This window comes from Janthinobacterium svalbardense (genome assembly GCF_002327145.1).
GTDB classification, from domain to species: Bacteria; Pseudomonadota; Gammaproteobacteria; order Burkholderiales; family Burkholderiaceae_D; genus Janthinobacterium; species Janthinobacterium tructae.
Window position 1 is genome coordinate 2,286,827 of sequence record NZ_CP023422.1, and the last position, 230,686, is coordinate 2,517,512.

Here is a 230,686-nt window from a genome sequence, read left to right on the forward strand (position 1 = left end):
CAGCTGTATCCTCGTCATGCGCGAGGGCGATGCGGCGCAGTGGCAGTTGCGTACGGCGCTCGAAGAGAAGGGCGGACACGCGGGGCGTGTCAGCCAGCTGAGCGAAGCCGCGGTGGCGCCGCTGATGGTGTTCGATGCCAGCCAGAGCGTGCTGTACGCGCCGTCGTTGCGCGCGCGCCTGGGGCTGGCGAGCGTGCTCACGGGAGTCGAACGCGGCAGTGCGAAGTGGCAGCGGCTCGATGCGCATGGGCCGCAGGGCGCGGCGCTGGCCGAACTGCTCGATGCGCGCTCCTTCATCAGCGTGCCCCTGCCTTTGCATAAGGGACTGGGCCGCATCTACGTGATCTCCGCGAAGAACCGGCTGACCCGGGCCGACGCCAAATTCCTGCTGCATATCGTAGCGCAAGTGTTCCCCCTGATTGAAAACATCGCCATTCTCGACAAGCTGGCCTCCGGCGCGGCATACCGCGAGCGGCAAAAGATTGCGCGCGACTTGCACGATTCGACCATCCAGCCGTATATCGGCCTGCGCCATGGCTTGAGCGCCTTGCGCGCCAAGGCGGCGGCCGACAGCCCCTTGCTGGCCGATCTCGACAAGCTGATCGACATGAGTGGGCAGGTGATTGGCGACCTGCGCCGGATGGCGCAGACGGTGCGCGGCGGCGCGCAGCGGGAACAGGTGACACTGCTGGTGGCGTTGCGGCGCCAGGCGGAACAGCTGAAGAAGTTTTTTGGCATCACGATCGAGATCGTCTCGGACAGTGCGTTTGATCTCAGTGACCGGCTGGCAGCCGAAGTATTCCAGATCGTCAATGAAGGCATGAGCAATATCCGCAAGCACACCACCGCCCGCGAGGGTCGCGTGACACTCGTTTGCGATGCGCATGCCTTGTCGATCTCGATAGAGAATGCGGGCGAAACGTCGTCCCGCGTCGAGTTCATGCCTGCCTCCATTGCTGAGCGCGCCATGGCGCTGGGCGGCCGGGTGCAGGTCAGTCAAGGCGCTGATGGCGCCACCGCCGTGCATATTGAAATTCCAGTCTGACGGCAAGAGCGTCACGGCTGACCCGTTAAAGGCCATCGTATGTCAAGTTTGTATCCCATCCGCGTCATGCTGGTTGATGATCATAAAACCATGTTGTGGGGACTGGAAAAACTGCTGGAAGAGGCGCAACCGGCGATGCAGGTGGTCGCCAGCACCAGTACGATAGGCGGCGCGCTGGAGCTTGCCGAGAGCTTGCGCCCCGATATTGTCGTGCTGGACGTGGACCTCGCCGGCGTGTGTTCCGTCGATTTCGTCCCCGCGCTGTTGGCCAATGGCGTCACGCGGGCGGTGATGTTCAGCGGCACGCGCGACCAGGAGGTGCTGGGCCGCGCCGTGCGCGCCGGCGCGCGCGGCGTGATTGGCAAGGAGGCGGCGGCGGAGCAGGTGATCGATACCATTGCCAGGGTACATCGGGGCGAATTGTGTCTGGACCAGGCCTTGCTGGGCAGTCTGCTGGGAGCGCTGATCAAGCCGGCGCCAGCGCCGGCGCCGCCCGATCCCGAAATGGCGCGCATTGCCCAGCTGACCCTCAAGGAACGCAAGATAGTCGCCATGATGGTCGAAGGCAATGGGGCACTCAACAAGACCATCGCGCAGCGTGCTTTCATTTCCGAGCAAACCTTGCGCAATCACTTGACCTCGATTTACAGCAAACTGGACGTTGCCAACCGGCTGGAATTGTATGTGTACGCGGTGAAGAACGGGCTGGCGGCGCCCCATGAATGCTGACATCAGTACAAATGTACTGATGCCGTGTAGGAAAATAGGCTCTTTTGTACCGGCAACAAAATGACTTTTGTCTGATTGGTATCAATGTGTATTTCCATACAATACCTTCATCAGCAATCGGTAATTGTCGCTGAGTTAGTCAGATTGAAAATGCGAACGGTGACAGGAGCTGGAAATGTGCTTGGAAGATGGTGGGACGGGTGAGCTTGCATATTTCTTGCGAGATCAAAGTGGTAGCTCATTTTTCGAACATGCTTTGCTGTTATCGCTGATGAGCGTGGTATTCCTGCTTGCGCTGCTGGCCATCTGCAAGGGTTTATAACTGATCGATTTACTGCTTGCGTCCGCAGTCCCACATGACGTTGTTTACACTTACTCTGAATGGATTAATCATGAATTTCATCAAAAATTTTATCGCTGAAGAAGATGGCGTGACCGCAATCGAATACGCACTGATCGCTGCATTGATCAGCGCCGTGCTGGTCACAGCTGTGGGATTGATGAGCGGTGGCCTGAAAACCGTATTTGATCGCATTACCTTGTCGCTCAAATAATTGCAACTCGCACCACGGCAATTCGCACTATTTGTGTGCATTTGCCGGTGCGATGGTCCGGGCTATGTTGCATGGTCTGGACCATTTTTTTTTGTGGTCTAGCCGTCGTTTTCACCGTATTGAAGATTACATGCTCGTTCATCTTTTCCTGATGTGGTCGCCAGCGATCCTGTTGGCCGGCTTGCTGCTAGGCGCCGTGTGGCACGACGTGCGCAGCCGCCGCATTCCGAATCGCCTGGTGTTTCCAGGTGCGCTGGCCGGATTGTTGCTCAATGCGATATTGCCGGCTGGTGCGGGCCTATTCATGGCGGCACCTGGCGCGATCGGCCTGTGGCCGGCAGTGGCCGGTCTGGCGCTGGGCCTGGCGCTGTTGATGCCGATGTATATGCTCAAGGCCATGGGTGCGGGCGATGTCAAATTGATGGCGATGGTGGGTGCATTTGTCGGACCGCAAGCCGTGTTGGGCGCCATGCTGTTCAGTCTGCTCGCCGGGGGCGTGCTGGCGCTGGCAGTGGCGGCCTTCCATGGCACGCTGCGCGAGGTCACCAGCAATAGCTATCACCTGTTGTTGAATAGTCTCATGCGTGGCATCGCAGGCCAGAGACCGGGCATTGATGCTCCCCCTGCGGCCAGCGGCAAACTGCCGTATGCGATCGCCATTGCCAGCGGCACGCTGATCTACCTGTTACTGGCCGCAAGCGGTCAACTGGCGATGTTTTCGTGATGCATATGCCATTTATTTCAGCTGGCGATGCGCGCTGACACTGAAGTGCATCACGCTCCGGCGTCGCTGCGCGCCCCGCGCACTGTCGAAGAGACGGGCTTGCCCTTCTTTTTCCTGGTCGAACTGCTGGCGAAGGTGCTGTTCCAGCGGGGACAGCTGCACCTGCCCGAGCTGGCTAGTTACGTCAAGCTGGGCCTGGGCGTGATCGACCCCGTCATGGCCTTCATGCGGCAGGAAAAAATGTGCGAGGTCATGCGCCGCGGCGCCAGCGGCACGGATGCCGACATCCACTACCAGTTGACGGACAGCGGCCGCCAGCGCGCCCTCGAGTGCCTGGCGCGCAATGCTTACGCGGGCCCATGTCCCGTGCCGCTGGCCGCCTACAATGCGCAGGTGGCGGCGCAAAGCGTGGCCAACATGCATGTCACGCGCCCGCAGGTACAGGCCAGCTTCGACGGCGTGGTGGTTAATCCTGCCGTGCTCGATCAGCTGGGCGCGGCCATGAATTCCGGGCGTGCCATTTTCATCTACGGCGCCGCCGGCAGCGGCAAGACGTATCTGGCCGAACGCTTGCAAGACTTGCTGCAAGGGGCCATTGCCCTGCCTTACGCCATCATGGTCGATGGTGAAGTCGTGCCCTTTTATGACCCGGTGCTGCATCTGCCGGCGGCGCAGCAGCAGGAAGCGCCGGCCGGCATCGAGCGCGCCGTGCAGCTCGACGCGCGCTGGGTGCGCGGCGTGCGCCGTCCGGCCGTGCTCACCGGGGGCGAGCTGACCCTGGAAATGCTGGACCTGCGCTTCGACAGCGTGACGCGTTTATACCGCGCGCCGCCGCACCTGAAGGCCAACAACGGTATCTTCATCATCGACGACCTGGGGCGCCAGCGCTGTTCGCCGCTGGAACTGATGAACCGCTGGATCGTGCCGATGGACCGCGCCATCGATTACCTGTCGCTGCACAACGGCCACACCTTCCAGGTGCCGTTCGACGTGGTGGTGGTGTTTTCCTCGAATTTCCTGCCCGAGCGCCTGTCGGATGCAGCCTTCCTGCGCCGCCTGGGCTACAAGATCGAAGTGCCGGCACTCAGCGCAGCGCATTACGAAACCGTGTTTCGCCAGACTTGCGACGCCTATGGCGTGGAGTTCGACGCGGCCACCTTTGCCTTCCTGCTGCAGCGCCATGCGCGCGGCGCGACGCCCTTGCTGGCCTGTTATCCGCGCGACCTGCTGCGACAGGTACGCGACCTGGCGCGCTACGAGGGCACGGCGGCGCAACTGAACGAGCAGGTGCTGGACTGGGCCTGGAATAACTATTTTGCCGGCGCGAATGAGCGCCATGGCGCGGACGATATGGCCGTGGAAGAGCGGGCCGTGCAAGAGCGGCGTGAACCGAAATCAAGCTGAAGTCAGAGGAAAAACGATGCGAAATACCCGTGCTTTACTCATGTTGCTGCTGGCCCTGGTGCTGGCCGGTGCCGCCGTGCTGACGGCGGCGATCTGGATGGGCGGCCAGAGCACGCCGTCGAACCAGAAGATCGTCGTGGCCCTGGTCGATATCGGCGTGGGCACGAAGATCACTCCGCTCATGTTGCGCAGCATGGACTGGCCCGCCGGCGCGCAGCCGCCCGGCGCCTTTGCCGACAGCAAGGCGCTCGACGGACGTATCACGCGCACGGCCATCAGCCTCGGTGAACCGGTACTGGAAAGCAAGCTCGCGCCGCCGGGCACGAGTGGTGGCCTGTCCTCCATCGTGGCCGATGGCAAGCGCGCCATGACCGTGCGCGTCAACGATGTGGTCGGGGTGGCGGGCTTTGCCTTGCCTGGCAACTTTGTCGACATCCTCGTCAATACCCAGGATGACCGTGCCAAGGCCAGCGGTGGCGCCGAACTGGCCATTTCCAAGATCGTGCTCGAACGCATCCTGGTGCTGGCCGTGGCGCAGGAATCGAACCGCGACGACAACAAGCCCAAGGTGGTCAATGCGGTCACCCTGGAATTGACGCCGGACCAGGTGGAAAAGCTCGACCTGGCGCGCAGCGTGGGCACCTTGTCGCTGGTGCTGCGCAACCAGATCGATCCGGCGCCCGTCAACACGGGCGGCGCCACCAAGGAATCGCTGCTGGGACTCAAGCCGCTGGTGCCGGTCGCCGCGCCGCGCGCGGCTGCGCCAGCGCCAGCGCGGCAGGCGCCGCGTGCTCCCGCACCACCGGCCGAGAGCGTCAAAGTGATCACGGGCATGGACACCCGTGTCCAGCAATTTTAAAAATTTCAGAACCAGGGATAGTTGATGACCTCATTTCGTACCCGTATCGTCAGGCCCCGCTTGACCTTGGCCCTGGCCCTGAGTGGCTTGACGGCAAGCTTGCTGTGGCAGCCCGGCGCCAGCGCCGCGCCCGCCTTGCGCAAGGCGGACGCCGTCAGCCAAGCGGCCCCGCTGTCGCTGGGGGCCGATATCGCCCGGCTGGGTCCGCCGATCCGCTTGTCCGTTGGCAAGTCGACCTTGCGCAGCCTGACGCGTGCCGTCTCGCAGATCGCCGTGAATGATCCGAAGGTGGCGGGCGCCAGGCTGCTGGGTAGTTCCAGCGAGCTGTATATCTGGGGCCTGGCACCGGGCAGCACCAATCTGATTCTGTGGGACAAGGATCACCGTCCCGTGATCGTCGATATCGAAGTCGGTGTCGATGCCGACGGCTTGCAGGCGCAACTGGCGCTTGTGTTCCCGCGTGAAACAGATCTCAAGGCCAGCTCGGCCGGCGGCGCGATCGTGCTGACGGGCATGGTCTCGGATGCCGTCAAGGCCAGCCAGATCATGGCCATGGCCACGGCGTTCGCACAGCGGGGCGCCGGCGAAGCGGCGGCGCCCGTTGCGACAGCGGGTGTGATCCCAGCGCCCGCTGCCGGCGGTGCCGCCGGTGCTGGCGCCGCCGGCGGCGTGAGCGTGATCAATATGCTGACCATCGCCGCGCCGCAGCAGGTGATGCTGGAAGTCAAAATTGCCGAGGTCTCGAAAACCCTCGTCGACCAGCTGGGCGCCAGCATCGGCGCGCGCGCCAGCAGCGGCAACTGGACCTACAGTTTCCTGTCGAACTTGTTGAGTGGCAACCCCAGCATGATCGATGGTTTCAACGGTAAAAACGGTAATTTCCTTACGCTCGATGCGCAAAAGCGCGACGGCCTCGTGAAAGTGCTGGCCGAACCGAACATCATGGCCATCAGCGGCCAGGAGGCCAGCTTCCTGGCTGGCGGCAAGATCTACATCCCCGTCTCGCAAGACAGCGCCACCAACAAGATCACCCTGGAAGAAAAGGAATTCGGTATCGCCGTCAAATTCACGCCCACCGTGCTCGATGGCGGGCGCATCAACCTGAAGGTGGCGCCGGAAGTATCGGAACTGAACAAGGACGGCATCGGCATCAGCACGGGCGGCACCGCCGGCAGCGCCATCCTGCCGGCGTTTACCACGCGGCGCGCCACCACCACCGTGCAATTGTTCGACGGCCAAAGCTTTGCCATCGGCGGCTTGATCAAGAACAATGTGACCACGAATATCAAGGCGTTGCCGATGCTGGGCGAGATTCCCGTGCTGGGCGCCTTGTTCCGCAGCAGCGATTTCCAGACCGACCGCACCGAACTGGTGTTCATCATCACGCCGCACCTGGTCAAGCCGCTGGCCGGCGACTACGTGCTGCCGACGGATGCCTATGTGGCGCCAAGCCGCGCGCAGTTTTTCCTGCAAGGAAAGATGGAAGGCGACGCCACGCCGCCGCCCGCCGCAAACAAACAACCGGGCGCCGCAGCGGCGACCGGCTTTGACATTCAATAGGAGAGTGAGCATGCAGCGTCCTCCAATTCTTCCCCTGCTGTGCGTGCTGCTGGCGTCGTTTGCCGCCAGCGGCTGCAGCACCACGCCGCACTTCGACCGCAACTTTGGCCGCAGCGTCGATTTGCTGCGTGCCCAGCAAGTGATTAACCCGCAGGCGGGATTGAACCGCGACCCGGTGACTGGCCTCGATGGCAAGGCGGCGGTGGCGGGCTACAACGCGTATCAGAAGTCGTTCAGCGCGCCGGTGCCGCAATCGGGCGGCATGACGATCAGCCTCGGACGCCAATGAACATGTCACCGTTATCACAGAACAGGCAAGGCATATCGTGAAAATCGCCATCATATCCCGGGATGAAAAAGCACTGGCCGAGTTGGGCCGCCTGGTCGGCAACCGCAATCCGGCGGACGACGTCGATGCGCGCAGCGGACCGCTGGAGCAACTGTATTCGGCGCAGGAACTGCCCGATGTGCTGATGTTCGACCGGCCCGGCAACGATGGCGCCGACCTGGCCGCCATCGAGCGCCTGAGCAATCAGTTTCCGCGCCTGGCGGTTATCCTGCTGTGTCCGCAGCAGTCGCCCGACTTCCTGCTGCAAGCCATGCGTGCCGGCGTGCGCGAAGTATTGCCGTCGCCGGCCGCAGCTGCCAGCATCTACCCGGCGCTCGAGCGCATCGAGGAAAAACTCGAGCGGCGCGACAATGGCAATGGCAAGGTGCTGGCCTTCATTTCCTGCAAGGGCGGCAGTGGCGCCACCTTCATCGCCACCAACCTCGGCTATGCCCTGGCAGCCAGCGGCCACAAGCGTGTTGCCCTGCTGGACCTGAACCTGCACTTCGGCGATGCCTCGCTGTTTGTCTCCGAGAGCAAGCCGCTGGCCACCCTGGCTGACGTGACGCGCGACATCCACCGCCTGGATCCGTCGTTCCTCGCCTCGAGCATGCTCAATGTGCTGCCCAATTTCAGCGTCCTGGCGGCACCGGAAGACCCGGCCCACGCCAGCGAAGTGCTGCCCGAACACATCGACGCCATCATCAAGCTGGCGCGGCGCCAGTATGATTTCGTGGTGCTCGACGTGGGGCGCAACCTCGATGCGGTCAGCGTGCGCGCGCTCGACCACGCGGACCTGATTTTCCCCATCCTGCAAACGACCTTGCCGTACATCCGCGATGGCAAGCGTCTGCTGGGCATGTTCCGTTCCCTGGAATACGACAAGGACAAGGTGCGCCTGATCGTCAACCGGCACGACAAGGGCGGCGAAATCCGCCTGCAGGATCTGGAGGCGGCGTATGGCACCACGATCGACCGCACGGTGCCGAATCATTATGCGTCGGCCGCCGCATCGGTCAACCAGGGTATGCCGATCTTGCAGCTCGATAAGAACAGCCCCATCACGCACTCGCTGCAGGAGTTTGCCGCCAGCCTGACGGGCGTCAGCGCCGAAGCCGTGCCGCAGGGCTGGCTGAGCCGCATGCTGCGGCGCGCCTAACACCACACGAACAGGAATTCTCATGGCAACTTCTCCCGTCCCCAGCCTGTCGATCCGCGAGCGTCTCGGCAACGGCAAGATCGCTACCCTGACGCCGCAGCGCGCGCCGGCCATCGACAACCGCAGTTACCGCGAGCTGAAACAGCGCATTCACGCGCTGCTGCTCGAGCGCGTCGATCTGGAAAGCATGCAGCGGCTGACGCAGGAACAGATCCGCGACGAGTTGCGCAGCCTGGTCGAGCGCCTGCTCGACGAAGAAGCCGTGGTCATCAATGATGTCGAGCGCAAGAACCTGACGCGCGACATCCGCAACGAGATGCTCGGTTTTGGCCCGCTGGAAACCTTGTTGTCGGACCCGACCGTGTCGGATATCCTCGTCAATGGCCACAAGCAAGTGTACGTCGAGCGGCGCGGCAAGCTGGAATTGACTGATGTCGTGTTCAATGACGATGCCCATCTGATGAAAATCATCGACAAGATCGTCTCGCGCGTGGGTCGCCGCATCGACGAATCGAGCCCCATGGTCGATGCGCGCCTGCCCGATGGGTCGCGCGTCAACGCCATCATTCCGCCGCTGGCCATCGACGGGCCCGTGATGTCGATCCGGCGTTTTTCCGTTGACCCCCTGCGCCTGGCCGACCTGGTCGCCTACTCCAGCATGACGGCCGAGATGGCCGAGGTGCTGCAGGGCCTGGGCAAGGCGAAGATGAATATCCTCATTTCCGGCGGCACGGGCAGCGGCAAGACCACCATGCTGAACGTGATTTCCGGCTTTATCGGCCATACCGAACGCATCGTCACGGTGGAAGACGCGGCCGAGCTGCAATTGCAGCAGCCGCACGTGGTGCGCCTGGAAACGCGCCCGCCGAATATCGAAGGCAAGGGGGAAGTGTCGCAGCGCGCGCTGGTGCGCAATGCCTTGCGGATGCGTCCCGACCGCATCATCCTGGGCGAGGTGCGCGGCGCCGAAGCGCTCGACATGCTCGGTGCGATGAACACGGGCCATGAAGGCTCGATGGCCACCATCCACGCCAACACCCCGCGCGACGCCATTACGCGACTGGAAAACATGATCAGCATGGCGGCCGCCAACCTGCCCAGCAAGGCCATCCGCCAGCAGATCAGCTCGGCCATATCGGTGGTGGTGCAAGTGTCGCGCCTGATCGACGGCAAGCGCAAGGTCACGTCGATCCAGGAAATCACGGGCATGGAGGGCGATGTCATCACGATGCAGGAAATCTTCAGCTTCAAGCAGACGGGGGTGGGGGAGAGCGGGGCAGTCGTCGGGTATTTCTCGGCCAGCGGCATCCGTCCCCATTTCCTGGAACGCCTGAAGAGTTTTGGTATCGGCATTTCCAGCGCGGTCTTCGAGCCGACCGGCACCGGGCGCTGACGCGACATGGGCTATCTTTCGTATCTGGTATATCTGCTGATCTTCCTGGCGGTCATGCTGCTGGTTGGCGCCGTTTACTTCAACCTGCAGTCGCGCGGCGCCGGTGCCGGGCGCGTGGCGCGCCGCTTGCGGGCGATGAATACGGCCAGCGACGACGCGCAAAAGACCGTATCGATCACCAAGGACCGGCTGCTCAGCTCGCATGCGGGCGTACAGGGCTTGCTGGAGGCATTGCCCGGCGTGCAATGGCTGGACCGCTTGCTGTTGCAGTCGGGTAAAAACTGGGATGTGGGCAAGCTGCTCGGCTACTGCCTGCTGGGCTTGCTATTCGGGCTGCTGCTGGGCAGCCTCAGCCCCTTGCCCGGGTATCTGCGTCTGCTGCTGAGCCTTGCCTGCGCAGCGCTGCCGTTCTTGATCGTAATGCGCGCCAAGGCCAGCCGGCTGGCGCGCATTGAAACGCAATTGCCCGACGCCCTGGACATGATGAGCCGCGCCATGCGCGCCGGCCACGCCTTTCCCACGGCTCTGAAAATGGTTGGCGACGAGATGACGGGGCCCCTGGCCGATGAATTCCGCGCCGTGTTTGACGAAGTCAATTTCGGCGTGGCGATGTCCGATGCCCTGTCGGGCCTGGCGGCGCGCGTGCCCAGCACGGACCTGCGCTATTTCGTCATCGCCGTGCTGATCCAGCGCGAAACGGGCGGCAACCTGACGGAGTTGCTGAACAGTATCAGCGCCATCATCCGCGACCGCCTTAAATTGATGGGCCAGGTGCGCGTGCTGTCGGCCGAAGGGCGCATGTCGGCCTGGGTGCTGGGCTTGCTGCCCTTTGGCGCGGCCCTGATGATGCATCTGATGAATCCGCAGTTCCTGTCCGTGCTGTACACCGACAGGGGCGGGCGCAAGATGGTGGCGGTGGCATTTTGCCTGCTCCTGGTCGGCGTGCTGGTGATCCGCAAGATCGTGCGTATCCGTGTGTGAGGCTATGAAATGAGGCAATTGAAAAGGCGAGGGATGGCAATATGAGCGGCATGCAGATAGGCCTGTTGGCGGTGCTATTTCTGATTGTATTCGGCATCGTTCTGGTGCTGCTGCGGCTATTTGCGGGCAATGCCGTGCAAGTGCGCCTCGATACGCTTGACGGCAAGAAGGCCGATACCGACAAGGGACGCCGCACCAGTCAGCGTTGGATGGCGCGTGTCGTCAGCCTGACGCGTCCGCTGGCCAAGCTGTCGGTGCCGGAAGAGGGCTGGGAAGAATCGCCGGTCCGCATCCGCTTCATCAATGCGGGCTGGCGCAAGAGTACCGCGCCGGCGCTGTTCTACGCCGCCAAGACGGGTTTGACCTTGCTGTTGCCCATTCTGATGTATCTGCTGCTGCGCCACGGCGACCACAATCTCTTCCTTTGGGTAGTGGCAGCGGCGGCCGCCGGCTATTACCTGCCCGATCTGTGGCTCAAGCATTGTTTGAAGGAGCGCCAGCGCGAAGTCTTTGAAACCTTTCCCGATGCGCTGGACTTGATGACCGTTTGCGTCGAAGCGGGCCTGGCGATGGACGCTGCGCTGGCTCGCGTGGCACAGGAAATTGGCTTGAAAAGCATGATCCTGGCCGAGGAATTGCAATTGGTGACCCTGGAACTGCGCGCCGGCAGTGCCAAGGATAAGGCCTTGCGCAACCTGGCCCTGCGCACGGGCGTGGAAGATGTCGATGCGCTGGTGACGCTACTGATACAGGCGGAGCGTTTCGGCACCAGTATCGCCGCCTCGCTGCGCGTGCAGTCCGACCAGTTGCGTACCAAGCGGCGCCAGCGCGCCGAGGAAACGGCCGCCAAGATCGCCCTCAAGCTGTTGTTCCCGCTGATCTTTTTCATTTTCCCTTCGCTGATGGTGGTGCTCATGGGCCCGGCCATCCTGCAGATTTACCGTGTCTTGTTACCGGCGATGAATGGCGTATGAGTATGCCCCTGCGTCTTTTCAGCCTGCTCCTGCTGCTCTGCCTGTTACAAGGCTGCGCGAGTGCGCCCGCCGTGCCCAAGTGGAATATGCAGGCGGTACAGCGCATCAGCCATTCCGCCGGCCAGAATGCCGTCACGTATTTTGAACTGGGCAAGTTCTATCAGGCACGCGGCCAGCTGGTGCTTGCTGCGGAAGCCTTTGCCGCCTCGATCGCCCTTGACCCGCAGCAACTGGCAGCGCGCAATGCGCTGGCCGTGCTCGACGCGCGGCAGGGCCGGCTTGAACAGGCTGCCACGGCGCTGCTGGTGCTGGTGCGCGACTTTCCCGAGGCTGCCCAGCCCCTGAATAATCTCGGTTATGTGTATTACCTGCAAGGGGAGCTGGCGCAAGCGTCCCGCCTGCTCGACCAGGCCATGGCGCGCGATGGCGGCACGGCATTGGCGCGCAATAACTTGCAACTGGTACAGGCGGCGCAGCTGGCGTTGGTGCCGGCCGCGCCAGCCGCGCCCGCCGTGACCGTCGCGCCGGAGGTGCTGGCCGAGATCGAAATCATCAATGGCAATGGCATACGCGGCATGGCGGCGCAGGTGCGCTTGCGCGTGCAGGCGCGGGGCATGGCGGTCAGCCGGCTGCGCAACCAGCCCGGCTTTCGCCAGGAACGCAGCCAGATCCTGTACGCCCCCGGCCACGCACGCCAGGCCGGCGCCTTGCGTCTAGCCCTGGCGCAGCGGGGGGAGTCCATGCAACTGGTGGCCGTCGCCAGCGTGGGGCGTGGCGCCGGCATCCGCCTGATTCTGGGACGCGACCAGGCTTGAACAAGATAGCAGTAACACATGATCAGCAGCAAAATAACAGGGAGAAGTACATGTCTGGATTGATGAGTAGCGGTTTGCCGGCGCGCTGGGCGCTGTGTCTGGCTGCCGGCACGGCAGTGACGTTGCTGGCCGGCTGTGGTGGTGGCGGTTCCGGCAGCAGTGATTGCAGCACCTTGGACCCGAGCCGCAATCCGAACCTGCCCGGCTGCGTAGTGCCACCCGTCACGCCGGTGGTTCCCGTGACACCGGCGTCGGCGACCTTGGCGCTGAGCCTGAAAGACGGGGCCGGCAAGGCGACCACCTCGGTCAGTCCCGGCAACAGCGCCACCGTGCAAGCCGTCGTCAAGGATGGCAAGGGTGCGGTGCTGTCGGGCGTCTTGCTGACCTTGAACAGCAGCGACAAGAGCGCCAGCTTCACCCCGGGTGCGGCCAGCGCCCTGACGGACGCGAATGGCGTGGCCAGCATCGTCATCGCAGCCGGCAGCCAGAGCGGCGCTTTTGCGCTGACGGCCAGCGCCACGGTGAACGGCAGCGTGTTGACGTCGAATATCAATTACACGGTGGTCTACCCGACCCTGACCATGGGCGGCGTAGGCGTCGTGCCGGCGACCCTGTCGGCGGGCGGCACGGCTGGCCTGAGCGTGACGGTGATGAATGGCGCGGCCGTGTATGCACCGGTACAGTCGGTCGTCTTCAGCTCGCCTTGTGCCAGTGCCGGCAAGGCTGCCATCAGCAGCCCCGTGAATACGGTCAATGGCGTGGCCAGCACGTCATACATCGACAAGGGCTGCGGCGCGCCCGACGTGATCACGGCCAGCACCGTCTTCAATGCCACCACCTTGAGCCAGACGGGCACCCTGACGGTGCAGACGGCCGCTGCCGGCCAGATCGGCTTTGTCTCGGCGCTGCCGCAAAACATCGCCCTGAAAGGCACGGGCGGTGCGGGCCGGCAAGAGTCATCCATCGTCACCTTCAAGGTACTCGACAGGAATGGCAATCCCGTCAGCGGCAAAGTGGTCAATTTTTCGCTCAATACCACGGCCGGCGGCCTGAGTATCAATCCGGCGCAATCGACCAGCGGCGCCGATGGCAGCGTCAGCACCACGGTGGCTTCCGGCACGGTGAACACGCCGATCCGCGTCACGGCCACCCTGCAAGGCACCAGCCTGTCGACGGTCTCGGACCAGTTGGTGGTGTCTACTGGCGTTCCCGAGCAAGACAGTTTTACCTTGAGCACGTCCATGTTCAATACGGAAGGCGGCGATTTTGCCGGCTGCACCGCGCCGACGGGTGCTACCATCACGGCGCGCCTGGGCGACCACTTCCACAATCCCGTGCCCGACGGTACGGCCGTCAGCTTCACGGCCGAAGGCGGCACCGTCGATGCATCTTGCCTGACGGGCCTGGTCAACACCACCCTGACGGACGGTACGGTGATCACGCAGAAGGGCATACCGGGTTCGTGCAGCGTGCGTTTCTGCCCCGGCAACCCCCGTCCGCTTGACGGCCGCGTGACCATCCTGGCGTACGCCTTGGGCGAGGAAAGTTTCGCTGATACGAATGGCAATAATCTGTTCGAGAATGACGAGACGTATGTCGACTTGGGCGAGCCGTTCCGCAATGACCGCGCCATTCTTGGCAGCAATGCCAATTTCAAGGATGACACCTACAGTACGGGCAATGCCGTGCGCGCCGATGGCGAACCGACTATCGATTCGAATGGCAACGGAAAATGGGACGCGACGGGCGACAAGGAGTACAACGGCGTGCTGCGCGCGGCCTCCAGCGTCAACACCACGGCCGCCAACACCGTGCATATACGCCAGGCACTGGTGCAGGTGCTGTCCGGCAGCACGGCGCGTTTCACGCCGCTGGGCGCTGCCACCATTGATCTGGACAAGTGCGTCGATGGCACTGTGTTCGAGAACAAGGTTCACACCTTCCAGCTCGCTATCCGCGACGACAATGACACCGTGTTTGTGATCAATGGCAAGGATGTCACCAAGCGGGCGTTCGACTTGCCTGGCAATCCGCTGCCGGCCGGCACGACGATCAGCTTCTCGGCGAGCAATGGCAGCATCGTCAGCGGCGCCAGCTTTGTCGTGCCGAGCATGGACAGCGCCAGTTCCGCGAACTGGATCTATCCCGTGCAAATGATCAGCGACGTGACCCAGATCGGCACCGCGTGCCAGCCGAACAGCGTGCGCAACGGCTTGTTGACGGTGACGGTACGCACGCCGAATGGCATCCTGACATCGACGTCGTATGCCGTCAGTGACTGATCGCCATACCTGTAGGCAATAAAAAAGCTGCCGGAGTTTCCTCCGGCAGCTTTTTTTTACATCAGTCTGCGTCTGGCAATCAGGCGAAAGGCGTCAGCAGGGTGATCATCTGGCCAAAGATCTTTGGGCTGGCGGCGATGACGTCGCCCTTGTACAGATAGTCCGATTCGCCCGAAAATTCACCGACGATCCCGCCCGATTCCGTGATCATCAGGGCGCCGGCAGCGATATCCCAGGGCTTCAAGCCTTTTTCGTAGAAGCCGTCCAGGCGGCCGCAAGCGACGTAGGCCAGGTCCAGCGCGGCCGAGCCGGCGCGGCGCACGCCCTGGCTGCGTTCGCCCATGATCGCGTACATCTTCAGGAATTCGTCCAGCGCGCGGGCGCTGCCGGCCACGTAGCCGGTGCCCAGCAGGGCGTTCGAAATGCGGTCCAGTTTGGTGACGCGGATGCGTTTTTCGTTCAGGTAGGCGCCGGCGCCCTTGGTGGCCGTGAACAGGTCGTTGCGTACCGGATCGTAGATGACGGCTTGCGTGACGACGCCGCGATGCGCGAGCGCGATCGAGATGCAGTATTGCGGGAAACCGTGGATAAAGTTGGTGGTGCCATCGATCGGGTCGATGATCCACTGATATTCATTCTCATCGTGCGAGTTGGCGGAAGCTCCCGATTCCTCAGCCAGGAACGCGTGGTCCGGGTAGGCTTTGGACAGCACCTCGATGATGGCTTGTTCGGCCGCCTGATCGACGTCGGTGACGAAATCGTTATGTTGTTTTTCCGTGACGACGACGCGGTCGAGGTCAAAAGAGGCGCGATTGATGACGGCGGCGCCGCGGCGGGCGGCTTTGATCGCCGTGTTGAGCATTGGGTGCATGTGAGCTTCCGTTAAAAGCACGCGACCGCCCATGGCCGCCTTGCGGCGCCGGTACGATAGAGTGCAAGAATGAATTAAAGAGCGGAGCGGTGCCGAAGTGGTTAAAATCCCGGCCTGGCGTCAGCGTTTTGTGACTCCGTTTCCCGAAATTTCCTGTATCGATACCGCGCAATAGCGCTATTTTAAATGAATCTGCCCGAAATCAACACGTCTCTTTTCAAACGCCTGCGATTTATTCTTGTCGAAACTAGTCGTCCTGGCAACATTGGCGGCGTCGCGCGCGCCATGAAAACGATGGGTTTTTCCGATCTGGTGCTGGTCAACCCGCGTTTCCCCGATGCCTTGACGGATGCGGAAGCGGTGGCCTTTGCCAGCGGCGCGCAGGATATTTTGTCCGGCGCGCGCATCGTCGGCTCGATCGCCGAAGCACTCGAAGGCTGCAATTACGCGGCGGCCGTCTCGGCCCGTCTGCGCGAATTCTCGCCGCCCGTCACCGCCCCGCGCGCCATCGCGGCCCAACTGGCCGCCAGCGAAGACTTGCACGCGGCCGTCATTTTCGGCAACGAGCGTTTCGGCTTGCCCAATGAAATCGTCGAGCAGTGCAATGTGCTGATCAACATTCCCGCCAATCCCGAATATTCCTCGCTGAACCTCTCGCAGGCGGCGCAGGTGGTCGCTTATGAATGCCGCGTGGCGGCCCTCGGCGATGGGCAGCTCGCCAGTCCCGTCGGTTTTCATGGCGACGCGGCCAGCCTGGCGCAGGTCGACGGCATGTACGCGCATCTTGAGCAGGCGCTGGTGGCCATCGATTTCCTCGATGCCGACAACCCGAAAAAGCTGATGCCGCGTCTGAAACGCCTGTTTTCGCGCACGGGGCTGGAGACGGAAGAAGTCAATATCCTGCGCGGCATCGCGCGCCATATCCTGGCGGTCGCCAAAAAAGGCCCATGATCGAGACGCGGCTGCTGCGCCAGTTCATCGCCGTCGCCGAGGAACTCAATTTCCGCCGCGCGGCCGAACGGCTGCACATGGCGCAGCCGCCGCTGTCGCAAGCGATCCTGCGGCTGGAAGACTTGCTGGGCTACCCCGTATTCGAGCGTACCAACCGCAAGGTCAGCCTGACGCCAGCGGGGGATGCTTTCCTGGGCACGGCGCGCCAGGTGCTGGCCAGTCTGGAAGAGGGCGTGGCCGCCACGCGCCTCGTAGCGCAGGGCATCGAGGGGCACTTGCGCCTGAGTTTCATCCACATCACGCCGTATGCCCACGTATTACATGCCTTGCGCGCTTTCCGCCTCGCCTCGCCCGCCGTGCATTTCACCTTGCGCGAAGCGTCGACGCAGCAGCAGGTCGAGTGGCTGGAAAAAGGCGAGGTCGATATCGCCCTGCTGCGTGCGCCCGGTCGCAGCACGCCGGGCTTGCGCTTCGAGCGCCTGTCGGGCGAAGACATCGTGATCGCGCTGCCATCCGGCCACCGTTGTGCGGGCCAGGCAAGGGTGGATCTGGCGGACCTGGCCGATGACGATTTCGTCGCCTCGCCGCGCGCGCTGGGCCAGGGTTTTCATGACCAGCTGGCCAGCCTGTGCCTGCATGCGGGTTTCGTGCCGCACGTGGTGCAGCAGGCGCGCCGCTTGCAAACGGTGCTGGGAGTGGTAGCAGCCGGTTTCGGCGTGGCCCTGCTGCCGGCCAGCCTGAGCGCCTGCGCGCCAGCGGGTGTCGTCATGCTCCCGCTGCAAAGTGATGCGCCCGAGCCGCTGCGCCAGCTCGACCTGTACATGGCCTGGGACCCGCAGCGCACGTCTCCCGTGCGCGAGCGTCTGCTGGCGCAACTGCGGCTGTCCGCCACTCAATGAGACTTAAATTGAGACGTCAAGCGTCTCGTTTCAAGATAAATAAGATATTTTACAGATGATGGCCCAGGGGCCAGCATGGCGTTTTTGATTGTCGGGAATTGCCATGTCCAACGTTTCATCGCGCAGCCGTGCGCTGCCTCCCTCTATTTATTGGCTGTCGCTGTGCAGCTTTGCCTTCGGCTTGTGCGAATTCATCGCCGCCGGCTTGTTGTCGCCCATGGCGCGCGACCTGCACGCCAGCGTGGCGGCGACCGGCGGCGCCATTGCCGCGTATGCGCTGGGGGCGGCCATCGGCGCGCCCGTGCTGACGGCCATGCTGGCGCGCCGCCCCACGCGCCAGATCCTGGTGGCTACCATGCTCGTGCTGGCGGCCGGCAGCGTGGCGATGGCGGGGGCGCCGGCACTGGGCGCGCTGCTTTGTGTGCGCTTTGCCGTGGGCCTGGCGCATGGCGTGTTCATGGCCGTCGCGTCGCATGCGGCCACCAGCCTGGTCGACCCGTCCCGCGCGGGCAGGGCGCTATCCATCGTCTGGCTGGGCCTGACCCTGGCGCTGGCCGGCGGCGTGCCGCTGGGGACGTGGCTGGGTGCCGTCGCGTCGTGGCGCTGGGTGTTGATGGCCATCGGCGTGCTGGCCCTGTGCGGCGGCGCCGGCTTGCGCTGCGCCATGCCGGCCGCGCGCCAGCAGGCTGTTGCCGCATCACCGCTGGCCAGCCTGCGTGCCATCTTGCAGCCGCCCCTGCTGCTGGCGGCTGGCGTGGCGGCGCTGGTCAGCGTGGCCACCTTCAGTTTTTTCACGTATATCTCGCCCTTCCTGCTGCAGTTGGGCGGACTCGATGCGGGCTGGCTGAGTGCCGCCATGCTGTGCTTTGGCGTGTGCGCCATCGGCGGCAACCTGCTGGGCGGCTGGTGCGCGGATCGCCCTTCCGCGTTGCGCGCCACCGTGCTGGCCCTGGCCGCGCTGGCACTCAACCTGCTGGGGTTTTATGTGCTGCAGGGCCACCCTCAGCCACTGGCCATGCTGGCCCTGTGCGGCACTTTGGGCATGCTGTTTTTTGCCCTTGTGACCCTGTCGACCATGCGCCTCTTGCTCCTGGCACAACGGCATTGCCCGGGCAGCGACGCCGTGGCGGCGGGCCTGAATATCGCCGCCTTCAATGCGGGCACGGCCTTTGGAGGCGCGCTGGGCGCCACCTTGATCGTCGCCTTCGGCTTGCCCAGCATCGCCATCGGCGGCGCGCTGGCGGCGCTGCTGGCCATGCTGCTGCTGTGCTTCCAGTCGCGCAAACTAGACGCGCCGCTCTAGTTTTTGCGTTTAAACGCCCACTGCCTTTGGCGTACACTGGCCTGCAAAAGGCCGTACAAAACAAGGGGACACATGGGATTGCAACGCAGATCGTTTCTGAAACTGGGCGTGCTGGGCGCCTGTGCGCTGGCCGCCGGCGGCGCCGCCTACCGCGCGTTGCGGGGGCCAGCGGCGCCTGGCCGCTTCGTGCTCGATGGCGCGGCGCGCGCGGCGCTGGCGGCCATCGTGCCGGCCATGCTGGGCGAGGCCTTGCCGCACGGGGGCGATGCGCGCAGCAAGGCCCTCGACGGCGCCATCGCCGGTGTGGACACGGCCATCCGTGGTTTGCCCCTGGCGGCGCAGCAGGAAGTGCAGGATTTGTTTGGCCTGCTGGCGCTGGCGCCCGCGCGGCGCTTCGTCGCCGGCGTGAAAGATGGCTGGCCCGAGGCCGACCCGGCCCAGGTGGCCGCCTTCCTGCAGGCGTGGCGCACGCACCGCCTGGCCACCCTGCAGACGGCCTACCTGGCCCTGCACGATTTGATCCTCGGCGCCTGGTATGCCGATGCCGCCCACTGGGCCGCCATCGGCTACCCGGGACCGCTGCCCGAGCTGAGTTAAGAGAGCATCCATGAGTACATCCCCCATTCCCGACCCCATCGCCATCGGCGTGGCCGCCGGCTGGAACGTCACCGACGCCAGCACCCTCCGCACCGACCGCACCCTGGAGGCGGATGTCGTCGTCATCGGCAGCGGCGCCGGTGGCGGTGTGACGGCGGAAATCCTCGCGCTGGCCGGCCTGAAAGTGCTGATCGTCGAGGAGGGCGGCTTGAAGTCCTCGAAAGACTTCAAGATGCGCGAAGCGCAGGCCTATCCCACGCTGTATCAGGAATCGGCCGCGCGCAAGACGCGCGACAAGGCCATCAACATCCTGCAGGGGCGCACGGTGGGCGGTTCGACCACCGTCAACTGGACCTCGAGCTTTCGCACGCCGCCCGGCACCCTGGAATACTGGCGCCAGCATTTTGGTTTGTCCGGCTATTCGGTGGACGCCATGGCGCCGTGGTTCGCCATGATGGAAAAGCGCCTGCACGTGAGCGACTGGGCCGCGCCGCCCAACGAAAACAACGATTTACTGCGCCGCGGCGCCACGGCGCTGGGCATCCCCACCGCCGCCATCCGGCGCAATGTGAACGGCTGCTGGAACCTCGGCTACTGCGGCATGGGCTGTCCGACGAACGCCAAGCAGTCGATGCTGGTGACGACGATCCCCTCGGCGCTGGCGCTGGGCGCGGGCCTGCTCGTGCATGCGCGCGCCGAGCGTTTCACCTTCAAGGGCGAGCGCATCGACAGCCTGCAAGTCACCGCACTGGACGCCGCCGGGCAAGTGCCGACGGGCGTGCGTCTCACGCTGAAGGCGAAGCATTTTGTGCTGGCCGGCGGCGCCATCAACTCGCCAGCGCTGCTGCTACGCTCGCAGGCGCCCGACCCGCATGGCTTGCTGGGCCAGCGCACCTTTTTGCACCCGACGGTGATCTCGGCCGGCCTGTTCCCCCAGCGCGTCGATGCCTATGCGGGCGCGCCGCAGACGATTTATTCCGACCATTTCCTGCACACGGCGCCCATCGATGGCCCCATCGGCTACAAGCTCGAAGCGCCGCCTTTGCACCCGCTGCTGATGGCCACCACCATGGGCGGCTTCGGCGATGAACATGCGCGCACCATGCGCGAGTTCCCTCATGCGCATGGCTTGCTGGCGCTGCTGCGCGACGGCTTTCACCACGACTCGGCGGGCGGCAGCGTGTCCATCGACAGCTTCGGCGCGCCCGTGCTCGACTATCCATTGACGCCTTTTATCTGGGATGGCGCGCGGCGCGCGCTGCTGTCGATGGCGGAAATCCAGTTCGCCGCCGGCGCGAAGAGCGTGTATCCCGTGCACGAACTGGCCCGCCACTACACCAGTTGGGCGCAGGCGAAACAGGCCATCGGCGCTTTGCCGATGAAGGCGCTGTTGACCAGGGTGGTGTCGGCCCACGTGATGGGCGGCTGCGCCATGTCGGACGATGTGCGCCTGGGCGTGACGGGGTCCGACGGGCGCTACCACGGCGTGCGCAACCTGTCCGTGCACGACGGTTCGCTGTTGCCCACCTCGATCGGCGCCAATCCGCAACTGACGCTGTATGCACTGGCGGCGCGCCTTGCCAGCGGCCTGGCGCAAGCGCTGACGGGCAAGCCCGCGCCCGTTCCCGTTTCTGCTGCGACGACGGCATGATCGCGCGCATCCTCAAGTGGCTGATGCTGCTGCAAGTGCTGGCCGTGCTGGGCGTGGCGTACCTGGCCATGCAGGCGTGGGGCGTCGCCTCGCCGGCCATGGCCGTGCTGCTGGCGGGCGCCATGCTGCTGGCCGTGCGCGCGCTGATCGTGGCGCGCAACTTTTGGGAAAGCCGGCGCCTGGGCAGCCCCGTGCCAGCGGAATACCAGCTGGGCGCCATGGGTGCCGCACGGCTGTTTTTCGGCGAGCTGCGCGCCACCCTGTGGATGTCATCATGGGGCATGCTGCGTCCGCGCCTGCATGCGGCCGACATTATCCCATCTGGCCAGGGTTTGCCGGTGCTGCTGGTGCACGGCTATGTGTGCAACCGCGGTTATTGGACAAAGTTGAGCCGCCAGCTGGCGCAGGCCGGCATCGTGCACAAGGTGATCGACCTGGAGCCGATCGATGCCAACATCGATGGCTACGTGACGCAAGTGGAGCAGGCGCTGCAAGTGTTGTGCACGCTCACGGGCAAGCGGCAAGCCATCATCGTCGCGCACAGCATGGGCGGCCTGGTGGCGCGTGCCTGGCTGCGCCATGACGGCGCTGCCCGCGTGGCGCGCATCATCACCATCGGCACGCCGCACCACGGCACGGCGCTGGCGAACCTGGCGGCGGGCGCGAATGCGCGCCAGATGAGCCGTATCGATGGCGCACCCAGCGGCTGGCTGGCGCAGCTGGCTGCCAGCGAGACGCCGGAAACGCGCGCACTGATCACGTCGATGTACTCGCATCACGATAATATTGTCGCGCCGCAAACTTCCGCGCACTTGCCCGGCGCGCGCAATCTGGCCTTCGGCGGCATCGGTCACGTGGCGCTGGCCAGCGATGCGCGCATACTGCGCCAGCTGTTAGCGGAAATCACTATCAAGGACGAAGTCGCCCAGCCCCCGTCTTGCCCCCATTTTTCCTGAATCCTGTTGTGTTTTATCAGCATGGCAAGACTGTCTCTTTTGACTCTGCTGTTGCCCAGATTTAACAGGTGCTGGCCCAGAAAATGCTGTTTTCCTCTGGCGTCCTGTATTAAGCTAGCATCACGAAGGTGACGGTCAGCAATGATTGACGAGGCCGTATGCGCCGCGCCACGACGATCCGCATGCGAGATATTTGCGGGGATGCATGGCAGGATGTTGTAGGATTGGCATGTTGCCGCGCAAGCGGAAAGATGGGTGCAGGCAAAAAATGAGACTATGCAGTTTTCATGGGGGTGCTAATTGTCCGCACGTATCCTGATTATCGAAGATAACGCCACCAATATGGAATTGATGGTGTACCTGTTACGTGCCTTCGGGCACACGCCGCTGGCCGCCTATGACGGAGAAGAGGGCGTGCGCATGGCGCGCAGCGAATTGCCGGACTTGATCATCTGCGACGTGCATTTGCCCAAGCTCGATGGCTATGGCGTGGTGGCCGAGCTGAAGAAAGACCCGCTGCTGCGCAAGATCCCGGCCCTGGCCGTGACGGCGCTGGCCATGGTGGGTGACCGCGAACGCCTGCTCGAAGCGGGTTTCAATGGCTATATCGGCAAGCCGATCGAGCCGGACCTGTTCGTGGCGGAGCTGGAATCTTTTTTACCCGGGGCGCCGTCGACGCCAGTTAAAAACGACATAGCTACCATCTTGATCGTCGACGATCATGTGCTGAACCGCGAATTCCTCACCGCACTGCTGGGCTACGGCGGCCACCGCCTGCTGGAGGCGGCGAATGGCGCCGACGCGCTGGAAGTGCTGCGCACCGAGCGGCCGGACCTGATCATCTCCGACATCCTCATGCCGAACATGGACGGCTACGAATTCGTCACGCGCGTGCATGCCGATCCCGCGCTGACCGACGTGCCCATCATCTTTTATACGGCTACTTACCGCGAGCAGGAAGCGATCTTGCTGGCGCAGGCATGCGGCGTGCGCTGGGTGTTGCCCAAGCCGTCCGACCCTGAAGTTATCGTGCGCACGGTCAACGAGGCGCTGGGACTGATGCCGGCGGCCGCCCAGGCGCCCATTGTGCCGGGCGGTGCTGCGGCGCATCCCGCCACGGGCAAGCTGGCGGGCATCGATCACCAGGTCAGCGGCTACCTCGACGAAGTCGAGTCCAGCAGCCAGCAGATTTCGCAGCTGGCCAGCCAGCGCGAAGGCCATGCCGCCATGCCTGAAGACTTGGGCATCATGACGGAGCGCCTGTCGCGCTCTCTGTCGAGCCTGCAGGCGGTGAGCCTGCGCCTGACGGCCCTGATCGAGCTGGGCATCGAACTGGGTGCCGAACGCGATCCGCGCGCCTTGATCGAGGCGGGCTGCAAGGTGGCGCAGAATATCTGCGTCTCCAGGTACGCCTGCATCGGCGTGCTGGAAGAGGGCGCCGAAAAGCTCAGTTATTTTTCCTCCTGCGGCGCCGAGAAAGACCTCGAGCGCATTGCCAGCGCGCCGCGCACGGGCATCCTGAACCGCTTGCTGGAACAGCGCCAGCCCTACCGTGTCAATGGCTTGAAGGGCGACCCCGGCGCGCTGGGCCTGCCCGACACGCACCCGCCCGTGCACTCCTTCCTGGGCGTCGCCATCGCTTCGCGCGAGCGCAGCCACGGCTGGCTCTACCTGGTCGACAAGCTGGGGGCGAACGAATTTTCCGAAGTCGACGAACGCGTGGCCGCCACGGTTGCGGCGCAGATCGCCGTTGCCTACGACAACCTGCTGCTGTACGACGAGATCAAGCGCCACCACGAGCAGCTGACCCTGGACATGGCGGCGCGCATCCGTCTCGATGAAGACTTGCGCCGCTTTCGTCTGGCGATGGATGCCACGGCCGACGCGATTTTTCTCGTTGACCGCGCCGGCATGTGCTTCGTCGACGTCAACCAGACTGCCTGCCGCATGCTGGGCTTTGAGCGCGAGGATTTCCTGCGCGTGGGGCCGGGGTGCGCGAACGAGGGCGAGACCCAGCTGGAAGAACTGTACAACAAGCTGCTGGCCGGCGACCAGGGCGGCCCGATGACGGAATTGCAGCTGCAGCGCAAGGATGGCTCGCCGCTGTCGGTGGAAGTGCAGCGGCGTACCCTGCGCTCGGGGCAGAGCTGGATCCTGGTGGCCGTGGCGCGCGACATCACCGAGCGCAAGGACGCCGAGCAGCGCCTGATGAAGCTGGCCCATTTCGATACCCTGACGGGCTTGCCGAACCGCAGCCAGTTTTACGCCTCGCTGACCCATTCGCTGTCCCAGGCGGCCGAACACCAGTGGGCCGTGGCCGTGCTGTTCATGGACATCGACCGCTTCAAGAATATCAACGATACCCTGGGCCACACCATCGGCGACGACCTGCTGCGCCAGTTTTCCAGCCGCCTGGTCGATTGCCTGCGCGTGCGCGATACCATCGGCCGCTTTGGCGGCGATGAATTTGCCACCATCCTGGTGCTGCCAGAAGGCATCCAGCATGCCGTGGGTGTGGTCGAGAAGATCCGCGAAGCGATGCGCAAGCCCTTCGACTTGCAGGGTCACGAGGTGACGGTGACGGTCAGCATCGGCATTTCCGTGTTCCCCGAAGACGGCGTCGATGCGGACACCCTGATTCAGTATGCCGACACGGCCATGTACCGCGCCAAGGAGGCCGGGCGTGATGCCTTCCGCTTCTTCACGGCGGAAATGAACGCGCAATCGATGGCGCGGCTGGACATGGAAAATGCCCTGCGGCGTGCCATCGACAACGAGGAATTCGTGCTGTTCTTCCAGCCCAAGGTGAATATCATCTCGGGGCGCATCAGCGGCGCCGAGGCGCTGATACGCTGGCGCCGCCCCGGCCACGGCATGGTTTCGCCGGCCCTGTTCATCCCCTTGCTGGAAGAAACGGGGCTGATCGTGCGCGTCGGTAACTGGGTGCTGGACGAAGCCTGCAAGAAGATCAGCGAGTGGGGCGCCAGCAGCATCGGCCCCGTGCACCTGTCGGTGAATGTGTCGGGCATCCAGTTTTTCGTCGGCGGCCTGGAAGAAGAGGTGCTCAAGGCGATCAGCAAGCACGATATCGCGCCCGACCTGCTGGAACTGGAGCTGACGGAAAGCTCGCTGATGTCGAATGCGGAGGAAACCATCGCCGTGCTGCGCAACCTGAAGGCGCTGGGTATCCAGATTTCCATCGACGATTTCGGCACCGGCTACTCCAGCCTGGCCTACCTGAAGCGCTTCCCCATCGACAAGCTGAAGATCGACATCGCCTTCGTGCGCGAAGTGACCAGCAATCCGGATGACGCGGCCATCGTGCTGGCCATCATCAGCATGGCACACAGCATGAAGCTGGACGTGATCGCCGAAGGCGTGGAAAACGACGCGCAGCTGGCTTATTTGCGGCGCCACGGCTGCGACGAGATGCAGGGTTATTATTTCAGCCGCCCCGTGCCACAGGAAGAATTCGAGCAGATGCTGATGGCTGGCAAGCTGCTGCAGGCGCCGCAGGATGCGGGCAGCGAAGAGCAGCAAACCTTGCTGATCGTCGACGACGATGTCTTCATGCTCGACGTGCTCAGCGACTTCCTGGCGCAGGACGGCTACCGCATCCTGACGGCGCAGACGGCCGCCGAGGGCTTCGACATCCTGGCGCGCCACAAGGTGCAGGTGATCTTGTGCGACCAGTGCATGCCGCTCATGAGCGGCACCGAATTCATGGAGCGGGTCAAGCATCTGTGCCCCGATACTTTCCGCATCATGTTGTCGGCTTTTGCCGACCTGACGCCCATCATGGCGGCCATCAACCGTGGCGCCATCGACCGTTTCTATACCAAGCCGTGGAAAGGCGCCGTGCTGCGCGAGAACATCCGCGAAGGCTTCCGCCTGCACAAGCTGCTGCATGGCCCGGTGAAAGCGGCCGCCTAGGCACTTGCCCTGCGTGTGCTGGCGCACGTTGAGAAGCAGCTTTGTAGCGAATTAGACTCCCGTCTCTAGTTTTGCTCTCTAGAATAAAAAGCATCCATGAAGTGGCATGACATTTCATATGACGGGAGTGGGCGATGGTGAAGAAATTGAAGGAACTGACGCAAGACAAGGAATTGGCGAGCGCCGTGCGCTCGTCCGCGCAGCAGATCTGGCAAGCGGGCCTCGGTGCCTTCGCCAAGGCGCAGGAAGAGGGCGGGCGCGTGTTTTCCAAGCTGGTCAAGGAAGGCACGGAATTCCAGAAGCGCGCCGAAGACAAGGTGGCCGATGTCAGCGACGGCGTCAGCAAGCTGGCCGATGGCGTGGGCAAGCAGGCCAGCGGCTCCTGGGACAAGCTGGAACAGGTGTTTGAAGAGCGCGTCGCGCGCGCCCTGGCCACCATCGGCGTGCCGATGCAAAACGATATCGCCGCGCTGCACGCCAAGATCGATGCCTTGAGTTTGCAGGTCGCAGCGCTGTCGGGCAAGGCCGCGCCGGCGCCCAAGCCGAAGGCTGCGGTCAAGCCGGCCGTGAAGGCGGCGCCGAAAAGCGTAGCGAAAGCCGCGCCGAAGGCGGCCATCGCCAAGGCCCCGGCCAAGCCGGCAGTCAGGGCCGCACCGCGCACCGCAGCCAAGCCGGTGAGCAAGCCAGTGAGCAAGCCAGTGAGCAAAGCGGTGAGCAAACCCGCCGCGAGAGCGGCGGCGAAGAAAAAAGCAGCGCCGGCCTGAGCTGGCGCAGCATTCCTCCGGCCTGCTCGCGCGGGCTTTTTTTTGCCTGCGTTTTTCATCTGCGCCGTGGGGCGCAGTGTTTCATTACGGCTATCTTAGGTGGTATGCTTGCGGCAGAACACAGAGAGATTGCCCGCCATGCTACAAAAAGCACCACGCCGTACCCGCGAACGCATCCTGGAGTTGTCGCTGCGCCTGTTCAATGAGTTTGGTGAGCCGAATATCACGACGACCGTGATTGCGGAAGAGATGAACATTTCGCCGGGAAACCTGTATTACCACTTCCGTAACAAGGATGATATCGTCAACTCGATTTTCGTCCAGTTCGAGGCGGAAATCGAACGCATCCTGACCGTGCCTGACGGGCGCCGTTCGAATATCGAGGATGTCTGGCTGTATTTGCACCTGATGTTCGAACTGATCTGGCGCTACCGTTTTTTCTATCGCGACCTCAATGATTTGCTGTCGCGCAACCGCAAGCTGGAACTGCACTTCAAGCTGATCCTGGCGCACAAGATCAAGGTGGCCACGCAGCTGTGCGAAGATTTGCGCAGCGAACAGTCTTTGGAAGCGTCGGACATGGAAGTCGCTGCCATGGCGACGAATATGGTGGTCGTCGCCACCTACTGGCTGTCGTACGAATATGTGCGCAACCCGCGCAAGTACAGCGAGCAGCAATCGATGTCCGATGCGCTGGCACGCGGCTGCTACCAGGTGTTGTCCCTGATCGGCCCGTATTTGCGCAATGAAACGCATTTGCTGTTTCGCAAACTGTCGGAAGAGTATGTGACCAAACTCAAGAACGACTGACGCGGCTGCTGGCGCCACGTCGTCATTTACAGGAGAGATATATGGCTTGGAAACAATTCCCCTATCCGGACGCAGCCTATGTCTACACGCCGCAGACCCTGGAAGCGGCCTGGGCGCGCCTGCATGCGGGCGATGTGGAACCGTTTCCCACGCATCCGGCGCTGGTGCAAGCCTGGCTGGCCTTCCACGCGGGCGACTTCGAACGCGCCGTGAAGCTGGGCCTGGCCGTCGGCGTGCCCGGCTATGCGGTGGCGCATAAGGCGACCTGCATCTATGCCACGCACCTGGAAGTGGACGACCGCCAGAAACTCGATATGTACGAAGAAGTGGCGGAGCGCTGCGAGCGCCAGCAGAGCGAGCAGCCGGACAACCCGGCCGGCTACTACTGGCATGCCTATAGCCTGGGCCGCTACGCGCTGGGCACATCCGTCGTCAAGGCTCTGGCGCAGGGCATGGGCGCGCGCGTGCGCAACAGCCTGGACCGCACGATGACGGTAGCGCCCATGCATGCGGAAGCGCATATTGCGTTTGGGATTTATCATACGGAAATTATCGACAAGGTCGGCGCCATGATCGGCAGCCTGACCTACGGCGCCAACAAGGAAGATGGCTATCAGCACTTCAAGACGGCGCTGGCCCTGACGCCGTATTCGGCGCTGGCGCACAGCGAATATGCGCGCGCCTTGAACATGCTTGACGGAAAGAAAAAGCTGGCGGAAGCGCTGGCCCTGTATGAAAAGGCGGCCGACTGCGTGGCACTGGACGCCAAGGAACGCCTCGAGGTCGAGGCGGCGATCGATGAATTGAAAGACTAGGGACTACTGTGATCAAGGCTTTATGTGTGTACTGTGGCGCCAACGCGGGCATCTCGCCCGATTATGCGGTGGCGGCGCGCGAACTGGCGCGCGTGCTGGTGGCGGAAAATATTTCACTGGTGTATGGCGGCGGCAAGGTCGGCCTGATGGGCGTGATCGCCGATGAAGTACTGCGCCTGGGCGGCGAGGTGACGGGCGTGATTCCCACCCAACTGGTCGAACGCGAAGTGGGCCACATGGGCTTGACGCGCCAGTTCATCGTGAAGGACATGCATGAGCGCAAGGCGATGATGGCCAGCCTGTCCGACGCCTTCATCGCCATGCCGGGCGGCTATGGCACCCTGGAAGAGCTGTTCGAGATGCTCACGTGGGCCCAGCTGGGCTTGCACGCCAAGCCCATCGGCTTGCTCAATGTCGACCGTTTCTATGATGGCTTGATTGCTTTCGTGCAAAACGGCAAGGAACAGGGCTTTATCCGCCCGCAGCACGCGGCCTTCCTGAATGCCGATGCCGATCCCGCAGCGCTGGTGCAACGCCTGAAGGAATGCGCGCCCTAGGCCCTGGACAGTGCTTGAGCGACGCGCTTCACGACCACAGGCGCTGGCCCGACAGGTCGAGCTGGGTCAGGTACAGGCGCACGTCGAATTCGTACTGGTGGTACTGCGGTTCCATATATGCGCACAGCTTGTAGAACGCCTTGTCATGTTGCTTTTCTTTTACATGCGCCAGTTCGTGCACGGCGATCATGCGCAGAAACTCCAGCGGCACTTCCTTGAACATGGTGGCCACGCGGATTTCATGCTTGGCCTTGAGCTTGCCGCCCTGCACGCGCGAGATCGAGGTATGCAAGCCCAGCGCATGCTGGATCACGTGGATCTTGCTGTCGAACGCCACTTTGTTGATGGGTTCAGCATTGCGCAGGAATTCATTCTTCAAGTCTTGCACGTACTGGTACAACGCCTTGTCGTTGCGCACATCGTGCGCATTCGGGTAGCGTTTTAACAGCACTTCGCCCAGCTTGTCCTGCGCGATCAGTTGTTGCACTTGCGCTTGCGTTTGTTCGGAATAGGCGCTCAGGTATTTCAGGGATGGCTGCATGCGGGGAAGGGCGGGGCGCGAATGTGTCAGTAAGGCGAGAATGTACCATACCGCCGCGCCCTGCGCTGCGCCAGCCCCGGCACGGGGCTGCCAGGGCCGCCCCGTGCCATCGTCAAGCCGCGTGCCAGGCCAGCCAGGTCAGCCCTTGCCGTCTCCGTTCTTGTTGCCCTGCCGGCTAGCCTTCGACTGTTGCTCGGCGCCGCCGCCGCGTGCCGCCGGGCTGCTGCTGCTTTCATTGGCGCGCTGGGCCGATTGCCGGCTTTCGCCGCCCTTGCGGCCGATTTCCGCCATGTGTTCGCGGTTGCGGCTGACGGCTTCACCGCCTTTCTGCCCGGCCCGGCGTGCTTCTTCCGAGTCGAATTCATGCGCCGTACCCTTTTGATGGGCTGCCTGACCGCCCTTGCTGGCAATTTCGCGTTGCTGCTCCTCGTTCATGGCGGCAAAGCCGCGCTTGCTCGTGCCTTTGCTGCTGCCCGGTTCGCCGGCTTTCTGACTGCTGCCAGCGCCTTTGCCTTGCTCATTACTGTTAGCCATGTCGCTCTCCTTGCTGTCGGGTGGGGGCACTGTTCAATGCGCCTGATCGGATTGCCTGCCGGTCTCGCGGCCGTGGCCCGCGCCATCGCGGTGGCCCGAGGCATGCATTTTTTCGATCATCTCACGCTGGCGCTGCGTGGCTTTTTCCGTTTCTTCGGCCGTCTTGCGCACCACTTCATCAGCGAAGGCCACGGCCGTGCGGCTCGCTTCGGGCAGGTGGTTCTCTGCCGTGCGGTTCATCTCGACATTGGCGTTGGCGACCAGGTTGCCGAGTTGCTGCTGGTATTGGCGCAGCTTGTCGCTGCCCGGCTGCAACTGGGCGGCGGCCAGCGACATGAACTCGCCCGTGTCGCGCGCAGACAGCAGTTGCTGGCTGGCGTTGCTCCATTCCTGCAGCAAGTCTTGCGCCAGCCGCAGATGCAGCTCGCTCAGTTGCTGCGCCGTATCGAACAGCTTGCGCGATAGTTCTGTGGCGAAATTGCACTGGGCCTCCAGGTGGGACTTCAGGGCGGGGCTGAGACTTTGGGGGATACTGTTGGTGAACATGTTCTACCTCAATGAAAATCTGGTCCGAGAAACACCCGGAGTACCGGATGCGACGTGTGCTGAAACAAGCAAAGAGATAGACGCCGGATAGCGCGCCAGGTTCCACGCCAGGTGCCGGTTTGGCGCGAGAATGGCACCTGGGCGCCTGAAAAACGCGATGACTTTGTGCCAGATCAAAGGAACGTCAATCAGCTTGCCACTACGGGCAGCCACGCTGCTTGTGTGGAAAATGCAGGTTTACAGGCCCGGCCGTGCGACAATAGCCGGCTCGCGGCAGCGCAGCCGATGGCCGGCGCGCGTGGCTGAGCCGAGCATAGCCCACCTTTTTTGCCTTATTCCGCGACCATGACGCATCCCGAATACATCCTGACCCTGTCCTGCCTGGACCAGCGCGGCATCGTGCACCGCGTGTCCGGCTTCCTGGCCGAACGCGGCTGCAACATCCTCGATTCCGCCCAGTTCGGCGACCAGGAATCCCAGCTGTTCTTCATGCGCGTGCATTTCGCGCTGGAAGACGGCGCCGTCAGCGACGCCCAGTTGCGCAGCGACTTCGCCGACTTGTCGCAAGCCATGCAGCTCAATGGCCAATTCCATGGCCAATTGCACGATGCGCGTGTCAAGCCGCGCGTCATGCTGATGGTGTCGAAGATCGGCCATTGCCTGAACGATTTGCTGTTCCGCTACAAGAGCGGCTTGCTGAACGTTGAAATCCCCGCCATCGTCTCGAACCACATGGAGTTCTACCAGTTGGCGGCCAGCTACAATATTCCCTTCCACCACTTGCCGCTGGCGGCCGGCGCGCCGGAAGCGGCCAAGCTGGCGCAGGAAGCGAAGATCATCGAGCTGATGGACACGCACAAGATCGACTTGGTGGTGCTGGCGCGCTACATGCAAATCCTCTCGCCCGGCCTGTGCCAGGCGCTTGACGGCCGCGCCATCAATATCCATCATTCCTTCCTGCCCAGCTTCAAGGGCGCCAAGCCGTATGCGCAGGCGCACCACCGCGGCGTCAAGCTGATCGGTGCGACGGCCCATTTCGTCACGGGCGATCTGGATGAAGGCCCGATCATCGAGCAGGATGTCGAGCGCGTCGACCATGCGATGGATGCCGAGACCCTGACGGCCATCGGCCGCGACGTCGAGTGCGTGGTGCTGGCACGCGCCGTGAAATGGTTCGTCGAGCACCGCATCCTGAAAAACGGTGACAAGACCGTGGTATTCCGCTGATACCGCCACCCGTACCATATTGACATCCACTTTACCGAGACAGAAACACGATGGCCCTCAAAGCAACAATTTTCAAAGCCGATCTGCAGATCGCCGACATGGACCGCAATTACTACCAGGATCACGCGCTGACCCTGGCGCGCCACCCGTCCGAAACAGATGAGCGCATGATGGTGCGCCTGCTGGCGTTCGCCATCCACGCCGACGAGGCGCTGACCTTCACCAAGGGCTTGTTCGACACGGAAGAGCCCGACCTGTGGCAGAAAGACCTGACGGGCGCCATCCAGTTGTGGATTGAAGTGGGCCAGCCCGACGAAAAGCGCATCCTGAAGGCCTGCGGGCGTTCGGAACAGGTGATCGTCTATAGCTATGGCGCAACCAGCCACATCTGGTGGAAGCAGATTGCCAACAAGCTGGAACGGGCGAAGAACTTGACCGTGATTAACCTGCCATCCGAGGCGGCGCAAGACATGAGCAAGCTGGCGCAGCGCAACATGCAGCTGCAATGCACGATCCAGGATGGCCAGATCTGGTTGACCGACAGCGTCAACACGGTCTTGATCGACCGCGAACCGGTAAAGCCGGCGCGCTGATGTTGACTGTTTGAAACGCAAAAAGCCCGGATCGCTCCGGGCTTTTGTCATTGCGGGTGCCTAATTCGGCGCAGCGCCCAGGCGGCGGATGCTGCTTGAACGCTGCATGCTGCGGCTGATGCGCGGGTCGCCGTAGTAGCTCACTTCGCCCGAGCCGCCGATGCTGATGCTCAAGTCGTCCTTGGCCCACACTTGCGCCTCGCCCGAGCCGCCGATGCTTACCTGCACCTCGCGCGCGGCCAGGCGGCCCGCCTGGATATTGCCCGAGCCGCCGATCGACGCCGTCAGCTGCTCCGTCTTGCCGCTGGCCTTGAAGTTGCCGCTGCCGCCGATGGCCACAGCCACCTGGCGGCTGTCGAGCTCACGCGCATCGATGGAGCCCGAGCCGCCCACGTCGAAGCGCAGTTTCTCGGCGCGCAAGCCCGTTGCCGTGATGCTGCCCGAGCCGCCCACGCTGATGCGCTCCACCTGGCGCGCCTGGATCACAATGGTCAGGCTGCTCTGGCGGAAGTTGGCGTTGCGCTTGGCAGGCCGGATGCGCAGGGTGCCGTTTTCCACCGCCGTCTCGATCAGCGGCAGGATATTGTCATCGGCCTCGATGGTGACGCTATCCGTGTTGCCAATGCGCAATTCGACCGTACCCGGCACATTCAGCGCCACGCCATGGAAGCTGCCCACTTCGCGCGTCTGCTTTTGCAGCTTGCCGCTGCCCTGAATGCTGTTGCCGGAGATCCAGTCGAGCGGCGACGCCAGCGCTGGTGCGGCCGGGATGGCCAGGGCGCAGACGGCCAGCAGCAGGGCGGTAGCGGCACGGGCATGGCGCGGCTGGAAAAGTATCGGTGTCATTCTTGCTCCCTGTTTTGAATTGGACTGCCTGCATGGTATGCCAGCCGGTGGCGCCTGCGCAGCGCGCTGCGACAGACTGCGGCAGCGGCGGCACAGAATGCAGGAAGATGCGACAGGATGGCATGAGGTATCATGCCGGTATTGGACATACGACGAGCGGCACGCGCCGCTCACACTACTGGAATTACATGCTGATCATCACCATCAAACAGGGCAAGGAAAAGAGCTTGCTGGGCCAATCGTGGATTTACGCGTCCGCGATTGAAAAAGTCGAAGGCAAGCCGCAGGAAAAAATGAAGCCCGGCTCGACGGCCATCGTGCAGAGTTCTTCGAAGCAGTTCATCGCCCGCGCCGCCTACAATTCGAAGTCGCAGATCCGCGCGCGCATCTGGAGCTTCAAGGAAGACGAACCGGTCGATCACGCGCTGATCAAGCGCCGCGTCAAGGCCGCCATCGAGAAAAAGCTGCCGGCCATCAAGAAGGCGGGCGAGAACCAGCTGTTGACCCTGATCAAGGGTGAAGACGAGGGCCTGCCGGGCCTGGTGGTGCAGCTGTTTGGCGGCGTGCAAGGCTATCTGATTTGCGAATTCAATGCCGGTGGCGTCGATGCGTGGAAAGTGGCCATCGTGCAATCGTTGATGGCGTCCACCGCTTGCGTCAACGTGTACGAGCGCTGCGACGACCTGATGCGCAAGGGCGAAGGCTTGCCCCTGATCGATGGCGCCCTGGCCGGCGAAGAGCCGCCCGATGAAGTCATGCTGACGGACAATGGCGTGCGCTATGCGCTGGATTTGAAAACGGGGCACAAGAGCAAGTTCCGTTGAGAACGGCTGTTTGACTTGAAAAACCGGCGTGAGCCGGTTTTTTTATGGGTAACCCGCGCACCACTGGGGTCGGACCCTGAGGGTCCGACCCAATCCACCCAAGTTAAGGAGCAAGCCCGCGCAATTGCTGGCAATTCAATGAAATAGTGCTTGACGTGGCACTGGCTTTGCGCGGCCGCCGCCTTGCTGACCTCTCTTTTTTCGACAGCGGCAAGGCGGCGGCCAATGAAGGTCTTTTGATCTTCATTGGCCCTTCATGTCGCTCGCTTCCTTGCTGTCCGATTTCTCCGACCATCTTCAATCCGACCAGTTTCGGCTTAGCGCCCGCCATCCTGATCATCCGATGGCGTTTCAACGTCGCCGCAAACTGCCGCTGCCATCCTTGGTGGCGCTCATGCTCACCGGCATGCGCAAGAGCGTGCAAACCGAACTTGATGAATTCTTTGGCCATCTGCAACAGCAGGCGCAACTGACGCACCAGGTGAGCGCCCAGGCTTTCGCTCAGGCACGCTCAAAACTTGCTACCACGGCCATCCCAGAGCTTAACGACTGGCTCATTGCACAAGCACAGCAGCATGGCTACCTGCCGCGCTGGCACGGTTTCAGGCTGGTCGCCGCTGACGCCTCGACCGTTCGCTTTGGCTTGCGCGCCAGCCATGTCAAACGCGCCGCCGTGGCCGATCAACTGGTGTTTGGCTTGTTTCTGCCCGGTGCCGAATTGATGCTCTCGGCCTCGCTATACAGTACCGACGTCGGCGAACGCCAGATGCTGTTCGAACAGCTCGACCAGCTTGGCAAGGAAGATCTGCTGTTGCTGGACCGAGGCTATCCATGTTACTGGATGCCCGCCGTGTTGAACCAGCGCCGCATTGCCTTCTGCATGCGTGTCGAGCAGGCCCGCGGCGGAGGCTTTCCCTGCGTCAATCAGTTTCTGAAGTCGGGGCTGCAGGAGCAGATCGTCACGCTGCGGGCGCCGGATCGGCGCGATGCGCTTGACTATGAATGTCCCGCTGAACCGCAGACCGTGCGCCTGATACGCCACGTTGCCTCGACCGGCAAGGTGCGTGTTCTGATGACCAATTTACTGGACGTTGAACAATTCCCTGCCGCATTGTTCGGAGACCTCTACCACCAACGCTGGCGCATTGAGGAAGCCTTCAAGCGCATCAAACACCGCCTCCATCTGGAGCACGTGACGGGACTGTCACAGCAGGCCCTGATGCAGGATCTGGCCGCCAAGGTAATATGCGATAACCTGCAGGCGTTGGCGAGCTGTGCCGCCGGCCAGCAAGATGCATTGCCGACGGACAGACGCATCAACCGCGCCTATGTCCATTCGGTACTCAAGCCGCTCTTGCCATCGTTGCTGCTTGGGCTGGCGGCAGCACACTTGCTTGCCGACGCGCTGGCTCTGATCGCCAAGCGAACGTTTCTACATCGCCCAGGACAATCAAGGTCACGGCAAACCAACGCCTACAAGCCCCATAAATACATGGCCTACAAGGCTGCTTGATGGCAGCCTGTTGCTTAACTTGGGTGGATTGGGGTCCGACCCCGGCTGTAGCCGGGCTTAGGGAGTGATTGAGGGCTACTCCAGCGGCACGCTGCGGTACTTGTTTACCTCCAGCGCCGACACCGCCGGCGCATCATTGCCCCACGACGCGCGCAGATACGTCACCACGGCCGCCACCTCGGCATCATCCATGACGGGGCCGAACGGCGGCATGCCGTAGGGGCGCGGGTTGCCGCTTGTGCCGGGCGCGAAGCCGCCGTTGAGCACGAGGCGGATGGCGTTGACGGCCGAGTCTGTCGTCAGCGCGCGGTTGCCGGCCAGCGGCGGGTAGCCGGGTGGCACGCCCTTGCCGTCGGCCTGGTGGCAGCTTGCGCATTGCGCTTCATACAGTTTCGCGCCCAGCGCCAGTTGCTGCCGAAACTGCTCCGAGGTGTCGCGTGGCACCTTTTTCGATGGCTGCGCGGGGCCGGGCAAGCTTTTCAGGTACACGGCCATCGCCTGCACGTCAGTGCTGCCCATGTGCTGCAAGCTTTGCCGCACCACCTCGGCCATGGGGCCGAAGACGGTGGCGCGCGGCGAGACGCCCGTTTGCAGCAATTCCACGATATGCGCCGTGTCCCAGTCACCCAGGCCCGCTTCCGCGTCCGACGTCAGCGAGGGCGCGTACCAGCCCAGCACGGGGATCAGGCCGCCCGACAGGCCGTCGTCGCTGCCGCCCAAGGTGGTGCGGCTGCTATGGCAGGCGCTGCAGTGGCCCAAGCCCTGCACCAGGTAGGCGCCGCGGTTCCACTCCATGCTTTGACTGGTGAGCGGCTGGTACACGCCCGGCTTGAAGTACAAGGCGCGCCAGGCGGCCAGCGCGAGTTGCTGGTTGTAGGGGAAGCGCAGCGCGTGCGGCGCGTTCGCCTGCTTGTGCGGCGGCACGCTCTGGAAATACGCGTACAGCGCGTCGCTGTCTTCGCGCTGCACCTTGGTATAGCTGGTGTAGGGAAAGGCCGGATACAGCAGCCGGCCGTCTTTCGACTTGCCGTTGTGGATGGCGCGCCAGAAATCGTCGGCCGTCCAGCTGCCGATGCCCGTTTCCTTGTCGGCCGTGATGTTGGGCGAGAGCACTTTGCCGAACGGCGTCTGCAAGGCCCGTCCTCCCGCGTAGGGCACGCCGCCGCGCGTCGTGTGGCAGGCCATGCAATCGCCCGCCTTGGCCAGGTAGGCGCCGCGCGCGAGCAGCTGTTGCTGGCTCAGGGTGCTGGCAACGGCGGGCGGACCGATGTCGTCGTCCGGGTACAGCAGGAACTTGGCGCTGCCGCCGGCGATCAGCACCAGGCCGGCCGCGATCATCCATTTCTTCATGGCGCCACCTGCGCGGTAGAGCCTGGCACGCCGCCGCAGTGCAGCGGCAAGGGCAGGGCGATGCTGCTGGCGGGACGCGCATCGGCGCTGGCCACCTGCGTGCCCAGCCAGGCCGAGACGGCGCCCACGTCCGCGTCCGACAGGCGCTGCGCCACTTGCGCCATGCAGTCGGGCGCATGGGCGCGGCGGATGCCGTTCTTCCAGGCGCCCAGTTGGGCGTTGATGTAGTCGCGTGGCAAGCCCAGCAAGCCGGGGATGGCGGGCGCCACGCCGGCCAGTTTATCGCCATGGCAGGAGATGCAGGCGGGAATCTTTTTCCCACTGTCGCCGTGCAACACCAGCTGTTTGCCGCGCGCCAGGGCTGTCGTACCGGCGCTGCTGGGCTGGCCCGGCGGCGGAGCCGGGTGCTGCGCCGCAAAATACTCGGCGATTTCGCGCAGGTAATCGTCCGGCAAGTGCTCGACCATGTAGTTCATCATCGGATACTGGCGCCTTCCCTCGCGGAAATTGAGCAGCTGGTTGTACAGGTAACCGGCCGGCTTGCCGGCGATGCGGGGAAAGAAGGCGTCGTGGCGTTCCTTGGGCGCATGGCAGGCCGTGCACGCCTTGATGCGCTGTTCCAGGCTGTCGTGGCCGGCTGGCACGCTGGCCGGTGCGGCCAGCGCCATGCCGGGCAAGGCGCAAGCCAGGGCCAGTACCAGCGCGAGGGGGGAATGCGGTAGCATGGGAAGTCGCATGGGAGAAATCACCTGTCTCATCGGTGGGTATGGCATGCCGGTGTTGCTGCCCGGATGTTGTTACCCTAGCATATAACGGGCGCTGTCACTGTGACAGGATCAGTTGTGCAATAAACATACGGATCAGTTTGAGGAGCAAGGTTGAAACGATATGAGGAATTGGCGGAAGAAGTCGCCGCCATGATCAGCACGCAGCTGTTGCTGCCTGGTGACAAGTTGCCTTCCGTGCGCCAGCAGCATGCACGCAGGGGCGTGAGCCCGTCGACGGTGTTCCAGGCGTATTATTTGCTCGAAGCGCGCGGCATGATCGTCTCGCGGCCCCGCTCCGGCTATTACGTGGCGCCGCAGCGCGCTGCGCTGGCCCCAGAGCCAGACAGTTCGCGCCCGCTCGACGCCAGCACCACCGTCGATGTCAGCGACCTGGTCTTCGAGGTGCTGGGTGCCGTCGGCGCGCGCGATATCGTGCCCTTCGGTTCGGCGTTTCCCAGTCCGCATCTGTTCCCGATGGAACGGCTGGCGCGGGCCGTGTCGGCCAGCATGCGCCGCCTCGATCCGTGGAGCACGGTCACGGATTTATCCCTGGGCAATGCGGAATTGCGCCGCCAGATCGCGCTGCGCTATCAGCTCGACGGCGTGCTCGTCTCCAGCGACGACATCGTCATCACGAATGGCGCGCTGGAAGCGCTGAACCTGTGCCTGCAAGCCGTCACGCGGCCCGGCGACACGGTGCTGATCGAGTCGCCCAGTTTTTATGCCTGTTTGCAGGCGCTGGAGCGGCTGGAACTCAAGGCCGTCGAGATCGCCACCAGTCCGCGCGACGGCGTCGACCTGGCGGCACTGGAAGAGGTGCTGCAACGCCACCAGCCCAAGGCGTGCTGGCTGATGACGAGTTTCCAGAATCCCCTGGGCAGCCTGATGCCGCCGGAAAAGAAGCGCGCACTGGTGGAACTGCTGGCGCGCCATGGCGTGCCGCTGATCGAGGATGAGGTGTATGGCGAGCTGTATTTTGGCAAGCATCGCCCCGGCCTGACGAAAAGCCATGACAGCGCGGGTCTGGTCATGCATTGCAGCTCGTTTTCGAAGACCCTGGCGCCCGGTTTCCGCCTGGGCTGGGCCATGGCGGGCCGCTACGCACGCCAGGTCGAGCGCTTGAAATTGACGACCAGTCTGTCGGCGCCGATACCGCTGCAGATGGCGCTGGCCGATTACCTGGCGCAGGGCGGCTACGACCGCCATTTGCGCCAGCTGCGGCTGACCCTGGCGGCGCAGCAAAACACCATGCTGCAAGCCATCGCCGTGCATTTTCCGCCTGGCACGCGGGTGACGCGGCCGCAGGGCGGCTATTTCGTCTGGGTCGAGATGCCCGTAGGCGTCGATGCGCTGGCCTTGCACCGCAGCGCGCTGGCGGCCGGCATCAGCATTGCGCCCGGTCCTATCTTTTCCGCCACGCGCGCGTTTCGCCATTGCATCCGCCTCAATTACGGCCACCCGTGGAGTCCGCAGCTGGAAGAAGCCATCGCCACACTGGGGCGGCTGGCGCTGGCGGCGGCAAGCGGCGCGTGAAAAAAAGTCCCTTGCGCCAGCAAGTGTTTCATTTCAAAAAGAAATATTGCTGTTATATTGGTGTATCTATAACTAATGATGGGAATAATAATGGATAACACGCAGCCCGAAGTGGGTCGTACGCAAGATACGACGCTGGCCATTTTGTCCCACGTTGGCGGCCTGTTCACCAGCTGGGTGGCGCCGCTGATCATTTATTTGATCAAGAAGGATGATGCGGATAAATTTTCGGCCGAGAACGCCCGCGAAGCGCTGAATTTCCAGATCACCCTGATCATCTGGTATTTCGCCTGCTTCATCCTGTCGTTCGTGCTGATTGGCCTGTTCCTGTTCTGGGTGGTGGCGCTGGCCAATCTGGTGTGCTCGATCGTCGCGGCCGTCAAGGCCAGCAATGGCATCACTTACCGTTATCCCTTGACCTTGCGCCTGATCAAATAAGCTTGCGCGAGAGATGCCGTGAAGTCGGGCGCCACCGTGGTGGTGGCGCTTGTTTCAGGCGGGTGCTGGCGGCGTAGCCGGTGGCGTGCTGGCGCGCGGGGCTTTTTGCTGTGTTACTTTGCCGCCATCGGCGATCCAGCGGCGGTACACGCGCAGGGCCACTTGCGCATCGTCGGCCGCGTACAGGATCTGCTTTTCCGTCAGGCGCGAGGTGGCCCAGTTGGTGGTGGAGATCTTTTTCGACTTCTGCAGGTGCAGGCCGAAGAACTTGGCCACGGCCGTCTTCGCACCCAGGTCGTTGCGCTGGCCGCCGCGCAGGGCGACGGACAGGTCCAGCACCTGAGCTGGAACAATGCCCAGCTTGTTGCGCAGGCGCTTGACGTCGTCGGACAGGCCAAAGCCCACCTTCAGGGTGGTGGTCGATTCGAGGATGGCTTTGAGTTCGGCCAGGGCTGGCGCCGGCGTGCTACCCACCTGGAACAGGTAGGCGATGTCGTCGGTGGCCAGCTGGATCAGGTGCGGTCCCGTGGAGGACTCGCCCTTGACAAACGTCGGCTTCGATTCCGTATCGAAGCCGATGGCGTCCGCGGCCAGCAGGGCGGCCATGGCCGCTTTTGCATCATCACTGGTGCGTACCAGCTTGACGTGCTCAAGTGCAATGCCTCGATACGGGGGCAGTGGCGGTGCGGCAGCTGTGTCCATGAAACCGGATCAGCCTTTGCGCGAGAATTTCGCGGTCAGCAGATTCAGTTTTTCCAGGCGCAGACGGTTCGCTTCTTCGGCCGCCGCCGCGTCGCGTTCGGCTTTCTTGCGTTCGGCTTCTTTCTTGAAGCGCTGCTGCAATACTTGCGTGGCGTGGTCGCGATGGGTTTGCGTCACTTCCGCGCCGGCCGTGCCGTCGAGGTCGTAGCGGATCTTGGCTTTTTCCATCATGCGCAGGTAGCGCAGCGAACCCGTGTGGATGCCCAGCGCCGTGCGCATCAGCTTGCGGTCCAGGTCTGGCAGGCGCGCCAGGATCTGCTTGTCGATACCGATCGACAAGGGCAGGCAATCGCGGAATGGCGGGAATTGCTCCTGGAACTGTTTCAGCAGGGCGCGCGCGGTCAGGCCGGCAGGTGCCGGCGTGGTCGCTGCGGCCGGTGCCGCCGCTGGGGCTGCATCGACTGGCGTGTCAGGAGTGGTGGCTTGCTGGTCTGGCGTGGAGCTGGTCATCGACATCATTGGTTGGGCTATAAAAGGGGAGCATAGCACGCGCCACAGGCAAGTGCATTGTCTTTTTTGGCAACTTGCGCAGAGATAATCGGGGCGGTACTACAGTGCACGCAGCGCGAAATGCGGGAAATGTGTATAATGTCGGCTTGCGCTGATGACTGGACCCCGTATTTGACGGTCTGGCTCAGGTGTGCAGGGGATAGGAGCAGTGCGGTGCAGGGCCATCATTATTGGTATTTCTGATATCAGATATTTTGCTTATCAATTATCCAGATAACTGGCCTTCGTGCATAATCTTGCTCTCCGCTGTGTCTTCACTGAACAACAATAGATTCAAGCCCGTTCTGGTACGGGCTTTTTTTCATTCCGCAATGTACATCGCTTATTTATCTGATCCGGCTTCGGCCCCGCCGCCCTCATTACGGGATGCGCGGGCTTTGAGCGCCCCGATAAGCAGGCGCCGCTGCCGTTAACGGCAGCCGCAACAATACGCTCCATCGAGTCCGGTTTCGCAGGCTTAGGTGGAATCATTCACTTCGCGCCGACACCATCTGGTCTCGCATTAAGAGATATCTCATGAAGAATACGCCAAAAACTTTAACGTTGTCCGCCAAGGCGCCACGCCCAGCTGCGGCACCACTTGCCGTACCCAAAACGACTTTATCTTACTTCATCGATAATGCGCAAGCGAATCCGGAAGCTACCGTCACGACGGCGCCCACCGTCGTCACCGTGGTCAAGAAAAGCCGTTCGCGCCTGGCCGCCGTGCCACCGGCCGAGTCGGCTGCGGAAGCGCCCGTTGCCGAAGCGGCCGCCGAAGCCGTTGCCGAGGTGGCCGATGCTGCAGCGGCCAAAACGCCAAGCGTGAAGATCGCCCCTGGCGCCAAGGCTCCGGTCGCGCCGCGCAAGGTCAGCGAAAGCGCCGCCACGAATAAAGTGGTGACGGCAGCCCGTTCGAAAGTCGTGCGCGCCAAGCCTGAAGCGGCGCCCGTGACTATCATCAGCGGCGCACAAGTGGTCAGCAAGACCACGGACGCCGATGCCCTGGCCGCCATCGATACCTCGAATTACTTCTTGCCGACCGTCAAGGTGCCAGGCCGCCGTGGCCGCAAACCAAGCGAATTCACGCCGGAAAACGATGAAGTGGCAGCACTCAACGCCGTCGAACGGGCCGAATTGAAGGCCGTATCGAAAGCGCGCGACCGCAAGGCCAAGGGCGGCCTGGCGGACGCACTCGGTGATCCGGAAGCCTCGGCAGCGGACCTGGAACGCCGCCGCAAGCAGATCACGGGCTTGATCAACATGGGCAAGGAACGCGGCTTCCTCACCTATGCCGAGATCAATGACCAATTGCCGGAAAACATCATCGATCCGGAAGCCATCGAAGGCATCATCGCCACCTTCAACGACATGGGCATCGCCGTCTACGAGCGCGCCCCTGACGCGGAAAGCCTGTTGTTGACCGACAACGTCGCCACCGTCACCAGCGACGATGAAGTGGAAGCGGCTGCCGCGACCGCCCTGTCGACGGTCGACTCCGATTTCGGCCGCACCACCGACCCCGTGCGCATGTACATGCGTGAAATGGGTGCCGTGGCGCTGCTGACGCGCGAAGGCGAGATCGAGATCGCCAAGCGCATCGAGGGCGGCCTGAAAGACATGATCCAGGCCATTTCCGCCTGCCCCACCACCATCGGCGAAATCGTTGCCTTGTCGCAAAAAATTGCGCGCGACGAAATCAAGGTCGATGAAGTGGTCGACGGCTTTGTCGACTTGAACGAAAGCAATGCTCCGGCACCCGCCGCCGCTCCCGCGCCCGCCGCCGCCAGCGGTGACGACGAGGAAGAGGAAGAAGAAGCCGAGGAAGAAGATGGCGACGCGAATGGCGGCGCGGCCGGTTTCTCCAGCGAGCAATTGGCGCAGCTGAAAAAGAATGCGTTGGAGAAATTCAACGTCATCTCTAACCAGTACGACAAGATGCGCAAGGCGCCCGAGGGTTACAACTCGAAAGCCTACATCAAGGCGCAGGAAGCCATTTCGCAAGAATTGCTGGGCATCCGCTTCACGGCCAAGGTCGTCGAAAAGCTGTGCGATACCCTGCGCGGCCAGATGGAAGAAGTGCGCCACATCGAGCGCGCCGTGCTGGAACTGTGCGTGAACAAATGCGGCATGCCGCGCGCCCACTTCATCAAGGTATTCCCGGGCAATGAATGCGACCTGGAATGGGTCGACCGCGAAGTCGATTGCAAGTATCCCTACAGCGCCATCCTCAGCCGCAACGTGCCTGCCGTCAAGGAACTGCAAAAGAAGATGATCGACCTGCAAGCGCGCGTGGCCCTGCCGCTGGCGGACTTGCGCAAGATCAACAAGCAGATGGCTGCCGGCGAAAAGCGTGCGCGTCACGCAAAACGCGAAATGACGGTCGCCAACTTGCGCCTGGTCATTTCGATCGCCAAGAAATACATCAACCGCGGCTTGCAATTCCTCGACCTGATCCAGGAAGGCAACATCGGCTTGCTGAAGGCGGTCGATAAATTCGAGTACCGCCGCGGCTACAAGTTCTCGACCTACGCCACCTGGTGGATCCGCCAGGCCATCACGCGTTCGATCGCCGACATGGCCCGCACCATCCGCGTGCCGGTGCACATGATCGAAACGATCAACAAGATGAACCGCATCTCGCGCCAGATCATGCAGGAAACGGGCAGCGAACCGGACCTGGCGACCCTGGCCGTCAAGATGGAAATGCCGGAAAACAAGGTGCGCGAGATCATGAAGATCGCGAAAGAGCCGATTTCCATGGAAACGCCAATGGGCGAAGATGGTGATTCGCAACTGGGCGACTTCATCGAAGACAACACCACCCTGGCACCGCTGGACGCTGCACTGCACGCGTCGATGCGCAACGTGATCAAGGAAGTGCTCGATTCGCTGACACCGCGCGAAGCGAAAGTGCTGCGCATGCGTTACGGCGTGGAAATGTCGAACGACCACACGCTGGAAGAAGTGGGCAAGCAGTTCGACGTGACGCGCGAGCGCATCCGCCAGATCGAGGCGAAAGCCATGAGCAAGCTGCGCCAGCCTTCGCGTTCGGACAAGTTGAAAACGTTTTTGACGCAGAATTAAGCAGTCACAAAAAAAAGAGGCGCAAGCCTCTTTTTTTTCGTCCATCCGTAGCGTTGGCTTACATGAAACGCGTGCGCGCGCCCAGCAGGCCCAGGCGATAGTTGCGCTGCAATTTGTACAGCACCACGCCGCTGGCGGAGATGAGAATGGTGATGAGCAGCCAATCCAATGGATTGCTGCGCTGCGGTGCGGGCGCCGCTTGCGACGGTACGGCGAAGGCCTGGAACTTGTGCCCCGTGTAGATGGCGCCGACCACCAGGCCCGCATCGGTGATCTTGTTGGTCAGGTACAGGCCGTCGTCGCGGCGGCGTACCGTCATCACGCCTTCCTTGTAGACAAAGGTCATCGGCTCAAAGCCTTTGATGCTGACGCTGCCGACGACGTGTCCGGCCGCGTTGACTGCCGTGGCGTAACTGTCGCCCTGGCCGATCATGGCGCCCAGGTCGAGCATGCGCTTGCCGTCCCAGGCAAACGCGTGCCAGCGGCGCTTCTGCGTTTCCGACGCGCCCACGACCAGGCCTGCGTCATTGATGGCGGTGGCTGAACTGATGCGTCCGCCGGGCAGGGTGCCGATTTCCTGCATGCCCGTGCCGGGGCGGTAGACGAAGGCGCGGCGGTAGCCGTCGCCGCGCTGCGCCGTGCCCACCACCACGCCATGGCTGTTCAGGCCGCTGGCATAGCTGCTGGCGCCGCCCAGGGTACCCAGGTCTTGCAGGCTGTGGTCGGCCTTCGTGACAAAGGCGTGGAAATCGCCGGCGCTGGTGTCGGCATAGCCGGCGATCATGCCGTCGCGCGTGATGGCCGTGGCATAGCTGCTGGTGCCGCCCAGGGTGCCCAGGTCGCGCATGCCGCCCGCCGCGTCGTAGCGGAAGGCGTGCCAGGCGCCGCTGGCCGTTTGCGCCGAGCCCACCACCACGCCATGGGTATTGATGGCCTTGGTAAAGCCTTCATTGCCGCCCAGGGTGCCCAGTTCGCGGATGCGGCCATGCTGATAGGTCACGGCGCGGCGCCGTCCTTCTTCTTCCATGATGATGCCAGCCACCAGGCCGGCCGGGTTCAGGTCGCACGCGATGCTGCCATTGCCATCCCTTTCACCAAAGCCGCGTTCGGCATACATGGTGGCGCTGGCGGTGGGGATGGCGGCCAGCAGGAGCAGACCGAGCAGTGGGGCGGGGAAGCAGGCGAACCGTGGCGGCATGATAGTTTCCTCAAAGAAAAAACTTACTATACTTTTTTATGCTGCAAATGCATACTTAATTTGCTACTGTTTTTGCTAATTTTTGTGTTTTTGCATGATCGGCATGCTGCTGGCCTGCCTGCCGGGGCAGGTGGATGGCCAGCGCCGTACCGCGGCCCGCCTGGCTGTCGATGCGCAGTTCGCCGCCCAGCGCATGCACACGTTCGCGTATGCTTTTCAGGCCGAAGGCGGCCCGCTTGCCGTGGTCGCCCGGCTGCATGCCGATGCCGTTGTCGCTGATGCGCAGGACGATGGCGTCCGCATCTTGCGCCAGCGCCACTTCCACTTCGCTGGCCTGGGCATGGCGCACGATGTTCGACAGCGATTCCTGCAGCACGCGGAAGATGGCCGACGTCTGGCGCTGGTCCAGGCCCAGGTCGGGCGCCTCGCTGTCGAGCGTGAGCCGGTAACGGATGGTGCCACGGCTCTCCATCTGGCGGATCAGCCATTCGGCCGCCGGCCCCAGTCCCAGCTCCAGGGTGCTGGGATGCAAGTCATTGATGATGGTGCGCACGGAGCGGATGGTGGCGTCGATGGTGTCGAGCACGCGCTGCGCATGGCGGTGCAGGCGCGGATGGGTGGTGGCCGTGCGCGCGTGCAGTAGCGACACATCGATGCGCAGCACCATCAGGTTCTGGCCCAGGTCGTCATGAATGTCGAGCGCGATGCGGCGCCTTTCCTGTTCCTTGATGGTTTGCTGGTGGTCGCTCAGTTCGCGCAGCTGGGCCAGGGTGCGCTGCAGGTTTTCCTCGTTGCGCTTGCTGTCGGTGATGTCGACGGCCATGGCGATGATCATCTGCGGCCGGCCGTCGGCGTCAAACACGGGTTTCTTGTGCGTCTGCACCAGGCGATTTTCTTGCAACTGTGCGTCCCACACCAGTTCTTCGCGTATCACTACCTGACGGCTGGCAAACGCCTGCTGGTCGGCTGCATGCGAACCCGCGTTCTGCTCTTCGGGAAAGTGTTGCAGGTCGCGCCCTTCGGCGATGTCTTGTTGGCGCACGCCCCATTGCTGCTCGCAGGCCTGGTTCATCAGCACGATGCGCGAATCGGCATCTTTCAGGAACAGCGACAGGGGCATCATGGAAATGATGTCCTGCAGCCGCTCTTCGCTGCGCGCCAGGGCCGCTTCCGTTTGTGCGCGCATGGCGATTTCCGCCGAGAGCTGGAGATTGACATCGAGCAATTGGGCCGTGCGCAGGGCCACGCGGCTTTCCAGTTCCGCATGGGCCAGGCTCAACGCGTGTTCGGCTCGCTTGTGTTCGGTGATGTCGCTGGCCAGCACCAGTGCGCCCGTCACAGTGCCGTGCTGGTCGTAAAGGCGCCGTCCGCTGAGCATGGCCCAGCGTTGCGTGCCGTCGCCATGCCGGTATTGCAATTCGCCCATGCCGCTATCGCTCGCCGTCTGGCGTAGCGGACACAGGCGCAGCAAGCTGGCCTCGTCATGGAATTCTTCCATGGAGTGGTACAGCAGCTGCACGGCGGGGACGCCCAGCATGTCGCACAGGCGCTGGTTGACGTACAGGATACGGCCTTGCGCATCCGTTTGCCACATGCCGTCCTGCGCCGTTTCGCTCAGGTGCTGGTAGCGCAGGAGGCTGGCGTCCAGTTGCGAACGCGTGCTGGCGAGGTGGGCGCGCAGCCTGCGCATCAGCCACATGGCCGTGCCGGCGGCGGTCGCCAGCAGCAGGGTCAGCCAGACATGCTCCCAGAAGTCGAGCGCCGGCCAGGCCGCGCCCGCCAGCCCGCCCAGCATGAGCAGGATGAGTGCGGCGCAGGCCGCACTCAGCGTTTCAATCGACCATTTGCTCATCCGCGTCCCTGGCGTCATGGTTGGCCGCTGCAGTGTGCATGGGGCCTAAGTGAGGAAGGTGTCAACCGCTAGTGTAATACCAATTGTTGTTTTATTGAGAATATTTTGCAATGGGGCAAGCAAAAAGGGCCGGCCCTTGCGGTGCCGGCCCTTGTCTGCCGATGGCAGCCTGGCGCGATCAGCCCGTGTTGCGCAGACCGGCCGCCACGCCGTTGATCGACAACTGGATGCCGCGGTGCACCCTTTCGTCGATTTTGCTTTCCGCCGACAGGGCGCGGTTGCGCTTGATCAATTCCACCTGCAAGTGGTTCAGCGGGTCGAGATAGGCGAAGCGGTTCTGGATCGAGCGGGCCAGCAGCGGATTGCCCGCCAGGCGCTCCGTGTTGCCGGTGATGAGCTCCAGGCAGCGCAAGGTGTTGCCATGCTCGTCCGTGATGCGCTTGTAGATGCGTTCGCGCAAGTCCTGGTCTGCCACCAGTTCCGCATAGCGCGAGGCAATCGCCAGGTCCGTCTTGGCCAGCACCATGTCCATGTTCGACAGCAAGGTGGCAAAGAACGGCCATTCGGCGTACATGGCGCGCAGGGTGGCGATTTTTTCATCTTTCGACGCGCCGTCAGCCTGGTTGATCCAGGCCTCGATGGCGCTGCCGAAACCGAACCAGCCCGGCAGCAGCAAGCGGCACTGGCCCCAGGAAAAGCCCCAGGGAATGGCGCGCAAGTCTTCGATGCGCTGGTTGGCCTTGCGCGAGGCGGGGCGCGAGCCGAGGTTCAGCTCGGCGATTTCCGCAATCGGCGTGGCCGAGAAGAAATACTCCGTAAATCCCGGCGTTTCATACACGAGGTGGCGGTAGGCGTGGTAGGCCAGGTCCGACAGTTCAGCCATCACGGCTTCGAACTGCGCCAGTTCGCTTGCGTGCGCGGGATTGGCCGCCTGTGGCGCCAGGCTCGCTTCCAGGGTGGCGGCGACCAGCAATTCCAGGTTGCGCCGGCCGATTTCCGCGTTGGAAAACTTCGAGGCGATGATTTCGCCCTGTTCCGTCAGGCGGATCTGGCCGTTGACGGTGCCCGGTGGCTGGGCCAGGATGGCTTCGTAGCTGGGTCCGCCGCCCCTGCCGACCGTGCCGCCACGGCCATGGAACAGGCGCAGCTTGACGCCGGCCTTCCGGAAATCCGCCACCAATGCCAGTTCGGCCTTGTACAGTTCCCAGTTCGACGTGAGGAAGCCGCCATCCTTGTTCGAATCGGAATAGCCGAGCATTACTTCCTGCAACTGTCCCTGTTTGGCGATCAATTGCTTGACCAAAGGCAAGGCCATGACCTGGCTCATGATGCCGGCTGCGCGCTGCAGGTCGGGGATCGTTTCGAACAGGGGGATGACCATGAGCTCGCACGTGCTCTCGCCAGCTTGCCAGTCGGTGCGCAGCAAGCCCGTTTCCTTTTGCAGCAGCAACACTTCCAGCAGGTCGGACACGGTTTCCGTGTGTGAAATGATGTAGTTGCGAATCGCCCGCGCGCCGTAGCGCTGGCGGATGTCGCGCGCCGCGCGCAGGATCGCCAGCTCGGAATCCGTTTCCGTGGCATAGCTGATATAGGGCGAGTACAGCAGCCGCGGCTGGGCCAGTTCGCTCAGCAGCAGTGCCTGCTTGTCTTCTTCGGACAGGGCCGTGTAATCGGCGGCCACGCCGCTGTGCGCGAACAGGTCGGCCAGCACGCGCTCGTGCACGTCGGACGTCTGGCGCATGTCCAGCGACGCCAGGTGGAAACCGAAGATGTCGGCCGCACGCGCCAGGGTGGCCAGGCGCGGACGCACCAGGGCCGCGCCGTGGTGCGACTCGAGCGAGGCGACGATGGTGCGCAGGTCGGCGACAAATGCGGCCGCGTCCGGATAGGCGGCGGCTGGCCCGACTTCCTTGCGCAGGATGTTGGTGGCGCCCAGGGCGCGGGCGGTGGCGGCCAGGCGCGCATAGATGCCGATCAGGGCGCGGCGGTACGGTTCGTCGCTGCGGTGCGGCGAGGCGTCTGGCGACTGGTCGGCCAGTGCCTGCAGTTCGGCGCTGACGCCCACCATCAGGGTCGAGACGGACAATTCCGCGCCCAGCGCGTGCGCTTCGTCGAGGTAAAAATCGAGGATGGTGGTGGCGTGGCGCGCCAGCGCGTGCTGCATGGTGCCCGCATTCACGTTCGGGTTGCCGTCGCGGTCGCCGCCGATCCAGCTGCCCATCTGCACGTAGGCGGCATTGATCGGTTCGATGGTGCCGTCACCGTTCGGGTACTCGCAAGCGATATCGTCCTCGATGTCGTCATACAGGCCCGGCAGTTCGCGCAAAAAGGTGATGCGGTAGTAGGACAGGGCGTTTTCGATTTCGTCGGCCACCGTCAGCTTCGAGTAGCGCAGCATGCGCGTCTGCCACAGGGTGGCGACGCGCGAGCGCAGCAGCTGCATGTTGGCTTGCCGCTCTTTCGGCGTCTGCGGCAGGTCGCGCTCGGCCAGCAGGCGGGCGATGTCGTGCTCGGCGTCGAGGATGCTCTTGCGCTGCACTTCCGTCGGGTGGGCCGTCAGCACGGGGGCGATCAGCGCCTCCTGGAAGAAGGTGTCGACGGTGGCGCGCGGCACGCCGGCGGCGCGCAGTTTTTTCAGCGCGAAGCTGATGCTGCCCTTTTGCGCTGGCGAGCCGGCCAGCAAATGGGCACGGCGGCGGCGGATGTGGTGTTGATCTTCCGCAATGTTGGCCAGGTGTGAAAAATAGGAAAAGGCGCGCACCACGGAAATCGTCTGTTCGCGGCTCAGTTCTTTCAGCATGGCGTCGAGTTCCAGCGCGGCGTCCGCGTCGGCTTCGCGGCGGAAGCGCACGGACGTCTGGCGTATGGTTTCCACCACATTGAAGACGGCGTCGCCTTCCTGTTCGCGCAGCACGTCGCCCAGCAGGCGGCCCAGCAGGCGGATGTCTTCTTTCAGTGGCGCGTCCTTGTCGGAGCTGGCCGCTGGAACTATTTCTGGTGCTACTGCGTCATTGAGCATAATAAAGAACCAAAGTAAGTGTAAAAGCAAGGGAATGTGGATCGCACCGGGCGTTTGGCCGCAGAGGGGAGGGGGCGCATGATAAAATTTGTGGTCTTCAACATGGACGCTAGCCTGACTTGGCCTTCTAGGCAAAGGGATAACGATTATAGCGACGCCGGGTGCCTTTTCGATATAAATTGATATCGGACGGGCGAATTGGCAACGATAATGACAACGACAGCCACAGCGAAAGAACTTGTTTTGAAAGCATCCGAATTGACCCCGAACGAATTGACTATTCCCGCCCGCCTGGTGATCGCCACGCGCGAGAGCCGTCTTGCCATGTGGCAAGCTGAACATGTGCGTGCGCGCCTGGCCGCCCTGTATCCGCAGTGTAGCGTTGAAATTCTCGGCATGACCACACGCGGCGACCAGATTCTGGACCGCGCCCTGTCCAAGGTAGGCGGCAAGGGCCTGTTCGTCAAGGAGCTGGAAGTGGCGATGGAAGAAGGCCGCGCCGACCTGGCCGTGCATTCGCTCAAAGACGTGCCGATGGAGTTGCCAGAAGGCTACAGCCTGGCCGCCATCCTCGAGCGCGAAGACCCGCGCGACGCGTTTGTATCGAACGACTACGCCAGCCTGGCCGAGCTGCCGCACGGCGCCGTCGTCGGCACCAGCAGCTTGCGCCGCCAGTCGCTGATCGCCGCGCGCTACCCGCACCTGACGATCTTGCCCCTGCGCGGCAACCTCGATACGCGTTTGGGCAAACTGGACCGTGGCGATTACGCCGCCATCATCCTCGCTGCCGCCGGCCTGAAGCGCCTGGGCCTGGCATCGCGCATCCGCGCCGTGCTGGCGCCGGAAGACAGCTTGCCGGCCGCTGGCCAGGGTGCCATGGCGATCGAGATCCGCAGCGGCCGCGTCGACGGCGCCGACCTGGTGCGCCTGCTGGCGCCGCTGAACCACACGGCCACGGCGCAAGCCGTCACGGCCGAGCGCAAGGTGTCGAAGATTTTCGGCGGCAGCTGCCAGATTCCGCTGGCCGCGTTTGCCACCGTCGAGGGCGAACAGATGCGCTTGCGCGCCATGGTCGCCACGCCCGATGGCGCGCGCATGGCCAGCGCCGAGCTTGAAGGCCCGGCCAGCGCGCCAGAACAGCTGGGCGAGCAAGTGGCCGAATTGCTGCGCGGCCAGGACGCCGCCGGCATCCTCGCCTCGTGCGCCGTTACACCCGACAAGCATGAAGGCCTGGCGCCGCATGCCTGACAGCGTGGTGATCACGCGGCCCGCGCAACAAGCAGGGCCGCTGGCCGCCCGCATCGCGGCGCTGGGCTGGCGCGTGACTCTGCTGCCGCTGCTGGAAATCCACGCGCTGGACGGCGAGGACGAATGCGCGCAGCTGCAAGCCGTGCTGGCGCGCCTGGCGCAATACGACCTGGTGGCGTTTGTTTCGCCCAACGCCATCGATTGCGTCTTTGCGCACCTGCCCGTCTGGCCGCCTGGCGTGCCGCTGGCCGTGGTGGGCGAGGGCAGCAAGATGGCCTTGGCCGCGCATGGCGTCACGCAGGCCAACGCCAGCATCACCAGCCCGTTTGACACGGCGCGCAGCGATTCCGAACATCTGTTGCTGGCGCTGGACTTGCCGGCCCTGCGCGGCAAGCGCGTGCTGATCGTGCGCGGCGACGGCGGACGCGACTACCTGGCTGACGGCTTGCGCGCGGCCGGCGCCGAAGTCGAGTTCGTCACAGCTTACCGCCGCAAGGTGCCAACGCTGACGCCAGCCTTGCGCGCGACCCTGGAAAACCTGTTGCAGCATAATAATGACTGGATCATCACCAGTTCGGAAGCGCTGCGCGGTTTGCTGGCGCTGCTGGGCGAAATGGGCGATGAAAAGATGGATGTTGCAAAAATGCAACAGCAGCATTTGATCGTGCCGCACGCGCGCATTGCACAAACGGCGGCGGCCCTGGGTTTTGCCCGTGTCACCTTGACAGGATCAGGCGACGCAGGAGTGCTCGCCGCGTTACAATCACGACCATGAACGAAATGCCTACACTCTCCGAACCGAATGCAACGCCTGGCAGCGCCGTGAAGACGGCGCCGCAGGCGGCCGACCAACCTGCTGGCCGCGCGCCGACCCTGCTCGAACAGCTGCAAAAGCCCATGAGCATCGCCGTCATCGTGCTGGCCGTGCTGCTGGCGGCGCAAAGCTGGTCGACCAGCAAGCAGATCCGCAACCTGCGCGAAGAAGTGGCCAAGCGCCTGCAAAAGGGCGATGTCAGCAACGCCGAAACGGGCGTGCTGGCGCGCAACGTGCAAGAAGGCACGAAAGAGCTGCAAATCAAGGTGGGCGCGCTGGAAAACCGCCAGAGCGAAACGCAAAGCCAGCAGCTGGCGCTGGAACAACTGTATAACGACTTGTCGAAGAACCGCGACGAGTGGGCGCTGACGGAAATCGAGCAAGTGCTGTCGACGGCCAGCCAGCAGCTGCAACTGGCCGGCAACGTGCCCGGCGCGCTGATCGCCCTGCAAAACGCCGACCGCAGCCTGTCGCGTTCCGACAAGCCGCAATTCATCACCATCCGCCGCGCCATCGGGCGCGACATGGAGAAACTCAAGGCCCTGCCCAGCGTCGATTCGACGGGCGTGGCCCTGCGCCTCGATGCCGTGATCGCCCAGATCGACGCCTTGCCGATGCTGTCCGACGAAACGCCGGCCTTGCCGGCCGCGCCGGAAAAATCGGGCAAGGCCAAGGCCGGGGCCAAGCCCGTGCGCGATGCCAGCGGCAAGCTGGTCGGACCGCCGGCGCCGGAACCGCTGCTGCAAACAGTGCGCGACGGCTTCAATACCTGGAGCGGCGACATGTGGAATGACGTGCGTCAATTGATCCGCATCCGCAGAGTCGATACACCGGAAGCGCTGATGCTGTCGCCGACGCAATCGTATTTCTTGCGGGAAAACGTCAAGCTGCGCCTGCTGAATGCCCGCATGGCCTTGTTGTCGCGCAATGAAACGGCTTTCCGCAACGACTTGATCGCTGCGCAGGATGCGCTGGCCAAGTATTTCGACACCCGCGCCAAGAGCACGCAGACGGCGCAAGCCTTGCTGCGCCAGGTGCAGGGCAGCAACCTGGCCATCGAAATGCCAACCTTGTCCGACAGCCTGGCGGCTGTGCGCAACTACAAAGCGAAGTCCTGAGCCCATGCGTCTATTTCTCTGGTTACTCGCCCTGATGGCCGCGGCGATCGGTATCGCCGTGACGGCCCGTTTCAACCCCGGCAACGTGGTGCTGTTCTATCCGCCGTACCGCATCGATTTGTCGCTGAACTTCTTCCTGCTGCTGCAGCTCGTGCTGTTCGTGCTGCTGTACCTGCTGGTGCGCGCCGTGCGCGCCACCGTGCGCATGCCGGCGCAAGTGGCGGCCTATCGCCAGCGCAAGCGTGAGCGCGATGGCAACAAGGGCTTGCGCGAAGCCTTGAAAGCCCTGTTTGAAGGCCGTTTCGGGCATGCCGAGAAGGCCGCCCTGCGCGCCGCCGAGCTGGAAGAAAATGCCGGCCTGGCCGCGCTGATCGGCGCACGCGCCGCGCACCGCATGCGCCAGTCCGAGCGCCGCGACAGCTGGCTGGCCCGTGTCGAAGGCGATGCCAGCCTGAAAACGGCGCGTTTGATGACGGTGACGGAATTGCTGGTCGACGACCACCAGCCGGAAGCTGCCCTGGCGGCCGTGCGTGAACTCAATGCCAGCGGCACGCGCCATATCCACGCGCTGCAATGGTCGCTGAAGGCCGAGCAGCAGGCGAAGAACTGGCCGGAAGTGCTGCGCCTCGTGCGTTCGCTCGACAAGCACCGCGCCCTGCATCCGGCCCTGTCGTCGCGCCTGCGCGAGCTGGCCTACGACCATTTGCTGTCCGACCCGTCGCATGACGCCGAATCCTTGATGCGCGTCTGGTCTACCGTGCCCAGCAGCGACCGGGTCAAGCCGTATATCGCCTGCCGCGCCGCCACGGCCCTGAATGCGCGCAGCCTGCACGATGAGGCGCGCCTCGTGTGCGAAGAGTCGCTGGCCGCCGACTGGGACGAGCGCGTCGTGCGCGCCTACCGCGAAGCGGCGGCGCCGGCCGGCACGCCGGCCCTGCTGCTGCAGATCGAGCATTGCGAGCAATGGATGAAACAGCGTCCGCTCGATGCGGAACTGGCGCTGACCCTGGGCACCCTGTGCCTCAAGCAAAAACTGTGGGGCAAGGCCCAGCGCCACCTGGAGCAGGCTTTGTCGGATGCGAACGAGCCGCAAATGGTGCGCGACGCCCACCTGAAGCTGGCGCAGATGCACGATGCCTTGCAGCAGACGGAACAGGCTGCCGCGCATTACCGGCAGTGCGCGCTGGCTACCATCCTGTAAGCCATTTCATCAGATGTAAAAAAGCCGTTCAGTGCAGACTGAACGGCTTTTTTTTTGCGCTGCTATCTTGCTAATTTACTTCTTCGAGCTTTACTTCTTCGACCTTTACTTCTTCGACCTTTACTTCTTCGTTACCGCAGTGCCTTCCGGCAAAGCATACGCGATCAGGGTGTCGCTCATCTTCGTGCCCAGCGAACCGTGGCCGCCAGCCATGACGACGACGAACTGGCGTCCCGACTTGTTCGACACATAGCTCATCGGCGTAGCCTGGCCACCTGCCGGCAAGCGGGCTTTCCAGAGTACTTTGCCGTTGCTGACATCGTAGCCGCGGATGTAGTAGTCGAGCGTGCTGCTGAGGAAGGTCACGCCGCCACCGGTGGTGACCATGCCGCCCAGGCTGGGCACGCCCAGTGGCAAGGGAATCGGCACGGGACCGCTGTCGCGCGTGGTGCCGTTCTTGTGCATCCACACTTTTTTCATGGTGCGCAGGTCGACGGCGGCCACATAGCCCCACGGCGGTGCCTGGCATGGGAAGCCCAGCGGCGAAAGGAAGGCCTTGATTTCCACGGCGAACGGTACGCCCGTCTGTGGCTGCAAGCCCATTTCGCCGCCCGTGCCGCCCTTGGCCGTCGTTTCGGCGCGTGGCACGAGTTTTTCCAGGAAGCCCATGTAGTCAGGGTTGACGATCAGCAACTGGCGCACGGGGTCGATGGCGGCGCCGCCCCATTCGAAGATACCGAGCGGGCCCGGCGAGATGACGGCGCCCTTGCCAGCCGTTTGCGGCGTGAACGGGCCTTCATAGCGGCGTTCCTTGAAGATGATGCGGCAGGCGAGCTGGTCGAACGGCGTGGTGCCCCACATGTCCGCTTCGCTGATATTGCGCTCAGGCAAGAAGGTCAGGGCCGAGAACGGCTGCGTGGGCGACAAGGTGTCGCCAGCGGCAGGATTGCTCGTCGGCACAGGTTTTTCCGGCGCCGGCACGACCAGGCTGCCATCGCGGCGGTCGATCACATAGATGTCGCCGCGTTTTGTCGTGGCAACAACCGAGGGAACTTTGCCTTTCGGCGTGTCGATGTCGACCAGCGAAGGCTGGCCGCCGATATCCATGTCCCAGATATCGTGGTGCACGGTCTGGTAGACCCAGCGTACTTTACCCGTCGCCAGGTCCAGCGCGACGATGGCGCTGTTGAATTTCTCGCCATTCTTGTTGCGGTTGCCGCCCCAGGTATCGGGGGTTTCATTGCCCATCGGAATGTAGACCATGCCCAGCTTTTCATCGATGCTGGCCACGCCCCACGAGTTGGGCGAGTTGTTGGTGTAGTTCTTGCCTTCAGGGAAGGGCTTGGTATCTTCCGGCGTGGCCGGGTCCCAGTTCCACAGCAGTTTGCCGGTGACGGGATCGTAGCCGCGGATCACGCCCGATGGCTCTTGCGTCGAATGGTTGTCCGTCACGCTGGCGGCGATCACGGCCACGTTTTGTGCCACGGCCGGTGGGGACGTGGGCATCAGGAAACCGCGCTTGATCATGGCCATGTTTTTATACAGATTGACGACGCCGTTGTTTCCAAAGCTCTTGCACGACTCGCCCGTATCGGCGTTGACGGCAATCATGGTGCCATCCATGGTCGGCGCCAGGATGCGGCGCGGGCATTCCATGCTAGCAGCTTCGGGGGCGGGGTTGTTTTTGGCGCGGCCCGCGTTCACGTCCCAGTAGGCCACGCCGCGGCAGATCATGTGCTGGTAGCTGGCCGCATCGCGGTTGATCTTCGGATCGTGGCGCCAGATTTCCTTGCCCGTATCCGGGTTCAGGGCGATGACGATATTGTGCGGCGTGCACAGGTACAGCATGTCATTAACCTTCAGCGGCGTGACTTCATTGGCGATCTCGCCCGGGTCGTTTGGACCCTTGAAGTCGCCCGTGTGGTAAGTCCAGGCTTCTTTCAGGCCGGAAATATTCGCGGGCGTGATTTGCGCGGCCGGGGCATAGCGGTCGCCATAGCCGGAGCGGCCATACGCGGACCAGTCGTTGTGCTCGACGCCGGGCGCCAGGTCGCCGCTGGCGGTGGCGGCCATGTTTTCGGCCGGCACCTCGCCATGCAAGTCATGGTAGTCCTGGAACAGGGCGATGACGCCGGCGATGACGGTCAGGGCCACGGCGGCGCAGAGGGCCGTCTTGCCCGCTTGCGGCTGTTTCCCGGCGGCAGGCGGGGCCAGGCGGCGGCTGACGAAGGGCAGCAGCAGCCAGACGGCGGCGGCAAACCAGATATCGAGGCGCGGCAGCAATTGCCACCAGTCGAATTTCACTTCAATCACGGACCAGATGAGGGTGGCGAGCAGCAGCAGCGCCATGAAGGCTTGCGCGCTGCGCTTGCCTTTGAAGACGAGCACGCCTGCGATCAGCATGCCTATGCCGGCCAGCAAGTAGTACCAGGAGCCGCCGAGCGTGGCCAGCCAGATGCCGCCGCCCAGCAGGGCGAGGCCGAACAGAACGAAAATAACGCCGGTGACCTTTAATAAAGGACCGGGCCGGAAAGAGGGAATCATCATATTCCTTTTTGCAAGGATTTATCGGTGGCGCGTTGATGCGCCATATTGAATTCAGGGAGAGCGTCGATTGCAGAATATACAAATTTTGGAATCACCAGAATGTTACAGTTTATCAGAATTGATGATTGTCTTCTGGTCGCGCCCTTTTTTGGCTGGGGCGCTATTTGAATCAAATACATGCTTCAAATAAGCGCAAATATTATGCTGGAAGAGTGGATTGCCGGGCTGCGTAGGCGTTCGGCGTAGCATATTGAAGCGCCTGCGCAATTATTCGAAGACATCGCGGGATGAATGATAATAAAATTGTTGTTATAAATTGCTGCAATAAATGCAATTCGGCCTATAATAACCATGCCTGCTGCAGGGTGATATTGAAATGAAAATGCACAGGTATTCAAGGTATTATCTCTGGGCTGGTCGTAGTATTACTTAAGTGTTTCTACTTATTGTTTCCGGGAGCCTGTTTATTCTTTCGCTGGCAGGCTGCGGGGGCCAGCGGAGCGTGCATGCCACTGTTGTTGGCTTGTTGCGCAAATCGCCGGCGGGCCGCTGCTGCATCGCACAAGCCGCCTGTACTTCGCTATAATTGCGCGGTTAAAACACAATCCGCTAATGAGGAACCCCATGAGTTTGAATAACGTCTCTTCCGGCCGCGACCTGCCGAACGATTTCAACGTCGTCATCGAAATCCCGATGAACGCCGATCCGATCAAGTACGAAGTCGACAAGGAAAGCGGCGCGATCTTCGTCGATCGCTTCATGGGTACCGCCATGCATTACCCGTGCAACTACGGCTACGTGCCGAACACCCTGTCGCCGGACGGCGACCCGGTTGACGTGCTGGTCATCACCCCGTTCCCGCTGATCCCGGGCGTGGTCGTGCGCTGCCGTCCTATCGGCGTGCTGAAAATGACCGACGAGTCGGGCGAAGACGCGAAAGTGCTGGCCGTGCCAGTCGACAAGGTCCTGTCGATCTACAGCCACTGGCAAAAGCCGGAAGATCTGAATGAACTGCGCTTGCGCCAGATCCAGCATTTCTTTGAGCACTACAAAGATCTGGAAAAAGGCAAATGGGTCAAGATCGACGGCTGGTATGGTCCTGACGTGGCCAAGGAAGAAATCCTGAATGGCGTCGCCGCCTACAAGGCAGATGCTGCAAAAGCATAAATAACGGGGCGCTTCGCTGCCGCCCACCGTTCAAAACGCTCCCCGCCAGCGATGGCCGGGAGCGTTTTTATTTTGCTAGCTGCGAAACGGGCTGTGCTCGTTCAATTCATCGAGGTAGGCATCAATGCCGCCCCGCTCGCGTTCGAGGAAGCGCTGCACGGCGTCGGCAAAGGCCGGGTGCGCCAGCCAGTGGGCGGACCAGGTCTTTTGCGGCAGGAAGCCGCGCGCCATCTTGTGCTCGCCCTGGGCGCCCCCTTCGAAGGTGGCGATGCCGTTGGCGATGCAAAATTCCAGCGGCTGGTAATATGCCGTCTCGAAATGCAGGCAGGGCACGTGCTCGAGCGCGCCCCAGTAGCGGCCATACAGGGTGTCCTTGGTATGGATCACCAGCGAGGCGGCAATGGCCCGGCCTTCGCGCTCGGCGATCACCAATAAAATGTTCTGTGGCATGCTGGCACCGATGCGCTGGAAGAACTCCAGGCTCAAGTACGGCGACGAGCGGTGTTCCGCATAGGTATTGCTGTAGCAGCGGTGGAAGAGTTTCCAATCGGCATCAACAGCATCGATGCCGCGCACCTGGCGCATGGTCACGCCCGCTTCCTGTACCTTGCGCCGCTCGGCGCGGATATTTTTGCGTTTCTTGTGTTCCAGGGTGGCGAGGAATTGCTCGAAATCCGTGTAGCCAGGATTGAGCCAGTGAAACTGCACGCCACTACGCATCAGGTAGCCAGCTTCTTCCAGCTGGCGCGCTTCGCTTTCCGGCGGGAACAGGATGTGGCAGGACGACACTTCACTCGCTTGCTGCTGCGTCTGCAGGAAGGCCAGCAGGGCCGCGCGCGCCTGGCCATCGCGGGCCAGCAAGCGCGCGCCGCTCACAGGCGTAAAGGGAATAGCGGACAACAGTTTCGGGTAATATTCCAGGCCATGCTGCTGATATGCCTCGGCCCAGGCCCAGTCGAACACGTATTCGCCATACGAGTGCATTTTGAGGTACAGGGGCAGGGCGGCGGCCAGGGTCTCGCCTTGCCACAGCACCAGGTAATTCGGCTGCCAGCCCGTGTCCGCGCTCGCGCAGCCGGAATCGTGCAGCGCGTGCAGGAAGGCGTAGGAGAGGAAGGGATTGGCGTCCTGCTGGCTGGCCAGCAGTTCAGACCAGGCCGCTTCGCCAATTTCAGCCAGGGTAGTGACGATAGCCGTGCGATAATTCATTGTTGTAGTGTGCCTTCATCACTCTCGGGGCGCCGCCGTCGGCCTGCGCGCCCCTGTCTTGTTTAATAGAACGAAAATATCCATCATCATCATGACAGTCAAAGTCGCAATTGCTCAAATGAATAGTACGGTCGGCGATCTGGCCGGCAACCGTGCCAAGATCTTCGACCTATCCCGCCGCGCCTTTGAAGCGGGCGCCGATATCGTGCTCACGCCGGAACTGTCGCTGGTCGGCTATCCACCCGAGGACTTATTACTGCGCAATGCATTCTACGCAAAAACGCAGGAAGCGTTTGCGGGGCTGGCTGCGGACCTGGCCCAGTTCAAGGATTTGCACGTGGTGGTGGGCTTGCCCCTGCAGGACGAGAAGGGCGTGCGCCATAACGCCGCCTCCGTGCTGCTGAACGGTGAAGTGCTGGGCACTTACCGCAAGCACGATTTGCCGAATACCACCGTTTTCGATGAGAAGCGTTACTTCACGTCGGCGGACCAGGCTTTCGTGTTTGGCGTGAAGGGTGTGCGTTTCGGCATCAATATCTGCGAAGACACGTGGTTCGAGCACGCGCCGATGCGCGCCCGCGCCGCTGGCGCGCAAGTGCTGCTGGTGCCGAACGGCTCGCCGTACCACATGAACAAGCAGCATCTGCGCTATGAAACCATGCGCAAGAACGTCAGCGCGCAAGGCATGGCCCTCGTGTACGCCAACCTGGTCGGTGGCCAGGATGAGCTGATTTTTGACGGCGACTCGTTTGTCATGGATGCGGCCGGCACCATTTGCGCCCAGCTGCGCCACTTCGAGGAAGACTTGCAGCTGGTCGAGTTCGACGGCGCCGCGCCCATGCCGCAGGCCCTGGCCGCGCCGTTGACGACGGAGGCGCAGGTGTACCAGGCGCTGGTGCTGGGCGTGCGCGACTATATCGGCAAGAATGGCTTCCCTGGCGTGCTGATCGGCATGTCGGGCGGCGTCGATTCCGCCCTGACCCTGGCCATCGCCGTCGATGCGCTGGGCGCCGACAAGGTGCGCGCCGTGATGATGCCGTCGCAATTTACGGCCGATATCTCATGGATCGATTCGCGCGACATGGTAAAACGCCTCAATGTGCGCTACGATGAAATTCCGATCAAGCAAACCTTCGACGCCTTCCGCGCTACCCTGGCCGGCGAGTTCGCGGGGCTGGCGGAAGACGCGACGGAAGAGAATATCCAGGCGCGCATCCGCGGCACCTTGCTGATGGCACTGTCGAACAAGCTTGGCAGCATCGTGCTGACGACGGGTAACAAGAGCGAGATGGCGGTCGGCTATTGCACCCTGTACGGTGACATGGCGGGCGGCTTTGCCGTGATCAAGGATATCGCCAAGACGCTGGTGTACCGCCTGTGCGCGTACCGCAACAGTGTCTCGGACGTGATTCCCGAGCGCATCTTGACGCGCGGACCGTCGGCCGAATTGCGCGCCGACCAGCTGGACCAGGATTCCTTGCCGCCATACGACGTACTCGACGGCATCATGCAGCTGTACATGGAAGAAAACCGGCCGATCGCCGAAATTATCGAGGCTGGCTACCCGCCGGCCGATGTGGCCCGGGTCACGCGCCTGATCAAGATCAATGAATACAAGCGGCGCCAGTCGCCGGTGGGCATCCGCGTCACGCACCGTGGCTTCGGCCGCGACTGGCGCTACCCGATTACTTCGAAATTCTACGAATAACGTGGGGAACCCCGCCAAACCTACTGCGCAGCTCACTACCGGGCATCCGTTGCTCACCGTACTAAAGTACGGCTCCGCTACTCAACCCGGTATTGAACTTGCTCGCTACGGTTTTGCGGGGTCCCGTTAAGCCAGCCAATGAAGAACTGACGATTACCAATAAGGAGAAAGCCATGAAACAGATTACCGCCATCATCAAACCATTCAAGCTCGACGAAGTACGCGAGGCCCTGGCCGATGTGAACGTGACGGGCTTGACCGTGACGGAAGTGAAGGGCTTTGGCCGCCAGAAGGGCCATACTGAGCTGTACCGTGGCGCTGAGTACGTGGTCGACTTCTTGCCGAAAGTCAAAGTCGAAGTGGTGGTGGACGACAGCGTGTCGGAACTGGTGGTCGACGCCATCATCAAAGCGGCCCGCACGGGCAAGATTGGCGACGGCAAGATCTTCGTGCGCGACGTGGAGCAGGTCATCCGTATCCGCACGGGTGAAACGGGTCCGGACGCGGTGTAAGTGTTCCAGCTTGGGCCGCTGACCGTCAGCGCCCCAAGCGCATGTCGAATTTCCAGCATATCAGGCGCAGAATCGTGATACCGCTGGCGCTGGTCCACAGCGCGAAGTCGTGCTGGGCGCCGAAGTGCATTTGCAATAAATATGCCCAGCAGCCGAAAAAGGCGCAGATGGCGTACGGTTTGCCGTCACGAAACACCATCGGCACTTCGTTGCAGACGATGTCGCGCATCACGCCGCCAAAGATCCCCGTAATCACCCCCATCATCGAGGCGATGAAGAGCGGCATGCCGGCGCGCGTCGCTTCGGCCACGCCCGCGATGGCGAACATGCCCAGGCCGATGGCGTCGGCGATGACGATCAGGCGTTCCGAGACGATCTGGCGCAAATGCTGGATCAAGGGCGCGGCCGTCAGGGCCAGCACGAAAATCAGAATCGCGTATTCCTGGTGCGAGACCCAGAACAGGGGCCGCTTGTCGAGCAGGATGTCGCGCAGGGTGCCGCCGCCGAACGCCGTGATGAAGGCCACGACGAATACGCCGACCAGGTCCATGCGCTTGCGGCGCGCTTCGATGAAGCCGGAAAAAGCGCCCACCAGGATGGCGATGACCTCGATGATCTTGATCAGCGAGCCAGGCGGCAGTTGGGGTGGCATCATGGGTGGAGCGCGTGTTCGAGACGCTAAGCAGGAAATAATTGTCACAGGTTAACATGACACGGCCCCGAATGGTGACAAACGGGGCCGTGTGCAGTGCGGAACTTGTTATTGAATTGTGATCTTGCTGCTAAGGCTAACGGATCGGCTGCAGCGCGGAAGAAAGCAAGACCACCAGCGCCCCATCGCCCCCTTCGGAGCGGCGCGCCTGGCAAAAGGCGATGACTTCATCCTTTTGCACGAGCCAGCTGTGCACCATCGATTTCAAGACCGGTTCCTGGCCTTTCGAGCCAAAACCCTTGCCATGGATCACGCGCACGCAGCGCAGCTTGCGCCGCGTCGCCTGGTTCAAAAAGGCACCGATGCCGTCGCGCGCCTCGTCGCGGCGCAAGCCGTGCAAGTCCAGCTCATCCTGGATGGGCCAGTGGCCCTTGCGCATCTTTTTCACCACGTCCGGTCCCACGCCTGGGCGGGCGTAGTTCAGGGACGGATCGTTTTCCAGGTAATGGTCGACCTCGAACAAGTCCGACAGCGACTCGCGCAGCACGGCAGCATGATCCTCTTCCGGCGTCAGCTTGCGCGCCGGCTGCTGGGCCGCCATGGCGCCCGCCTTGGGCACGCTGGGCACGTAGCGGTCCGACTCGGGCAGGCGCTTGACGCCGCCGATGCTGGCCTTGAACAGATTGCTTTCCACGGCCTGCACCTTGACCTGCTGGGCGCGTTCAGCCGCGGCTTGCGCGCGCGCATCTGCCTGCTCCTTGAGCTGCTTGCTGACCGCTTTCAGGTCGGCAAAGTCTTTCATCGACGCCATGCGACGCTTACTCCTGGCCTTCCAGGTAGCGCTGGGCGTCCAGTGCTGCCATGCAACCCGTGCCGGCGCTGGTGATGGCCTGGCGGTAGATATGGTCTTGCACGTCGCCGGCCGCAAACACGCCCGGCGCGCTGGTGGCGGTGGCCATGCCTTCCAGGCCAGTCTTGGTCTTGATGTAGCCGTTGTGCATGTCCAGCTGGCCTTCGAAGATGCCCGTGTTCGGCTTGTGGCCGATGGCGATGAAGACGCCGTGCACGCTCAATGCTTCGACCTTGCCGTCGATGGTCGACTTGATGTTCAAGCCCGTCACGCCGCTGTCGTTGCCCGTCACTTCGTCCAGGGTGTGGTTATATTTCAACACGATCTTGCCTTCGGCCACCTTGGCGTTCAGGCGGTCGATCAGGATCGCTTCGGCGCGGAACTTGTCGCGGCGGTGGATCAGCGTGACTTTATTGGCGATGTTCGACAGGTACAGCGCTTCTTCGACGGCCGTGTTGCCACCGCCGACGACGGCCACTTCCTGGTTGCGGTAGAAGAAGCCATCGCAGGTGGCGCAGGCGGACACACCCTTGCCCATAAAGTGCGCTTCGGATGGCAGGCCCAGGTATTGCGCGGATGCGCCCGTGGCGATGATCAGCGTATCGCACGTGTATTCGTGGCTGTCGCCCTTCAGGCGGATCGGCTTTTCGTTGAGGAATGTGGTGTGGATATGGTCAAACACGATTTCCGTATTGAAACGCTCGGCGTGCTGCAGCAAGCGCTGCATCAGGTCCGGGCCTTGCACGCCCATCGGGTCGCCGGGCCAGTTTTCCACGTCCGTGGTGGTCATCAATTGACCGCCCTGTTCTACGCCGGTGACCAGCATCGGGTTCAGGTTGGCGCGGGCGGCGTAGACGGCGGCGCTGTAGCCGGCTGGGCCGGAGCCGAGGATCAAAACGCGGGCGTGTTTGGTAGTGGTCATGGGAGGCTTCTCTATGAGTGTGGTCTGTCCGAATTGGGGGCGTACGCGCGAAGAACAAGGGCGTATTGCGCTTGCGCAAGCAATCCACGATTATAGACCAAGCCGCCTGTAGCGACGAATCGTGGGGCCGTCCGGGGCATATATGGCTTAGAATACTTCCTTATTATGGGAAATTCCCTTTCAGAAACATTTATCACCTTGCAGCGCTTCCCAGAATGACTAAACCAGCCCAGGCCAATCAAAATAGCTACACCCGTAAACCGGTCGAACGCCGGCCTCTGCCGAACCGGCTGGTGCGGCTGCTGTCCGAGGCGCGCTGGTTCGCGCTGGCCGCGTTTGCCTTGTATTTCGTGCTGATCCTGGCCAGCTTCAACAAGCTCGATCCGGGCTGGTCGCATGCGACCTCCGTCGACAAGGTGGCCAACCTGGGCGGCAAGCTGGGTGCGTATCTTGCTGACCTGTTGTTGTATATCTTCGGTTTTTCCGCCTGGTGGTGGTGCGTCTGGCTGCTGCGCACGGTATGGAATGGCTATCGCCAGTTGAGCCGCCGCTTCCTGCTGGAAGAGGAGGAGGTGGAGCGCGAACACCATGTCGAGATGCTGATCCGCATCGTCGGCTTCTCCATCATGCTGATCGGCAGCATGGGCCTGGAATACCTGCGCATGGGGAAAAGCCTTCATGGTCATTTGCCGCGCGATCCGGGCAGTGTGCTGGGCCAACTGGTGGGCCACTCGGCCCACGTGGCCTTCGGTTTCACCGGCGCTACTTTATTACTGTTGCTGCTGTTCGGCCTGGGTTTCAGCCTGTTCTTCCATGTGTCCTGGCTGCAAGTGGCCGAACGCATCGGCGGCGCCATCGAAGATGCGTTCAACTGGTTCGTGCTGCGCTACCAGGACCGCGAAGACCGCCGCCAGGGTGAAGTGGCCGCCGTGCGCCGCGACGAAGTGGTGGTCATCGAACGGGCCAAGCACGTGGAAAAGCATGTGGCCGCGCCGCCCGTCAAAATCGAGCCGCAGGTGGTGACCGTGGTGAAATCGGAGCGCGTGGAAAAAGAGCGCCAGGCGCATCTGTTTGAAACCCCCGGCGATGGCAAATTGCCGCCGCTGTCGCTGCTTGATGAAGCGCCGCCCGTGGTGGAAACGGTGTCCGTGGAAACGCTGGAATTTACGAGCCGCCTGATCGAAAAGAAATTGTCCGACTTTGGCGTGGATGCCAAGGTAGTGGCCGCTTACCCCGGCCCTGTGGTCACGCGCTATGAAATCGAGCCGGCCACGGGCGTCAAGGGTAGCCAGATCGTCGGCCTGGCGCGCGACCTGGCCCGTTCGCTGTCCCTGACGTCGATCAGGGTGGTGGAAACCATTCCCGGCAAGAATTACATGGCGCTGGAACTGCCGAACAGCAAGCGCCAGATCGTGCGCCTGACGGAAATCCTCGGCTCCAAGGTCTACAACGATGGCGTGTCCAGCCTGACGATTGCGCTGGGCAAGGATATCGCCGGCAAGCCCGTCGTTGCCGACCTGGCCAAGATGCCCCACTTGCTGGTGGCCGGTACCACCGGTTCCGGTAAATCCGTGGGCATCAATGCGACGATTTTGTCGCTGCTGTACAAATCCGACCCGCTCGACGTGCGCCTGATTCTGATCGATCCGAAGATGCTGGAAATGTCCGTCTATGAAGGCATCCCGCACTTGCTGGCGCCCGTCGTGACCGACATGCGCCAGGCGGGCCACGCGCTGAATTGGGCCGTGAACGAGATGGAACGCCGCTACAAGTTGATGAGCAAGATGGGCGTGCGTAACCTGGCCGGCTACAACGCGAAGATCGCCGACGCGAAAAAGCGCGAAGAACACATCCCGAATCCGTTCAGCCTGACGCCGGACTCGCCGGAACCGCTGGATAAACTGCCGACCATCGTCATCATCATCGACGAGCTGGCCGACTTGATGATGGTAGTGGGCAAAAAAGTCGAGGAATTGATCGCGCGTATCGCGCAAAAGGCGCGCGCCGCCGGTTTGCACTTGATTCTGGCCACGCAGCGCCCATCTGTAGACGTGATTACGGGGCTGATCAAGGCCAACATTCCGACGCGTATCGCCTTCCAGGTCTCGTCGAAGATCGACTCGCGTACCATTCTGGACCAAATGGGCGCGGAAGCCCTGCTGGGCATGGGCGACATGCTGTACATGCCGCCCGGCACCGGCTTGCCGATGCGCGTGCACGGCGCGTTTGTGTCCGATGAAGAAGTCCACAGGGTCGTCAGCCATCTGAAGCTGCAGGGCGAACCGAATTACATCGAGGGCATCCTCGAAGGCGGCACCCTGGAAGGCGATGGCGCCGAAGGCGGCGCGCCGGGCGAGGGTGGCGGCGAGGCCGATGCCCTGTACGACCAGGCGGTGGCGGTGGTGCTGAAAAACCGCCGCGCCTCGATTTCGCTGGTGCAGCGTCATTTGCGCATCGGCTACAACCGCGCCGCCCGTCTGCTCGAGCAGATGGAGCAGAGCGGGGTGGTGTCAACCATGCAATCCAATGGCAACCGGGAAATCCTGGTGCCGGCGGCGAGTGCCGAACAAGGGTAAAACAGAATGAAGAATACGACTTTCGCAACAAAAATGATCATCGGCGCGGCCAGTGTCGCCTGCAGCCTGCTGTTCGCCGCCAGCGCCTCGGCCAGCGCGCTGGAGCAGTTCAAGAGCTTTGCCGCCGGCACCAAGTCGGCCAAGGGCGAGTTTGTGCAGCGGCAAGTCAAGAAGGCGGACGCCAGCGGCAAGGCGAAAGTATCGACCCCCGCCAGCGGCACGTTTGAATTTGCCCGCCCGGGCAAGTTCATCTGGACTTATCTGAAACCGTACGAGCAATTGCTGCAAGCGGACGGCGACAAGCTGTATATCTACGACAAAGACTTGAGCCAGGTGACGGTGAAGAAACTGGGCGACGCCCTCGGGTCCTCGCCAGCAGCCATTTTGTTCGGCAGCAACGACCTGGAAAAGAATTTTACGTTGGCCGAAGCGGGCACGCGCGATGGCCTGGAATGGCTGAAAGCGACGCCGAAAGCCAAGGACACGACCTTCGATGAAATCACCATCGGCCTGCGCAACGGCGTGCCGGAAGCGATGGAATTGCGCGATTCGTTCGGGCAGACCTCGGTGCTGTCGTTCAAGAATTTCCAGAAAAATCCGGCTTTGTCTGCCAATCACTTTAAATTTGTCATGCCCAAGGGCGCGGATGTGATTAATAATTAATTTTTCGCATACTGTTATTGACCGGCCTCGCACTATGCGGGGCCTTTGCATTCTTACCCGGTAAATACTATGGCGGATCTCTTTTCCACCGCACCGCGCCAGCCGCTGGCCGAAGCCTTGCGGCCTGCTACCCTCAACGAAGTCATCGGCCAGACGCATTTGCTGGGCGTGGGCAAGCCGCTGCGTCTCGCTTTCGAGGCGGGCAAGGCCCATTCGATGATCTTGTGGGGGCCGCCCGGCGTGGGCAAGACCACCTTGGCGCGCCTGATGGCGAACGCCTTCGACAGCGAATTCATCGCCTTGTCGGCCGTGTTTGCGGGCGTGAAAGATATTCGCGCAGCCATGGACCAGGCGCGCCACAGCCTGGACCAGTTCGGCAAGCACACTTTATTGTTCGTCGACGAAATCCACAGGTTCAACAAGTCGCAACAGGATGCCTTGTTGCCCTTCGTCGAATCGGGCCTGGTGACCTTCATTGGCGCGACGACGGAAAACCCCAGTTTCGAAGTCAATTCGGCGCTGCTGTCGCGCGCGCAAGTGTATGTGCTCAAATCGCTCAATGAAGACGAGATGAAGCTGCTGCTGGCCAAGGCGCAGTCGACGGCGCTGACGCACTTGACGTTTGACGAGGCGGCTGCCGATACCCTGATCGGCTACGCGGATGGCGATGCGCGGCGTTTCCTGAACTTGCTGGAACAGGCCGAAACGGCCGCCAGCTCGACGGGTACGACGAAGATCGACGCGGCCTTTGTCGACAACGCGCTGACCCTCAATTCGCGCCGCTTCGACAAGGGCGGCGACAATTTTTATGACCAGATCTCCGCCCTGCACAAGTCCGTGCGGGGCTCGAACCCGGATGCGGCCCTGTACTGGTTTTGCCGCATGATCGATGGCGGCGCCGACCCGCGCTACTTGTCGCGGCGCATCGTGCGCATGGCCTGGGAAGACATCGGCCTGGCCGACCCGCGCGCCTTGACCATGGCCAACGACGCGGCGGCAACCTATGAACGCCTGGGTTCGCCCGAAGGCGAGCTGGCGCTGGGCCAGGCCGTGATTTACCTGGCGATTGCCGCGAAAAGCAATGCCGGCTACAACGCGTTCAATACGGCCATGGCCTTCGTCAAGAAAGATAAATCGAAGGAAGTGCCCGTGCACTTGCGCAATGCGCCGACCAAATTGATGAAGGAACTCGGTTACGGCCACGCCTACCGCTACGCGCACGACGAACCCGATGCGTATGCGGCTGGCGAAACCTACTTTCCGGACGGTATGGCCGAGCCGGGCTGGTACCAGCCCGTGCCGCGCGGCCTGGAAAGCAAAATAGCCGATAAATTGGCGTGGCTGCGCGAGCTGGACAGAAAAGCAGGAAAACCGGCCGGCAAGGGCTGAATTACAGGCCCAGCAAGTTAAAACCGTCATCCTGCGGCGCGTAGCCGACCAGCTGGCGCGTCGCTTCGATGGATAGCCGCTTGTAGCGGTTGTCCGACACGCCATGCATGACATGGTAGCCGGGCGGCACGTGCGCCGCCACGCAGCATGCCAGTAGCTGCACCACGTCGCGCTCGCTGATGAAGGCGGCGATGTCGCGCGCGCTGTGCTGTTGACCTGGCGCAAAGTAGGCCACGTTGGCGATGCGCACGGCGATCGTCGTCATGCCATGCTGGTGGGCGAAGGCCGAAGCCACGCCTTCGCCAAAGGCCTTGCTGGCGCCATACATGTTGGCGGGCCGGGCCGGCATGTGCTCATGCACTTGCCTATCCAGCGGATAGCCCTCGATGGCTTGCGCGCTGCTGGCAAACACCACTCTTTTCACACCTTGTGCCTGTGCCGCGCGGAAGATGTTGTGCGTGCCGATGATGTTCGGCTGCAGCAGCTGCGCATCGAAATCGGCGCTGGCGTGCGGCACGCCGGCCAGGTGCAGCACGACATCGGTATCCATGCAGGCGGCCAGGCAGGCGGCGTAGTCGCTCACGTCGAGCTGCATGGACGGGCAGGGCGCTTCGGCCAGCTTGCCTGTGTGCAGGTCGGCCAGGCGCAGGGAAAATTCCCCGTGCCGGCGCTTCCAGAAAGCGGTGCTGATGATGCCGGCGGCGCCCGTGACGAGGACGCGCAGTGGTGTGGCTGCTTGAATCATGTATTCCTTGTGTTCAGTGTGTGAGGCAGTGCCAGGTTCAGCCAACGCAGCAGGGCGCGTCGCGGCGCGGCGGTCCCATGTACGCGGATGCGTCCGCTACCCACGGCTTCGACCAGCACCAGGCCATCATTCGGTATCGTGTAGCGTTCGCCGCTGCGCAGCACGCAATCGTCGAACTGGGCGTAGGCCGTGATCCAGGCCGTGCCGGACAGGCATTCGATGACCCTGGCGTGCGCTTTTTCCAGGCGCAAGGGCCGTTCGCTGCGTAATTCGTGGTCGGTATGCATGGCATCGCTCCTGTTGTGCTGACAGGAACAGCTTAGGCGCTTGCGACGAACCATGACAGATGCAGGAAAACGAAATTGTCATGATCACAGTACCCTTTGTCGTACACTGTGCTTGTCAAAAAATCGGGCAACTGTATCTGTGCATGCCGCGCGCGGCAGCCGCATACTGAAGGGATGAACATGAGCGCGCATTTGAATCTGTACGAGCACCTGGCCAACGAGCTGGGCGCCCTGATCGACGCGCGCGTGTTCGCGCCCGGCGACCGCCTGCCATCGATCCGCCATTTGGCGCAGCAAAAGCGTATTTCCGTCAGCACGGTGATGCAAGCCTTGCGCCTGATGGAAGACCGCGGGCAGGTCGACGCGCGGCCCCAGTCCGGCTATTTCGTGCGCCACCGGGCGCCGCGCCGCCCGTGCAGTGCCGACGCCCAGCATTTGAAGGAGCCGGCCTTTGTCGGCATCAACAATCTGTTGATGCGCGTGCTGAAGGACAACGAAACATCCGATATTGTGCAGCTGGGCACGGCCTGGCCGCCCGACGAGATACTGCCCGTCAAGCGCATGCAGCGCACCATCAGCGCGGTGGCGCGGCGTGAGCCCGCTTTGTTGAGCAAGGTCAGCTGCTACGACGTCAGCGAAGGCAATTTCCTGCGCCAGGTGACGCGCCGCGCGCTGGACTGGGGCAAGCTGGACCCGGCTGAAATCGTCGTGACGAATTCCTGCACGGAAGCGATCAGCCTGTGCCTGCGCGCCGTTGCCAGGCCGGGCGACACCATCGCCATCGAATCGGCCACGTATTTCGTGCTGCTGCAGATGATCGAAAGCCTGGGCATGAAGGCGCTGGAAATTCCCACCGACCCGAAGACGGGGCCGTCGCTCGATGCGCTCGAGCTGGCCTTGCGCGCCGGCCTCGTGCAGGCGTGCCTGTTCGTGCCGAACGCGAATAACCCGCTCGGTTGCGTCATGCCGGAAGCCAACAAGAAGCGCCTCGCTGGCCTGCTGTCGGAATTCAATATTCCGCTGGTGGAAGATGATGTATATGGCGACCTGTGCTTTGCGCCGCAGCGTCCCTGGCCCGTGAAGGCCTATGATACGAGCGGCAACGTCTTGCTGTGCTCCTCGTTTTCCAAGGCGATTACGCCCGCCGCGCGCGTCGGCTACGTGCTGGCCGGGCGCTTCGCGCAGGAAGTGGCCTTGCTGAAAACCGTGTCGAGCGGGGCCACCAGCCATTTCTTCCAGGCCGTGCTGGCCGATTTTTTGGAAGGCAGCAGCTACGACCAGCAGCTGCGCAAGATGCGGCGCACCCTGGTGCAGCGCATCGCCCGCATGTCCGACGCGGTGGCGGCCAGCTTTCCGGCGGACTGCATGCTGTCCGAGCCGCAGGGCGGTTTCGTGCTGTGGGTGCAGATGCCGCCGCAAGTCGATGCGCTGGCCCTGCATGGCCAGGCCATCGCGGACGGCGTGGCGTATATGCCAGGCCAGCTGTTCTCGGCCTCGGGCAAGTTCAGCAATTATCTGCGCCTCAATTGCGGCAATGCGTGGACGCCGCGCATCGAGCAGGCGATTGGCCGCCTGGGCCGCCTGGTGCATGAGGCCTTGTAACTATTCTTTGCGTTTCAGTCCCTGTTTTTCACCGTTCGCTCCCTGTTTTTCGCCGCTGGTCGCAAGCCGGTAGCGTTGTTTGTCGCCGTTGGCTAAAGTACCACCATACCAGCAGCAGTCAACGACGCAAACCAACCAGGAGTAACATCATGCACGCACTGAAAAACATGGAAATCACCTTTGTCGCCGCCGCCATCATCGCCATCGGCGCCAGCTTCGCCAGCGCCGGCGCGAATACGGTGGAAGTGAGCGCCAGCAGCACCGTGATCGCCCAGGCTGCCAACAGCACCATGCCCGTCGTCACCGTCAGCGCCCGCCGCCTGACCGCTGCCGAAAAAGCCGCCTTTATCTGAACACAAGTTGTAAAGCGGGCGCGAGTGCCCAGCCATGCCGCCATGACGATGGCAGGACGTGTGCAAAACTCATCGAAGTGAACAGGGTCTTGGTACAATGAGTGCTTTCGATACATCGGCACCGCCATCCACCCATGATAGATATCCAACTTCTCCGTAAAGACATCGCCACCGTCGCAGAACGCCTGGCGACGCGCAAATTCCAGCTCGACGTGGCAGGTTTCAATGCCCTCGAAGCCGAACGCAAGGCGATCCAGACGCGCACCGAAGAGCTGCAGGGCAAGCGCAATGCGCTGTCCAAGCAAATCGGCATGTTGAAAGGCAAGGGGGAAGATACCTCGGCCGTGATGGCGCAAGTGGCCGGCCTGGGCGATGAACTGAAAGCCGATGAAGCGGCGCTGACCCTGGTGCAAGCCAAGCTGAGCGACTTCATCATGGCCGTGCCGAATTTGCCGCACGAATCGGCACCGGCAGGCACGGACGAGTCGGGCAATGTGGAAGTGCGCAAGGTCGGCACGCCACGCACGTTTGATTTTGAAGTCAAGGATCACGTCGACGTGGGCGCCCCGCTGGGCCTGGACTTCGAAGTAGCCACCAAGCTGACCGGTTCGCGCTTCTCCGTCATGAAGGGCGGCATCGCCCGTTTGCATCGCGCACTGGCGCAGTTCATGCTCAACACGCACGTGGACGAGCACGGCTACACGGAATGCTATACCCCATACATGGTCAACGCCGATTCGCTGCGCGGCACGGGCCAGCTGCCGAAATTCGAAGCCGATCTGTTCTCGGTGAAAAAAGGCGGCGCGGAAGGCGAGGGCGAGACCTTCTACCTGATCCCTACCTCGGAGGTGACGCTGACCAATATCGCGCGCGATGAAATCCTGGCGCTCGATCAATTGCCACTGAAAATGACGGCCCACACGCCATGCTTCCGCTCGGAAGCGGGCAGCTACGGCCGCGACACGCGCGGCATGATCCGCCAGCACCAGTTCGACAAGGTGGAAATGGTGCAAGTGGTGCACCCGGACACGTCGTACCAAGTGTTGGAAGAAATGGTCGGCCACGCGGAAACGATTTTGCAACGCCTTGGTTTGCCATACCGCGTGATGTCCCTGTGCACGGGTGACATGGGCTTTACGGCCACCAAGACCTTCGACCTGGAAGTGTGGTTGCCGGCGCAAAACACTTACCGCGAAATCTCGTCCCTGTCGAATTGCGAAGCCTTCCAGGCCCGCCGCATGCAGGCGCGTTTCCGCAACGCCGCCGGCAAACCGGAACTGGTGCACACCCTGAACGGCTCCGGCCTGGCAGTGGGTCGCACCCTGGTCGCCGTGCTGGAAAACTACCAGCAAGCAGACGGCAGCGTCGAGATCCCAGCCGTGCTGCGTCCGTATATGGGGGGCTGACGCATCTGAAGGCTTAAAAATAGTCCTTTTCTTTTTGTTGCGGGCTGCTATAATCTTGCCTTCCCGCAGCAATGCAGGAAAAGACCGCAGTAAATGGAGAGGTGGCAGAGTGGTCGAATGTACTTGACTCGAAATCAAGCGTACGTTAAATCGTACCGTGGGTTCGAATCCCACCCTCTCCGCCAGAACAAATAGAAAAAGCTCCTGCAAGGGAGCTTTTTTTATTTGTGTCGGCGAAGAGGAGTACGCCCCCTGCGGGGCGTACGCGGGGGATTTGAAGCCCCGCGCATATTTGCGCGGGGCTCTCCGAATCGTCCAATTGGTTTTGACGCGTGCGCCAAGGCGGCGTCTACAAAGACGAGCCGCGTAGTCGCGCGAGGCTCCCCGAATCGCCCAATTGGTTTTTGCTTTTCAAAAGCAAGATCAGCAACAAACCCCTACCCAACCCAACAATCCCCATGCTAAAATAGCGCCTCGTTCAAACCGGCACGCCAGTTTGAATGAATAGACCGCAGTAAACGGAGAGGTGGCAGAGTGGTCGAATGTACTTGACTCGAAATCAAGCGTACGTTAAATCGTACCGTGGGTTCGAATCCCACCCTCTCCGCCAGAATACATAAAAGAAGCTCCCGCAAGGGAGCTTTTTTTTATTTGTGATGCCAACAGACCTGCGACGTCTCAATGCAGGTAGAAAAACCGCCCAAAGCGCGCAGCGCAAGGCGTTTTTTCCTCCATTCAGGCATTGAAAGTCAGCGCCGCCACTAACGAAACAAGCTAGTGCACCAGCCTTGCCACCGCAAACGCCACAGTCGACAGTGCAATCATCGTCCCCACACACGACAGGATGACAGCAGACTTCGCCTCAGCCACATCGGACTTGGTCGCATAATTGGAGCGCACCACCGCGAGGTCCAGTTTCAAGTTACTGACATCGGTCTTGAGAACAGTGACATCCGTTTTCAGACCGGCCACATCCACTTTGAGATCCGCAACGTCCACCTTGAGGCCAGCAACATCCGTTTTCAAACCATCCACATCCACCTTGATGCCAGCAACATCCGTTTTCAGACCGGCAACATCGACCTTCAAACCAGCAACATCCACCTTGAGACCAGCAACATCCGTTTTCAGTCCCGCAACATCGACCTTGATGCAGGCCACATCAACCTTCAAATCAGCAACATCCAGTTTCACACCAGCCAGGTCTTTTGCCAGCGGGTTGACCTGCTCGTCCATGGTGCAATCCTCCGTGCGCTTCATTCCATGCTCCTCGCTTTTTTCACCCCTGTCAAACAGTGTCCCGAGGGTATCGTGCATGGCCCTGCTATTTCTTGCCAAGCGTTGCGCCAGTGCCGTCGCGCGCTGCAAATCGGCCATTCCTTCGCTCTGTAGCTGGTCCGTGGCAGTCTGCAATTCGACGGCGATCTGTTCATTGAGACTGGCCGCAACCTGCAGCCATGCATCGATCTTGCGCTGGCATGCCTGGTGCGCCTGTGCATCAGGCCGCACCCTTGTATCGCTCAGCTTGTGCATGCTGTTCATGCCGCGTCCTCTTCAGCTTCGGGGTGGTGCCGATGCTGTCCACGCTACCCCTCGCCGTCGCGCCCCACCTTGACCCAGCTCAGCCTATGGTAATCTACCGTATCCCCATCCTGCCCCCATACCAAAGCAAAGCAATGAGCCGATTCTGGAGTAACATCGTCAGCGAGCTGACCCCCTACATCCCGGGCGAGCAGCCGAAACTGCCCGACCTGGTCAAACTCAACACCAACGAAAACCCCTACGGCCCGTCGCCGCAGGTGCTGGCCGCGCTGCACGAAGCAGCCAACGACAGCCTGCGCCTGTACCCGGATCCGTCCGCCAGCGAACTCAAGCAAACCCTGGCCGACTACCACGGTTTGAATAGCGCGCAAGTGTTCGTCGGCAATGGTTCCGACGAAGTACTGGCGCTGGCCTTCATGGCCTTGCTCAAGCACGATGCGCCGCTGCTGTTCCCCGACATCAGCTACAGCTTCTATCCCGTGTATTGCAAACTGTATGGCATCGATTACCGCACGGTAGCGCTCGATGACGCCATGCGCATCCGCCCGGAAGACTATCAGGGGCCGTGCGGCGCCATCATCTTCCCCAATCCCAACGCGCCCACGGGTGTGGACTTGCCGCTGGCTGGCGTGGAAACCCTGTTGCGCGCCCATCCCGACGCCGTGGTGGTGGTCGATGAAGCGTACGTGGATTTCGGCGGGGAAAGCGCCGTGGCTCTGGTCGAGCGCTATCCGAACTTGCTGGTGGTGCAGACGTTCTCGAAATCGCGCTCCTTGGCCGGCTTGCGCGTCGGTTGTGCCTTCGGGCATGCGGACTTGATCGAAGCGCTGGAAAGAGTGAAGAACAGTTTCAACTCGTATCCGCTGGACCGGCTGGCGCTGGCCGGCGCCGTGGCCTCGCTACACGACGAAGCGTATTTCCAGCAGACGCGCCAGGCCGTCATCGCCAGCCGCGAACAGCTCACAAAGGATCTGGCGGCGCTGGGCTTCGAGGTGCTGCCGTCGGTGGCCAATTTCGTCTTTGCCCGCCACCCGCAGCATGACGCGGCGCAACTGGCGGCCGGCTTGCGTGCCCGCTGCGTCATCGTGCGCCATTTCAATGCACCGCGCATCAGCCAGTATTTGCGCATCAGCATCGGCAACCCGGCCGAGTGTGCAGCCTTGATGGCCGCATTGCGCGCCCTGCTGTAATTGCTTCCTCCGAGCGGCCACCGCCCAGGGCGGCGGTGGCGCTGTTTTTCACGAGCTTATCAAAAAGTGTAGACATGCCGGATTGGCATGTTACTATAGCGCAAGTCGATATATCACTTGACGATATACCGATCTACGCTATATCGGCTATCGCCTTACTGGAGGAATATGGATGCATCGATAGACAAGCTGCTGCCCTTGTCTGAAGCCACCTACTACATTTTGCTGGCCTTGAACGAGCCTGCGCATGGCTACGCCATCATGCAGCAGGTCGAGGCCATCAGCGAAGGTGCCGTGAAGATCGGGCCGGGCACCCTGTATGGGGCGTTTGCCAACCTGGAAAAACAGGGCTTGATCGTGATGGTGAGGGAAGCCGAGCGGCGCAAGGTCTACACCATGACGGACATGGGACGCCATGTGCTGCTGGCGCAATTGCGGCGCCTGCGGGTGATGGTGCGCGTCGGCGAGGCGAGTGCGCCCTTTTTATCAAAATACTGAGGTGAAACAGGATGAGTGAGCAACGGTCGCATGTCTATAAATGGTTCATCGAGCTCGATGACGGCGAGATCGAGCAATGGCTGCGCGCGCAAGCCCTGGCTGGATGGCACTTGCAGCGCTTTCTCGCGCCTTGCCGGTTTAGCTTTGTGCGGGGCGAGCCTGCCGACGAAGTCTACCGCTTCGATTCTTTTCCCGCATGGAAGCGCAGCAGCGATTATGAGCAGCTTTGCCAGGATGCCGGCTGGGAGCTGGTGTTTTGCTGGTGGGGCAGCTATTGCTGGCGCAAGCCTGCGGCAGACGGCAAGCCGAATGACATCTATACGGATACGCCATCGAAGATCGCCAGGCAGCGACGCTTGCTGACGTACTTCGGCCTGACCGGTTTGTTGTTGATGTACAACCTTGTGGGCAGCAGCGACCGCGAGATGGACACGCTGCGGATGGTGCTGACGGGGGGCAGCTGGCCTTGCTCGTGCCCATGTCCTACCTGATCTGGCGTACCATCAGCCGCTTGCGCCGTCTGCGCCGGCACGCGCTCTAGGGGTTTCGGGCCGCTGACTGCTGTCATGCCCGGCCATTTGTGCAACAATAATCGGATTCATACCTCGACAGGACGGACAATATGGCAAAAGTGGCATTCATCGGTTTGGGCGTCATGGGTTTCCCCATGGCAGGTCACTTGGCGGCGGGCGGGCACGACGTCACCGTGTACAACCGCAATCCGGCCCGCGCGGCCGCCTGGCTGGAGCAGCACAAGGGCAGCAGCGCCGCCACGCCGGCCGCCGCTGCCGCGGGCGCCGAGTTCGTGTTTACCTGCATCGGCAACGATAACGACCTGTACCAGGTGATCCTGGAAGAGGGCGGCTTGCTGTCCGCCATGGCGCCGGGCAGCATCCTGATCGACCACACGACTGCCTCCGCCGAAGCGGCGCGCACCATCCATGCGGCGGCGCAAGAGCAGGGCGTGTTCTTCCTCGACGCGCCCGTGTCCGGCGGCCAGGCGGGCGCGGAAAACGGCAAGCTGACAGTGATGGTGGGTGGCGATGCGGAGGCGTATGCGCGGGCCGAGCCCGTCATCGCCCTGTTCTCGCGCGCCGTCACCTACATGGGCGCCTCCGGTTCCGGCCAGCTCACAAAAATGGTCAACCAGATCTGCATCGCCGGCCTGGTGCAGGCGCTGAGCGAAGGCATCGCCTTTGCGGAAAACGCGGGCCTCGACGCGGCGCTGGTCGTCGACGTGATCTCGAAAGGCGCGGCGCAGTCGTGGCAGCTGGAAAACCGCGGCAAGACCATGATCGAACGCAAGTTCGACTTCGGTTTCGCCGTCGACCTGATGCGCAAGGACCTGGGCATCTGCCTCGCCGAAGCCAAGCGCAACGGCAGCGACTTGCCCGTGACGGAACTGACAGACCAGTTCTATGGCGAAGTGCAGCAGGCGGGCGGCAACCGTTACGACACGTCCAGCCTGATTACCCGTTTGAACAAAAAGTAATCTTTCAAACACCAGCAACGGCGGCGCGTCCCTGCAAAGGGCCGCGCCGCTCGTCGTTTACGGGGTGAGAAATAAAAAAACGTCAGTTTCCGGAACATCCGGTTTCGATTTTCATGGAAAAGCATGGACTTCGCTAGCTCATCGTGTATTATTAAAAAACGAGATGAAATGTCCCAATTTTTAAAACATTATGAGCGGACCCGCATGAAAACCAACTCCTCAGCGATAACACGCGTTGTCGACAAGAACATTCCCTACCTGTCTTCCGCCGTCGCCATCTGGCGCCCCCGCGCCGTGCTGCGCAGCTGGCCCGGCGTGGCCATCGCGCTGGTGATTGCCCTGTCGGCCACCTTTATTTCCAGCAATTACGGCGGCCCGCAACTGCTGTATGCGCTGTTCTTCGGCCTGGCCTTCCACTTCCTCGCGTCCGACCCCACCTGCAAGCCCGGCATCGAATTTTGCAGCAAGGTCCTGCTGCGTACGGGTGTGGCCCTGCTGGGCGCGCGCATCACTTTCAATCAGATTGCCTCGGTGGGCGTGACGCCATTATTGATCGTCGTCGGCGGCCTGGTGGCCACGCTGGGCTTCGGCTACCTGCTGGCCAAGTGGCTGAAACGCCCCATCACGGAAGGCATTCTGTCGGGCGGCTCCGTGGCCATTTGCGGCGCCTCGGCCGCGCTGGCCATCTCGGCCGTGCTGCCGCAAACCAAGGAAAACGAAAAGTTTACCCTGCTGACGGTGGTGGGCGTGACGTCGCTGTCGACCCTGGCCATGATCGTCTACCCGCTGCTGGTCAAGCTGCTGGGTTTTGACCCCACGGAAGCGGGCGTGTTTATCGGCGGCACCATCCACGACGTGGCGCAAGTGGTGGGCGCCGGCTATCTGGTGAGCAACCATACAGGCGACGTGGCCACCTTCGTGAAACTGACGCGCGTGGCTTGCCTCGTGCCCGTCGTGCTGGGCCTGTCTATCATGTTCAAGCGCAAGGATGGCAAGAGCGAAGTCGATGCGCCGCCGCTGGTGCCGTTCTTCCTGATCGGCTTTGTCTGGCTGGTGATTACCAACAGCCTGGGCCTGATTCCGCAGGAAGTGAATGGCTGGATCAACAATGCCTCGCGCGCCTGTCTGGTCATTGCGATTGCCGCGCTGGGCGTGAAAACATCGTTCCAGTCGCTGGCCTCGCTGGGCTGGCGTCCCGTCATCATGCTGGTGATGGAAACGGTGTGGATCGCCGCCTTCGTCGCCATCGCCGTCCTGCTGACGCGCTAAGCGAGCCGGGCCCGCCATGAAGATCCTTGTCCTCGGCGCCGGCGTGGTCGGCACGGCATCGGCCTGGTACTTGCGCCAGGCGGGCCACGATGTGCGCGTGCTGGAACGCCAGGCGGGCGCCGCGCAGGAAACCAGTTTTGCCAACGGCGGGCAGATTTCCGTCTCGCACGCGGAACCGTGGGCCAATCCCGCCACCCTGCACAAGGTGCTCACGTGGCTGGGCAAGGACGATGCGCCGCTGCTGTTCCGTCCCCGCCTGGACCCGCTGCAATGGCAGTGGGCCTTGCACTACCTGCGCGAATGCCTGCCGTCGCGGGTGTCGCGCAATATGCGCCAGATCGTCGCCCTGGCCGAGTACAGCCGGCAGAGTTTGCAGGCGCTGCGGCGCGAGACGGGCATAGCCTACGACCACCTGGAGCGGGGTATCTTGCATTTCTATACGGAGCAGCAGGAGTTTGACAAATCGCAAGCGGGCGCCGCGCTGTTGCGCGAACTGGGCTGCCCGCGCAACACCGTCAGCGCCGATGAAGTGATCCGGCTGGAACCGGCCTTGCGCCACGCGCGCAGCCGCATCGTCGGGGGCGATTTTACCGCCAGCGACGAGTCGGGCGACGTGCATCTGTTTACCACGGCCTTGGCCGCGCGCGCCGCCAGGGCCGGCGTGGATTTTCAGTTCAGCACGACGGTGACGCGCTTGCTGGCAGATGGCGTGCGCATCACGGGCGTGGAGTGCATCGACGCGCAGGGCCGTCACCGCCAGGAGCATGCGGACGCCGTGGTGGTGGCCATGGGCAGCTTTTCCGCACCGCTGCTGCAGCCGCTGGGCATCCGCTTGATGCTGTATCCGGGCAAGGGTTATTCCGCCACCTATCCGATCGTCGACCCGGTCAGCGCGCCGTCCGTATCGCTGACGGACGATGGGCATAAATTGGTGTTTTCGCGCCTGGGCGAGCGCCTGCGCGTGGCGGGTACGTGCGAGCTGAACGGCTACACGCGCGAACTCAATCCCGTGCGCTGTGCCGCCATCACGCGCCGCGTGCAGGCGCTGTTTCCCCACGCCTGCGATTACAGCGCCCCCGTCTACTGGGCCGGCTTGCGCCCCCTCACACCGTCGAACGTGCCGTATATCGGCGCCACGCGCTACCGCCAGCTGTTCCTCAACACGGGCCACGGCACCCTGGGCTGGACCATGGGCTGCGGCGCGGGCAGGGCGCTGGCCGACCTGGTGTCGGGACGGCGGCCCGACGTCGATTTTGCGTTTTGCGGCGAAGCCCCCCGGCATGAGGCCGCTTTGGTTCAACTTAGGAGAGCACCACGATGAGAGACGACGCCACCCCCAGCCAGCCACCAACCGGCCTGACCCTGGCCGGCACCACCTACCAGTCGCGCCTGCTGGTTGGCACGGGCAAATACAAGGATTTCGAGGAAACCCGCCTGGCCATCGAAGAGAGCGGCGCCGAGATCGTCACGGTCACCATCCGGCGCGTGAATATTGGACAGGAGAAGGGCGAGCCGAACTTGCTCGACTTCATTCCGCCGTCGAAATACACGATTTTGCCCAACACGGGCGGCTGCTACAACGCGCGCGACGCCGTCTACACCCTGCAACTGGCGCGCGAACTGCTGGGCGGGCACCCGCTGTGCAAGCTGGAAGTGCTCGGCGATGAAAAGACCCTGTTTCCGAACATGCCGGAAACGTTAAAAGCGGCCGGGGAGCTGGTGCGCGACGGCTTCCAGGTGATGGTGTATTGCAGTGACGACCCCATCCAGGCGCGCATGCTGGAAGACCTCGGCTGCATCGCCGTCATGCCGCTGGCGTCCTTGATCGGCTCGGGCATGGGCATTTTGAATCCATGGAATCTGTCCTTGATCATCGAGCAAGCCAAGGTGCCCGTACTGGTCGATGCCGGTGTCGGCACGGCGTCGGACGCGGCCATCGCCATGGAACTCGGCTGTGACGGCATCCTGATGAATACCGCCATCGCGGCGGCGCGCGAGCCGATCCGCATGGCGCGCGCCATGAAACTGGCAGTGCAGGGCGGACGCGAGGCTTATCTGGCCGGACGCATGCCCCGGAGAGCAGCGCTTATCAGCGCCTCGCCCTCGTCGCCGATGGCCGGGCTGATCGCCTGAGCCAGATTTGTAGCAAGGTAGTTGATTATCGTTTCAAGCGTTTATAAAAACCACAATACCTGGAGATGACATGAAACACACACTCGTAGCGGCAGCCATCCTGGCTTCCTTCTTCGCCGGCAGCGCCAGCGCACAATCGTCCGTCACCGTGTACGGCTTGCTCGACGCGGGCCTGACGTCCGAACACGGCGGTGCGGACGGTTCCGTCACCAAGCTGGCCACCGGCGTGCAGTCGGGCAGCCGCATCGGTTTCAAGGGCACGGAAGACTTGGGCAACAATTTGAAGGTCAACTTCTTGCTGGAAAATGGCCTCGACCTCGATACGGGCGCCAACCGCCAGGGCGCGCTGTTTGGCCGCAAGGCCTATGTGGGCCTGTCCGGCGACTTCGGCGCCGTCAACTTGGGCTTGCAACACAACCCGCTGTTCACTGCGCTGGACAATATCGACCCCTTCGAAACGGGCCTGACGGGCGCCTCGCTCAACCTGATGAGCGTGGCCAGCCTGCGCACGAAAAACGCCATCATGTACGAAACGCCCAAGGTGAAGGGCTTGTCGGCTGCCATCATGGTTGGCCTCGGTGAAAAGCCTGACAGTGCCAGCCTGGGCCGCACCATCGACTTTTCCATCGACTACGCCAACGGCCCGCTGGTGCTGACCCTGGCGCACGACAACCGCAAGGATAGCGAGCTGAACACAGCCAAGGTGACTTTGCTGGGCGGCACCTACGACTTCGGCCCCGCCAAGCTGCACGCCGCATATGAGACGGACAAGGACGATGCGGGCACGGATTTCCGCAACGTCATGCTGGGCGTGTCCGCGCCGGTCAGCGCGGCGGGCAGCGTGATGGCGTCGTACATCAAGAAGGATGACCGCACGAATGCGCGCCGCGGCGGGCGCCAGTTGGCTATCGGCTACACGTATGCCTTGTCCAAGCGCACCAATCTGTACACCTCGTACGGGCGCATCAGCAACGATGGCGCGGGCACCAACTTCGTTGGCGACGCTTCCAGCGGCGGCAGCGTGCCCTTGCCTGGGCATAATTCCAGCGCCTTCACGGCGGGCATGCGCCTGAAGTTCTAAGGCGCAGCGCAGCAGGTATTGATGGCGGGCTGTCTGTTGCGGATAGTCCGCCATTGTTGTTTCAGAAATGGGGCAAAGTCACGGATTCCGGATTCAGGAATGAAACAGTCCGATTTTTCATGAATTTTCATTGACAGCGCATTTCGCAACCGTTAAATTGAATACGTATTTCAAATATCGGAACAAAATATACCGATTTTTTATAAAACCGTAAGGAGACTGAGCCATGACTGATTTGTCCGACCAAAAAGCCGCCGCCGCAGTGGCCACCCCCACCGGCCCGCAAAAGATGACGCCTTCCGAAGCGTTCGTGGAAACCCTGGCCGCCAATGGCGTGACCGACATGTTCGGCATCATGGGCTCGGCCTTCATGGACCCGATGGACATTTTTGCGCCCGCCGGCATCCGTTTGATTCCCGTCGTGCACGAACAGGGCGCCGGCCACATGGCCGACGGCTATGCCCGCGTCTCGGGCCGCCATGGCGTGGTCATCGGCCAGAACGGCCCCGGCATCAGCAATTGCGTCACCGCCATCGCCGCCGCCTACTGGGCGCACACCCCGGTCGTCATCATCACGCCGGAGACGGGCACGATGAGCATGGGCCTGGGCGGCTTCCAGGAAGCGAACCAGTTGCCCATGTTCGAGGAATTCACGAAGTATCAAGGCCACGTCACCCACCCGGCCCGCATGGCGGAATTTACGGGCCGCTGCTTTGACCGCGCCATGTCGGAAATGGGTCCGACGCAACTGAACATCCCGCGCGACTATTTTTATGGCGAAATCAAGGCCGAGATTCCCAAACCGAACCGCCTGGACCGTGGCGCCGGCGGAGAACACAGCCTCAATGAGGCGGCGGAACTGCTGGCGAAAGCCAAGTTCCCCGTCATCATCTCGGGCGGCGGCGTGGTCATGGGCGACGCGATCGAGGAATGCAAGGCGCTGGCCGAGCGCCTCGGCGCCCCCGTCGTCAACAGCTACCTGCACAACGACTCGTTCCCCGCCAGCCACCCGCTGTGGTGCGGCCCATTGGGTTATCAAGGCTCGAAAGCGGCGATGAAACTGATCGCGCAGGCCGACGTCGTCGTCGCCCTCGGTTCGCGTTTGGGACCGTTCGGCACCTTGCCGCAGCACGGCATGGATTACTGGCCGAAGAACGCCAAGATCATCCAGATCGACGCCGACAACAAGATGCTGGGTCTGGTGAAAAAGATTTCGGTGGGCATCTGCGGCGACGCCAAGGCGGCCGCCAAAGCGATTCTTTCCCGCCTGGATGGCAAGACGCTCGACTGCGACGCCACGCGCGACGCGCGCAAGGCTACCATCGAAGCGGAAAAAGCCGCGTGGGAAAACGAACTGGACAACTGGACGCACGAAAAAGATGCGTACAGCCTGGACATGATCGAAGAGCAAAAGAAAGAGCCGGGCAATTATTTGCACCCGCGCCAGGTCTTGCGTGAGCTGGAAAAAGCCATGCCGGAAGACGTGATGGTATCGACCGACATTGGCAACATCAACTCGGTGGCGAACAGCTATCTGCGCTTTGAAAAGCCGCGCAGCTTCTTTGCGGCGATGAGCTTTGGCAATTGCGGCTACGCGTTTCCGACCATCATCGGCGCCAAGGTTGCCGCACCGCACCGTCCGGCCGTGTCATATGCGGGCGACGGCGCCTGGGGCATGAGCCTGATGGAAACCATGACTTGCGTGCGCCACAATATTCCCGTGACGGCCGTGGTGTTCCACAACCGCCAGTGGGGCGCGGAAAAGAAAAACCAGGTGGATTTCTACAACCGCCGCTTCGTCGCCGGTGAGCTCGACAACCAGAGCTTCGCGGAGATTGCGCGCGCCATGGGCGCCGAAGGCATCACGGTCGACAAGCTGGAAGACGTGGGTCCGGCCTTGAAGAAGGCCATAGCCATGCAGATGAATGAAGGCAAGACCACCATCATCGAAATCATGTGCACGCGCGAACTGGGCGACCCGTTCCGCCGCGATGCGCTGAGCAAACCGATCCGTCATTTGGACAAGTACAAAGACTACGTGTAATCAGTCAGCCCGATCCTTGTATGACCCCGGCAATCGCGCCGGGTTTTATGTGCCGGAATCATTGCTTCATGCTTCATACCTTATGCTTGCGTGGTTCCGGCACTTTTTTTACCGAATTGGAGTACCCATGAAAGCCCTGCACCGCATCATCGCGCAAGCCCGCGCCGTGCCGAAAAACATCGTCTTGTGCGAGGGCGGCGATGCGCGCGTATTGCAGGCGGCCGCGCGGGCGGCAAGTGTAGGCCTGGCGCATATCACCCTCGTCGGCAAGCCGGCCGCCATCCTGGCCCTGGCGCGCGAACATGCGCTGGACCTCGATGCCGTGCGCCTGGTCGACCCGGCCACTTCCGAGGAGTCGGAGCACTATGCCCAGCAATTGTTTGTGCTGCGCCAAGCCAAGGGCATGACGGTGGAGCAGGCCAGAATCGCCGTGCAAGATCCACTGTGCTACGCCAACCTGATGGTGCGCCTGGGCGACGCCGACGGCTGCGTGGCGGGGGCCGTGCACACGACGGCCGACGTGGTGCGCAGCGCCATCCAGATCATCGGCGTCGATCCGGCCTTCAAGCTCGTGTCGAGCTTTTTCCTGATGATGCTGTGCGAGCCGTTTCACAGCCTGAAGGGCGGCTTCATCTTTTCCGATTGCGCCCTGGTGGTCGACCCGAAGGCGGAAGAGCTGGCCGACATCGCAATGGCCGCCGCCGACAGCGCGCAAGCCTTGCTGATGGAAGAGCCGCGCGTGGCCATGCTGTCGTTTTCCACCAGTGGCAGCGCCCATCACGCGGCCGTCGACAAGGTGCATGCGGCCACAGACCGGGTCAAGGCCCAGCGTCCGCTGCTGGCCATCGATGGCGATGTGCAGCTTGATGCGGCCATCGTGGCCGAGATTTCGCAGAGAAAAGTCAAGGATTCTGTCGTCAAAGGCCGCGCGAACGTGCTGGTGTTCCCGAACCTCGATGCGGGCAATATCGGCTACAAGCTGGCCGAGCGCATGGGCGGCGCCGTCGCCATCGGCCCGCTGCTGCAAGGCTTGAACAAGCCGGCCAACGATTTGTCGCGCGGTTGCTGCGCCGACGATGTCTACAACGTGATTGCGGTCACGGCCGTGCAGGCCCAGGGTGGACGCTGACTTCCTGTTCAGCTTGCCCATGCTGGCGCTGCTGGGCGTGGTGGCGGCGGGCACGTATTTCCAGACCGTCACAGGCTTTGGCCTGGGCATGATCGTCATGGGCGTGGCCAGCGGACTGGACCTGGCGCCCGTGCCCGCGCTGGCGGCCCTCGTCAGCTTGTTGTCGCTGGCCAATTGCCTGGTGGCCCTGCCGGGTGCCTTGCATCACCTGGACTGGCGCGCTATCCGCGCGGCCAGCATCGGCTTGCTGCCGGCCATGGCGGCCGGCGTCTTGCTGCTCGGCTACCTGGACCAGGCGTATGCACCCGTCTTGAAACTCTTGCTGGGCGCGGCCATCGTGTACGGCGGCGTCAGTATTTTGCTGCAGGCGCCACCGGGACCGGGCGCGGCGGACAAGCGCAGTTTCTTCATCAGCGGCGTGTGCGGCGGCCTGTTCTCTGGCCTGTTTTCGCTGGCGGGCCCGCCGCTCGTCTACCAGTTCTACCGCCAGGAAATGAGTTTGAAGACCATCCGCTACAGCTTGATCTTTTTGTTTGCCATCAGCGCGGGCGGGCGCTCCCTGATGGCGGGCAGCCAGGGCCAGCTCGATGCGAAAGTGTTACTTTTGTGCATGCTGGCCCTGCCCGTCGGCGTGCTGGCCACCATGGCCGGCAAGCGCTATCCGCCACCGATCGCCCAGCGTGGCATGCGCCGCATCGCGTTTGCCGTGCTGACCTTGATTGGCCTTTCCTTAATGGCGGCGGCTGTGCCGCAATTGCTGGGTTAATCGTGCGGCGCTTGCAAAATAGTCAAACAGCCTTTATATTCCCCGTTCTTTCTCGAACCTCTTCCTTATTGGAGCCAAAAGTGCCTCGCTTCTTCGCCATCACCTGCTAACGCTGACGAAATGCTCTTGCAGCATCGTTCGGCGCGTTGACGCCTCCGATTGCTGCGGCACTGCTCTTTCCGCACACGTATCCAGGACCACCGTCCTGATCGTCCACGCCCGAACACGTCGTCAGCACCCCTGACCCTGTATGGACACGCCCCGGTGAACGCGGCGTGGGACGCTATGTTTTTACAATCTTTGCCTTTATTTAAATACCCGCGCACGCCGCACCTGGAAGGCTCGCGCCTGCAGGACGGCGACGACGGCTCGGACCAGATGCCCCTGAAAAAGCTGGCCGGCCAGTACGTTGTCATCGAGGAAAAAATCGATGGCGCCAACTCTGCCGTGTCGTTCAGCGATGCGGGCGAGGTGCTGCTGCAGTCGCGCGGCCACTACCTGGCGGGCGGCGGCAGCGAACGCCAGTTCAACCTCTTGAAACCGTGGGCGCAGGCGCATGAACACGCCTTGCTGCATCTGCTGGAAGATCAGTATGTGCTGTTTGGCGAATGGTCTTACAGCAAGCATTCCGTGTTTTACGACCGCCTGCCCCATTACTTCAACGAGTTCGACGTGTATTGCCGGCGCAGCCAGATGTTTCTGTCGACGGCGCGCCGCCACGCCATGCTGGCCGGCTCGCCCGTGTTATCGGTCCCCGTGCTGTATGCGGGCCTGATGCCCACGTCGCCGAAACAGCTGTGGCAACTGCTGCGCCATTCGCTGGCCAAGTCCCGCCTGTGGCGCGACGCTTTCGAGGGTGTGGTGGCGCGCGAACGCTTGCCGCTGGACCTGTGCTGGAAGCAGACGGACAAGTCCGACCACGCCGAAGGCCTGTACCTGAAAGTGGAAGACGACGCGCAAGTGCTGGCCCGCTACAAGCTGGTGCGCCATGACTTTACGCAAACCATCCTCGACAGCGGCTCGCACCACAGCACGCGTCCTCTGATCCCGAATCTGCTGGCCGAGGGCGTGGACTTGTACGCGCCGCAGCCGCTGGTCACGTGGGAAAGCCTGGGTTTACATACCTGCCGCTCGCTCGATGAACTGGCGGCCCGCTCGGGCAACACCATAAGGAGTACAACATGATGCACTGGAAAACCCTGCAACAACTGGTTCCGGTAGCGGGCCAGTCGCCCGATTTCAAGGCCTGCCTGGCCGCCTTCCCGCAGCTGGAGCTGGCCAAGACGACGCCGCAAAACCCCGTCTACCACGCGGAAGGCGACGTGTGGACGCATACCATGATGGTGGTGGAGTCCCTGCTGCGCATGCCCGACTACCAGCAAGCCACGCGCGCGGAACAGGAAATCGTCTTTCTGGCCGCCTTGCTGCACGACGTGGCCAAGTGCAGCACCACGGTGATCGATCCGGTCACGGGCGCCATCGGCCAGCCCGGTCACTCGCGCAAGGGCGCCCTCGATGCGCGCATTGCCTTGTGGGATGGCGACGTGCCGTTTGCCGTGCGCGAGGAAATCTGCCGCCTGATCAATGTGCACCAGGTGCCCTTCTTTGCGCTGGAAACATCGCGGCGCGGCGTGACGCCCGAGTTCACCGTGCGCGAACTGTCGTGGCAAGTCGATATCCGCCTGCTGGCCATGCTGGCCGAGGCCGATATTCGCGGGCGCATCTGCCCCGATCCGCAACGCATTTTGGATGCCATCGAGCTGTTCCGCGAACTGGCGCGCGAGGAAGGCTGCTACGGCCAGCGGCGCGCCTTTGTCGACGACCACACGCGCGTCAAATACTTTCGCGGCGCCGAGGCGCATCCCGATTATTCCCTGTTCCAGGAACCGGGGTCCAGCGTGATCGTCATGTCGGGTTTGCCCGCCTCCGGTAAAAACACGTGGGTGGACAAGCACCATCCGCGCCTGCCCGTCGTGTCCTTCGACGACGCGCGCACGGCCCTGGGCTTGAAGCATGGCAAGAACGAGGGGCAGGTGGGCGATTATGCGGAAGAGCGGGCACGCGAACTGTTGCGCCGTGGCGAGCCGTTCGTGTGGAACGCCACGCATCTGTCCAAGCTGATGCGCGAAAAGACGCTCAACCTGCTGTATAAATACCATGCGCAGGTGGAGCTGGTGTACCTGGAGCAGCCGCGCAAGGAATTACTGCGGCGCAACGGCCAGCGCGACACCTCGCTCAGTAACAAAAAGCTGCAGGGAATGCTGTGGAACTGGGAAATCCCGCTGCCGATGGAAGCGCACACCGTGCGTTACTGTGTGGATTAGCCCCGCAGCGCTCAAGCGCCGTTGAAAGCGCTTGACCGGGTGAGCGCCACGGGCCATGCTGGGCGCATGACACTTGTTTTCCCTTCTTTCCTGTAAGCCAGCCGCAGCGCCGCCCCGCAGGGGGCGGGCCGCCGCATGGCCATCTTTGATCTCATCACATCATCTGCGAGCGATGCCGCCCCTGCATGGGGCTTGCCTGCGCTCGCCACAAGGAAAAGAACATGAAAACAATGCATCTCGCCGTCGCCGGCGCCTCCGGCCAACTGGGCTCCCTCGTCGTCAATGAACTCATCGAGCTGCGCGCCCGCCGACCTGGCCTGACGCTCACCGCCATCACCCGCACACCCGACCGCCACCAGGCTTGGCTGGAGCAGGACATCGGCGTGCGCTTCGGCGATTACGACCAACCGCAGGGTTTGGCTGCAGCCTTTCACGGCGTCGAGCGTCTGTTGCTGATCAGCACGAATACCATCGACGGCACGGGGCGGCGGCTGGAACAGCACCGCCATGCCATCGAAGCGGCGCGCCAGGCCGGTGTCGGGCATATCGTCTACACCTCGTTCCTGCAGCCGGAAGAGGGCAAGAGCTCGCTGCTGAACGACGACCACCGGGCCACGGAAGCGTTGCTGAAAGGGAGTGGCATCGGCCACACGATCTTGCGCAATGCGTTTTACCAGGACTTGCTGCTGGTAGTGCTCGGCACTGCGGCCGCGGATGGCCAGTTGTGCACGGCCATGGGACAAGGCCATGTATCGTACGTGGCGCGCGAGGATTGCGCCCATGCGGCTGCCGCGGCGCTATCGGATGGCTACCGTGGCAGCCGCACGCTGGACATTACGGGGCCGGCTGCCCTCGATGCGCCGGCGCTGGCCGCCATCGCCGCCCAGGTATTTGGCAGGTCCGTCCAGGTCGTGGCTCTCGATGCGGAAGAGCGCGTGCGCCATTTCATTGCTGGCGGCATGCCGGCGCCGATGGCGCAGATGCTGGCGGGCATCGAGCGCTGGCTCGCCACCGATGCGATGCACATCGTCAGTGACGACTATGGCGCGTTGACGCGCAGGCAGGCATCATCCGTGCAAGCCTTCCTGCAGGCACTTCCGCCGGCATAACGATTACTTTTTCCGCCCACCAAGCAATTGCGCGATCTCGCTGAACAGTTCATTGTTCAGCGAGGCGGGCAGGGTGGTGGCCAGGCTGCGGCTGTAGTAGGCGCCCAGGTCCAGGCCCAGGCCCAGCCCGCAGATTTCCACGGCGCCCTGCGCTTCGCGGCGCGCCACCACTTGTTTCAAATGTTGCGCCAGGTAAAACTCGTCATTGGCCAGATTCGTGGCCGTATCCATCGGGCAACCGTCGGAGACGACGAGCAGGATGCGCCGCCGCTCCGGGCGCGCCAGCATGCGGCTACACGCCCAGTCCACCGCTTCGCCATCGACGCCTTCGCGGTACAAGTCCGCTTTCAGCAGGGCCGCGATATCGGGCCGCGCCCGGCGCCAGCTGGTGTCGCCATCCTTGAACACCATGTGCACGAGTTCGTTCAAGCGGCCCGGGTTGGCGGGCGAGCGGGCGCGCATCCAGTCGCGTTTTACTCTTCCCCCATTCCACGCGCCCGTCGTAAAGCCCAGCAACTCCGTGCTGATCCCCGCCTGGTCCAGCGCGCGCAGCAGGATGTCGAGCAGCACGGCGACCGACTCCGCATGCGTCTTCATGGAGCCGGAGCAGTCGACGAGAAAACTGACGAGGCAATCGGCTTGCGGCAAAAACTGTTCCTTGCGAAACAGCCTGCGCTCGGACGGCGAGCTGATCAGCTGCGCCAGGCGCCGGCCATCGATATAACCCTCTTCCTCGCCGAACGACCAGCCGTCGCGCTCGGGCACGGCCAGCAATTGCGTGAAACGCCGCGCCAGGCGGGCCGTGTTGATGCCCAGGCTGGCGATGCGACCATCCATGCGCTCGCGGTAGTCGAGCAGCAGGGCGCGGCGCACCAGTTCGCCCGCTTTTTCCTCGCGGTCGTAGGCCGTGGCGTAAGTTTTATAGCCGCCCTGGCCGTCGCTGAAGGCGCGGCTCTCGCCCAGTGGGGCGGTATCGGGAAGGTGGTCGTTGTCGCTGTCGAAATCGAGCAGCAGCTTGAACGCTGCCTGCGCTTTCGCGTCCCCGGCCTCGTCCTGGCTACCGTCGCACGCCGCCTGCGCCTCTTTCAACATCGCATCGACGGCATGGGCGATGGCCAGCGCGTGGCGCGCAAAGGCGGCTTGATCCAGGCGGTGGCGGCGCAATCCCGCCAGGTCGCCGCTCAATTGTGAAGAGACTGACCAGCGCGTGGCCTCGATAAAATCTTCCGTCTTTTCCAGCACGGGTCTGGCCGTCAGGCGCGACCAGCACATCTGGAACACTGTATACAAGAGCAAGCCCGAAGCGCCTTCGGCCAGGCCGGAATCGTAAAACGCGTGCGACCATGCCGTAAAACGGTGGCGCAGGTTGGCGATGACACCAGCGTGTTGATCCGGCGCAAGCGTTTCGACCCTTAACTGTTCCAGCAACTCGAAGACGAGGCGCGCCACGGGGTCAAGCGGGCACAGCGTCTTGTGCAGGGCCGCATCCGTATGCAGCAGGCGCAGGGCCACGCTGTCGGCCGCGCCGCGCAGCGAGGGCAAGTCCTGCAGCGCCGCATCGGGCTGCAGATGGGCTGCGTGAATGGGCAGGGGGCGGTGACCGTCGTGCAGGCGCCGGCCCCGGTAGCGTATCGAGGGAGAACCACTGAGCGCGCGGATGGCGCCCGCGCACAGTTCCTCCGTTTCCTGCTGCTCGCGCGTGTAGGCGGCAGGAACAGTTGCTTCGGCGCTCATGCCTGGCTCGCCAGCAATTCCTCGTTAAAACAGCGCTGGTAATACTCGGCCACCATGGGCCGCTCGGCCTCGTCGCATTTGTTGAGGAAGGACAGGCGGAAGGCCAGGGCCGGGTCGCGGAAGATCTGGCAATTTTCCGCCCAGGTGATCACCGTGCGCGGCGACATCAGGCAGGCCAGGTCGCCCGCCGCATAGCCTTGGCGCGTGAGGCTGGCCACGGCCACCATGGCGGCAGCCAGCTGGCGGCCCGCTGCGTCGTTCATGGCGGGAACTCTCGCCAGCACGATTTCAGTTTCTTCCGCCTGCGGCAAATAGTTCAAGGTGGCAACGATGTTCCAGCGGTCGATCTGCGCGTGATTGAGCACTTGCGTGCCGTGGTACATGCCGTTCAGGTTGCCCAGGCCCACCGTGTTCGAGGTGGCGAACAAACGGAAGTGCGGGTGCGGCGTGATGACCCGGTTCTGATCGAGCAAAGTAAACTTGCCGTCGCGCTCGAGGATGCGCTGGATGACGAACATCACGTCGGGGCGGCCCGCGTCGTACTCGTCGAAGATCAGGGCCACGGGGCGCTGCAATGACCAGGGCACGATGCCTTCCTGGAATTCGGTGACTTGCTGCTGCTCGCGCAGCACGATGGCGTCCTTGCCGACCAGGTCCAGGCGGCTGATGTGTCCGTCCAGATTGACGCGCACGCAAGGCCAGTTCAGGCGCGCCGCCACCTGCTCGATATGCGTGGACTTGCCCGTGCCGTGCAAGCCTTGCACCATCACGCGGCGGTTATGCGTGAAGCCGGCCAAAATCGCCAGGGTCACATCATGGTTGAAGCGGTAGGCGGGATCGATGTCGGGCACGTGCGCGTCGCGCTCCGTGAAGACGGGCACGAGCAGGTCGCTGTCGATATGGAACAGGCCGCGCACGGACTGCATGGTTTGCGCTGCGGCGGCGGGGGGATGTTGGCGTGAAGCTGGCACCTTGTTCTCCTGTGAAACCGCAGCGGGGATGCTACGGCGGTTATGAGTGGGTTGAGGAATGACCGGTTTGTAATGCGGCGTCGTCGTCCCCGCCCGTCGTCGGCATGGTTTCCGATTCGATGGCGGCCAGGGCTTGCGCGGCGCGTTGTAATGCTGGCAAGAAATGTAAAGCCTTGTCGTGCGTCAAACGGATGATGGGTGCCTGGATCGCCACGGCCAGGTTCGAGCGGCCGTTCGGGTTCGGCACCAGCACGGCCACGCACAGCAGGCCGGGCAGGAATTCTTCGTCGTCCAGCGCATAGCCGTTGCGGCGCACCAATTCCAGTTCGCGCTCCAGCTTGACGGGGTCCGTTTCCGTCTTGTCCGTAAAGCGCGTCAATTCCATGTGGCCCAGCAGGCGGCGCCGTTGCACGGGCGTCATTTGCGCCAGGAACAGCTTGCCGCTCGACGAGCAGTGGGCCGGCACGCGCGAACCGGGGTGCAGATAGAAGCGCAGCGGCGCCGCCGTTTCCACCCGGTCCAGGTACACCACTTCGCTGCCGCTGAAGGCCGTCAGGTTGCAGCTTTCGCCTACTTCCTCGACCAGCTGGCGCAAGACCATGCGGCGGGCGCCATGGAAGGTGTTGTTAATCAAGAGGTTCGACGCCAGGCGGCGCAAGCGCACGCCCGTGCTGTAGTGGCGGCCATCGCTTTCGCGCTGCAGCACGCCCACGCTTTCCAGCTGTTGCAGCATCCGGTGCAGGGTGGGTTTTGGTAGCCCCGTTTCTTCCACCAGCGCTTGCAGCGACAGCAACTGGTCTTTCTCGGCAATCACTTCCAGCAAGGCAAACAAACGCATCGTGGGCGTGTCGCCTTCCAGTTTTTCCGGCTCAAGTTTTGGGGATGAAATCATGTCCATGGTGGCCTCGGTGTGGTGTCTGTCGTGTTATTTCATTTTCGAACTCAAATTGTACCGTTTCCTTGAAATTCTGTTTGACTTTTGATTGTCGAACGCTTAAATTGAATTGTATATCAAATTTCGGAACAAAATATACCGTTTTTTAGTAAATAAGTGCCACATCATTCAATGACAGACCAGGAGACACCCATGAACGACCTGACAGACCAAAAAGCAGCCGCCGCACTGAAAGTACATATTGATATCCCCACCGGCCCGCAAAAGATGACGCCGTCCGAAGCGTTCGTGGAAACCCTGGCCGCCAATGGCGTGACCGACATGTTCGGCATCATGGGCTCGGCCTTCATGGACCCGATGGACATCTTTGCCCCGGCCGGCATCCGTTTGATTCCTGTCGTGCACGAGCAGGGCGCCGGCCACATGGCCGACGGCTATGCCCGCGTCTCGGGCCGCCATGGCGTGGTCATCGGCCAGAACGGCCCCGGCATCAGCAATTGCGTCACCGCCATCGCCGCCGCCTACTGGGCGCACACCCCGGTCGTCATCATCACGCCGGAGACGGGCACGATGAGCATGGGCCTGGGCGGCTTCCAGGAAGCGAACCAGTTGCCCATGTTCGAGGAATTCACGAAGTATCAAGGCCACGTCACCCACCCGGCCCGCATGGCGGAATACACGGGCCGCTGCTTTGACCGCGCCATGTCGGAAATGGGACCGACGCAACTGAACATCCCGCGCGACTATTTCTATGGCGAAATCAAGGCCGAGATTCCCAAACCGAACCGCCTGGACCGTGGCGCCGGCGGCGAACACAGCCTCAATGAGGCGGCGGAACTGCTGGCCAAGGCCAAGTTCCCCGTCATCATCTCGGGCGGCGGCGTGGTCATGGGCGACGCGATCGAGGAATGCAAGGCGCTGGCCGAGCGCCTCGGCGCCCCCGTCGTCAACAGCTATTTGCACAACGATTCGTTCCCCGCCAGTCATCCTCTGTGGTGCGGTCCGCTCGGTTACCAGGGTTCCAAGGCGGCGATGAAACTGATCGCGCAGGCCGACGTCGTCGTCGCCCTCGGTTCGCGTTTGGGACCGTTCGGCACCTTGCCGCAGCACGGCATGGATTACTGGCCGAAAAACGCCAAGATCATCCAGATCGACGCCGACAACAAGATGCTGGGTCTGGTGAAAAAGATTTCGGTGGGCATCTGCGGCGATGCCAAGGCGGCCGCCAAGGCGATTCTTTCCCGCCTGGATGGCAAGACGCTCGACTGCGACGCGACGCGCGAGGAGCGCTATGCCACCGTGCAAGCGGAAAAAGCCGCGTGGGAAAACGAACTGGACAACTGGACGCACGAAAAAGATGCGTACAGCCTGGACATGATCGAAGAGCAAAAGAAAGAGCCGGGCAATTATTTGCACCCGCGCCAGGTCTTGCGCGAGCTGGAAAAAGCCATGCCGGAAGACGTGATGGTGTCGACCGACATCGGCAACATCAACTCGGTGGCAAACAGTTATCTGCGCTTTGAAAAGCCGCGCAGCTTCTTTGCGGCGATGAGCTTTGGCAACTGCGGCTACGCGTTTCCGACCATCATCGGCGCCAAGGTTGCCGCACCGCACCGTCCGGCCGTGTCGTATGCGGGCGACGGTGCCTGGGGCATGAGCTTGATGGAAACCATGACTTGCGTGCGCCACAACATTCCCGTCACGGCCGTGGTGTTCCATAACCGCCAGTGGGGCGCGGAAAAGAAAAACCAGGTGGATTTCTACAACCGCCGCTTCGTCGCCGGTGAGCTGGACAACCAGAGCTTCGCGGAAATTGCGCGCGCCATGGGCGCCGAAGGCATCACGGTCGACAAGCTGGAAGACGTGGGGCCGGCCTTGAAGAAAGCCATCGACATGCAGATGAATGAAGGCAAGACCACCATCATCGAAATCATGTGCACGCGCGAGCTGGGCGACCCGTTCCGCCGCGATGCGCTGAGCAAGCCGGTGCGGCATCTGGATAAATACAAGGACTATGTTTAAGTAGCCCAAGGTCGCAAATGCCGGGGTCGAACCCTGAGGGTTCGACCCCGGTACTTGCATCCGGGTTTGGATGGGTTGTGACGAAATTCTCACACATTGTCACTTCAATAGCGCAATTTCAATAAAGAATACAAACCGTCCCGTTTTTTGGATTATTTGATTTGACAAGGCCATGCTTAAGGCTTAAATTCAATAAAAGACAAAAAACGGAACGTAGCGTATCAAAAACGATTTACGGAGACCACCATGAACCACCCTGTACCGCATACCGACGCCGTCACTACCGCTGTTACTACGGATTTCCTGCAAGCGTTCGGCGATGCCTGGAACCGCCACGATATCGACGCCCTGATGGCCGCCATGGCCGACGATTGCGAATTCCACGCCGTGGCCGGCCCTGACTTGCTGGGCAAGAGTTTCATTGGCCGCGACGCCGTGCGCGCCGGTTTTGAGCTGGCCTGGCAAACCTTCCCCGACGCGGCCTGGCTCAATCCTGAACACTTCGTCAGCGGCGAGCGCGGCGTGACGGAGTCGACGTTTGCCGGCACCAAGGCGGACGGCACGCGCATCGAGGCGCGCATGGTCGACATCTTCACTTTCCGCGATGGCAAGATCGCCGTGAAGAACGCCTTCCGCAAGGATCGCCCACCGGTCGCTACCGGCAACAAAGCCTGAGCCAGCACGTTCACCGGGAATGATCATGAACAAACCTGTCGACACTCCATCTGACGTACTGGGTAACGGCACCGCCGCCCGCACGCCTTACGATCCCGCCTTCGATCCGCTGGTGGCCCAGCGTCCCGGCCACGGCAATGCCTACGCACCCACCTACTGGATAGGCACGGCCGGCGAGCCACCCGCCGACGACGGCCCCATCACGCATGACATCGACGTCGACGTGGCCATCATCGGCTCGGGTTTTACCGGCCTCTCCTGCGCCATCTTCCTGGCCCAGGAACACGGTATCAAGGCCACCGTGCTGGAAGCGAACCGTGTCAGCTGGGGTTGCAGCACGCGCAACGGCGGCCAGGCACAATGCACGACGGGCCGCCTGAAGCGTTCGCAGTGGATAGCCCGCTATGGGCTGGACACGGCCCTGAAACTGCACACGGAAGTGTGCGACGCGATGCAAACGTTCAAGAAGATCACGGCCGACATCGATTGCGAGCCGCAGCCGGGCGGCCACCTGTACATCGCGCACAAGGCGAAAGCCATGCCTGCGCTGGAAAAAGAAGCAAAGCTCATGCGCGAGGTCTTCAAGTACGACGCCCGCATCCTCGACGCCGACACCGTCAAGCGTGAATTCGTTGACGACAAGGAAGCAGCCGGCGCGCTGCACGAGCCGGAAGGCATCGGCATCCACGCGGGCAAGCTGGCGTTCGGCTACCTGCGCAAGGCGCGCGCGCTGGGCGCCAAGGTGCATCCGTCCAGCCCCGTGATGGGCTGGGAAACGCGCAACGGCGTGCATTATCTGCAAACGCCGGGCGGCGTGGTGCGCGCCCGTGCCGTGGCCGTGGCCACGGGCGGCTACACCTCGCCCCATCTGCATCCGCAAGTAAAAAACCGCTTGTTGCCGATTTTGTCGAATTCGCTCGTCACGCGTCCGTTGACCCCTGCGGAAATCGAGGCGTGCAATTTCCGCACCCACCAGGTGATCACGGATACGCGTATTTTGCGCCACTACTACCGCTTGATGCCGGACAACCGCGTGCAGATCGGCAGCCGCAGCGCCATCACAGGCGCCGACGCGCCGGACGACAAATACAAACAGTTTTTGATCAACGATCTGCACCGCAAGTTCCCCGCGCTGACCGGTATTCCCATCGATTACTCGTGGTGGGGCTGGGTCGACGTCAGCCACGACATGATGCCGCGCATCGTGCAACCGGACCCGAAGCAATCGATCTTCTATTCGCTCGGTTACGGCGGCAACGGCGTCATGTACTCGGCGCAGGCGGGCCGGCGCATGGCCGAGCGCATCGCGGGCAAGGCCAGCGACACGGGCTTGCCGATCTTCAATTCGAAACTGCCGTACCCGAACATGATGGAACTGGTCGAGTCGCAAGCCTTCGCCCCGTTCCGCCGCCTGGGCCAGCGCTTTCTGTATCGCTGGTATCACTTGAAGGATGAAGTGTTTTAAATAGCAGTAGCCGTACTAAGCCGCCGGATGGTTGACAAAGAGCAACCAGCGGCGCCTCCCGCAAGGGATGAGAATGCCCGCCCGTTCACACATAACAATAAACTTGGAGTGAGACATGAACACAAATACGAGCAAAACCCCGAGCAAAACCCCGAGCAAAACGGTTTTTTCAACGATGCGCCGCGCCGTCCTCGGCACCCTGGTGCTGGGCGTGGCCCTTGCGTCCAGCGGTACGGTCTTTGCGCAAGCCAAGGAAGTGACGATTGCCTACCAGGAAATCAACGGCCCCTTCCTGGTGGCCATCGCCAGCGGCGAAGTGGAAAAAACCACCGGCTATAAAATCAACTGGCGCAAGTTCGATTCGGGCGCCAAGGTGGCCACCGGCATGGCGTCGGGCGACGTGCAGATCGGCGTCATCGGTTCCAGCCCCCTGACGGCGGCCGTCAGCCGCGGCGTCGATCTGCAGCTGTTCTGGATCATCGACGACATCAACGAAGCCGAAGCGATGGTGGCGCGCAACGGCGCCGGCATCAGCAAGCCCACCGACTTGCGCGGCAAGAAGATCGCCGTGCCGTTTGTTTCCACCACACACTTCCACACCATGTTCGCGCTGGAAACCTGGGGCATCAAGCCCACGGAAGTGAAATTGCTCAACATGCAGCCGAACCAGATTGCCGCCGCCTGGGAACGGGGCGACATCGATGCCGCCTTCGTGTGGGACCCGGCCTTGAGCAAACTCAAGCAAAACGGCAAGGTGCTGGTGACCTCCGGCGAACTGAGCAAGAAGGGCAAGGCCACGTTTGACGGCATGGCCGTCGAGCGCGCCTGGGGTGAAGCGAATGCGGATTTCATGGCCAAATTCGTCAAGGTGATGGCCGCTTTTGATGCCGACTACCGCGCCAATCCGAAGGCGTGGACCATCGATTCGCCGCAAGTCAAAGCCAACGTCAAGCATTCGGGCGCGGCTGCCAAGGACGTGGCCGCTTCCGTGGCCCTGTACGCCTACCCATCGTTGCAGGAGCAGGCCTCGCCGGCCTGGCTTGGTGGCGGCGCGAAGGGCGGCGTGGCGCAAGCCTTGCTGGCCACGGCACAGTTTTTGAAGACGGAAGGCAAGATTGACACCCTGGCAAGCGATTACGCCAAGTATGTGACACCCAAATATGCACAGGCCGCCGGCCTGCTGAAGTAAACGTTGTGCGATGGCGCGTCTGCGGGCGCGCTGAATGAACAGAATGCGTTGAACTGAAGTACTACCTATGCGGGGACATCATGGAAAATCTGTACGTCAAGGATGTCAGCGTGATTTATCCGGGCAAGACGGCCGGTGAACGCGTACATGCCTTAAATAATATCAATCTCACCATCAATAGCGGCGACTTCGTCGTCGCGCTCGGTGCTTCCGGTTGCGGCAAGACAACTTTGCTGAGCCTGATGGCGGGCTTTATTGCCCCGTCCAAGGGCGAAATCATGCTTGGTGAGAATAAGGTGGAAGGGCCGGGCGCCGACCGTGGTGTCGTATTCCAGAAACATGCCTTGCTGCCGTGGCTGAACGTGATGGAAAACGTGGAATTCGGCTTGAAGCTGCAAGGCGTGGCGAAAGCCGTGCGGCGCGAACAGGCGGCGAAAAACCTGGCGCTGGTGGGCTTGAAGGACTTTCACGACAATATGATTTATCAATTGTCGGGCGGCATGCAGCAAAGGGTGGGCATCGCCCGCGCCCTGACCAGCAATCCCGCCATGCTGCTGATGGATGAACCGATGGCGGCGCTCGACGCGCTGACGCGCGAAACCATCCAGGAATTGCTGCTCGATATCTGGGCCAAGTCCAGCACCATGTTCTTCTTCATTACCCACAGCGTCGACGAGGCGCTGTTCCTGGCGAACCGGCTGATCGTCATGTCGCCCCGTCCGGGCCGCATCACGCACACGTATGAACTCGATTTCAACAAGCGCTTCCTCGAATGCCGCGATGCGCGCGCCGTGAAATCGAGCCCGGACTTCATCAAGATGCGCGAAACGGTGCTCAACATCATTTATGGCGACGAGCGCGCGGTCAACAAAGAGCTGGAGGTGTCCCATGCATAGCCCATCCGTCGTGGGATTTCCTCCTGCCACCGCCAAGCGCGCCGGCTTTTTTGCGCGCCTGTTCGCTCCCCGCTGCGCCATGCCCGGCGAAGCGTTCGGCGCGCCGGGGCAGGGCAATTCCAGCCGCATCGCCAGCGTCACCGTCATCGTCGTGCTGTTGCTGTGGTTTGGCGTGACGGCCAGCGGCATGGTGAAACCCTTGTTTTTACCTTCGCCGCAAGCCGTGTACGAGAAATTCATCATGGCGGCCACCACCGGCTTTGGCGGCGCCACTTTGTGGGAACACACGGTCGCCAGCCTGGTGCGCGTCTTCGGCGCCTTCGGCCTGGCTTGCGTGCTGGCCATTCCCATCGGCGTGATGATGGGCGTCAATCGCGTGGCACGCGGCATCTTCGATCCCTTGATCGAGTTCTACCGTCCGCTGCCGCCGCTCGCTTACTTGCCACTGGTCATCATCTGGTTCGGCATCGGCGAATTCTCGAAGGTCTACCTGATCTTCCTGGCCATCTTCGCGCCGATGGCGATCGCCGCCCGCGCCGGCGTCAGCTCGGTGTCGCTGGAGCAAATCCACGCGGCCTATTCGATGGGTGCCACGCGCTTCCAGGTCATCGTGCACGTGATTCTGCGTGCTGCCATCCCGGAAATTCTCACCGGCATGCGCATCGGCATCGGCGTGGGCTGGACCACGCTGGTGGCGGGCGAGATGGTGGCGGCCACGCGCGGCCTCGGCTACATGGTGCTGAGCGCCTCCGAGTTCCTCGCCAGCGACGTGGTGATCATGGGCATTATCGTGATCGGTTTCTTTGCTTTCCTGTTTGATTTGATGATGCGCTACCTCGAACGTACCCTCGTGCCATGGAAGGGCAAGGTGTAAGACGTTCCCGGGAGTGGCGCGCACGCCACAAGTGTTGCCGCCGCTCCCTCTTTTCAACCGCCATACCCGTACGTATTCTCCAGCGCGCTTGCCCTACGGCTGCCGCGCCGGGCCGCTGCATTTCCAGATTGACTTATGGCATGCAGCCAACCAGACTGATTTGATGATGTATCGATGCTGCTTGACGGTGTTGCCAAAATAAAACAATGCCGCGCGGCAGGAACAGGCCGCAGCAGGCGAGGGCGCACCGAGCTTCAGATATTACTAGGAGACAAAAATGATTAGCGACAACCACAATAATACCGGCTTGCAGCACTCGCTGAAGCAACGCCACATGAGCATGATCGCCATCGGCGGCGTGATCGGCGCCGGCCTCTTTGTCGGCAGCGGCGTCATCGCCAAGGCCGCTGGCCCGGCCGCCATCCTTTCCTTCCTGCTCACGGGCGGCCTGGTCGTCCTGATCATGCGCATGCTGGGCGAGCTGGCCTCGTCCCTGCCCGTGGTCGGCTCCTTTTACGAATATGCGCGCCTGGCCTTCGACGACAAGCCGAAAGTATCGAAATTCCTCGGCTTCATGAGCGGCTGGATGTACTGGTATTTCTGGGTCGTCGTCGTCGCCCTGGAGGCCATCGCCGGCGCCAAGCTGGTCAACTTCTGGCTGCCCGAGGTGCCATCGTGGGCGATCAGCCTGGTCTTGCTCGTCTCCATGACGGTGCTCAACCTGTTCTCGGTGAAAGCGTTCGGTGAGTTCGAATTCTGGTTCGCCTCGATCAAGGTGGTCGCCATCGTCGTCTTCCTGTTTGTCGGCGCCTTGTTCATCACGGGCAGCTTGCCCAACAGTATCCCAAGCCTGGGCTTTTTGACCAGCAATGGCGGCTTCATGCCGCACGGCTGGGGGCCTGTATTGAGCGGCGCCGTCGCCGCCACAGCCTTTTATTCGGGCGCTGAAATCGTCACCATCGCCGCCGCCGAGACGTCGGACCCGGCCAAGGCCATTGCCCGCGCCACCAATTCTGTCATCACGCGCGTGCTGATGTTTTATGTGGGGTCCATGTTTGTCGTCGTCTGCATCGTGCCCTGGGATTCGCCGGCCATCGCCACGCCCTTTGTCAGCGCCCTGAAAGTGATGAACATCCCATACGCGGCCCACATCATGAACGCCATCATTCTGACGGCCGTGCTGTCGGCCTTGAATTCGAGCTTGTACGCCTCCTCGCGCATGATTTTCGCGCTGACGCGCCGCGGCGACGCGCCGACCGGTCTGGTCAAGCTGAGCAAGAACGGCGTGCCCATTCGCGCCATCCTGTTCAGCACCCTGTTCGCCTACTTCGCCATTGCCGTATCGTATGTATCGGCTGACCTGGTCTTCCCCTTCATCGTCAATTCCTACGGCATCCTGATCCTGTTTGTCTACTTGCTGATTGCGATATCTCAATTGCGCCTGCGTCGCCGTCTGGAACGTGAATGTCCCGAACGCATCAAAGTGCGCATGTGGCTGTTCCCCTACCTGACGTATTTCACCATCATCGCCATGCTGGTGATCCTGGGCGCCATGAGCGTGTCGTCCGATACGGAGCAGCGCGTGTCGTTCTGGTTCGGCCTGTTGAGCGTGGTCATCATGAGCGTCATGTATTACATCAAGAAGCTGGTCAACGATGACCGCAACGGCGGCGAAGCAGCCGACACCAAAGTGGAGCTCAAACATGTCTGACACGACCTTGTTGCCTGCAAGCCGGCGCCGCTTCCTGCGCACCACGGCCGCCCTGGGCGCCGCCGCTGTGGCGGGGCCGGCCTTGGCGGAGTCCGTCACTTTGCCGTTTGAAAACGGCGAGCGCGAACTGGTGGCCTTTCCGCAAAAGCGCCCGCTGATCTTGCTGACCAGCCGTCCGCCCCAGCTGGAAACGCCGTTCAGCGTCTTCAATGAAGGCGCGATTACTCCCAACGATGCGTTTTTCGTGCGCTATCACTGGAGCGGCTTGCCCACCAGCATCGATGGCGACAGCTACCGGCTGCGCATCAAGGGCCTTATCAAAGAACCCTTGGAACTGTCGCTGGCCGAGCTGAAAAAACTGGCTGAACCCGTCGATGTGGTGGCCGTGACGCAATGCTCGGGCAATAGCCGCGGCTTCTTCGCCCCGCGCGCGAATGGCGGCCAGCTGGGCAATGGCGCCATGGGCAATGCCCGCTGGACCGGCATCCCCCTGAAAACCGTGCTGGAAAAGGCTGGCATCAGCGCCAGCGCCGTGCAAGTGGCCTTCAATGGCCTGGAAACGCCGCCCGTGGGCGACGGTCCCGACTTTCAGAAAGCCTTGTCCGTCGAGCACATCATGGCAGGCGACGTGCTGCTGGCCTGGGCCATGAATGGCGAAGACATTCCCTTCCTCAACGGCTACCCGCTGCGCCTGATCGTGCCCGGCTATTACGGCACTTACTGGGTCAAGCACCTGAGCGATATCAGCGTGCTGGACAAACCCTTCGACGGCTTCTGGATGAGCACGGGCTACCGCATCCCCGACAATGGTTCCGGCTTCATCGAGCCGGGTACACCGGTGGGCAAGACGACCCCCATCAGCCGCCTCAACGTGCGCTCCTTTATTACCAGCGTGCAAGATGGCGCACAAGTGAAGGCCGGGCGCGACCTGGCCTTGCGCGGCATCGCTTTTGATGGCGGCCAGGGCATCAGCGAAGTGGCGATTTCAGCCGATGGTGGCCACAGCTGGCAGGAAGCAAAGCTGGGCAAGGACCTGGGGCGCTTCTCTTTCCGGGAGTGGAGCATGATCCTGAAGGCGCCGCGCAAGGGCAAGCATGTGCTGATGGTGCGCGCCGTCAACCGCATCGGCCAGAGCCAACCGATGAAAGCCCTGTGGAATCCCATGGGTTATATGCGCAACGTGGTGGAAACCACGCGCATCGACGCAGTGTAAGGAGAACCATATGAAGATCTTGTTTGCCGCGCTGGCACTGTCGGCAGCGGGCAGCGCCTGCGCGCTGGAAATCCATTTGCCACCGGAAACGGCGACTTACAAAGCCAGCGAATTGCCTGGCTACCAGCTGGTACAGCGCAACTGCATGACCTGCCACGCGGCCCAGTATGCATCGAGCCAGCCGCCTGCCTCGCCGCGCGCCTACTGGGAAGCCACCGTCAAGAAGATGAAAAAGCCGTTCGGCGCCCAGTTTGACGATGCGGACATGCCCGCCATGGTCGACTACCTGGTGAAAACCTATGGCGCGGAGCGGGGCGCCGCCGCACCTGCCGCAGCCGTGGCCAGGCCAGCCGCTGTCCCGGCCGCCAGCGGCAAGGATGTCAAAACCTTGCTGGCGGCGAATGGCTGCATGGCATGCCACGCCCTTGACCAGAAAGTGGTCGGCCCGGGTTTTACCGAGGTGGCCGCCAGATACAAGGGCAAGGATGGCGTCGCTGCCGTGGCGGCGAACATCCGCAGCGGCGGCGCCGGCAAATGGGGACCCGTGCCCATGCCGCCATTCAGCCAGCTCAGCGTAGCCGATGCGGCGACCCTGGCGAAATACGTGCTGTCCAGGTAGCGCCTGGCCAGACCAGCGCAATAGTGCACTTCCTCTCTTCTTTTTCTCCACAGGCATGCGCCATCTCAACCCCTGACTGAGGTGTTGCATGCATGCCACGCCGGTGTTCCTCGCGGAAATTTAAGCAGCCGCCCATCCCCGTACCGCATCGTCAGAAATAATTGATTTATATAAATATTCATATATTGAAAATTTATTTTTGCAAGTATGTCACATACCAAGACGCCAAAAGAAAGTGTGTCGTGGAAGTCGTATCCTCGTCTGGAAAAAATAACATTGTTTTGTATTGCGGTAATGCCAATGCCTTGCCCGATTTCCAGATGTGATGCGTGCGAGGAATAGCATGTTGATAGTGGTTGTATTGCAATATTGTTGCGGTTGGACAACGAATTTTTCAGTTGAAACGCGCATTTTCATGGAAGTTTCCTGATTTTAGGGCTGTCGCCATTGAGGTCGCACCAATGTGGTGAACGAAGTCATCAGATAGGTATTTTCTCGTCTGGCAAGGGGCTAGAATGGATCAATGTTGCTAAGCGGAACTTTATTTTTCAGTTGCCATCAAATTTAACATTGATATCAAAAAAATATTCCCGTTCAAGCTTTTGTATTCCCCCGTTGGTGCAGCCGGAAGCGGCGTGTCTGGCGCGGGCGCGCCGCCAGAAAGGATGACCTTGAACACCAAATTACTTCCGTTGACCCTGCTGGTTCTGATCCAGTCCGCCTGGGCCGTCGATCCCCCCAGCGCCGGCAGCCAGCTGCAGCAGATTCCCGTCGCGCCCCAGTTGCCGAAGGCGCCACCGGCCATCCGCGTGCAGCAGGGCAATGTGCCGGCCGCCACGCTGGGCGATACCACCCGCATCACCGTACAGCGCCTGCAGGTGACGTCGCCGCCCGTCTTTGCCGAGAGCGAACTGGTCGCCGCCACGGGTTTCGTGCCGGGCAGCGAGCTGACCCTGGGCGAGCTGCGCGCCATGGCGTCAAAAATTGCCAGCTATTACCAGCAGCGTGGCTATTTCCTGGCGCAGGCGTATCTGCCCGCGCAAGACATCCAGGATGGCGTGGTGCAAATCACTGTGCTGCCGGGCCAGTATGGCCAGGTGCAGCTGCGCAACCAGAGCAATTTGTCCGACGGCTTGGCCGGCACGATATTGGCAGGTCTGGACGGGCAAGTGATTTCCACGCCGCCGCTGGAGCGGCGCTTGCTGCTGCTGTCGGACTTGCCGGGCGTGCAGGTCAGCTCGACCCTGGCGCCGGGGGCTTCCCTGGGCGCGTCCGACCTCATCGTCGAGGTGCAGCCGGGATCGCGCTTCAACGGCAGCATCGACGTCGATAACCAGGGCAACCGCTACACGGGTCGCAACCGCATCGGCGCCACCTTGAACATCAATGAACTGGCCGGCATCGGCGACGTGGCCAGCGTGCGCGCGTTCACCTCGGCCGACGGCTTGAACTATGGCCGCCTGGCGTATCAGGGCCAGGCCGGCTTGCTGCGTCTGGGCGGCGCCTACACGTATATGGATTACAAGCTGGGCAAGGAATTTGCCGTATTGGACGCCAAGGGCACGGCGAAGATCGCCAGCGCATATGGCAGTTATCCGCTGATCCGCTCGCGCAGCAGCAACCTGTATGCGCAAGTCAGCTATGACGACAAGACGTTCCAGGACCGCACGGAATCGACGGACACGGTCAACGACAAGACGGCCAGGGTGTGGATGCTGAACCTGAACGGCGACGCCAAGGATGGCTGGGGTGGCGGTGGCATTAGCAATTATTCGCTGACCTACACCACCGGCAAGATCGACATCGAAACGCCGCTGGCACGCCGGATCGATCAGTTGACGGTGAAGAGCAACGGCCATTTCAACAAGCTCGCTTTCAACGCGGCGCGCGTGCAAAGCCTGGGCGGCGAGACGAGCTTGTTCGGCACCCTCAGCGGCCAGGCGGCGTCGAAAAATCTCGATGTCTCGGAAAAGATGGGCATCGGCGGCGTGGGTGGCGTGCGCGCCTATCCGGGCGGCGAGGCGTATGGCGACCAGGGTTACGTGCTGAACCTGGAACTGCGCCAGAACCTCACGGCGTTTACTGCCTTTGCGGCCTTGCCCGGCCAGCTGCAGGTGCTGGCCTTTGCCGACACGGGCAGCGTCAAGCTCAATCGCGACGCCTGGAGCGCCGGCGAGAACCGCCGCACCTTGAGCGGCGCCGGCGTGGGCGTGACGTGGACGGGCGCCAATGCGCTCGTCCTGAAAGCGTATTACGCACACAAGCTGGGCAATGCCAAGGCGACCTCGGCACCGGATGCTGCAGGCCGCTTCTGGCTGCAAGCCGTCAAGTACTTCTAATTAATACAAGCTAAAAAATCAGGACACCGCCATGAACCGCATCTACCGCTCCATCTGGAACCAGGCTACCGGCGCGTATGCCGCCGTTTCCGAAAACGTCAAATCCGCCGGCAAGCGTTCGATGCCAGGATGCAGCGGGGGCGGCGCGCATTTTGCCTTGACCAGCATGGCGGCGGCGCTGATGCTGGGCTACGGCAGTCTGGCCCTGGCGGGGCCCACAGGTGGCACGCTGGTGGCGGGGCAGGCAACGATCAACGGCACGCCGGGCGCCACGGTGATCAAGCAGGGCAGCCAGAACGCCGTCATCAACTGGGCCAGTTTTAATGTCGGCAAGGGCGAGTCGGTGCAATTCGTGCAGCCGAACAGCAATGCGGTGGCCCTGAACCGCGTACTGGGCAGCGATGGCACGACCATCCTCGGCAACCTGTCGGCCAACGGCAAGGTGTTTATCGTCAACCCGAACGGCGTGCTGTTCGGCCAGGGCGCGTCCGTGAACACGGCGGGCCTGGTGGCGTCCACCCTGGATATCAACAACGCCGATTTCATGGCCGGCAAGTACCAATTTAGCGGCAACGGCACGGGTAAAGTCCTGAACCAGGGCTCGATCAGCGCGCCGGGCGGCTATGTGGCCTTGCTGGGCGCCAACGTGTCGAACGAGGGCACGATCCAGGCACGCCTGGGCTCGGTGGCCCTGGCGGCGGGCCGCGCCATCACGCTCGACGTGGCGGGCGACGGCTTGCTCAATGTCGCCGTCAACGCGGGCGCCGTGGGCGCTTTGGTCAACAATGGCGGCATGATCCGGGCGGACGGCGGCAGCGTGGTACTGAGCGCGCAGGCGGCCGGCGACTTGCTGAAAACCGTCGTCAACAACACGGGCGTGATCGAGGCGCAGACGATCGATACGCGCAGTGGCACGATCAAGTTGCTGGGCGACATGCAGACCGGTACGGTGAACGCGGGCGGCACGCTCGACGCCAGCGCGCCCGTCAGCGGCAATGGCGGCTTTGTCGACACCTCGGCCGCGCACGTCAAGATCGATGATGCGCTGAAGGTGACCACGGCGTCGGCAAAGGGAATGTCAGGCACCTGGCTGATCGATCCCACGGACTTCAATATCGCCGTCTCCGGCGGCGACATGACGGGTACCTTCCTGAGCAATTCCTTGAAGTCTGGCAACGTGCAGATCCAGAGCATCTCGGGCGGCAGCGGCACGCAAGGCAACATCAACGTCAACGATAACGTCAACTGGTCGGCCAACAAGCTGACCCTGACGGCACAAAACAATATCAATATCAACAAGGCCATGCGCGGCTCGGGCACGGCCAGCCTGGCGCTGGAATACGGCCAGAGCGGCGTCGCCGCCAGCAATCCGGCCACCTACAACGTCAAGGCGGAAGTGGATCTGCCATCGGGTAATAACTTCAGCACCAAGCTGGGCAGCGATGGCGGCGTGACCGTGTATCAGGTCATCAACAGCCTCGGCGCTTTCAACAGCACTACCGGCAACGATGTGCAGGGCCTGCAGGGCAATTTGTCTGGCAACTATGTGCTGGGCAGCAATATTGACGCCAGTGTCACGGGCAGCTGGGACAGCGGCAGAGGATTTGTGCCGATCGGCAGCGCCGGCACGCCATTCACTGGCAAGTTTGATGGCCTGGGCCATGAACTGCATGGCTTGACCATCAACCGCGCCGAGACGCCGGCGGCCATGTTCGGCAATATTGGCCTGGCCGGCAGCGTGCGCAACTTGAGCTTGAGTAATGTCAATATCACGGGTTCGCAAGCCGTGTCTGGCGCCACCTACACGGATGTAGGCGCGCTGGCTGGCTACAATGCGGGCACGGTCAACAATGTGAGCAGCAGCGGCGCCGTGCATGGCGCCGGTTACGTCAATATGGGCGGACTGGTGGGCACCAATGCGGGCACGATCAGCAACAGCCGCGCGGCAGGGACGGTCGCAGCGACGAATATCAGGTTTGACTATGGCTTTGGCGCCGCTGCAGGCCTGGTCGGCGTGAATGCTGCCGGTGGTTTGATCAAGAGCAGTTCCAGTTCGGCCGCTACCAGCTCGAGCAGTTATTTAGCCGGCGGTCTGGCCGTGTACAACCGCGGCACGATCAGCGACAGCTATGCCACGGGCGCCGTCAGCGTCGGCGGTACGGGCGGCAGCTATGGCGGCGGCCTGGCGGCCATTAACACGGCCGGAGGCACGGTCACGAACAGCTATGCGACGGGCAATGTCACGGGAGCTTCCGGCCTGGGTGGCTTGCTGGGCCGGATAGAAAGCGGCGCGGTAACGAACAGCTATGCCACCGGCAATGTGACCGGGACGAATAATCTCGGCGGCCTGGTCGGGGTGTCTGCTGGCCCGATAAGCAACAGCTATGCCACCGGCAATGTGACGGGCAACTCCACCGTGGGCGGCGTGGTGGGCTACAACATTGGTGTTGCCCTCACCAATGCATATTATTCGGGCAAGCTCACGACGACCGGCGTAAGCGTTGGCGCCATTGTCGGCGATCACAATGCTGGTTCCATTGTCCGTGCCTACTTCAACAGCACGCTGAATCCGACAGCAACCGCCGTTGGCGTGGTCAGTAATGGCGCAAGCACCGTTGCCCAAGGATTGAGCGCGGCGCAGATGCTGGTACCGAGCAATTATGTGGGCTTCAATTTCACCACCACGGCCGGTGCGGCGGGCAACAACTGGGTCATCGTCAGCGGCGACGGTTCCATCAATGGCGCCAGCGCCGGCACACGCCCGATGCTGGCGTCGGAATGGTCGAATACCATCAATTCCACGCACCAGCTGCAATTGATGGCGATGAGCAAGGCCGCCAGCTACACGCTGGGCAGCAGCTTCAGCGCAGCCAGCACGGCCGCGAACGGCAACGACGTGTGGGGCAGTACGGGCTTCATCCCGGTCGGCACGGCAGGGTCGGCCTTCACGGGTAGCCTCGACGGCACCGGGCATATTGTTTCCAATCTGAATATTATCAAGTCGGGCGTGGCGGGCGTGGGCCTGTTTGGCGTCGTCGGTAGCGGCGGCGTGATCGCCAATGTGGGCTTGTCTGGCGGCACGATCAGTGGTGGCGACAATACGGGCGCCCTGGTCGGCACGAACGGCGGCAGCGTCAGCGGCAGCTTTGCCACCAGCGCCGTCACGGGCGCCAACAACGTTGGCGGCCTGGTGGGCAGCAACACTGGCACAGGCACCATCAAGGATAGCTATGCCAGCGGCGCGGTAACTGGCAGCAGCGGCACAGGCGGCTTGCTGGGCAACAACAGCGGCAGCGTCGCCACCAGCTATGCGAATGGCAGCGTGAGCGGCGCTGGCGGCGGCCTGGTCGGTACGGGCGCGGGCAGCGTCACGGGCAGTTACTGGGATATCACGGCCAGCGGCAAGGCAACGAGCGCCGGCGGCACGAGCGTGACCACGAGCGGGCTCAAGACGCTGTCGAACTATACGGGCGCAGGCTGGGAACTGGGCCAGATGTGGGTCGCCTACGATGGCCAGAGCGCGCCTTTCCTGCGTTCGTTCATGCAGCAGATCGCCGTGCGTGTTTCCTATGACAGCAAGGTGTATGACGGCGTGGCCTATGCCGGTGGCAGCAATAGTGTCACGTATTCGAATACAGTGGCAGGCGCGAGCCTGCTGGGCACGCCCGTGTATGCGGGTGACGCCACGGGCGCCTTGAATGCGGGCACGTATGGCGTGTCGGCCAGCGGTCTGTACTCGTCGGGCGGGCAGTCCGGCTATGCGGTCAGCTATATCGATGGCGGACTGGTGATCACGCAGCGCCAGCTTAGCCTGAACGGCGCCGGCGCCGGCAACAAGGTATATGACGGCAACACCACCGCCATCATCAGCGGCGGCACGTTGGCGGGCCTGTTGGCCGGTGATCTTGGCAATGTCAACCTGCTCTCTTTGCTGGGTACCTATGCCAGCAAGAATGTCGGCAATGGCATCGCCGTGAATGCGACTGCCACCCTCGGCGGCAGCGCGGCCGGCAACTATATCTTGGCGCCGCTGACTGGCGTGAGTGGCAACATCACGCCGGCGACGATTAGCAGCATCAGCGGCATCCTGGCCGGCAGCAAGGTCTACGACGGCTTGACTGGCGCTGCGCTCGACACCAGCGCGGCTGTATTAGCTGGCAAGATCGGCAGTGATGCGCTGACGTTGAGCGGCACGGGCACTTTCGACAACAAGAATGCCGGCAGCGGAAAAACAGTCAGCATCAGCGGTCTGTTCCTGGGTGGCGCCGATGCGGGCAACTATATCCTTGCCGGCACGACGGGTAGCGCGCTGGCCGATATCACGGCCAAGGCCCTGACCATCACGGGTGTCACCACCAGCAACCGCATGTATGACGGCACGCTCAATGCGGCCCTGTCCGGCGGTACCCTGAGTGGCCTGGTAGGCGGGGAAACCCTGGGCCTGTCCAGTTTGAGCGGCGTGTTCGCCGACAAGAACGTGGGCACGGGCAAGAGCGTGAGTTTGAGCGGCGCGACCCTGACCGATGGCACTGGGCTGGCCAGCAACTATACGGTCAGCAATCCGGGCGCCCTGACGGCCGATATCAGCAAGGCAAGCATCAGCAGCGTGACGAACATCACGGCAAACAGCAAGGTGTATGACGCGAACACCAAGGCCACCATCAATGCAGGCGGCGCCACGTTCAATGGCATGTTCAGCGGCGACAGCCTGTCGTTCAGCGCGACGACGGCCGCGTTTTCCGACAAGAACGTCGGTAGCGGCAAGACGGTGGCCGTGAGCGGCATCGCCCTGGCTGGCACGGATGCGGGCAATTACAATCTGACGCTCAGCACCGGCAGCGGCAGCGGCGATATCACGCCGAAGGCGCTGACGATCACGGGCATGTCGGCCGTCAATAAGGTCTACGATGGCAACACCAAGGCGACCTTGTCGGGCGGTTCGATCAGCGGCCTGGTCGGTTCGGAAACGCTGGGCGTGACGGGACTTTCAGCAAGTTTTTCCGACAAGAATGCCGGCGCCGGCAAAACCGTCATCGCCAGCGGCTCGACCTTGGTCAATGGCGGCAATGGCGGCCTCGCCAGCAACTATACGATCAGCAACCCAAGCGGACTGAGCGCAAACATTACGCCCAAGGCGCTGACGGTGACGGGTATGACGGCCAGCAACAAAGTCTATGACGGCCTGCTCGACGCGACCTTGTCCGGTGGAAGCCTGTCGGGTCTGGTCAGTGGTGAAACGCTGCTGCTGTCTGGCGCAACGGGCGTGTTCAGTGACAAAAATGCAGGCAGCAACAAAACCATCGTCGTCAGCGGCAGCAGCCTGGCCGACGGCACGGGGCTGGCCAGCAATTACACGGTCAGCAATCCGACCACCGTGAAGGCCGGCATCACGCAAAAAGCCCTGACGGTGAGCGGCGTGCTGGCCAGCGACAAGACCTACGACGGCAATACCAAGGCCAGCCTGTCCGGCGGTACCCTGGATGGCCTGGTGGGCGGTGAAACGCTGGGATTGACGGGGCAGGTGGGCAGTTTCAGTGACCAGAACGCAGGCACGGGCAAGGCCGTCGCGGTGACGGGCGCGACCCTGGCCGATGCCACTGGGCTGGCCAGCAATTATTCGGTCAGCAACGCCACTGGCGTGACGGCCACTATTGCGCAAAAAGCGTTGACCGTCAGCGGCGTGAGCGCGAGCAACCGCGTGTATGACGGCACGCTCGATGCGGTCTTGTCGGGCGGTACCTTGAGCGGCTTGGTGGGCGGGGAAACCCTGGGCCTGTCCGGCTTGTCGGGGGTGTTTGGCGACAAGAACGTGGGCACGGGCAAGAGCGTGAGCTTGAGCGGCGCGACTCTGACCGATGGCACTGGGCTGGCCAGCAACTATACGGTCAGCAATCCGGGCGCCCTGACGGCCGATATCAGCAAAGCAAGCATCAGCAGCGTGACGAACATCACGGCAAACAGCAAGGTGTATGACGCGAACACCAAGGCCACCATCAATGCAGGCGGCGCCACGTTCAATGGCATGTTCAGCGGCGACAGCCTGTCGTTCAGCGCGACGACGGCCGCGTTTTCCGACAAGAATGTCGGCAGCGGCAAGACAGTCGCCGTGAGCGGCATCGCCCTGGCTGGCACGGATGCGGGCAATTACAATCTGACGCTCAGCACCGGCAGCGGCAGCGGCGATATCACGCCGAAGGCGCTGACGATCGTCGGCATGTCGGCGGTCAATAAAGTCTACGACGGCAACACCAAGGCGAGCTTGTCGGGCGGTTCGATCAGCGGCCTGGTCGGTTCGGAAACGCTGGGCGTGACGGGACTGGTGGCCACTTTCGACGACATGAACGCAGGCACCGGCAAGACGGTGACGGGCAGTGGTTCCGTGCTGGTCAACGGTGGCAATGGCGGCCTCGCCAGCAACTATACGATCAGCAACCCAACCGGACTGAGCGCAAACATCACGCCCAAGGCGCTGACGGTGACGGGTATGACGGCCAGCAACAAAGTCTATGACGGCCTGCTCGACGCGACCTTGTCCGGTGGAAGCCTGTCGGGTCTGGTCAGCGGTGAAACGCTGCTGCTGTCTGGCGCAACGGGCGTGTTCAGCGACAAAAATGCAGGCAGCAACAAAACCATCGTCGTCAGCGGCAGCAGCCTGGCCGACGGCACGGGGCTGGCCAGCAATTACACGGTCAGCAATCCGACCACCGTGAAGGCCGGCATCACGCAAAAAGCCTTGACGGTGAGCGGCGTGCTGGCCAGCGACAAGACCTACGACGGCAATACCAAGGCCAGCCTGTCCGGCGGTACCCTGGATGGCTTGGTGGGCGGTGAAACGCTGGGATTGACGGGGCAGGTGGGCAGTTTCAGTGACCAGAACGCAGGCACGGGCAAGGCCGTCGCGGTGACGGGCGCGACCCTGGTCGATGCCACTGGGCTGGCCAGCAATTATTCGGTCAGCAACGCCACTGGCGTGACGGCCACTATTGAGCAAAAGGCGTTGACCGTCAGCGGCGTGAGCGCGAGCAGCCGCGTGTATGACGGCACGCTCGATGCGGTCTTGTCGGGCGGCGCCTTGAGCGGCTTGGTCGGCATGGAAACGCTGAGCTTGAATCTGGCGAACCAGACAGGCGCCTTCAGCGACAAGAACGCGGGCAGCAACAAGGTGGTCAATGTCACGGGCGCGACGGTCACGGACGGCACTGGCCTGGCCAGCAACTACACCTTCAGCAATGCCAGCGGAGTGACGGCCACTATCACACCGAAGGCGTTGACGGTGACGGGCGTGACGGCGGCGAGCCGGGACTATGACGGCACGCAGCAGGCTGCGCTATCGGGCGGCGCCTTGAGCGGTTTGGTCGGCATGGAAACGCTGAGCTTGAATCTGGCGAACCAGACAGGCACCTTCAGCGACAAGAACGCGGGCAGCTACAAGGTGGTCAATGTCACGGGCGCGACGGTCACGGACGGCACTGGCCTGGCCAGCAACTATGCCTTCAGCAATGCCAGCGGAGTGACGGCCACTATCACGCCGAAGGCGTTGACGGTGACGGGCGTGACGGCGGCGAGCCGGGACTATGACGGCACGCAGCAGGCTGCGTTGTCGGGCGGCGCCTTGAGCGGCTTGGTCGGCATGGAAACGCTGAGCTTGAATCTTGCGAACCAGACAGGCGCCTTCAGCGACAAGAACGCGGGCAGCAACAAGGTGGTCAATGTCACGGGCGCGACGGTCACGGACGGCACTGGCCTGGCCAGCAACTATGCCTTCAGCAATGCCAGCGGGGTGCGGGCCGATATCGGCAAGGCGACCATCAGCGCCATTGCCGGTATCGTGGCAGCGAACAAGGTGTATGACGGTGGTACGGCGGCCAGCCTGAACCTGGCGGGCGCCAGCTTCAATGGCATGGTGGCTGGCGATGCCTTGAGCCTGGGTAGTGGACCGGTTCTTGGCACCTTCAGCGACAAGAATGCGGCGCTGGGCAAGACCGTGGCCATCAGCGGTCTGGGCCTGGCCGGTGCCGATGCGGGCAACTATGTGCTGGCCAGCAGTCAGGCCAGCACCACGGCCGATATCACGCCAGCCGCCCTGACGGTCAGCGCCAGCGGCGTCAACAAAGTGTATGACGCCACCACGAATGCCGCCGTCTCCTTGCGCGACAACCGCATCGGCAATGATCAGCTGAGTATTGCCAGCAATGGCGCCAGTTTCAGCGACAAGAATGCGGGCGTGGGCAAGACGGTGACGGTGGCAGGCATAAGCCTGAGCGGCACGGATGCGGGCAATTACGTGGTCAACACCAGCGCCAGCACCACGGCCACGATCTCGCAGGCAGCGCTGACGGTCAAAGTCGATAACAGTGAAAAAGACCAGGGGCGCGCCAACCCCGACTTCAGCGCCGGCTACAGCGGCCTGCTCGGTGGCGACACCGTGGCCGCCGAAGTGAGTGGCAACCTGGCGTTCAGCACGCCGGCGACGACGGCATCCGTGGCCGGCAATTATCTGGTATCGGCATCGGGCCAGGCGTCGAACAACTACGCCTTGAATTATGTGGACGGCGTGCTGAAAGTCAAGCCGACGGAAGCGCTGCAAAGCGCAGTCGCCAGCGCGATCGCGGCCGTTGCCGTGGCACCATCGCAGGGCAATATGGTGCAGGCAGACATGATCGTCAGTGGCGAGGCGGCACCCGGCAAGCCCGCCGCCACGCAGGAGGCGCCGCGCGAGGGAGAGAAGGGTAACGCAGGCGGCGCGCCGGTGGTGCAACTGGCCGGCAATGTCGTCAGCAATGTCCTGCCAGGCCTGCGCCTGAGCGTGGTCGACAGCGGCCTGCGCTTGCCGGTCGAAGCTGGCGGCAACACGCGCCAGGAAAGCCAGTAAAGCCCGCTGCGTCACCCTATGGTGGCGTCGGAGTGCCGCTTCGTGTTTCGAAGCGGCATTTTTTATGCCGTCGCGTCATCGCATCACTCTTATAATGGCTGCACCATCCTTGTTTTCCGTCAGAAGAGCAGCGTTGAACAGAAAGTACCATCGCATGACATCCCATTTCATCGGCGTGGCCGGCTTGCCACGCGCTGGCTCCACCTTGCTGTGCCAGTTACTGGCGCAGCATCCCGACCTGCATTGCGAAGGCAATAGCTCGCCCCTGTGCAACGCCTTGCTGGGCATGCGGCGCATGGTCAGCGACGATTCTTTTTTCCTGTCGCAGCTCGACAGCACCTTCGATGCCAGTTACGGCCATCTGAAAACGGCCATGCAGGGCTTCCTGCGCGGCTGGTACCAGGATTGCGGCAAGCAGGGCGTGGTGGACAAGAACCGCGCCTGGCTGCACTGCGTGGAGATGCTGCTGCAACTGGCGCCGGAAGCGAAAATCATCGTCTGCGTGCGCGAGCTGGGGCAAGTCTATGGCTCCATCGAGACGCAGCACCAGCGCACCATCCTGCTTGACTTCGTCGATCACCTGGCCGATTTCGACCGCCTGGGCCGTGCCGACATGTTGTTTGCCAAGGACCGCACCATAGGCGCTCCCCTGAGTTCGCTGCATGCCGTGCTGGACCTGCCGGTCGAGGTGCAGAAAAAGCTGTATTTCGTGCGTTTCGAAGACTTGATGGCGCGGCCGGTGGAATGCATGTCGCACCTGTATGCGTGGCTGGGCCTGGCGCCATGGCAGATCGATCCGCATAATCTGGCCGTGGGGATACAGGAAAGCGACAGCCATTACCGCATGAAATACACGCACCGCCAGCAGGCGACCATCAGCGTGCCGAAGCTGCATGCGATTCCCCCGCGCATCCAGGCGCAGATCGAAAGCGCGTATGACTGGTTTTATGAACTGTATTATCCGCAACACCAGCGCGCGGCAACGCCATCGGCCTGAAAACACCTACGGCAGTGTTAATACCACTTGCTGCGGCGCTGCCGGTGCGGTATTGCCGGTTTTGCTGCAAACTCCGCTTTTCTCTCTCTCCTTCACTCTTCGCTTGTCGCGCCGTAGCCGTACCTTCTGAAGTCACTGGTATTGTAAAAAATACCGTTATATAAAACCACTTGACTACCAATTTTCGGCGTCGCATTCTCTGTGCAGAAAGCCGATGCTGCGCTGCGCTTTCTTTACGTACAACATAAAAAGCTACTTCGATAGTTTTCGTATAACGTTCAGGAGACAATGTGAAGACACGGCAATCAAGCCGGCTGGCCACGCCATTCATGGCTGGCCTGCTGGGCAGCGCGCTGCTCGCTTGCGGCGGCAATTCCACCACCGAACCCCCGCCGACCCTGCTGGCCGCGACCACCGCCAGCGACAGTTGCGTGGCCTGGAGCGCCAGCGCCGTCTACACGGCGGGCCAGTGCACCGTGTATGACGGCAAGGTGTACCGGGCCAAATGGTGGGTGCAGGGCACGGCGCCGGGCAACGACCAATGGGGGCCGTGGAGCCTCGATTCCACCACCCCGACTCCAACGCCGACACCGACGCCCACCCCGACACCGACACCCACGCCAGGCGTGCCCACCAAGGCCCAGGCCGAGGCCAACGAGGCGGCGCTGACGAACAATGATTTCTTCCGCAAGGTCAAGGCCTCGATCCGTACCCTGGGCAATACGGCCGTCGAAGCCGTGCAGCCTGGCCTGGCCGGCAATCCGCTCAACGTCAAGCGCGTTGAACGCCTGCTGCCGGCGGCGAAGTGGGAGTACTATTTTGCCGCGCGCGACGCCAGCTACACCTACCAGCGCTTCCTGCAAGCCGTGGCGAAATTCCCCGCCGTGTGCGATGACTACGGCGACGGGCGCAATGCGGATGCCATCTGCCGCCACAGCCTGGCCACCATGTTTGCCCACTTCGGGCAAGAGACGGGTGACCATAATGCCAGCAGCCCCTTGCCGCAATGGCGCCAGGGCTTGAAGTATCTGCGCGAACTTGGCTGCGACGAGACGGGCGCCGGCTGCGGCTACAACATCGAGTGCGCCGATCCCGTCTTCAACAAGGTATGGACCTGCGGCAAGAACGCCGATGGCAGCTTCAAGAAATACTTTGGCCGCGGCGCCAAGCAGCTGTCGTACAACTACAACTACGGTCCGTTTTCGCAAGCCATGCATGATGGCGATCAAACGGTACTGCTGAAAAACCCGGACCTCGTCGCCTCGACCTGGCTGAACCTGGCCTCGGCCACGTTCTTCTTTGTCTATCCGCAACCGCCGAAACCGTCGATGCTGCATGTGCTCGATGGTACCTGGGTGCCGAACGCGGCCGATACGACAGCCGGTGCGGGCAATAACTTTGCCACCACCATCATGATCATCAATGCCGAGTGCGGGCAGGGCACGGAAAAGCAGGCCGCACAAAACCGCATCGATTACTACAAGCAATTTGCCACCGACATGGGTTGGGATTATTCGGGTGAACAATTGTCGTGCGCCAACATGCAGCGCTTCACCCCGGCGAGTTCCGCTTCCTACAACATCTATTGGGAAAAGAACTGGAGCGCCGGTGGCGAGAACCAATGCCAGCTGGTCAGCTATCAGACGCCGTACAGCGCCTTGCTGGCCGGGAACTACGTGAAATGCGTGGAAGCCAACTGGAATGTGAAGTTGCAGTAGCAGCAAAAGCAGTACAAGCCGGCCAGGGATAACAGTTGACAAGAGCCCCCATAGGGGCCTGCAACAGCTCTCGATGTATAACCATAACGGAGACAGACACCTCATGAAATCGAATGCATTATTGATGGCCCTGCTCAGCGGCGTGCTCGTCGCTTGCGGCGGCGGCCAGGAAGGCACGACCGCCACGCCAAACACCTTGCTCGCCACCGTGGAAGCGTGCGCCGTCTGGGATGCCGCCACCGTCTATACGGGCGGCCAGTGCGTGCTGTATCAAGGCGTCAGCTACAAGGCCAAGTGGTGGACGCAGGGCAATGTCCCCAGCGCCACCGACCAGTGGGGGCCATGGGCCGTGACGGATACGCCGACACCAACGCCAACCCCGACGCCCACGCCGACGCCGACACCGACACCGACACCGACACCGACACCAACGCCTACGCCCACGGCTTGCCGGCCCGACGGCTTGATCTCGGCCGTGCCGAATGTGCCGTATTGCAAGGTGTACGATGTGAATGGCCGTGAAGTGCTGGGCAATGGCTTGAACCGGCGCATCGTCGGCTATTTCGCCAGCTGGCGCACGGGCGTCGATGGCAGTCCGACTTACTTGGTGAACAATCTGCCGTGGGACAAGATCACCCACCTGAACTATGCGTTTGCTTCCGTCGATCCGGCCACCTCGAAAATCGCCATCGGCAGCGGTGCGGCCAATCCCGACACGGGCCTCACCTGGCCGAATGTGCCGGCCGCAGCCATGGACCCATCCTTGCCATACCAGGGCCATTTCAACCTGCTGGCGCAATACAAGAAGAAGTATCCGGGCGTCAAACTGATGATTTCCGTGGGCGGCTGGGCCGGCAGCGGCGGCTTCTACACGGCCACGACGAATGCGGACGGCAGCGTCAACACGGCCGGCATCAATACCCTGGCCGATTCCATGGTGGCCTTCGTGCGCCAGTACAACTTCTTCGATGGCGTCGACGTCGATTACGAACATCCGACCACCAACAATGAAGCGGGCAATCCGAACGATTTCGCCGTCTCGAAACCGCGCCTGGCCGGCTTGATGACGAGCTACAACGTGCTGCTGAAAGTGCTGCGCCAGAAACTCGACGAAGCGGCCGTTCAGGACAATAAATACTATCTGCTCACCATTGCCGGTTCCGCCTCGGGTTGGGTCTTGCGTGGCGAGGAAAACATGTCGGGCTTGAAATATCTCGATTACGCCAGCCTGATGTCGTATGACTTGCACGGCGCGTGGAACCAGTATGTGGGACCGAACGCGGCGCTGTTTGACGATGGCAACGATGGCGAATTGCGTGCCGGCAACGCTTATCAGTACCAGAACATCGGCTACCTGAACACGGACTGGGCCTATCGCTACTACCGGGGCGCCATGCAGGCGGGCCGCATCAATATCGGCGTGCCGTTCTACACGCGGGGCTGGAAGGATGTGACGGGCGGCACCAACGGCCTGTGGGGTACGACGGCGCTGACCAATTCCACCATCACCTGCGCGGGCGTGAAAACCTGCGGCATGGGCGCCACCGGCATCGACAACGTGTGGTACGACCTCGACTCCCAAGGCAAACCCACGCCCGGTGGCGGCAACCCCATCTGGCATGCGCTGAACTTGCAAAACGGCATAGTTCCAAGCTACCTCGACGCGTATAAAGTCACGGACAAGGCGCTGGTGGGCACGTATGTGCCGTACTACAGCAGCACCATGGTGGCGCCGTGGCTGTGGAATGCAACCAAAAAAGTGTTCATTTCCACGGAAACCACGCAGTCGATCGCGGCCAAGGCCCAGTACATCGTCAACAACAATATCGGCGGCGTGATGATCTGGGAAATGGCGGGCGACTATGCCTGGGATGCCACGCGCAATGGCGGCAAGGGCGAGTACTTCATGGGCACCACCCTGACGGACGTGCTGTACCAGGCCTTCCGCACGGCTGGCGTGTATGGCAACAAGCGCGCCGAAATCGCCATGCCTGCCACGGCGGCCAACGTCAGCATCACTTTGGGCGGCTGGAAGCTGGGCGACAACAACTTTCCCATCAACCCCGTGATGACGGTGAAGAACAACACCACGTCGACCTTGCCGGGCGGCACCGTGGTGGAGTTCGACTATCCCGTGTCGGCGCCATCGGACATGAGCGACCAGTCCGGCTTCGGCTTGACGGTGATCAATGCCGGCTACACGGGGCCGAACAATATCGGCGGCTTCACGAAGAACTACAACCGCGCCCGCTTTGCGATTCCCGCCTGGCAATCGCTGGCGCCGGGCGGCTCCGTGGCGCTGACCTTGAATTACCGCTTGCCGATCTCGGGACCGGCCAATTACACGGTGACCGTGGGCGGCACCAAATATGCGTTGACGCAAGAGTATCCGGAATTGCCGGTGGCGCTGCCGTAAGTTGCATCCGGTAGGGTAAACAGGAAAGGGCGGAACCTCGGTTCCGCCCTTTTTAGTTTCTACCGCAGCTTGGTATTAGAACCAGGTCTCTACCTGGAAACCATACGAGGTACCGCTGGTATTGTTGTTGTAGATCGGGCCGCCGTTGTTCGACGCATTGACCGAGGCGGTGGCCGCATCGTTCCATTTGCCATAGGTCACAAAAGCGCGCAGTTCAGGACGCGACCACAGGCCAGGACCGGCCGAGATCGTCGGCGCGATGGTCAGCTTGGTCAGGCGCTTGGCCGGTTGGCCGCCCGCTTGCGTCACTCTGTCCGTGCCCAGTTCGCCCACCAGCTTGAAGTTGTCGGTGAATGCATACACAGGACGCACGCCAACCGAGGTCCAGGTCGAGGAACCTTTGGCGTTCGACTCGTCTTTTTGCCACAGGGCGACGAATTCCATGCCGAAATTGGCCATCGGCTGGATCGCCATGTCATTGAAGATGCGCATGCGTTTCACGTCCGAGCCGAAATTGGTGTCGCCCGAAGCGCCGAACTGCGCGCCATTGCCTGTGCCAGGACCGACGCCGTACTGCACGCCAAAGGTGTTGCCGCCGCCGAATACTTTACCTTGACGGTGGAAGGCCGACAGTTGCCAGCCGTTATTGCGCTTGCCCGTGAGGACGTCGTCCTTGCCTTCGCCGATGATGTAGGTCGCGGCCAGGTCCAGCGTGCCGTTTTCATTGACGGGAATCTCGCCAAAGATGAAGTTCTGGCGCACGGCCGACTTGGTGTTGACGCCGCCGTTCGGCAACGCGATCTTGATGTCGTTGTCCTTGAAGAAGGCATACGAGAATTTACCCGGGCCCGCAGGAATGCGGTCCAGGCCGGCGCCCGTGCCGTTCATGTTGATGTATTGCAGATCCAGCATGTGGATGTCAGGACGGTAGTAGAAGCGTTTACCGATCCAGGCCGTGCCGCCGTTCAGGAAGTCGAGTCCCTGCGCTTCGACGTAGGCCTTGACGATGCCCAGCTTGTTGTCGCCGAAATCGGAGTTTGGCGCGTAAGCGTTGACCCAGATGGTGGCCAGGTAGTTCACGCCGCCGGACTTGGCGACGGACTTGGTGTAGCCGAATTCCGTGTAGGCGTCGCACTCATTGCCCAGACGGTATTTCATGGTATTGCCACCCAGGCCGAAGCAGCCTTGCGAACCGCCGTCGCCCGACGTATTGCTGCCGGCGCCGGCGCGCAGGTAGCCATGGAAGCCTTCGGCGTCGCTTGGGTACATGGGATCGGCGATGGCGGAAGCGCTGGCGATGGCCAGGATCAGCGCAGGTAAGGTTTTCAATGCAGTGCGATTCATGCGGTCTCCAGAAAAATGTAGGTGGTAGCGCTGGCGCCCAAGAGGACGGTCAGCGCATACGGTCTAATGCCGAAAACCAAGTCTAGCAGCGCTTTTTTAACCACCCTGATACAAATCGAACAAGTAGCGATACTTTCTTTCAAAGTGTTGTTTTTACTTAATATCGATACTCTGGTGCATAGCGGGTCTGCAAAAGAGTATCGAATTGCGGTTTCGGAGTATCAGAAAGTATCAAAGTCCGGTGCTACATTGTGGTCGTGGTGCCAAGCATGCCGGCATTGCCAACGACAAAAAACACTGGAGACACACAATGAAACGTTCCGCCATTGCCGCGCTGTGCGCCGGCGCCTTCTGCTTCGCTTCGTCCGCGATTGCCGCCACCGACCTGGTCATCGCCACCGTCAACAACGGCCACATGATCGAAATGCAAAAGCTCAGCAAGTTCTTTGAGCAAGCCAATCCCGACATCAAGCTCAAATGGGTGACCCTGGAAGAGGGCGTCTTGCGCCAGCGCATGACCACCGATATCGCCACCAAGGGCGGCCAGTTCGACGTGATGACCATCGGCCTGTATGAAACGCCCATCTGGGGCAAGAAAAACTGGCTGATCCCCATCAAGCCGGACGCCAAATACGATATCGATGACTTGCTGCCGGCCATACGCGAAGGCCTCTCCGGCGATGGCAAGCTGTACGCGTCGCCGTTCTATGGCGAAAGCTCGATGATCATGTACCGCAGCGACCTGGTCAAAAAAGCCGGCGTGACGATCGAAGACCGTCCCACCTGGAACCAGTTGCGCGACGTGGCCGCCAAGCTGCACGATCCGGCCAACGGCGTGTACGGCATCTGCCTGCGCGGCAAGCCGGGCTGGGGCGACAACATGGCCCTGATCACCACCATGGCCAATTCCTATGGCGGCCAGCTGTTCGACATGCAGTGGAAACCGCAATTTACCAGCAAGCCGTGGAAGGACGCGGTCACCATGTATGTCGACTTGATGAAGAAATACGGCCCGCCGGGCGCAGCCGCCAACAGTTTCAATGAAAACCTGGCGCTGTTCAACCAGGGCAAGTGCGGTATCTGGATCGACGCGACGATCGCCGCCTCCTTCATCACGGACCCCAAGCAAAGCAAGGTGGCCGACAAGGTGGCGTTTGCCCAGTCGCCCATCGGCGTGACGGAGCGGGGCGCCAACTGGTTGTGGATCTGGTCGCTGGCGATTCCGGCCAGTTCCAAACACCCGAATGAAGCGCAACGCTTCATCAACTGGGCCACCTCGCCCGATTACGTGAAACTGGTGGCCAGGGAAACGAGCTGGGCCAACGTGCCGACGGGCACGCGCAAGTCGACGTATGCCAGCCCCGAGTTCCAGAAAGTGGCGAAATTTGCCGCCGCCGAAGGCAAGGCCCTGGCCACCACGCGCGCCGTGCAAAGCACCATGCTGCCGTCGCCGTACGTGGGCGTGCAATTCGCATCGATCCCGGAATTCCAGGTGATCGGCGTGGCGGCCGGCCAGCAGATGGCGGCAGCATTGCTGGGCAAGGTGACGGTGGACCAGGCGCTGGAATTGTCGCAGCAGACGGCGGAGCGCGAGATGCGTAAAGGCGGCTATTACAAGTAAGAGGATAGCCTGACCAAACCTACTGCGCGTCGCGCTTTGCGGCCGGCGATGCTCACCGTACTAGAGTACGGTTGCGCTTCTCGGCCACAAATCACTGCCGCTCGCTACGGTTTTGTCAGGCATCTTTGCTGTGCTGTTTGGTTTGTAACACAGGTGATGTGACTGGCCTTGCTATTGCGCTATATCACTCACCTCACGTCCCAAGAGAACATTATGAAACGCATTATCCCCCGGACTTTGCTGACGCCGGCCGTGGTCGCCGTCTCCGTCATTTCCGTCGTTCCGCTGCTGATTACCCTGTTTTACTCGTTCGTGCGCTATTCCATGCTCGATCCGAGTGGTCATCCTTTCCATGGCCTGGCCAATTTCCATTTTTTCTTTACCGATGCCTCGTTCCTGCCGGCCTTGCAGAACACGTTTACCCTGCTGTTTTCCGTCATGCTGATCACGGTGGTGCTGGGCACGGCGCTGGGCTTGCTGATCAATGAAGCGTTCCCCGGGCGCGCCATCGTGCGCGTGCTGCTGATCTCGCCGTTTCTCGTCATGCCGGCCGTGAATGCCCTGATGTGGAAAAACATGCTGCTCAACCCGATCTACGGCCTGTTTGCGCAAATCAGCATCTTCTTTGGCGCCACGCCCGTCGACTGGCTGTCGGCCCACCCGCTGTTTTCCATCATCATGATGGTCTCGTGGCAATGGCTGCCGTTTGCCTGCCTGATCTTCATGACGGCCCTGCAATCGATGGATCGGGAACAGCTGGAAGCGGCGCGCATGGATGGCGCCACCTATTTGCAGCAATTGCGCTACCTCTACATTCCCCACCTGGGCCGCGCCGTCTCGGTGGTGCTGATGATCGAGATGATTTTCCTGTTGTCGATCTTTGCGGAAATCTTCACCACCACGGGCGGCGGTCCCGGTTTCGACACGACCACCATCACCTTCATGATTTATCAGCAGGCGCTGCTGTCGTATGACGTGGGAGCGGCCTCGGCCGGTGCCCTGTTCGCCGTGCTCATTGCCAACATCGCCGCCTTCTTCCTGATGCGCGTCATCGGCAAGAATCTGTCGAAATAAGGAGACCTTGATGCATAGCAAATTCAATCTGTATGGCCGCACGGCCGCCGCCTGGCTGTGTGCGCTGCTGCTGTTCTTTCCCATCTTCTGGCTGGGCCTGATGGCTTTCAAGACGGAAGGGCAAGCCATTTCCACGCCGCCGCTGCTGTTCTTCACGCCGACCCTCGACAGCTTCCGCGAAGTGCTGGCGCGCGACAATTACTTCGGTTACGCGTGGAACTCGCTGTTTACCAGCGTGGTCTCCACCGCCATTGGCCTCTTGATCGCCATCCCGGCCGCGTATTCGATGGCCTTCTTTCCCACGGGCGGCACCATCGGTTTGCTGAAATTCATGCTCAGCTCGCGCTACATGCCCGGCGTGGGCGCGTTGATGCCGATTTATATCTGCTACCAGTACTTCGGCCTGCTCGACACGCGCATCGGCCTGACCATCATGTTCATGCTGATGAACCTGCCCATCATGATCTGGCTGCTGTACACCAGCATGAAGGAGCTGCCGCGCGAGATTCTGGAAGCGTCGCGTATGGATGGCGCCACCGTGTGGGATGAATTTCGCCACGTCGTGTTGCCCCTGTCCGTGGGCGGCATCGCCTCCACGGCCCTGGTGTGCATGGTGTGGTCGTGGAATGAATCGTTCTGGTCGCTGAACCTGGGCGCGTCCAACGCGGGCACGCTGGCCTGGCTGATCGCCTCGTATTCCAGCCCGGAAGGCTTGTTCTGGGCCAAATTGTCGGCCGCATCGCTGATGGCCATCGCCCCGATCATGGCGCTGGGCTGGTTCTGCCAGAAGCAACTCGTGCAAGGCATGACCTTCGGCGCAGTCAAATAAACGAAAGAATAGAGACACATATCATGGCTTACCTTCAACTGAACAATATCGAAAAATTCTTTGGCGAGCACCGCGCCATCAAGGGCATCGACCTGGATATCCAACAAGGCGAATTCGTCGTCTTCGTGGGGCCGTCAGGTTGCGGAAAATCCACCTTGCTGCGCCTGATCGCGGGCCTGGAGCCGATCGACGGCGGCAAGCTGTCGCTCGACGGGCGCGACATCACCAACGTGCCGTCGTCCAAGCGCGACCTGGCGATGGTGTTCCAGTCGTACGCGCTGTACCCGCACATGACGGTGTTTCAGAACATGTCGTTTGCGCTGAAACTGGCCGGCGTCGATCCAGCCATCATCCGCGAGAAAGTCGACAAGGCGGCCGCCATCCTCGACCTGGGGCGTTACCTGGAACGCACGCCAAAAGAGCTGTCGGGAGGCCAGCGCCAGAGGGTGGCCATCGGCCGCGCCATCGTGCGCGACCCGAAAGTGTTTTTGTTCGATGAACCGCTGTCGAACCTCGATGCGGCCCTGCGCGTGCAGACGCGCATCGAGATCGCCAAGCTGCACCGCGAGCTGGGCGCCACCACGATTTATGTGACGCACGACCAGGTCGAGGCGATGACCCTGGCCGACAGGGTGGTGGTGCTGCGCGACGGGCAGATCGAGCAGCATGGCTCGCCCCTGGAACTGTATGACCATCCCGCCAACCGCTTTGTCGCGCAATTCATCGGCACGCCCAGCATGAACGTGGTACCGGCCGACGCGGCGCCTCAGTTGCTGGCGCAGGCGGGCAGCGCGGCGCAGGCGGACGGCTTTGTCGGCATCCGCCCCGAGCACGTGCACCTGGGCGCGGCGCAGCCGGGCAGCGTGCCCGTCACCGTCGACCTGGTGGAGTCCCTGGGCGTGGAAACCCTGACCTATGTGCGCTTGCCGAACAATGTGCAGGTGGTGTCGCGCGGCGCGGAACGCAGCAGCCTGCAGCCGGGCCAGCAGACGCATTTGACGTTCGAGCCGGGCTTCGTTCACTATTTTGACCGCGCCGGCAAGACCTATGCGGCGGCGAAAGGAGCGCTGTAATGGACGCCATCGCATTGAACCAGGCGAACCTGGCGCAGTTGCCGGCCAACGTGGCCGTGCCCGCGTACGCGCGCGAGACGCTCGTGGCCAGCATCGTGCATATCGGCGTGGGTGGCTTTTTCCGCGCCCACCAGGCCGTGTACCTCGACGACTTGCTGGCCTTGCCCGGAAATGAGCAATGGGGCTATTGCGGCGTGGGCTTGCTGCCGACCGACGCGGCCATGCGCGACGCCATGCGGGCGCAGGACGGCTTGTATGCGGTGGTCGAACGCAGCGCGGCCGGCGACTCGGCGCGCATCATCGGCAGCGTCGGCGAGTATCTGTATGCGCCCGACGAGCCGCAAGCCGTGCTGGAAAAACTGGCGGACCCCGGCACGCGCATCGTCGCGCTGACCATCACCGAGGGCGGCTACTATGTGAACCAGGGCACGGGCGAATTTGACGCGGATCATGCCGATATCGTGCATGAACTGGCGCATCCCGATGCGCCACGCTGCTCGTTCGGCTACCTGGCCGCGGCGCTGGCCCTGCGCCACCGGCGTGGACTGGCGCCGTTTACCATCATGTCCTGCGATAACCTGCAAAACAATGGCGACGTGACGCGCAAGATGCTGCTGGCCTTTGTCGCCCTGCGCGACGGGGAACTGGCGCGCTGGCTGGCCACGCATGGCAGCTTCCCCAACAGCATGGTCGACCGCATCACGCCGGCCACCACGGATGAACACCGGGCGCTGCTGCGTGACAGCTTCGGCATCGTCGACGCCTGGCCCGTCGTGTGCGAGCCGTTCCGCCAGTGGGTCATCGAAGACGAATTCCCGCAGGGGCGGCCGGCCTGGGAAAAGGTGGGTGCGCAGATGACGCGCGACGTGCTGCCGTATGAAAAGATGAAGCTGCGTCTCTTGAATGCCAGCCACCAGGCCCTGTGCTACATCGGCATGCAGCTCGGTTACACGTTTGCGCATGAAGCGATGCTTGACCCTGGCATCCGCCTGCTGGTGCGGCGCATGATGGATGACGAAGTCACGCCGCTGCTCGATAGCGTGGAAGGCATCGATCTGGAACGGTACAAGGCTACCCTGATCGAGCGCTTTTCGAATCCGGCCGTGCGCGACCAGCTGGCGCGCATCGGCACGGAAGGCTCGGCGCGCATCCCGAAATTCGTGCTGCCGTCCGTGCGCGAAGCGCTGGCCCGGGGCAGCGCCATCAAGCTGCTGGCCTTCACGGTGGCGTGCTGGTTCCGCTACCTGGAAGGTCACGACGAGCAGGGGCGCGAGATGCCCCTGAACGACCCGTATGCGGCGCGCCTGCGCGCGCTGGCACTGCAGGGCGGCTCGGACGCCGCGCCGTTGCTGTCCTTGCGCGAGCTGTTCGGCGACCTCTGCGACACACCCGCGTTCACGCAGGCAGTGGGCGAAGCGCTGGCCAGCCTGTATGGGCTGGGCGCGCGCGCGGCGCTGGAACAGAGCGTGGCCTGAGGGGAGGGCGCGCCATGCCACGCAAAGCCGATGCTGTCTTGCCGCAGATGGAGCTGGAACAGCAGCGCGATGCCACGCCCGGCTTCGAGCCAAAAGGCAGTTTCGGTTTCATCCGCTACCTGGAGCACGGCTTTCCGAATGCGCTGGTGCGCTGGCATTATCATGACGAGTACGAGCTGCACCTGATCGTCGAGACGAGCGGCAAGGTCTTCGTGGGCGACTATATTGGCCAGTTCGCGCCCGGTCATTTGGTGCTGACGGGGCCGCGCGTGCCGCACAACTGGGTCTCGCTCGACACGCCGCCCGAGGGCGTGGCCTTGCGCGACATGGTGCTCCAGTTTTCGCACGCGCCGCTGGCGTCGATGGCGGCCGCCATTCCTGAGTTAAAAGGGATTTTTCCGCTGCTGCAGCGCGCCCTGCATGGCGTGGAATTTTTCGGCGTCAGCGAGCAGTCGCTGCGGCGCTTTCAGCGTATCCGCGACAGCAGCGGCTTGCCGCGCTTCATCGAGTTTCTCACCCTGCTGGGCGAACTGGCGCAGATCAGCGACTACCAATTGCTGTCGACGGTGCCGATGCAGTCGAGCGACGACGACGTGGCTTTGGCACGCATCAGTTCCGCCATCAACTTCATCGTGCACAATTACAGCAGCCAGTTTTCGCTGAAACAGCTGGCCGAGCAGGTGGACATGCCCGAGCGGACGTTTTCGCGCTTCTTTCGCAGCGCCACGGGCAACAGCTTCACGGACTTCGTCAACCGCCTGCGCATCAACAAGGCGTGCCAGCTGCTGATGGAGACGGAGCGCTACGTCAGCAACATCTGCTACGAGGCGGGTTTTAACAATGTGGCCAACTTCAACCGGCGCTTCCTGGAATTGAAAGGCATGACGCCGAAGGAGTTTCGCCAGCAGGCGCTGGGCCGTTTTGGCGCCTGAGGTTTTTTGAGGTACATTCGATGGCACGGGCGGGGACCGCTTGGGAGAGACGAGCATGGAACACGTATGGCAGAAGGACAGCGAGCGCAAGGCGCCCGAACTGGAGCGCGAAAGCTACGATGGCATCATCAATTACCTGGAACATGGCTATCCCAGCTCGCGCGTGCGCTGGCACTGCCACGAAGAATACGAGCTGCACCTGATCGTCGCCACCAGCGGGCGCTTGTTCGTGGGCGACTATATCGGCGAATTCTCGCCCGGCCACCTGGTGCTGACGGGCCCGCGCCTGCCGCACAACTGGATTTCCAACGTGGTGCCGGAAGGCGGCGTGGCCCTGCGCGACATGATCGTGCAGTTCGCCCACGCGCCGCTGGCGGGCGCCGCGCGCGTCATCCCCGAACTGCGCGAGCTGCTGCCGCTGCTGGAGCGCTCCAGCTATGGCGTGGAGTTTTTCGACCTGGGCCATGAGGCCGAGCAGCACCTGGCGCGCATCCGCGCCACGCATGGCGCCGAGCGCTTCGCCGCATTCGTGCAATTAATGAGCAAGCTGGCGCGCACGGCCAACTATCGCTTGCTGTCGAGCGCTTCGCTGCGTTCCTACGACGATGACGCCACCCTGGCCAAGGTGAATTCCGTCCTCAACTACATCACGGATAATTACCGCGAGCCGATTTCGGCGGAAATGCTGGCCGAGCAAGTGGGCATGTCGCTGAGTAAATTCTCGCGTTTCTTCCGCAAGGCGACGGGCAACAGCTTCACGGATTTCATCAGCCGTTTGCGCATCAACAAGGCCTGCCAGCTGTTGATGGACACGGACCAATACGTTTCCAACGTCTGCTACGACGTGGGTTTCCAGAACGTGGCCAATTTCAACCGCCGCTTCCTGCAGGTGAAGGGCGTCACGCCGAAGCAATTCCGGCGTCAGGCCGATGGGCGCTTTGGCGGCATCGGCGGGCCTGTTGCGGATACGCCACGGGCTTGAAGGCTGTCACGGGCTTGTCACTTTGCCCAGTTACTCTCCACGGCTTCAATCCCACTTTAGCCGAGGAATGCATGAACGCTGCCGTAACGTCGATCCCGAAACTGACCCTGTTGGCCATCGCCGCCAGCCTGACCCTGGCCGCTTGCGGCGGCAGCGATAATGCGCCGGCGGAACCGGCCAAACCGGTGGCGCAGACGGGCGTGTTCCTCGACGGTGCAGTGGAAGGACTCGATTACGTGGCTGGCAGCGCGGCCAAGGCCAGCACCAATGCCAAGGGCGAATTCATTTGCAGCCCGGGCGATACGGTGGCTTTCAGCGTGGGCGGCCTGGCCCTGGGTTCGGCGCCATGCGGCGCCGTCGTCACGCCGCTGGCGCTGGCCGCCAGCACGAATGTGGCGGACGACAAGGTCGTCAACCGCCTGCTGGCGCTGCAATTGCTTGACGACGACAGCGATCCGTCGAACGGCATCAAGCTGACGGCCGAAGTGAAGACGTCGCTGGCCGGCAAGACGCTGGACTTTGCCGCCGCGCCGGCCGTCTTCAACACGGCGCTGGCCGCGCATTTGGCAGCGGTGGGCGGAAAATTCGCCGGCCGCACGGTCGATGCCGAGCGCCGCGCGCTGGTGCGCGAGCATTTCGAAGACACCCTCGCCTCAAAAGCGGGCGCGCCCGTCAATGAAGCGCTGACGCAGGCCAATCCGGTGGGCGAAGTGAAAGTCACCGTGACGCGCTACCAGATCCAGGCGGCGGACAAATACTATGTGCCGTACGAAGGCGCGAATGCCAAGATCAAGGGCGAATTCCCGAACGGCTTCCTGCCGTCGTACGGTTCGGGCCTGGCCTACAAGGGCAAGAATGCAGCCGGCGACCTGGAATTCTATGGCTTGACGGACCGTGGCCCGAACGGCGACGGCCCGCTGGTGCCCGATCCTTCGGGCAAGGGCACGATCGGCAGCAAGATCTTCCCGTCACCGAGCTTTACGCCTTCGTTCGGCGTGATCACGGTGAGCAAGAATGGCGCCGTGCTGGGTTCGAGCACGCCGATCAAGGTGTCGGCCAGCGTCAACAGCTCGGGCTTGCCCGTGCCCGTGGGTGCGGTGGGCAATTCGGCCGAGATTCCCGTCATGGATGCGATGAAGTTCGACGCGACCGGCAAGGCTGTCTTCAACGCGGGCGGCCTCGACTCGGAAGCCATCGTCGTCGATGCGAAGCGCAATGCGCTGTGGGTCTCGGACGAATACGGCCCCTTCATCGTCAAGATCGATGCGGCCACCGGCCTCATCCAGGCCAAGTACGAGCCGGGCAAAGGCTTGCCGGCGCTGTTCGCCAAGCGCCGCGCGAACCGCGGCATGGAAGGCATGACGCTAGACACGAGCAATGACAAGCTGTACGCCTTCCTGCAAAGCCCTCTGTCCGACGGCACGGCACCATACACGGTGACGAAGAAGAATGAACAGGTCGAGCGCTTCGCCCGCTTCACGCGCTGGATCGAATTCGACCCGACGACGGGCAGCAGCGGCAAGATGTATGCGTATCCGCTCAATGCCGCCGACTACCAGGATGGCCGCACGGGCAACGCCAAGCTGGGCGACATGGTGGCGCTGGGCGGCGGCAAGTTCCTCGTCATCGAGCAGGGCGCCGCGCCATCGGGCAAGGTCTTCAACAAGCTGATGCTGGTCGAACTGAAGGGCGCCACGGACATTGCGGCCGCCGCCTTCAACGCGACGACCTCGGACCTGGAAAAAAGCAGCATGGGCGGCGCGGCCGTGAATGGCGCCGACTGGGCCGCTGTCACTCCCCTGAAGAAAACCCTGCTGCTGGACTTGAACGCCATCGGCTGGGCGGCGGAAAAGGCGGAAGGCCTGACCCTGATCGACGACTCCACCATCGCGCTGGCGAATGACAATGACTTCGGCCTGAAAACCAAGATCTTTGATGCGAATGGCGTGGAAGTGGCGGACGCCGACGTGACCAAGTGCACGGTCGACGCCAACGGCGTCATCGTCACCAGCAGCGCGGCCGGCTGCAACGCCGCCAACACCATCCGCGTGGCGCGCGGCGACGACCGCGAGCGTCCAAGCCGCTTGTGGATCGTGAAGTTTGCCAAGGCGCTTAATACGTATTGATGTGCTGCTGTGTCGGATTACGCGGCGCTGCGCGCCGCTAATCCGACCTACATGAGAAAAAGCCGCGCGGTGCAGAGATGCACCGCGCGGCTTTTTTGCCTAGGTCGGATTAAGCCGAAGGCTGTAATCCGACATGTATCTGCTTATTTTTTCGTGTAGGTATTCAACCAATCGAGCACCGTGTGATGCCACAGCAGCGAATTGGCCGGTTTCAACACCCAGTGGTTTTCGTCCGGGAAGACCAGCAGCTTGCTCGGGATGCCACGGCGCTGCAGCGCCGTGAAGGTGCCCAGGCCTTGCGCGGTGGGGATACGGAAGTCCAGGTCGCCCTGCACCACCAGCATCGGCGTCTTCCAGTTCTTCACGAAGTTGACGGGATTGAACTGTTCGTGCTTGGCCGGTGCGTCGTAATAGGTGCCGCCGTTTTCCCACTCGGTGAACCACAGTTCTTCCGTTGCGTAAGCCATGCCGCGGTTGTCGAACACGCCGTCGTGGTTGACCAGGCATTTGAAGCCGTCCGGCCAGTTACCGGCGATCCAGTTCATCATGTAGCCGCCATACGACGCGCCCAGCGCGCAGCTGCGCTCGCGGTCCAGCCACGGGAACTTCTTGGTGGCCGCTTCCAGGCCCTTTTGCAAGTCGATCAGCGGCTTGCCGCCCCAGTCGCCGCTGATGGAATCCGTGAACTTCTGGCCATAGCCGGTGGAGCCATGGAAGTCGATGAAGACGGTGGCGTAGCCGGCGCCCGCATACACTTGCGGATTCCAGCGGTAGCTCCAGCTGTTGCCAAAGCTGCCTTGCGGGCCGCCGTGCACCAAAAAGGCGATCGGATACTTTTCACCGGCCTTGGCGTTCCACGGCTTCATCACGTGGCCGTAGACGGTTTCGCCATTCGCGCCGGCGAACGAGAACTGTTCATATTCGCCGAAGCGCACGTCCGCCAGCGCTGCCGCGTTCTGCTTCGTCAACTGCTGCAGTGGTGCGTTTTCCGACTTGGCGTCGAGCTTGCGTGTGTACAGCTGCGCGCCCGAGGCCAGGTTGGCTTGCGCCAGCACGATGGTATTGCCGCGCATGTCGAAGTCGCCCACGGCGCCCTTGCCCGTCAGCGCGTTGACCTTGCCGCTGGCCGCGTCGATGTGGAACAGACGGTGCTGGCCCACGTCATCGGCGGCGACCAGGAAAGCCTTGCTGTCCGGCGTCCAGCGGAAGTCCGCTACGGAACGGTCCCAGTCGTCGGCCAGGGTGCGCTTCTTGCCCGTGGCAACATCCATCAGCACCAAATGAAAACGGTCCGCCTCGAAGCCTGGCTTGGTCATGGCAACATACGCCAGCGTGCGGCCATCGGGCGAATACGTGGCTTTCGCATCCCAGGCCGGATTGTCGGCGGTGAGGTTGCGCGGCGCCTGGCCGCCGGCGGCAGGGATCGTGTAGACGTCGAAGTTGGTCGACCACGCTTCCGTGCGGCCGGCCACGCGCACGGAGAAGGCCACCGTCTTGCCGTCCGGGCTGAAATGGTATTCGCCATTGTCGCCGAACGGTTTCGATGGCGCGTCGCCATCGAGGGTGCCGCTCAGGCTGACGGGCGTGGCGCTGACCTTGCCTGTGGCGTCGATCGGTGCCGAGTACAGCGCGTTGCGGCGGCCGTCGGCCCAGGTATCCCAGTGGCGCACGAACATCTGCTCGTAGACCATGCCGCTGGCCTTGTTCTTCGCTTTTTCATCCAGGCGCTTCTTGGTGCACGCGATATCGGCGCAATCGAGGAAGACGCCCATGCTGAAGGCCAGGCGATCGCCCTGCGGCGACAGCCGGTAGGTGTCGACGTCCAGCGCCAGGTCGGTGACCTTGGCCGCTTCGCCGCCGGTCAGGGGCAGCTGCCATACTTGCGAGGAGCCGGAGCGGCCGGACAGGAAGTAGATGGCGTCGCCGTTCGGCGACCATTGCGGGTCGCTGGCGCTGGCATCGCCACGCGTGAGCTGGCGTGGCGCCGCGTTCGGCGCGCGCAGGTCGATCAGCCACAGCTGCGTGTTGCCGCGGTTTTTGTCCAGGTTAGTCGTGCGCACCGTGTAGACGACGCGCGTGGCGTCCGGCGACAGCACGGGGCTGCCCACTCTTTCCATTGCCACCATGTCTTCCACGGTGAAACCGCGCGGCGCGGCCAATGCCGGCACGGCGGCAGTGGTGGCCATGGCGGCACTGAATGCTCCCAAGAGCAGCAGACGTAAACTCATTCAAACTCCCGATTCTGATGACGACGTTATTGATATGGTATTGACGTGGCCGGCTGTACCGCCGGCAGCCCGACATCATAGCAATAAAGATGCGCTTGCTGCGGGAGTTGACCGCCGGTTAGCCGGCTGGCAGTGCCAGTTGGTCGAGTGCCAAGTGGCCCAGGAAGCCGCCCTGGCTGGTGGCCGGCAAGCCGTCTTCAATGGCGTGGGTAAAGCGGATGCCGGAGTCTTGTTCCAACGCGGCCAGCACGCGTGCCACGTGCGGATAATCGGCCAGGCTGGCCAGTTGCAGCGGTTCGGCCCAGCGCGCCGTGGCGGCCAGGTAGGCGTCGGCGATGCTCGGTGCCGTCTCCGAAGCGAGCCAGGCGCGGCCAGCGAGCAGGCGCTCCAGGTGCGCCAGGCTTTTGTTGACCTTCTCGATGGCCATCTCGCGCCAGATAGCCGCGCGCGTATCGTCCGGCGCTGCACGCGACGCCTGGAAGGCGGGCATGAAGGCGGCGTGAAACGTCGTGTGCAGAAAGGACAGTACGCTGTTCAGGCGGTCGTAGGCGGGCGTGCCCTGCGCAAAACCGAGGCCTTTGTGCGGTGCGCGGGCGGCCAGGTGCAGCAGGATCGCCATGCTTTCCAGCAGCGGCGCGCCCGCGTGCGTGAGCAGGGCCGGCGTCTGGCTCAGCGGATTGATGGCGAGAAAGGCGGGATGCTGCTTGCTGGCCGGCTCGCGTGCTTCCACGCGAGCCAGGCGATACGGCAAGCCGCTCCATTCGAGGGCGGCGATGGAGGCAAACGAGCAGCCGAACGGCACGCTATAGATCAGGGTGGTTTCCATGCTGGAGCTCCAATTGGATGGGGGAAGGGCAGTCTAAGGGTAATGGTTACTATTTGGAAGAAGGCAGAATAATGTGGTATAGGTACATTTTTTATACCAGGTGGGAAGCGAACCATGAAAGACAATGTCTCCGGCTGCGCCGTGGAAGAAGCCATGCGACTGCTGGGCGGCCGCTGGCGCATAGTGCTGCTCAGCTATCTGATGGCGGGGCCGAAGCGTTTCAGCGAAATCCGCCGCGCCGTGCCGAATATCTCGCAGCGCATGCTGACCCTGGATTTGCGCGCGCTGGAAGAGGCGGGCTTGCTGACGCGCACGATTTACGCGGAAGTGCCCGTCAAGGTCGAGTACCAACTGACGCACGAGGGCCTGCGTCTGCGCGAGCTGGTCGAGATGCTGCGCGCCATTGGCCTGCGCCTGCGCGGGCAGGCGGATGCGGGCGGCGCCTTTCTTGCGTCCGACGCTGGATAAATGTCTCTAGAGAAACAGCTGTTTTTATGCAAAGTGCTAGACTGCCGGCCTTAGCTCACTACTCTCGATACCCATGCGCCTGACTACTCTCGCCCTGACCGCCGCCGCCCTGTTCGCCGCCTTGCCGGCCCATGCGGCCAGCATGCCGACACTCGAACAAATCCATGCCGCCGTGCAGGCGGGCGTGGCCAGGACCCAAGCCAGGATGCAATCGTCAATACCGGTTCCCATTTCCGTCAAGGTGACCAGCCTGGCCGGCTGCCAGGATTCGCAGGAAGTGCCAGGCGAAGTGGTGTGCCTGGTGGCCATGAGCGCCGGCATGCGCGATGGGTTTAATGTGTTGCCTCTGCGTAAAGAGGGCGATACCTGGGTCGGCGTCGAGCGCAAGAACGCCAGGTTCGCGGGACCGTCGCCGGCCGAGGCGCAAGCGATGATACGCGCCTGGGCCAAGGAAGAAGTGGCGCGCAATCCGGACGCGGCCAAGGACGTGCAGATGCAGGAAGCGCAGAGCACCATGCAGGTCAAGGCCGTCAACGAGTGCGACGTCAAGCGCAAGACGGGCTACCTCGTGTGCGACACGGAATTGAGCGTGCCGAGCCGTCCGGATGGCATCAAGACGGAACTGACCTTCATGCTGGACAGCGGCAACTGGCGCTACGTGCCGCGCTAGGCCGCCGGCCGCCACGCCGCTCTCGCATCAGTCAGCTACTTCTCCCTGCATAGCGCCAGCGTCTTTTCGCGACGTCTGGCGCTGGCGCACACCTTTTCTTTCCTGCACAGCATGCCCGTGTGGTGGCCATGAGGCTGCCGGCAGACATGCGCCTCCATCCTCGGCAGGATGCATACGATTCCACAAAAATAATATGGATTAATTGATATATTTATTGATTAATCATTTATTACCAATTGAAATGATAGAATTGGTGATTATTGCTGTATTTGTCGCGATTTTGCCATATAAACTAATTTATTTGGTTTAATCATTATTTTCGGCGTATTATATTGATAATGGGCAAGTAAATGCCGCGATTTGAATGGGTGGAGAACCGTCGTGCTGAAAAAAATAACGAGTAGCGAACTCATGCTGGGAATGTATGTCGAGCGCCTCGGCCGCTCCTGGCTGGAGAACCCGTTCTGGAAGCGTTCCTTTTTACTCGAATCGCCGTCTGACCTGGAGCGTATCCGGGCGGCCCGCCTGAATGAAGTGTGGATCGACACGGCGCGCGGGCTGGCGCCGCCTGAACCTGTTGCCGCTGCCGCGCCGCCCGTTCCTGCAGCCGGCGCCGCCGGCACGGAAGCTGACGTGCCGGCCGTCTCCGTCCCCGTCGTGAATGTGGCGCCTGCCCTGTCGCGCGAGGCGGAAATGGCGCACGCCCGGCGCCTGCTCGAACGCACGCGCCAGGCCGTGCAGACCATGTTCGACGAAGCGCGCATGGGCAAGGCCTTGGCCGTGGGGCAGGCCTACGAGCTGGTCGACGACATCGCCTCTTCGGTGTTGCGCGGCGGCGGCCTGCTGCTGGGCCTGGCACGCCTGAAAACGGCCGACAACTATACGTATATGCACTCGGTAGCCGTGTGTGCGCTGATGACGGCGCTGGCCAGGGAGCTGGAGCTGGCGCCGGAGCAAGTGCGCTCGGCCGGCCTGGCGGGATTGCTGCACGATATCGGCAAGATGGCCGTGCCGTCGGCCATCCTGAACAAGCCTGGCAGCTTGAGCGAAGCGGAATTTTCCTCCGTGCGTGCCCATCCGGCCGCCGGCCACCGCATGCTGCTCGAGGTGGACGATATCGATCCGGTGGCGCTGGACGTGTGCCTGCACCACCATGAAAAACTCGATGGCAGCGGTTATCCCAAGGGCTTGTGCGGCGAGGAAATCAGCCTGTATGCGCGCATGGGCGCCATCTGTGACGTGTACGACGCGATCACCTCGAACCGGCCGTACAAGCAGGGCTGGTGCCCGGCCGAGTCGCTGCGCCGCATGGCTGCCTGGCGTGGCGGGCATCTGGACGCGACATTGTTTGCCGCCTTCGTCAAATGCCTGGGCATTTATCCGCTGGGCACCCTGGTGCGGCTGCAATCGGAGCGCCTGGCCGTGGTGGTGGGGCAGGCGGCGGGCAAGACGCTGACCTCGCCCACGGTCCGCGTCTTTTTTTCCATCCGCGCCGGCACCTGCATCGTGCCCAGCGTCATCGACCTGGCGGCGCCGGGTTGTCAAGAGCGCATTGTTTCCACGGAAAGCGCTGCCCAGTGGGGCTTGCTGGACGTCGACCGTTACTGGGTCGGCGAAGCTGCCGTGGCATAGCGTTAGTCACGCCAGGAATAAAGTATATTTTATTAATAATAAAATATTAAAATAAGGATGCCAGTACCGCGTCCGTTTTCCTGTCTGGCGACCGTTCCTTGTCCGCATACCCGTCAGCGTACGGGCTACCACTGAGGATGTGACCATGCGAATCAATCTTCCCGTCAGCGATACCGAGATCAATCTGAGCGATACCGAGACCATCGTCTCGACTACCGACTTGCAAGGCAATATCACCTATGCGAACCCGTATTTCATCGCCGTCAGCGGCTATAGTGCGGAAGAATTGATCGGCGCGCCGCAAAACATCCTCCGGCATCCGGATATGCCGGTCGAAGCGTTCGCCGATTTCTGGGCCACCATCCGCTCGGGACGCTCGTGGAGCGGCATGGTGAAAAACCGCTGCAAGGATGGCGATTACTACTGGGTGCTGGCAAACGTGACGCCGGTGGTGGAAGACGGCGTGGCTGTCGGCTACATGTCCGTGCGCACCAAGCCCACGCGCCAGCAGGTGGCGCAGGCGTCCGCCCTGTACGCGCGCATCAAGGCGGGGCAGGCCGATGGCATCGCCCTCAGCCAGGGCGCGGCCGTGCGCACGGGCTGGCTGGCGAAGTTCGCGAGCCTGCGCGATCTGCCGCTGGGCAAGCGCATCGGCTGGAATCTGGGCTTGCTGAGCCTGGTATTGCTGCTGCAACTGGCGTGGAATGCGGGCGTGTTGCCAGATGCAAGCCACGGCTGGCTGACGGGCCTGTCCGTGCTGGCCTTGTGCGCGACCCTGTATTTCTGGCACAGCTTGCACCGCGCCGTGCTGCAACCGCTGCAGCGGGCACGCCAGGCCTGTGACGTGATGGCGGGCGGCGACCTGACGGGCGAGCTCGATACCACGCGGCGCGACGAGATGGGGCAGCTGCTGCGTTCCTTGCGCCAGCTGCGCGTGAACTTGCACTCCATCGTTGGCGATGTGCGCGGCAATTTCTTGCGCATCAGCATGGCCAGCCAGGAAATCGCCGCCGGCAATATGGATTTGTCGGGCCGCACGGAAGCGCAGGCATCGGCCCTGGAACAGACGGCATCGAGCATGGAGCAACTGGCCGCCACGGTGCAGCAAAACAGCGGCAACGCCGTGCAAGCGAGCGACATGGCGGGCAAGGTGCATGGCCTGGCGGGGCGCGGCGGCGAAATCGTTGGCCAGATGGTAAACATGATGGCGGACATTAATGCCTCGTCAAAGAAGATCGGCGACATTACGGGCATCATCGAGGGCATTGCCTTCCAGACCAATATCCTCGCCCTGAACGCGGCAGTGGAAGCGGCGCGCGCGGGCGACCAGGGGCGCGGTTTTGCCGTCGTGGCGGGCGAGGTGCGCAGCCTGGCCCATCGCAGCGCGGCGGCCGCCACGGAAATCAAGCAATTGATCACGGCATCGCTGGCGCAGGTGCAGGCGGGCGCGAAGCTGGCGCAGCAGGCGGGCGCCAGCAGCGCCGAAATGCTGGGCGCCGTGCAGGGCGTGCACGGCATCATGGAAGAGATTGCCTCAGCTTCCCGCGAGCAAAGCCACGGCATCGGCCAGGTCAACATGGCCGTCACGCAGATGGATGAGGTGACGCAGCAGAACGCTGCCCTGGTCGAGGAATCGGCGGCCGCCTCGGCGTCGCTGCAAGACCAGGCCTTGCAGCTGGAGCAGGCGATGGCCCTGTTCAAGCTGGAACGGCGGCGCGGCGGCCCGGCCACGCCCCTGCGTGCGCCCGAGCGTCGCCGCGCTACAGCAGGCGCTCTGACAGCGCCTTGAAGTCCACTTGCGGTACGAGAAAGACAAACGGTGTTGAAAGGGGCGGCAACTGCGCCAGCAAGCCGCAGTCGGCGCGCAAGGCCGTCAGCGCTTGCACTTGATCCACATCAACGGGCAAGTCGATTTCGCCGAAGACCAGTTTGCCGTTGCGCGGCACGTGCGCGATGGCCGCGTCCTGGCAAGCAAGGAAGGCGACGGCAGCGGGCCAGTTGCCGAACAGCGTATGCCAGTCGGCATCCAGAGCATGCTCCGCTGTGATGTCCGCCTGCACATCGAGCGCAGGGGCGCTGCCGGTGCCGGATGCAATGCTGCAGTGCGCCTGCGTGGCGCCGACTTCCAGCGTCATGCTGGCGGCCAGGTGCGTCGGCAAGATATCGCTGAACAGCCGCGTGCCCAGCGCATGGGGCAAGCTATCCATGATGTTTTTCAGAAAATATACGCAGGGCACGGCGGGCGCGCCCTGCGGCGTGTGGTCCAGATATAAACGCCAGTTGCTTTGCAGGGGCGAGGGCAGCAGCCGGCGCAAGGGGCCTGGCAGGGCCGGGCCGAAATGCCCGTGGCGGTAGGTCAGCACGGTAAACGGCGTCTTGCCGTCGCGCTGCCACAAGGCCACACCTGCGGGCACTAATTTTTGCGCGGCAGCGGCGTCGACCAGCCAGCTCACGTAGACGACGTCGCGCACGTCGCTGTGCAGGGTCAGGAAGGGCAGGCGCGACATGACAGCCTGGCGCACATTGGCGAAACGCGTGCAATTGGCGAGCGCGGCAAACAGGCGCCCCGGCCAGCCCGCGCGCGGGTGACGATAAGTGTTGTCTTGCAATTGGGAAGTCTTTCGAGTGCGGTGATGCAGGCGGACGACGCCGCCTGCCGGAGACGCTACGTCTTATTGCATGTGCCAGCCGTGGCTCACTACTATCGACTGGCCGCTCAGGGCCGTCGACGGGAACGCCGCCAGGAAGACGGCCGTTTGCGCCACGTCTTGCGTGGTGGTGAATTCGCCGTCGATCGTGTCTTTCAGCATCACTTTCTTGATCACGTCCTCTTCGCTGATGTTCAGCTGGGCTGCCTGTTCGGGGATTTGCTTGTCGACCAGCGGCGTGCGCACGAAGCCGGGGCAGATGACGTTGGCGCGGATGCCGTCCTTCGCGCCTTCCTTGGCCACCACCTTGGCCAGGCCCAGCAAACCATGCTTGGCGGCCACGTAGGCGCTCTTGAACGGCGAGCCTTCGTGCGAGTGCACGGAACCCATGTAGATGATGGCGCCGCCGCGGCCGGCCTTGATCATTTCGCGCATGCAGGCGCGCGTGGTGAGGAAGGCGCCGTCCAGATGGATGGCCAGCATCTTTTTCCACTGCTCGAACGGGTAGTCGACGACGGGACTGATGATCTGGATGCCCGCGTTGCTGATCAGGATATCGATGCCGCCGAAGTGGGCCGCGGCATCGGCCACGCCCTTGTCGACTTGTTCTTCGCTGGAGACATCCATGGCGACGGCAAACGCCTGGCCGCCCGATTGCTTGATTTCCTCGGCCGTCTTGCTGGCCGCTTCCAGGGCCAGGTCGGCGATGACGACCTTGGCGCCTTGTTTCGCGTATTCAATGGCCATTTCCTTGCCGATACCACTGGCGGCGCCGGTAATCAGTGCGACTTTGTCTTTGAGTTGCATATTAATCCTTTGCATTGCGGGTTGGAGTGATCGTGGGAAGTCAGACTATGCCAGTATAGCCAGAAAACGCGTCAGGCATGCCCCGCGCACGCCTGCAAACCGGCTTGCTTCTCCTGTAATTGCTGCAGGCGCCAGGCGCCGGGATTGGTGCCCGCCCAGACGCGGAACGCGTGGTTGAACGCGCTTTGTTCCTGGTAACCGAGCAGAAAGGCGATGTCGACCAGCGACAGGTCCGGCTCGCGCAGATAATCGCGCGCCAGGCCGTAGCGGGCCTGGTCCAGCAGGGCCTGGAAGCTGGTGCCCGCGTCGGCCAGCTTGCGCTGCAAGGTGCGCGGCGTGACGGCCAGGGTGGCGGCAACGCTGGCCAGCCGCGCCGAACCCTGGCGCAAGCCTGCCACGATGGCCGCGTGCACGTGCGCCTCGATGCCGGCGCCGCTCCCCGCTGCGGCCTGGCGCTGCGCCAGCAGTTGTTCTGCGTGCTGGCATAGCACCGGATACAGGCTGACGTCCGCGTTTGGCACGGGCCAGTCCAGCAATTGCGCGTCGAAGGTGGCCGTGTTGGTGCTGGCGCCAAAGGCGGGCAGGCTGCCCAGCACGCGCACGTATTCGTCGCAGTGCGTGGCGTGGCGCAGCAGGTCGCCGCCGCCGTCATGGGTAAACGCCAGCCGGGCCGGCGGCAGCGGCATGCCGGCCAGCCAGTCGCCGCACACTTTGACACCGGCAAAGACGCTGTCGACCAGGTGCCGGCTGGCGCCCGGGTAATTACTGGCCCAGCGGTAATGCGCGACGGCGCCGTCGCGCTGCAGCGTCGAGCGGCCCAGGTCATGCGCCAGCCGTTCGTAGCGGGCCGTCTGCTCCAGTGCCTGGCCCACATTCTTGCAACTGAGTAAAATCAAGCCGTACGCGCTGTACGTGCCCATGCGTACGCGCTGGCCCACGTGCAGGCCGAAATGCGCGTCGCCCGCCAGCTTTGCTGCCGCATCGAGCAGGCGCACGTAGTCGCGCGCGGCCAGGCTGGCCGCTGACGCTGCCAGGCTGTGCGCCGGCACGCCGGCCGCTTGCGCCAGCGTGGCTACCGCGATGCCGTGCGCGCCGGCCGCTTCGAGCAGCGGCAGCAGATAGGCACCGGCGACACGGCCGTCAGTACTTGTCATGATGAAACAATGCGATTGTCATGAAAAACCAATACCCTTGGCCTGTGGCGGCATATGCTGTTGAGAAGGCAAGGACAGTATAGCAAGCCGCCGTGGCGCGCAACTGGACCAATAAGAGGGGATGTCGATGCAACGCTGGAATGGCTGGGGGGACGAGAGCGTCACATACGCGCTGAGCGCGGAGGCGCTGGCATTCCTGGGCGAGCGCCTGGGGCCGGGCAGCGGCATGCTCGATGCCACATTGGACGAGGCCTGCGCGCAAGTGCCCGCGTCGCGCCTGGCGCCGCATCCGCTGATCGATACCCTGCCTGCCACGCGCGTGCGCCATGCGCTCGGTCAAAGCCTGCCCGACTGGTTCAAATTGCGCCACGGCCGCATCGGTGTTGTTCCCGATGGGGTGGCGTTTCCCGACAGCGCGCTGCAGGTGCGCCAGTTGCTCGACTACGCGCGCCAGGCCTGCGTGGCCGTGATACCGCACGGTGGCGGCACCAGCGTGGCCGGACACCTGACGGTGGCGGCGGGGGCGCGCCCCGTGCTGGCGCTGAGCCTCGTGCGCCTGTGCGCGCTGGGGCACCTGGACCGCGAAGCGCAGCTGGCCACGTTTGGCGCGGGCGTCTACGGCCCCGACCTGGAAGCGCAGCTGCGTACACACGGCTATACTCTGGGCCACTATCCGCAATCGTTCGAATACTCCACCCTGGGCGGCTGGATCGCCACGCGCTCGTCGGGCCAGCAATCGCTGCGCTATGGCCGCATCGAGCAGCTGTTCGCGGGCGGCGAGGTGGAAACGCCGTCCGGCACCCTGACGATTCCCACGTTTCCCGCTTCGGCGGCCGGCATCGACCTGCGCGAAATGGTGCTCGGTTCCGAGGGACGGCTGGGCATCCTGACGCAGGCGACGCTGCGCATTTCGCCGCTGCCGCCCTACGAAGCATTCCACGCCGTGTTTTTCGCCGATTGGGGCCAGGCACAGGCGGCCGTGCGGACGCTGGCCCAGTCGCGCCTGCCCCTGTGCATGCTGCGCCTGTCGAACGCGCTCGAGACACAAACCATGCTGACCCTGGCCGGGCATAAAAAACTGGTGGGATTATTGGAGCGCTACCTGTCCCTGCGCGGCTGCGCGCAAGGCAAGTGCATGCTGATGCTGGGCGTCAGCGGAGACGTTAAACCGGCACGCGCGGCCCTGCGCGGCGCCCTGGCGCTGGCGCGGCGGCACAAGGGCGTGCACGTGGGACGCCACATGGGCGACAAGTGGAAGCAGGGGAGATTTCGCAACGTATACCTGCGTAACGGCGCCTGGGAACATGGCTATGTCATCGACACGGTGGAAACGGCCGTCGACTGGCCCCGCGTCACGCCCATGATGGCGGCGCTGGAGCAGGCGGGCACGAATGCGCTGGCCGCGCACGGCGAGCAGGTGCACGCCTACACGCATCTGTCGCACGTGTATGCGCAGGGCGCCAGCGTCTACACCACGTATGTGTACCGGCTGGCTCCCACGTATGAAGACAACATGGCGCGCTGGCGCAGCCTGAAGGACGCGGCCTGCGCCGCCATCGTGGCCAACGGCGGCACCATCAGCCACCAGCATGGCGTGGGCACGGACCACGCGCCGTGGCTGGTCGCCGAAAAGGGCGAGCTGGGCATCGCGGCCATGCGCGCACTGTTCCGCCAGGTCGACCCGCAGGGCATGATGAACCCCGGCAAACTGCTGCCTGACGTCGGAGACCCATCGTGAACAGGGCGGATCTGCCTGGCGTCCTGGCGCGCGAGTGGGATATCTTGATCGTCGGCGGCGGCATCACGGGCGCCGGCATCTTGCTGGAAGCAGCGCGGCGCGGCTTGAAGGCGCTGCTTGTGGAGCAGCGCGATTTCGCCTGGGGCACGTCGAGCCGCTCCTCGAAGCTGGTGCACGGCGGCTTGCGCTACCTCAAGCAGGGCCAGTTCGCGCTGACGCGCGAATCGGTGCATGAGCGGCAAGCCTTGCTGGCGGATGCGGCGGGTCTGGTCGAGCCGCAGGGCTTTGCCTTTGGCGACTACGTCGGCAAGAAGCCGGGGCGGCGCCAGTTCATGCTGGGCCTGGCCATCTATGACGTGATGGCGGGCCGGCGCGCGCGCCGCTATGTCGACGCGGCGGACTTTGCCATGCTGGCGCCGCACGTCCAGCGCGAAGGGCTGCGCGGCGGCATGCTGTACCAGGACGCCAAGACGGACGACGCGCGCCTGGTGCTGCGCGTGCTGCAGGAAGCGCGCCGGCATGGCGGCGTGGCCGTCAATTACCTGGGCGTGGCATCGCTGATCCGTGAAGATGGCAAGGTCGTGGGCGCCATGCTCAAGGATGCGGTGGATGACACGGCGCCTGCCGTGCGCGCGCACCTGGTGATCAGCGCCACGGGCGCCTGGGCCGACGGCTTGCGCGGCCAGGTGGGAGCGCCGCCGAAACTGCGGCCCCTGCGCGGCAGCCATCTGCTGCTGCCGGCCTGGCGCCTGCCGCTTGCGCAAGCCGTCAGCCTGATGCATCCGCAGGATGGCCGTCCCGTGTTTGCGTATCCGTGGGAGGGCGTGACCCTGGTGGGCACTACCGATGTCGACCACGGCGCCAGCCTGGACCTGGAGCCTGCCATCACGCGCGGCGAACTTGCCTATCTGATGACGGCGCTGCGCTGGCAGTTCCCGCAGCTGGCGCTGGGCGAAGACGATGTGCTGGCCACGTTTGCCGGCGTGCGCCCCGTCATCGACAGCGGCCAGCTTGACCCGTCGAAGGAAGCGCGCGAACATGCGCTATGGCTGGAAAATGGCTTGTTGACGGTGGCGGGCGGCAAGCTGACGACGTTCCGCGTGATCGCCCTCGATGCGCTGCGCCGGGCCGCGCCGCTGTTGCCGGGCTGGCAGGCGGATTTGCGCCCCTTGCCGATCTTTGACGCAACACGGCCCCTGTCGGGCAAGGCCTTGCTGCTCGACGGCGAACAGCGCGCGCGCCTGCTGGGCCGTCATGGCGCGGCCGCGCAGGCCCTGTGCGATGCGGCGCGCGAGGGCGAACTGGCGCCGGTTCCCGGCACGCAGACCCTGTGGGCACAGCTGCGCTGGGGCGCGCGCAACGAGGACGTGCGGCACCTGGACGACCTGCTGCTGCGGCGCACGCGCCTCGGTTTGCAGCTGGCCGGCGGCGCGCTTGCTATCATGCCGCGCCTGCGCGCCATCTGCCAGCATGAACTGGGCTGGGACGATGCGCGCTGGGATGCGGAACAGGTGCGCTACCTGGCCCTGTGGCGCAGCCATTACAGCGTGCCGCAGGGCGATTGAAAAACCATAAAAAATAAGGAGAACAGCATCGACACCACCCTGTTTGGCCAGCCCCTGGCGCTGGGCGACGCCCGCATCACCTATGACAGCCTGTCGCCGCTGGACCTGCGCCAGAGCGTGGAGGTTCTCGTCGACGACCTTGGCGAAGACCTGCTGCAAATCACGTGCGCGAACGGCGACATCGTCGACGTGGGCTGGTATCCGGCCTGGAATGAACAGGGACGCTTGCGCGTGGTGGCCGTGCGCGGGCAGGACTGGGAAGCGCCCGTCTTCAGCGCGCAGCCGGAAAAAGATCCGCAGGCGCTGCTGGCCGCGCTGCGCGCCGCGCTGGCCAGCGTGGCATAAGCCATGGCCTGCGTAGCGGGCAATGGCCCGTATATCCTCTCCATCGACAATGGCACGCAAAGCGTGCGCGCGCTGCTGTTCGACCGGGATGGCAACCTGGCGGCCAAGGCGCAAGTGTTCCTGGAGGCGTATTACTCCGAGCACCCCGGCTGGGCCGAGCATGACGCCGACGGTTACTGGCAAGCCGTGTGCGAAGCGTGCCAGCAGCTGTGGCGCAGCACGGACATAGCCAAGTCCTCGGTGGCCGGCGTGGCCGTGACCACGCAGCGCGGCACGGTGGTCAATGTGGATGAACATGGCGCCCCCCTGCGCCCCGCCATCACCTGGCTGGATCAGCGCAGCACGCGCGACATTCCGCAACTGGCGCCGTGGTGGCGCGCGCTTTTTCGCGCCATGCGCCTCGATGGCACGATCGCCTACTTCCGCCGCGAGGCCGAAATCAACTGGATCAGCGCGCACCAGCCCGATATCTGGCGCCGCACGCATAAATTCCTGCTGCTGTCGGGCTTTTTGAATCACCGCCTCTGCGGACGCTACGTTGATTCGACGGGCTCGCAAGTGGCCTACATCCCGTTCGACTACAAGCGCCACGCCTGGGCCGGGCGCTTCGACTGGAAGTGGCAGGCGCTGGCGATCGAGCGTTCCATGTTGCCGGAGCTGGTGACGCCGGGCACGCGCATGGGCGCCATCACGGCCGCGGCGGCGGCAGCGACGGGCATTCTTGAGGGCACGCCCTTGCTGGCGGCCGCCGCCGACAAGGCGTGTGAGGTGCTGGGGGCCGGCTGCGTCGAACCGCACGTGGCGTGCCTCAGCTACGGCACCACGGCCACCATCAACACGACCAACCGCAAGTACGTGGAAGTGACGCGCTTCATTCCGCCGTATCCGGCCGCCATGCCGGGCGCCTACAGCACGGAAGTGCAGATTTTTCGCGGCTACTGGATGGTCAACTGGTTCAAGGAGCAGTTCGGCGACCGCGAACGGGCGGCGGCGGCCGAAGATGGCACGGGCCTGTCTGCCGAAGCGCTGTTCGACCGTTTGGTCGAGGCCGTGCCGCCCGGCTCCATGGGCTTGATGCTGCAGCCGTACTGGAGTCCCGGCATCAAGGTGCCAGGCCCGGAAGCGAAGGGCGCCATGATCGGCTTTGGCGACGTGCACACGCGCGCGCACATCTACCGCGCCATCCTCGAAGGCCTCGCGTATGCACTGCGCGAAGGCAAGGAGCGCATCGAGCGGCGCAGCGGCATGGCGATTACGGAGCTGCGCATCGCGGGCGGCGGCTCGCAAAGCGACGCGGCGATGCAGCTGACGGCCGACATCTTCGGCTTGCCCGCCGCGCGCGCCCACGTGTATGAGAGTTCGGGCCTGGGCGCGGCCATCGCCGCTAGCGTGGGCCTGGGCTGGCATGCGGATTTTCCCGCCGCCGTGCAAGCCATGACGCGCAAGGGCAAGGTATTCCAGCCGCATCCCGAGCACCGCAAAATCTACGAGCAGCTGTACCGGCGCGTGTACCAGAAAATGTATGCGCGGCTGCAGCCCTTGTACCGCGAGATCGCCGACATCACAGGCTATCCGGAATAAAACTCATTAAATCGTATTGCGAATCATTCGCATCCGATATATGATGTGTTCCGCATTTCACCAAGGCAACTTATCCCGGTGACTGCACTGCGCCGCCGGCCATGCGCCGGCGGCGCGTCCGCGCGGGTAGAGTTCCGCCGCAACGCTTCCGTCAACGCCGCCGCTTGATCGTGCACCGCCTATCCTCTGCCCCAGTGTTTTTTCATTCCACAAGCATGAAGTAGCAAACCCAGGCAAGGATAGCGATGAAGAGCAGCAGCAAACAAGGATGGACCCCGCTGGCCGCCGCGCTGGCGCTGGCATTGGGCGGCGCGCACGGCCCTGCGATGGCCAGCAAGGCCGAGAAGGCCGACAAGGCTGACGCCGTGCAGATGCCCGCCATCAGCGTGTTTGGCGACGCCATCAGCGCCGGCACGGCCGGGCGCTCGTACATCAACAGCGCCGACATCGAGCGCCAGCAGGCCGACAATGTCGCGTCCTTGCTCGACACCCTGCCAGGCGTGGACCTGGCCGGCACGGCCCGTCCCAGCGGCCAGAGCCTCAATATCTGGGGATTCAATAAAGTGCAGGATGTGAAAGTCATCCTCGATGGCGTGCCCAAGGGCTTTGAAAAATACCGCCAGGGCTCCATCTTCATCGAGCCGGAACTGATCAAGCAGATCGAGGTGAACAAGGGCGCGCATACGAGCTTGTATGGCAATGGCGGTTTCGGCGGCGTCATCACGGTCGAGACCAAGGATGCGCAAGACTTGCTGGAAGGCGGCGAGAAAGTGGGCGCCATGCTGAAGTATTCGCGCCATTCGAACAATGGCGAAAACGACGCCACCGTGGCCGTGTATGGCCGCAGCGCAGATGGCCGCTTCGATGCGATGGCCTTTACCACGCAGCGCAAGTCCGACGATTTGCGCAAACCCGATGGCAAGCCATTTCGCTTTTCCGCCATCGACGCGCCATCGAGCCTGGCCAAGCTGAATATCCGGCTGACGCCGGAGCAGCTCTTGACCCTGACGGCGATGAAGAGCGGCAGCACGGGCTGGGGGCCGTTCGCCGCCATGGGCGAGGACGTGCCCACGCCGACCGAGGCGGAGATCAAGAAGTACGGGCTGGAAGAGGCGTGGCAGCGCAAGGCCGTGTACCGCGACCAGGACGACGACACCTATTCCGTGAAGTGGCAGTATGCGCCGCAAGACAATCCGTGGATCAAGCTGACGGCCAGCGCCGGCTATTCGCACACGGACCAGCATGACAAGCGCCTGCCATCGGCTTCGCTGGGTTCCTACCTGGGATCCCTGGGCAACGAGAGCTGGGCCTCGTATGTGGACCGCATTTTTGAGGTGCGCAATGAAAGCGTGTTGACGACGGGTGCCGTGTCGCACGTGCTGCTAACGGGCCTGCAGTGGCACAAGAACGTGCGCGATACCCTGATGTACTACCCGTCGTCGACGGCGCTGAAGGATCCCAGTTACAACTACGGCTACTTCCAGCCTTACTACATGCCGGCCGGGCGCCAGGAAACCACGGGCCTGTATCTGCAGGATGCGATGACGTATGGCGACCTGACGCTGACGGCGGCACTGCGTCACGACAGAGTCGTCTCCGAGGGCGTGCCGAACAAGGCATCGCGCTACAACAGCCCGCTGCCGGCCGCCGGCCACGATTTCAGCGAGAAAGTACATGCAGACTGGTCGCCCCGCCTGGGCCTGTTCTGGAAGGCGTCCAGCACGCTGGCCTTGTTCGGCGACTTGAGCCGGACCTGGCGCGCGCCGACCATCGACGAGATGTATTCGAATGAATATTATGTGTCGCCGCGCCTCGGTTCATCGACGCCGGGCACCAGCCGCAACCTGGCCGTCGAGCGCGTGACGGCCGTACGCGCGGGCGTCATGCTGCACCGCCAGAACGTGTTCATGCAGCGCGACGACGCGCAGCTGCGCCTGACCGCGTACCAGAACCGCGTCAGCGACAATATCGGCCCGCGCCTGGGCATCCTGATCGAAGGCTATGTGCCAGGATCGGGCAAGGTGCCGCCAGCCTTGTCGTCCTACCGCAACCTGGCCGGTTTCCGCACGCAGGGCGTGGAGGTCGAATCCTACTACAACGCGCCGCGCCTGTTTGCCAGCGCTTCGGTGTCGAAGCAGCGCGGCACGCGCACCGGTACCCAGCGCGACCCGTGGGGCCAGGATGAACCCGTATCGACGATTGCGCCGGACAAGCTGATGGCGGGCCTGGGCTGGCGCTTGCCCGACCTGGCGGCCAGCATCGGCTGGCAGGGTCGCTTCGTGGCGAAGCAGGAGCGCGTGCTGCCGGTGGGCAGCGTGTACCGCCTGCCGCCGTCGAAAGGCTATGCGCTGCATACCTTGTTCGCATCGTGGAATGGCAAACAGGGCGTGTGGCGCGGCACGGAAGTGCGGCTGACTGTCGATAATGTCTTCAACCGCAACTACATGCCCTACTTGAGCGAAGCCGTTACCGGCGTGGGACGCAATGCGAAGCTGAGCGTGTCGCATAAGTTTTGATTAGTTTTAGGAACAGCGGGCCGGAGACGCGGGCCTGAGAAAATGCCGATGGCGGCGTTGCAGCTTCCTTGCCGTACTTGCGTACTGTCTGCGTCGCTGCGCCTTGCCCTCGACATTTTTCAGGCCCGCTTGGCCCGGGGTGCCTTTTTTTGTGACTTGGGCCTACTCCCGGTTCGCCGTATCCTTAACGTAACACTAATGCCTTGACCGTTTTCCAGGCCGTGCTGCCCGACTGCGTGACGCGCACCTGGTTGCGGCCCCCTTCCTTGGCCACATACAGGGCGCGGTCGGCGGCGACGAACAGCGCTTCGCGGTCGTCCAGCTGGTGCGGGATGATGGTCGCCACGCCGATGCTGACGGTGATCCACGGCGAGGTGGCGGAGCGCGGGTGCGGCAGTTGCAGTGCTTCGATGTGCATGCGGATGGCTTCGGCCAGATGCAGGGCGCCGTCGGCATCCGTGTCGGAGCACAGCATGACGAATTCCTCGCCGCCGTAGCGGGCTGCCAGGTCGCCCGGGCGGGCGGCATGCGAGGCGATCGCTTGCGCCACCTGCTGCAGGCAACTGTCGCCGGCCGGATGGCCCAGGCTGTCGTTGTACAGCTTGAAGTGGTCGACGTCGAGCACCACCAGCGACAGGGCGCCGCCGCCGCGCACGGCGCGCTGCCACTCTTTTTCCAGGAAGCTGTCGAAATGCCGGCGGTTGGCGATTTTTGTCAGCGGGTCGAGGTAGGCGGCGCGCTGCAGCGCGTCTTCCGAGCGCTTGTGGTGCGTGATGTCGTGCAGCAGGCCGATATACAGGGGCTGGCGCAGATACATGGGCGTCAGGGTCAGGTCCATGCTCAGCGCGTGGCCAGCGCGGTGGCGCACTACCACTTCGCGCGTGCCGTGGTTGTGCGCCGTCTCCGGATTGGCTGCGTACATGCTGAAGTAATCGAGGTATTCCTGCGTCACCAGGGGGCTGAGCAGTTCAGCGATCGAGCGTCCGGCCAGTTCGTTTTCGCGGTAGCCCAGGTACTGGTCGCAGGCCGGGTTGGTGTACTGGATGCGCCCGTCCGCCTCGATGATCAGCAAGCCTTCGGCCATGTTGTTGACGATGGTGCGCAGGCGCTCGGCCTGTTCCTGCTGGTTCTCATTGTTGCTGCGGATGTGCAGCTGGGCGCGCACGCGTGCGCACACTTCGGCCATGCGCAGCGGTTTGCTGATGTAGTCGACGGCGCCGCAGTCGAAACCGGCCACCACGTCTTCCGTCTCCGTCCTGGCGCTCATGAAAATGACGGGAATGCCCTGCGTCAGCGGATGCTGCTTGAGGCGGCGGCAGGTTTCGATGCCATCCATGTCCGGCATCAGCACGTCGAGCAGGATCAGGTCGGGATGGGCGCGCTGGGCGATCGCCAGCGCCCGCTCACCGGACGTGGCGACATAGGTTTGATAACCCTGTTCGCTCATCAGCTTGCGCAGCAGCTCAAGGTTGGCTGGCGCATCGTCGACAATCAAAATGGCGGCATCGCGCCGCTGGGAATGCTCCACACTGCCTGGACTCATTGCTTCCGGCCTTCTCGATGTACTCTGCGCTGCCAGCGTTTGCTGCAGTTTCCGTGATGCTGACCGGGTTCAAAGCGGATACAGCGGTCAAATCATACCGCTTTGCCAATTTTTTGGGTGGAAAAATCGATGCTGTGGGAGGTGGTGAAATATTATTCTTATAGCATTTTTAAGAATAAATACATGCAGTTGCTGTCGTGAAGGTGGCTTTTAGCGTGCGCCGTCGGCGCTGGGGCAGCAGTGACACGCCCCGCGGCAGGCGGGGCGTGGAGAGTGCCATTACATTTTTGCAGCGATCAGTTTGCCCAAAATGGCGATGCCCTCGCGGATGCGTTCCGGCGGCACCGTGACGAACGACAGGCGCAGCGTGTGCGTTTCCGGCGTGTTCGCATAGAACGGCGCGCCCGGCACGAAGGCCACTTTATTGGCGATGGCTTCATCAAGCAGTTTCATGGCGTCGATGTGCTTCGGCAAGGTGACCCAGATGAACATGCCGCCTTCCGGCTTCGTCCAGGTGACGCCGGCCGGGAAGTGCTCTTCCAGCGCCGACAGCATGGCCTGGCACTGGTTGCCGTACAGGCTGCGGATGCTGGGGATATGCCGCTCCAGGAAGCCATCCTTGATGACTTCATGCACTACCATCTGCGTCAGCTGGGACGTGTGCAGGTCGGCCGCCTGCTTGGCCAGTTCCAGGCGGCGCACCAGCGGCGGCGGGGCCACCACGTAGCCGAGGCGGATGCCGGGCGTGAGCACTTTCGAGAACGAACCCATGTAGATCACGCCGTCCGGATTCATGTTGATCATCTTCGGATACGGCTCGCCGCTGTAGCTCAGGGCGCCGTACGGATCATCCTCGATCAGCGGCAGGCCGTGGCGGGCGCAGGTTTCCACCAGTTCCACGCGGCGCGCCACGGACAGGCTGCGGCCCGTCGGGTTCTGGAAGTTCGGCAGCGCGTACAACAGGCGCGCGCCATCGGCGACGGGGTCGATCGACGACGGCACCAGGCCTTCGTCATCGGTGTCGACGGAAACGAATTCGGGACGGTAGACGGAAAACGCCTGCAGCGCGCCCAGGTAGCTGGGGGTTTCCACCAGTACGCGGCTGCCTTCGTCGATCAGAACCTTGCCCAGCAAGTCCAGCGCCTGCTGCGAGCCGGACGTCATCAGCACTTGCTCGGGCAGGATGGTGCTGCCATTGATCGAGAGCGAGTCGGCGATCCACTGGCGCAGCGGCAGGTAGCCATCGGTGGGGCCATATTGCAGGGCCACCTTGCCATTGTTCGACAGGACCTTGTCGAAGGCGATTTTCATTTCTTCCACGGGGAAGGTGGCGGGCGAGGGCAGGCCGCCGGCAAACGAGATGATCTCGGGACGCTGCGTGATCTTCAGGATTTCGCGGATGAACGAGCTTTGCAGCTGTTCCGCGCGTTCGGCAAAGCGCCATTGGATCGGATTCGGATTTTCAATTTTCATACGAGTCTCACAGAAGATGCCGAGCTGCGCCGGCTGGATTTGTTGGCCCGCTTGTGGCGGTGCATGCGCAAGCGGCGCCGGATAGGCGTCGCCATGGTGCTGCGGTATTGTACGGCTTGCACGCCGCTCTGCCCATCCGCACGCGCAAGGACGTTGCAAATGGGCGTCAGGGAGCCTTACTTCAGCTTGCGTCCGATGGCCACCACGGCAATCACGGCGCCGGCAAACAGCAGGCTTTCGCCCGTCAGTGGCTCGTGCAGCAGCACGGCCGCGCCCAGCAGTGTGAGGAAAGGCTGCAGCAGCTGCGTCTGTCCCACGCGCGCCACGCCGCCCAGCGCCATGCCCCGGTACCAGAAAAAGAAGCCGATAAACATGGAAAACACGGAGATGTACGCAAAGCCCAGCCACGCCGCGCCGCTGGCCTGTGCCATCAGCGCGCGCTGCGGCCAGGCGTTCCACAGCACCACGGGCAAGACAAAAGGCACGGCCAGCAGCAGCGCCCAGGAAATCACATGCTGGCCCGGCATGGCTTGCGCCAGGCGTCCGCCTTCGGCATAGCCGAGTGCCGCCAGCAGCACGGCGGCAAAGATCAGCCAGTCGGCCAGGTGGAAGCTGCCGCCGCCCTGGCGCAGCGCGAACGCCACCACCAGCGCCGTGCCGAGCAGGGCCATCAGCCAGAAGGCCGGGGAGGGGCGCTCCTTGCCGCGCAATACGGCAAATACGGCCGTGGCCAGCGGCAAAATACCCACCAGCACGGCGCCGTGCGAGGCGGGCAGGCTGCGCATGGCGATCGACGTCAGCCAGGGGAAACCCAGCACGCAGCCCAGCGAGACGAGCGCCAGCGGCAGCCATTGTTCGCGCCGCGGCATTGGCGCCCGCTGCTGCCACAGCCACAGGCCTGCCAGGCAGGCGGCCACTAGGGCGCGGCCCAGGGCGACAAAGGTGGGGTCGAGTTCGGCCACGGCCATGCGCGTGAAGGGCAGGGTCAAGCTGAAGAGGGCGACGGCGATCAGGCCCAGCAGCAACCCCTTGCGGTCATCGCTGAAGCGGGGCGGATGGGTGGTAGAGGCGGCGGTGTTCGTGAGTGAAGACATGGGTTTCCTGGTGCGTGCGATAAGGGGAAGGCATGGATTTGTGTGATCCATACTGCTATCCTAGGCGTGAACAGCAGTACAGTACAAATACACTTCCACGCATAATTTCACATACTGTCATGGTCATATGAGCAATACACTCGCTTCTCCATCCCCGCCTTTGCTGTCGCGCGCCTCGGGCGAAACGCTGATCGACCAGATCGTGCGCTCGCTGGCGGCGCGCATCGACGACAAGCTGCTGCGCGGCGGCGCGCGCATGCCCTCGATCCGCCAGTGCGCCGCCAGCCTGAGCGTGTCGTGCGCCACGGTGGTGGCCAGCTACGACAAGCTGGTGGCGCGCGGCTACCTCGAATCGCGGCGCGGCGCCGGCTTTTTCGTGCGCGAGCGCTCGCTGTTGAACGCACCGGCGCCGCCCGCTGGCGCGCAGGACGCGGCGGCGCAGACTATGGACGTGGTTTGGCTGATCCGTAACATGTTCCGCCAGACGCCAGTCATCCCCGCGCCCGGCTCCGGCATGCTGCCCGCCGAGTGGCTCGATGGCGACCTGGTGGCGCGCGCCCTGCGCGACGTCAGCCGCCAGCCCGGCAGTTTGCTGCTGGGCTATGGCGCGCCGCAGGGTTTCCTGCCGCTGCGCCAGCAGTTGCAGCTGAAACTGGCGGGGCTGGAAATCGCCTGTCCTCCCGAGCAGATCGTCACCACGGTGGGCGTGATGCAGGCGCTGGACCTGGTGGCGCGCGAGTTTGTCCGGCCCGGCGAGACCATTTTTGTCGACGATCCCGCCTATTGGCTGATGTTTGGCGCCTTTGCCGCCATGGGCATGCACGTCATCGGCATCCCGCGCTTGAAAGACGGCCCCGATATCGCCGTGCTGGCCGAGCTGGCGGCCTTGCACCGTCCCAAGCTGTACGTGATCAACTCGGTGCTGCACAACCCCAGCTCGACCTCGCTGTCGGCGGCCAAGGCGTTTCAGGTGCTGCGCCTGGCCGAACAGCACGATTTCCTCGTCGTCGAAGACGATATCTATTGCGACATGCATCCCGGCGGCGAGGTGCAGCCGGCCACGCGCCTGGCCGCGCTGGACCAGCTGCGCCGCGTGATTTACCTGGGCGGCTTTTCCAAGAGCCTGGCGGCGAACCTGCGCGTGGGCTTCATCGCCACGTCCAGCGAGCGGGCGCAGTGCCTGGCCGACCGCAAGATGCTGGCCACCCTGACCACCAGCGACATCGGCGAGCGCGTGGTGTATAAGATCCTCTCGCAGGGCCTGTATCGCAAGCATGCGGAGCGCCTGCGCGCGCGGCTCGACAAGGTGCGCGAGGGCACCTACCGCAAGGTCGAGCAGGCCGGTTTGCGCTTCGATCCTGCGCCGGTCGGCATGTTCGTGTGGGCCGATGCGGGCCGTGACACGAATCTGCTGGCCGAAAAGGCGCTGGCCGAGGGGCTGGTACTGGCGCCGGGCAGCCTGTTTTCGCCGCGCCAGTTGCCGTCGACTCGCATGCGCCTGAACCTGGCCACGGTGCAGGACCAGCGCATCTGGGATTTTTTGGGCCGCGCACTGGTATAAGGAGCCGCGTGAAGGCACCGCGTGAAACTGGGGCCTTGAAATCGCTTATATAATCCCCAACTCCGTAGCATCCGTCCCATCCACAAGACTATGAGGTAAAAATGGCTGTCTCCGAAAAGCAAACCCTGGGTTTTCAGACCGAAGTGAAGCAAATGCTGCACCTGATGATCCATTCCCTGTACTCGAACAAGGAAATCTTCCTGCGCGAACTGATCTCGAACGCGTCCGACGCGGCCGACAAATTGCGCTTCGAAGCGATCGATAACGACGCCCTGTACGGCAACGATCACGAATTGAAGATCAAGGTCAGCTTCGACAAGGATGCGCGCACCATCACCATTTCCGACAACGGCATCGGCATGACCCGCGACGAGGCGATCTCGCACCTGGGCACCATCGCCAAGTCGGGCACCAAGGAATTCTTCGGCAAGCTGTCGGGCGACCAGCAGCAGGACGCGGCTCTGATCGGCCAGTTCGGCGTGGGCTTCTATTCGGGCTTCATCGTCGCCGACAAGATCACCGTCGAAACGCGCCGCGCCGGCGCGGACGCGTCCGAGGGCGTGCGCTGGGAATCGGCCGGCGAAGGCGATTACAGCATCGAAACCATCGACAAGCCGTCGCGCGGCACGGACATCATCCTGCACCTGCGCGAAGGCGAGGACGAATTGCTGTCGAGCTGGAAGATCAAGTCCATCATCCGCAAGTACTCGGACCATATCTCGCTGCCGATCGTGATGCAGAAGGAAGAGTGGGACGAAGAGAAAAAAGAAACCGTCCTGACAGACGAATTCGAGACCGTCAACCAGGCCAGCGCCCTGTGGGCCCGCAACAAGGCCGACATCACGCCGGAACAGTACGACGAGTTCTACAAGCACGTGTCGCACGACTTCCAGTCGCCACTCACGCACACGCATAACCGCGTGGAAGGGCGCAGCGAATACACGCAGCTGCTGTACATCCCGGCCAAGGCGCCGTTCGACATGTGGGACCGCAACAAGCGCGGCGGCATCAAGCTGTACGTCAAGCGCGTCTTCATCATGGACGATGCCGAGCAGCTGATGCCGACCTATCTGCGCTTCGTGCGCGGGGTGATCGACTCGGCCGACCTGCCGCTGAACGTGTCGCGTGAAATCCTGCAGGAATCGCGCGACGTCAAGGTGATCCGCGAAGGCTCGACCAAGCGCGTGCTGGGCATGCTGGAAGAGCTGGCGAACGCGGACGAGCAGGACAAGAAGGACAAGTACGCGGTCTTCTGGAAGGAATTCGGCCAGGTGCTGAAAGAAGGCATCGGCGAAGATGCGGCCAACAAGGAACGCCTGGCCAAGCTGCTGCGCTTTGCCTCGACGGCCAACGACAGCGACGCGCAAATCACCTCGTTCGCCGACTATGTGGCGCGCATGAAGGAAGGCCAGGACAAGATCTATTACGTCACTGCCGACAATTACGCTGCCGCCAAGAACAGCCCGCACCTGGAAATCTTCCGCAAGAAGGGCGTCGAAGTGCTGCTGCTGACGGACCGCGTCGACGAATGGATGCTGTCGTTTATCCAGGACTTCGAAGGCAAGGAACTGGTTTCCGTCGCCAAGGGTGGCCTGGATCTGGGCGCGCTGGAAGACGAGGCGGAAAAGAAAGAGCACGAAGAAACGGAAACTTCGTACGCCGACCTGGTGGGCAAGATGAAGGCCGTGCTGCTTGATAAGGCCAAGGACGTGCGCGTGACGTTCCGCCTGACCGATTCGCCAGCCTGCCTGGTGGCCGATGAAAATGAATTGTCGGGCAACCTGCTGCGCATGCTCAAAGCGGCTGGCCAGAGCGCGCCGGAATCGAAGCCGATTCTGGAAATCAATCCGAACCACCCGCTGGTGACGCGCCTGAAATATGAAGATGCGCAAGGTGGCAAATTCGGCGACTGGGCCAACATCCTGTTCGACCAGGCCATGCTGGCCGAAGGCGGCTCGCTGGCCGACCCGGCCAGTTTTGTGAAACGCCTGAACGAATTGCTGCTCAATACAGCGAAGTAATTCAGATGCGTGTAGGTCGGATTAGCGTAAGCGTAATCCGACACTGCGGCTAATGCATCAAGGCCGGCCCTTTCCTCGTGAAAGGGCCGGTTTTTTTTAAGGGGCATCATGAAAATCCGCTCGATGGCGGGCCTGGGCGTGCATGCGCTGGGCTGCCTGCTGTTTATTGTGTTGAGCTGGCTGGGTTTTTTCCTGTACACGCAGCTGTTCGGCAGCCTCGGCTCGCGCGGCGTGGCCGGCGGCCTGGCCCTGCTGCTGGTGTTTTGCGTGTATGCGGGCACGAATTTGCTGCTGGCGCTGCTGCCGCCCGGCTGGTGGAAGCCTGCGCTGTGTGGCTTGCTGGGCGCGGCGGTACTCATCTACCTGCTGCCCCAGCATCCGCTGCGGGCCATCTACTTCAGCGTGCTGTCGGGCGGTTTGAGCTGGCTGGCCGTGCTGGCCAGTGCGCGCTTAATCCAATTCCTGCGCGGCTGACAGGCCCGTGAGAAAGGCGGCGACCGCATGGGCGGCCGCTGCCGGCGCCACCTGCAGCAGCATGTGCGGCGCGTCGATATCGACCAGCTGCGTGCCTGGTTCCAGGTGCAGTATCTGCAAGGCGTTTGCCGGCGGTACCAGGCGGTCGTGGCGGGCACGGAGATACAGCACGGGCAGGCTGCCGCGCGCGAAGCTGCGCGAGGCGTCTTTTTCCGGTATATCCAGCACGGCGCGCAGGCGCAGGCGCAGCACGCTGGGCGGCACCTGCGCCAGCGCCGCTGCCAGTTCCGCCTGCAGTGGCGGCGTGGTGTAGGGCGTCAGCAATGCCTGGCGCAGGACGAAGCCGGGCAAGGCGCCAAAGGGGACGAATGCCAGCAGGTGGCGCAGCGGTGCCAGCAGCGGGCGCGGATTGCGCACGAATGAACAGCACAGGATCAGGGCGCGCATGCCGGGTGGCGGATCGGCGCGCAGGGCGGCCCCCAGCGGGCCCGAAAACGATTCGGCCAGTACGACGAAAGGGCGGTCCTGCGGCAAGCGCTCGCGCACGAACGCTTCCAGTGCCGCATAGTCGAGTGGTGCGGCCGGATAGGCGATGGCCTGGGTGGTGATGGTGGTCTGTGCGCGCAAGGCGGCGTCAAAACGCTGGAATAGCAGGGCCGTGCCATCCATGCCGGGCAGGAGTACAAGCAGTGTTGGGGCGGGGGAAGAGATCGTCATTGCGGCCATCATAACAGCGGCCTCGGCGCACACGCCGTCCGCCAGCCGCAGGGCATGGGGGCTGGCGCCATGCTAGAATCGCCGGCGCGCCATGCGTGGCCGGTAGCCACGGTAGCGGCCAAATCCCCGACAGACAGAATCATGCATATCATTTTTTCGAATTACCGCACCCTGGGCGGCGTCTTGCTGGCAGTGGCCTGCGTTCTTTCCCAGCCGGCCGGCGCCAAGGCGGCACCCTCGGCGCCGACCGGGAAAAGCCTGTCCTCCCTGCTGGCCGGCGGCCCTTTGCCGCGCCTGAGCGAAGACCCGCGAGTGCGCGCCGCGCTGTTCGATTTCTTCGGTTACGCGCGCGGCAGCTACACGGAAGACGATGAATTGCTGCTGGCGCAGGCGCTCGAAGCGATCAGCGAAAAGCGCGATGCCACGCGCACCGCGCTGGCCGATGGCCGGCAGTTGCTGGCGTCGATGAATGACCGCAAGCAGGGCCGTGAACGGGGCGCCATGCTGCTCGACAAGCGCGGCGTCATCATCGCCTTTGGCCTGGTCAACGGGCATTGCCACCTGGAGGGCCAGCCACTGGCGAAAGTCTGCAATCCCGATCCGAATGCGGTGCTGACGGTATTCCACCGCAAGGGCATGCTGGTCGGCGAAGCGGCGCCCTTGCTGGCCTGGGCCAGGCAATTGCCGCCCATGCTGGCGCTGATCGCGGGCGACAAGGAAGCGGGCGCCGATGGGCAGAAGATCTCCAGCGTGGAGTATGTGCTGGCGCAGCCGGCCCTGCCGGGCTGGAACCGCGCCCAGCTGCCGCCCGCCTATCCGTCGGCGCTGTTGCCGCTGCTGCTCGATAAATCCACGGTGCTGACGTCGGCCGGCGCCGGTGTGTTTGCCTATCCGCTCACGCTGAAGGGCAAGAAACAGAACAATGTGCTGGACCATGCCGAAGGCCGCCCGCCGCGCGACCTGGAAGTGGCGTTGCGCAGCTATGCCAGTTTCGATGCGGTGGTCGAGCGCTACCGCCAGGTGGCCAAGGGCGCCAGGCTGCAGCGCAATGAGCGCACGGCCTACCTCGATGGCGACATGGGGCAGGGCAGCTACCGCGTCTACATCCGCAACACGGGCGTCGATGGCGTGATGATCGACGTGGCGCTATGGCAGCGCAAGCTGGCGGCCGGCCGCTGATGTTAGCCAGGGCGCGCTTGTTCGTAGCCCAGTTGCACCAGCTGCGCGGCGATGGCGTCGTCGCGTGTTTTTCTGCCGGTGCGCAGACGCGCATGCGTCAGGGACGCGGGCAAGCCGTGCGCCAGCAACGCGTCGATGTCGAGCATGGTCTCGCATGCCGACAGCTGGCGCAGGGCGGGCAAGGCGGCGAGGCCGGGCAGGCTGTCGAGCGTCTTGCAGGTGTGCAGGTTCAGGCGTTCGAGCACGGGATTGGGACCCAGCGCGATGTGCCGCAGCTTGATCTGGTCTTCCACCCATAGTGCCTGCAGCAGGGGGAAGCGGCCGATATCGCCCAGCGTTTCCAGGCCGCGCACGCGTATCACTTCCAGTTTCTTCAACAGCGGCGCCTCGATGTGCGCGATCGATTCGCGGCCACCCAGCTGCAACAGCAGCCTGTCCAGGCGGGCCATCGCCGAGATAAAATCCAGCGCTACCTTGTTCTTGATGCGGTACAGCGACAGCTCATGCAGCGCCGGCAGGCTGGCCAGGGTGTCGATGTGCTGGCTGTGGCCCTCGATGGCCAGGCTGGCCAGGTGCGCGTAGTGGCGCAGGGGAGCCAGGTCGATATTGTTCCTGGCCGATTCGCCCAGGTTCAGGTATGCGAGGCCGCGCAAATTGTCCAGCTGCAGGATGTCGGCTTGCGCCAGTTCGTACACGCCCAGGCTCAGGCGCTTCAGGTGGCGCAGCTCGCCCAACGCTTCCAGATGGATGGCTTGCCGGTGGCAATCGATGGACAGGCTGGCCACATGCGGCAGCGCGCGCAGGATGCGGGCATCGAACACCCTCGGATCGTAACCGTAGATACGGATGGTCAGCGCCGTGCCGCAGCTGGCGGCCAGGGCGTCGAGGTCGGCCAGCAGCGGCTCCGGCTCACCCAGGGTATTGAACTGCACCAGCACCTGCTGGCCGCTGGCGATGGCGGCGCGGATCGCCCCGGCGTCGATGCGCTCGGGGTTCTGGATGCACTGCGGCTGTCTTGCTTGCGTCATGGTCACAGTCCTATCGGATAGTCTACTTTCCTGGGGGAGGGCAGCCTTCCGGCCCCGGGAACGTCTGCTTGCCCGTGTCATCGAAGCGCTTGCCGCAATCGACGAGCACGCGCTTGCGGAAAGTGAAAATGCTGGCCACCTTGCCGTTCGGGTGGTAGCAGATATTGTCGCCATCGCGGTCGGCCGAGGCGTAACTGATCATCGACTCGCCATTCACCGTGCGCGTGCTGTGGCCGCTGCGCGGCTCCGTGCATTTGAGCTGGCCGCTTTCGTAATACGCGTTGACGACGGAAGTGTCGGCCGCGCGGTCGACCAGCAATTCGTCCTTGCGTTTGCCGTTCGGGTAGTTCGAATAACCTTCCTGGCGCTGGCCGTACTGGAAGGCGTAGTAATACTGCGGCTTGCCGTCCGGGTAGTACATGTGGTGGTACTCGCACACGTCGTCGCGCGTGCTGCCGTACTCCTTGAAGGTGCAGCGGTGGATGTCGTTGAGCAGCTGGCCGTCTTCATAGTATTCGCGCAGGTGCGTGAGCAGGCGGCCCTGGTCGATGACGGCCAGGCGTTCCGGCTTGCCGTTCGGGTAGTAGCGCGCATCGAGGCCCTGCTTCTTGCCCTTGTCCCACAGCGTATCGAGGCGCAGGACTTTGCCGCTGTCGTCGAACGCCTGTTCGCGGCCATCGAGCTGGCCATTGCGGTAGGTGGCCGTGTAGATCACATATTCCTTGCCGGCCGGGCCCAGATAGCGCGTGCGCGTGCCATCGAGCACGCCCGCCTGGTAATGGACACGTACGCGCAGCGCGCCTTGCGCATCCGTGTCGAGGGCCTCGCCCTGTTTTTTGCCTTTTACAAAAGTGACGCTTTGCGTGACTTTGTCCTTGAGCTTGAGCTTCCACGGCCCGTCGCGCAAGCCGTCGACAAAGCTGCCGTCGCCGTCTTGCGTGATCCATGCGCCGTGGCGCGTGCCGTTGACGTAATTGCCGCGCGTTTGCAGCTTGCCGCCCATGCTGCGCTCGTGCGGGCCGTTCAGCTGGCCGCCCGCGTAGGTGTCGAAACCCGTTACTTCCTCTTCATCGGCATAGTTGACGACCGTCCAGCGGCCTTCGCGCTTGCCGGCCCGGTACATGCCGCTCTCGCTTTGCTTGGGATAGTTGAAGGACCACAGGCCTTCCTGCAGGCCGTTGACGAAATGGCCTTTTTCGCTGCCTTCATGCATGCCTTCGCGTACCCACAGTCCCTGGCGCTTGCCTTTCACGTACTCGCCCCGCTCGACCACCGAGCCGTCGTCCCAGGCCAGGCTGTAGATGACGGACGGGCCGTCCTGGCTGCCCGTGAATTGCTGCGGCGCCGTTTCCCACGTCACTTGCCACAGGCGGTAATTGGGCAGGATGCCGGCGCCCGCATCGCTGTACAGGGTGTAGCTGGCGGTGAGAAAACGCTCGCCTTTTTTCTGGAAGGTTTTCTTGTAGGTGATGGCGTCCTTGCCGCCTGCTGCCACGGGTTTGCCGTCATCGCTGTAGTAGCCGACGATGGTGCCTTGCGTATGGTCGATGGCGTCGAAGTCCGCATTGCCGCTCTTGCCCCGCGCGACGCTGTAGTCCATCGGCGCCAGTTTCGCCAGCGCCGCCTTGACCTGGCCCGCATTGGGAGCGGCGCCTTGCGCCACGATGCGGTTCAGGGCCGGCTGGAGGCCGTCCAGGCGCCGGTATTTGCCGGAGCTGCGGTGGTAGCGGTAGGCGCGCAAGCCATTTTTGTCTCCCTGGCGGAACAGCACCAGCATGCTTTGCACGCTGTCGTCCGTTTCCTTGTCCAGCGAGGCGTAGAAGACGGAGCGGATGACGGCGTTGCCGAACTGGTCGAGCAAAATGGCTTTCGCGCTGCTGCTTTTGCACTCGCAGTAATAGCCGTTGACGCCCTCTTTTTCCTTGAGAAAGGCGACGTCAGCCCCGCTATCCTGCGAGGCCGTGATGGCGGGGTGGGCGAGGCTCTTGCCTTCGTAGAAGGGCGCACCGTGGGCCAGCGCGGAGCAGAGAAGCAGGGGCAAAAGCAGACGTTTCATCGTGGGGCTGGCGCCGGGGCGCCGCTATGGAAAGGCCACGATTCTGCCTGTGTTCTTAGTTGTGGGCAAATGCGGATCTATCGTGCGCGCCCCCGTTCAGGCCTGGTGCGCGGCGCAAAAATCGAGCAGCAGCTGCTCGCCGTCCGGCCAGGAGCCGTAGCCGGCGTCGCCATTGATATGGCCGGCGTCGCCGATCATGGTGAATTCGCTGCCCCAGGCGCTGGCAAACGCGCGTGCCCGCGCGAAGCTGACGTAGGGATCATCGCCGCTGGCCACCACCAGGCTGGGAAACGGCAAGGCTTGCAGCGGCATGGGAGAGAAACCCGTGGTGCCGGCGGGGTAGGAGGGCGCTTCCACATCGCTGGGGGCGACCAGGAAGGCGCCGGCGATCCTGTATGGTGAGCCGCTGGCCGCCCAATGGGTCACCAGCGCGCAGGCCAGGCTGTGCGCCGCCAGCACAGGCGCTCGCTCGCAGGCGGCGATGGCGCGGTCGAGCTCCGCCACCCATTCGTCCTTGTCCGGCGTCTGCCATTGCCGGTGCGGCACGCGCGACCATTGCGGGTGGTGCGCTTCCCAATGGGTTTGCCAGTGCTGCGGCCCGGAATTCCACAGGCCGGCCAGGGTCAGGACGAGAGGCGACATCGATGCTCCTTAAAGTTCGGTGCGCAGGGCGAACAGTTCAGGGAACAATACCACGTCGAGCATCTTGCGCAAATAGCTCACGCCCGCCGTGCCGCCGGTGCCCGTCTTGAAGCCGATGATGCGCTCGACCGTCGTCACGTGGCGGAAGCGCCAGAAGCGGAAGGCCGTTTCCAGGTCCACCAGCTTTTCGGCCAGTTCGTACAGGGCCCAGTGTTTCGACGGGTCGCGGTAGACTTCCAGCCAGGCCGCCTTGACCGAGGCGTCGGAGGCGGTCGGCAGGGTCCAGTCGGCGTCCAGGCGCTCGGGCGCGATGGGCAAGCCGCTGCGCGCCAGCAGCTTGACGGCTTCATCGTAGACGGACGGCGCGCGCAGGGCGGCGTCGAGCACTTGGTAGGTGTCGGGAGCGGTCGTGTGCACGTTGAGCAGGGCGGCGTTCTTGTTCCCCAGGATGAATTCGATCTCGCGGTACTGGAAGGACTGGAAGCCGGAGGAGGCGCCCAGGTAGGGCCGGATGGCCGTGTATTCGGGCGGCGTCATGGTGGCCAGCACGTCCCAGGCATGCACCAGCTGGTCCATGATGCGCGCCACGCGGGCCAGCATTTTAAAAGCGGGCGCCAGGTCGCCGCTTTGCAGGTTGGCGCGCACGGCGTGCATTTCGTGCAGCATCAGCTTCATCCACAATTCGCTGGTCTGGTGCTGCACGATGAACAGCATCTCGTTGTGGTTCGGTGAAAGCGGATGCTGCGCCGTCAGGATGCGGTCCAGCGCCAGGTAGTTACCGTAGCTCATCGATTCGCTGAAATCCATTTGCGCGCCATGCCATTCGGCACCTTGCTGGGCGCCCGCATGCATGGGGCAGCCGCTGCTGTTTTCTTTGCTCATGGTGTTTTCTTGGTCCAGGTTCAGGTGACGGCATCGCGCTTGGCGGCGATGTCGTAGGCTAGTGTGTCGAGGATGTCGCGCAGGATCTCCACGGCATCCCACACGTCGGCAAAGCTCGTGTACAGGGGCGTGAAGCCGAAGCGCATGATGGCCGGCTCGCGGTAGTCGCCGATCACGCCGCGCGCGATCAGCGCCTGCATCACGGCATAGCCGTGCGGATGCGTGAAGCTGACCTGGCTGCCGCGCCGTGCATGCTCGCGCGGCGTGACGAGGCCCAGCGGATGGCTGGCGCAGCGCTGTTCCACCAGCGCGATGAACAAATCCGTCAGGGCCAGCGACTTGCGGCGGATCGCTTCCATGCTCGTTTGCGCGAAGATCTCCAGGCCGCATTCGACCAGGGCCAGCGAGACAATCGGCTGCGTGCCGCACAGGGCGCGGGCGATGCCGTCGGCGGGCGCAAAGCCCGGGTCCATGGCGAACGGCGTGGCGTGGCCCCACCAGCCCGAGAGCGGCTGGCGGAAACGCGCCTGGTGTTTTTCCGGCACCCAGATGAAGGCGGGCGAGCCGGGGCCGCCGTTCAGATATTTATAGGTGCAGCCGACGGCCAGGTCGGCGCCTGCGCCGTTCAGGTCCAGCGGCACGGCGCCGGCCGAATGGGCCAGGTCCCACAGTGCCAGCGCGCCTTGCGCGTGGCAATGGCTGCTGATGGCGGCCATGTCGTGCTGGTAGCCGGTGCGGTAGTTGACGTGCGTGAGCATGGCGACGGTGCAATCGGTATCGATGGCTTGCGCCAGTTCCTCGGGGCTGTCGACCAGGCGCAGCTGGTAGCCGCGGTCGAGCCAGGCGGCCAGGCCTTGCGCCATGTACAGGTCGGTGGGAAAGTTGCTGCGTTCGCTGACGATGACCCTGCGCCCGGCATGGGCGGGATCGCTGGCCTGCATCTGCAGGGCGGCGGCCAGCGCCTTGAACAGGTTGACGGAAGTCGTGTCGGTGATCACCACTTCGCCCGTCTGCGCGCCGAGCAGCGGCGCCAGGCGGTCGCCCAGGCGCTTGGGCAGGTCGAACCAGCCGGCCGTATTCCAGCTGCGGATCAGATCTGTGCCCCATTCGGCTGTGATGACGTGCTGGGCCCGGGCCAGGGCCGCTTTCGGCCGGGCGCCCAGGGAGTTGCCGTCGAGGTAAATCACGCCTTGCGGCAAGTCGAATTGCTGGCGCAGGGGCGCCAGGGGGTCGTCGAGATCGCGCGCGCCGCAGTCATGTCGAGAAATCATGGTGGCTTTCATGTTTGGACTTGCATTAATGGCACGATATTGCTTGAGGCCTAAAGTATTGTGCGGAAGCAGGCAGTGTAGCAAATCCTCGCCAAAAAGCGGTATTTCCGCTTGGGATGAGGGGCGGAAAGTGCCGCCTTGTGGGGCGTCAACGAAAAAAATCACGATTTTTTAAAAATATTTTCAGATCACCCTAAAGTTCTGCGATTCGCCGCCGTCAACGATTACATGAACGGTGTCAAGCCGCCAAAAAGAATGCGGGTTTTTAAATATTTTTCGAAAAAACCCTAAAGTTCCTGTCAAGGCAGCCGTTATCTAGGTAAGCAGACTTGATTTTGATCAAGTTGTTGTAAAAAAGTGATATTTTTTACAGGCCTGAAGCCGGGTAAATCCCCTTCAATGCCCACCTTCAACATCCGCGCCCTTACTGGCGTGCGACCATGATCGAGTAGTGTTTGTCAGACAAACACCTACGGTCCTGCCCGCCATTTCCCGACCAAAAATACAGTCCTTCGCCTCTGTTGCGTTTGATGTTGCTCCTGCAGAATGTATCTCACTGGCAACAGACAACGCCAGCTGAATTCAACGGATTGAGGAGATGGAAATGACTGCTAACGACATGATGGCTGAGATTCGCGACGCTAACCTGAGCTACCTGATGCTGGCCCAGCAAATGATTCGTGCGGACAAGGTAACGGCCATCTTCCGTTTGGGCATAGCCGCCGACATCGCCGAATTGATCGAAGGCATGAGCAATGCGCAGATCCTGAAGCTCGCTGGCGGCAACATGATGCTGGCCCGCTTCCGCTTCGATGACAGCGCCATCCTGGGTATGTTGACGAACTACAATAAAGACCGCTCGCTGGCCCAGTCGCATGCCGCCATTTTAATGGCCGGCCAAGGCGTCGAAGAAATCGCTTAATTCAGCAACATTCAGTCGGTCTCAGTCAGTAGTGGAGTACACAGCATGGCCAAGAAAAGTGTCGTATCGGAAGCGCAAGAAATCCAGCTGGCCATCGAGTTGATACAGCTGGGCGCGCGCCTGCAACTGCTGGAGACGGAAGTCTCGCTGTCGCGCGAACGCCTGCTGAATCTGTACAAGGAATTGAAGGGCGTCTCGCCGCCCAAGGGCATGCTGCCCTTTTCCACCGACTGGTTCCTCACCTGGCAGCCGAATATCCATTCCTCGCTATTCATCAATATCCACAAATTCCTCGTCGACCACGCCGGCGCCACCGGCATCGAAGCCGTGATGAAGGCGTACAAACTGTATCTGGAGCAAATGCCGCCCGAAGCGGGTGAAGAGCCGCTGCTGTCGCTGACGCGGGCCTGGACCCTGGTGCGCTTTTTCAGCAGCAAGATGCTGAACATGGCGCCCTGCGGCAAGTGTGGCGGCAAGTTTGTCGTCAACTGCCTCGACCTGAACGCCGATTATGTCTGCGGCCTGTGCCATATGCCTTCGCGTGCCGGCAAGACCAAGAAGGCGCGCGATGAAGCGGCCGCAGTCGCGTCGCCGCGTGTGGCCGCCTGATACTGCTCCCGCATCGTTCAAGCCGGAGCCGGTCGCCAGACCGGACTCCGGTTTTTTCATGGTGCTTTCGCTTACACTGGCGTTTTCCTCCTTTGACTACCCCATGCTGCAACAAATCCTGCGCGCGCCCGCGCTCAAGGCCATCCTGATCCAGGTGCTGGCCTTTCCCTTGATGTTGCTATTGGTGTATGGCCTGGCGCGTGCAGGCGTGGCCATGTCGTTGTCCGTCGTGGCCTTGCTGCAGGGTGTGCTGGCGGCGCTCATCACGTGGCGCGCTGGCCTGGCGCGCTGGTGGTGCGCCATCGGTTTGCTGTTTGCGCCCGCGCTGCTGGCGGCCAGCCTGTTGCACTGGCCGCCGGTCGTGTTCCTGGCGGCCTTTGTTTTCCTGCTGAGCTTGTATTGGTCCACGTTTCGCACGCAAGTGCCGTTTTACCCGTCCGGGCCGAAGGTGTGGCGGGCGGTGGCCGAGCTGATCGCGGACCGTCCCGGCGTGCGCCTGGTCGATATCGGCAGCGGCCTGGGTGGCCTGGTGCTGGACCTGGCGCGGCGGCGTCCCGATGGACAGTTTTCCGGCATCGAACTGGCGCCGCTGCCGTGGCTGGCAAGCCGCCTGCGCGCGCGGCTGTCGGGGAGTCGGGCGCGCTTCCTGCGCGGCGACTACGAAGCGCTCGACTTCAGCCGCTACGATGCGGTCTTTGCCTACCTGTCGCCGGCGGCGATGGCGGCCCTATGGCGCAAGGCGGAAAAGGAAATGTTGCCCGGTAGTATGCTTCTTAGTTACGAATTCCAGATCGCGGCACGCGAACCCGATAAGACCATCGCCGCCACAGAGGGTGGCCCTTTACTTTACATATGGTGCTTTTAAGCAATTGTCTGCGTTATTTGCTTGCCCGTAGGGCGATCTCACGTTATTGTAGTTCCACACGGCATTTTCTCGGAATTGCCTTGAAAAACAGCGCATTTGAATTAACTTCCGGTTGCTTTTTTGTCGCTGTCTCTTCGTCGGCAGCGCAGCCGCCAGAAGGCAGGAACAGGTTTGAACATGCCGGGCATACAGCCCCGGCCATTATTGGGAGTCAGGGCACTTGTTAGTCATAATCGGATACATCATCGTCTGCGCCTCGGTCTTTGGCGGCTTCGCAATGGCCGGCGGCCATCTGGCGGCGCTGTTCCAGCCGCTGGAGTTGCTGATGATCGGCGGCGCCGCCCTGGGTGCCTTTCTTGTTGGTAACAATAACAAGGCGATCAAGGCAACGATCGCCGCCTTGCCCAGCTTGTTCAAGGGTTCGCGCTATACCAAAGAGCTGTACATGGAACTGATGTCGCTGCTGTTCGAAGTGCTCAGCAAGGTGCGCAAGGAAGGCTTGATGTCGATTGAAGGCGATATCGACAAGCCCGAAGAAAGCCCCCTGTTTTCCAAGTATCCGGCCGTGCTGGCTGACCACCACATCATCGAATTCATGACCGATTACCTGCGCCTGATGGTATCGGGCAATATGGATGCCTTCCAGATCGAAAACCTGATGGACAACGAAATCGAGACGCACCATCACGAAGGCGCCGTGCCGGCCCACGTGATTGCCAAGGTGGGCGACGGCTTGCCCGCTTTCGGTATCGTCGCCGCCGTGATGGGCGTGGTGCACACGATGGAATCGGTGGGCATCCCCCCAGCCGAGCTGGGCATGCTGATCGCGCACGCGCTGGTCGGCACCTTCCTCGGCATCTTGCTGGCGTATGGTTTCGTGGGCCCGCTGGCCAGCCTGCTGGAACAGAAGCTGGAAGAGTCGAGCAAGATGTTTCAGTGCGTGAAAGTAACCCTGCTGGCCAGCTTGAACGGGTATGCGCCGGCGCTGGCCGTGGAGTTCGGCCGCAAGGTCCTGTTCTCGACCGAGCGCCCGACGTTCAACGAGCTGGAAGACCACATCAAGAAATCGAAAACGAAGTAAGCAGTGAACACACGCCTGGACACCATGATTCATTTGCAGCACACGGAAGGGGGACGCCATGGCCGATGAAGGCATGCGCCCGATTATCGTCAAGCGTATCAAGAAGACGGCTGGCGGCCACCATGGCGGGGCGTGGAAAATCGCCTACGCCGACTTTGTCACGGCCATGATGGCCTTCTTCCTGCTGATGTGGCTGTTGGGCTCCACCTCGAAGGGCGACTTGAACGGCATTTCCGAATTCTTCAAGACACCGCTGAAAGTGGCGATGGCGGGCGGTTCCGGCAGCGGCGAGAGCAATTCCGTGATCCAGGGCGGCGGCCAGGACCTGTCGCGCCAGGATGGACAAGTGCGCAAGGCGCAGGAAGAGCCGCAGCGCAAGTCGTTCGACCTCAATTCCGCCAAGGCCGCGCTTGAACGCGAGGAAGGCAAGCGCCTGCAGGCGCTCAAGGCGCGCATTGAGGCGACTATCGATGCCGATCCCTTGCTGAAAAAATACAAGAACCAGTTGCTGCTCGATCTCACCAGCGAAGGCTTGCGCATCCAGATCGTCGACGAGCAGAATCGTCCGATGTTTGCGCTCGCCAATGCGAATCTGCAACCCTATACCAAGGAAATCCTGCACGCCATCGGCTTTGTGCTCAATGAAGTACCGAACCGCATCGGCCTGTCCGGGCACACGGATTCGACGCCCTACATGAGCGATGCCGGCTACAGCAACTGGGAATTGTCGGCTGACCGCGCGAATGCGTCGCGGCGCGAACTGGTGATTGGCGGCATGAAGGAAGAAAAAGTATTGCGCGTGGTGGGACTGGGCTCGGCCGCCCACCTGGACAAGCTCGATCCCTTCAATCCGATCAACCGGCGCATCAGCATCATCGTCATGAACAAACGTACGGAAGAAAATGTTTTGCGCGATGGATCGGCGATCGAGCTGCCGGTGACCGATGCCGCTTCCGCCGCTGTCGCTTCGGGGCTGGCGGCCGGTGCGCCACCTGTGGCGGCGCCAGCTCCGGGCCCGGCAGCGGCGAAAAAATAACACGCAAGGCTGTCAACGCGTGGTGTATTGAAACAATGAGACCTTTATGACAAGAAAGAAAATACTTGGCTCGCATGTAAAACGCCTGCTGTCTGGCGTGTCGGACCATGGCCGCAAGCACTTGACGGAGGTGGAAACCGACTTGGTGCAGACCGGCATCTTGCTGGAAGAGGCAATCGAGAAGCTGTCCTTCAATTTCATGGCGATACACGCAGCCGTCGCTGCGCAGCAAGATACCATCGCCATGCTGCTCGCAGGCGGCGTGCCGGCCGAAGAGCAGCGGGAAAAACTGCTGGCGCTGCAGGACGAAGTGGGCGGCTACGTGAATGCCGCCATCACCAGCATGCAGTTCCAGGACATGACCAGTCAGCTGATCGAGCGTACCCTGAAACGGGTGACGGGCTTGCGCGAGTTCCTCGGTACCTTGGGCTCGCATGGCGCGGAGATGTTGCCGGAGAGCGACAATGAAGAAATTGTCGCCTTGCTGGGGCGGGTCAGCATGGCGCTGGCGATTCAAAGCCTGGAGTTGCGCAGCGTGCTGCGCAAGGCTGTCAGTCAACAGCATTTGGAAAGTGGCGACATCGAGCTGTTCTAGCATGCCAGTGTGGAACGCTTGCGGTTGCATGGATTGATTAATCAAATACTCGGGCAGGATGCCCGGAATAAGTGGGAGCAAAGATGGCCAAAACGATACTTGCAGTGGACGATTCCAGCTCATTGCGCCAGATGGTGGCGTTCAGCCTGAAAGCCGCCGGTTACCAGGTGGTGGAGGCCGTCGACGGCCAGGACGGACTGGAAAAAGCCAAGCTGCAAACCGTGGACCTGGTATTGACGGACCAGAACATGCCGCGCATGGATGGCCTGGAACTGATCAAGCTGCTGCGCGAATTGCCGACCTACCAGAAGGTGCCGATTCTGATGCTGACGACGGAGTCGTCGGACGAAATGAAGTCGAAAGGACGTGCCGCCGGCGCCAATGGCTGGCTGGTCAAGCCCTTCGATCCGCAACGCCTGATTGAAGTGGTCAAGAAGGTGATTGGCTGATGCCAGCCGCGCAGTGCAACGATGCAAATGACGGAGTCACCCTATGACCATCGATATTAGCCAGTTTTTCCAGGTCTTTTTCGATGAGGCCGAAGAACTGCTGGCTGAAAAAGAACGGCTGCTGCTGGCCGTCGATATTGCGGCGCCCGACGCCGAAGACCTGAATGCCATTTTCCGCACCGCCCATTCGATCAAGGGCGGCGCATCGACGTTCGGCCTGTCCGACATGAGCGAGGTGACGCACATCCTCGAGTCATTGCTCGACCGCATCCGCCAGGGCCAGATGGCCCTGACGGCGGAACACGTCGATGCCTTTTTGGCCGCCAAGGATATCCTCAAGATGCAGCTCGACGGTCATCGTCTGGGCAGCGCCGTCGACCAGGATGCCGTGGCCAATGTGCGCATGATGCTGCAATCGTTCTCGCAGGACGTGCCCGTGGCTGCGCTCACGCCCGTCGCGCCAGCGTTCCATACGGCCGAAAAGGCTGCCGTCAGCCATGCCGGCGGACATCGCATCCGCCTGGAACTGCCGAAAATGGAAGAGCGCGAAGTCGAGGCGCTGGCGGCCGAACTGGGCTTGCTGGGCGACGTCGCCGTGTCCACCCTGGCCGATGCGCGCAAGGTGCTGGAAGTGACGACGCATGAAAGCCTGGACGATATCCTGGCCATCTGCTCGTTCGTGCTCAATCCCGACGACATGGTCATTACGCAGGCGCCGCCACTGGCGCCAGGCGAAGCCGCAGCGGCCCGCGCGGCGCAGGAAAAAGCCCAGGGTTACGGCTTCTTCGACCCGCTGCCAGGCACGCAGGGCGCGGCGGATCCCGGCTATGGCTTCTTCCAGCCGATCGAAGACATCCGCGCCGCCGCTGGCGTGCAGAGCGACGCCGAACAGGGTTACGGTTTCTTCCAGCCCCTCGAGCAGATTCGCGCCGATGCCGCCAAGGCGGGCAACGCCAGCGCTGCCGCCGTGCCGGCCGTGGCGAGCGCCGCGACCGAGGTGGAGCAGGAAAAGAAACCGGCCAAGAAAGAGGGCGAGAAGGCCGGTACCGAATCGTCGTCGATCCGCGTCTCGATTGAAAAAGTCGATCAGCTGATCAACCTGGTGGGCGAGCTGGTGATCACGCAGGCGATGATCGAGCAGCGCGCCGGCGCGCTCGACCCGATGCTGCACGAGAAACTGCTCGACAGCGTCAGCCACCTGACGCGCAATACGCGCGACTTGCAGGAAGCGGTGATGTCGATCCGCATGATGCCGATGGATTTCGTCTTTTCGCGCTTCCCTCGCATGGTGCGCGACCTGGCGACCAAGTTGGGCAAGAAGGTTGACTTCATCACCAATGGCGCCGCCACGGAACTGGACAAGGGCCTCATCGAGCGCATCGTCGATCCGCTGACGCACCTGGTGCGCAACAGTATCGACCACGGCGTGGAAATGCCGGCCGCCCGCGTGGCCGCTGGCAAGACCGAGGCCGGCCGTTTGTTCCTCTCGGCCAGCCACCAGGGTGGCAACATCATCATCGAAGTATCCGATGATGGCGCGGGACTGAACCGCGAGCGCATACTGGCCAAGGCGCAGCAGCAGGGACTCGACGTGTCCGAGACGATGAGCGACGCCGACGTGTGGCAGCTGATCTTCGCGCCCGGCTTTTCCACCGCCGAGGCGGTCACCGATGTGTCGGGCCGCGGCGTGGGCATGGATGTCGTCAAGCGCAATATCAGCGCCATGGGCGGGGTGGTCGACATCCGTTCGGCGAAGGGCTTCGGCACGACGATTTCGATCTCGCTGCCGCTGACCCTGGCCATCCTGGATGGCATGTCGATCCGCGTCGGCGACGAAGTGTATATTTTACCGCTGGGCTTTGTCATCGAATCGCTGCAGCCGGCCGTTGAGGATATCAAGGACATCAGTGGTAAGGGGCAGGTGGTGAAAGTGCGTGGAGAATACCTGCCGCTGATTCCGCTGTACCAGATGTTCGACATCACGCCGCGCTTTACCAGTCCCTCGGAAGGCATCTGCGTGATTCTCGAGACGGAAGGGCGCAAGGCGGCCCTGTTTGTCGACGACTTGGTGGGACAACAGCAGGTCGTGGTGAAAAACCTCGAATCGAATTACCGCAAGGTAGTGGGCATTTCTGGCGCCACCATCCTGGGCGATGGCGGCGTGTCGCTGATTCTCGATGTCGCCGCCCTGATCCGCTCCTCTCGCCAGCTGGCCGACGAGTCCATTTTTTCGTAATACCGATAGATAAAAGATAGGAAAACGCACCATGTCAGATACTCAACAAACATCCGGAAGCAATACGGGCGACGGCAAGGACATCGCCGGACGTGAATTCCTGGCCTTCACCCTGGGCTCCGAAGAGTACGGCATCGATATCCTGAAGGTCCAGGAAATCCGTGGTTACGAAGCGGTCACCCGCATCGCCAACGCGCCTGAATTCATCAAGGGCGTGATCAACCTGCGCGGCATCATCATTCCCGTGGTCGACATGCGCATCAAGTTCAACCTGGGCACGCCCGTGTACGACCAGTTCACAGTGGTGATCATCCTGAACATCGGCGGGCGCATCGTCGGCATGGTGGTCGACAGCGTCTCCGACGTCACCACCCTGACGCCGGAGCAGGTCAAGCCGGCGCCGGAGATGGGCACCGCCTTCTCGACCGACTACATGATCGGCTTGGGCACCATCGACGAGCGCATGCTGATCCTGGTCGATATCGACAAGCTGATGTCGAGCAGCGAGATGGGCCTGATCGACAAGCTGGCGGCGTAAGCGGCAGCAGCGGCGCCATTGGCGCCGCAGTTTTACCGCAAGTATCACTACAGATATGCATGTACCGGCGCGAGCAGCATCTAGAGGCGCGCCGGCAGGCTGCAAGGTCCGACAGAGACCAGGCCACAACACGGCGCTGTCCGGTTGAACGGGCGCCGTTCACATAAATATTGGAGACTGTAATGAGTTTGCGCGATTTCAAGATAGGTACCCGGCTGGGGATAGGTTTCGGCAGCATCCTCGCCATCCTGGTGGTGGTGATCGTTTCGGCGAATGCACTGAATTATCGTAACAAGGCCCAGTTGCTCACGGGCTTGGCACTGGCCAGTGAAAAAAATACGCAGGCGTCGCTGATGAAAAGCGCGATGCTGGAAACCGGTATCGCCATGCGCAATATCGGCTTGCAGGGCGATGTGGGCCTGATGCAGGTGGAAGAGGGCAAGGTGCGCGAACAGCGCAAGCTGTACGACGGCGCGCGCGGCAAGCTGGCCACCTTGGGCCTGTCCGATGGCGAGAAGACGCTGCTGGCCAATATCGCCAGGGTCGACGGCGAAGTCGATGCCGCCTTCAAGGAGGCGATGGGGCAGGTGCTGGCGTTTAACAGCGAGGGCGCGGCGAAGGTGATTGCCACCCGCATCGACCCCTTGAACAAGACGACCCTGGCCGATATCAACAAGCTGCTCGACTTGCAGCATGTGGCCCAGCAAAGCTTCATGGACGACTCGCTGGCGGCCGATGCGCGCCTGATGACGGTACTCTTCATCCTGGGCGGTGCGGCGGTGGCGATCGGCGCATGGTGCGCCATTTTTATCACGCGCTCGATCACGGTGCCGCTGTCGGGTGCACTGGCGGTGGCGCAGAAGGTGGCAGCGGGCGAGCTGACATCGCGCGTGGTGGTCGAAGGCAAGGATGAAACGAGCGCGTTGCAGCAGGCGCTCAAGGACATGAACGAGAGCCTGGTGCAGACGGTCAGCGACGTGCGCAATGGGACCGACACCATCACCGTGGCGTCGCGCGAGATCGCCAGCGGCAATGCGGACCTGTCGGCGCGCACGGAAACGCAGGCCAGTTCGCTCGAAGAGACGGCGTCGTCGATGGAAGAGCTGACGTCGACCGTGAAGCAGAACGCGGACAACGCGCGCCAGGCCAACCAGCTGGCCGTGTCGGCATCGTCGGTGGCGGAGCAGGGCGGCAAGGTGGTGGCGCAAGTGGTCGATACCATGGGTTCCATCAAGGACAGCTCGCGCAAGATCGTCGATATTATCGGCGTCATTGACGGCATCGCGTTCCAGACGAATATCCTGGCGCTGAATGCGGCCGTCGAAGCGGCGCGCGCAGGCGAGCAGGGACGCGGTTTTGCGGTGGTGGCATCGGAAGTGCGTAATCTGGCGCAACGCTCCGCTGGCGCGGCGAAAGAGATCAAGGGCCTGATCGGCGACTCGGTCGACAAGGTCGATGCGGGCAGCCGCCTGGTGGACGAGGCGGGGCAGACCATGGGCCTGATCGTCACGTCGATCCGGCAGGTGGCCGACATCATGGGCGAGATCACGGCGGCAACGCAGGAACAGAGCCATGGCATCGAGGAAGTCAACCAGGCCATCGCGCAGATGGACCAGATGACGCAGCAAAATGCGGCGCTGGTCGAGGAAGCGGCGGCCGCCGCCGAGAGCATGCAGGAGCAGGCGCAGAAACTGGCCGACGCCGTCAGCATCTTCAAGCTGGACGGCGAGAGCGCGGCGCAGGCGGCCATGCCCGCGCCGGTGAAGGCGGCGGCACGGCCTGCGCCCGCAGTGGCGGCAGCGACACGGCGGTTGGCAAAGACGGCGCAGGCCGGCGCGCCACCGCCTGCGAAAAAGCTGGCGGCGGCCGGCGGCGACGATTGGGAAGAGTTCTGACGCCAACCCGGTCCCGCTAGTTATACTTGCAAAGGCATTGGTCAGAGTAGTCATAGAGAGGTAAAAATAAAATGCCGCAAACTAAAACGGATTCGGTCAAGGAATTTGATTTCACTGGCAAGGACTTCGAACGGGTCCGCGCCATGATATACAAGCGGGCTGGCATCGCGCTGGCCGACAGCAAGCAGGAGATGGTCTACAGCCGCCTGGCCAGGCGCCTGCGCGCGACTGGCATTTCCTCGTTCGTTCGCTATCTGGACGACCTGGAAGCGGGCCGCATGGGTGACGAGTGGGAAGCGTTCACGAATGCGCTGACGACCAACCTGACGTCGTTCTTCCGCGAGGCGCATCACTTCCCGCTGCTGGCCGAGCATGTGAAAAAACTGAGCGGGCCGATCACCATCTGGTGTTCGGCCAGTTCCACCGGCGAGGAGCCGTACTCGATCGCCATGACGGTGTGCGAGGCGTTCAATACGCTCACGCCGCCCGTCACCATCATCGCCACGGATATCGACACGAATGTGCTGGCCACGGCCGCCAATGGCGTCTATAACCTGGACCGGCTCGAGAAGATGCCGGCCGACCGTGCGCGGCGCTTTTTCTTGCGCGGCAAGGGCGATCGCGAGGGGCAGGTGCGGGTACGCCCGGAACTGCGCCAGATGATCACCTTCAAGCCGCTCAACCTGCTGGCCGACAGCTGGCCCCTGACGGGACAGTTCGACGTCATCTTCTGCCGTAACGTGATGATTTATTTTGACAAGGCGACGCAGCGCAAGATCCTGTCGCGCTTTGTGCCGTTGATGAAGCCTGATGCCCTGCTGTTTGCGGGCCATTCGGAGAATTTCCTGTACGTGTCGGATTCATTGAAGCTGCGCGGTAAAACAGTCTATGAGCTCGACCAGCCTCGGGTCGCCGCGCCCAAGGCATCGTCGCATCGTACATGAGAGTGAAATATGAGCCTGGAATCCAAAGAGCAATTTGCCACTAACGTCTATTACGACAGGACGTTCAATTGTGACGCCGCCAAGATCTTGCCTGGTGAGTATTACTTTACCAACAAGGACATGCTGATCGTCACCGTGCTCGGCTCCTGCGTCTCGGCCTGCATCCGCGACCGTGTCACGGGCCTGGGCGGCATGAACCATTTCATGCTGCCCGACGGTGGCAGCGATCCGAATAGCCCGATTTCCGCGTCGATGCGCTATGGCACTTACGCCATGGAGATATTGATCAACGATCTGCTGAAGGCGGGCGCGCGGCGCGAGAACATGGAAGCGAAGGTGTTTGGCGGCGGCGCCGTGCTGCGTGGCTTCACGGCGATCAACGTCGGTGAACGCAATGCGGCCTTTGTCATCAATTACCTGAAGGCGGAAAAGATGCGCGTGGTGGCCGAGGACTTGAATGACATCCACCCGCGCAAGGTGTATTTTTTCCCCCGTAGCGGCAAGGTGCTGGTGAAAAAGCTGATGCAGACGCACAACGACACCCTGGTGCGCCGCGAACTCGATTACGCGAGCCGTCTCAAGGTTGCCCCGGTGGGTGGCGAGATCGAGCTGTTCTAGTAACACCAGACCAAACCTACTGCGCGTCGTGCTTTGCGGCCTGCGATGCTCACCGTGCTTCAGCACGGTTGCGCTTCTTAGCCACAAATCACTGCCGCTCGCTACGGTTTTGTCTGGCGTTTTTACCGATTAAGAATAAGGGCCGCAAGGCTTGGAAGGATATTTTATGAAGATCAAAGTATTGATCGTGGATGATTCGGCGCTCATTCGCAGCGTCATGACGGAAATCGTGAATAGCCAGCCCGACATGGAAGTGGTGGGGGCGGCGCCTGATCCGCTGGTGGCGCGCGAGATGATCAAGCAGACCAACCCCGACGTGCTGACCCTTGACGTCGAGATGCCGAAGATGGATGGTCTCGACTTCCTGGAAAAACTGATGCGCTTGCGTCCGATGCCGGTGCTGATGGTGTCGTCGCTGACCGAGCGCGGTTCGGAAATCACCATGCGCGCGCTGGAGCTGGGCGCCGTCGATTTCGTCACCAAGCCAAAGATTTCCATCCAGAGCGGCATGCGCGAGTACACCGACATGATCGCCGACAAGATCCGCGCCGCCTCGAAGGCGCGCATCCGCGCGCGTACGCTGCCGTCGGCGGGCGACAGGGTAGCCGCACCGTTGCCTGCGCTGCGCAGCCCCTTGACGTCGAGCGAAAAGCTGATCATCGTGGGCGCCTCCACCGGCGGCACGGAAGCGATCCGCGAATTTTTGATGCAGATGCCGTCCGATTGCCCCGGCATCCTGATCACGCAGCACATGCCGGAAGGCTTTACGCGTTCGTTTGCGCGCCGCCTCGATTCGCTGTGCAAGATCTCGGTGCAGGAAGCGGCCGGCGGCGAAAGGGTGCTGCCCGGCCACGCCTACATCGCGCCCGGCCATTCGCACCTGACCCTGACGCGCAGCGGCGCCAACTACATGACCAAGATCGACCAGGGTGAACCGGTCAACCGCCACCGTCCCTCGGTCGATGTGCTGTTCCGTTCGGCCGCGCAATCGGCGGGTAAAAATGCCGTCGGCGTGATCCTGACCGGCATGGGCAAGGATGGCGCACAAGGCATGTTGGAGATGAAGGCCGCAGGAGCGTATAATTTTGCGCAGGATGAAGCCAGTTGCGTGGTGTTTGGCATGCCGCGCGAGGCGATCGCCATCGGTGCTACGCATGAGGTTGGCGCTCTGACGGCGTTGCCCGGCATGGTGCTGGGGCACCTGGCTGCGCATGGCATGCGTGCTTTGCGCGTGTAAGCCACGTTTTGTATGATCTGGGGCAAGTTTGTTCGCCTAAAAGCAACGAAAATGCTATCCTATAACTTGCTGCCGTAGTGTCGACCATAATGTCGGCATTCATGTCGATATTATTAACAAACCGCTACAGAAACAACGGAGTTATTCATGGCTGATCCAAAGATGAAATTTTTAGTCGTTGACGATTTTTCGACGATGCGCCGCATTGTCCGGAATTTGTTGAAGGAACTGGGTTATGCCAACGTCGATGAGGCGGAAGACGGCGTGATGGGCCTGGCCAAGCTGCGCGCGGAATCCTACGATTTCGTCGTCTCGGACTGGAACATGCCTAATATGGATGGCCTGACGATGCTGCAGCATATCCGCGCCGATCCCGCACTGGCCAAGCTGCCCGTGCTGATGGTGACGGCCGAAGCGAAAAAAGAAAACATCATCGCCGCCGCGCAAGCTGGCGCCAGCGGTTATGTTGTCAAGCCGTTCACGGCCGCGACCCTCGATGAAAAGCTGAACAAGATTTTCGAGAAGCTGGAAAAAGCCGGCGCCTGATCATGCTTTGAACCGCTTCAAAAAAACGCTGCCTGTGCGAACTGGCAGCGTTTTTTTTCGTCGGCTGAACTTGCCTATACCAGGCCGCCATTCGCGCGCAGGGTCTGGCCGTTGATCCAGCGGCCATCGGGGTCGCACAGGAAGGCGACGGCGACGGCGGCGTTGACGGGGATATTCTTGCCGCGCAATTCCTTGGCGAAGTGTTGACCAGCACGTCGGCCGCTTCGGACGCATCGAACAGCGCTGCACGTCGCCCGCATCGGCCACGTTGGTCTGAACCGCGATGGCGGCGCCGCCGTCGGCTGCGATGACCGCGCCGATGTAGTGTGTAATCCAGATCAACACTCCTGCATCAGTCACGGCGCCAGTCGTCGGCCCAAAGCTGCCATGTGGCTGATTGCTGCGTGGAATTAAATATTTCTCAAAGTTAACTTTACACGTCAACTAAAGTGGCTCATGATCGCTGCACTATTCCACCTCTGTCCCCGACCCCGACAAGAAGGAGCGCCACATGCGCCGAGCACCCGTACTATTCTTTGCCCTGATGACTGCCTTGCTGGCAGCTTGCGGCGTGAGCCTTGAGCAAACCAGCGTCGCCCCTGTCGCTCCTGCCGTCGTCGAGGCGCCGGAGCAGGCCGCACAGTTGCCTGCCGACGGCGATGGCCGGCATGCCTATCTGCACCGCGTGGGTGGCCATGATTATGTCAGCCTGAGCCAGCATGGCCCGCAGGGCGGCTTGCCGCTACGCACAGGGGCGCAGCGCGATGCACACGCCATCCGCCTGCTGGCAGCCGATCCGGCCCAGGCACGGGCCATCCTGCGCAGCCTCAGGCTGCCTGCGAACCAGCGCAAGCTGTGGGCGGGAGAGGAAATTGTGCTCGATGCGGCCAGCTATGACATGTTGCACGCGGCACGCGGCCGCAACAAGCCGTTGTTTGCCGAGCTCAAGCTGGTAGGGATGGAGTAGTCGATAAAGAAACGGGGCCGAATGGCCCCGCTGTGACAATGCTTAAATTTCCAGGTTGTCGATCAAGCGGGTCTGGCCCAGCTTGGTGGCGGCCAGCACCACCAGCGGTTCCCCTGCGGCCAGTTCGGCGGCGCTCGGCGCTTGCAGGTTGGCGCGCTTGCGCACGGCGATGTAGTCCGATTTCCAGCCGCGGCCGTCCAGCAGCCGCATGGCAGCCCGTTCCAGTTCACCCACGGCGAGGTTACCCTTGCGCACTTCCTCTGCGACGAAATTAAGTCCCTTGTACAGTTCCGGCGCTTCCGCGCGTTCGCTTTCCGACAGGTACATATTGCGCGAGGACAAAGCCAGGCCATCGTCGGCGCGGTACGTTTCGGCGGCGATGATTTCCGTCGGCAGCGCGAACTGGCGCGCCATGTTGCGGATGATCATCAGTTGCTGGTAATCCTTCTTGCCGAACACGGCCACTCGTGGGCCCACGCATGAAAACAGCTTGGTGACGACGGTGCATACGCCTTCGAAGAAGCCGGGGCGGAATTCCCCTTCCAGGGTATTGCCCAGGTCATCGGGCGGGCGCACGCGGTATTCCTGCGGTTCCGGGTACAGTTCCTTTTCCGTCGGCGCGAACAGCACGTAGACGCCTTCCTTTTCCAGCTTGGCGACGTCGGCCGCCATGGTGCGCGGATATTTTTCGAAGTCTTCGTTCGGGCCGAATTGCAGGCGGTTCACGAAGATCGAGGCGACGACAGGGTCGCCATGCTTGCGCGCCAGGCGCATCAGCGACAGATGGCCTTCGTGCAGGTTGCCCATGGTGGGGACGAACGCCGTGCGCAGCTGTCCGCTGAGCTGGTCGCGCAATTCTTCGATGTCGGAAATAATTTTCATGGATTGCTTTCGCTAAAACCCCGTTGTACGGTGGTCAGTGACAAAGGGAAGGGATCAGGCGGGCGAATACGCCAGCCGGACGTAGATGGGGGCAAACGGTTCTGCCTGCGTGATTTCGATCAGGGTTTCCTTGGCCAGTTCCAGCAAGGCCACGAAATTGACCACCACCACGGGCACGCCGCCGGCAATGTCGAACAGCTCGCTGAACTCGACGAAGCGCGACGACTGTAAATGGCGCAGGATGCTCGACATGTGCTCGCGCACGGACAGCTCCTGGCGGCTGATGCGGTGATGCTGGGTCAGCTTGGCGCGTTTCAGCACGTCGAGCCAGGCCTGCTGCAAGTCCACCGGCTCCACGTCGGGCCAGGTGGGCGTCAGGCTTTGCTCGATGAAAATCTGCGTGCGCACGAAATCGCGCTCGAACTGGGGAATGGTGTTCAGGTCGTAGGCGGCCAGCTTGATCTGCTCGTATTCGAGCAGGCGGCGCACCAGTTCGGCACGGGGATCGCCACCGTCTTCCTCGACGTCGCTCTTGCGCGAAGGCAAAAGCATGCGCGACTTGATCTCGATCAGCATGGCCGCCATCAGCAGATACTCGGCGGCCAGTTCAAGGTTGCTCACGCGGATCTGGTCCACGTATTTCAGATATTGCAGGGTCACCTGCGCCATCGGAATATCGAGAATGTTGAAGTTTTGCTTGCGGATCAGGTAGAGCAGCAAGTCGAGCGGGCCTTCAAAGGCTTCGAGGAAGATTTCCAGCGCGTCCGGCGGGATGTACAAATCCGTCGGCATGCGCAGCATCGGTTCGCCATACAGGCGGACGACACCCGGCGGCTCGGCGGCAGGCGCCGCGTCCGTGAGCGCTGTTGCAGATGCTGCAGGGTCGCCGCTGCCGTCGCCGCCAGTGGCGGGTTCGGGCGACTCGATGACTGCGCCCGCACCGGAAGCGTCGGCTTCCGGCGTGACTACAGACTCTTCAGGCAGCATCGTGCCGGTTCCAGATCTTAGTTCTTGTTCTGGTAAACGTAAGCCTGTTGCTTGACGGCCGATGCCAGCTGGCGTTCCTGTTCATCGATGCTGACGGCCGGCTTGTCCCACAGCAGGGCGCGGCCCGCTTGCTGGCCCGCTTCCATGCCAGGATTCTTGGCCTTCAGTTCGGCGATGAACAAGGTGTGGTCGGATACGTAGTTGTTGTGTTTTGCAGGCAGTTTCATATTCTCTTCTGAGTGTCTTATAAGTAAGGTCAGCCGGCCGTATTTTACCGCGCCGTACCGCTTGGCGGGTTGTGGTATCGGCAAGTCCGGGGGCGAAATTGCTAAAAATCAATAACGCCATCAATAACGCAACAAGCGCCGCATCACCATCGGCGCCGGTTCGGCGGGGTTGGCGTGCGAATATTCCAGTTCTTCGGCCAGGTCGAATTCAAAGGCCGCATAAAAATCGATCAACTTGCGCTGGTCGCGCCGCACGGCCAGGCGCAATTCCTCGGCCTGGCACGACAGGCCGTGATGAATGATGGCTTCGAGCAAATGTTGTGAAACATGGCTGCCCCGGTACGCGGGCAGCACGCCCATGCGTGAAATCTTCCAGATGGCGGGATCGCTGTCGAGCGGCATCCAGCGCAGCGAGCCGGCTGGAATGTCGTCGATCAGCAACAGAAAACCGCCGCCGTGGCGCAGTTGCGCTTCCACCTGTTGTGCCGTCTCGTGGTGTCCACTGGACGAGGCCGCGACCTTGCCGGCCCACGCAGCGCGGGTCAGTTCGGCCATCAGTTGTGCATCGGCATTTGTTGCTTCGCGCACCACGATATTCATCATCGGTCCTTGTGGGGGCTTAGCGGATGCGCATGCCAGGTTCGGCGCCCGGCCACGGGTTCAGGATGTAGATGCCCGGATTGGTCTTCTCGTCGGCGGCGGACGCAGCCATGACCATGCCTTCCGAAATGCCGAACTTCATCTTGCGCGGCGCCAGGTTGGCCACCAGTACCGTCAGCTTGCCGACCAGCTCTTCCGGCTGGTACGCCGAGCGGATGCCCGAGAAGACATTGCGCAAGCGGCCTTCGCCCGCATCCAGCGTCAGGCGCAGCAGCTTGTCGGAACCTTCGACCAGTTCGCAGTTGACGATTTTGGCGATGCGCAGGTCGATCTTGAGGAAGTCGTCGATCTTGATCTCGGGCGCCAGTTCTTCGATGGCGGCAGCGGTGGCAGCTTCAGGCGCTGCAGCGTCGTTGGCGGCGTCGCCGGCCGGCGCGGCAATGGCGGGGGCTGCTTGCGGCGCGTCAAACAGCGCTTCGATCATCTTTGCATCCATGCGTGTCATCAAATGGCTGTAGGCGCCGATGGTACGGCCCAGCATGCTGTTTGCGACGGCGTCGCCGAACACTTGCGTATCCGCCCAGCTGAACGCGGCGTCGTTGAGGAACGAGGCCACGTTCTTGGCCACACCCGGCAGCACAGGCGACAACAAGATAGTCAGCTGGCGGAACAGGATCAGGGCCGTGGTGCACACGTCGTGCAACTCGGCTGTTTTTTCCGCATCCTTGGCGAGGATCCACGGCTTGTTTTCATCGACATACTGGTTGGTGATGTCGGCGATTTCCATGATTTCGCGCAAGGCCTTGCCGAATTCGCGGTTCTCGAAGTGCGCGGCGATGCTGGCCTGGCGCTCGACGATGACGCCATTCACGTCCACCGTCAGCGCGCGGTTGATCCAGCTTTGCGCGCCTTCCGACAGGGTGCTCGCCAGCTTGCCGTCGAAACGCTTGGCGATGAAGCCGGCGCAGCGGCTGGCGATGTTCACGTATTTGCCGATCAGGTCGCTGTTTACGCGGGCGACAAAATCTTCGCCGTTGAAGTCCAGGTCTTCCACTTTCGAGTTCAGCTTGAAGGCGATGTAATAGCGCAGCCATTCCGGGTTCATGCCCAGGTCCAGGTAGCGCAGCGGCGAAATGCCGGTGCCGCGCGACTTCGACATCTTTTCGTTGTTGACCGTCAGGAAGCCGTGGACGTTGACTTTCAGTTTGTCGATCACCGGGTGATTGGCGAACTTCAGCATGGCGGGCCAGAACAGCAAATGGAAGGAGACGATATCCTTGCCGATGAAGTGGATCTGTTCCGTCGACGGGTCATTCAGGAAGGCGTCGAAATCGATGCCTTTCTTGTCGCAATAGTTTTTCAGGCTGGCCAGGTAACCGACGGGCGCATCCATCCACACATAGAAGAACTTGCCCGGCGCATCGGGAATCGGGATGCCGAAGTAGGGTGCGTCGCGCGAAATATCCCAGTCAGCCAGCTTTTCGCCCGCTTCGCCCAGCCATTCGCTGACCTTGTTGACCATCTCCGGCTGCAAGCGGCCTGGCGTATTCAGCCAATCCTTGAGGAATTCGAAGCAGCGCGGGTCGGACAGCTTGAAGAAATACTGTTCCGACGGCTTCATCACGGGCGTCGCATTGGTGAACACCGAGAACGGATTGACCAGGTCGGTCGGCTGGTAGGCCGCGCCGCACACTTCGCAATTGTCGCCGTACTGGTTCTTGGCGCCGCATTTCGGGCATTCGCCCTTGATGTTGCGGTCGGCCAGGAACATGCCCTTGACCGGATCGAAGAAGCGGTCGACGGTTTTCGTGACGATCAGGCCCGTATCGCGCAGCTTGCGGTAGATCGATTGCGACAGGTCGACGTTTTCCGGCGAGTCGGTCGAATACCAGTTATCGAAGGCGATATGGAAGCCATCGAGGTACTGGGCGCGGCCGGCGGCGATGTTGGCGACGAATTGCTGCGGCGTGATGCCTTCTTTTTCGGCGGCGATCATGATGGGCGTGCCATGCGTATCGTCGGCGCCCACAAAGTGCACTTCACGGCCGGCTGCGCCATCGCGTTGCATTCGCTGGAACCGGACCCAGATATCAGCCTGGATGTATTCCATGATGTGGCCAATGTGAAAAGCGGCGTTTGCGTAAGGCAGGGCAGTGGTGACGAACAGCTTGCGAGTCATGATTGATGCACTTTTGGGATGGATAATAGGGCATTTTAACAGCGGAAAGGCAATATGAGCAGATGCAGCGCTGGCAAGTGATGCTTTTGCCGCCATCGCGCCATGCAAATTTGCGCTAGACTGCGCGTATTGCACATATGTAGTACACACGGAGATTTACATGAGCATCACAGTAGAAGACGTCAAGGCCGCTCTGGCCCAGGTTATTGATCCAAATACACATAAAGATTTCGTTTCCAGCAAAACCGTCAAGAATCTGAAGGTCGATGGCAATGATATTTCCCTCGACATCGAGCTGGGCTATCCCGCCAAAAGCCAGATCGACCTGATCCGCAAGTCCGTGCTGGCCGCCTTGCGCGTGCTGCCGGGCGTGGGCAACGTCAGCGTGGGCGTCTCGTCGAAAATCATTTCGCACACGGTGCAGCGCGGCTTGAAGCCGATGAGCAATGTGAAAAACATCATTGCCGTCGCTTCCGGCAAGGGCGGCGTGGGTAAATCGACCACGGCTGTCAACCTGGCCCTGGCCCTGGCTGCCGAAGGCGCCAGCGTCGGCATGCTCGACGCCGATATCTATGGCCCGTCGCAACCGATGATGCTGGGCATCAGCGGCCAGCCGAAGACGCTCGACGGCAAGAGCATGGAGCCGATGGAAAACCACGGCCTGCAAGTGTCGTCGATCGGCTTCATGATCGATCCGGACGAGCCGATGGTGTGGCGCGGCCCGATGGTCACGCAAGCCTTGCAGCAACTGCTGGACCAGACCAACTGGCGCGACCTTGACTATTTGATCGTCGACATGCCGCCAGGCACGGGCGACATTCAATTGACCCTGTCGCAGAAAGTGCCCGTCACGGGCGCCGTCATCGTCACGACGCCGCAGGACATCGCGCTGCTGGACGCGCGCAAGGGTCTCAAAATGTTCGAGAAAGTCGGCATCCCGATCCTCGGTGTGGTGGAAAACATGAGCACGCATATCTGCTCGAACTGCGGCCATGCGGAAGAAATCTTCGGTGCCGGCGGCGGCGCGAAGATGTGCGCCGACTTTGGCGTGGAATTCCTCGGCGCCTTGCCGCTGACCATGGCGATTCGCCAGCAGACGGATTCGGGCACGCCCACCGTCGTGGCCGAGCCCGATGGCCCCGTCGCCGCGATCTACAAGCAGATCGCCCGTACCATCGCCATCAAGGTGGCGGAAAAGGCGAAGGATATGACCAGCAAGTTCCCGAGTATTGTTATTAAAAACGACTGATTTAACCCAAGGCAGAGACCGGGGTCGAACCCTCAGGGTTCGACCCCGGTCCTTCATGGGTTAACAATCCTGCGCCATGGTCGTCAGTAATATGGTTTCATGCAGTCCGTGTTGTTATTAAACAAGAGGAGACATCATGCACCTGAACACTGTATTCCTGCGCCAAGCCGCAGTCCTGATTGCCGGCAGCCTGCTGGCCGCCAGCGCCTTTGCCCAATCCGTATCATTTGTCGAGCCTGTTGATGGCGCGACGGTGACCAGTCCGTTCAAGGTCAAGTTCGCCGTCAGTGGCATGGACGTCAAGCCGGCCGGCGACATGACGGCCAAGACGGGCCACCATCATTTGCTCATCAATATGGGGCCGCTGAAGGCGGGCGAAATGATCCCCATGGACGAAAAACATTTGCATTTCGGCAAAGCGCAAACGGAAACGGACGTCACCTTGCCGCCGGGCCAGTACACCTTGACCATGCAGTTCGCCAACGGCGCACACCAGTCGTATGGGCCGGAGTTGAGCAAAAGCATCAAGGTGACGGTCAAGTAATCGCGCACATTGATTCATGTCGGCAAAGGCCGGGTTCCAGCGATGGATCCTGGCCTTTTTTATATTGTTGCCTCTTGTCATTATTGTGTCATATAGTTTGCGTATGCTGCCCGATGGCCTAACTTTGGATGAGTGCATATGAGCAAGAATTTCTCCCTTTCCCGGCAACTGGCGCAGGCGCTGCTGCTGGTCGCTGGCGTGGCGGCGTGCCAGGCGCATGCGGCCAAGGCAGTTCCCAATGCTGCGGCGCAGCCGAAGCTGGTGGTCGTGCTGGTAGTGGACGGCTTGCCGCAGGAACAGGTGACGCGCTACCGCGACCAGTTCGGCCAGGGTGGTTTCCGCCGCCTGCTGGAGCAGGGTGCGTGGTTCAGCGATGCGCACCAGGCGCATGGCATCACGGTGACCGCCATCGGGCACTCGGCCGTGCTGTCGGGCGCTTACCCGTACCAGCATGGCGTGATCGGCAATAACTGGATCGATCCCGTCACGAAAAAATCCGTGTACTGCACCGAGGATGGCAATTTCCACTACATCGGCGAAGCAACACAGCCCGACGACGGCACCGCGCCGACCAGGCTGCGCGTCAGCACCCTGGGCGACGAACTGCGCTATGCCACGGGCGACAAGGCCAAGGTCGTCACGGTGTCGGGCAAGGACCGCGGCGCCATCCTGCTGGCCGGGAAAACGGGCACGGCCTATATGTACATGGAAAAGACGGGCAACTTCGCCAGCAGCACTTATTACATGCAGCAGCATCCGCAATGGGTGCAGCGCTACCAGGCCGCCAGACCGCAGGACCGCTACTATGGCAAGAGCTGGACGCCTTTGCTGGCCGACAGCGCCTACGCCAACGATGCGCGCGAGGACATCGTGCCGGCCAAGCCGGGCACGCGCAACACCTTCCCGTTTGCCTATTACAGCGACAGCGGCAAGCTCGATGGCGAGTACTACAGCCGCTTGAAGTCCGGTCCCTTCCTCGATGAGCTGACCCTGGAATTTGCGCGCGCCGCCGTCGATGGCGAAAACCTGGGCCGCAACCCGGCCGGCGTGCCCGATATCCTCGGCGTGAGCCTGTCCGCGCACGACTATGTGAACCATGCCTACGGCCCGGAAAGCAGGATGTCGCACGACCACCTGCAGCGACTGGACCGCATGCTGGCGGGCTTCTTTGCCGACCTGGATAAAAAAGTCGGCATGGACAACGTGCTGGTGGTGCTGACGGCCGACCATGGCTTTGCCAACGTGCCGGAATTTGCTGAAACGCGGGGCTTCTCCGCCAAGCGCATCGATGGCGCCAAACTGGTCGATGGCTTGAACCAGCACCTGGCAACGACCCTGGGCATCGATAAACTGGTGACGACGTCGTCGCTGCCGAATATCTACCTCGATTACGCGCTGGCGGAAAAGGGCGGCGTCCATCGCGTCGCGCTGGAAGACGCGGCGGCCCGCTTCCTGCTGCAGCAGGACGGCCTGGCGCAGGTCTACACGCGCACGCAGATGGAAACGGGCGCCGTCGCCACGCGCATGGACACGCTGATGCGCCGTGCCTGGAACCGCCAGCTGTCGGGTGACCTGATGGTCGTCACAAAGCCGGCCTGGTACTTTGGCAAGGGCGCTGGTGGCACCTCGCACGGCACGCCGTACACGTATGACACGAACGTGCCGCTGATGGTCTTCGGCCCCCGCTGGATTAAACCGGGCGCGTATGGCCAGTATGCGGAAGTGGTCGACATCGCGCCAACGCTGGCCCATCTGCTGCGCATACGCCAGCCGTCCGCGTCGGAAGGGCGGATTTTGACGGAAGCGGTGCGGTAAAAGAACCCCAGTGCGAAAAGCCGGGGTCGGACCCTCAGGGTCCGACCCAATCCACCCAAGTTAAGGAGCAAGCCCGCGCAATTGCTGGCAATTCAATGAAATAGTGCTTGACGTGGCACTGGCTTTGCGCGGCCGCCGCCTTGCTGACCTCTCTTTTTTCGACAGCGGCAAGGCGGCGGCCAATGAAGGTCTTTTGATCTTCATTGGCCCTTCATGTCGCTCGCTTCCTTGCTGTCCGATTTCTCCGACCATCTTCAATCCGACCAGTTTCGGCTTAGCGCCCGCCATCCTGATCATCCGATGGCGTTTCAACGTCGCCGCAAACTGCCGCTGCCATCCTTGGTGGCGCTCATGCTCACCGGCATGCGCAAGAGCGTGCAAACCGAACTTGATGAATTCTTTGGCCATCTGCAACAGCAGGCGCAACTGACGCACCAGGTGAGCGCCCAGGCTTTCGCTCAGGCACGCTCAAAACTTGCTACCACGGCCATCCCAGAGCTTAACGACTGGCTCATTGCACAAGCACAGCAGCATGGCTACCTGCCGCGCTGGCACGGTTTCAGGCTGGTCGCCGCTGACGCCTCGACCGTTCGCTTTGGCTTGCGCGCCAGCCATGTCAAACGCGCCGCCGTGGCCGATCAACTGGTGTTTGGCTTGTTTCTGCCCGGTGCCGAATTGATGCTCTCGGCCTCGCTATACAGTACCGACGTCGGCGAACGCCAGATGCTGTTCGAACAGCTCGACCAGCTTGGCAAGGAAGATCTGCTGTTGCTGGACCGAGGCTATCCATGTTACTGGATGCCCGCCGTGTTGAACCAGCGCCGCATTGCCTTCTGCATGCGTGTCGAGCAGGCCCGCGGCGGAGGCTTTCCCTGCGTCAATCAGTTTCTGAAGTCGGGGCTGCAGGAGCAGATCGTCACGCTGCGGGCGCCGGATCGGCGCGATGCGCTTGACTATGAATGTCCCGCTGAACCGCAGACCGTGCGCCTGATACGCCACGTTGCCTCGACCGGCAAGGTGCGTGTTCTGATGACCAATTTACTGGACGTTGAACAATTCCCTGCCGCATTGTTCGGAGACCTCTACCACCAACGCTGGCGCATTGAGGAAGCCTTCAAGCGCATCAAACACCGCCTCCATCTGGAGCACGTGACGGGACTGTCACAGCAGGCCCTGATGCAGGATCTGGCCGCCAAGGTAATATGCGATAACCTGCAGGCGTTGGCGAGCTGTGCCGCCGGCCAGCAAGATGCATTGCCGACGGACAGACGCATCAACCGCGCCTATGTCCATTCGGTACTCAAGCCGCTCTTGCCATCGTTGCTGCTTGGGCTGGCGGCAGCACACTTGCTTGCCGACGCGCTGGCTCTGATCGCCAAGCGAACGTTTCTACATCGCCCAGGACAATCAAGGTCACGGCAAACCAACGCCTACAAGCCCCATAAATACATGGCCTACAAGGCTGCTTGATGGCAGCCTGTTGCTTAACTTGGGTGGATTGGGGTCCGACCCCAGAGTTTGTCGGTGGGTTGGCCGTTAAAAAGGTACTACAACAGCCAGTCTATCGGCAGCAGCGACAGAATCGCCACCCCCATGCGCTTCCACACGCTGGTGCCGGGCTCCGTGTCGTAGCGCGTGGCGCCGCCGCTGGCGTCGCGGGCGATCCAGTACAGCGCGCCGTCGTCGCCTAGCAGCACCTGGTAGGCGCGTTGCGGAATGGTGGTGCGCATGGCCAGGCCCAGCTGGCTGGCCAGCGCGGGGCTGTCGATGACGAGGCCCATTTCCGTGTTCAACTCGATCGAGCGCGGGTCGAAGTTGAACGAGCCCACAAAGATGCGCCGGTCATCAACGGCAAAGGTCTTCGCATGCAGGCTCGATGCGGAGCTGCCCAGGTGGCCAGGCTGCGCGCGCGCGTCGCCCCGTTGCCACGAGCGGCGCGATTCATACAGCAGCACGCCCGCTTCCAGCAGCGGTTTGCGCCATTTTGCATAGCCCGCATGCACGGCCGCCACATCGGTCGCTTCCAGCGCATTCGTCAGGATGCGCACGCCCACGCCTTTTTTTGCCAGGTCGGCAAAGGCCTGGGTGCCGGCTTTGCCGGGCACGAAATACGGCGACACCAGGTCGACTTCCTTTTCCGGCACGCCCAGCAGGTTTTGCAGGTTTTCCGCCACGCCCGTGCCGGGCCGGGCCTTGTCCAGCACCTTGGCCGGGTCGTCGCTGACCATGCGCGTGCGCGCCCATTCGAAGGGCAGGGTGCGTTCCATCATCTGCTTGACGAAGGGCGAGGTGCGCAGTGCCTGTACGTATTCCTCGGCCGCCCTGGTGTCGTCGATGCGGTCCGCCTCGGCGGCGATGGTGGCCGCGTCGCCCTCGACGGGGCTGGTCAGCAGCAGGCTGGCCGGGTAGGCCGAGGCGCTGTTCCAGTAGCGGTCGAAATCCTGCGAGACCTCGTCGACGACGGGGCCGACGGCCAGCACGTCAAGGTCGGCAAACAGCACGTCGCCGGCCGCGCCAAAATATTCATCGCCCACATTGCGCCCGCCGACGATGGTGGCCTGGTTATCGGCCGTGAACGATTTATTGTGCATGCGCCGGTTGAGGCGTGAAAAATCGGTGGCAAAGGCCAGCGCGCGCGGCGCGCGGGGCACGAAGGGATTGAACAGGCGGATTTCCAGATGCTGCTGCTTGCCCAGCATGCTCAGGGTCTGGTCCAGGCCCGCCGTGTTGTTATCGTCGAGCAGCAGGCGCACGCGCACGCCCCGTTCGGCCGCCTGGCGCAGGGCGTCGAACAGCAGGGTGCCGGTGATGTCTTTGTGCCAGATGTAGTACTGCACATCCAGGCTGCGCTGGGCGGCGGCGGCCAGCAGCGCGCGCGCGGCAAAGGCGTCGCGCCCGTCGACCAGCGGATAAATGCCGGACACGCCGGGATGCTGCGCCACCATGGGCGCGATGGCCGTGGCCAACTGGGTGTGCTGGGTGTCGGCCATGACGGTCGACGCGCTGCGTCCTTCCAGCGAAGGCAGTGAAGCGCAGCCGGCAATGACGGTGGACAGCAGCAGGTACAGCAGCAGCCGGGCGGTGCTGCGGAAGGGAAGTGCTTGGGCGGGCATGGCAGGCTTTCATCGAATTGCCCCGATGTTAGCAGATGCGCATGCCCGCACGCGGGCGCGGTTTTAGAGTTGTTCCAGCGCGATCAGCTCGGCCACCGTCTGGCGGCGGCGGATCAAACGGGATTGCGCCCCATCGACCAGGTATTCGGCCGCATGCGGGCGGCTGTTGTAGTTCGACGACATCGACGCGCCATACGCGCCCGCGCCTTCGAACACCACGTAGTCGCCCACCTGCGCTGCGGGCAACAAGCGGGTTTCCACCACGCCGCCATCGCGCTGGGTAAACACGTCGCCCGATTCGCACAGGGGACCGCCGACCACGGTGGCGTGTTGTGTGTCCAGTGCTCGGCCGTCGTGCGCGATGACCGACATTTCATGGTAGCTGCCGTACATGGCGGGGCGCATCAGTTCATTGAAGCCCGTATCTAACAAGGTGAAATGGTTGCCGCCCATTTGCTTGGTGGCGCGCACTTCGGCCACCAGCAAGCCCGCGTCGGCCACCAGGAAGCGGCCCGGTTCGATTTCCAGGTGCACGGGATGGCCCAGGTGCGCTTCGATCTGCTTGCGCGCCGCATCCCACAGCTGGAAGTAGTGGTCCGTGTCGACCGGCTGCTCGCCTTCGCGGTAGGGCACGGACAGGCCGCCGCCCGTGGAAATGGCTTCGATGTCGTGGCCCATGTTTTTTACCAGGTCGACCATGGTGCCGCAGACGGTTTCCAGGTGGCTGTAGTCGACGCCCGAGCCGATGTGCATGTGCAGGCCCACCAGGTGCAGGCCATGCGCGCGGATGACGGCCAGCGCCTCTGGCAGTTCTGCGTGCCAGATACCGTGCTTGCTGTTTTCTCCGCCCGTATTGGTCTTGTTGCTGTGGCCATGGCCATAACCGGGATTGATGCGCAGCCAGACGCGGTGGCCGGGCGACACGGGGCCCAGCTGGCGCAGCATGTCGACGGAGCCGCAATTGACTTCGATCTTGGCCGCCGCCACGCGCGCCAGGGTGGCGCGGTCGAACAGGTCGCAGGTGAATACCAGGCCGGCGGCGCCATGCGTTTGCGCTGGCGTAAAGCCTGCCTGCAGCGCGCGCTCGATCTCGCCCAGCGAGACGGCGTCCACGTGCACGCCCGCCTCGCGCATCAGGGTGAGCAGATGGATGTTCGAATTGGCCTTCTGCGCGAAGCGCACGGTGTCGAACTGCGCCAGTTGCGCCACGCGCGCGCGGATGGTGGCCGCGTCATACACCCACAGGGGCGTGCCGTGTTCCTGGGCGAGTTGGGCGAGGGTCTGATCGTTGACGGGCTGCATCGTGTGCTTTCGGGGGAGTGGGAATGACTGCATGATGGCCGAATGTGCTTCGACTATAAAATATCTATTTAGGCCTACCTTATTCATTTATGATATGAGCATGACTATCTCCCTGCGCCATATCGAGGTCTTTCGCGCCATCATGACGACGGGCAGCGTGACGGCCGCCGCCGCCATGCTGCACACGTCACAGCCCACCGTCAGCCGCGAGCTGGCGCGCCTCGAACACTTGACGGGTTTGACCTTGTTCGAGCGCGAGCGGGGGCGGCTGCGCCCGACGGCGCAGGCGCTGCAGCTGTTCGAGGAAGTGCAGCGCGCGTATTTCGGCCTGGAGCGCATCGTCAGTACGGCGGCGGCCTTGCGCCAGTTCGATCAGGGGCAGCTGTCGATCGCCTGCCTGCCCGTGTTTTCCCAGTCGCTGCTGCCGCAGGCGTGCAAGCGCTTCGTGGCCGACTTTCCCAAGGTGAGCATCAGCATCACGCCGCAGGAGTCGCCGCTGCTGGAAGAGTGGCTGTCGGCGCAGCGCCACGATATCGGCCTGACGGAAGTGGGCAATGCGCCGCCGGGGACCGCACTCGATACCCTGATGTCCGTCGACGAGGTGTGCGTGCTGCCCGACGGTCATGCACTGGCGTCCAAGGCGGTGCTGCAGCCGGCGGACTTCGCGGGCCAGCCTTTCATCAGCCTGGCCGCCGTCGATCCCTACCGCCAGCAGATCGACGCCATCTTCGCGCAGGCCGGTGTGGAGCGGCGCATGGCGCTCGACACGCACAGCGCCGCTTCCGTCTGCGCCATGGTGCGCGAAGGCGTGGGGCTGGCCATCGTCAATCCGCTCACGGCGCTGGACTACGCGGGGCAGGGCTTGCAGATCCGCCGCTTCGCCGTATCCTTGCCGTTCACGGTGAATCTCGTGAAGCCTTTGCACCGCCCCCTGTCGCAACTGGTCGCCCTGTTCGAACAGGCGCTGCATGCCCAGGCGGAGGAAGTAAAAAGGCGCTTGCTGCAGCTGTGACGGCGCTTGTGGAGCGGCGGCGGTCAACAGAGTAAAATGGCGTTTTACTTATTCAAGCCTGATTACCTCGATGACCACAACCGCTACTCCCGTCCGTACCCGTTTCGCTCCCAGCCCGACCGGCTATCTGCACCTGGGCGGCGCCCGCACCGCTTTATACAGCTGGGCGTATGCCCGCCACTTCGGCGGCACCTTCGTGCTGCGCATCGAAGACACGGACGTGGAGCGCTCCACGCCGGAAGCCGTGCAAGCCATCATCGAAGGCATGAAGTGGCTGGGCCTGGACCACGACGAAGGCCCGTTCTACCAGATGGCCCGCATGGACCGCTACCGCGAAGTGGTGGCGCAGATGCTGGCAGAGGGTACGGCTTACCATTGCTATTCCTCGCCGGAAGAAGTCGAAGCGATGCGCGAGCGCATGCGCGCCGCCGGCGAAAAGCCCCGTTACGATGGCACCTGGCGCCCGGAGCCGGGCAAGACCCTGCCGGCTATCCCTGCCGACCGCAAGCCCGTCGTGCGCTTCAAGAACCCGCTCGATGGCGACGTGACGTGGGACGATGTCGTCAAGGGCACCATCACGATTTCCAACCGTGAGCTGGACGACCTGGTGATCGCCCGTCCTGACGGCACGCCGACGTATAACTTCTGCGTGGCCGTCGATGACTGGGACATGCAGATCACGCACGTGATCCGCGGCGACGACCATGTCAACAATACCCCGCGCCAGATCAACATCCTGCGCGCCATCGGCGCACCGCTGCCGCTGTATGGCCATCTGCCGATGATTTTGGGTGCGGATGGCGAGAAGCTGTCGAAGCGCCACGGCGCCGTCAGTGTGATGGATTACCCGGCGCAGGGCTTCCTGCCGGAAGCGATGCTGAACTACCTGGCGCGCCTGGGCTGGAGCCATGGCGACGATGAAGTGTTCTCGACCGAGCAGTTCTGCGAGTGGTTCAACCTGAACCACCTGTCGAAATCGGCGGCCCAGTTCAACAATGAAAAACTGGCCTGGCTGAACAACCACTATATCAAGCAGGCCGACAACACCCGCCTGGCCGACCTGGCGCGTCCGCAAATGGTCGCCGTCGGCGCCGTCTTCGAAGGTGCGCCGGACCTGGCACAAGTGCTGGGCATGATGAAAGAGCGTGCCAACACGGTCAATGAACTGGCGGCCGCCTCGATGCTGTTCTTCCGCGCGCCGCAACCGGAAGCAGAGTTGGTAACGCAGCACATCACGGATGCCATCAAGCCCGTGCTGGCGCAGTTTGCCGAGCGCATCGCCACGGTGGAGTGGAGCAAGGAAGCCGTGGCCGCCATGATCAAGGAAGTGCTGGCGGCCAACACCATCAAGATGCCGCTGCTGGCCATGCCCTTGCGCCTGATTTTGACGGGTCAGTTGCAGACGCCGGCCATCGATCAGGTGGTGGTGATGTTCGGCCGCGAGACCGTGCTGGCGCGCCTGGCAAAGTGGCTGTAATCGACGCGTAGAAATATGTGTAAAAACAGTGTGCGGAAACCGCCCCTATGAAAAGTTGCTCATAGACGAAAAAGGGTATTTGCAGAGTGAAACTTCTTTGCTATACTCTTGTTTCTGCACCAACGGGGGTATAGCTCAGCTGGGAGAGCGCTTGCATGGCATGCAAGAGGTCAGCGGTTCGATCCCGCTTACCTCCACCAGCAGCAAAATCGCAGTCAGGTTTTGTTAGTCGTTGAAGTGGTGCAGATGTTGTTTGGAAGTTCCGCGGTCCCCATCGTCTAGAGGCCTAGGACATCACCCTTTCACGGTGAGTACAGGGGTTCGAATCCCCTTGGGGACGCCAGGTAGTTGTGGTATAGTAGTGGCAGTTGTTTGTACTGATTGTTGTAAGTTCAGGCCCGTAAAAAACAGGTTCTGGATGGAAAGCAAGTAGTGGAACAAAGTCGCCAAGTGCGGCTTTTATTATTTCTGCGCCCGGGGGGTATAGCTCAGCTGGGAGAGCGCTTGCATGGCATGCAAGAGGTCAGCGGTTCGATCCCGCTTACCTCCACCAACAGCGCAGAAGTAAAGCAGCAAACTGTAGTTCCGTGGTCCCCATCGTCTAGAGGCCTAGGACATCACCCTTTCACGGTGAGTACAGGGGTTCGAATCCCCTTGGGGACGCCAGTTCAGTCTGGTGTTTTGGTAGTGAGAAGTAGCAGTGTTTCTGCGCCCGGGGGGTATAGCTCAGCTGGGAGAGCGCTTGCATGGCATGCAAGAGGTCAGCGGTTCGATCCCGCTTACCTCCACCAATAGCGCAGAAACAGGTAGGTAAAGCAGTAAATAAATCAAAGTCGCCTCGAGCGGCTTTTTTTATTTCCGAGACACTTCTCGCCATGCCCCTCGGGGGAATATGGCTAAGCTGTTAGCACGCTTGCATGGCATGCAAGAGGTCAGCGGTTAGCTCCCGCTGACCTCCACCAACAGCGCAGAAACGGGTAGTGAATAAATCAAAGTCGCCTAGAGCGGCTTTTTTTCGCCATTACTTTCTGCTTTCCTTGTTGCTTGCGCGCGGCATGTCCGCATCATTTGCGTTTCGGAATGCCATTTTTGCCATTCATCGCTTTTGGGTGGGGATTGTAGTGCCGGGTGTATAAGATTTCTGGCGTTGAAGTTGTCTAGGGGCAGCTTTGCGCGTGCGGCAGTTTTTGCGCCTGTCAGTTTTCATGAAATTACTTAACTCCGGAGGTGGAATGTCCCGCTTATTTGTCTGTATTTTGTTTGCCGCTTTCTTTTCCGCTCCGGCTTTCGCTGCCGCGCCCTTCGATCTTGCTGCCCACAAGTTGCAATCGGGGCGTATCAATGAGGTGATGGTGCTGGGCACGCCACACCTGTCGCAGTTGCCGAAGTCATTTGATCCCGCGCAGCTGAGCGCCTTGAACGCGCGCTTGCTGGGCTGGAAGCCGCAAGCCATTGCCATCGAGGCCTTGTCCGGTCTGCAATGTGCGTACCTGCGCAGCTACCCGCAACGCTATGCGGACACAATCAAGTCTTATTGCTGGGATCCCGCTCCCGCGCGGGCGGCGACCGGCCTGGATGTGGTGGCGGCCACCGTGCAGGCGCAGCGTTTGCTGGCCGCATGGCCGGCGGTGCCATCCGCCGCGCAGCGGCGCACCCTGACGTCGCTGTTCCTGGCGGGTGGCGAGCGGGCGTCCGCGCTGGTGCAATGGCTGCGTCTGCCGGAGGCGGAGCGGCGAGTGGGCGACGGGCTTGATGTAAAGCTGGTGGCCATGCTCAATGATCGGCTGCAGCGGCGCGGCGAGGATGTGCTGATCGCAGCCGTGGTGGCGGCGAAGAGTGGTCATGAGCAGCTGTATGCCATGGACGATCATACTGCGGACGCACCCGCCGACAATGCGCAGGACGAGAAGGCTTCCGGCGAGGCGATCATGAAGGCGTGGGACAACCCGCATACGGCACAGCGCAAGCGTATCAGTGCAGAGCTGGAAGCGGCATTGGTGACGCCGGCAGGCGTGCTGGCCATGTACCGTGCCTATAACGAGCCTGGTCAGGCCGAGATGGTCTTCCGCAGCGATTTCGGCGCGGCGCTGGAAGAGCCGTCGCCACAGCATTTCGGCCGCAATTACGTGGCCTATTGGGAAGTGCGCAATTTGCGCATGGCATCGAATATCCGCGAAGTCATGATGGCGCGGCCCGGCATGCGCGTGCTGGTGGTGGTGGGGGGCATCGCACAAGGCTTACCTGGAAGCCTATTTGAACCAGATGCATGATGTGCGCATCGTCGACACGGACGCTTTCCTGCGCCAGGAAAACTGATCGCCCGTTTGCTTGCCTTCCTGTCATCATCGCGTTCCCATGGGGGCGGGAAGTGCAATAAGATGGAAAATAAGAGGCCAGCAGTTGATTTCGTGAATCGCTTCGTGTTAAACTTCGCGCACGCTTTTTTGAGGGGCTAAGCAAAGCCTTCAACGAAGAGTCCGCTGAGAGTAAAGCCAGCACAGGTCCCCATCGTCTAGAGGCCTAGGACATCACCCTTTCACGGTGAGTACAGGGGTTCGAATCCCCTTGGGGACGCCAGGATTCAGTTGTAAAGTGAGTGCAGTGCTGAACGGGCCTGACAAGTCAGGCTTTTTTTGTTTCTGTCATATTGCTGCAGTACCGGGTCAGGATGCGAAGTAATGCATTCAGGACAGATTTCTGTCCCCATCGTCTAGAGGCCTAGGACATCACCCTTTCACGGTGAGTACAGGGGTTCGAATCCCCTTGGGGACGCCAGATTCGCAAGCAGTAAGCACGTAAAGTAGCAGGTCGGGATGCAAAACAGCGCATCTTGGACAGATTTTCTGTCCCCATCGTCTAGAGGCCTAGGACATCACCCTTTCACGGTGAGTACAGGGGTTCGAATCCCCTTGGGGACGCCAGACCGGCTGCATCAGCCAACAACAAAGCCGCCTGGTAACAGCGCGGCTTTTTTGTTATTTGCCGGCATGCCAACGTTTTCCCTTCACTCTTGCCTGCTCATGCCATTACCTAGCGATCGCGCGCCATCCCTGGCCATCTTCTGCAAAGTCGTCGACAACTACGGCGATATCGGCATTTGCTGGCGCCTGGCGCGGCAGTTGAGCGGCGAGCACGGGGTGGCCGTTACTCTGTGGGTCGATGATTTATCCAGTTTCCAGCGTATCTGCCCGGAAATCGACGTGACGGCGCCAGTGCAGCAGGCCGGCGGCGTCACGGTGCGCCACTGGCGCGATCAGGAGGGCGTGTTTGCGCCGGCCGATATCGCCGATATCGTCATCGAGTTTTTTGCCTGCGACATTCCGCCCGGCTACATCGCCGCCATGGCGCAGTGCGCGCCGCAGCCGGTGTGGCTGAACCTGGAAGGCTTGACGGCGGAAGAGTGGGTCGAGGGCTGCCATGCGTTGACCTCGCCACGCCATGGCATGATCAAGCATTTCTTCTTCCCCGGTTTTACCAATAAAACGGGCGGCTTGCTGCGCGAGGCGGCGCTCGATGAAAAAAGGCTGGCATTCCAGGCCGATGCCGGTGCCATGGCGGCATTCCTGGGGCAATTCGGCGTGCGTCCGGCGGAAGTGTCTGCTTTGAAAGTATCGCTGTTCTGCTACCCGTCCGCGCCCGTCGCCGAACTGTTTGGCGTGTGGCAGGCGGGGCGCGAGCCCGTGATATGCCTGGTGCCGGAAGGCGTTGCGTTCGATTCCGTTCAGGCGTTTATCGGCGACGATGCGGCGACGGCTGGTGCGGCGTGCACGCGTGGCGCGCTCACCGTGCGCGTGCTGCCTTTCGTGCCGCAAGACGATTACGACCGCTTGCTGTGGGCCTGCGACGTCAATCTCGTGCGCGGCGAGGATTCCTTCGTGCGCGCGCAATGGGCCGGCCAGCCGTTTCTCTGGCATATATATGTGCAGGATGAAAACTTGCATCACGTGAAATTGCGCGCCTTCCTGCAGCGCTATGCGGCCGATGCCGATGGTGTCATCGACAGCCTGGCGCAGGCGGCGCTGGCCTGGAATGGTGCCAGCGCGGACGCCTTGCCGTGGACGCTGCTGTGGCCCGCCTTGCAGGCCGACCTGCCGCGTATCCGCGCGCGTGCGCAGGCCTGGCAGCGGCAGATGCAGTCCAATGGCGATCTGGCAAGTAACTTGCTGGCGTTCGCTGGCGCGACGAGATAGGCGCTTGCCAAAAATTAAGGTAAAATGCCCGGTTATTTCTAACGTATTTTTAACCGATCAAACGCAAGCTTGCGGCGCTGATGGCGCACAGGCGGCAGATGGTCTTCATGCAACCCACTTTTTACGTACATTCCTATGAAACCCGCAAAAGAAATTCGTGTTGGCAATATCATCATGGTCGACAGCAAGCCAATGATCGTGTTGCGTTCTGATGTCAACGGTTCGAGCCGCACGGGCTTCACCTACAAATGGAAGATGAAAAATCTTCTGACGAACACCCCGATGGAAAACGTGTTCCGCGGCGACGACAAGTTTGACGTTGTTGTTCTGGATAAAAAGCCAGTGACGTATTCGTACTTCGCCGACCCGCTGTTCGTTTTCATGGACACCGAGTACAACCAGTATGAAATCGAAGAAGAAAACCTGGGCGATGCACTGCATTACCTGAAGGATGGCATGGAATGCGAAGCCATTTTCTACGACGGCAAGGCTATCTCCGTTGAACTGCCTACGACCATCGCCCGTCAAGTGGTGTACTCGGAGCCTGCGGTCAAGGGCAACACTTCGGGCAACGTCCTGAAAGAAGCCAAGATCGAAAACGCCATCGAAGCGCACCGCCACATCGTGCAAGTGCCGCTGTTCGTGGCACAGGACGATGTCATCGAAATCGACACCCGTACCAACGAATACAAGCGTGTCGTACGCAACTGATTTGCCCGAGTGCCAAATCATCAAGAAACGCTGCCTTCGGGCAGCGTTTTTTTTGCTTGAAAAATAGTTACCTTTGACAACAATTGTGTTGCAAGGACTGCTATGCTATAGCTAGAACATTATTGCGGCAGAAACATTGAAGTTTCCTGGAGATAGCATGCAGCGCAGTCAGATGTTACGCGGTGGCGCGTCGCGCCCCGTATTGGCCCGTGCCACGGCGCCCGCCAGCCCCATGGCCCACCTGCTCGATGCGGGCGTCTTGCCGCAACAGCAGATGATGCAGGCAGGCAAGCTCAGTTCGCATGCGCTGACGTCGCAGTACCTGGCGCGTATCCGCTCCCTGTGCAGCATCGGCGCGCGTGCCTATGCCGGCATTGAAATCAATCCCGATGCGCTGAAAATTGCCCTGGAAATGGACCGCGAGCGGCAGGGGCACAAGGTGCGCGGCCCCTTGCATGGCATCCCCATCGTCTTGCGCGACAACATCGCCACGGGCGACCGCATGAAGACGCGCACGCAAGCGCCGCTGGCCACGCAGGCCAGCTGCGATTCCTTTGTCGCGGCGCGCTTGCGCGCGGCTGGCGCCGTCATCATCGGCAAAAGCAATTTGCGCCAGTGGGCCGCCGTCAGCGTGCCGCATGCCAGTGCCAGCTGGGCCGGCCTGACCATCCTGGCCGTGGACAGCGCGGCGGACGGCTCCATTGTCGCGCCCGCATCTACGTGCGGCCTGGTTGCCATCAAGCCCACTGGCAGGGCTGCCGCCGGGCAGGGCGGCGAGCCAGCCACGGCGGGACCGATGGCGCCCAGCGTGCGCGAGGCGGCCTGGCTGCTCGCTGCCCTGACGGGCGAGCAGCTGGCCGATGGCATGGTGCTCGATGCCGCCGGCTTGCATGGGCGCCGCATCGGCGTGGCGCGCCACCTGTTCGGCCAATGTGTCGGAACCGATGCCGTGATCGAGCAGGCACTGCTGGTGCTGCGCGAACAGGGCGCGGAACTGATCGAGCCGCCGCCCGCGTCTGAGCCGGGCGGCATCGCAGCGTTGCTGTGCTCGCATGAACTCGATGCGCTGGTAGGGCCCACGTGTCATGGCATATCGCAGGCGCAGTGCGCCTTGCCGCAGATTACGGTGCCTGCCGGCGTGGTTGAGGGCTTGCCCGTCGGTTTGTCCTTCATCGGACCTGCCCACGGCGACATGCCGCTCATCGCGATGGCCTATGCCTATGAGCAGGCGACGTTGCACCGGCGTACACCGGCATTGCCGTCCAGCATCACGCAGGCGCTGCGTTGACCATGATGATACTTTTCGCTTTCTTTCGATAACTATGCTCGCAACCTTGCTGCTCAGTGCGGCCGTGGCCGCCACCCCGACTCCTTTTGATGCCGCGCAACTGTCTGGCAGCTGGTCCGACAGCGTGAATACGAGCAGTGTTTGCGAAGAAGCGCGGCACTTTACGCGCATGCAGCTGTCTGACGATCACCAGCGGCTGGCGATCTTCAACGACCGTACCTGGAAAAGCAAGCTCGGTGAAACCAACCGCTTTGCCGCGACCGTGGTGGCGGAAACGGAGCGCAGCCTGACTTTGCGCTATGACAATGAAACCCGCCTCAATGCCGCTGGCAAGCTGGTGGAATGGCAGTTGATTATCGTCGCGCCCGGCGTGTACCGCTGGCGCGAGACGGGCTGGCCGGAAGGCAAGGTCAACGGGGTCGTCGGCATCCGCTGCTCTCCCTGATGCGGGTGTGCCAGCATGCCATTCTGCTATGCTGCCCGCATTATCCGATGCCTTTAGGAGAAGTCATGTCCGCACGTTTGCTGTCCCCCCTGTTCCTGGCCGCCGCCGTGGCGCTGGCCGCCATGCCGGCGCAAGCGCGCACGCCCAGGCTGTCGCTCATTGAGCAAGCGCAAAGCTGCGACGGTGGCCATACCTGCCCGTATTTCCCCGACGTCTACAAGGCGGACTACGCGTTTCGCAAGGCCTTCAATGTGGGCTTGAAAAAAGCCGGCCTGAAGCGGCAGCGCTGGGTGCCCGATGGCGTGGCCAGTCCGCTCAAACCGGTCGAGATCGACGGAAAGGCGCGCCTGCTCAGCAGCGTCTGCGAACCGCATAATTGCGGTCACCACTACACCATCCTGTACGACCCGGCCGAGCGCAGCATGACGGGCGTGTACATGGGCAGCGACGCCAAGGGGGAACTGCGCACCGTGTATTTCGGCGAACCCAGCATCGCCGAAGCCGACCTGCTGTTCAAGAACTGATGCACGCGCCACTGCGCATTTCCAGCAAACGCGACGAACTGGACGTGCCCATGATCCACCGCTACCTGAGCGAGCAGTCGTACTGGAAGCGCGGCGTGGCGATTGAAACGGTGCGCAAGGGGATCGCCAACGCGCTGTGTTTCGGCGGCTATGTCGATGGCCAGCAAGTGGCGTTCGCCAGGGTTATCACCGATTACACGGATTTTGCCTACCTGCGCGATGTGTTTGTGTTGCCGCAATACCAGGGACGCGGATATGGCAAGCAGATGGTGGCCGCCGTGCTCGACGATGCCCGCCTGTGCGATGTCGCCTGGATGCTGGGGACCGATGACGCGCATGGCCTGTATGCGAGCTTTGGTTTTGCACCGCTGGAGGCGCCGCAAAAATACATGCGCCGCCCGGCGCCTTAATAATTATCAAAAAAACCTTTAAGTGGCAAGAGAACTATTGGCATTATTGTATGAAATAATGTTGCATTGATAATGACATCATGTCATTATGCGCGCTCTGCAGCGTGCGTTGCTGATGCTGTGCTTTGTCGTCGCCCCCTGGGCGTGGGCAAAGGTGGTGAGCGGTCCGATTGGTCGTCCCTGCACGTTTTCTCGTCACTTTAAAGGAATACATCATGAAACAATATGGAGCCGAGTTCCTCGGCACGTTCTGGCTGGTGCTGGGCGGTTGCGGCAGCGCCGTGCTGGCAGCTGGCTTTCCCGGCCTTGGCATCGGTTTTGCCGGCGTGGCGCTGGCGTTTGGCCTGACGGTGCTGACCATGGCTTACGCCATCGGGCACATCTCGGGTTGCCATTTGAATCCTGCCGTCTCGATCGGTCTGTGGGCCGGCGGCCGCTTTCCCGCCAAGCAACTGTTGCCGTACATCATCGCGCAAGTGCTGGGTGCCATCGTGGCCGGCGGCGTGCTGTACCTGATCGCCAGCGGCCAGGCAGGTTTCGATGTCAGCAAGGGCTTTGCCTCGAACGGCTATGGCGCCCATTCGCCGGGCGGTTATTCGATGCTGTCGGCGCTGGTGATTGAAATCGTGCTGACGATGTTCTTCCTGATCGTCATCCTGGGCGCCACCGACAAGCGCGCGCCGGCCGGTTTTGCCCCGCTGCCGATCGGCCTGGCGCTGACCCTGATCCACCTGATCAGCATTCCCGTGACGAACACTTCCGTCAACCCGGCCCGCAGCACGGGCGTGGCCTTGTACGTGGGCGACTGGGCTACCAGCCAGCTGTGGCTGTTCTGGCTGGCACCCATCATCGGCGCCTTGCTGGGCGCGCTGGCCTACCGCTTGATTGCTGGCGAAAAAGAGTAGGTCGGCTTAGCCCGCAGGGCGTAAGCCGACAATGCCGATAGCGTAGCTTGCGGCCTACGCGGCGCGCCACTCGCTCAGGTAATGCTGCGGCGTGCGGCCCAGGATGCGGCGGAACATGGCGCTGAAGGCGCTGGGGCTGGCGTAGCCCAGCGCATAGGCGATGGCGGCCACGCCTTCGCCCCGGTCGAGGCGGCAGAATGCCTCGGCCAGGTGGACTTGTTGCAGCCATTGGCGGTAGTGCAAGCCCGTTTCCTTGGGAAACAGACGGATCAGGGTGCGCGCGCTGGCGCCCGCATCCTGCGCCCAGTCTTCGATGCTGCGCCGGCTGCCCGGTGCGCTCATGATGGCCGAGCAGACGGCCACCAGGCGGCGGTCGCGCGGCCAGGGGATGGCGAGGGGCACCGTATCGGCCGCCGCCAGTTCCGACAGGATCAGGTGCGCCAGCCAGTCGCCGCGCCCCGCCAGCGCATATTCGATCGGTTCGGCCAGCAAGGCCAGGATCAGCTCGCGCAGCAGCCGGCTCACTTCCAGCACCTTGCAATCGGCGCCATACTGGGCCGCTACCTGCGCATCGATGTACACGGTGCGCATGCTCAGTTCGCTCAAGATGTGGACTTCATGCACGACGCCCACGGGGATCAGCAGGGCGCGCCGGGGCGGCAATATCCACACGCCATGCCCGGTGGAGACTCGCATCACGCCTTGCGTCGCATACAGCAGTTGTGCCCGCACATGGCTGTGCGGCGCCGTATAGTCGCCCAGCGCATATTGCCGGGACATGGCCGTCACGGGGCGCGGCACGTGCTGGTAATCGTGTGAGCTGGTGCTGCGGCTGAACGGCACGCCATCGGGGTGGGTCTGGGCGGTTGGGGGGCTGTACATATGGGGCGTTGGCTAGTCTCTTGGTTGTCACTTGGGCGACGATTATTGGAAGTTGTCAGTTCAGCGACCATACTATACTGGCTTCTTTGCCGGGCCGCCCGCCGTGCCCGATTATTGCGGAAGACACATGCACACAACCACACCTGCCCCAGCATTGGCCAAGTCCGTGCCGGCGGCGCCCTCGCTTCATCGTTCCCAACAACCATCCGGTCTGGCCATGCACATCCTGGGCGCCGTCGCCTTCGTGCATTTGCTCAATGACTTGATCCAGGCATTATTGCCGTCGATTTACCCGATGCTGAAAGCCGAGTTTTCACTCAGTTTTACCCAGGTCGGCCTCATCACCCTGACGTTCCAGTGCACGGCCTCGTTGCTGCAGCCCTGGATCGGCTTGTACACGGACCGCCGTCCGCTGCCATTCCTGCTACCGGTCGGCATGTGCTTTACCCTGGCCGGCGTGCTGATGCTGTCCATCGTCTCGACCTTCCCGACCCTGTTGATCGCTTCGGGCCTGATCGGCGTCGGTTCCTCGACCTTCCATCCGGAAGCATCGCGCGTGGCGCGCATGGCATCGGGTGGGCGCTACGGCTTTGCCCAGTCGCTGTTTCAGGTGGGTGGCAATGTAGGTTCCGCACTGGGGCCGCTGCTGGCGGCGGCCGTCATCGTGAACCGAGGTCAGGGCAATATCGCCTGGTTCAGTCTGCTGGCCGTGCTGGCCATCGGCGTGCTGTACAAGGTCAGCCACTGGTACAGCGGCCACCTGGCCAGCTTCAAGCCGAAGGCGGGCGGCCACGGGCCGAACTTGTCTCGCAACAAGGTGTTGCAAGCGCTGGGGGTGCTGGCCCTGCTGGTGTTCTCGAAGTACATCTACATGGCCAGCCTGTCGAGCTACTACACCTTTTACCTGATCGACAAGTTCCACCTGTCCATCGGCGCGGCGCAGCTGTACCTGTTCCTGTTCCTCGCCGCCGTGGCAGCCGGCACCTTCATGGGCGGCCCCATCGGCGACCGCATCGGCCGCAAGCGCGTGATCTGGATTTCCATCCTGGGTGCCGCGCCGTTCACCTTGTTGCTGCCGTATGTGGACCTGTTCTGGACGGCCGTCTTGACGGTGATCATCGGTTTCGTCATTTCCTCCGCCTTTTCCGCCATCGTCGTCTTTGCGCAGGAATTGGTGCCGGGCAAGGTGGGCATGATCGCGGGCATCTTCTTTGGCCTGATGTTCGGCGTCTCCGGCATCGCCGCTGCCGCCATGGGCCATCTGGCGGACGTCTCGGGCATCGCCTATGTGTATAAAATCTGTTCCTACCTGCCGCTGCTGGGCATCCTGACGGTGCTGCTGCCGCATATCGAGCAGGCGAAAAAATAAGCGGGCGGCGCGGGAGGGCTTGACGGCCCGCCCGCGACCATGCGATATTTGTTCCATGATCTCTTCCATCCTCCATTCAGTCCTTGCATACCGCGACGCCGCTGCGCTGTGTCCGTGTACCTGGCTTCGTGAGGATGCGGCCCGGCGCCGTTAAACTTTTTACTCCTCATTCGATGGCCACAGTGTTGAAAAACCTGTGGCCATTTTCTTTTTCCGCAGCGCTAATGAAAGTCCCGCATGACACTCCATTTGTACGATACGTATAGCCGCAGCCTGCGGCCGTTTGAACCTCTCGCTCCGGGCCAGGCTGGCCTGTACGCCTGCGGCCCCACCGTCTACGATTACGCGCACATCGGCAATCTGCGCACCTATCTGTTCGTCGACGGCTTGCGCCGCGCGCTCGCATTCAATGGCTTGCAAGTGCGCCATGTAATGAACATCACGGATGTGGGCCATTTGACGTCGGACGCGGACAGCGGCGACGACAAGGTCGAAGCGCGCAGCCGGCGCAGCGGCAAGTCCGCTTGGGACATCGCTGCCGAATTTACCCGCGCGTTCGAAGACGATTTGCGCCAGTTGAATATCCTGCCGCCCACCGTCTGGTGCCGCGCCACCGACCATATCGCGGAGCAGATCGATTTCATTCTTGACCTGGAAACGAAGGGTTACACCTACCGCACCGACGACGGCATCTATTTCGATACGACGCGCCAGGACGATTATGGAAAACTGGCGCGCCTGAAGCGCGACGGCCTGCAGGCGGGCAAGCGGGTGGAGCTGGGCGAGAAGCGCGATATCTGCGACTTCGCGCTGTGGAAGTTCAGCGGCGTGCCGGGACAGCGGCAGATGGAGTGGGACAGCCCCTGGGGCCTGGGTTTTCCAGGATGGCACATCGAATGCTCGGCCATGGCGGAAAAGCACCTGGGCACGTATTTCGACATCCATTGCGGCGGCGAAGACCACGTGGCTGTCCATCACAGCAACGAGATCGCGCAAACGCAGGCGCGCCACGGCACGCGCCTGGCCAATTTCTGGCTGCACGGTGCTTTCCTCAAGACGCAGGATGGGAAGATGTCGAAATCCTCGGGCGATTTTTTGCGCCTGCAAAGCCTGGTGGGGCAGGGCATCGACCCGGTCGCCTACCGCTACCTGTGCCTGGGCGCCCACTACCGCAGCAGCCTCAATTTTACGGATGACGCCTTGCGCGCCGCCGCCAGCGGCCTGGCGCGCCTGCGCGTGGCCGTGCATGGCCTTGGCGCGGTGCAGGGTGAGGCCGATCACGCTTGGCTGGACCGCTTCACGGAACAGGTCAACGATGATCTGAATTTTCCGCGTGCGCTGGCCGTGGCCTGGGAACTGCTGAAAAGCGATCTGTCCGATAGCGTGAAAAAGGCTACCATGGCCCGCTTCGATGCGGCCCTGGGGCTCGATCTGCTGGCCTGGCAGCCGCTGCAGGTGGAAGTGCCGCAGCAGGTGCAAGCGTGGATGGCAGAACGGGCCATCGCCCGCGCGCAGCGCCAGTGGGCCGAGGCGGACCGCTTGCGCGCACTGGCCCGCGCGGCCGGCTATGACATCGACGATACGCCGCAAGGGCAACAGGCGCGGCCTTTGTGAAGATGTCCTGCATAATGGCCGCCTGATGAAACTGGAGATGCCGTGAAGCGTCGTGTGCTGCTATTGAGTTGTTGCCTGGCCTTTTCTGCCGCGCAGGCGGCCAGCGAGTGTCCGGGCTTTCCCGCGCTGGCCACATCGGGCGAGGCGCTGCTGGCGCAAGTGCGCGCGCTGCCGCCCGTCGGTATCGACCGCGAACGGCAGGCGTGCGCACCGGCGACCATCATCGACTTCGCCTACAGCGGCGGCACCTTGTGCAGTTTTGGCGGCGAGGTCGATGTCGCGACGGCCGCCGTCACACGCCTGGCCGATGGCGGTGAGCTGGTCGAGTACCTGTATCTGTTCCCGTATGCGCCCGCCTCGCACGCGCGCTTGCTGGCGCTGCTGGCCGCGCGTTTTACACCGGTCGACAAGGCGGACTGGCCGGCCTTCCTGCAGGCGCCCACGCCGGGCAAGGAAACCACCGCCCTGTTCACGCAGGGCGGCTACTATATTTCGCTGGGCAAGCCCAGCGAAGGCGACCCTGCCGCAGGGTATTCGAATGTGATCTTTGAAAAGGCGGATAAACCTGCGCTGGGCGTGCGCAAGGTTTGCCGGGAATATGGCTACCCTGGAGCGGCGCAGCATCAGTTACTGGAACTGCTATTACCGCGGGCGCTATCCCGAATGGGAAGACCATCCGGGAAGCAGGGCCATGGCGGCCCTGCGTGCCTTGCAGGCGCTTACGCCTCGATAAAGCGCATCTTGAAGCTGCGGCCCTTGATGTTGCCGAAGTCGCGGCCCAAGGTATTGCCCGCGTTGAGGCGCTTGAAGGCTGCTTCGGCCACCTTGCGGTCGAGCGCCACGTAGGTCATGAACTCGAACACGTTGATCTTGCCCACTTGCTCCTTGGTCAGGCCCGCGTCGCCCGTCAGCGCGCCCAGCAAGTCGCCCGGGCGCAGCTTGTCCTTCTTGCCGCCCATGATGCACAGGGTAACCATCGGCGCCGGCAGTGCCTCGATCCCGTCATCTTCCGCCAGCTCTTTCAGGTCGTGCCATTCGGCGGCGTTGTTCTGGTACTGCTCGATCAGCTTGACCCATTTTTTCTCGTTCGGTGCGCACAGCGACAGGGCCAGGCCCTTCTTGCTGCCACGGCCCGTGCGGCCGATGCGGTGGATGTGCACTTCCGTGTCTTTCGAGACGTCGACGTTGATCACGGCGCCCAGGTCGGAAATATCGAGGCCGCGCGCGGCGACGTCGGTGGCGACCAGCACGGAGCAGCTGCGGTTGGCGAACAGCACCAGGATTTCATCGCGCTCGCGCTGTTCCAGCTCGCCATACAGGGCCAGCGCGGAAAAGCCTTGCTGGCGCAGTTCTTCGGCCAGTTCGCGGCAATGCACCTTGGTGTTGCAGAAGGCCAAGGTCGATTCCGGCTTGAAGTGTTTCAACAGCTTGCCGACGGCGCCATTGCGCTCGTCGAAGCCGATTTCATAGAAGCGCTGTTCGATCTTGTCGTTGTCGTGCTGTGCCTCGACCGTCACTTCCAGCGGATTGACGAGGAACGATGCCGTGGCGCGGCGGATGTCTTCCGGATACGTGGCCGAGAACAGCAAGGTCTGGCGGCGTGCGGGGCAGGCGCTGACGATACCGGCGATTTCCTCGTAAAAGCCCATGTCCGTCATGCGGTCGGCTTCATCGAGCACCAGTGTCTGCACGTGATTCAGGTTGATGGTACCGCGGCCCAGGTGGTCGCGCATGCGGCCCGGGGTACCGACGACGATGTGCGCGCCGTGTTCCAGCGAGGCGATTTGCGGGCGCATCGGCGCGCCGCCCGTCAGGGTCAGGATCTTGATGTTGCCGGCCGCGCGGGCCAGGCGGCGCAATTCATTGGCCACCTGGTCGGCCAGTTCGCGCGTGGGGCACAGCACCAGGCCCTGCACGGCAAACCAGGCCGGATTGAGCTTGTGCAGGATGCCGATGCCGAAGGCGGCGGTCTTGCCGCTGCCTGTCTTGGCCTGAGCGATCAGGTCGCGGCCATCGAGCACCGCCGGCAGGCTTTGCGCCTGGATGGTGGTCATCTCGTGGTAGCCGAGCGAGTCCAGATTGGCCAGGAAGGCGGGCGTCAGCGGCAGGCTGGAAAAAGAATTGGTGGTGGCGGTGGTGGTGTTCATAGGGGCGGAGCCGGTAAAAAGCGGGTGGATGGGCACAGTCTACAGGCTTACGCCCTTGTGCGGTGGTGTGGAAGCCGGCGGCAAACGGCCGCCGGCATGGGGTTAATTATCGGGCGCCCAGATGGGCAAGCCGGTCAGATCAAGGCCGGCGTCGCGCGTCCACACGGGCAGGCCCGTGGCGTCCGTCGGTTCCAGCAATTCGAGCTGCACCTGTTTCAAAGCCACCTTGCGCGCGCGCGTGCGGCGCTGCGGTTCCGGCGCCGGCTCTGGCGCCTCGTGCGCTGGCAGCGGGCCGAAGCCGGGCAAGTCGATGGTGGCGTTGTCTTTTTTATCTCTCATTTACTAACCTCTGTCCTTGGCCGGCGAAAGCCAAGGGCGGGCAAGGTGCTGCCCGCCTATGTCTATACGCTTTAACTTCATCCACAAAACAAAAGCCCGGCTACTGGAGTCGGGCTCATTGTGAATATCATCGGCAGGGAAAGCAGACCTGCGGATTTAAGTGCGGCAAGCAGTGTATCACAGGCGTGCCGCACTGTGGGAGGCTTAGCGGAAGCTCAAGGCGCCAGTCAAGTCGCCCGGCGGCAGCGCGCCGCGTGACGCGAACGCATCATTGCGCACTTTCAGGCCTTCGAGCAGTGGCAAGTCGTGCAGGCGCGTGATCAGGCGCAGGATCGACGTCGTGTCATAGAAACTGTGGTCGACGGCGCCTTTTTTCGCGTACGGCGAGACGACGATGGCGGGAATGCGCGTGCCCGGGCCCCAGCGGTCGCCTTTTGGCGGCGCCACGTGATCCCACCAGCCGCCGTTTTCATCGAACGTGATCACCACGATCATGTCTTTCCACTGCGGCGATTCCTTCAGATGCTGGATGACGTTGGCCACGTGCTGGTCGCCCGATTCGATATCCGAATAGCCGGCGTGCAGGTTCAGATTGCCCTGCGGCTTGTAGAAGGTCACGGCCGGCAGCTTGCCCGCCACGGCGGCGGCGAGGAATTTGTTCGAGATCGGGCTGTCGCCCGTGCCGCCATCGCGCAAGTGTTCGGCGCGCGCAGCCGTGCCTGGGGCGAACTGCTTGAAGTAGTTCAGCGGCTGGTGGTGGAACTGGAAGTTCGGCTTGCTGCCGCCGCCCTTCTGGTCCAGCGCCGCTTGCCAGCCGCCGCCGTACCAGGCCCAGCTGACGCCCTTGCGCGACAGCAGGTCGCCGATGGTGTCATAGGTTTGCGGCGGCAGGGTGTTCGCATCAAGCGGGTCGGCATGCAGCGGATCGCCGTCGAAGGCGGGGCGGACGTAACTCGGTTGATATGGCGGCGCCATGGTGTTGACGGCATAGCCATCCGGCGTGAGGGCGCCGTCGTTGACGTATTTCGGCTTGCCATCGAGCGCCGAGGCGGGGCACTCGGGCGAGATCGCCAGGCGCACGCCTTGCGGACCGTCCGACAGCACGGCGATCTTTTTCTTCGCCGCCGTCTCGGCAGCATTGAAGTATTCGTTGGCGCGTCCCGTGACGAGGAACTGGTGGTTCATATAGGAGCCGCCGAAGGCCGCCATGAAGAAGTTGTCGCACAGCGTGTACTGCTCGGCGATCTGCCACAGGTTCAGGTTTTTCGACGTTTCGCCGTAGTGGCCCATCACCAGGCCGCCGCTGTCGGCCCACGCGGCAAAGCCGTCGTTCTTGCCGCCGTTGATCTGCATCTGGTTGTTATAGAAGCGGTGCACCAGGTCGCGCGTGATGATGCTCTCGGGCAGGGGCTTGCCGGCCGCGTCGCTCAATTTGTAGGGAGCGTTCGGCAGGCCGGAAATCTGCTCTTCCTTGATCAGGTAATCGATGCCGCCGATATTTTGCTGGTTCGGCACGAGGCCGCCCCAGATCTTCGGCAGGGTAGCCAGCGGCTTGCCGTCGCGGTCCAGCTGCCGTGCCTGTTCCGCCGTGACGGCGGACAGGGGTGCGCTGGTGCCGGGGAAGTTGGCGAACAGGTTGTTGAAGCTGCGGTTTTCCAGATAGATCACCACCACGTTCTTGACGTGGGTCTTGAGTTTCGCATCGAGCGAACCTTTGGCGATGGTCTTTTTGGCCGGCACGGCGTCGGCCAGCGCCGGCAGGCTGGCGGCCAGGCCGACTGCGGAAGCGGCCTGGAAAATGCGCCGGCGCGAGGGATTGGCGGGTTGGTCGGCCGGATCGGCTGGCAGGGCGGGGGCGAGGTCCTTCACACATTCTCCTTGGGTGTTTCTGTGGCACGGGCAGTGTTTGTGCCCGTGAAGCGGAAAATTGTATCACCGGCCCCTGGATGATGCGAAATATTCGGCCCGCCCCGTTCAGTGCATCAGAACTGATACCGCACGGTCAACGCCACCTTGCGCGCCGGGCCATACATGCCCGAGTACCACCAGTCCGACACGGAAGCCGTGTACTGCTTGTCGAACAGGTTGGCCACGTTGACGGTAGCAGACAGCTTGTCGTTGACGTCGTAGCGCGCCATCAGGCTGGCCACCGAGTACGCCTTCTGTTCCCAGTGCAGGGTACTGTTGATCTGCCACGCCTCGATGCCGGAAGACACGCGGCTTTGCCAGTTCACGCCGCCGCCCAGCGTCAGGCGATGCAGCTCGCCAGGCAGCCGATAAGTGGTCCACAGCTTCACCAGATGGCGCGGGAAGGTGGTCTGGATCGCCTTGCCGGCATTGTTTTCCGTCTGGCTGTACGACCACGAGGCCGACACATTCCAGCTTGGCGTGAGGGCGCCCGTCGCTTCCAGGTCGATGCCCTTGGTATCGGCGCCCTTGATGGTGCGGAACGCCGGATCGTTGGAGCCGGGCAGGGTGTGGCCGGGGTCCGATTCGGCCAGGTTTTTCTGGCGGATCAGATATAGCGCGGCGGCCGTGTTCAGGCGGCCATCGAACCAGCCGCTCTTGATGCCCGCTTCAAAGGTCTTGCCCTCGCGCGGCGCCAGCAGCTTGCCGTAGCGGTCTTGTGAGGCTTGCGGCTGGTAGATGGTGGAGTAGCTGGCGTAGGCGCTGTGCGTGCCGTCGATGTCGTACACCAGGCCGCCGTACGGCGTGAAAACGCTGCTGTCCGAGGCTGGCGATGCGCTATAAAATGGCACGGTGGGTGCGTCCGAGATGTAGTTTTCGCTGTAGCGCAGTACTTTTGCCCCGGCGATCAGTTTCAGGCGCTCGGAGAGGTTGAAACGGCTGGCCGCGTAGGCGCTGGCCTGACGGCGCGTGCTGTCGTAGGTGACGAAGGTATCGCCAAACACGGGCGTTGCCATGCGATTCCAGCGGTACAGGTTGACGGGCTGGCCCTGGATGTTCTTGTCGAAGCGGCCATCTGTCGTGCTTTGAAATTCGTTGTAGTCCATGCCCAGCACCAGTTCGTGCTGGCGGCCGAATGCGCTGAACGGTCCGCGCACGTTGACGTCCACGCTGTTGACCTGGAGCTGGTAATCGCGGTAGTCGGCGCTCATGCGCAGGCCAGCGCCCGTGGCCTGGTCGGGAAAGGCGCTACTCACGTTCATGAATACGGAGCGCTCTTCTTGCGACGACTGCACGCGGTTGGCCGAGATTTTCAGCTTCCAGTCGTTCGCCAGTGCGTGTTCCAGGGTGACGAAGAGGTCGGTCGAATTGCTGCCGAAGCGATTCGACCTGGCCGCCGGGCTGAAGGAGCGTGGCAGATTCGTCATCACGCCATTGCTGTAGAACAGGGGAAAGCCCAGGTAGGACAGCGAACCATTCGAGCGCTTGCGCTGGTGCGTGACGCCGGCTGTCAGCTTCGTGTCGCTGGACAGGTCCGCCTCGAGCACGCCATACACCACTTTCTTGTCGCGGCTGTAGCCGTCGATGATGCCGTCGCCTTCCTCGTACACCGTCACCAGACGGCCGCGCACGGTGCGCGCCTCGTTCAGCGGACCCGCGATGTCGGCCATGGCGCGCCGTTCGTTGCGGGAAGCCAGTTCGCCCTCGACGGACGCCTGGAACTGCGCCGTCGGCTTCTTGCGCACCATGTTGATGGCACCCGAGGCATCGCCCGCGCCCGTCATCAGGCCCGAGGCGCCGCGCAGCACTTCGATGCGGTCGTACAGCGCCATGTCGGCCAGGCTTTGCGACGGTATCGCATTGAGGCCCAGGTTTTCCGAATGCGTGCTGACGCCATCGAGCTGGTAGTTGGTAATCGCATAGCCGCGCGAAGTAAAGCCGGAGCGTTCGCTGCCCAGCGAGAACAGGGTGATGCCCGGCGTTTGCGCCATGACCTGCGCGATGGTGTTCAAGCCCTGGTCCTGCATGCGCTGCTGCGTGATGACGCTGACCGACTGCGGCGTTTCCCTGATCGACAGGCCCAGCGGCGTGGCCGTGGAAACCGGCAGGGCGGAGACATACGCGCCCGAGCCTTCGGTGGCATCCTGCTGCGCCTTGACCGATACCTCCGGCATCATCGACAGCGCCTCGCCGCCCGCTACGGCATCGGCCTGGCGCAGCACGTAGCTGCCATTGGCGCTGCGCTCGGCCTTCAGGCCGGTGCCGCGCAGCACACCGTTCAGGGCCGCCAGCACGTCGTGGCGGCCCGTGAGGCCTGCGGAGGTCTTGCCGCGCGTCTGTTCCGGCGTGAAGCTGAGGATGACCCTGGACTGGCTGGCGACCTGGCGCAGCGCCGCCGCCAGGTCGCCGGCCGGCACCTGGAAGTCGAGAGTGGCCGCGGCAGCAGCCGCGCTTTCCTGCGCCAGGGCTGGCGCCTGGGCGTTCAGCAGCAGGGCCGAACCGATAAAGACGAGTTCGATGGCATACGCCATGCGCTTGATGCGCGGCTTGGAATGAATGGCAAGAGACATGGTTACCTTGTGGTGTAGTCGTCAAAAAGAACGTTGCCTACACAGGTCACGCGAAAAGCGAAAGCGGGTACTTTTTTTTGCGCTGGCGTCTAAATAAATGCTTAGCGCTGCCGGCGCGCTTCCACCTGCACCCAGTAGCGCGTGCGCAGGCGCACATCGACGGGCAGGGAGTCGGGCAGCGACAGCAGCACGGCGTCCAGGTCGGCCAGCGGGAAGACGCCGGAAATGCGCAGGCCGGCGACGGCATCGTCGCAGCCCTGCAAGCCGTGGCGGTAGCGGCTCAATTCATGCAGGAAGTCGCGCAGCGGCATGGCGTCGGCCAGCAGCAAGCCCTGGCGCCAGGCCCAGATGTCGGGCGAGACGGCGTGCGCGGGCAAGACCTGTTGCGCCGTCATGCCGCCGCCCTGGCCCGCATGGATCACGCGGTTGCCGTCGCCATGGCGCGGCGTCAGCCGCACGGCGCCTTCTTCGACGGCGACCAGGGTATTGCCGTCCGCCTGGCGCACCGAGTAGCGCGTGCCCAGCGCCTGGGCGTGGCCATGCGCGGTCTCGACGAGGAAGGGGCGGTAGGGCCGGCCCGTTTCGCCGGCAGTGGCGATGAATACCTCCCCTTGCACCAGTTGCAGCAGGCGCTGCGTGCCCGTAAAGCGGATATTCAGGGCGCTGCCGCTGTTCAGGTGCAAACGGCTGCCGTCGGGCAGGGCCAGCTCGCGGCGCTCGCCCACGCCCGTGGCCATGTCGGCCAGCGCGGCGCGGGCCATGTCGGGTGCGTAGGGCGAGCGCGCGCCGAACCAGCCCGTGATGCCGATGGTCGAAACCCACGCCAGCAGTTGCAGGCTGTTGCGGCGCGAGATTGGCGCGGCAGGACGCCGTGCCAGCGCCGTGCGGCACGCTTGCGCATCGAGTTCGCGCAGGCCGCCGCTGGCGCTTTCGATGTGTTTCCACGCCCTTTCATGGTCGGGGTGCGCCTGGCGCCACGCTTGCCAGGCCGCCTTTTCCGCCGGCGTGGCGACGCCGCTCATCAGGGTGGTCAGCCATTCGGCTGCCTGCATGGCGATGGCCAGGTCGATGGGCTGGCCCAGTGCATACACGGTGGCGGTGCGCATGTCAGGGTGCGGCAAAATCGGGCACGGCAAAAAAGCACAGCAAATTGGCCTTGCTCAGGTATTTTTTGACGGAATGCGTGGTGGTGCCCAGTTCGGCGGCGATCTCGGCGTAGCTCATGCCGTCCAGGTGGGCCAGCAGGAAGGCGGCCCTGGCCTTGGCGGAGAGCTGGTCCAGCGCGCGGTCGATCCGTTGCAGCGATTCGAGCAGGATGGACATCGCTTCCGGCGAGGGCGCGCAGGCTTGCGGCTGATGCCGCAGGGCGTCGAGGTAGGCCCGTTCCAGTTCTTCGCGCCGGCAGTGATTGGCCAGCAGGCGCTTGGCGATGGTGGCCAGGAAGGGGCGCGGCTGCGCGATCCCGGCACTGCTGCGTGCAAGGAAAATCTTGAGGAAGGTATCCTGCGCCAGGTCGCCCGCCAGCCCCGCGTCGTGCAGGCGACGCTTCAGCCAGTGCAGCAGCCAGGAGTGGTGCTCGGCATACAGGGCCTGGAAATCGGACTGCGGGGAAGGGGCGGACAGCATGCGCACAGGACATCTTAATCTAAATGAGAATTGTTCTCATAATAACGCAGCGGCGTACGCCAGGCAATCAGGAAAACGCGGCGTTGCTGAAATGCGACTGCGCGCCCGGGCCGCCTGCGGCAAGGCATTTGCGCTTGCGCACGGCAGATGTAAAAGTTTCCTTGGCGCAAGCTTTCATGTGAGAAAATGCGGCTTGTCGATGTGGTGCGGAGCGCAAAATGATGTGGATGGTTGGCGGTGTCCTGGTTCTTTTGGTCGCCAGATTTTTATGGTTGGCCTTTTTCCATCGGGTCAACGCGATGTCGCGCCAGGCTGAACTGATGAACTGGCTCGACATCGGGCGGGTGTCGAATGCCGATGGTGGCAAGGATATTTTGTTGGCGAGAAATGAGCGCGGCGCCCGGATCGACTGGCGCACGGGCGAGGTCTGGCTGATGAATCCCAAGGTAGAAGAGCCGTTTGCCGATTTTCTTGCCGTCGAGCGCTGGCTGACATTGCGCGACATGCCGATGGTGGACAAGCCGGCGCCTGCCGCTCCTGCACCAGCGGAGCCGGAACCTGCGCCTGAACCCGGCCCCGTGCGTGATACCTTGCCGGCCTTCCAGCAAAAGGTCGACGCTTGCCTGGCCAAGGCGGAAGGTGGCCAGGAATTGCTGGAAACCAAGCAGGCTTTCGAGGCGGGCAGCGAGCCTTACCTCGAGGCATCGACGGAATTGAGCAAGACCGCGCTGGAACTTGAAGTGTCGCCGGCGATGGTGGCCACGTTGCATATCAGCGCCTTTGCCGCCCTGGCAGAAACGGCGGGCGCCGACAAGCTGGAAAGAGTGGCGGCCAGCCTGCATGCGGCGGCCAGGCAGATCCGGGCCAGCGTCACCGCGTAAAGGTGGGCCAGGCCAGGAATGCAAAAACCGCTGCATCCCTTGCAGGAGTCAGCGGTTTTTATGTATTGGTTGCGGGGACAGGATTTGAACCTGTGACCTTCGGGTTATGAGCCCGACGAGCTGCCAGACTGCTCCACCCCGCAGGCGAATTATATAGCAGTTTGCTGCATTGCGAAAGAGCGGATTGCAACCGAGGGCATTTGCTTTGCGTGAGGGGCATTGACATGCTGCGCCGCAATGGAAAAAGCCGCTGATCCCTTTGCAAGAATCAGCGGCTTTCATGTATCTGGTTGCGGGGACAGGATTTGAACCTGTGACCTTCGGGTTATGAGCCCGACGAGCTGCCAGACTGCTCCACCCCGCAGCCGAATTATAGCCGGGTTTGCTGCAATGCGCAATGGCCTGGTTTCAGACCCTCGATTATGCTGCCGCCAGGCGCCACAGCGACGTGATTTCCTTCGAGCGGGCCGCGTGCAGGCTGTCCGTGGCATCTTGCGCGCGCGGGTGCGTGGGTTTCACGTCCAGGCGGTCGATCACTTTCAAGCCCGCTTGCGCTATCCATTCCAGCAATTGCGCGCGCGGGCGCAGGCCCAGGTGCTCGGCCAGGTCCGATAAAATCAGCCAGCCTTCGCCGTTTGCTTCCAGGTGTTCGGCCAGGCCGGCGAGGAAGCCGCGCAGCATGCGGCTGTCCGGATCGTAGACGGCGTATTCGATTGGCGAGCTGGGGCGGGCTGGCAGCCACGGCGGATTGCACACGACCAGCGGCGCGCGGCCCGCAGGGAACAGGTCGGCCTGCAGCACATCGACCTTGCCCAGCAAATCGAGGCGCGCCAGGTTTTCGCGCGCGCAGGACAGGGCGCGCGGGTCCTGGTCGGTGGCGACGATGCGTTGGATGCCGCGCTGCGCCAGCACGGCGGCCAGCACGCCCGTGCCGGTGCCGATGTCGAAGGCCAGGCTGGCGCGCGCGGGCAGCGGCGCGTCCGCCACCAGGCCCACGTATTCACCGCGAATCGGCGCGAACACGCCGTAATGCGGGTGGATGCGCTGGCCCAAGGCCGGCAGTTCCACGCCCGTGCGGCGCCATTCATGCGCACCGATCAGGCCCAGCAGCTCGCGCAGCGAGGCGACGAACGCTTCTTCGCCACGGCCATACGCTTCATTGCACGCCAGTTTCACGTCCGGCGCGCGGCGCAGCGGGATCGTGTAGTCGGCGTCAAAAGGCAGCAGCAGCATGGCCAGCGTGCGGGCGCGCTGCGACTGGGCCTGGCGGTGCAAGTGAAACGCTTGCGTGGCGGATGGTTCCGGTTGCGCCAGCTTGGCGGCCTTGGCTTTTTTGCTGGGTTTGTCGTTCTTGTGGTCGGCGCGCCGCGCCAGCGCCTGCAGCAGCTGGCGCGCGTTCTGGAAGTCGCCGCGCCACAGCATGGCCGTGCCTTCGCAGGCCATGCGGTAAGCCTGGTCGGCCGTCGTGCGATCATCGGCGATGACGACGCGCTTGGGTGGCGGCATGCCGCTTTCCGAGCGCCAGCGGGCCGAATGCTCGGCGCCGTTTTCGCTCCAGTGGATCTGCGGATGAACGGTAGGTGAAGAGGTGTCGGACATGGGATTCAATCGATAGAAGGGGGCGCGCGGCATGGTCGCCTGCGCAGGCCGTCTTCCATTATACGTCGCTGGCCGTGCCGTCAGCGCTGTCCGTTCCATAGGCGAGTGCCAGCGCGCGGGCGCGGGCCTGGTCTGCGGGCGTGGTTTCCACGGTTTTTTTGGCGGCCTCTGCGGCATTGTCAGGCTGCACCAGCTTGAGCAAACGCAAACTCAGGCTGCCCGCCAGGTCGCCATCCTTGCCACTGGCGCTGGCGCCGTCGGACGTGCCCTGATAGAGATTGCTTTGCAATTGCTGGCCCAGCAGCTTGAACAGGTCGTGCAGATTGCCGGCGAAGGTCGTGGCGGGCAACTCTTTGGCGGGCAGGGCGGCGTCATCGGATGGCGGAACTTCCTGCGCATCATCTTGCTTGTGCGCCAAGGCGCCTGCGCTGATGTTCGATTGATATTGCACTTCCAGTTCGAAGTCGAAGGTCTGGCCATCGGCCGTGGTGATCTTGCCCTTGCCGATGAAATGCGCGTTTTCATCGAGGCTGAAGGCGGCGGCGCGGCTGCTGCCGTTGGTGCCCGAGATGCTGGCACTGCCGCTGCTGAAGCTGGAACCGGCTTGCAGGTCGACCGAATCGAAGGCGATCGTGGCGCCGTCGCCGAACAGCTGGCGCGTCATGTTGCCTAGAAAATCTTGCGCCACATCGACAGTGGCGTTGCCCAGCGCATCGGTCCGTTGCGCGAGTCCCTTGGCCGACAGGTCCAGGCCGTTTTTTGACAGGGCCACCATGTCTTGCGCCGTACGCTGCATCAGGGGCGAGCCGGCCAGCCCCGTGGCGCCGCTGCCCGTGCGGGACGGCTGCTGGCCAGCCAGCGTATTCGGTGCGGGTTGACGGCTGGCAAGGGCGGAAAGCTGGGACATGGTCGGTTCTAGATGGGCTGTGTACCGTATTTAACGACAACAATCGCCCATACTTTAACCATTAGTGGTGGTGCGCCCAGTTACCGTCTGCCGACGCCAGGTAAGACTTGACGGCATCAGCCTGGCCCGTGGCGTGACGCTTGAGTTCGCCGCATGCGCAAATGCCCTGGTACGGCTGGATATGCGAGCAGGCGGAGACTTTTTGCAGGTAAACCTGCATGGATTTGTGACATTTTACGCACTTGAAGGTGAGGCTGCGGGCGGCTTTCATGGGGTTCCTTGAATTGTTGCGGGGCGTAGGCGGTGCCTGCGCGAAGGCGGCGATTTTAACGCACTCCGGCCATCGTTACACGTTGTTGCATCTGCGCCACGCGCAGGTCAACTGAATCCGCGCCATGACGTTGAACGTATATAGGAGGTCGTCTGACCGCCATTGAAGAGGTAGCACCATGGACAAGCATGACAAGGAAAAGCCCGTACAGCCCGCCAAGGAGCTGGTCAGGAAGTGGCTGAAAGCGGAGCTGGCACAGCGCCGGCCACCGCCCGACCCCGAACAGATCCGCCGTGAACTGGGCTGGGATCTGCTCAGGCTGGGCCGCGAACCTGTGCCACGCTAGCGCACCGTCACCACGCTCTTGCCGCCGGATCCCGGCTGCACAAGGATGCGGGTGGCGATGCGTTCCGTCATTTCCTGGACGTGCGAGATGACGCCCACCTTGCGGCCCATCGCTTGCAGGCCGTCGAGCGCATCCATGGCCACGCGCAGGGTTTCCGTGTCCAGGCTGCCGAAGCCTTCGTCGATGAACAGCGATTCCACGCGCACCCGGTTCGAGGACAGCGAGGCCAGGCCCAGCGCCAGGGCCAGCGAGACGAGGAACGATTCGCCGCCCGACAGCGAGTGCACGGAGCGCAGCTCGCCGCCCATGTCCTGGTCGCGCACCATCAGGCCCAGCGACGGCTTGTCCGGATTGTCGATGCGTTCCAGCTGATAGCGGCGCGCCAGATGCTGCAAATGCGCATTGGCATAGCCGAGCAGCACTTCCAGCGTGAATTGCTGCGCGTAGTTGCGAAATTTCTTGCCGTCGGCCGAGCCGATCAATTCATCCAGGCTGGCCCAGCGCCGCTCGATGACGGCTTGCGCCTCGATTTGCGCCAGCATCGCTTGCGCGCTGTGGCGCCTGGCGTCGTCCTGCGCGATGGCCAGGCGCAATCGCGTCGCTTCCTGGTTGGCTGCCTGGCGTTCCTGCACCAGCGCGTCGAGCGCCACCTGCAGCGCGGCCTCGTCCATTTCCAGCGCTTCCGGCGGCTGCTGCACATGCGCGGCCAGCTGCTGCCGGCGTTCGGCCAGCACGGAAACGGCCGCCGTGTGGCGGTCGGCGATCACTTGCAGGGCGTCGCGTTCGGCGCGCATGGCGTCCGGCGCGATGGCCAGGTGCGCGTGCAAGCCGGCCATGTCGGCGGGCGCGTGACCAGGATGGGCAAGCTGGAACTGGCGCAGCCAGTCGTGCAGTGCGGCGGTGGCGCCGTGTTCCTGTTCACGCAAGGCGGTCAGGCGCTGCGCCAGCTGCGCGCACGCTTCGTCCAGGCGTGTGCGCACTTGGCTGGCCGATTGCGCCGCCGTTTGCTGCTGCGCCAGCTGATCTTTTGCACGCGCGATGGCGCCTGCCAGCGCGCCTTCCACCTCGGCCAGGGCTTGGCCCTGCCATAGCGCGTTGCGCCCGGCTTGCAGTGTCGTGCGCTGTTTGTCGGCGGCGGCAAAGGCGGCGTGGGTCTCCTGCGCCGTTTGCTGCGCCTTGCCGGCGGCCAGCAGCGCCGCATCCAGCTGCGCGGCCAGGGTGGCCAGCGCGTGGCCGCGGTGGTCCTGGTCCGCCTGCTGTTTCAGCCATTGCCGGCTTTCCGTTTCACGCGCCGCGCGGAAGGCGGCCGGGCCGGCGCGCCAGTTGTCTTTCCAGTCCTCGGCGCCGTCGGCGTCGGCGAACGCGCCATCGAGCTGCGCCAGCAAGGCATCGAGCGCGGCGCGCGCCGTCTCGCCCTTGTCGGCGTTGCCCGCTTGCTGCGCCTGCAACTGCGCCAGCCGCGCCTGTGCATCGGCGACGCTGCTGGTGCAGCGCGCGTGCTCGCTGGACGCCAGTTCATATGCCGCCTGCGCCTGCTCACGCCGCGCGCTGGCCTGGCGCAGCGCCGCCTCCTGCTGCGCCAGCGCCTGCAAGCCGGCCGCATTGGCTGCCAGCTGCTGCGTGAACCAGTCTGCGCGCAGGTTTGCCGGCGGCAGTAGTAAGGTGTCCGCTTGCGGCCGCCACTGTGCATTCAGGCTGTCGATGAGGGACGGCAGTGCAGATAGTTCTTCCGCCGTCTGTGCCTGTTCGTGCATATGGGCGGCCAGCGCCGCCTTGTGCGTGGCCAGTTGTTCCACATTGCCGCGCGCTTGCATGCGGCAAGCCAGTACCTCATCCTGCAAGCTGGCCAGCATCGCCTGCAAGGCGTCATCGGCGTGGCTATACGGGTGTTCCAGCGCGCCGCAGACGGGGCAGGGCTGCTCGTCCTGCAAAGTGGCCCGCAGTTGCTCGACGCTGGCCGCGCATGCCGCTTCCGCGCCCTTCAAGGACTTTTCCGCCTGCGCCAGGCGCGCTTCCAGCAGCGGCGTTTGCGCCGCTGCCTTTGCTAATGCCGTACTTTCCGTTTGCGCGGCCTGCGCCAGCTGGGCTGCCCTGGCTTGCCAGTGCGCCAGCGCCTGCTGCTGGCGTGCCAGTTCGCTCCAGGTTTTTTCCGCGCTGGTCAAGCTGCGCGCGTGCGCCTCCAGCTGGCCGCGCTGTTCCTGCAGTGCCTGGCCATCGATGGCTTGTACGGCTGCCTGCGCCTCGCGCCGTTGCGCATCGCGCACGGCCAGCGCGTCAGCGGCGCTGGCCAGCGCCGCTTGCGCCGCCTGCGTGGCGTCTCCGGCCTGGCGCACCAGCTGTCTTGACTCGGCCATGCTGGCGTCGGCCGCATCGGCTTGCGCGGCCGCTTGTCCTGCCTGGGCAAACAATTGCTCCCACAACTGCCACGCTTGCGCCAGCGCCTGCCACTGCTGGTGCGATGCCAGCCATTGGCGGCCCGCTTCCTGCTCCGCCAGCGCGGCGTGCTGGCGCTGCTGCAGTGCCTGCAGCGCGCTGCGCGCCGCCTCGTTGGCCTGGTCGGCGGCCTGTGCGGCCTGCCATGCCTGGCCATGCGCGGGCAATTGCGCCAGGATGCCGGCGTCGAGCGCCTTGGCTTGATCGAGCAGGGGCGCCGCATCGCGCTGCGCCGCTTCACTGGCCAGCAAGGCCGCCGTCGCCAGCTGCACGGCCTGCGCCAGTTGCGCTTCGGCGGCGACGGCTTGCGCTGCCTGCACGCGCGACGCTTCCAGCGCTGCGCCGCTGCCGGCGATGTCGCTGGCCAGGCGCGCTACCTCGTCGATGAGGGGCCGCGCCGGCTGCAGCAATTCCCACTGCGCCAGCGCCGTGCGGCGTTCTTGCGCGGCGGTGCGTTCGGCATCCGCGCTGTCCTGCGCCTCTTGCGCGGCCGTCACCTGGGTTTGCAGCTTGTGCGTCTCCTGGTGCCAGCGCTGCTGCAGTTCCAGCACCGCCTTGCGCAGGTCGATGTGTTGCAGCGTGGTGTCGGCCGCGCCGCACAGCGCCTCGGTGTCGCTGCGCTCTTGCGGCGACAAGGGCCGCTGGTCGGCCAGTTTTTCGCCCAGGCGTTCGAGGATCTGCTTTTCCTTCTTTGCCCGCTCGAAGGCGCGCATGGAAATGTCGGTATAGATGCTGCTGCCCGTCAGGGTTTCCAGCAATTCACCCCGTTCATTGTCTTCCGTCTTCAGGAATGTTGAGAATTCGTTCTGCGCCAGCAGTACGGCGCGCGTAAACTGGTCGAAGGACAGGCCGATGCGTTTTTCGATCTCTTCCTTGACTTCCGTCTTGGTGCCGCCGATGGGCTGCAGTGCGGGCAGCTGGTGCAAGCTCATGGCGGTCGCCTGCAGCGCCCCTTCGGCCCGGGTGCGCGAGCGGCGCACGCTCCAGCGCGCGCGGTAGCTGGTGCCGTCGTTGCCGACGAAGTCCACTTGCGCGTAGCCGTCCGGCGTGCCGCGGCGCAGCAGGGTGCGCGTATCCTGGGCGTTGACGGTTTCCTTGCCCACGTCGGGCAGGGCGCTGCCCCGTCCCAGCACTTTCAGCAGGCGCGGCGTGGCGTCGTACAGGGCCAGGCACAGGGCGTCGAGCAGGGTGCTCTTGCCCGCGCCCGTGGGGCCGCTGATGGCGAACAGGCCGGCGGACGCCAGCGGCTCCTGCTGGAAGTCGACTTCAAATTCGCCGGCCAGCGAGGCCAGGTTTTTACCGCTGATTTTCAGGATTTTCATGGTTTTTCAGGAGCATTCAGGCGCCGGGCAGCAGCAGTTCGGCCAGCGCCGAGAGGAGTTCTGGCGGCGCTTCCCTGGCGTATTTTTGCAGGTACAGGCGGCGGAAGATGTCGTCGGGCTGCAGCTGGCCCAATTGGTCGAGCGTCATGTTCTCGGGTGCGCTGCTGCGCGCGGCGCTTGAGGTTTCGATCTTCGCCAGGCGCACGGGCTTGCCATCGAGCGCCGTTTCGATGCGCGTGCGCAGGCCCGGCTCGGGCGAGTCCAGGCGCACGCGCACTTCCAGGAACGGTTGCGCCTCGGCCGGTGCGCCAGGTACGTCGAGGGCCGCCAGCTGCGCCAGCACTTCGGCTATCGGCGCCGGCGTGGCGGGCACGCGCAAGAGGGGCACGGCGCGCGGCACCTCGATGGCGCGCACCGCCTGCAGCGTTTCACCGTCGATATCGAGGCACAGCACCTGGTGGCGGTAGTTCACTTCGGCAAACGACAGGGGAATCGGGCTGCCGCAATAGCGGATGTGTTCCTGGCCGCCCACGGCCTGCGCCTTGTGCAAATGGCCCAGCGCCGCATACGTGATGGACGTATCAAAAATCCCCGACGGCAGCATCTCGGTGCCGCCAATGACGATGCGGCGTTCCGAATCGTTGGACATTTCGCCGCCCACCATGTGGCAGTGGCCCATGGCAAGGATGGCTTGGCCCGGCTGGCGGCGCGCCAGCGCCAGGTCCGTCAATTGGCGGTACAGCAGGGCGATGCCGCCCAGGTAGGCATCCTGAGTGTCGCCGGCGGGCAGTTTCGGCACGTCGCCGGGGCGCAAAAAGGGCACGGCAAGGCACCAGGCGCGCACTTGCCCATCGCTGCCGGTGAGCGGCAGCAGCAGGCGTTCCAGGTCGATCTGGCCATCGTCGCCGCGCAGCAGATGGCCGATGACGTGCGTGCCATGTGCTGCCAGCAGGGGGCCGGGCGCTTCGAGCCGTCCGGCCGAATCGTGGTTGCCGGCGACGATGATCAGCTGCAGCGCGGGCAGGCGCGCGCGCGCCTGCTGCAGGAACACGTACAGCTGCTTTTGCGAGGCGGCCGACGGGTTGGCGTTGTCGAACACGTCGCCGGCGACGAGCAGCACGTCGACACGTTCGGCCACGAGGGTGCCCAGCAGCCAGTCGAGGAAGCGCTGGTGTTCGTAGCCCCGTTCATAATTGTGCAGGGTCTGGCCCAGATGCCAGTCGGAAGTGTGCAGCAGGCGCATGATGGGGCAAGGGTAGGGAAGACAGGCGCCAATATAGCAGGTATGGCGCCAGGCGCCAGCGGCTGGATCAAAGCACTGCAGGACCCGCGCGATAAGTGTTCCTGCCATCCTGCTTGGCCTGGTACAGCAGCACGTCGGCCCGCTGCAGCAGCACGGCGGGCGAGATGTCTTCGTCGCGGTAGAAGGCCAGGCCGATGCTGGCGGAAATGCGCACGCTGATGCCATCGAGTTCGAACGGCTGCTGCATGGCGGCGACGATCTTTTCCGCCAGCAGGGCCGCGTCGTCGGGCCGGGTGATCTGTTCCATGATGATGGTGAATTCGTCACCGCCCAGGCGGGCGATGATGTCGGTGACGCGCATGGTTTGCGTCAGGCGCTGGGCGAAGGCGCGCAGCAGGGCGTCGCCGGTGCCGTGGCCATGTGTGTCGTTGACGGGCTTGAAGCGGTCGATATCCATGTACATGACGGCCATCAGGTGCTGTTGCTGGCGGCTCGCGTGCATGGCGTCGCTGAGTTTTTGCTGGAAGCCGGCACGGTTCGACAAGCCGGTCAGCACATCGACCTGGGCCAGCTGCAGCAGGCGCTGTTTTTCGCGCTTTTGCACGGTGATATCCTGGCGCATCACGTGAAAACCCGCCACCTGCAGCTTGTCTTCGCCGATCTGCGGAATGTAGATTACTTCCATGCAGCGCTCGATGCCTTCTTTTTCATCGTCCTCTTCAAAGCTCAGGGTTTCGCCCGCCAGCACGCGCTCGATATACGGCGCCACTGTGTGGTAGCGCGCTTCGCCCACCGTGTCGCGCACGCTCTTGCCCAGCGCCTGCTGGCCCTTCAGGCCGAATTCGCGCTCATAGGCGATGTTCAGGAAGCGGTAGACCTGGTCGGCGTCGATGTACGCGATCATGGCCGGCAAGGTGTCGGCGATGGTGCGCAGGCGCGCTTCGCTCTCCAGCAGCGCCACTTCCGATTCGCGCAAGGTGGTAATGTCGTCCAGGCTGCCCACGTAGCCATCGATCTGGCCGTCGATGAGGATGGGGGCAATTTTGACGGATACCCAGACCAGCCTGCCGTCGGGCTGCAGGCAGCGCAGGGTGGACTGGAACGGCGCATGGCTGCGCGTGAGCTGTTCCAGCGCCACGTGCATCAGCGGATAGTCGTCCGGGTGCAGGGCGCTGGTCCAGCCGGCGCCCAGGGCGGCGGCGCGCGGCAGGCCCGTGATCGATTCGAAGGTGCGGTTGACGTAGGTGCAGCGGCGCTGGCGGTCCAGGCGCACCAGCCCGAGTGGCGAGGCGTCGTTGACGGCGGCCAGCTCCGCCTGTTTCTGGCGCAGTTCCAGTTCCTGCTGGCGGCGCTGCGAGACATCCTCGGCGATGCACAGGATATGTTCGATCTGCTGGCGCTCGTCGAACACGGGCACGGAAACGGCGCGCAGGTAGCGCAGGCTGCCATCTGCCAGGCGCAGGGGCTTTTCCGTATGGTCAATGACCCCGCGCTCGGCCAGGATGGCGCGGTCGTCCTCGGCATCGTGCAGGCCGAAGCCGGGCGGGAAGGCCTGGCAATCGGTCTTGCCGATGACGTCGGCGGCCAGGTGGCCGGTGATATCCTCGGCCGCCTTGTTCCACACCTCCATCTTGCCGAAATTCTCCGGGCGCGCGCTTTTCACGTACACCAGTACCGGCAAATGGTCGATCAGCGACTGCAGGAAGCTGCGGTTATCCTGCAGCGCCAGTTCGTCGTGCTTGCGCGCGCTGATGTCGCGCGAGGTGACGGCCACGCCGTCGATGATGGGCACCACCTGGTGGCGCAGCCAGCGCGTGCCGCCCGAGGCCAGTGTCAGCTCGAATTCGTCCTCCAGCGGCTGGCCCGTTTCCATCACCAGCACGAAGCGCTTGAAAAAACGCTCGCCACGCAGCAGAGGTACCTGCGGCAGCACGCGCTGGCCCAGCAGTTCGGAGCGTGGCTTGCCCAGCATGTCGGCGGCGCGCTCGTTGACGTCGGCGAAGATGAAGTCTTCCACCGGCTTGCCCTGCGCGGGGCGCCAGGCCTTCAGCAGCAGCACGGAGTCGAGGCTGCCCTGGTGCGCCGCGCGCAGCAGGGCCTGCGTTTCCTTGGCCTGGCGGATGCTGCGGCGCAGGCGTGCGCTCTGGTGCATCAGCAGGGCCGTAAAGCCGGCAATGAGCACGCTGGCGGCAAGCAGCGCGCCGACATACGCCAGGCGGCGCTGTTCGAAGCGCGCCAGGGCGCCGGCTCGGCTGACACCCACCACGGCCAGCAGCGGGTAACGCGGCAGTTCGCGGTAGCTGTAGATGCGCGCAGTCGCGTCGACGTTTGGCTCGATCAGCAGTTCTTCGGGCGCGTGTTGTGGTGGTCCCGGCATGCGGAAGTCGATGCGGTCGCTGAGGATGCGCTGTTCGCCGATGCGCCCCACCGTCAGGCCGCTGTCGCGCGCCACCAGCATCAGCGCACCCTGTTCATCGAGGTCCAGGCGGTCGTAATCGTCGACAAAATAGGCCGGGTCGACGTGGATGATGATGGCGCCGGCAAAGCGGCCCTGGGCATCGTTCAGGCGGCGCGCCAGGCGGATGGTCCAGTGCTTGCTGGCCGCGTCGAGCATGGGCGTGTCGACCATGGCCGTGTCGGATGCATTGGCGGCCAGCGCCCTGAAAAATGCCTGGTTAACCAGGTTTTCCGGCCAATACGCATTGGCGCTGTCGATCACATTGCCCTGCGCGTCGATGAGGGCGATCGGCAGTGCCAGCTTCGACGGCAGCACGCTGTCGAGCAGACCCTGGCGGCGCATGAATTCATTCAGGCGCAGGCTGCCCTCCGTTTCCTCGTATTTGAGCTTGAACAATTGCGTGGCGTGGTCCGTCTGGCGCAGGGTGAAACTGGTATGGTCGGCCAGGGTGCGCGCCAGCGACTGGCTGACGGCCACGGCGTCGCGCACGGCGCTGGTGCGCTCCTGGCCCACCTGGTAAAAGACGGCCGCCCACAGCGCCAGCAGCAAGATGAGCGCGAACAGGGGCACCAGACTGAGACGGTACAGGCGGCGGGCAAGGCGTTGCAGGGGTCTTGTTATCGCTATCACGGGCGCTTGCAGGCTAGAGTCATGGTAAAAGGGAGGGGCGGCGTGGCGCGCATGATAGCCGAAATCGGCTGCCTTGCGCATAACCCTGTTGCCGCCGCTCCCATCGTCTGTTCGCGGTCTGTCGCTGGGCTTATTCTGCGTTAAATCAAGTATCTGTGGTGCCGCGCACGCTAAAAAAAGCACGCCGGCGACGACACGGGCTGGCGGCGTAGCAGAAAAAGTACAATTGCGCCCCCATCCTCATTAAAATGGGCGCTTCTACCTCCCATATCGAAAGTTGTCATGCAGAGTAAAAAGCCCGACGCGGCAAGACTGGACAAGATCGTGGCCGAAGCGCGCCGCGCCGCCGACCAGCGCGAGAGCGGCTACCGCGAGCGCTCGCTGAAGATGTATCCATGGGTATGCGGCCGCTGCACGCGCGAATTCACGCGTGCCAACGTACAGCAGTTGACGGTGCACCACCGCGACCATAACCATGACAACAATCCGCCGGACGGCAGCAACTGGGAATTGCTGTGCCTGTATTGCCACGACAATGAGCACTCGCGCTACCTGGAAGCGGACCGTGGCGCAGGCCTGCTGTCGGCCGAGGTGGCGCCCGCCACGCACAATCCCTTCGCCGCGCTGGCCGGCCTGATCAAGAAGAAGGACTGAGCGGGCCGCGCCGGCTCCGTCTCACCCTACCATGCGTATCCTGCTGACCGAAGACGACCCGCAACTGGGCCGCGCCACGCAGATCGGCCTGGAACAGGGCGGCCATGCCGTCGACTGGGTCACGAGCGCTGAACACGCGCATACGGCCGTGCGCCTGCACGACTATGGCTGCATCCTGCTCGACCTGGGCTTGCCGGGGCAGGACGGCATGCAGGCGCTGGGCATGCTGCGCGACAATGGCTACAGCGGCGCCGTGCTGATCGTCACGGCGCGCGACACGGTGGGCGAGCGCATCGCCGGGCTGGACGCGGGCGCCGACGACTTCATCGTGAAACCGTTCGACCTGGACGAACTGGCCGCGCGCATCCGCAGCGCCTGCCGCCGCGCCGCCGGCCGGCTGCGCGAGCACCTCGTGCATGGCGAGCTGGTGCTCGATATCGCCGACCGGCAGGTGACGCAAGGGGGATTGCCCGTGACCTTGACGGTCAAGGAGTTCCGCATCCTGCAATTGCTGCTGGAGCACGGTGGCCGGGTGCTGAGCCGGGAACAGCTGGAGAAAAACCTGTACAGCTGGGGGGATGAAGTGGAGAGCAATGCCGTGCAAGTGCACATCCACCACCTGCGCAAGAAGCTGGGGCGGGACTTGATACGCACGGTGCATGCGATCGGTTATTGCATCGACAAGCCCAAGGTGGCTTGACGAAGGCGGCCCGCAGGCCGCCCGCTTGATCAGAAATCGACAGTCGCCGACAACCACAGACGGCGTCCATCCATGCTGTTGACATAGCGATTCGCGTAGGTCAATGCCGGGGCGCGGTACGGCTGATAGTCGATGAAGTCCTTGTTGAGCAGGTTGTACACGGCCGCGTTCAGGGTGACGCGCTGATTCAGCTGATAGCTGGTGCCCAGGTGCAGCATGGTATAGCCCTTGTAGTCGCCCAGCGCGGCCTTGGCGGCGCGCGTGGAAGCCGAGGTACCCGGATCGCGGAAGCGCTCGCTGCGGTACTCGGCGCGCAGCCAGCCGTTCCATGCGCGCGAGATATCCCACGAGAGGCGCGCGTTGGTGGCGTGCTTGGGCGTGTCGCTCAGCGGTTTGCCCGCGTTGCTGCCGCTCTTCTGTTCGCTTTCCGTGTAGGTGTAGTTGGCGCTGGCCGACAAGGTCTTGCCCAGCGGGAAACGGGTGTTCAGCTCGACGCCGCGCGTGACGGCTTCATCCACGTTGACCGACTGGCCAAACGCATCGACGTTGGGCCAGTTGCCGAAGCTGACGCAGCCGGGACGGTTCGGCGACGGGCGGTAGTCGCAGTTGACGAGGCCCGTGCCCGTGGT

189 protein-coding genes, 12 tRNA genes and 1 pseudogene (2 of these 202 cut by a window edge) are annotated in these 230,686 nt (G+C 62.7%); 139 read left to right on the plus strand and 63 right to left on the minus strand.

Annotated elements, in window-relative coordinates:
• From CNX70_RS10305 to CNX70_RS10370, 14 genes are all read left to right on the plus strand, one after another.
• Positions 1 to 1,045 carry the 3' portion of a sensor histidine kinase gene (locus tag CNX70_RS10305; protein ID WP_157750975.1) on the plus strand. The gene continues 575 nt to the left of window position 1, outside the view, so the window shows 1,045 of its 1,620 coding nt (coding positions 576-1,620); its start codon lies off the left edge, out of view; its stop codon occupies positions 1,043 to 1,045.
• Between the two features lie 39 nt (positions 1,046 to 1,084).
• Entirely contained in the window at positions 1,085 to 1,774 is a 690-nt protein-coding gene (locus tag CNX70_RS10310) for a response regulator (protein ID WP_244199104.1), read from the plus strand.
• A 392-nt stretch (positions 1,775 to 2,166) separates the two neighbouring features.
• Entirely contained in the window at positions 2,167 to 2,328 is a 162-nt protein-coding gene (locus tag CNX70_RS10315) for a Flp family type IVb pilin (protein ID WP_208624517.1), read from the plus strand.
• Positions 2,300 to 3,052: an A24 family peptidase gene (locus CNX70_RS10320; protein ID WP_244199106.1), complete on the plus strand. Its 753-nt coding sequence runs from the start codon at positions 2,300 to 2,302 to the stop codon at positions 3,050 to 3,052. The genes CNX70_RS10315 and CNX70_RS10320 overlap by 29 nt, the downstream gene beginning before the upstream one ends.
• A 27-nt stretch (positions 3,053 to 3,079) precedes the next feature.
• A complete protein-coding gene (locus CNX70_RS10325) occupies positions 3,080 to 4,456 on the plus strand; it encodes a DUF8689 domain-containing protein (RefSeq protein ID WP_244199107.1) in 1,377 nt (458 codons plus the stop codon).
• A gap of 16 nt (positions 4,457 to 4,472) precedes the next feature.
• Complete coding sequence (gene cpaB / locus CNX70_RS10330) at positions 4,473 to 5,315, plus strand: Flp pilus assembly protein CpaB (RefSeq protein WP_071078605.1); 843 nt, start codon at positions 4,473 to 4,475, stop codon at positions 5,313 to 5,315.
• 24 nt (positions 5,316 to 5,339) lie between these two features.
• A complete protein-coding gene (locus tag CNX70_RS10335) occupies positions 5,340 to 6,875 on the plus strand; it encodes a type II and III secretion system protein family protein (RefSeq protein WP_096234616.1) in 1,536 nt (511 codons plus the stop codon).
• A 10-nt stretch (positions 6,876 to 6,885) separates the two neighbouring features.
• Positions 6,886 to 7,164 (plus strand): pilus assembly protein, encoded by a 279-nt coding sequence (locus tag CNX70_RS10340; protein ID WP_096234617.1) that lies wholly within the window; start codon positions 6,886 to 6,888, stop codon positions 7,162 to 7,164.
• A gap of 37 nt (positions 7,165 to 7,201) precedes the next feature.
• A complete protein-coding gene (locus CNX70_RS10345) occupies positions 7,202 to 8,362 on the plus strand; it encodes a CpaE/TadZ family protein (protein ID WP_096234618.1) in 1,161 nt (386 codons plus the stop codon).
• A 46-nt stretch (positions 8,363 to 8,408) separates the two neighbouring features.
• Positions 8,409 to 9,755 carry a TadA family conjugal transfer-associated ATPase gene (locus CNX70_RS10350; RefSeq protein WP_096238380.1) on the plus strand — a complete coding sequence of 449 codons (1,347 nt, stop codon included), beginning with the start codon at positions 8,409 to 8,411 and terminating at the stop codon, positions 9,753 to 9,755.
• A gap of 6 nt (positions 9,756 to 9,761) precedes the next feature.
• Positions 9,762 to 10,736 (plus strand): type II secretion system F family protein, encoded by a 975-nt coding sequence (locus CNX70_RS10355; RefSeq protein WP_096234619.1) that lies wholly within the window; start codon positions 9,762 to 9,764, stop codon positions 10,734 to 10,736.
• Positions 10,737 to 10,777: 41 nt separating this feature from the next.
• Entirely contained in the window at positions 10,778 to 11,710 is a 933-nt protein-coding gene (locus tag CNX70_RS10360; RefSeq protein WP_096234620.1) for a type II secretion system F family protein, read from the plus strand.
• On the plus strand, positions 11,707 to 12,525 hold the full coding sequence (locus tag CNX70_RS10365; RefSeq protein WP_096234621.1) for a LytR C-terminal domain-containing protein: 819 nt from the start codon (positions 11,707 to 11,709) through the stop codon (positions 12,523 to 12,525). Before CNX70_RS10360 ends, CNX70_RS10365 begins: the two co-directional genes overlap by 4 nt.
• Positions 12,526 to 12,575: 50 nt before the next feature.
• Positions 12,576 to 14,807 (plus strand): Ig-like domain-containing protein, encoded by a 2,232-nt coding sequence (locus CNX70_RS10370; RefSeq protein WP_157750976.1) that lies wholly within the window; start codon positions 12,576 to 12,578, stop codon positions 14,805 to 14,807.
• A 79-nt stretch (positions 14,808 to 14,886) separates the two neighbouring features.
• Here CNX70_RS10370 and CNX70_RS10375 read toward each other — a convergent pair whose 3' ends face one another.
• Positions 14,887 to 15,669: an inositol monophosphatase family protein gene (locus CNX70_RS10375; RefSeq protein ID WP_096234623.1), complete on the minus strand. Its 783-nt coding sequence runs from the start codon at positions 15,667 to 15,669 to the stop codon at positions 14,887 to 14,889.
• 195 nt (positions 15,670 to 15,864) lie between these two features.
• On the opposite strand from CNX70_RS10375, the gene CNX70_RS10380 reads away from it, so the two are divergent.
• The 11 genes from CNX70_RS10380 to CNX70_RS10430 all read left to right on the plus strand — a co-directional run bounded on the left by CNX70_RS10380 (position 15,865) and on the right by CNX70_RS10430 (position 28,914).
• Positions 15,865 to 16,629 (plus strand): RNA methyltransferase, encoded by a 765-nt coding sequence (locus CNX70_RS10380; RefSeq protein ID WP_096234624.1) that lies wholly within the window; start codon positions 15,865 to 15,867, stop codon positions 16,627 to 16,629.
• Positions 16,626 to 17,528 (plus strand): LysR substrate-binding domain-containing protein, encoded by a 903-nt coding sequence (locus CNX70_RS10385; protein ID WP_096234625.1) that lies wholly within the window; start codon positions 16,626 to 16,628, stop codon positions 17,526 to 17,528. The genes CNX70_RS10380 and CNX70_RS10385 overlap by 4 nt, the downstream gene beginning before the upstream one ends.
• 103 nt (positions 17,529 to 17,631) lie before the next feature.
• The gene (locus CNX70_RS10390) at positions 17,632 to 18,831 is read left to right on the plus strand and encodes an MFS transporter (protein WP_244199108.1); all 1,200 of its coding nucleotides are present in this window, start codon (positions 17,632 to 17,634) and stop codon (positions 18,829 to 18,831) included.
• A gap of 72 nt (positions 18,832 to 18,903) precedes the next feature.
• Positions 18,904 to 19,428 carry a hypothetical protein gene (locus CNX70_RS10395; protein WP_096234626.1) on the plus strand — a complete coding sequence of 175 codons (525 nt, stop codon included), beginning with the start codon at positions 18,904 to 18,906 and terminating at the stop codon, positions 19,426 to 19,428.
• Positions 19,429 to 19,438: 10 nt separating this feature from the next.
• Positions 19,439 to 21,079 (plus strand): GMC family oxidoreductase, encoded by a 1,641-nt coding sequence (locus tag CNX70_RS10400; protein WP_096234627.1) that lies wholly within the window; start codon positions 19,439 to 19,441, stop codon positions 21,077 to 21,079.
• The gene (locus tag CNX70_RS10405) at positions 21,076 to 22,035 is read left to right on the plus strand and encodes an esterase/lipase family protein (RefSeq protein WP_096234628.1); all 960 of its coding nucleotides are present in this window, start codon (positions 21,076 to 21,078) and stop codon (positions 22,033 to 22,035) included. The genes CNX70_RS10400 and CNX70_RS10405 overlap by 4 nt, the downstream gene beginning before the upstream one ends.
• A gap of 300 nt (positions 22,036 to 22,335) precedes the next feature.
• Positions 22,336 to 25,968: an EAL domain-containing protein gene (locus CNX70_RS10410; protein ID WP_096234629.1), complete on the plus strand. Its 3,633-nt coding sequence runs from the start codon at positions 22,336 to 22,338 to the stop codon at positions 25,966 to 25,968.
• Positions 25,969 to 26,102: 134 nt separating this feature from the next.
• Positions 26,103 to 26,732, plus strand: coding sequence for a phasin family protein (locus tag CNX70_RS10415; protein WP_096234630.1), 630 nt, complete (start codon positions 26,103 to 26,105; stop codon positions 26,730 to 26,732).
• A gap of 138 nt (positions 26,733 to 26,870) precedes the next feature.
• Positions 26,871 to 27,542: a TetR/AcrR family transcriptional regulator gene (locus CNX70_RS10420; RefSeq protein ID WP_034758777.1), complete on the plus strand. Its 672-nt coding sequence runs from the start codon at positions 26,871 to 26,873 to the stop codon at positions 27,540 to 27,542.
• A 41-nt stretch (positions 27,543 to 27,583) separates the two neighbouring features.
• A complete protein-coding gene (locus tag CNX70_RS10425; protein ID WP_096234631.1) occupies positions 27,584 to 28,357 on the plus strand; it encodes a tetratricopeptide repeat protein in 774 nt (257 codons plus the stop codon).
• Positions 28,358 to 28,368: 11 nt separating this feature from the next.
• Positions 28,369 to 28,914: an LOG family protein gene (locus CNX70_RS10430; RefSeq protein ID WP_167389749.1), complete on the plus strand. Its 546-nt coding sequence runs from the start codon at positions 28,369 to 28,371 to the stop codon at positions 28,912 to 28,914.
• Between the two features lie 28 nt (positions 28,915 to 28,942).
• Here CNX70_RS10430 and CNX70_RS10435 read toward each other — a convergent pair whose 3' ends face one another.
• The 3 genes from CNX70_RS10435 to CNX70_RS10445 all read right to left on the minus strand — a co-directional run bounded on the left by CNX70_RS10435 (position 28,943) and on the right by CNX70_RS10445 (position 30,535).
• On the minus strand, positions 28,943 to 29,455 hold the full coding sequence (locus CNX70_RS10435; RefSeq protein WP_096234633.1) for a YgjP-like metallopeptidase domain-containing protein: 513 nt from the start codon (positions 29,453 to 29,455) through the stop codon (positions 28,943 to 28,945).
• A 138-nt stretch (positions 29,456 to 29,593) separates the two neighbouring features.
• Entirely contained in the window at positions 29,594 to 29,989 is a 396-nt protein-coding gene (locus tag CNX70_RS10440) for a KGG domain-containing protein (protein WP_096234634.1), read from the minus strand.
• Between the two features lie 33 nt (positions 29,990 to 30,022).
• Positions 30,023 to 30,535 (minus strand): phasin family protein, encoded by a 513-nt coding sequence (locus CNX70_RS10445; RefSeq protein ID WP_096234635.1) that lies wholly within the window; start codon positions 30,533 to 30,535, stop codon positions 30,023 to 30,025.
• Between the two features lie 345 nt (positions 30,536 to 30,880).
• On the opposite strand from CNX70_RS10445, the gene purU reads away from it, so the two are divergent.
• Both purU and CNX70_RS10455 read left to right on the plus strand, forming a co-directional pair.
• Complete coding sequence (purU, locus tag CNX70_RS10450; protein ID WP_096234636.1) at positions 30,881 to 31,762, plus strand: formyltetrahydrofolate deformylase; 882 nt, start codon at positions 30,881 to 30,883, stop codon at positions 31,760 to 31,762.
• A 50-nt stretch (positions 31,763 to 31,812) separates the two neighbouring features.
• Entirely contained in the window at positions 31,813 to 32,355 is a 543-nt protein-coding gene (locus CNX70_RS10455; protein WP_034758748.1) for a YaeQ family protein, read from the plus strand.
• A gap of 60 nt (positions 32,356 to 32,415) precedes the next feature.
• Here CNX70_RS10455 and CNX70_RS10460 read toward each other — a convergent pair whose 3' ends face one another.
• Complete coding sequence (locus CNX70_RS10460) at positions 32,416 to 33,201, minus strand: head GIN domain-containing protein (protein ID WP_096234637.1); 786 nt, start codon at positions 33,199 to 33,201, stop codon at positions 32,416 to 32,418.
• A gap of 188 nt (positions 33,202 to 33,389) precedes the next feature.
• Here CNX70_RS10460 and CNX70_RS10465 point away from each other — a divergent pair, with 188 nt between their 5' ends.
• Both CNX70_RS10465 and CNX70_RS10470 read left to right on the plus strand, forming a co-directional pair.
• Positions 33,390 to 34,025 (plus strand): class I SAM-dependent rRNA methyltransferase, encoded by a 636-nt coding sequence (locus CNX70_RS10465; protein WP_096234638.1) that lies wholly within the window; start codon positions 33,390 to 33,392, stop codon positions 34,023 to 34,025.
• A gap of 256 nt (positions 34,026 to 34,281) precedes the next feature.
• Positions 34,282 to 35,538, plus strand: coding sequence for an IS4 family transposase (locus CNX70_RS10470; protein WP_096233692.1), 1,257 nt, complete (start codon positions 34,282 to 34,284; stop codon positions 35,536 to 35,538).
• A 75-nt stretch (positions 35,539 to 35,613) separates the two neighbouring features.
• On the opposite strand, the gene CNX70_RS10475 is transcribed toward CNX70_RS10470, so the two are convergent.
• On the minus strand, positions 35,614 to 36,888 hold the full coding sequence (locus CNX70_RS10475) for a c-type cytochrome (protein ID WP_096234639.1): 1,275 nt from the start codon (positions 36,886 to 36,888) through the stop codon (positions 35,614 to 35,616).
• Positions 36,885 to 37,613 carry a c-type cytochrome gene (locus CNX70_RS10480; protein WP_096234640.1) on the minus strand — a complete coding sequence of 243 codons (729 nt, stop codon included), beginning with the start codon at positions 37,611 to 37,613 and terminating at the stop codon, positions 36,885 to 36,887. The genes CNX70_RS10475 and CNX70_RS10480 overlap by 4 nt, the downstream gene beginning before the upstream one ends.
• Before the next feature lie 153 nt (positions 37,614 to 37,766).
• Here CNX70_RS10480 and CNX70_RS10485 point away from each other — a divergent pair, with 153 nt between their 5' ends.
• A complete protein-coding gene (locus tag CNX70_RS10485; RefSeq protein ID WP_096234641.1) occupies positions 37,767 to 39,188 on the plus strand; it encodes an aminotransferase-like domain-containing protein in 1,422 nt (473 codons plus the stop codon).
• Between the two features lie 90 nt (positions 39,189 to 39,278).
• Entirely contained in the window at positions 39,279 to 39,626 is a 348-nt protein-coding gene (locus CNX70_RS10490) for a DUF4870 domain-containing protein (protein WP_208624519.1), read from the plus strand.
• 54 nt (positions 39,627 to 39,680) lie between these two features.
• Here CNX70_RS10490 and CNX70_RS10495 read toward each other — a convergent pair whose 3' ends face one another.
• Both CNX70_RS10495 and CNX70_RS10500 read right to left on the minus strand, forming a co-directional pair.
• Positions 39,681 to 40,328, minus strand: a complete 648-nt coding sequence (locus CNX70_RS10495; RefSeq protein WP_096234642.1) for a 3'-5' exonuclease — start codon at positions 40,326 to 40,328, stop codon at positions 39,681 to 39,683.
• Between the two features lie 9 nt (positions 40,329 to 40,337).
• Positions 40,338 to 40,847: a ProQ/FINO family protein gene (locus CNX70_RS10500; protein WP_071078564.1), complete on the minus strand. Its 510-nt coding sequence runs from the start codon at positions 40,845 to 40,847 to the stop codon at positions 40,338 to 40,340.
• A gap of 567 nt (positions 40,848 to 41,414) precedes the next feature.
• Here CNX70_RS10500 and rpoD point away from each other — a divergent pair.
• Positions 41,415 to 43,964, plus strand: a complete 2,550-nt coding sequence (gene rpoD / locus CNX70_RS10505) for an RNA polymerase sigma factor RpoD (RefSeq protein WP_096234643.1) — start codon at positions 41,415 to 41,417, stop codon at positions 43,962 to 43,964.
• 58 nt (positions 43,965 to 44,022) lie between these two features.
• Here the strand turns inward: rpoD and CNX70_RS10510 are convergent, their stop codons facing one another.
• From CNX70_RS10510 to ppc, 3 genes are all read right to left on the minus strand, one after another.
• A complete protein-coding gene (locus CNX70_RS10510; RefSeq protein ID WP_096234644.1) occupies positions 44,023 to 45,162 on the minus strand; it encodes an HAF repeat-containing protein in 1,140 nt (379 codons plus the stop codon).
• A 55-nt stretch (positions 45,163 to 45,217) separates the two neighbouring features.
• Complete coding sequence (locus CNX70_RS10515; protein ID WP_167389639.1) at positions 45,218 to 47,014, minus strand: PAS domain-containing sensor histidine kinase; 1,797 nt, start codon at positions 47,012 to 47,014, stop codon at positions 45,218 to 45,220.
• 178 nt (positions 47,015 to 47,192) lie between these two features.
• Entirely contained in the window at positions 47,193 to 50,033 is a 2,841-nt protein-coding gene (ppc, locus tag CNX70_RS10520; protein WP_096234646.1) for a phosphoenolpyruvate carboxylase, read from the minus strand.
• Between the two features lie 243 nt (positions 50,034 to 50,276).
• Between ppc and hemC the strand changes: the two genes are divergently transcribed.
• From hemC to CNX70_RS10540, 4 genes are read left to right on the plus strand one after another with little or no spacing between them, the layout of a single operon-like run.
• Positions 50,277 to 51,281: a hydroxymethylbilane synthase gene (gene hemC, locus CNX70_RS10525; RefSeq protein ID WP_096234647.1), complete on the plus strand. Its 1,005-nt coding sequence runs from the start codon at positions 50,277 to 50,279 to the stop codon at positions 51,279 to 51,281.
• Positions 51,274 to 52,056: a uroporphyrinogen-III synthase gene (locus CNX70_RS10530; RefSeq protein ID WP_096238383.1), complete on the plus strand. Its 783-nt coding sequence runs from the start codon at positions 51,274 to 51,276 to the stop codon at positions 52,054 to 52,056. The genes hemC and CNX70_RS10530 overlap by 8 nt, the downstream gene beginning before the upstream one ends.
• Positions 52,053 to 53,213, plus strand: coding sequence for a uroporphyrinogen-III C-methyltransferase (locus CNX70_RS10535; protein WP_096234648.1), 1,161 nt, complete (start codon positions 52,053 to 52,055; stop codon positions 53,211 to 53,213). Before CNX70_RS10530 ends, CNX70_RS10535 begins: the two co-directional genes overlap by 4 nt.
• 4 nt (positions 53,214 to 53,217) lie before the next feature.
• Entirely contained in the window at positions 53,218 to 54,414 is a 1,197-nt protein-coding gene (locus CNX70_RS10540; protein WP_096234649.1) for a heme biosynthesis protein HemY, read from the plus strand.
• A gap of 120 nt (positions 54,415 to 54,534) precedes the next feature.
• Here the strand turns inward: CNX70_RS10540 and CNX70_RS10545 are convergent, their stop codons facing one another.
• A complete protein-coding gene (locus CNX70_RS10545; RefSeq protein ID WP_167389640.1) occupies positions 54,535 to 56,961 on the minus strand; it encodes a membrane-bound PQQ-dependent dehydrogenase, glucose/quinate/shikimate family in 2,427 nt (808 codons plus the stop codon).
• A gap of 624 nt (positions 56,962 to 57,585) precedes the next feature.
• Between CNX70_RS10545 and ppa the strand changes: the two genes are divergently transcribed.
• Entirely contained in the window at positions 57,586 to 58,128 is a 543-nt protein-coding gene (gene ppa / locus CNX70_RS10550) for an inorganic diphosphatase (RefSeq protein WP_071078556.1), read from the plus strand.
• A gap of 75 nt (positions 58,129 to 58,203) precedes the next feature.
• On the opposite strand, the gene CNX70_RS10555 is transcribed toward ppa, so the two are convergent.
• A complete protein-coding gene (locus tag CNX70_RS10555; RefSeq protein WP_096234650.1) occupies positions 58,204 to 59,337 on the minus strand; it encodes a GNAT family N-acetyltransferase in 1,134 nt (377 codons plus the stop codon).
• Positions 59,338 to 59,428: 91 nt separating this feature from the next.
• Here CNX70_RS10555 and CNX70_RS10560 point away from each other — a divergent pair, with 91 nt between their 5' ends.
• Both CNX70_RS10560 and CNX70_RS10565 read left to right on the plus strand, forming a co-directional pair.
• Positions 59,429 to 61,045 (plus strand): NAD+ synthase, encoded by a 1,617-nt coding sequence (locus CNX70_RS10560; RefSeq protein WP_096234651.1) that lies wholly within the window; start codon positions 59,429 to 59,431, stop codon positions 61,043 to 61,045.
• 173 nt (positions 61,046 to 61,218) lie between these two features.
• The gene (locus tag CNX70_RS10565; RefSeq protein WP_034758685.1) at positions 61,219 to 61,557 is read left to right on the plus strand and encodes a P-II family nitrogen regulator; all 339 of its coding nucleotides are present in this window, start codon (positions 61,219 to 61,221) and stop codon (positions 61,555 to 61,557) included.
• Positions 61,558 to 61,582: 25 nt separating this feature from the next.
• Here the strand turns inward: CNX70_RS10565 and CNX70_RS10570 are convergent, their stop codons facing one another.
• The 3 genes from CNX70_RS10570 to trxB all read right to left on the minus strand — a co-directional run bounded on the left by CNX70_RS10570 (position 61,583) and on the right by trxB (position 63,981).
• Positions 61,583 to 62,212 carry a trimeric intracellular cation channel family protein gene (locus CNX70_RS10570; RefSeq protein WP_096234652.1) on the minus strand — a complete coding sequence of 210 codons (630 nt, stop codon included), beginning with the start codon at positions 62,210 to 62,212 and terminating at the stop codon, positions 61,583 to 61,585.
• A gap of 133 nt (positions 62,213 to 62,345) precedes the next feature.
• Positions 62,346 to 63,020, minus strand: coding sequence for a Smr/MutS family protein (locus CNX70_RS10575; protein ID WP_096234653.1), 675 nt, complete (start codon positions 63,018 to 63,020; stop codon positions 62,346 to 62,348).
• Between the two features lie 7 nt (positions 63,021 to 63,027).
• Entirely contained in the window at positions 63,028 to 63,981 is a 954-nt protein-coding gene (trxB, locus tag CNX70_RS10580; protein WP_096234654.1) for a thioredoxin-disulfide reductase, read from the minus strand.
• A 215-nt stretch (positions 63,982 to 64,196) separates the two neighbouring features.
• Here trxB and CNX70_RS10585 point away from each other — a divergent pair, with 215 nt between their 5' ends.
• The 3 genes from CNX70_RS10585 (at position 64,197) to CNX70_RS10595 (ending at position 68,609) form a co-directional block, all read left to right on the plus strand.
• The gene (locus CNX70_RS10585; protein WP_096234655.1) at positions 64,197 to 66,557 is read left to right on the plus strand and encodes a DNA translocase FtsK; all 2,361 of its coding nucleotides are present in this window, start codon (positions 64,197 to 64,199) and stop codon (positions 66,555 to 66,557) included.
• A 6-nt stretch (positions 66,558 to 66,563) separates the two neighbouring features.
• Positions 66,564 to 67,220 carry an outer membrane lipoprotein chaperone LolA gene (gene lolA, locus CNX70_RS10590; protein WP_243420167.1) on the plus strand — a complete coding sequence of 219 codons (657 nt, stop codon included), beginning with the start codon at positions 66,564 to 66,566 and terminating at the stop codon, positions 67,218 to 67,220.
• Positions 67,221 to 67,289: 69 nt separating this feature from the next.
• Positions 67,290 to 68,609, plus strand: coding sequence for a replication-associated recombination protein A (locus CNX70_RS10595; protein WP_096234657.1), 1,320 nt, complete (start codon positions 67,290 to 67,292; stop codon positions 68,607 to 68,609).
• A 1-nt stretch (position 68,610) separates the two neighbouring features.
• On the opposite strand, the gene CNX70_RS10600 is transcribed toward CNX70_RS10595, so the two are convergent.
• Both CNX70_RS10600 and CNX70_RS10605 read right to left on the minus strand, forming a co-directional pair.
• A complete protein-coding gene (locus CNX70_RS10600) occupies positions 68,611 to 69,354 on the minus strand; it encodes an NAD-dependent epimerase/dehydratase family protein (RefSeq protein WP_096234658.1) in 744 nt (247 codons plus the stop codon).
• A complete protein-coding gene (locus tag CNX70_RS10605) occupies positions 69,351 to 69,641 on the minus strand; it encodes a DUF2917 domain-containing protein (protein ID WP_157750977.1) in 291 nt (96 codons plus the stop codon). The genes CNX70_RS10600 and CNX70_RS10605 overlap by 4 nt, the downstream gene beginning before the upstream one ends.
• 180 nt (positions 69,642 to 69,821) lie before the next feature.
• Here CNX70_RS10605 and CNX70_RS10610 point away from each other — a divergent pair, with 180 nt between their 5' ends.
• From CNX70_RS10610 to CNX70_RS10630, 5 genes are all read left to right on the plus strand, one after another.
• Entirely contained in the window at positions 69,822 to 71,243 is a 1,422-nt protein-coding gene (locus CNX70_RS10610; protein WP_096238385.1) for an aminotransferase-like domain-containing protein, read from the plus strand.
• Positions 71,244 to 71,392: 149 nt separating this feature from the next.
• Entirely contained in the window at positions 71,393 to 71,596 is a 204-nt protein-coding gene (locus CNX70_RS10615) for a hypothetical protein (RefSeq protein ID WP_096234660.1), read from the plus strand.
• Positions 71,597 to 71,730: 134 nt separating this feature from the next.
• Positions 71,731 to 73,002 carry a serine--tRNA ligase gene (serS, locus tag CNX70_RS10620; RefSeq protein ID WP_096234661.1) on the plus strand — a complete coding sequence of 424 codons (1,272 nt, stop codon included), beginning with the start codon at positions 71,731 to 71,733 and terminating at the stop codon, positions 73,000 to 73,002.
• A gap of 95 nt (positions 73,003 to 73,097) precedes the next feature.
• Positions 73,098 to 73,187, plus strand: a tRNA-Ser gene (locus CNX70_RS10625).
• Positions 73,188 to 73,522: 335 nt separating this feature from the next.
• Positions 73,523 to 73,612: transfer RNA gene (locus CNX70_RS10630), tRNA-Ser, on the plus strand.
• Positions 73,613 to 73,776: 164 nt separating this feature from the next.
• Here the strand turns inward: CNX70_RS10630 and CNX70_RS10635 are convergent.
• Positions 73,777 to 74,544 carry a hypothetical protein gene (locus CNX70_RS10635; protein WP_157750978.1) on the minus strand — a complete coding sequence of 256 codons (768 nt, stop codon included), beginning with the start codon at positions 74,542 to 74,544 and terminating at the stop codon, positions 73,777 to 73,779.
• A gap of 134 nt (positions 74,545 to 74,678) precedes the next feature.
• Between CNX70_RS10635 and hisC the strand changes: the two genes are divergently transcribed.
• From hisC to CNX70_RS10705, 14 genes are all read left to right on the plus strand, one after another.
• The gene (gene hisC / locus CNX70_RS10640) at positions 74,679 to 75,734 is read left to right on the plus strand and encodes a histidinol-phosphate transaminase (RefSeq protein ID WP_096234663.1); all 1,056 of its coding nucleotides are present in this window, start codon (positions 74,679 to 74,681) and stop codon (positions 75,732 to 75,734) included.
• A 168-nt stretch (positions 75,735 to 75,902) separates the two neighbouring features.
• Positions 75,903 to 76,232 (plus strand): PadR family transcriptional regulator, encoded by a 330-nt coding sequence (locus CNX70_RS10645; protein ID WP_096234664.1) that lies wholly within the window; start codon positions 75,903 to 75,905, stop codon positions 76,230 to 76,232.
• An 11-nt stretch (positions 76,233 to 76,243) separates the two neighbouring features.
• On the plus strand, positions 76,244 to 76,723 hold the full coding sequence (locus CNX70_RS10650; protein ID WP_096234665.1) for a DUF2812 domain-containing protein: 480 nt from the start codon (positions 76,244 to 76,246) through the stop codon (positions 76,721 to 76,723).
• Positions 76,724 to 76,854: 131 nt separating this feature from the next.
• Positions 76,855 to 77,724 (plus strand): NAD(P)-dependent oxidoreductase, encoded by an 870-nt coding sequence (locus CNX70_RS10655; protein ID WP_096234666.1) that lies wholly within the window; start codon positions 76,855 to 76,857, stop codon positions 77,722 to 77,724.
• A 204-nt stretch (positions 77,725 to 77,928) separates the two neighbouring features.
• Positions 77,929 to 78,993: a YeiH family protein gene (locus tag CNX70_RS10660; protein ID WP_096234667.1), complete on the plus strand. Its 1,065-nt coding sequence runs from the start codon at positions 77,929 to 77,931 to the stop codon at positions 78,991 to 78,993.
• A 16-nt stretch (positions 78,994 to 79,009) separates the two neighbouring features.
• On the plus strand, positions 79,010 to 80,314 hold the full coding sequence (locus tag CNX70_RS10665; RefSeq protein WP_096234668.1) for a D-amino acid dehydrogenase: 1,305 nt from the start codon (positions 79,010 to 79,012) through the stop codon (positions 80,312 to 80,314).
• Positions 80,311 to 81,126, plus strand: a complete 816-nt coding sequence (locus CNX70_RS10670) for a thiazole synthase (protein ID WP_096234669.1) — start codon at positions 80,311 to 80,313, stop codon at positions 81,124 to 81,126. The genes CNX70_RS10665 and CNX70_RS10670 overlap by 4 nt, the downstream gene beginning before the upstream one ends.
• 70 nt (positions 81,127 to 81,196) lie before the next feature.
• Positions 81,197 to 82,207: a porin gene (locus tag CNX70_RS10675; RefSeq protein WP_096234670.1), complete on the plus strand. Its 1,011-nt coding sequence runs from the start codon at positions 81,197 to 81,199 to the stop codon at positions 82,205 to 82,207.
• Positions 82,208 to 82,433: 226 nt separating this feature from the next.
• On the plus strand, positions 82,434 to 84,251 hold the full coding sequence (xsc, locus tag CNX70_RS10680; RefSeq protein WP_208624520.1) for a sulfoacetaldehyde acetyltransferase: 1,818 nt from the start codon (positions 82,434 to 82,436) through the stop codon (positions 84,249 to 84,251).
• A 127-nt stretch (positions 84,252 to 84,378) separates the two neighbouring features.
• Positions 84,379 to 85,380, plus strand: coding sequence for a phosphate acetyltransferase (gene pta / locus CNX70_RS10685; protein WP_096234671.1), 1,002 nt, complete (start codon positions 84,379 to 84,381; stop codon positions 85,378 to 85,380).
• 19 nt (positions 85,381 to 85,399) lie between these two features.
• Entirely contained in the window at positions 85,400 to 86,146 is a 747-nt protein-coding gene (locus CNX70_RS10690) for a sulfite exporter TauE/SafE family protein (RefSeq protein WP_096238387.1), read from the plus strand.
• Between the two features lie 285 nt (positions 86,147 to 86,431).
• Positions 86,432 to 87,331: an RNA ligase family protein gene (locus tag CNX70_RS10695; RefSeq protein WP_096234672.1), complete on the plus strand. Its 900-nt coding sequence runs from the start codon at positions 86,432 to 86,434 to the stop codon at positions 87,329 to 87,331.
• A complete protein-coding gene (locus tag CNX70_RS10700) occupies positions 87,328 to 88,470 on the plus strand; it encodes an AAA family ATPase (protein ID WP_425269233.1) in 1,143 nt (380 codons plus the stop codon). Before CNX70_RS10695 ends, CNX70_RS10700 begins: the two co-directional genes overlap by 4 nt.
• A gap of 221 nt (positions 88,471 to 88,691) precedes the next feature.
• Positions 88,692 to 89,579 carry an NAD(P)H-binding protein gene (locus CNX70_RS10705; protein WP_157750979.1) on the plus strand — a complete coding sequence of 296 codons (888 nt, stop codon included), beginning with the start codon at positions 88,692 to 88,694 and terminating at the stop codon, positions 89,577 to 89,579.
• 3 nt (positions 89,580 to 89,582) lie between these two features.
• On the opposite strand, the gene CNX70_RS10710 is transcribed toward CNX70_RS10705, so the two are convergent.
• The 3 genes from CNX70_RS10710 to CNX70_RS10720 all read right to left on the minus strand — a co-directional run bounded on the left by CNX70_RS10710 (position 89,583) and on the right by CNX70_RS10720 (position 93,176).
• A complete protein-coding gene (locus CNX70_RS10710) occupies positions 89,583 to 91,313 on the minus strand; it encodes a cobaltochelatase CobT-related protein (RefSeq protein WP_096234674.1) in 1,731 nt (576 codons plus the stop codon).
• On the minus strand, positions 91,310 to 92,239 hold the full coding sequence (locus CNX70_RS10715) for an AAA family ATPase (RefSeq protein ID WP_096234675.1): 930 nt from the start codon (positions 92,237 to 92,239) through the stop codon (positions 91,310 to 91,312). Before CNX70_RS10715 ends, CNX70_RS10710 begins: the two co-directional genes overlap by 4 nt.
• An 85-nt stretch (positions 92,240 to 92,324) precedes the next feature.
• Positions 92,325 to 93,176 (minus strand): IclR family transcriptional regulator, encoded by an 852-nt coding sequence (locus CNX70_RS10720; protein WP_425269234.1) that lies wholly within the window; start codon positions 93,174 to 93,176, stop codon positions 92,325 to 92,327.
• A 195-nt stretch (positions 93,177 to 93,371) separates the two neighbouring features.
• Here CNX70_RS10720 and xsc (CNX70_RS10725) point away from each other — a divergent pair, with 195 nt between their 5' ends.
• From xsc (CNX70_RS10725) to CNX70_RS10790, 14 genes are all read left to right on the plus strand, one after another.
• Positions 93,372 to 95,201, plus strand: a complete 1,830-nt coding sequence (xsc, locus tag CNX70_RS10725; RefSeq protein WP_208624521.1) for a sulfoacetaldehyde acetyltransferase — start codon at positions 93,372 to 93,374, stop codon at positions 95,199 to 95,201.
• Positions 95,202 to 95,447: 246 nt separating this feature from the next.
• The gene (locus tag CNX70_RS10730; protein ID WP_096234677.1) at positions 95,448 to 95,876 is read left to right on the plus strand and encodes a nuclear transport factor 2 family protein; all 429 of its coding nucleotides are present in this window, start codon (positions 95,448 to 95,450) and stop codon (positions 95,874 to 95,876) included.
• Between the two features lie 25 nt (positions 95,877 to 95,901).
• Positions 95,902 to 97,341, plus strand: a complete 1,440-nt coding sequence (locus CNX70_RS10735; protein WP_096238390.1) for an NAD(P)/FAD-dependent oxidoreductase — start codon at positions 95,902 to 95,904, stop codon at positions 97,339 to 97,341.
• 115 nt (positions 97,342 to 97,456) lie between these two features.
• Complete coding sequence (tauA, locus tag CNX70_RS10740; protein ID WP_208624523.1) at positions 97,457 to 98,530, plus strand: taurine ABC transporter substrate-binding protein; 1,074 nt, start codon at positions 97,457 to 97,459, stop codon at positions 98,528 to 98,530.
• Between the two features lie 80 nt (positions 98,531 to 98,610).
• Positions 98,611 to 99,426, plus strand: a complete 816-nt coding sequence (locus CNX70_RS10745) for a taurine ABC transporter ATP-binding protein (protein WP_096234679.1) — start codon at positions 98,611 to 98,613, stop codon at positions 99,424 to 99,426.
• Between the two features lie 79 nt (positions 99,427 to 99,505).
• Complete coding sequence (locus CNX70_RS10750; protein ID WP_243136601.1) at positions 99,506 to 100,300, plus strand: ABC transporter permease subunit; 795 nt, start codon at positions 99,506 to 99,508, stop codon at positions 100,298 to 100,300.
• Between the two features lie 277 nt (positions 100,301 to 100,577).
• Entirely contained in the window at positions 100,578 to 102,011 is a 1,434-nt protein-coding gene (locus CNX70_RS10755; protein WP_096234681.1) for an amino acid permease, read from the plus strand.
• Entirely contained in the window at positions 102,004 to 103,224 is a 1,221-nt protein-coding gene (sorA, locus tag CNX70_RS10760; RefSeq protein WP_096234682.1) for a SorA family sulfite dehydrogenase catalytic subunit, read from the plus strand. Before CNX70_RS10755 ends, sorA begins: the two co-directional genes overlap by 8 nt.
• A 10-nt stretch (positions 103,225 to 103,234) precedes the next feature.
• Positions 103,235 to 103,843, plus strand: coding sequence for a SorB family sulfite dehydrogenase c-type cytochrome subunit (sorB, locus tag CNX70_RS10765; protein ID WP_096234683.1), 609 nt, complete (start codon positions 103,235 to 103,237; stop codon positions 103,841 to 103,843).
• Positions 103,844 to 104,514: 671 nt separating this feature from the next.
• Complete coding sequence (locus CNX70_RS10770; RefSeq protein WP_244199110.1) at positions 104,515 to 106,182, plus strand: ShlB/FhaC/HecB family hemolysin secretion/activation protein; 1,668 nt, start codon at positions 104,515 to 104,517, stop codon at positions 106,180 to 106,182.
• A 31-nt stretch (positions 106,183 to 106,213) separates the two neighbouring features.
• Positions 106,214 to 115,054, plus strand: coding sequence for a YDG domain-containing protein (locus CNX70_RS10775; protein WP_096234685.1), 8,841 nt, complete (start codon positions 106,214 to 106,216; stop codon positions 115,052 to 115,054).
• A gap of 154 nt (positions 115,055 to 115,208) precedes the next feature.
• A complete protein-coding gene (locus tag CNX70_RS10780; RefSeq protein ID WP_096234686.1) occupies positions 115,209 to 116,051 on the plus strand; it encodes a sulfotransferase family protein in 843 nt (280 codons plus the stop codon).
• Between the two features lie 290 nt (positions 116,052 to 116,341).
• Positions 116,342 to 117,769, plus strand: coding sequence for a glycoside hydrolase family 19 protein (locus CNX70_RS29110; RefSeq protein WP_279629351.1), 1,428 nt, complete (start codon positions 116,342 to 116,344; stop codon positions 117,767 to 117,769).
• A 103-nt stretch (positions 117,770 to 117,872) separates the two neighbouring features.
• Complete coding sequence (locus CNX70_RS10790; RefSeq protein ID WP_096234688.1) at positions 117,873 to 120,185, plus strand: chitinase C-terminal domain-containing protein; 2,313 nt, start codon at positions 117,873 to 117,875, stop codon at positions 120,183 to 120,185.
• 75 nt (positions 120,186 to 120,260) lie between these two features.
• On the opposite strand, the gene CNX70_RS10795 is transcribed toward CNX70_RS10790, so the two are convergent.
• The gene (locus tag CNX70_RS10795) at positions 120,261 to 121,529 is read right to left on the minus strand and encodes a maltoporin (RefSeq protein ID WP_096234689.1); all 1,269 of its coding nucleotides are present in this window, start codon (positions 121,527 to 121,529) and stop codon (positions 120,261 to 120,263) included.
• A 310-nt stretch (positions 121,530 to 121,839) separates the two neighbouring features.
• Between CNX70_RS10795 and CNX70_RS10800 the strand changes: the two genes are divergently transcribed.
• From CNX70_RS10800 to CNX70_RS10835, 8 genes are all read left to right on the plus strand, one after another.
• Positions 121,840 to 123,150 carry an ABC transporter substrate-binding protein gene (locus CNX70_RS10800; protein WP_096234690.1) on the plus strand — a complete coding sequence of 437 codons (1,311 nt, stop codon included), beginning with the start codon at positions 121,840 to 121,842 and terminating at the stop codon, positions 123,148 to 123,150.
• A gap of 213 nt (positions 123,151 to 123,363) precedes the next feature.
• Positions 123,364 to 124,224 carry a carbohydrate ABC transporter permease gene (locus CNX70_RS10805; RefSeq protein WP_096234691.1) on the plus strand — a complete coding sequence of 287 codons (861 nt, stop codon included), beginning with the start codon at positions 123,364 to 123,366 and terminating at the stop codon, positions 124,222 to 124,224.
• 10 nt (positions 124,225 to 124,234) lie between these two features.
• Entirely contained in the window at positions 124,235 to 125,053 is an 819-nt protein-coding gene (locus CNX70_RS10810) for a carbohydrate ABC transporter permease (protein WP_071078291.1), read from the plus strand.
• Between the two features lie 23 nt (positions 125,054 to 125,076).
• Complete coding sequence (locus tag CNX70_RS10815; RefSeq protein ID WP_096234692.1) at positions 125,077 to 126,126, plus strand: ABC transporter ATP-binding protein; 1,050 nt, start codon at positions 125,077 to 125,079, stop codon at positions 126,124 to 126,126.
• Entirely contained in the window at positions 126,126 to 127,601 is a 1,476-nt protein-coding gene (locus tag CNX70_RS10820; RefSeq protein WP_208624524.1) for a mannitol dehydrogenase family protein, read from the plus strand. The genes CNX70_RS10815 and CNX70_RS10820 overlap by 1 nt, the downstream gene beginning before the upstream one ends.
• A 14-nt stretch (positions 127,602 to 127,615) precedes the next feature.
• A complete protein-coding gene (locus CNX70_RS10825; RefSeq protein WP_096234693.1) occupies positions 127,616 to 128,533 on the plus strand; it encodes a helix-turn-helix domain-containing protein in 918 nt (305 codons plus the stop codon).
• Positions 128,534 to 128,588: 55 nt separating this feature from the next.
• Complete coding sequence (locus tag CNX70_RS10830; protein ID WP_096234694.1) at positions 128,589 to 129,515, plus strand: helix-turn-helix domain-containing protein; 927 nt, start codon at positions 128,589 to 128,591, stop codon at positions 129,513 to 129,515.
• Positions 129,516 to 129,586: 71 nt separating this feature from the next.
• A complete protein-coding gene (locus tag CNX70_RS10835; protein WP_096234695.1) occupies positions 129,587 to 131,641 on the plus strand; it encodes an esterase-like activity of phytase family protein in 2,055 nt (684 codons plus the stop codon).
• Positions 131,642 to 131,784: 143 nt separating this feature from the next.
• On the opposite strand, the gene CNX70_RS10840 is transcribed toward CNX70_RS10835, so the two are convergent.
• Both CNX70_RS10840 and CNX70_RS10845 read right to left on the minus strand, forming a co-directional pair.
• Complete coding sequence (locus CNX70_RS10840; protein ID WP_096234696.1) at positions 131,785 to 133,869, minus strand: S9 family peptidase; 2,085 nt, start codon at positions 133,867 to 133,869, stop codon at positions 131,785 to 131,787.
• 118 nt (positions 133,870 to 133,987) lie between these two features.
• The gene (locus CNX70_RS10845; protein ID WP_096234697.1) at positions 133,988 to 134,695 is read right to left on the minus strand and encodes a glutathione S-transferase family protein; all 708 of its coding nucleotides are present in this window, start codon (positions 134,693 to 134,695) and stop codon (positions 133,988 to 133,990) included.
• A gap of 114 nt (positions 134,696 to 134,809) precedes the next feature.
• Here CNX70_RS10845 and CNX70_RS10850 point away from each other — a divergent pair, with 114 nt between their 5' ends.
• The 4 genes from CNX70_RS10850 (at position 134,810) to CNX70_RS10865 (ending at position 139,254) form a co-directional block, all read left to right on the plus strand.
• The gene (locus CNX70_RS10850; protein ID WP_096234698.1) at positions 134,810 to 135,163 is read left to right on the plus strand and encodes a winged helix-turn-helix transcriptional regulator; all 354 of its coding nucleotides are present in this window, start codon (positions 134,810 to 134,812) and stop codon (positions 135,161 to 135,163) included.
• Between the two features lie 73 nt (positions 135,164 to 135,236).
• Positions 135,237 to 135,833 (plus strand): hypothetical protein, encoded by a 597-nt coding sequence (locus tag CNX70_RS10855; RefSeq protein ID WP_096234699.1) that lies wholly within the window; start codon positions 135,237 to 135,239, stop codon positions 135,831 to 135,833.
• A gap of 381 nt (positions 135,834 to 136,214) precedes the next feature.
• Positions 136,215 to 137,465 carry an HD-GYP domain-containing protein gene (locus CNX70_RS10860; protein ID WP_096234700.1) on the plus strand — a complete coding sequence of 417 codons (1,251 nt, stop codon included), beginning with the start codon at positions 136,215 to 136,217 and terminating at the stop codon, positions 137,463 to 137,465.
• Between the two features lie 145 nt (positions 137,466 to 137,610).
• On the plus strand, positions 137,611 to 139,254 hold the full coding sequence (locus CNX70_RS10865) for a methyl-accepting chemotaxis protein (RefSeq protein WP_096234701.1): 1,644 nt from the start codon (positions 137,611 to 137,613) through the stop codon (positions 139,252 to 139,254).
• Here CNX70_RS10865 and CNX70_RS10870 read toward each other — a convergent pair.
• The 3 genes from CNX70_RS10870 to CNX70_RS10880 all read right to left on the minus strand — a co-directional run bounded on the left by CNX70_RS10870 (position 139,226) and on the right by CNX70_RS10880 (position 142,074).
• Positions 139,226 to 140,074 (minus strand): DUF2071 domain-containing protein, encoded by an 849-nt coding sequence (locus CNX70_RS10870; protein ID WP_096234702.1) that lies wholly within the window; start codon positions 140,072 to 140,074, stop codon positions 139,226 to 139,228. The two genes, CNX70_RS10865 and CNX70_RS10870, sit on opposite strands and share 29 nt — an antisense overlap.
• Positions 140,075 to 140,137: 63 nt before the next feature.
• Positions 140,138 to 140,920: a 3-hydroxybutyrate dehydrogenase gene (locus CNX70_RS10875; RefSeq protein WP_096234703.1), complete on the minus strand. Its 783-nt coding sequence runs from the start codon at positions 140,918 to 140,920 to the stop codon at positions 140,138 to 140,140.
• A gap of 71 nt (positions 140,921 to 140,991) precedes the next feature.
• Positions 140,992 to 142,074, minus strand: a complete 1,083-nt coding sequence (locus tag CNX70_RS10880) for an AraC family transcriptional regulator (protein WP_096234704.1) — start codon at positions 142,072 to 142,074, stop codon at positions 140,992 to 140,994.
• A gap of 127 nt (positions 142,075 to 142,201) precedes the next feature.
• Here CNX70_RS10880 and CNX70_RS10885 point away from each other — a divergent pair, with 127 nt between their 5' ends.
• The 5 genes from CNX70_RS10885 (at position 142,202) to CNX70_RS10905 (ending at position 149,819) form a co-directional block, all read left to right on the plus strand.
• Complete coding sequence (locus CNX70_RS10885) at positions 142,202 to 143,812, plus strand: FAD-binding oxidoreductase (RefSeq protein WP_096238392.1); 1,611 nt, start codon at positions 142,202 to 142,204, stop codon at positions 143,810 to 143,812.
• The gene (locus tag CNX70_RS10890; RefSeq protein WP_096234705.1) at positions 143,809 to 145,377 is read left to right on the plus strand and encodes a glycerol-3-phosphate dehydrogenase/oxidase; all 1,569 of its coding nucleotides are present in this window, start codon (positions 143,809 to 143,811) and stop codon (positions 145,375 to 145,377) included. The genes CNX70_RS10885 and CNX70_RS10890 overlap by 4 nt, the downstream gene beginning before the upstream one ends.
• 117 nt (positions 145,378 to 145,494) lie before the next feature.
• Positions 145,495 to 145,722, plus strand: a complete 228-nt coding sequence (locus tag CNX70_RS10895; protein ID WP_071078277.1) for a hypothetical protein — start codon at positions 145,495 to 145,497, stop codon at positions 145,720 to 145,722.
• Positions 145,723 to 145,725: 3 nt separating this feature from the next.
• Positions 145,726 to 147,303 carry an FGGY-family carbohydrate kinase gene (locus tag CNX70_RS10900; protein ID WP_096234706.1) on the plus strand — a complete coding sequence of 526 codons (1,578 nt, stop codon included), beginning with the start codon at positions 145,726 to 145,728 and terminating at the stop codon, positions 147,301 to 147,303.
• 245 nt (positions 147,304 to 147,548) lie between these two features.
• Positions 147,549 to 149,819, plus strand: a complete 2,271-nt coding sequence (locus CNX70_RS10905; protein ID WP_096234707.1) for a TonB-dependent hemoglobin/transferrin/lactoferrin family receptor — start codon at positions 147,549 to 147,551, stop codon at positions 149,817 to 149,819.
• Between the two features lie 184 nt (positions 149,820 to 150,003).
• On the opposite strand, the gene CNX70_RS10910 is transcribed toward CNX70_RS10905, so the two are convergent.
• The 3 genes from CNX70_RS10910 to CNX70_RS10920 all read right to left on the minus strand — a co-directional run bounded on the left by CNX70_RS10910 (position 150,004) and on the right by CNX70_RS10920 (position 153,929).
• Positions 150,004 to 151,362, minus strand: a complete 1,359-nt coding sequence (locus CNX70_RS10910; protein ID WP_096234708.1) for a diguanylate cyclase domain-containing protein — start codon at positions 151,360 to 151,362, stop codon at positions 150,004 to 150,006.
• 279 nt (positions 151,363 to 151,641) lie between these two features.
• Positions 151,642 to 152,835: an aminotransferase-like domain-containing protein gene (locus tag CNX70_RS10915; protein WP_096234709.1), complete on the minus strand. Its 1,194-nt coding sequence runs from the start codon at positions 152,833 to 152,835 to the stop codon at positions 151,642 to 151,644.
• A gap of 176 nt (positions 152,836 to 153,011) precedes the next feature.
• Entirely contained in the window at positions 153,012 to 153,929 is a 918-nt protein-coding gene (locus CNX70_RS10920) for a DMT family transporter (RefSeq protein WP_096234710.1), read from the minus strand.
• Positions 153,930 to 154,056: 127 nt separating this feature from the next.
• On the opposite strand from CNX70_RS10920, the gene CNX70_RS10925 reads away from it, so the two are divergent.
• The 3 genes from CNX70_RS10925 to CNX70_RS10935 all read left to right on the plus strand — a co-directional run bounded on the left by CNX70_RS10925 (position 154,057) and on the right by CNX70_RS10935 (position 157,985).
• On the plus strand, positions 154,057 to 155,490 hold the full coding sequence (locus CNX70_RS10925) for an aminotransferase-like domain-containing protein (protein ID WP_244199111.1): 1,434 nt from the start codon (positions 154,057 to 154,059) through the stop codon (positions 155,488 to 155,490).
• Between the two features lie 101 nt (positions 155,491 to 155,591).
• Complete coding sequence (htpG, locus tag CNX70_RS10930; RefSeq protein ID WP_096234712.1) at positions 155,592 to 157,511, plus strand: molecular chaperone HtpG; 1,920 nt, start codon at positions 155,592 to 155,594, stop codon at positions 157,509 to 157,511.
• A gap of 108 nt (positions 157,512 to 157,619) precedes the next feature.
• The gene (locus CNX70_RS10935; RefSeq protein ID WP_157750980.1) at positions 157,620 to 157,985 is read left to right on the plus strand and encodes a hypothetical protein; all 366 of its coding nucleotides are present in this window, start codon (positions 157,620 to 157,622) and stop codon (positions 157,983 to 157,985) included.
• On the opposite strand, the gene CNX70_RS10940 is transcribed toward CNX70_RS10935, so the two are convergent.
• A complete protein-coding gene (locus tag CNX70_RS10940; protein WP_096234714.1) occupies positions 157,962 to 158,702 on the minus strand; it encodes an alpha/beta fold hydrolase in 741 nt (246 codons plus the stop codon). The genes CNX70_RS10935 and CNX70_RS10940 overlap by 24 nt on opposite strands.
• Before the next feature lie 141 nt (positions 158,703 to 158,843).
• On the opposite strand from CNX70_RS10940, the gene CNX70_RS10945 reads away from it, so the two are divergent.
• Positions 158,844 to 159,881, plus strand: coding sequence for a hypothetical protein (locus tag CNX70_RS10945; RefSeq protein ID WP_096234715.1), 1,038 nt, complete (start codon positions 158,844 to 158,846; stop codon positions 159,879 to 159,881).
• Between the two features lie 2 nt (positions 159,882 to 159,883).
• Here the strand turns inward: CNX70_RS10945 and CNX70_RS10950 are convergent, their stop codons facing one another.
• From CNX70_RS10950 to kynU, 5 genes are all read right to left on the minus strand, one after another.
• On the minus strand, positions 159,884 to 160,909 hold the full coding sequence (locus CNX70_RS10950; RefSeq protein WP_096234716.1) for a leucine-rich repeat domain-containing protein: 1,026 nt from the start codon (positions 160,907 to 160,909) through the stop codon (positions 159,884 to 159,886).
• Positions 160,910 to 160,931: 22 nt separating this feature from the next.
• Positions 160,932 to 162,965: a toxin-antitoxin system YwqK family antitoxin gene (locus tag CNX70_RS10955; RefSeq protein ID WP_157750981.1), complete on the minus strand. Its 2,034-nt coding sequence runs from the start codon at positions 162,963 to 162,965 to the stop codon at positions 160,932 to 160,934.
• A 96-nt stretch (positions 162,966 to 163,061) separates the two neighbouring features.
• On the minus strand, positions 163,062 to 163,607 hold the full coding sequence (locus CNX70_RS10960) for an RBBP9/YdeN family alpha/beta hydrolase (protein WP_096234718.1): 546 nt from the start codon (positions 163,605 to 163,607) through the stop codon (positions 163,062 to 163,064).
• 9 nt (positions 163,608 to 163,616) lie between these two features.
• On the minus strand, positions 163,617 to 164,489 hold the full coding sequence (gene kynA / locus CNX70_RS10965) for a tryptophan 2,3-dioxygenase (protein WP_244199112.1): 873 nt from the start codon (positions 164,487 to 164,489) through the stop codon (positions 163,617 to 163,619).
• A gap of 20 nt (positions 164,490 to 164,509) precedes the next feature.
• Positions 164,510 to 165,760 carry a kynureninase gene (kynU, locus tag CNX70_RS10970; RefSeq protein ID WP_096238394.1) on the minus strand — a complete coding sequence of 417 codons (1,251 nt, stop codon included), beginning with the start codon at positions 165,758 to 165,760 and terminating at the stop codon, positions 164,510 to 164,512.
• A 604-nt stretch (positions 165,761 to 166,364) separates the two neighbouring features.
• Here kynU and flhD point away from each other — a divergent pair.
• The 14 genes from flhD (at position 166,365) to cheY (ending at position 179,331) form a co-directional block, all read left to right on the plus strand.
• The gene (gene flhD / locus CNX70_RS10975; RefSeq protein ID WP_010396649.1) at positions 166,365 to 166,682 is read left to right on the plus strand and encodes a flagellar transcriptional regulator FlhD; all 318 of its coding nucleotides are present in this window, start codon (positions 166,365 to 166,367) and stop codon (positions 166,680 to 166,682) included.
• A gap of 45 nt (positions 166,683 to 166,727) precedes the next feature.
• Positions 166,728 to 167,291, plus strand: coding sequence for a flagellar transcriptional regulator FlhC (gene flhC, locus CNX70_RS10980; protein WP_096234719.1), 564 nt, complete (start codon positions 166,728 to 166,730; stop codon positions 167,289 to 167,291).
• Between the two features lie 103 nt (positions 167,292 to 167,394).
• The gene (locus CNX70_RS10985) at positions 167,395 to 168,156 is read left to right on the plus strand and encodes an SAM-dependent methyltransferase (RefSeq protein ID WP_096234720.1); all 762 of its coding nucleotides are present in this window, start codon (positions 167,395 to 167,397) and stop codon (positions 168,154 to 168,156) included.
• A 220-nt stretch (positions 168,157 to 168,376) separates the two neighbouring features.
• Entirely contained in the window at positions 168,377 to 169,237 is an 861-nt protein-coding gene (gene motA / locus CNX70_RS10990; protein WP_034778015.1) for a flagellar motor stator protein MotA, read from the plus strand.
• Between the two features lie 58 nt (positions 169,238 to 169,295).
• The gene (motB, locus tag CNX70_RS10995) at positions 169,296 to 170,273 is read left to right on the plus strand and encodes a flagellar motor protein MotB (RefSeq protein ID WP_096234721.1); all 978 of its coding nucleotides are present in this window, start codon (positions 169,296 to 169,298) and stop codon (positions 170,271 to 170,273) included.
• A gap of 46 nt (positions 170,274 to 170,319) precedes the next feature.
• Entirely contained in the window at positions 170,320 to 170,868 is a 549-nt protein-coding gene (locus tag CNX70_RS11000) for a chemotaxis protein (RefSeq protein ID WP_096234722.1), read from the plus strand.
• Between the two features lie 83 nt (positions 170,869 to 170,951).
• Complete coding sequence (locus CNX70_RS11005; RefSeq protein ID WP_034758362.1) at positions 170,952 to 171,317, plus strand: response regulator; 366 nt, start codon at positions 170,952 to 170,954, stop codon at positions 171,315 to 171,317.
• Positions 171,318 to 171,360: 43 nt separating this feature from the next.
• Positions 171,361 to 173,553: a chemotaxis protein CheA gene (gene cheA, locus CNX70_RS11010; protein WP_096234723.1), complete on the plus strand. Its 2,193-nt coding sequence runs from the start codon at positions 171,361 to 171,363 to the stop codon at positions 173,551 to 173,553.
• 31 nt (positions 173,554 to 173,584) lie between these two features.
• On the plus strand, positions 173,585 to 174,091 hold the full coding sequence (locus CNX70_RS11015) for a chemotaxis protein CheW (protein WP_071078260.1): 507 nt from the start codon (positions 173,585 to 173,587) through the stop codon (positions 174,089 to 174,091).
• A gap of 182 nt (positions 174,092 to 174,273) precedes the next feature.
• The gene (locus CNX70_RS11020) at positions 174,274 to 175,986 is read left to right on the plus strand and encodes a methyl-accepting chemotaxis protein (protein WP_096234724.1); all 1,713 of its coding nucleotides are present in this window, start codon (positions 174,274 to 174,276) and stop codon (positions 175,984 to 175,986) included.
• A gap of 71 nt (positions 175,987 to 176,057) precedes the next feature.
• Positions 176,058 to 176,930 (plus strand): CheR family methyltransferase, encoded by an 873-nt coding sequence (locus CNX70_RS11025; protein WP_096234725.1) that lies wholly within the window; start codon positions 176,058 to 176,060, stop codon positions 176,928 to 176,930.
• A 9-nt stretch (positions 176,931 to 176,939) separates the two neighbouring features.
• The gene (gene cheD / locus CNX70_RS11030) at positions 176,940 to 177,548 is read left to right on the plus strand and encodes a chemoreceptor glutamine deamidase CheD (RefSeq protein ID WP_071078257.1); all 609 of its coding nucleotides are present in this window, start codon (positions 176,940 to 176,942) and stop codon (positions 177,546 to 177,548) included.
• A 166-nt stretch (positions 177,549 to 177,714) separates the two neighbouring features.
• Complete coding sequence (locus CNX70_RS11035) at positions 177,715 to 178,785, plus strand: protein-glutamate methylesterase/protein-glutamine glutaminase (protein ID WP_071078256.1); 1,071 nt, start codon at positions 177,715 to 177,717, stop codon at positions 178,783 to 178,785.
• Between the two features lie 147 nt (positions 178,786 to 178,932).
• Entirely contained in the window at positions 178,933 to 179,331 is a 399-nt protein-coding gene (gene cheY / locus CNX70_RS11040) for a chemotaxis response regulator CheY (RefSeq protein WP_010396677.1), read from the plus strand.
• A gap of 74 nt (positions 179,332 to 179,405) precedes the next feature.
• Here cheY and CNX70_RS11045 read toward each other — a convergent pair.
• Positions 179,406 to 179,531 (minus strand): annotated as a pseudogene (locus CNX70_RS11045) (3-ketoacyl-ACP reductase); the annotation flags it as partial.
• 311 nt (positions 179,532 to 179,842) lie between these two features.
• Here CNX70_RS11045 and CNX70_RS11050 point away from each other — a divergent pair.
• Entirely contained in the window at positions 179,843 to 180,298 is a 456-nt protein-coding gene (locus CNX70_RS11050) for a hypothetical protein (protein WP_157750982.1), read from the plus strand.
• 42 nt (positions 180,299 to 180,340) lie between these two features.
• Here CNX70_RS11050 and panC read toward each other — a convergent pair whose 3' ends face one another.
• The 5 genes from panC to metG all read right to left on the minus strand — a co-directional run bounded on the left by panC (position 180,341) and on the right by metG (position 185,173).
• Positions 180,341 to 181,180, minus strand: a complete 840-nt coding sequence (gene panC / locus CNX70_RS11055; RefSeq protein ID WP_096234727.1) for a pantoate--beta-alanine ligase — start codon at positions 181,178 to 181,180, stop codon at positions 180,341 to 180,343.
• A gap of 54 nt (positions 181,181 to 181,234) precedes the next feature.
• Entirely contained in the window at positions 181,235 to 182,167 is a 933-nt protein-coding gene (locus CNX70_RS11060; protein WP_096234728.1) for a segregation and condensation protein A, read from the minus strand.
• A 17-nt stretch (positions 182,168 to 182,184) separates the two neighbouring features.
• A complete protein-coding gene (locus CNX70_RS11065) occupies positions 182,185 to 182,394 on the minus strand; it encodes a DUF3460 family protein (protein WP_034778041.1) in 210 nt (69 codons plus the stop codon).
• Between the two features lie 120 nt (positions 182,395 to 182,514).
• Positions 182,515 to 182,994 carry a GNAT family N-acetyltransferase gene (locus CNX70_RS11070; protein ID WP_096238395.1) on the minus strand — a complete coding sequence of 160 codons (480 nt, stop codon included), beginning with the start codon at positions 182,992 to 182,994 and terminating at the stop codon, positions 182,515 to 182,517.
• A gap of 19 nt (positions 182,995 to 183,013) precedes the next feature.
• Positions 183,014 to 185,173, minus strand: a complete 2,160-nt coding sequence (metG, locus tag CNX70_RS11075) for a methionine--tRNA ligase (RefSeq protein WP_096234729.1) — start codon at positions 185,171 to 185,173, stop codon at positions 183,014 to 183,016.
• A 160-nt stretch (positions 185,174 to 185,333) separates the two neighbouring features.
• Here metG and apbC point away from each other — a divergent pair, with 160 nt between their 5' ends.
• The 4 genes from apbC (at position 185,334) to CNX70_RS11095 (ending at position 190,251) form a co-directional block, all read left to right on the plus strand.
• Positions 185,334 to 186,422 (plus strand): iron-sulfur cluster carrier protein ApbC, encoded by a 1,089-nt coding sequence (gene apbC, locus CNX70_RS11080; RefSeq protein ID WP_096234730.1) that lies wholly within the window; start codon positions 185,334 to 185,336, stop codon positions 186,420 to 186,422.
• Positions 186,423 to 186,558: 136 nt separating this feature from the next.
• Positions 186,559 to 186,966, plus strand: a complete 408-nt coding sequence (locus CNX70_RS11085) for a DUF4399 domain-containing protein (protein WP_096234731.1) — start codon at positions 186,559 to 186,561, stop codon at positions 186,964 to 186,966.
• A 138-nt stretch (positions 186,967 to 187,104) separates the two neighbouring features.
• The gene (locus tag CNX70_RS11090; RefSeq protein ID WP_244199113.1) at positions 187,105 to 188,781 is read left to right on the plus strand and encodes an alkaline phosphatase family protein; all 1,677 of its coding nucleotides are present in this window, start codon (positions 187,105 to 187,107) and stop codon (positions 188,779 to 188,781) included.
• A gap of 213 nt (positions 188,782 to 188,994) precedes the next feature.
• On the plus strand, positions 188,995 to 190,251 hold the full coding sequence (locus tag CNX70_RS11095) for an IS4 family transposase (protein ID WP_096233692.1): 1,257 nt from the start codon (positions 188,995 to 188,997) through the stop codon (positions 190,249 to 190,251).
• Between the two features lie 77 nt (positions 190,252 to 190,328).
• On the opposite strand, the gene CNX70_RS11100 is transcribed toward CNX70_RS11095, so the two are convergent.
• Together CNX70_RS11100 and lysA are read right to left on the minus strand one after the other, a co-directional pair.
• Positions 190,329 to 191,894: a phospholipase D family protein gene (locus CNX70_RS11100; RefSeq protein ID WP_096234732.1), complete on the minus strand. Its 1,566-nt coding sequence runs from the start codon at positions 191,892 to 191,894 to the stop codon at positions 190,329 to 190,331.
• Positions 191,895 to 191,957: 63 nt separating this feature from the next.
• Entirely contained in the window at positions 191,958 to 193,196 is a 1,239-nt protein-coding gene (gene lysA, locus CNX70_RS11105; RefSeq protein ID WP_096234733.1) for a diaminopimelate decarboxylase, read from the minus strand.
• A gap of 100 nt (positions 193,197 to 193,296) precedes the next feature.
• Between lysA and CNX70_RS11110 the strand changes: the two genes are divergently transcribed.
• From CNX70_RS11110 to aqpZ, 18 genes are all read left to right on the plus strand, one after another.
• Positions 193,297 to 194,208, plus strand: a complete 912-nt coding sequence (locus CNX70_RS11110) for a LysR family transcriptional regulator (RefSeq protein ID WP_096234734.1) — start codon at positions 193,297 to 193,299, stop codon at positions 194,206 to 194,208.
• Between the two features lie 70 nt (positions 194,209 to 194,278).
• A complete protein-coding gene (gene gltX, locus CNX70_RS11115) occupies positions 194,279 to 195,685 on the plus strand; it encodes a glutamate--tRNA ligase (protein ID WP_096234735.1) in 1,407 nt (468 codons plus the stop codon).
• A gap of 124 nt (positions 195,686 to 195,809) precedes the next feature.
• Positions 195,810 to 195,885 (plus strand) — tRNA-Ala (locus tag CNX70_RS11120).
• A 67-nt stretch (positions 195,886 to 195,952) separates the two neighbouring features.
• Positions 195,953 to 196,028 (plus strand) — tRNA-Glu (locus CNX70_RS11125).
• A gap of 134 nt (positions 196,029 to 196,162) precedes the next feature.
• Positions 196,163 to 196,238, plus strand: a tRNA-Ala gene (locus tag CNX70_RS11130).
• A gap of 37 nt (positions 196,239 to 196,275) precedes the next feature.
• Positions 196,276 to 196,351, plus strand: a tRNA-Glu gene (locus tag CNX70_RS11135).
• A gap of 49 nt (positions 196,352 to 196,400) precedes the next feature.
• Positions 196,401 to 196,476, plus strand: a tRNA-Ala gene (locus CNX70_RS11140).
• Between the two features lie 441 nt (positions 196,477 to 196,917).
• Positions 196,918 to 197,955, plus strand: coding sequence for a DUF5694 domain-containing protein (locus CNX70_RS11145; RefSeq protein WP_244199114.1), 1,038 nt, complete (start codon positions 196,918 to 196,920; stop codon positions 197,953 to 197,955).
• Between the two features lie 231 nt (positions 197,956 to 198,186).
• Positions 198,187 to 198,262: transfer RNA gene (locus tag CNX70_RS11150), tRNA-Glu, on the plus strand.
• 122 nt (positions 198,263 to 198,384) lie between these two features.
• Positions 198,385 to 198,460 (plus strand) — tRNA-Glu (locus CNX70_RS11155).
• Positions 198,461 to 198,530: 70 nt separating this feature from the next.
• Positions 198,531 to 198,606 (plus strand) — tRNA-Glu (locus CNX70_RS11160).
• A gap of 99 nt (positions 198,607 to 198,705) precedes the next feature.
• Entirely contained in the window at positions 198,706 to 199,875 is a 1,170-nt protein-coding gene (gene earP, locus CNX70_RS11165) for an elongation factor P maturation arginine rhamnosyltransferase EarP (RefSeq protein WP_096234736.1), read from the plus strand.
• 135 nt (positions 199,876 to 200,010) lie between these two features.
• A complete protein-coding gene (locus CNX70_RS11170; RefSeq protein ID WP_071078242.1) occupies positions 200,011 to 200,586 on the plus strand; it encodes an elongation factor P in 576 nt (191 codons plus the stop codon).
• Positions 200,587 to 200,743: 157 nt separating this feature from the next.
• Entirely contained in the window at positions 200,744 to 201,874 is a 1,131-nt protein-coding gene (locus tag CNX70_RS11175; RefSeq protein WP_244199115.1) for an amidase family protein, read from the plus strand.
• A gap of 34 nt (positions 201,875 to 201,908) precedes the next feature.
• A complete protein-coding gene (locus CNX70_RS11180) occupies positions 201,909 to 202,319 on the plus strand; it encodes a hypothetical protein (RefSeq protein WP_096234737.1) in 411 nt (136 codons plus the stop codon).
• Between the two features lie 65 nt (positions 202,320 to 202,384).
• Positions 202,385 to 202,843, plus strand: coding sequence for an Ivy family c-type lysozyme inhibitor (locus CNX70_RS11185; protein ID WP_157750983.1), 459 nt, complete (start codon positions 202,385 to 202,387; stop codon positions 202,841 to 202,843).
• Positions 202,843 to 203,253: a GNAT family N-acetyltransferase gene (locus CNX70_RS11190; RefSeq protein WP_096234739.1), complete on the plus strand. Its 411-nt coding sequence runs from the start codon at positions 202,843 to 202,845 to the stop codon at positions 203,251 to 203,253. Before CNX70_RS11185 ends, CNX70_RS11190 begins: the two co-directional genes overlap by 1 nt.
• Positions 203,254 to 203,468: 215 nt before the next feature.
• Entirely contained in the window at positions 203,469 to 204,158 is a 690-nt protein-coding gene (aqpZ, locus tag CNX70_RS11195; protein WP_096234740.1) for an aquaporin Z, read from the plus strand.
• A gap of 54 nt (positions 204,159 to 204,212) precedes the next feature.
• On the opposite strand, the gene CNX70_RS11200 is transcribed toward aqpZ, so the two are convergent.
• Positions 204,213 to 205,040, minus strand: a complete 828-nt coding sequence (locus CNX70_RS11200) for an AraC family transcriptional regulator (protein WP_096234741.1) — start codon at positions 205,038 to 205,040, stop codon at positions 204,213 to 204,215.
• A 127-nt stretch (positions 205,041 to 205,167) separates the two neighbouring features.
• On the opposite strand from CNX70_RS11200, the gene CNX70_RS11205 reads away from it, so the two are divergent.
• A complete protein-coding gene (locus CNX70_RS11205) occupies positions 205,168 to 206,409 on the plus strand; it encodes an MFS transporter (RefSeq protein ID WP_096234742.1) in 1,242 nt (413 codons plus the stop codon).
• Positions 206,410 to 206,646: 237 nt separating this feature from the next.
• A complete protein-coding gene (cysS, locus tag CNX70_RS11210) occupies positions 206,647 to 208,023 on the plus strand; it encodes a cysteine--tRNA ligase (RefSeq protein WP_096234743.1) in 1,377 nt (458 codons plus the stop codon).
• Positions 208,024 to 208,742: 719 nt separating this feature from the next.
• Here the strand turns inward: cysS and dbpA are convergent.
• The 7 genes from dbpA to CNX70_RS28155 form a co-directional block, all read right to left on the minus strand.
• Positions 208,743 to 210,170, minus strand: a complete 1,428-nt coding sequence (dbpA, locus tag CNX70_RS11215; RefSeq protein ID WP_096234744.1) for an ATP-dependent RNA helicase DbpA — start codon at positions 210,168 to 210,170, stop codon at positions 208,743 to 208,745.
• A 102-nt stretch (positions 210,171 to 210,272) separates the two neighbouring features.
• Complete coding sequence (locus CNX70_RS11220) at positions 210,273 to 210,509, minus strand: hypothetical protein (RefSeq protein WP_071078230.1); 237 nt, start codon at positions 210,507 to 210,509, stop codon at positions 210,273 to 210,275.
• A gap of 204 nt (positions 210,510 to 210,713) precedes the next feature.
• Positions 210,714 to 212,378 carry an acid phosphatase gene (locus tag CNX70_RS11225; protein ID WP_096234745.1) on the minus strand — a complete coding sequence of 555 codons (1,665 nt, stop codon included), beginning with the start codon at positions 212,376 to 212,378 and terminating at the stop codon, positions 210,714 to 210,716.
• A gap of 113 nt (positions 212,379 to 212,491) precedes the next feature.
• Positions 212,492 to 214,987: a TonB-dependent siderophore receptor gene (locus CNX70_RS11230; RefSeq protein ID WP_167389641.1), complete on the minus strand. Its 2,496-nt coding sequence runs from the start codon at positions 214,985 to 214,987 to the stop codon at positions 212,492 to 212,494.
• Between the two features lie 101 nt (positions 214,988 to 215,088).
• Positions 215,089 to 216,093: a FecR domain-containing protein gene (locus tag CNX70_RS11235; RefSeq protein ID WP_096234746.1), complete on the minus strand. Its 1,005-nt coding sequence runs from the start codon at positions 216,091 to 216,093 to the stop codon at positions 215,089 to 215,091.
• Between the two features lies 1 nt (position 216,094).
• The gene (locus CNX70_RS11240) at positions 216,095 to 216,613 is read right to left on the minus strand and encodes a sigma-70 family RNA polymerase sigma factor (protein ID WP_096234747.1); all 519 of its coding nucleotides are present in this window, start codon (positions 216,611 to 216,613) and stop codon (positions 216,095 to 216,097) included.
• Positions 216,614 to 216,680: 67 nt separating this feature from the next.
• Entirely contained in the window at positions 216,681 to 216,950 is a 270-nt protein-coding gene (locus tag CNX70_RS28155; protein WP_157750984.1) for a hypothetical protein, read from the minus strand.
• Between CNX70_RS28155 and CNX70_RS11245 the strand changes: the two genes are divergently transcribed.
• Positions 216,934 to 217,494 carry a hypothetical protein gene (locus CNX70_RS11245; RefSeq protein ID WP_157750985.1) on the plus strand — a complete coding sequence of 187 codons (561 nt, stop codon included), beginning with the start codon at positions 216,934 to 216,936 and terminating at the stop codon, positions 217,492 to 217,494. The two genes, CNX70_RS28155 and CNX70_RS11245, sit on opposite strands and share 17 nt — an antisense overlap.
• A 66-nt stretch (positions 217,495 to 217,560) precedes the next feature.
• Here CNX70_RS11245 and CNX70_RS11250 read toward each other — a convergent pair.
• The 5 genes from CNX70_RS11250 to CNX70_RS11270 form a co-directional block, all read right to left on the minus strand.
• A tRNA-Met gene (locus CNX70_RS11250) sits at positions 217,561 to 217,637 on the minus strand.
• A gap of 144 nt (positions 217,638 to 217,781) precedes the next feature.
• Positions 217,782 to 217,858, minus strand: a tRNA-Met gene (locus CNX70_RS11255).
• Positions 217,859 to 217,914: 56 nt separating this feature from the next.
• A complete protein-coding gene (locus CNX70_RS11260) occupies positions 217,915 to 219,093 on the minus strand; it encodes a methyltransferase (protein ID WP_167389642.1) in 1,179 nt (392 codons plus the stop codon).
• Between the two features lie 58 nt (positions 219,094 to 219,151).
• Positions 219,152 to 220,000, minus strand: coding sequence for a hypothetical protein (locus tag CNX70_RS11265; protein WP_096234750.1), 849 nt, complete (start codon positions 219,998 to 220,000; stop codon positions 219,152 to 219,154).
• Between the two features lie 61 nt (positions 220,001 to 220,061).
• Positions 220,062 to 220,271, minus strand: coding sequence for a hypothetical protein (locus CNX70_RS11270; protein ID WP_096234751.1), 210 nt, complete (start codon positions 220,269 to 220,271; stop codon positions 220,062 to 220,064).
• Between the two features lie 178 nt (positions 220,272 to 220,449).
• Between CNX70_RS11270 and CNX70_RS28525 the strand changes: the two genes are divergently transcribed.
• Positions 220,450 to 220,617: a hypothetical protein gene (locus tag CNX70_RS28525; RefSeq protein ID WP_167389643.1), complete on the plus strand. Its 168-nt coding sequence runs from the start codon at positions 220,450 to 220,452 to the stop codon at positions 220,615 to 220,617.
• Here the strand turns inward: CNX70_RS28525 and CNX70_RS11275 are convergent.
• From CNX70_RS11275 to CNX70_RS11285, 3 genes are all read right to left on the minus strand, one after another.
• Positions 220,614 to 224,372, minus strand: a complete 3,759-nt coding sequence (locus CNX70_RS11275; RefSeq protein WP_096234752.1) for an AAA family ATPase — start codon at positions 224,370 to 224,372, stop codon at positions 220,614 to 220,616. The genes CNX70_RS28525 and CNX70_RS11275 overlap by 4 nt on opposite strands.
• A 16-nt stretch (positions 224,373 to 224,388) precedes the next feature.
• Positions 224,389 to 225,615, minus strand: coding sequence for an exonuclease SbcCD subunit D C-terminal domain-containing protein (locus CNX70_RS11280; RefSeq protein WP_096234753.1), 1,227 nt, complete (start codon positions 225,613 to 225,615; stop codon positions 224,389 to 224,391).
• 67 nt (positions 225,616 to 225,682) lie between these two features.
• Entirely contained in the window at positions 225,683 to 228,703 is a 3,021-nt protein-coding gene (locus CNX70_RS11285; RefSeq protein ID WP_244199116.1) for a PAS domain-containing protein, read from the minus strand.
• Positions 228,704 to 228,985: 282 nt separating this feature from the next.
• Between CNX70_RS11285 and CNX70_RS11290 the strand changes: the two genes are divergently transcribed.
• Positions 228,986 to 229,357 (plus strand): YajD family HNH nuclease, encoded by a 372-nt coding sequence (locus tag CNX70_RS11290; protein WP_010396763.1) that lies wholly within the window; start codon positions 228,986 to 228,988, stop codon positions 229,355 to 229,357.
• A 31-nt stretch (positions 229,358 to 229,388) separates the two neighbouring features.
• Entirely contained in the window at positions 229,389 to 230,057 is a 669-nt protein-coding gene (locus CNX70_RS11295; protein ID WP_096234755.1) for a response regulator, read from the plus strand.
• A gap of 29 nt (positions 230,058 to 230,086) precedes the next feature.
• Here the strand turns inward: CNX70_RS11295 and CNX70_RS11300 are convergent, their stop codons facing one another.
• Positions 230,087 to 230,686, minus strand: the final stretch of a protein-coding gene (locus CNX70_RS11300; RefSeq protein ID WP_096234756.1) for a TonB-dependent receptor domain-containing protein. It continues 1,545 nt past the right edge of the window; only the last 600 of its 2,145 coding nucleotides appear in the window; its start codon lies beyond the right edge, outside the window; its stop codon occupies positions 230,087 to 230,089.

Excerpts from the sequence above, each read along its gene's own strand:
- CNX70_RS10310 (WP_244199104.1), top strand. The coding sequence starts at position 1,085 with ATGTCAAGTTTGTATCCCATCCGCGTCATGCTGGTTGATGATCATAAA.
- CNX70_RS10315 (WP_208624517.1), top strand. The coding sequence starts at position 2,167 with ATGAATTTCATCAAAAATTTTATCGCTGAAGAAGATGGCGTGACCGCA.
- CNX70_RS10325 (WP_244199107.1), top strand. The coding sequence starts at position 3,080 with ATGCGCGCTGACACTGAAGTGCATCACGCTCCGGCGTCGCTGCGCGCC.
- cpaB (WP_071078605.1), top strand. The coding sequence starts at position 4,473 with ATGCGAAATACCCGTGCTTTACTCATGTTGCTGCTGGCCCTGGTGCTG.
- CNX70_RS10335 (WP_096234616.1), top strand. The coding sequence starts at position 5,340 with ATGACCTCATTTCGTACCCGTATCGTCAGGCCCCGCTTGACCTTGGCC.
- CNX70_RS10340 (WP_096234617.1), top strand. The coding sequence starts at position 6,886 with ATGCAGCGTCCTCCAATTCTTCCCCTGCTGTGCGTGCTGCTGGCGTCG.
- CNX70_RS10355 (WP_096234619.1), top strand. The coding sequence starts at position 9,762 with ATGGGCTATCTTTCGTATCTGGTATATCTGCTGATCTTCCTGGCGGTC.
- CNX70_RS10360 (WP_096234620.1), top strand. The coding sequence starts at position 10,778 with ATGAGCGGCATGCAGATAGGCCTGTTGGCGGTGCTATTTCTGATTGTA.
- CNX70_RS10365 (WP_096234621.1), top strand. The coding sequence starts at position 11,707 with ATGAGTATGCCCCTGCGTCTTTTCAGCCTGCTCCTGCTGCTCTGCCTG.
- CNX70_RS10370 (WP_157750976.1), top strand. The coding sequence starts at position 12,576 with ATGTCTGGATTGATGAGTAGCGGTTTGCCGGCGCGCTGGGCGCTGTGT.
- CNX70_RS10375 (WP_096234623.1), bottom strand. The coding sequence starts at position 15,669 with ATGCTCAACACGGCGATCAAAGCCGCCCGCCGCGGCGCCGCCGTCATC.
- CNX70_RS10380 (WP_096234624.1), top strand. The coding sequence starts at position 15,865 with ATGAATCTGCCCGAAATCAACACGTCTCTTTTCAAACGCCTGCGATTT.
- CNX70_RS10385 (WP_096234625.1), top strand. The coding sequence starts at position 16,626 with ATGATCGAGACGCGGCTGCTGCGCCAGTTCATCGCCGTCGCCGAGGAA.
- CNX70_RS10390 (WP_244199108.1), top strand. The coding sequence starts at position 17,632 with ATGTCCAACGTTTCATCGCGCAGCCGTGCGCTGCCTCCCTCTATTTAT.
- CNX70_RS10395 (WP_096234626.1), top strand. The coding sequence starts at position 18,904 with ATGGGATTGCAACGCAGATCGTTTCTGAAACTGGGCGTGCTGGGCGCC.
- CNX70_RS10400 (WP_096234627.1), top strand. The coding sequence starts at position 19,439 with ATGAGTACATCCCCCATTCCCGACCCCATCGCCATCGGCGTGGCCGCC.
- CNX70_RS10405 (WP_096234628.1), top strand. The coding sequence starts at position 21,076 with ATGATCGCGCGCATCCTCAAGTGGCTGATGCTGCTGCAAGTGCTGGCC.
- CNX70_RS10415 (WP_096234630.1), top strand. The coding sequence starts at position 26,103 with ATGGTGAAGAAATTGAAGGAACTGACGCAAGACAAGGAATTGGCGAGC.
- CNX70_RS10420 (WP_034758777.1), top strand. The coding sequence starts at position 26,871 with ATGCTACAAAAAGCACCACGCCGTACCCGCGAACGCATCCTGGAGTTG.
- CNX70_RS10425 (WP_096234631.1), top strand. The coding sequence starts at position 27,584 with ATGGCTTGGAAACAATTCCCCTATCCGGACGCAGCCTATGTCTACACG.
- CNX70_RS10435 (WP_096234633.1), bottom strand. The coding sequence starts at position 29,455 with ATGCAGCCATCCCTGAAATACCTGAGCGCCTATTCCGAACAAACGCAA.
- CNX70_RS10440 (WP_096234634.1), bottom strand. The coding sequence starts at position 29,989 with ATGGCTAACAGTAATGAGCAAGGCAAAGGCGCTGGCAGCAGTCAGAAA.
- CNX70_RS10445 (WP_096234635.1), bottom strand. The coding sequence starts at position 30,535 with ATGTTCACCAACAGTATCCCCCAAAGTCTCAGCCCCGCCCTGAAGTCC.
- purU (WP_096234636.1), top strand. The coding sequence starts at position 30,881 with ATGACGCATCCCGAATACATCCTGACCCTGTCCTGCCTGGACCAGCGC.
- CNX70_RS10455 (WP_034758748.1), top strand. The coding sequence starts at position 31,813 with ATGGCCCTCAAAGCAACAATTTTCAAAGCCGATCTGCAGATCGCCGAC.
- CNX70_RS10460 (WP_096234637.1), bottom strand. The coding sequence starts at position 33,201 with ATGACACCGATACTTTTCCAGCCGCGCCATGCCCGTGCCGCTACCGCC.
- CNX70_RS10465 (WP_096234638.1), top strand. The coding sequence starts at position 33,390 with ATGCTGATCATCACCATCAAACAGGGCAAGGAAAAGAGCTTGCTGGGC.
- CNX70_RS10470 (WP_096233692.1), top strand. The coding sequence starts at position 34,282 with ATGTCGCTCGCTTCCTTGCTGTCCGATTTCTCCGACCATCTTCAATCC.
- CNX70_RS10475 (WP_096234639.1), bottom strand. The coding sequence starts at position 36,888 with ATGAAGAAATGGATGATCGCGGCCGGCCTGGTGCTGATCGCCGGCGGC.
- CNX70_RS10480 (WP_096234640.1), bottom strand. The coding sequence starts at position 37,613 with ATGCTACCGCATTCCCCCCTCGCGCTGGTACTGGCCCTGGCTTGCGCC.
- CNX70_RS10490 (WP_208624519.1), top strand. The coding sequence starts at position 39,279 with ATGGATAACACGCAGCCCGAAGTGGGTCGTACGCAAGATACGACGCTG.
- CNX70_RS10495 (WP_096234642.1), bottom strand. The coding sequence starts at position 40,328 with ATGGACACAGCTGCCGCACCGCCACTGCCCCCGTATCGAGGCATTGCA.
- CNX70_RS10500 (WP_071078564.1), bottom strand. The coding sequence starts at position 40,847 with ATGATGTCGATGACCAGCTCCACGCCAGACCAGCAAGCCACCACTCCT.
- rpoD (WP_096234643.1), top strand. The coding sequence starts at position 41,415 with ATGAAGAATACGCCAAAAACTTTAACGTTGTCCGCCAAGGCGCCACGC.
- CNX70_RS10510 (WP_096234644.1), bottom strand. The coding sequence starts at position 45,162 with ATGCCGCCACGGTTCGCCTGCTTCCCCGCCCCACTGCTCGGTCTGCTC.
- CNX70_RS10515 (WP_167389639.1), bottom strand. The coding sequence starts at position 47,014 with ATGAGCAAATGGTCGATTGAAACGCTGAGTGCGGCCTGCGCCGCACTC.
- ppc (WP_096234646.1), bottom strand. The coding sequence starts at position 50,033 with ATGCTCAATGACGCAGTAGCACCAGAAATAGTTCCAGCGGCCAGCTCC.
- CNX70_RS10530 (WP_096238383.1), top strand. The coding sequence starts at position 51,274 with ATGCCTGACAGCGTGGTGATCACGCGGCCCGCGCAACAAGCAGGGCCG.
- CNX70_RS10535 (WP_096234648.1), top strand. The coding sequence starts at position 52,053 with ATGAACGAAATGCCTACACTCTCCGAACCGAATGCAACGCCTGGCAGC.
- CNX70_RS10540 (WP_096234649.1), top strand. The coding sequence starts at position 53,218 with ATGCGTCTATTTCTCTGGTTACTCGCCCTGATGGCCGCGGCGATCGGT.
- CNX70_RS10545 (WP_167389640.1), bottom strand. The coding sequence starts at position 56,961 with ATGATGATTCCCTCTTTCCGGCCCGGTCCTTTATTAAAGGTCACCGGC.
- ppa (WP_071078556.1), top strand. The coding sequence starts at position 57,586 with ATGAGTTTGAATAACGTCTCTTCCGGCCGCGACCTGCCGAACGATTTC.
- CNX70_RS10555 (WP_096234650.1), bottom strand. The coding sequence starts at position 59,337 with ATGAATTATCGCACGGCTATCGTCACTACCCTGGCTGAAATTGGCGAA.
- CNX70_RS10560 (WP_096234651.1), top strand. The coding sequence starts at position 59,429 with ATGACAGTCAAAGTCGCAATTGCTCAAATGAATAGTACGGTCGGCGAT.
- CNX70_RS10565 (WP_034758685.1), top strand. The coding sequence starts at position 61,219 with ATGAAACAGATTACCGCCATCATCAAACCATTCAAGCTCGACGAAGTA.
- CNX70_RS10570 (WP_096234652.1), bottom strand. The coding sequence starts at position 62,212 with ATGATGCCACCCCAACTGCCGCCTGGCTCGCTGATCAAGATCATCGAG.
- CNX70_RS10575 (WP_096234653.1), bottom strand. The coding sequence starts at position 63,020 with ATGGCGTCGATGAAAGACTTTGCCGACCTGAAAGCGGTCAGCAAGCAG.
- trxB (WP_096234654.1), bottom strand. The coding sequence starts at position 63,981 with ATGACCACTACCAAACACGCCCGCGTTTTGATCCTCGGCTCCGGCCCA.
- CNX70_RS10585 (WP_096234655.1), top strand. The coding sequence starts at position 64,197 with ATGACTAAACCAGCCCAGGCCAATCAAAATAGCTACACCCGTAAACCG.
- lolA (WP_243420167.1), top strand. The coding sequence starts at position 66,564 with ATGAAGAATACGACTTTCGCAACAAAAATGATCATCGGCGCGGCCAGT.
- CNX70_RS10595 (WP_096234657.1), top strand. The coding sequence starts at position 67,290 with ATGGCGGATCTCTTTTCCACCGCACCGCGCCAGCCGCTGGCCGAAGCC.
- CNX70_RS10600 (WP_096234658.1), bottom strand. The coding sequence starts at position 69,354 with ATGATTCAAGCAGCCACACCACTGCGCGTCCTCGTCACGGGCGCCGCC.
- CNX70_RS10605 (WP_157750977.1), bottom strand. The coding sequence starts at position 69,641 with ATGCATACCGACCACGAATTACGCAGCGAACGGCCCTTGCGCCTGGAA.
- CNX70_RS10610 (WP_096238385.1), top strand. The coding sequence starts at position 69,822 with ATGAGCGCGCATTTGAATCTGTACGAGCACCTGGCCAACGAGCTGGGC.
- CNX70_RS10615 (WP_096234660.1), top strand. The coding sequence starts at position 71,393 with ATGCACGCACTGAAAAACATGGAAATCACCTTTGTCGCCGCCGCCATC.
- serS (WP_096234661.1), top strand. The coding sequence starts at position 71,731 with ATGATAGATATCCAACTTCTCCGTAAAGACATCGCCACCGTCGCAGAA.
- CNX70_RS10635 (WP_157750978.1), bottom strand. The coding sequence starts at position 74,544 with ATGAACAGCATGCACAAGCTGAGCGATACAAGGGTGCGGCCTGATGCA.
- hisC (WP_096234663.1), top strand. The coding sequence starts at position 74,679 with ATGAGCCGATTCTGGAGTAACATCGTCAGCGAGCTGACCCCCTACATC.
- CNX70_RS10645 (WP_096234664.1), top strand. The coding sequence starts at position 75,903 with ATGGATGCATCGATAGACAAGCTGCTGCCCTTGTCTGAAGCCACCTAC.
- CNX70_RS10650 (WP_096234665.1), top strand. The coding sequence starts at position 76,244 with ATGAGTGAGCAACGGTCGCATGTCTATAAATGGTTCATCGAGCTCGAT.
- CNX70_RS10655 (WP_096234666.1), top strand. The coding sequence starts at position 76,855 with ATGGCAAAAGTGGCATTCATCGGTTTGGGCGTCATGGGTTTCCCCATG.
- CNX70_RS10660 (WP_096234667.1), top strand. The coding sequence starts at position 77,929 with ATGAAAACCAACTCCTCAGCGATAACACGCGTTGTCGACAAGAACATT.
- CNX70_RS10665 (WP_096234668.1), top strand. The coding sequence starts at position 79,010 with ATGAAGATCCTTGTCCTCGGCGCCGGCGTGGTCGGCACGGCATCGGCC.
- CNX70_RS10670 (WP_096234669.1), top strand. The coding sequence starts at position 80,311 with ATGAGAGACGACGCCACCCCCAGCCAGCCACCAACCGGCCTGACCCTG.
- CNX70_RS10675 (WP_096234670.1), top strand. The coding sequence starts at position 81,197 with ATGAAACACACACTCGTAGCGGCAGCCATCCTGGCTTCCTTCTTCGCC.
- xsc (WP_208624520.1), top strand. The coding sequence starts at position 82,434 with ATGACTGATTTGTCCGACCAAAAAGCCGCCGCCGCAGTGGCCACCCCC.
- pta (WP_096234671.1), top strand. The coding sequence starts at position 84,379 with ATGAAAGCCCTGCACCGCATCATCGCGCAAGCCCGCGCCGTGCCGAAA.
- CNX70_RS10690 (WP_096238387.1), top strand. The coding sequence starts at position 85,400 with ATGCTGGCGCTGCTGGGCGTGGTGGCGGCGGGCACGTATTTCCAGACC.
- CNX70_RS10695 (WP_096234672.1), top strand. The coding sequence starts at position 86,432 with ATGTTTTTACAATCTTTGCCTTTATTTAAATACCCGCGCACGCCGCAC.
- CNX70_RS10700 (WP_425269233.1), top strand. The coding sequence starts at position 87,328 with ATGATGCACTGGAAAACCCTGCAACAACTGGTTCCGGTAGCGGGCCAG.
- CNX70_RS10705 (WP_157750979.1), top strand. The coding sequence starts at position 88,692 with ATGAAAACAATGCATCTCGCCGTCGCCGGCGCCTCCGGCCAACTGGGC.
- CNX70_RS10710 (WP_096234674.1), bottom strand. The coding sequence starts at position 91,313 with ATGAGCGCCGAAGCAACTGTTCCTGCCGCCTACACGCGCGAGCAGCAG.
- CNX70_RS10715 (WP_096234675.1), bottom strand. The coding sequence starts at position 92,239 with ATGCAGTCCGTGCGCGGCCTGTTCCATATCGACAGCGACCTGCTCGTG.
- CNX70_RS10720 (WP_425269234.1), bottom strand. The coding sequence starts at position 93,176 with ATGATTTCATCCCCAAAACTTGAGCCGGAAAAACTGGAAGGCGACACG.
- xsc (WP_208624521.1), top strand. The coding sequence starts at position 93,372 with ATGAACGACCTGACAGACCAAAAAGCAGCCGCCGCACTGAAAGTACAT.
- CNX70_RS10730 (WP_096234677.1), top strand. The coding sequence starts at position 95,448 with ATGAACCACCCTGTACCGCATACCGACGCCGTCACTACCGCTGTTACT.
- CNX70_RS10735 (WP_096238390.1), top strand. The coding sequence starts at position 95,902 with ATGAACAAACCTGTCGACACTCCATCTGACGTACTGGGTAACGGCACC.
- tauA (WP_208624523.1), top strand. The coding sequence starts at position 97,457 with ATGAACACAAATACGAGCAAAACCCCGAGCAAAACCCCGAGCAAAACG.
- CNX70_RS10745 (WP_096234679.1), top strand. The coding sequence starts at position 98,611 with ATGGAAAATCTGTACGTCAAGGATGTCAGCGTGATTTATCCGGGCAAG.
- CNX70_RS10750 (WP_243136601.1), top strand. The coding sequence starts at position 99,506 with ATGCCCGGCGAAGCGTTCGGCGCGCCGGGGCAGGGCAATTCCAGCCGC.
- CNX70_RS10755 (WP_096234681.1), top strand. The coding sequence starts at position 100,578 with ATGATTAGCGACAACCACAATAATACCGGCTTGCAGCACTCGCTGAAG.
- sorA (WP_096234682.1), top strand. The coding sequence starts at position 102,004 with ATGTCTGACACGACCTTGTTGCCTGCAAGCCGGCGCCGCTTCCTGCGC.
- sorB (WP_096234683.1), top strand. The coding sequence starts at position 103,235 with ATGAAGATCTTGTTTGCCGCGCTGGCACTGTCGGCAGCGGGCAGCGCC.
- CNX70_RS10775 (WP_096234685.1), top strand. The coding sequence starts at position 106,214 with ATGAACCGCATCTACCGCTCCATCTGGAACCAGGCTACCGGCGCGTAT.
- CNX70_RS10780 (WP_096234686.1), top strand. The coding sequence starts at position 115,209 with ATGACATCCCATTTCATCGGCGTGGCCGGCTTGCCACGCGCTGGCTCC.
- CNX70_RS10790 (WP_096234688.1), top strand. The coding sequence starts at position 117,873 with ATGAAATCGAATGCATTATTGATGGCCCTGCTCAGCGGCGTGCTCGTC.
- CNX70_RS10795 (WP_096234689.1), bottom strand. The coding sequence starts at position 121,529 with ATGAATCGCACTGCATTGAAAACCTTACCTGCGCTGATCCTGGCCATC.
- CNX70_RS10800 (WP_096234690.1), top strand. The coding sequence starts at position 121,840 with ATGAAACGTTCCGCCATTGCCGCGCTGTGCGCCGGCGCCTTCTGCTTC.
- CNX70_RS10805 (WP_096234691.1), top strand. The coding sequence starts at position 123,364 with ATGAAACGCATTATCCCCCGGACTTTGCTGACGCCGGCCGTGGTCGCC.
- CNX70_RS10810 (WP_071078291.1), top strand. The coding sequence starts at position 124,235 with ATGCATAGCAAATTCAATCTGTATGGCCGCACGGCCGCCGCCTGGCTG.
- CNX70_RS10815 (WP_096234692.1), top strand. The coding sequence starts at position 125,077 with ATGGCTTACCTTCAACTGAACAATATCGAAAAATTCTTTGGCGAGCAC.
- CNX70_RS10820 (WP_208624524.1), top strand. The coding sequence starts at position 126,126 with ATGGACGCCATCGCATTGAACCAGGCGAACCTGGCGCAGTTGCCGGCC.
- CNX70_RS10825 (WP_096234693.1), top strand. The coding sequence starts at position 127,616 with ATGCCACGCAAAGCCGATGCTGTCTTGCCGCAGATGGAGCTGGAACAG.
- CNX70_RS10830 (WP_096234694.1), top strand. The coding sequence starts at position 128,589 with ATGGAACACGTATGGCAGAAGGACAGCGAGCGCAAGGCGCCCGAACTG.
- CNX70_RS10835 (WP_096234695.1), top strand. The coding sequence starts at position 129,587 with ATGAACGCTGCCGTAACGTCGATCCCGAAACTGACCCTGTTGGCCATC.
- CNX70_RS10840 (WP_096234696.1), bottom strand. The coding sequence starts at position 133,869 with ATGAGTTTACGTCTGCTGCTCTTGGGAGCATTCAGTGCCGCCATGGCC.
- CNX70_RS10845 (WP_096234697.1), bottom strand. The coding sequence starts at position 134,695 with ATGGAAACCACCCTGATCTATAGCGTGCCGTTCGGCTGCTCGTTTGCC.
- CNX70_RS10850 (WP_096234698.1), top strand. The coding sequence starts at position 134,810 with ATGAAAGACAATGTCTCCGGCTGCGCCGTGGAAGAAGCCATGCGACTG.
- CNX70_RS10855 (WP_096234699.1), top strand. The coding sequence starts at position 135,237 with ATGCGCCTGACTACTCTCGCCCTGACCGCCGCCGCCCTGTTCGCCGCC.
- CNX70_RS10865 (WP_096234701.1), top strand. The coding sequence starts at position 137,611 with ATGCGAATCAATCTTCCCGTCAGCGATACCGAGATCAATCTGAGCGAT.
- CNX70_RS10875 (WP_096234703.1), bottom strand. The coding sequence starts at position 140,920 with ATGCAACTCAAAGACAAAGTCGCACTGATTACCGGCGCCGCCAGTGGT.
- CNX70_RS10880 (WP_096234704.1), bottom strand. The coding sequence starts at position 142,074 with ATGACAAGTACTGACGGCCGTGTCGCCGGTGCCTATCTGCTGCCGCTG.
- CNX70_RS10885 (WP_096238392.1), top strand. The coding sequence starts at position 142,202 with ATGCAACGCTGGAATGGCTGGGGGGACGAGAGCGTCACATACGCGCTG.
- CNX70_RS10900 (WP_096234706.1), top strand. The coding sequence starts at position 145,726 with ATGGCCTGCGTAGCGGGCAATGGCCCGTATATCCTCTCCATCGACAAT.
- CNX70_RS10905 (WP_096234707.1), top strand. The coding sequence starts at position 147,549 with ATGAAGAGCAGCAGCAAACAAGGATGGACCCCGCTGGCCGCCGCGCTG.
- CNX70_RS10910 (WP_096234708.1), bottom strand. The coding sequence starts at position 151,362 with ATGAGTCCAGGCAGTGTGGAGCATTCCCAGCGGCGCGATGCCGCCATT.
- CNX70_RS10915 (WP_096234709.1), bottom strand. The coding sequence starts at position 152,835 with ATGAAAATTGAAAATCCGAATCCGATCCAATGGCGCTTTGCCGAACGC.
- CNX70_RS10920 (WP_096234710.1), bottom strand. The coding sequence starts at position 153,929 with ATGTCTTCACTCACGAACACCGCCGCCTCTACCACCCATCCGCCCCGC.
- CNX70_RS10925 (WP_244199111.1), top strand. The coding sequence starts at position 154,057 with ATGAGCAATACACTCGCTTCTCCATCCCCGCCTTTGCTGTCGCGCGCC.
- htpG (WP_096234712.1), top strand. The coding sequence starts at position 155,592 with ATGGCTGTCTCCGAAAAGCAAACCCTGGGTTTTCAGACCGAAGTGAAG.
- CNX70_RS10935 (WP_157750980.1), top strand. The coding sequence starts at position 157,620 with ATGAAAATCCGCTCGATGGCGGGCCTGGGCGTGCATGCGCTGGGCTGC.
- CNX70_RS10940 (WP_096234714.1), bottom strand. The coding sequence starts at position 158,702 with ATGACGATCTCTTCCCCCGCCCCAACACTGCTTGTACTCCTGCCCGGC.
- CNX70_RS10945 (WP_096234715.1), top strand. The coding sequence starts at position 158,844 with ATGCATATCATTTTTTCGAATTACCGCACCCTGGGCGGCGTCTTGCTG.
- CNX70_RS10950 (WP_096234716.1), bottom strand. The coding sequence starts at position 160,909 with ATGACGCAAGCAAGACAGCCGCAGTGCATCCAGAACCCCGAGCGCATC.
- CNX70_RS10955 (WP_157750981.1), bottom strand. The coding sequence starts at position 162,965 with ATGAAACGTCTGCTTTTGCCCCTGCTTCTCTGCTCCGCGCTGGCCCAC.
- CNX70_RS10960 (WP_096234718.1), bottom strand. The coding sequence starts at position 163,607 with ATGTCGCCTCTCGTCCTGACCCTGGCCGGCCTGTGGAATTCCGGGCCG.
- kynA (WP_244199112.1), bottom strand. The coding sequence starts at position 164,489 with ATGAGCAAAGAAAACAGCAGCGGCTGCCCCATGCATGCGGGCGCCCAG.
- kynU (WP_096238394.1), bottom strand. The coding sequence starts at position 165,760 with ATGATTTCTCGACATGACTGCGGCGCGCGCGATCTCGACGACCCCCTG.
- flhD (WP_010396649.1), top strand. The coding sequence starts at position 166,365 with ATGACTGCTAACGACATGATGGCTGAGATTCGCGACGCTAACCTGAGC.
- flhC (WP_096234719.1), top strand. The coding sequence starts at position 166,728 with ATGGCCAAGAAAAGTGTCGTATCGGAAGCGCAAGAAATCCAGCTGGCC.
- CNX70_RS10985 (WP_096234720.1), top strand. The coding sequence starts at position 167,395 with ATGCTGCAACAAATCCTGCGCGCGCCCGCGCTCAAGGCCATCCTGATC.
- motB (WP_096234721.1), top strand. The coding sequence starts at position 169,296 with ATGGCCGATGAAGGCATGCGCCCGATTATCGTCAAGCGTATCAAGAAG.
- CNX70_RS11000 (WP_096234722.1), top strand. The coding sequence starts at position 170,320 with ATGACAAGAAAGAAAATACTTGGCTCGCATGTAAAACGCCTGCTGTCT.
- CNX70_RS11005 (WP_034758362.1), top strand. The coding sequence starts at position 170,952 with ATGGCCAAAACGATACTTGCAGTGGACGATTCCAGCTCATTGCGCCAG.
- cheA (WP_096234723.1), top strand. The coding sequence starts at position 171,361 with ATGACCATCGATATTAGCCAGTTTTTCCAGGTCTTTTTCGATGAGGCC.
- CNX70_RS11015 (WP_071078260.1), top strand. The coding sequence starts at position 173,585 with ATGTCAGATACTCAACAAACATCCGGAAGCAATACGGGCGACGGCAAG.
- CNX70_RS11020 (WP_096234724.1), top strand. The coding sequence starts at position 174,274 with ATGAGTTTGCGCGATTTCAAGATAGGTACCCGGCTGGGGATAGGTTTC.
- CNX70_RS11025 (WP_096234725.1), top strand. The coding sequence starts at position 176,058 with ATGCCGCAAACTAAAACGGATTCGGTCAAGGAATTTGATTTCACTGGC.
- cheD (WP_071078257.1), top strand. The coding sequence starts at position 176,940 with ATGAGCCTGGAATCCAAAGAGCAATTTGCCACTAACGTCTATTACGAC.
- CNX70_RS11035 (WP_071078256.1), top strand. The coding sequence starts at position 177,715 with ATGAAGATCAAAGTATTGATCGTGGATGATTCGGCGCTCATTCGCAGC.
- cheY (WP_010396677.1), top strand. The coding sequence starts at position 178,933 with ATGGCTGATCCAAAGATGAAATTTTTAGTCGTTGACGATTTTTCGACG.
- CNX70_RS11050 (WP_157750982.1), top strand. The coding sequence starts at position 179,843 with ATGCGCCGAGCACCCGTACTATTCTTTGCCCTGATGACTGCCTTGCTG.
- panC (WP_096234727.1), bottom strand. The coding sequence starts at position 181,180 with ATGAAAATTATTTCCGACATCGAAGAATTGCGCGACCAGCTCAGCGGA.
- CNX70_RS11060 (WP_096234728.1), bottom strand. The coding sequence starts at position 182,167 with ATGCTGCCTGAAGAGTCTGTAGTCACGCCGGAAGCCGACGCTTCCGGT.
- CNX70_RS11065 (WP_034778041.1), bottom strand. The coding sequence starts at position 182,394 with ATGAAACTGCCTGCAAAACACAACAACTACGTATCCGACCACACCTTG.
- CNX70_RS11070 (WP_096238395.1), bottom strand. The coding sequence starts at position 182,994 with ATGAATATCGTGGTGCGCGAAGCAACAAATGCCGATGCACAACTGATG.
- metG (WP_096234729.1), bottom strand. The coding sequence starts at position 185,173 with ATGACTCGCAAGCTGTTCGTCACCACTGCCCTGCCTTACGCAAACGCC.
- apbC (WP_096234730.1), top strand. The coding sequence starts at position 185,334 with ATGAGCATCACAGTAGAAGACGTCAAGGCCGCTCTGGCCCAGGTTATT.
- CNX70_RS11085 (WP_096234731.1), top strand. The coding sequence starts at position 186,559 with ATGCACCTGAACACTGTATTCCTGCGCCAAGCCGCAGTCCTGATTGCC.
- CNX70_RS11090 (WP_244199113.1), top strand. The coding sequence starts at position 187,105 with ATGAGCAAGAATTTCTCCCTTTCCCGGCAACTGGCGCAGGCGCTGCTG.
- CNX70_RS11095 (WP_096233692.1), top strand. The coding sequence starts at position 188,995 with ATGTCGCTCGCTTCCTTGCTGTCCGATTTCTCCGACCATCTTCAATCC.
- CNX70_RS11100 (WP_096234732.1), bottom strand. The coding sequence starts at position 191,894 with ATGCCCGCCCAAGCACTTCCCTTCCGCAGCACCGCCCGGCTGCTGCTG.
- lysA (WP_096234733.1), bottom strand. The coding sequence starts at position 193,196 with ATGCAGCCCGTCAACGATCAGACCCTCGCCCAACTCGCCCAGGAACAC.
- CNX70_RS11110 (WP_096234734.1), top strand. The coding sequence starts at position 193,297 with ATGACTATCTCCCTGCGCCATATCGAGGTCTTTCGCGCCATCATGACG.
- gltX (WP_096234735.1), top strand. The coding sequence starts at position 194,279 with ATGACCACAACCGCTACTCCCGTCCGTACCCGTTTCGCTCCCAGCCCG.
- CNX70_RS11145 (WP_244199114.1), top strand. The coding sequence starts at position 196,918 with ATGTCCCGCTTATTTGTCTGTATTTTGTTTGCCGCTTTCTTTTCCGCT.
- earP (WP_096234736.1), top strand. The coding sequence starts at position 198,706 with ATGCCATTACCTAGCGATCGCGCGCCATCCCTGGCCATCTTCTGCAAA.
- CNX70_RS11170 (WP_071078242.1), top strand. The coding sequence starts at position 200,011 with ATGAAACCCGCAAAAGAAATTCGTGTTGGCAATATCATCATGGTCGAC.
- CNX70_RS11175 (WP_244199115.1), top strand. The coding sequence starts at position 200,744 with ATGCAGCGCAGTCAGATGTTACGCGGTGGCGCGTCGCGCCCCGTATTG.
- CNX70_RS11180 (WP_096234737.1), top strand. The coding sequence starts at position 201,909 with ATGCTCGCAACCTTGCTGCTCAGTGCGGCCGTGGCCGCCACCCCGACT.
- CNX70_RS11185 (WP_157750983.1), top strand. The coding sequence starts at position 202,385 with ATGTCCGCACGTTTGCTGTCCCCCCTGTTCCTGGCCGCCGCCGTGGCG.
- CNX70_RS11190 (WP_096234739.1), top strand. The coding sequence starts at position 202,843 with ATGCACGCGCCACTGCGCATTTCCAGCAAACGCGACGAACTGGACGTG.
- aqpZ (WP_096234740.1), top strand. The coding sequence starts at position 203,469 with ATGAAACAATATGGAGCCGAGTTCCTCGGCACGTTCTGGCTGGTGCTG.
- CNX70_RS11200 (WP_096234741.1), bottom strand. The coding sequence starts at position 205,040 with ATGTACAGCCCCCCAACCGCCCAGACCCACCCCGATGGCGTGCCGTTC.
- CNX70_RS11205 (WP_096234742.1), top strand. The coding sequence starts at position 205,168 with ATGCACACAACCACACCTGCCCCAGCATTGGCCAAGTCCGTGCCGGCG.
- cysS (WP_096234743.1), top strand. The coding sequence starts at position 206,647 with ATGACACTCCATTTGTACGATACGTATAGCCGCAGCCTGCGGCCGTTT.
- dbpA (WP_096234744.1), bottom strand. The coding sequence starts at position 210,170 with ATGAACACCACCACCGCCACCACCAATTCTTTTTCCAGCCTGCCGCTG.
- CNX70_RS11220 (WP_071078230.1), bottom strand. The coding sequence starts at position 210,509 with ATGAGAGATAAAAAAGACAACGCCACCATCGACTTGCCCGGCTTCGGC.
- CNX70_RS11230 (WP_167389641.1), bottom strand. The coding sequence starts at position 214,987 with ATGTCTCTTGCCATTCATTCCAAGCCGCGCATCAAGCGCATGGCGTAT.
- CNX70_RS11235 (WP_096234746.1), bottom strand. The coding sequence starts at position 216,093 with ATGCGCACCGCCACCGTGTATGCACTGGGCCAGCCCATCGACCTGGCC.
- CNX70_RS11240 (WP_096234747.1), bottom strand. The coding sequence starts at position 216,613 with ATGCTGTCCGCCCCTTCCCCGCAGTCCGATTTCCAGGCCCTGTATGCC.
- CNX70_RS11245 (WP_157750985.1), top strand. The coding sequence starts at position 216,934 with ATGAACTGGCTCGACATCGGGCGGGTGTCGAATGCCGATGGTGGCAAG.
- CNX70_RS28155 (WP_157750984.1), bottom strand. The coding sequence starts at position 216,950 with ATGTCGAGCCAGTTCATCAGTTCAGCCTGGCGCGACATCGCGTTGACC.
- CNX70_RS11260 (WP_167389642.1), bottom strand. The coding sequence starts at position 219,093 with ATGTCCGACACCTCTTCACCTACCGTTCATCCGCAGATCCACTGGAGC.
- CNX70_RS11265 (WP_096234750.1), bottom strand. The coding sequence starts at position 220,000 with ATGTCCCAGCTTTCCGCCCTTGCCAGCCGTCAACCCGCACCGAATACG.
- CNX70_RS11270 (WP_096234751.1), bottom strand. The coding sequence starts at position 220,271 with ATGAAAGCCGCCCGCAGCCTCACCTTCAAGTGCGTAAAATGTCACAAA.
- CNX70_RS28525 (WP_167389643.1), top strand. The coding sequence starts at position 220,450 with ATGGACAAGCATGACAAGGAAAAGCCCGTACAGCCCGCCAAGGAGCTG.
- CNX70_RS11275 (WP_096234752.1), bottom strand. The coding sequence starts at position 224,372 with ATGAAAATCCTGAAAATCAGCGGTAAAAACCTGGCCTCGCTGGCCGGC.
- CNX70_RS11280 (WP_096234753.1), bottom strand. The coding sequence starts at position 225,615 with ATGCGCCTGCTGCACACTTCCGACTGGCATCTGGGCCAGACCCTGCAC.
- CNX70_RS11290 (WP_010396763.1), top strand. The coding sequence starts at position 228,986 with ATGCAGAGTAAAAAGCCCGACGCGGCAAGACTGGACAAGATCGTGGCC.
- CNX70_RS11295 (WP_096234755.1), top strand. The coding sequence starts at position 229,389 with ATGCGTATCCTGCTGACCGAAGACGACCCGCAACTGGGCCGCGCCACG.